This is a genomic window from Pseudomonas sp. GL_091 (assembly GCF_057837725.1).
Genome location: NZ_CM174451.1, coordinates 6145121 through 6372788, shown reverse-complemented (window position 1 = coordinate 6372788; position 227668 = coordinate 6145121). Strand labels below are relative to the sequence as shown.

Sequence of the window (227668 nt, the reverse complement as noted above, 5' to 3'; positions counted from 1 at the left end):
GTGTTGACGAGCGCCAGAGCAGCAACGGCAAATACACCACCATTCAGCTGCACATTGTCGCGACCGACCAGGACCAGCTGTACAACATCAACAGCGAGCTGCGGGCCACCGGTTTCGTGCACATGGTGCTGTGATGTCCGGCACGCTGGGCTTTCGCGAACTCGGCCAGATGGCTTACGAGCCGGTCTGGCATGCCATGCAACGCTTCACCAACGAACGCGGCAGCGATGCCGCCGACGAGATCTGGCTGGTTGAGCATCCCGCGGTGTTCACCCAGGGCCAGGCCGGCAAGGCCGAGCACCTGCTGCTCCCCGGGGATATTCCTGTGGTGCAGGTCGACCGTGGTGGTCAAGTGACTTACCACGGGCCCGGTCAGTTGGTGGCTTATCTGCTGCTGGATGTGCGCAAGCTCGGGTTTGGCGTGCGCGATCTGGTCAGCCGGATGGAGCAATGCCTGATCGAGCTGCTGGCCAGTTACGGTGTCACCGCCGTGGCCAAGCCCGATGCACCGGGTGTCTACGTCGACGGAGCGAAAATCGCTTCCCTGGGTCTACGGATCCGCCACGGTTGTTCCTTTCACGGCCTGGCCTTGAACGTGGACATGAACCTGGAACCGTTTCGACGGATTAATCCCTGCGGCTATGCCGGGCTGGCGATGACCCAGCTGAGCGATCACGCAGGATCGATTGAATTTGCCGAGGTAAGTGCCCGGCTGCGCGCGCAGCTCGTCAAACACCTCGACTATGCTGAGCAGACGACCCTGACGGGCGGAATCGACTGATATGACTACTGATGCAGTGCAAACCATGATCCCGACGCTCGATGTCACCGAGCGCCCGGCCCCGCGTCCCAAGGTTGAAGCCGGCGTCAAGCTGCGCGGCGCCGAAAAGGTTGCACGCATCCCGGTGAAGATCATTCCGACCACCGAACTGCCGAAGAAGCCAGACTGGATTCGTGTACGCATCCCGGTTTCGCCGGAAGTCGACCGCATCAAGGCCCTGCTGCGCAAACACAAGCTGCACAGCGTGTGCGAAGAGGCGTCCTGCCCGAACCTGGGCGAGTGCTTCTCCGGTGGCACCGCGACCTTCATGATCATGGGTGACATCTGCACCCGTCGTTGCCCGTTCTGCGACGTCGGCCACGGTCGTCCGAAACCACTCGACGTCAACGAGCCGGAAAGCCTGGCCATCGCCATCGCCGACCTGCGTCTGAAGTACGTGGTGATCACTTCGGTAGACCGCGACGACCTGCGTGACGGCGGTGCCCAGCACTTTGCCGACTGCATCCGTGAAATCCGCAAGCTGTCGCCGAACGTGCAGCTCGAGACCCTGGTTCCGGACTACCGTGGCCGCATGGACATCGCGCTGGAAATCACCGCCGCCGAGCCGCCGGATGTGTTCAACCACAACCTGGAAACCGTGCCGCGCCTGTACAAGGCTGCGCGTCCGGGGTCGGACTACCAGTGGTCGCTGACCCTGCTGCAACGCTTCAAGCAGATGATGCCGCACATTCCGACCAAGTCCGGCCTGATGCTGGGCCTGGGCGAGACCGACGAAGAAGTCATCGAAGTCATGAAGCGCATGCGCGAGCACGACATCGACATGCTGACCCTTGGCCAGTACCTGCAACCGTCCCGCAGCCACTTGCCGGTGCAGCGTTTCGTGCACCCGGACACCTTCGCCTGGTTCGCCGAGGAAGGCTACAAGATGGGCTTCAAGAACGTTGCTTCGGGTCCGTTGGTACGTTCCTCGTATCACGCCGACGAGCAGGCCAAGCTGGTCAAGGCCGAGCTGATGTCGTCCTGATCTGCGCAATGAAATGAAAAACGCCCGCACGGCATCCAGCCTTGCGGGCGTTTTTTTGCCTGGCCAGCGGCAACGGCCATTTTTCCTGCAACCTGCGGGGCAACGGTTCCTCTTCTGTTTGTCCCCGTTCCTGACTACTGTGTGCTGAAGATTTCACGCAGGGAGATTCACGGATGACCGCTCGACCGACCCTCACCCTTTGCCCTCACGCTCCCGTCCCGGCATTGCCGTCGGAAGGCATGATCGGCGTTATCGCACCCGCTGGCCCAGCCCCGCTGGACACCGATAAGGCGGTGCAATGGATGCGTGCCCGGGGTTATTCACTGAAAGTGTTTCCCGGGGTCTACGAAAAAAACGGCTACCTGGCCGGTAGCGACGAGGTGCGACTTGGCGACCTGCATGCAGCGTTCGCCGACAGCGAAGTGGATGCCATCATCTGCCTGCGCGGCGGTTACGGCACGCCGCGGCTGCTCGACCGCATTGATTTTGATTTGCTGCGTGACAACGCCAAGCCGTTCGTCGGCTACAGCGACATCACCGCTCTGCATTTGGCGATCAGTCGTTATGCCGGCTTCGTGACCTTTCATGGTCCGATGCTCAATGCCGACCTGCTGGGTGACAAGCAAAAACCTACGGAACCTTCCTTCTTCAACATGCTGCGAGGGCAGGTGAAGGCGGGAGCAGTGCTGGCTCATCCGGTAGCCTACCCGCTGACCACGATCGAGCCAGGTGTGGCTCATGGGCGCTTGCTCGGAGGCAATCTGGCCATGATCGCCGCGACCATGGGCACGCCTTACCAGATAGATGCCGAGGGCGTCATTCTGTTGATCGAGGACATCAACGAGCCGCTGTATCGCATCGACCGGTTGCTGACCCAGTTGCGACTGGCAGGCACGTTGCACAAGCTGCGCGGCGTGTTGGTTGGGGACGTGGCGGGGGTTGAGGTGGCAGCGCTGGACCGGTTGCTCAAGCAGACCTTCGAGCCATTGAAGATTCCGGTGCTGTCCGGATGGCGCAGCGGGCACTGCGATCCGAACCTGACGCTGCCCATGGGGGCGTTGGTCAGGCTGGATGCGGGGAGCAAGGAATTGGTGCTGGAGCAGGATGTAGTAGTCAGGCGTTGAAATTCAGTCGTCTTTAAGTCAGTCATCGTCGGATCGCCGCCCGGAGCCGGCTCACTCCCACATTCGACCGTATTCCTATGGAGGAACTCGGTCACCTGTGGGAGCGAGCCTGCTCGCGAAGCTTTTAGCGGTTACGCAACCCTTCCAGCAACTTGTGCGTCGGATAGCCATCCGCCGGCCAGCCAAACGACTGCTGGGCGCTGCGGATCGCCTTGCGGGTGTTGGCGCCGATGATCCCGTCGGCGGTGCCGGCGTCGTAGTTTTGTACGCTCAGCAGGTTTTGCAGCTCGATCCGCTCGGTACGGCTCAGAGGCAGGTCATCCTTTGGCCACGTACCGCTGATCAGGCCCGTGCCATTGAAGCGTTCCGACAACAGGCTCACCCCCAAGGCGTAGGACGACGAGTTGTTGTATTTGAGAATCGCCCGGAAGTTATCGAGCACCAGGAACGCCGGGCCACGGTAACCGGCCGGCAGCAACAGGGCGGCAGACAACTGCTCGGAGCCGGCCGGGACCTGGCCACCGTTGGGCAGCATGACGCCCAGTTGTCGCCATTCGGCGACACTCTTGCGAATCGTGCCATCGGCCAGTACGTAGTTGAAACCGCTCGGCAGTTGGACTTCGAAGCCCCACGGCTGACCTCTCTGCCAGCCGGAGCTTTGCAGGTAATGCGCGGTCGAGGCCAGGGCATCGGCCGAACTGCCCCAGATATCGCGGCGCCCGTCACCATCGAAGTCCACGGCATGGGTGTTGTAGGTGGTCGGGATGAACTGGGTCTGGCCCATGGCGCCGGCCCAGGATCCGAGCATCTTCTCGGGTTCGATATCGCCTTGTTGCAGGATTTGCAGGGCGGCAATCAATTGCGCGTGGGCGAAACCGGGACGACGACCTTCGTAGGCCAGGGTCGCCAGCGAGTTGATCACCGACTTGCTGCCCTGGAACTGGCCAAAGTTGCTTTCCATACCCCACACGGCCACCAGCGCCTGACGATCAACGCCGTAGCGCTGCTCGATGCTTTGCAGGATGTCGGCGTACTGGTTGATCAGCGACTGGCCTTTGCGTACCCGCAGCGGCGACAAGGCGCCGTCGAGGTATTCCCAAACCGGTTTTGCGAATTCCGGTTGGCTGCGGTCTGCGCGGATCACGCTGGGGTCGAAGCTGACATCGGCGAAGGCGCGGTCGAACAGATCGGCGCGGATACCGGCGGCCAGGGCATCCTTGCGGAAACCTGCCTGCCATTCGGCGAAGGTCTGGGTTGGCTGGATGTCGAGGTTCTCACCCGTCGGAACCACAGGCGGAACAACTGCCGGGGCGGTAGCGACAGGAAGTGTCTGAAGCGGCTGAGCGTCGGCTGCGGTCGGTTTTTCCGCGCAGGCGACAAGCAAAACAAGGCTGGAGGCAGCGATCAATTGGCGTAAGTGCCAACGATGGGGAAGACAAAAGGGCATGCACGGGTCCAGGGAATACGAATCAGGTACAGACCTTACCATGTCAAAGGGGTGTTCTGCTTTACGCAGCCAGAAAGTAAGAAGCCTCCCAGCTGTCAGACTGGAAGGCTTCGCGGCGGTAGCTGCCTTTGCCCTTGGCCGGGCGTTCCTGGCGGCTGCGGAACAATGGCTGGGCGATGATGGATTTGGCCTTGTTGGGGCCATGCTTTGATGGCTTTTTGCTCATGATGATGCCTCGCAAGTGAGTGGTTTTTGCGGGGCAAATCATCGGCCGAAGTTGAAAGGCTGTCCAGTCCCGATGACTATCGGAAAAAGCGCCGCTCTCTGTAGGAGCGAGCTTGCTCGCGAAGGTCGTTAACGATAACGCGAGGGTTTCTGATTCAACGCAGTGCCCTCAGGTGCTTCGCGAGCAAGCTCGCTCCTACAGGGGCGGTGTTACTCAGCGGGCAGGGTTAAGCGCTGCCCGGCCATCAACAACGTCAACCGGCTCAGGCTCATCCACGGCGAACCGGCAGCCTGGCCCTTGATCTGGGCGTCGATGCGTTGTGCTTCGAGCAGCAGTTGCGCCCAGCGTTGCGCCGAGTAGCGTTGCAGGGCTTTGCTCATCAACGGTTTACGTTTGTCCCAGATCGGAGGTTTGGCCTGGCTGAAGGCCTTGTCCAGCGGCGTGCCCTGGCTGTATTGCAGGGAAATATTGGCCAACAGGCGCAACTCCCGGGCCAGGGCCCAGAGAATCACCGGCGGCTCGACGCCTTCCCCACGCAACCCTTCAAGCATGCGCAAGGCATGGGCCGCTTCGCCATTGAGCACCGCATCGGTCAGGCCGAAGACATCGAAGCGCGCACTGTCGGCCACTGCAGCCTGCACGGTTTCAACGGTGATCTGGCCGCCTTCGGCCATCAGTTTGAGCTTTTCGATTTCCTGGGCGGCGGCCAGCAAGTTGCCCTCGACCCGCGCGGCGATCAGCTCAACAGCGTCCTGGCTGGCGGAAAGCCCGGCCTGGGACAGGCGTTGGCGGATCCAGCTTGGCAACTGGGCGACATCGACAGGCCAGATCTGCACGAACTGGGTTTGCTGTCCTTCGACCAGCGCTTTGCCCCACTTGGTTTTCTGCGCGCTGCCATCAAGCTTCGGCAAGCTGATCAGCAGCATGGTGTCGTCGGCCGGGCGCGAACAGTATTCGATAAGTGCGGCGGCCCCCTTGTCGCCGGGTTTGCCGGAAGGCAGGCGCAGTTCCAGCAGGCGTTTTTCGGCGAACAGCGACATGCTGGCACCGGCTTGCAGCAATGTCCCCCAGTCGAAACTGGCGTCGGCGGCAAACACCTGGCGCTCATCGAATCCCTGCTGGCGGGCGGCAGCGCGAATAGTGTCGGCCGCCTCCTGGCACAGCAGCGGGTCATCGCCGCTGATGATATAGACCGGCGCAAGGGTGCCTTGCAGGTGTTTGGCGAGTTGGGCGGGGGCGAGCTTCATAAGAGAGGGCGAACGGGGCGCTTGGGCGCCCCGTAAGTCTTACTGCTGCGGCAGTTCGATAGGCGACTGGCGCGGGGTTTCCGCTTCAGTCTTGCGTGCCGCTTCCAGTGCCGCGGCGTCTGCCTTGGCCTTGGCTTCGGCAGTCTGCTGCAGCTGATCCAGTTGGCCAGGGCTCAGTTGTTGCAGACGCAGCAACATGCGTTGAACCAGCTCGCGGCGGGCTTCTGTCCGGGCCGTTGCGGCTTCCTGGTCGGAACCCACCAGGTTGTTGCCGTCGTGCATGTAGATTTTCTGCACTTCAAGCTTGTCGCTCATCAGTGGCAGGTCACCGCGACCACGGATGTCGTAGTTCAATACGGTGGTCACCTGGTACTCGCCAGCACGACCGGCACCGGCGTAGCTGAGGATGCGCTGGGTTTCCTGCTCATTGGTCAGCACCAGTTTGTAAGGTGCACCGGTGTAGACCTTGACGCCGCTGCCCTCCAGTGCCTGACGCAACTGGGTCACGGTTTCGCCATAGGCGTTACGGGCACTCAGGTCGAGTTCCTTGATCGCCAGTTCGTTGGTGTCGGTGCCGCGCAGCTGGAAACCGCAGGCGCTCAGCAGAACCGCGAGGCCCATCACCAGCAGATTGCGTTTGATCATCTTGTTGCTCCCCTTGAAACCATGTGGGCCGATCGAGCGGCCCGAAAGGTTTTGTCCGGCGCCAGGCTCGCCTGGCGCCTGCTCCAATTAGCTGGCGACGATATTGACCAGTTTCCCGGGCACTACGATCACTTTACGAATGGTCAGACCATCGACGAAACGCAGGACGTTTTCGTTGGCACGGGCGGCGGCTTCGACTTCTTCGCGGCTGGCGCTGGCTGGCATTTCGATGTGACCACGCAGTTTGCCGTTGACCTGAATCACCAACTGCAGGCTGTCCTGTACCAAAGCGCTGTCATCCACCACCGGCCAACCGGCGTCGATCACAGGATCAGCGTGACCCAGTTGATTCCACAGCTCGTGGCTGATGTGCGGCGTGATTGGAGCCAGCAGCAGAATCACGGTTTCCAGACCTTCGTGAATCAGTGCGCGATCCTGTTCGGTGCCTTGCGCGGCTTTTTCCAACACGTTCATCAGCGTCATCACCTGAGCGATGGCGGTGTTGAATTTGTGGTTCTGCCCTACGTCCTGGCTGGCCTGCTTGATGGCCAGGTGGATCGAACGACGAACGGCTTTCTGCTCGTCATTCAGGCTGGCGACGTCCAGCTTGCCTGGCAGGCCCTGAGTGACGTGGGCTTGAGCCAGACGCCAGACGCGCTTGAGGAAACGGTGCGAACCTTCGACGCCGGAGTCGGACCATTCCGCGCTCATGTCCGGTGGCGAGGCGAACATCATGAACAGGCGGCAGGTGTCTGCGCCGAACTGGTCGATCATCGACTGTGGGTCGACGCCGTTGTTCTTCGACTTGGCCATCTTCTCGGTGCCGCCGATTTCCACCGGCAAGCCGTCAGCTTTCAGCTTGGCGCTGATAACCTTGGCTTTGCTGTCACGCTCAAGCTCGACGTCCGCCGGGTTGAACCAGGTGTAAGCGCCATTGGCTTCGCGGCGATAGTACGTCTCGGCGATCACCATGCCCTGGGTCAGCAGGTTCTTGAACGGCTCGTTGGAGCTCACCAGGCCTTCGTCGCGCATCAGCTTGTGGAAGAAGCGCGCATAGAGCAGGTGAAGAATCGCGTGTTCGATACCGCCGATGTACTGATCCACCGGCAGCCAGTGGTCTGCCGCCGATTTTTCCACCAGGCCACCTTCAAAGTGCGGCGAGGCGTAACGGGCGTAGTACCACGAGGACTCGACGAAAGTGTCCATGGTGTCGGTTTCACGCTTGGCAGGCTGGCCGCATTTAGGGCAGCTGCACTCGTAGAACTCGGGCATGCGCGCCAGTGGCGAACCGGCGCCATCGGGTACGACGTCTTCCGGCAGCACGACAGGCAATTGATCTTCCGGTACCGGCACGTCACCGCAAGTGTCGCAGTGGATGATCGGGATCGGGCAGCCCCAGTAACGCTGACGGCTGATGCCCCAGTCGCGCAGGCGGAACTGGGTACGCGAGGCGCCCAGTTCTTTCTTGATCAGCGCGACTTCGATGGCGTCGAAGGCGCCCGCGAATTCGAGGCCATCGAACTCGCCGGAATTGATCAGCGTGCCGTACTCGCCGTAGGCGTCTTGCCATGGCGCCGGGTTGCTGTCACCGGAACTGGTGCGCACTACCGATTTAACCGGCAGGTTGTACTTGTGGGCGAATTCGAAATCGCGCTCGTCGTGGGCCGGAACCGCCATCACCGCGCCGTCGCCGTAGTGCATCAGCACATAGTTGGCGACCCAGACCGGCAGTTTTTCGCCGGTCAGCGGGTGCTCGACGAACAGGCCGGTTGGCAGGCCTTTTTTCTCCTGGGTGGCGACGTCGGCTTCGGCCACGCTGCCGCCCTTGCATTCAGCGATGAACGCTTGCAGCTCAGGATTGTTCTGTGCGGCCAGGGTGGCCAGGTGGTGTTCGGCGGCCACGGCGACGTAGGTCGCGCCCATCAGGGTGTCTGGACGGGTGGTGAAAACTTTCAGCGCGCCGGTTTCGCCGATGGAATCGACGTTGTACGGGAACTGCACTTCCATGCCGCGGGATTTGCCGATCCAGTTGCGCTGCATGGTCTTGACCTGTTCAGGCCAGCCAGTCAGCTCGTCGAGGCTCTCCAGCAGTTCATCCGCGTAGGCGGTGATCTTGAAGTAGTACATCGGGATTTCGCGCTTTTCGATCAGCGCGCCGGAACGCCAGCCGCGACCATCGATCACTTGCTCGTTGGCCAGGACGGTCTGGTCGACCGGGTCCCAGTTCACGGTGCCGCTTTTTTTGTAAATCACACCTTTTTCGAACAGGCGAGTGAACAGCCATTGTTCCCAGCGGTAGTAATCGGGCTTGCAGGTAGTCACTTCGCGCGACCAGTCCACCGCCAGGCCCAGGCTGCGCAGCTGGTTTTTCATGTAGGCGATGTTTTCGTAGGTCCATTTGGCTGGCGCTACGTTGTTCTTCATCGCGGCGTTTTCCGCCGGCATGCCGAAGGCGTCCCAACCCATGGGTTGCAGAACGTTCTTGCCTTGCATGCGCTGGTAGCGGGAAATCACGTCGCCGATGGTGTAGTTGCGCACGTGCCCCATGTGTAGCTTGCCGCTGGGGTAAGGGAACATCGACAGGCAGTAGTAAGTCTCCTTGCCTGGCTGTTCACTGACTTCAAAGGACTTTTGCTCGTCCCAGAACGACTGGGCGGCGGCTTCGATTTCACGGGGCTGATATTGTTCGTGCATGGCTACTTTTGAACTGAATAGGGGTGGCCTAATCCTCTTCAATGCAACGCTGGACGCTGATCTCGCCACATTGGCGTTTTCGATGCCCAGCCGAGCTGGAAGTGGAGTTACAGGAAGCGCCGTAGCATACATGACCGCGCTCTACCGAGGGAAACCCTGATTGTTGCCGCACGTCCTGCAAAAACCGCTGCGAGGGCCGTTGGTCGCGGCGTTCAGCCGGTTTGTTCATGGAAGCTAAGCTCTAACTGGGGAGTAGGTCTTATCTTCCAATGAGGTGAGGGATGGTTGAGTCTCAGCAAAAAGCTACAAAACCGGAGCTGTACGAAAGGCTGATCGATCGGTTGGCCTTGGCCCTGGATGCGGCAAAAACCGCTGGCCGGTTGCGCGACGAACGCCCTCTGGAACTGGAACTGCGCGGCCTGAGCCCCGCAGAGTTTGCACTGGTCAAGGCGTATCTGGATCGCAGCGAGCGTGAGACACACGGATGCTTGTCAGAGGCAATAAAGCAACTCGACGCACCACGTTCGGCCAAGATCATCTGGCTCAAGGACAAGGTTCCCGGCAGAGACGCGGTAAAGGTCCGGTCTTTGCAGTTCAAATAGGGCGCAGAGCCGTACTCCATGGTTTTTTGAAGCATAGTCCTCCTGTATTGATTGTCGCATTGCGCGAACCCACTTAGGCTTCGGGCATCTCCGGGAGATGCTCGATGCCTTTTCGTTATTTCGTGAAACAACTTCTTTTGCCACCCGGCATTCTATTGCTGCTGCTTTTGCTCGCCTGGTGGTTGCGCCGCTCAAGGCCAAGGCTTGCCGGTGCGTGCTTTGCTCTGGGGCTGGGTGGCTTCTGGCTGATGAGCCTGCCGGTGGTGGTGCAGTGGAGTGCCGGCCTGCTCGAGCGTGAGCCACCGCTGGCCCGCAATGAATGGGCAATCCTGGGGCAGCGCGCGGACGCGATCGTGGTCCTCGGCTCGGGGCGCGAGCGCGGTGATGTGGCCTGGGGGGCCGACCAGCCCACGGGTATAGGCCTGGAACGCCAGCGCTTTGCCGCGAGGCTGACCAAGGCTTCCGGCTTGCCGGTACTGACCAGCGGCGGCTTGCATTACGGCACTCCGCCAAGCGAGGCGCAGATAATGGCTGACTCCTTGCGTGACGATTTTGGCGTGACCGTGCGCTGGCAGGAAGGGCGCAGCCGCACGACCTGGGAAAATGCGCAGTTCAGCGCCGAGGTGTTGCTGCCACAGGGCATCAAGCGTGTGGTGCTCGTGACCCAGGCCTGGCATATGCCACGAGCGGTCTGGAGTTTTCGCAAGGCCGGGTTTGAGGTGGTGCCGGCGCCAGTAGGGTTTCTGGGCGGCGAAAATGCGCAGCCACTGGGTGGCTGGATGCCGGAGTTCAAGGCGATCTGGCAGAACGGGCAGTTGATGAACGAGGCGGTGGGGCAGGTCGGTTATTCGCTTTTCTATCGCTAAGCGCTAATCCCTGTGGCGAGAGAGCAAGCTCCCTCGCCACAAATGATTTCAGACGGTCTTGGCCATCCGGCTCGCAATCAGCGCCCAGCCAAACAACAACACGCAGAGAATGAGCAATGGCCACGAACGCCATTCCAGGTACGGCGTGAGGTTGTGCATCGGCACCACTTCGCCATACAGGATGCCGCGTTCGAACTGCGGGATCTGATCGGTAATCTGACCGAATGGGTTGATCAGGCCGGACACGCCGTTGTTGGTGGCGCGGATCATCCAGCGGCCGGCCTCCAGTGCACGCATCTGCGCCATCTGCAGGTGTTGCAGCGGGCCGATGGAGGTGCCGAACCAGGTGTCGTTGCTGATGGTCAGCAACAGGTCGCTGCGGGCGGCAAGGCTGGCGGCGAACTCCGGATAGACCACTTCATAGCAGATGAACGGCGCGATCTGATAACCCTTGGCCTGCAGTAGAGGCTGGTCGGCCGGGCCGCGGGCAAAGTCCGACATCGGCAGGTCGAAGAATGCGATCAGCCCGCGTAGCACATCCTGCAGCGGAACATATTCACCAAACGGCACCAGTTTTTGCTTGAGGTAAGTGCCGTCGCCCTCACCGGTAACGGTGATGCCATTGAAGAAACGCTTCTCGTGGCGTACCTCCATGCGGACCGGGACACCGGTAATCAACGCCGATTTACGTTCGGCCGCGAAGTTGCCCATCATGTTCAGGTAGCCTTCGGCGGACTCCTTGAGCACCGGAATCGCCGTTTCCGGCCAGATGAGAAGATCGACGCGCCTGGAGCTGAAACTCATGTCGCGGTACAACGCCAGTTGCGCGTTGAGCTGCGCCGGGTCCCACTTCATGCTCTGCTCGATGTTGCCCTGAATGGCGGCGACGCTCAGTGGCGGGCCTGACGGGCTGGTCCAGGCATGATGTTTGAGGGCCATGCCGAGCAGCCATGGACCGACCAACAGCAATGCTCCGGCAGCGATGAAGCCTTTGCGCCCCGTGCGAACCAGGCGCAAGCCGTTGTAGATCAACGCAGCTGTCAGCGCCAGGGTGAAGGAAATCAGCCACATCCCGCCGATAGGGGCGAGCCCGGCCAGCGGGCCATCGAGCTGGCTGTAACCGGAATACAGCCACGGGAAACCTGTCAGGAACCAGCCGCGGAAGGCCTCCTGGCCGACCCACAGCGCCGCGAAGGCCAAGGCATCGGCCAGCGGCGCCTCATTGCGGCGCAGCCAGCGCGCCCAAATCCAGGCGGGCAGGGCAAAGAACCAGGCAATCGCCGCCGTGAAGAGCAGCATCAGGAAACCGGCCAGCAATACCGAAGCGCCGCCGAAGTGGTGAATGCTGTAGTAGATCCAGCTGGTGCCGGCTCCGAACAGGCCGAAACCGAAACACCAGCCGCGACCCAGTGCCTGACGTGGGCTCAGCTCGCGCGTGCCGGCATAGAACAGCCCGACGGCGAGCAGTGCCAGTGGCCAGATATCGAACGGCGCCAGGGCCAGTGTGGTGATTGCACCGGCCGCCACGGCCAGCAGGTTACCGGGCCAGCCGGGGCGGGTTGTCCAGCGCATTTCAATCCTTAGCGAGCAATGGGCGTCAGGCGAAGCAAGTGAATCCGACGGCTGTCGGCGTTCAGGATGCGGAAACGGTACGGGCCGATTTCAGTGATTTCGTTGCGTTTTGGCAAATGCCCGAACGCGCTCATCACCAGGCCGCCAACGGTGTCGAATTCGTCGTCGGAGAATTCGCTGTCGAAGAACTCGTTGAAGTTCTCGATCGGCGTCAGGGCTTTGATCAGGAAGTCACCGCTGGGCAGCGGCTTGATGTAGCTGTCTTCCTCGACGTCGTGTTCGTCTTCGATGTCGCCGACGATTTGCTCCAGCACGTCTTCGATGGTCACCAGGCCTGCCACGCCGCCGTACTCGTCGATGACGATGGCCATGTGGTTGTGGTTGGCACGAAACTCGCGCAGCAGCACGTTAAGGCGCTTGGACTCCGGCACGAAGGTGGCCGGGCGCAGCAGGTCCTTGATGTTGAAGCTGTCGCCGTTCTCCTTGAGGATCAACGGCAGCAAGTCCTTGGCCAGCAACACGCCCATCACGTCATCGTGGCTTTCACCGATCACCGGATAGCGGGAGTGGGCCGAGTCGACCACGGCAGGCAGGAACTCGCGGGGTGTCTGGGTCGCCTTGATGCTGACCATTTGCGAGCGCGGGACCATGATGTCCCGGACCTGCAAGTCAGCCACCTGGATGGCGCCTTCGACGATGGCCAGCGCTTCGCTGTCCAGCAGTTTGTTCTGGTGTGCATCGCGCAGCAGCTCCAGCAGCTCCTGGCGGTTTTTCGGCTCGTGGGCAAAAGCCTGGGTGAGCTTACCCAGCCATGACTTCTGCCCGTTGCTCGATCGATCTTCGCTCATAGCGATTACTCTGAATCCTTTGTTGTTTCGGTAGGGGATAAATCGGCTTCGTCGTCCGCGTACGGATCGGGAAAGCCCAGTTCTGCTAGCAACGTTCGTTCCAGTGCTTCCATTTCTTCGGCTTCGTCGTCATCAATATGGTCGTAACCAAGCAGATGCAAGCAGCCGTGAATCACCAGGTGTGCCCAATGGGCCTTGAGTTCCTTGCCTTGATCCAGGGCTTCGCGCTCGACCACGGCCACGCAGATCACCAGATCGCCCAGCAGCGGGATGTCGAGGAACTCATCCGGCACATCGGCCGGGAATGACAAGACGTTAGTTGCGTAATCCTTTTGCCGCCAGGTGTGGTTCAGCTCGCGTCCTTCGGCTTCGTCGACCAGACGAATGGTCATCTCCGAATCGGCGGTGCGCTGGCGCAAAGCCAGTTCGCACCACTGGCGGAACTCGGCTTCGCTGGGGGTGCAGGCTTCGGTGGCGATTTGCAGGTCAAGCTCAAGCATCGCGGCGGCTATCCTTGGCGGCGGCATCATCGGCCGCTTTGGTTTCGAAGCGCTCGTAGGCTTCAACGATGCGCTGCACCAGTGGATGGCGCACGACGTCCTTGGGCTGGAAATGGGTGAAGCTGATCCCCGGCACATCCTTGAGTACTTCAATCACATGGTGCAGGCCGGACTTGGTGCCGCGTGGCAGGTCGACCTGGGTGATGTCCCCGGTGATGACGGCCGTGGAGCCGAAGCCTATCCGGGTCAGGAACATCTTCATTTGCTCGACCGTGGTGTTCTGGCTTTCGTCGAGAATGATGAAGCTGTTGTTCAGCGTACGGCCGCGCATGTAGGCCAGCGGCGCGACTTCGATCACCTGGCGCTCGATCAGCTTGGCGACGTATTCGAAGCCGAGCATTTCGTAGAGTGCGTCGTAGAGCGGGCGCAGGTACGGGTCGATTTTTTGCGACAGGTCGCCGGGCAGGAAGCCGAGTTTTTCACCCGCTTCGACCGCGGGACGAACCAGCAGGATGCGGCGAATCTGCTCGCGCTCGAGTGCATCCACCGCGCAGGCCACGGCCAGGTAGGTCTTGCCGGTACCGGCCGGGCCGATGCCGAAGTTGATGTCGTTACCGAGGATTTCCTTCACGTAGCGCAGCTGATTCAAGCCGCGGGGGCGAATCATGCCTTTCTTGGTGCGAAGGGCCACGGACGGTTCGGCGGGGGAGTGGTTGTCCAGCTGCTCGACGGCCGATTCCTGCAGGAACAGGTGCACCATGTCCGGCGACAGCTCGGTACCCTTGGTTTCCCGGTACAGGCGGCGCAGGAGGTTTTCCGCGGAGGTGGTGTGTTTGGGTTCGCCGATCAGCTCGAACTGGTTTCCGCGATTGCGGATCTCGATGGTCAGGCGCTGTTCGATCAAGCGCAAATGCTCGTCGAATTGCCCGCACAGATTGGCGAAGCGACGAGCTTCAAAAGGCTCGAGAATGAAACGATGTGGTTCTATGGGTGCGTTCAAGGTCGTATTTAGCCGCCCTGGGGCAATAGTGATGAATCAAGGATAGCGCCAGTGGCGTGGGTACGAAAGCTCTTAAATAAGGCAACCCGATTCCTGCCTCTGGCGTGGGTCATGTAGGAGCGAGCTTGCTCGCGAAGGGCTTGAATGCTCCGCGCTCATTCAGGATGCACGCGTCATCGTTGACGCCCATCGCGAGCAAGCTCGCTCCTACACCAGCGAACCCCGCAGCGAGTGCGGCTGCGCGGCATCGATGTGCACGTCCGCGAACTGGCCGATCAGGGTCGGATTGTCGCAGCGGAAGTTGACGATACGGTTATTTTCGGTCCGGCCTTGCAGCTCGCCCGGGTCCTTTTTCGAGTAGTCGGTCACCAGGATCCGCTGGATCGAACCGACCATTTGTCGGCTGATCTCGAAGCCTTGCTGGTTCAAGCGATGCTGCAGGGCATTCAGGCGTTCTTTTTTCAGCTCTTCCGGGGTGTCATCGGTCAGGTCGGCGGCCGGTGTGCCCGGGCGTTGGCTGTAGACGAACGAGTAGGAAAAGTCGAAGCCGACGTCGGCAATCAGCTTCATGGTTTGTTCGAAGTCTTTTTCGGTCTCGCCGGGGAAACCGACGATGAAGTCCGAGCTGATGCAGATCCCCGGCACGGCGGCCCGCAGCTTGCGCAGTTTGGATTTGTATTCCAGCGCGGTGTGGTTGCGCTTCATCGCGGCGAGGATGCGGTCCGAGCCCGATTGCACCGGCAAGTGCAGGTGCTTGACCAGCTCCGGCACGTCGGCGTGGGCCTGGATCAGGCTGTCGGAGAACTCCAGTGGATGCGACGTGGTGTAACGGATACGGTCGATACCATCGACCGCGGCGACCACGCGGATCAGCTCGGCCAGATCCGCCAGGCGCCCGTCATGAGTGAGGCCACGATAGCCGTTGACGTTTTGCCCCAGCAGCGTCACTTCGCGCACGCCGTTTTCGGCCAAGTGAATGATCTCGGCAAGCACGTCGTCGAACGGTCGGCTGACCTCTTCACCGCGGGTGTAGGGCACCACGCAGAACGTGCAGTACTTGCTGCAACCTTCCATCACCGACACGTAAGCGCTCGGGCCGTCGATGCGCGGTTCGGGCAGGTGATCGAATTTTTCGATTTCCGGAAACGAGACGTCGACTTGCGGCAGCTTGCTGGTGCGCGCGGCGTCGATCATTTCCGGAAGGCGGTGCAGGGTCTGCGGGCCGAAGACCACGTCGACGTATGGCGCCCGATCGCGAATGGCCGCGCCTTCCTGGCTGGCCACGCAACCGCCGACAGCGATCACCATGTCCGGGTTGGCCAGCTTCAGTTCGCGCCAGCGGCCGAGCTGGGAATAGACACGATCCTGTGCACGTTCGCGGATCGAGCAGGTGTTGAGCAGGATCACGTCGGCGTCTTCGGCGCGGGCGGTGACTTCCAGGGCCTGATGTTCGCCCAGCAGATCGACCATGCGCGAGCTGTCGTACTCGTTCATCTGGCAACCGTGGGTTTCGATGTAAAGCTTCTTGGCCATGGAAAGAGTCATCACGTGATTCAAAGAACCGCGCATTATAGGGAACATGTACCCAGGTTCCTACCGCTGCGCGTCCGATGGCTATGCTATAGTTCGCGCCCTCATTTTTATCCCCCGATGTGTTTCGCCTGCCATGACCAAACGTGAAGCTCCAATCTACAAGGTGATTTTCCTCAACCAGGGCCAGGTGTTCGAAATGTACGCCAAGCAGATCTATCAAAGTGATCTGTGGGGCTTTCTGGAAGTGGAAGAGTTCGTCTTTGGCGAGCGCACGCAAGTGGTCGTCGATCCGAGCGAAGAAAAGCTCAAGGCCCAGTTCGAAGGCGTGGTGCGCAGTTTTGTGCCGATGCATTCGATCGTGCGTATCGACGAAGTCGAGCGTATGGGAACACCGAAAATCAGCGAAGCCCGTGGCGCGGTCGGCAATGTGATGCCGTTTCCGATGCCGATGCCTGAGAAGTAAGCCTTTGTGGTGTGGTGAGCTTTGTGGCGAGGGGGCTTGCCCCCTCGCCACAGGGGACCGAGTCGCTGTCAGGGCAGTGGCGCGAAAGGCGTACGCCCGTCAGCGCTCTGCAATTCCATCAAATATTTACGGAAGATTTGCCCGAGTACCTGGGTAGCAAGCTCCAGTTCTTCGCGGGGCATCTTTTCGGTGACTTCGTCGGCGGTGTCCAGTGCGTCTTCGGCGCCGTTGACCGCCGCCATCTTCAGCAGGATGTACGCCTGAACGTTATTGGCCGGCACGCCTTCGCCGTGGAAGAACATGGTGCCGAGTTTGAATTGCGCCTGGGCGTGGCCTTGCAGCGAGGCTTTTTCGAAATAGCTCAGGGCTTGATTGAGGTCGCGCGGGGCGTTTTTGCCTTCGTAGTAGAATTCACCCAGCTCGTATTGCGCTTGCGCATCCCCTTCTTCCGACGCTTTCTGGCAGGCGGTGAGTGCCTGTTCCAGGTCTTGCGGTTGGGTATTGAGGGTGCAGCGACCCATCGCTGGGATTAACAACGAGTTGCCGCCTGCTTGTGCGTGCGCGAGCAGGGGCTGAAGAAGCAACAGGCAGCCCAGTGCAAGGGTGCGGCCGGTGCGGTTCATGGGAATCGACTTACCTCTGAAGGGCGCGCGGACCCATCGAGGGATCCAATAAGCGCGCATTATGAAATAAGCAGGGGCAACCTTACAAAGTCTTTACTCGTTTTTCTGCTGCGCGGGAAATTTATCGCCCACTTTGCGGGGGATTATTAGCAGATGAGTAGGAAAAATCGTGGGAATGCAGGCGAAAGCTGACGCTGGCAAGGGCCAACGTCAGCGATTCAGCATTACTTCAAGGCCGCGAAGGCGCGCTCGGCGGCGTCCAGGGTCAGCTTCAGTTCAGCTTCGCCGTGGGCGATCGAAGTGAAACCGGCTTCGAATGCGCTCGGTGCCAGATACACGCCACCTTCCAGCATCAGGTGGAAGAAGCGGCCGAACAGGGCTGCGTCGCTGGCCATCACGTCATCGAAGGTGACGATGTCGTCGGCACCGCTGAAGTACAGGCCGAACATGCCGCCGGCCTGGGTGGTCACGAACGGAATGCCGGCCGCATCGGCGCGCTGTTGCAGGCCGTCGAGCAGGCGAGTGGTGAAGTCGGTCAGCTCGGCGTGGAAGCCCGGGCGGCTGATCAGGCGCAGGGTGGTCAGGCCGGCGGCCATCGCCAGCGGGTTACCGGACAACGTACCGGCCTGGTAGACCGGGCCCAGCGGGGCGATGCGCTGCATGATTTCGCGCTTGCCACCGAAGCAGCCGACCGGCATGCCACCACCGATGATCTTGCCGAAGGTGGTCAGGTCCGGCGTCACGCCGTAGTACGCCTGGGCACCGCCGAGGGCGACGCGAAAACCGGTCATCACTTCGTCGAAAATCAGCACCACGCCGTGCTTGTCGCACAGGGTCCGCAGGCCTTCGAGGAAACCCGGTGCCGGCGGCACGCAGTTCATGTTGCCGGCCACTGGCTCGACGATGATGCAGGCCACGTCCTGGCCGACTTCGGCGAGCATGGTTTCTACCGCGTCGATGTCGTTGAACGGCAGGGTCAGGGTGTGTTTGGCGAATGCCGCCGGTACACCAGCCGAACTCGGTACGCCCTGGGTCAGTGCGCCGGAACCGGCCTTGACCAGCAGGCTGTCGGAGTGACCGTGGTAGCAGCCTTCGAACTTGATGATGCTGTCGCGGCCGGTGAAGCCACGGGCCAGGCGGATAGCGCTCATGGTCGCTTCGGTGCCGGAGCTGACCATACGCACCATTTCCATCGACGGCACCAGCGAGCAGACCAGATCGGCCATCTGGGTTTCCATCTCGGTCGGGGCGCCGTAGGACAGGCCGTGCTCAAGCTGCTTGCGCACCGCGTCCAGTACGTCTGGATGGCTGTGGCCGAGGATCATCGGGCCCCAGGAACCGACGTAATCCACATAACGCTTGTCGTCCTCGTCGGTGACGTAGGCGCCTTCGGCGTGTTTGAAGAACAACGGCGTGCCGCCGACGCTCTTGAACGCGCGAACCGGCGAGTTCACGCCACCGGGAATGTGTTTCTGGGCATTGGCAAACAGCGTTTCGGAACGAGACATGATCGGGCTCTCAAATCAGATTTAAAGCTTAAATAGAAAACAATTCGTTGAAGGCGCGGGCGCGGCGGGTCACCTCAGCCGTGCTATCGGCACCGAACAGGCCATGCACCACCGCCAGCAGATCGACGCCATGGGCCACCAGTGGGGCGGCGTTATCCAGGGTGATGCCGCCGATCGCGCAGATCGGCAGGTGCAATTGCTTGCGGGCCTGGTCGAGCAGGTCGAGGCTGCAGGTCGGGGCGCCGGGCTTGGTGTTCGAATTGAAGAAGCGGCCGAACGCGACGTAGTTGGCACCTTCTTTAGCAGCCTGTTCGGCCAGTTCGAGCTGTGCGTGGCAGGTTGAACCGATGATCGCCTGACGCCCGAGCAGTGCACGGGCCGGAGTCAGTGGGCCGTCGGTCTGGCCCAGGTGCACGCCCACGTTCAGGCGTGCCGCCAACTCGGCGTCGTCGTTGATGATCAACTGCGTCTTGTAACGTTCGCACAGCCCGCGCAAGGCTTCGGCCTCACGCAGGCGGCGAGCCTCGTCGCTACTTTTGTCGCGGTATTGCAGCAAGGTGACGCCGCCTTCCAGCGCCGCCTCCACGTACTTGAGCAACTTACCGTCCAGCAAATGGCTGTCGGTAATGGCGTACAGGCCACGTAGTTTCATCGGACAAGCCTCACCGCATTACAAATAGAAGTTACGAACAGAAATCCAGTGGCAAGCGGCGCGGCACAAACTGGCCTTTGCCCAGCTGCTCGGCATCACGCAGGGTGCGCCATGTGTAGTTAAGCGCGGTCTGTACGGCACTGGCGAGGTTTTCGCCCTGGGCCAGACGACCGGCCAGCGCACTGGCCAGGGTGCAGCCGGAACCGTGATAGCTGCCCGGCAAGCGCTGGCAGGTAAAGGTTTCACGCAAGCCGTTGCGGCTGTACAGGCGATTGTGGATTTCGGTTTCGTCGCCATGGCCGCCGGTGATCAGCAGGTGTTTGACGAACGGCAGGAGTTTTTCAGCGCACTCGTCCGCGGTGCCTTCGGGCAGTTCGGCGAGGATGCGGGCTTCGGGAAGGTTGGGGGTCGCAATGATCGACAAAGGCAGCAGGCGTTCGCGCATGGCATAGCCGACCTCGTCCTTGCCTAGGCGTCCGCCGCCGCCAGCGCGTAGCACCGGGTCGCAGACCACCGGCAAATGCGGATGCGCCGAAAGCAGTTCGACCACGGTGTCGACCATTTCCAGGGAACCGAGCATGCCCAGTTTGACCGCCGCGACTTCGGAGTCGTTGAGCACGGCATTGGCCTGGGCCAGTACCCACTCACGGTCGAGGACGCGGAAGTCAGTGACATTGACAGTGTCTTGCACGGTCAGGGCGGTGACGGCCGGAGCCGCATGGCAACCCTGAGCGAGCAGGGCTTCGATATCTGCCTGCAAGCCGGCGCCACCACTTGGGTCGTGGCCGGAGAGACAGAGGACAACGGGGCGAGAGCTGTAGATATTCATGGTGCGCGAGCTTACCACCAAACCTGTTTTGCGGGTGTAGCGACATCCAGTCCACCTGTTCCATTGTGGCGAGGGGGCTTGCCCCGTAGGGTCGCGAAGCGGCCCCAACAAACTGTCAGGTTCCTCAGTCGGCTGGTTTTACGACTGCTTCGCACTCGAACGGGACGGTGCGGCGATCCGACAAGCTCCCTCGCCACGGTGACTCATCAACCACAAAACGCCTTCTGGTAGTCGCTCTGAGACGCCCGTCCTAGAGCCTTTTCAGGAAAAATTTCAATGGTGTTTAATGGCTATCAACGGCTATGCTAGAGTGGATCCAAACCAATAACAGGTAATACCGGTTTTACGTCTGCTCAAAAGGAATGGGGGGCTTCCTGACAGAACCGGACAGGCCACGCTGGGGCTTCAATGCACTATTTGCTGATGTTGCTGTTGTGTTTGCCCCTCCTGGCAAACGCCGTCGAGTTCGATGAGTCCACTCAAAGCCTCCCCTTGGGCCGTACCCTGCAGGTCTATGAGGACGCAGGTGGTCAGGCGACCATCGCGGATATCCGTGCACAAGCGGCGGCCGGCAACTTCAAACCGCACCACAAAGACACGCTCAACGCCGGGTATTCGCGTTCAGTGTTCTGGCTGAAAATCGACCTGCATTACCGTCCGGCCAATCCGGCGGCGCAACGGACCTGGCTGCTGGAACTGGCCTATCCGCCCCTCGATCATCTCGATCTCTATTTGCCCGATGCGGCCGGCAACTATCAGTTGGTCAGGCAGACCGGCGATGCCTTGCCGTTCGCCAGCCGCGAGATTCGTCAGAACAGCTATTTGTTCGACCTGACGTTCAAGCCGGACCAGGCCGAAACCGTATTCCTGCGATTGCAAAGCGAAGGCTCGATCCAGGCACCGGTCACGTTGTGGTCGAGCACCGCCTACCTTGAAGAGCAGCCCGTGCGCCTCTACGTACTGGGGCTGATCTACGGCGTGCTGTTGGGGATGCTGGTCTACAACCTGTTCATCTACCTCAGCGTGCGCGACACCAGTTACCTCTACTACATCCTCTATATCGCCTCGTTCGGTTTGTATCAGTTGTCGGTAAACGGTGCGGCCGTGCAGTATTTCTGGCCGGACAGTCCGTGGTGGGCCAATGCTGCGACGCCGTTTTTCATCGGCTGTGCGGGGCTGTTCGGCAGTCAGTTCGCCCGCAGTTTCTTGCAAATGGCTACCCACAGTCGCTGGCTCGACCGCTTGTTGCTGGCGCTGGTTGCTTTCGGTGCGCTGGTGGTCGGCCTGTCATTGATGACCAACTACGCCCTGGCCTTGCGCCTGGCCACGGCCCTGGCGCTGACATTCACTGTGGTGATTTTTGCCGCCGGGATCTTTGCCTGGCTGCGGGGCCTGCGGGTGGCGCGGTATTTCATCATTGCCTGGTCGGCGTTTTTGCTCGGCGGCATCGTCAATACGCTGATGGTGCTGGGCTACCTGCCGAACGTGTTCCTGACCATGTATTCCAGCCAGATTGGCTCGGCCATCGAAGTGGCGTTGCTGTCTCTGGCGCTGGCCGACCGCATCAACGACATGCGCGAGCAGCAGGCACAAACGCTGTTCGACGCCAGCCAGAAACTTGAAGTCCTCAACCAGCAACTGGCTCGCAGTAACAAGCTCAAGGACGAATTCCTTGCCACCCTGACCCACGAACTGCGTACGCCCATGAACGGTGTGATCGGTTCGCTGGAACTGATGCAGACGGTCGAAATGGACCCGGAGCTCGAGCAGTATCAGCAGACGGCTTCGGGATCGGCACGGGACATGATGCGCATGGTCAACGGCATCCTCACCCTCACCGAATTGCAGGCCAGCAAACTCAAGGCCTCGGCCGACACCTTCAGCTTGCGTGGCCTGGTCGAGGCACTGCGCACGCAGTTCGAGGGCAACGCATCGAGCAAGTCGCTGGACTTCAAGGTCGATGTCGCGCCAGGTGTGCCGGATCGTTTGCACGGCGACAACGTCAAGATCGCGCAGTGCCTGGAATGCCTGCTGGATAACGCCATCAAGTTCACCAAGGTCGGCGGCCTGGCCCTGCGGGTGACCGGCAAGGCCATTGAGCCCGACCGGCTGGCGTTGACCTTTGCGGTGATCGACACGGGCATTGGTTTCACCGATTTGGGGGAGGCCACGATGTATCAACGGTTCTTCCAGCTCGATGGCTCGATGACCCGTGAATACGGTGGCCTGGGTGTTGGTCTGGCGATTTGCCGACAGTTGATTGAATTGCTCGGTGGACGCCTGACGCATCGCACCGAGCCAGGGCGCGGCAGCCGGTTTCAGTTGGATGTGGAAGTCGGGTTGGCGGTGGCCGAACGTCCGGTGACGCCGTTGATGACCCGGGATTTTCCGCGCCTGCGCTTGCCTCAGGATTGTGCCGTGCTGTTGGTGGATGACAACAGCATCAGCCAGTTGGTGATGCGCGGCATGTTGCTCAAGCTGGGGTTTCGCGTGCGTACGGCCGACAGCGCCGACGTCGCGCTCGATCTCTTGCAGCGCGAAGGGTTTGATGCGGTGCTGGTCGATTCTCAGTTGTCGCTGCAGGGCGGTGAGTCGGTGTGCTGCCAGATCCGCGCTTTGCCGGGTTATGCCGAACTGCCGCTGTTCATGATCGCCCTGGGCGGTGACCGTGAGCGCTGCCCGACCGGCGCGGTGATTGATCACTTGAACAAGCCGGTGAAATTCGAAGACTTGCAGGCCGCGCTCTACCGCCGTGTGCTCTGCTCGCAACAGGGCGAAAGCGCCGACAGTTAGGCGTATATGACACTTTGTTCAGCCGAGGGGCGGTGCTTAACTGAAGTCCCTTGGCCGACCAAAGGAGCCCTGTCATGAACCTGCATCAGTTCGCCGAAACCCACGAAGTCACCAACCAGCCACCGTCACTGGACGGCGCCAACCTGTACCGCATCGACCTGCCGTTGCAGGAATGGTCGCGGCGGTTCGGGGCCGGTTGGGCCGAATCGCGGATCGACGCCTATGGCGCGCTGGCCGGTGGCCCGTTGATGGAGGCCGGGTTCCTCGCCAATCAGAACAAACCTGTGTTCAATAGCCATGACCGGTTTGGTCATCGCATCGACCTGGTGGAATTTCATCCGGCTTATCACCAATTGATGCGCACGGCGGTCGAGCACGGCCTGACCTCGCTGCCTTGGGCGCACCCGCAGGACGGCGCCCATGTCGCCCGCGCTAGCATGTCGTATCTGCACAGCCAGGCCGAGGCCGGCAGTGGCTGCCCGCTGACCATGACCTTCGCCAGCGTTCCGGCCATGCGTTTGCAACCGGACCTGGCGGAAAAGTGGCTGCCGAAAATCCTCGCCACCGAATACGACCCGCGCAACGTCGGCATGGCCCACAAGGCCGGGGTCACCATCGGCATGGCCATGACCGAGAAGCAGGGCGGCACCGATGTGCGGGCCAATACCACCAAGGCGTATCCGGTCGGTGCCAGCGGTCCGGGCCAGGCCTATGAGTTGGTGGGGCACAAGTGGTTTTGCTCGGCGCCGATGTGCGACGCCTTCCTGACCCTGGCGCAGACCGACAAGGGCCTGACCTGTTTCCTGCTGCCGCGCCATCGTCCGGACGACACGCGCAATCAGTTCTATATCCAGCGCCTGAAGAACAAGCTCGGCAATTGCTCCAACGCCTCCAGCGAAGTGGAGTTTCGTGGCGCACTGGCGTGGATGATCGGTGAAGAGGGTCGTGGCGTTCCGACGATCATCGAGATGGTCGCCATGACCCGCTTCGATTGCATGGTCGGTTCCAGTTCGCTGATGCGTCAGGCGCTGACCCAGGCCAGCCATCACTGCGCTCACCGTTCGGTTGGCGGCAAACTGCTCAGCGAACAGCCGTTGATGCAGAACGTGCTGGCGGATCTGGCGCTGGAAAGCGAAGCCGCCCTTGCCTTGAGCCTGCGCATGGGGCGGGCGCTGGATCATCTGGACGATTCGCAGGAAGCCAAATTCGCCCGGTTGGTGACGGCGGTGGGCAAGTACTGGATCTGCAAGCGGGCGCCGGCCATGATCAACGAAGCGGCCGAGTGCATGGGCGGCGCGGGTTATGTCGAAGACAGCATCCTGCCGCGGCTTTACCGCGAGGCGCCGGTGAATTCGACGTGGGAAGGTTCCGGCAACGTGCAGTGCCTCGACGTGCTGCGTGCCCTGTCGAAAGAGCCGGGTGTGCTCGATGCGCTGTTCAGCGAGTTGGGCGATGGCCATGGTGACAAGCGCCTGGCGGCGCACATCAATCAATTGCAGGCAGCCTTCAAGGACACCAGCGACATCCAGTACCGTGCCCGGCAGTTGACCGAGGACATTGCGCTGGGGTTGCAGGCCAAACTATTGCTGGAGGCGGGTAACGCGGTGGTCAGTGATGCGTTTATTGCCAGCCGTTTGGGTGGTGGTGGCCGAGTGTACGGCGCATTGCCACGAGGCTTGGACGCGGAAGCCATTGTCGCCCGCTCGACTCCACAAGGCTTCTGATTGGTTAGAAGATCGCAGCCTTCGGCAGCTCCTACGGGTGCACGACGAGCCCTTGTAGGAGCTGCCGCAGGCTGCGATCTTTTTTGGCTGTTCCCGTGAAGCGACGATGCAGGCAAGATGAAGGTCTGCAAGTCAGAACACAGGATGCTGATCGTGACCGAAGCTTTTATTGTCGTTCAAACCGCCGAGCAAGCCGTGGATCGGCTTGCACTCTTGCACAATCGTGCAACCACCGCGCTGAGTCAGGCGCTCAAGCGCTATCTCAAGGACCGCGTCGAGCCTGATGCCGAGCAGCGAGCGTTGTTCCGTTATCCCGAATTGCGCCTGACCTACCTTTGCCAGGGCGAAGTCCCGCAGACCACCCGTGCCTATGCCAAGGTCCAGTTGCCGGGCACCTACAGCGTCACCGTCACCCATCCATCGGCGTTCCGTAAATACCTGCTGGAACAGCTGGTTCCGCTGATGCACGATTTCACCGTGACCGTGGAAGTCGGTGTCAGCGAGCAGAACATTCCGTATCCGTATGTGGTCGAGCAGGGCGATGAACTGGGGGGGTCCGGCGTCACCGCTGCCGTGCTGGCGCGGGTGTTCCCGAGTACCGACCTGTCGGCCGCGACCGACGGCATTGCCGACGGTTTGTACGACTGGGAAAACACCGATCCGCTGCCACTGGCCCTGTTCGATGCCGCGCGGGTGGATTTTTCCCTGCGCCGCCTGGTGCATTACACCGGCAGCGACTGGCGGCATGTGCAGCCGTGGATTCTGCTGACCAACTATCACCGCTACGTCGACCAGTTCATCGTCCATGGCCTGGAGCAACTGCGCACAGACCCGCGTTTCGTGCGCATGGTGCTGCCGGGCAACGTGATCATCGAAAAAAGCATGGATCACGACGAAGCCTCGGCAATTGCCGCTGGCGTGGTCTGGCACCGTTATCAGATGCCGGCCTATCACCTGATCGCCAGTGACGGCCACGGTGTGACTTTGGTCAACATCGGCGTCGGCCCGTCCAACGCCAAGAACATCACCGACCACCTGGCCGTGCTGCGCCCGCATTGCTGGCTGATGATCGGCCACTGCGGCGGCCTGCGTCAGTCGCAGACGATTGGTGACTATGTGCTGGCCCACGCTTACATGCGCCGCGACGGGATTCTCGACCGGGTAGTGCCGCCGAACATTCCGATTCCGGCGTTGGCCGAAGTGCAGCTTGCGCTTCAGCAAGCGGCGGCCAACGTCACCGGCGAGAAGGGTGACGAGCTGAAGAAACGCCTGCGTACCGGCACCGTGCTGACCTACGACGACCGTAACTGGGAACTGCGCTGGGCGCAGGAACGGCCGCTGATCAACCTGTCCCGCGCCGTGGCGGTGGACATGGAAAGCGGCACCATCGCAGCGCAAGGTTATCGATTGCGGGTGCCGTACGGCACGTTGCTGTGCGTCTCGGACAAGCCGCTGCACAGTGAAATCAAGTTGCCGGGCTCGGCGAACGCCTTCTATGAACGCGCGGTCAGCCAGCATTTGAAGATCGGTATCGAGGCGGTGGATCTGTTGCGCACCGAACTCAACTCGCTGCACTCGCGCAAACTGCGCAGCTTCGACGAACCGCCGTTCCGCTGATTTGTCGATGGTCATTTAACGGTCGGGCTACTAGCATTAGCAGCCCTGACCGTTAGATGTTGTTTTGCCCATGTCGCGTCCATCTCGTCCACCTTCCCGCCGTCCCGGCGCGAAACCCTCTCCTTCAGCCCCGCGCCGTGTCGCCAAGGCACCACCGGCCGAGCCGAAGCTGATCCTGTTCAACAAACCCTTCGATGTGCTGACGCAATTCAGTGACGGCGAAGGGCGCGCGACCCTCAAGGATTACATCGAAGTACCGGGAATCTATCCGGCCGGACGGCTGGACCGCGACAGCGAAGGGTTGTTATTGCTGACCAACGACGGCCAGCTACAGGCGCGGATCGCCGACCCGAAACACAAGCTGGCCAAGACCTATTGGGTGCAGGTCGAGGGTGAGCCGAGCACCGAGCAGTTGCAGCGCTTGCGTGACGGCGTCGAATTGAATGACGGCATGACCTTGCCCGCCGAAGCGCGGCAACTGGACGAACCCGAGTTGTGGCCACGCAATCCGCCGGTGCGCTTTCGTAAAAGCGTGCCGACCAGCTGGCTGGAGTTGGTGATTCGCGAAGGACGCAACCGGCAGGTGCGGCGCATGACCGCGGCGGTCGGGTTGCCGACGTTGCGCCTGGTGCGGGTCAGGATCGGCGACTGGACGATCGAAGGGCTCGATCAGGGCCAGTGGAAGGAAGTGCCGGCGCGCTTATAACGTGCCGGATTCGATCAGGCCGATCACCACGCTCTTGATCACGAACGCCGCCACACCCAGGCCCAGCACGAAGAACAGAATGAACGAGCCAAAGCGCCCGGCCTTGGACTTCTTCGCCAGATCCCATACGATGAAACCCATGAAAATGATCAGGATCGTGACCAGTCCGGTCATCATCCACTCTTCGAAAACGGCAGGATCCATCGAACATCTCCAGCGCGGGCGCGGCTAAAAGGGCGTGGGGAGTATACGCCTGCGTGGGTTCGCGCTGTATTGACCTGCGTCGGTGTGTCGCACCTGTGGTGAGGGGGCTTGTCGGGACGCCGCACCGCCCCGTTGGGGTGCGAAGCAGCCCTAAAATCTGCAAGCAGGTTAAACCTGACACACTGCATTTGCTGAGTTTGCGACTGCTGCGCAGCCGAACGGGGCGGTGCGGCGTCCCGACGAGCCCCCTCGCCACAAAAATAGTTGGTGCCCCGCAATCTCGATCAGCTGCGCAGATGAGTCAAAGGCAGTTCGGTGCTATTCAATACCTGATTCAACACAAAACTCGAACGCACGCTGGTCACGCCTTCAATCCGCGTCAGATGCCCCAGCAGCAGTTTCTGGTAGTGATCCATGTCCGGCACCACGACCTTGAGTTGATAGTCGGCATCCATCCCGGTCACCAAGCTGCATTCGAGCACTTGGGGCAGGGTGCGGATGGCCGCTTCGAAGTTCTCGAAACGCTCCGGCGTGTGACGGTCCATGCCGATCAGCACGTAAGCGGTCAGGCTCAGGCCGAGCATCTTGCGGTCGAGCAGGGCGACCTGGCGAGAAATGTAACCGTCGTCTTCCAGTTGCTTGACCCGCCGCGAGCACGGTGAAGGGGACAGGCCGATGCGCTCGGCCAGCTCCTGGTTGGAGATGCGTGCGTCGCGCTGCAATTCCGCCAGAATACTCAGGTCATAACGGTCGAGCTTGCTCATCAAACGGTCCTTTGTCGTAACTATTGCGAAGGATTATGTATCCGGGGTTAAAAATTGCGCAAGTGATGTTTAATTCAGCAATCTTCGCAATCCTCTGCCGGCGCTCCCGGCCTATTCTTATCACCAGAATCACTGCTCGGACAAACAGTCCAGTGCGGCTCGCCGAATCAGGCCCGCCGCGGTCGCCACCCCCACCGGGGATGTGCCGACCCCCGAGCTACACACTGTCCAGAAGACGGCGTGAGGTGAGCCGACGCCACAAGTGTCGAGCCAGGACGAAGTTCTCTAAGGGGAGGCCGACGGGTCTCCCCTTTTTCTTGTGCGGAATTTGCCCCCCGCCCCTCAATAAATAAGTTGCGTGACTGATAACCTGTTGCAGAACCGGCCACTGCTTTCCCAGTCTTATGTACAGGCCCTAACCCGCAATGAGGAAAAGCATGAAGTCGCGCATCTGGCGTTTGGCCGGCGTTGGTTTGCTGTGTGTCAGTGTCACCGCGCAAACGATGGCCGATGAGCCGCAAAACCGTGGCCATGATGGCGGGGAACATGGCCAGGGTGGGCATCAGGGCGATAACCAGGGCCATGGTGGCAGCAACCAGCCGCACCCGCAAAACGGCCAGCAGCAGAACCAGCCCCGTGCGCAGAACAACGACAACCGCCAGAACGAGCACGACGGCCGGAATCAACATCAGAACAATGGCCAGTGGCAGAACCGTCCAGCGCCGGATTTCAACAGCCGGGTTCGCTCGCCGCCTCCACCGCCGCAGGCGCCGGCCACTGACATGCCAATCCAGCCCCGTCCCGACACCGTGCGCCAGACCCAGCAGCCGCAGCGCGGTTACTACCAGGACCAGCCGCGTCGCAACGATTACAACCAGCGCTGGAATGGCTACACAGTCGCACCGTCCTATAACAATCACATGCAGGGGCGCCCGAGTGGATACGGTAACAGCTGGGGGCCAGGCCCCAGGTATCGCCCCGGCCAAGTGATCGACCGCTTCCCCGAACGCAACTTCCGCGTGCCTTACCGTGGCATGGATTACTACTATTCCGGCGGTTACTGGTATCGCCCGCTCGGTCCGCGCTATGAAGTGGTGGAGCCACCGCGCGGAATTCGCGTCAGATACCTGCCCGATTACGCCCAGCAAGTGTGGATCGGCGGGGCACTGCTGTTTCTGGCGGCCGGTTCCTATTACACCTATCAGGAAAGTACTCAGGACTACGTTGTGGTCGAGCCGCCGGCTGGTCAGCCGCAGTCGCAACCACCAGCCGCCAGCAATGGTTATGACGTGGAGGCGTATCCGGCCAACGGTCAGTCGCCGGAGCAGGTCAGTCGGGATGGTTACGAGTGTTATCAATACGCGGTGCAGCAGAGTGGTTTCGATCCACGAACCGCCACCTACCAGCCAGACCCGTCGGTGGTGCAAGCCTACCGACAGGCCCAGGGCAACTGCCTGAGCAGTCGCGGTTATCAGGTGACTTACTGACCCCGGGCGGCTTTCACCACTTCCCGCGGGTCGGCGTGCACCAGCACTTCGGCGCGCGGGTAGGCGCTGTGAATGGCGGCGGCAGCCTGATCGCTGATGCCGTGGGCGACTGACAGTGTCAGTTCCCCCGGCAACTCCAGATGCAACTGCACAAACCACTGGTTGCCGGAGATCCGCGTACGCAAGTCATGCGCACCCAACACACCGGGCACGCTGCACGCCAATTCCAGCATGTGCTGGCTGACATCCGGCGGCAGTTCTTCATCCATCAACACCGCAAAACTCTCCCGGGCGATCTGCACCGCGCTCCAAAAGATATAAGCGGCGATGCCCAGACCAAACCAGGCGTCGACCTGATCCCAGCCAAATCCGGCCAGTATCAGTGCCAGCAGAATGCTGCCGTTGAGCAACATGTCCGAACGGTAATGCAGCGAGTCGGCACGCACCGCGTTGGAGCCGGTGGCCTTGATCACCCGATGTTGCAGCATCAGCAAGGCCAGGGTCAGGACGAGGGAGAACACAATCACACCGATGCTGATCCACGGCGCGCCGACCGGTTCGGGATGTTTGAGCCGATCAAAGGCCTGCAACGCAATCAGTACCGCACTGCCGCCAATGAACAACGCCTGGGCCATGCCCGCCAACGATTCGGCCTTGCCGTGCCCGTAGCGATGATCATTGTCGGCGGGGCGCAGGGCGTAATGCACCGCCAGCAGGTTGAGCAGTGACGTGACGCCGTCGAGTGTCGAGTCGGTGAGCCCGGCGAGCATGCTCACCGAGCCGCTCAGCCACCAGGCGATGGCTTTGGCGACAATCAATGTGCACGCCACCGCCACCGAGGCACGGGTCGCCAGCCGCAGCAGGCGGGCGTGTTCGGAGCTGGAGGTCATAGCGGCCATCGTTCCTTGAAGAGTCCTTTTGCGCGTAGGGATTACGCGGCCGGTTGCAGGCCGAACATCGCCAGTTGCTGGGTGCTGCCTTTGCTCTGGATCAGGCGTGGATCGTCCAGCGGGAAGCTGCGGCCCAGCTCGCTTTCCAGAATAGTCTGCAACTTGCGGTTATCGACCTGGCCGTCGGGACCGATGGCGTCCTTGAGTTTTTGCGGGTCGACCTGGGCGGTCTTGCCCGGTTCGAAGTAAATCGCGCCGGTGGCGAAGTCCACGGCAAAAGCAATCAGGCCGGGGATGATGTAGAACAGCAGGCCCACGGCGTCGAGCGCGGCGATGGCCGGGTCGATCTTGCCTTCGATTTGGCCACGGCGATCCGGGTAGAAGATTGAACCGCAGGCGGTCACTTGAGTCAGCAAGGTTGCGACCAGAACACCGCCAATCAGGCGAAAGGGAGCACGCATATGAAATCTCCTGGGTAATCTCGAAACGAAACGTCGTCGGTATGAATTAAGACCCTGACGAACGCCTGACAGTTCGCCGTTATACTCGGCCCTCTGTTTGGGAGCCAGCATGATTTCTTTGCCGATCGATGAAGTTTTACCCGCCCTGCGTGAAGCCCTCGCTACACGCCACGAAGCCGTGCTCGAAGCGCCGCCCGGCGCCGGTAAAACCACCCGGGTGCCTTTGGCCTTGCTCAATGAGCCGTGGCTGGCCGGGCAGACCATCCTGATGCTCGAACCCCGCCGGTTGGCCGCACGCGCAGCGGCGGAACGGCTGGCCAGTGAGCTGGGGGAGAAGGTCGGCGAAACCGTGGGTTATCGCATCCGGCTCGACAGCAAGGTCGGCCCCAACACCCGCATCGAAGTGGTCACCGAAGGCATTCTCACCCGGCGTTTGCAGGACGACCCGGCGCTCGAGGGCGTGGGTTTGCTAATCTTCGATGAATTTCACGAACGCAGCCTCGACGCTGATCTGGCGCTGGCCCTGAGCCTCAATGGCCGCGAACTGTTCCGCGACGATCAGCCGCTGAAAATCCTCTTGATGTCCGCCACGCTCGAAGGCGAACGCTTGGCCGGGTTGCTTGACGATGCGCCGATCCTGCGCAGCGAAGGGCGCATGTTCCCGGTGGCGATGCGTTGGGGTCGGCCGTTCCAGTCCGGTGAATTCATCGAGCCGCGTCTGGTGCAGACCATCCTCGAAGCCTTGAACGACGAGACCGGCAGCGTGCTGGTGTTCCTGCCAGGGCAGGCTGAAATCCGCCGCGTGCATCAGCAACTGGCCGATGCCTTGGGCGAAAGCACTCAGGTTCTACTCTGCCCGTTGCACGGTGAGCTGGATCTGGCCGCGCAGCGTGCGGCCATCGATCCGGCTCCTGCGGGCAAACGCAAAGTGGTGCTGGCCACCAACATCGCCGAAACCAGTTTGACCATCAACGGCGTGCGCGTGGTGATCGATGCCGGGTTGGCGCGGGTGCCGCGTTTCGACCCCGGCAGCGGCATGACCCGTCTCGACACCCAACGCATTTCCAAGGCTAGCGCCACCCAGCGCGCGGGCCGGGCCGGGCGCCTGGAACCCGGCGTGTGTTATCGCTTGTGGTCCCAGGATCAGCACGAGCAACTGGCGGCCTATGGCAGCGCGGAAATTCTTTCGGCGGACCTCGCCGGGCTGGCCTTGCAACTGGGACGTTGGGGCGTGACGCCTGGGCAACTGGTGTGGCTCGACGTGCCGCCGGCCGCCGCTTATGCACAGGCTCAGGATCTGCTCGAACGCTTGGGCGCACTGGAGGGTGAAGCGCTGACCCGTCATGGTCAGGCCATGGCCGAACTGCCGGCGCATCCGCGTATCGCGCATTTGCTGTTGCGCGGCCAGGCGCTGGGGCTGGCGGACATGGCCTGCGATGTCGCGGCACTGCTCGGCGAGCGCGATATCTTGCGCGGTGCCGGGGCGGATCTGCACAGCCGACTGGTATTGCTGTCTGGCGAAGAACGCGCCGCACGCGGTGCCCAGGGGGGCGTGCAGCGCGCACGGCAACTGGCGCGGCAGTATCGTGGTTACCTGCGGGGCAAAGCGGCGGAGCCGGTCAGCGATCCGGATCACCCGCGCTGGCTCGGCGCTTTGCTGGCGCTGGCCTATCCCGACCGCGTCGCCCAGCAACGGCGCGCCGGTGGTGCGGAATATCGCTTGGCCAACGGCCGTGCCGCGCTGTTCGCCGAGGCCGATAGCCTGATGAAGCAAGCGTGGCTGGTGATTGCCGATCTGGGCAGTCGCCAGGGGCAGCGTGAGGAGCGGATTTACCTGGCGACGGACTTCGATCCGGCGCTCTTCGATTCCGTGCTGGCCGAACAGGTGCGCTGCGTCGATCAACTGGATTGGGATGAACGTGAAGGCGTGCTGCGGGCCGAGCGTCAGCGCAAGGTTGGCGAACTGATCCTCAGCCGCGAGCCACTGACGGGCCTCGACGAAACTGCCCGCAGCCAGGCGCTGGTGAACCTGGTGCGGCGCAAAGGCCTGGAGCTGTTGCCGTGGACCCCGGAGCTGCGTCAGTGGCAGGCGCGGGTCGCCTTGTTGCGGCAACTGGACCTCGCCGCCAAGGGCGAAAGCGAGTGGCCGGATGTCAGCGACACGGCATTGCTCAAGAGTCTGGAACACTGGCTGATGCCGTATCTGGGCAAGGTTTCGCGGCTCAGTCACTTCGCCAATCTGGACCTGTCGAGCATCGTCCACAACCTGCTGCCGTGGCCGCTGCCGCAGCGGCTGGACGAACTGGCGCCGCATCATTTGAGCGTACCGTCGGGCTCTTCGATTCGTCTGGACTACAGCGAACAGCCGCCGATTCTGGCGGTGCGTTTGCAGGAGTTGTTCGGCCTGGCCGAGACCCCGCGCATCGCCGGGGGCCGGCAGGTGGTGAAACTGCACCTGCTGTCCCCGGCGCGGCGGCCGGTGCAGGTGACTCAGGACCTGGCCAACTTCTGGCGCAGCACCTATGCCGAGGTGAAGAAGGATTTGAAGGGGCGTTATCCGAAGCATTACTGGCCGGATGATCCGCTGGTGGCGGAGGCGACTGCGCGGATCAAACCGCGTAAGTAACGGTTAACACTGGACTCTATGGCGAGGGGGCAAGCCCCCTCGCCACAGAAGTTACCGCGATCTTTCGGATTTGGCGGTCAGTTGTTCGCGGCAGTAATCGGCAAACAACTGCGCCGGTTTGGTCAGTTGCCCACGCTTGAGCCATGCCGCCACCAGCCCTGAACCGGTGACGTCTTCGGCGATGTCCACGCACACCACTTTCTGCCCGTCGTAGGTGCACTCCGAGTGCGGCTTGGTCACCAGGATCGAGAACCCGAACCCCTGGCCAACCATGCCCCGCACCATCTCGATCGATGGCGAGCTGAAGGCGATGCGTGGGGTCAGGCCCAGCTCTTCGAACAGGCTGACGAAGTAGGTCCGGCTCGGCTGCACGTCCAGAAGAATCATCGGCTCCAGGTACAGGTCCCGCAGCGACACTTGCGCCTGCTGGGCAAAGCGGTGATCCGCCGGCAGCAGCGCGTAAGGTCGTTGCGCCGGCATCAGCGGTTCGGTTTCGATGGTGCCGTCCAGATCGTGCTCGTAAAGGATCGCCAGATCGAAAGCGCCGGAGGTCAGGCCCTGCACCAGCTCTTGTTGCTCGCCGTCGCGGATGCGGATTTCCACCCCCGGGTACAACGCCGAAAACCCGGCAATCAGTTGCGGCAGGTACAGCGGCGCGACGGTTTCGAAACAGCCGATATCGATCTGCCCGGAGACCACGTCGTTGTCGGCCAGGGCGTTCTGTTCGAACTCCTTGGCCATGCGCAGCAGCTCCTGGGCCTTGCGATAAAAGCGCGCACCGCTGGGGGTCAACGACACGCCCTGTGCATGATGGCGGATCAGAAGTTGCACGCCGAAACTGTCTTCCAGACCTTTGATGGCCGTGGAGATCGAAGGCTGGGCGATGTACAGCTTGCGCGAGGCCTCGGCGACGCTGCCGCACTCGACGGTGGTAATGAAGTATTTCAGTTGACGCAGATTGTAGGCAGCCACAGCAAACCTCGGGGGAGAACGGATCAGGCATCCTGGCAATTTGCGCGCCACCCCTATCCGCTCGGGCAGCGATTTGTTGTGTTTGAACAATAACCACATGCTGCGCCAGAAGGGAGATTGGCTACGTAGTTTTTTCTTGGCCTGCGAACACATTTTTACTGGTTTTCCACCGCTCGGGCCTGAGCGACTATCCAATACACAAGAATGTCCTCTGGAGCATCTGAACGTGTTCGAGCTTGAGTATTGGCAACGCAAAGCCGCTTCCCTGCGGTTTCCCGACCAGGCCGTGATCGACGGCCAGCGCCGCGCGGCGCAGTCGGGACAGACTTTCGCCGCGATCAACCCTGCCACCGGGCAATGCCTGGCCAACATTGCCGCCTGCGGTGAAGACGACGTGAACGCGGCGGTGCGTAATGCGCGGCAGGTCTTCGAGGCTGGCACCTGGGCTGCGCGCTCGCCGACCGAACGCAAGCAAGTACTGTTGCGTCTGGCCGACTTGATCCTGGAAAACCGTGAAGAGCTGGCGCTGCTCGATTCGCTGAACATGGGCAAGCCCGTCGCCGATGCCTACAACATCGACGTGCCGGGTGCCGCTGGCGTGTTCCGCTGGTACGCCGAGAGCCTCGACAAACTCTACGATCAGGTCGCGCCGAGTGCGCAGAACGTACTGGCGACTATCACCCGCGAAGCCCTCGGCGTGGTGGCTGCCGTGGTGCCGTGGAATTTTCCTCTGGACATGGCCGCGTGGAAACTCGCCCCGGCCCTGGCCGCCGGTAACTCGGTGATCCTCAAGCCGGCCGAGCAGTCGCCTTTTTCCGCCCTGCGACTGGCTGAGCTGGCGCTGGAGGCGGGGATTCCGGCAGGCGTACTCAATGTGCTGCCGGGCCTCGGCGAACAGACCGGTAAGTCCCTCGGCCTGCACCCGGACGTCGATTGCCTGGTGTTCACCGGCTCCACCGAAGTCGGCAAATATTTCATGCAGTACTCGGCCCAGTCGAACCTCAAACAGGTGTGGCTGGAGTGCGGCGGCAAGAGTGCCAACCTGGTGTTCGCCGATTGTCAGGATCTGGACCTGGCGGCCGAGAAAGCCGCGTTCGGCATCTTCTTCAATCAGGGCGAAGTCTGCTCGGCGAATTCGCGGTTACTGGTGCAGCGCTCGATTCATGATGAGTTCGTCGAACGCCTCAAGGCCCAGGCCGAACGCTGGTTGCCGGGCGATCCGCTGGATCCGTCGAGCGCCGCCGGAGCCATCGTCGACAGCCGTCAGACCGCGCGCATCATGAAGGTCATCCAGCAGGCCGAACAGCAAGGCGCGACCAAGGTTTGTGGCGGTCGGCAGTCGATCTTCAACAGCTCGGACAACTTCATCCAGCCGACGATTTTCACCGGCGTGACGCCGGACATGCCGCTGTTTCGCGATGAAGTGTTCGGCCCGGTGTTGGCGATTACGGCATTCGACGACGAGGCCCACGCCTTGCAGTTGGCCAACGACAGCGTCTACGGCCTGGCGGCTTCGCTGTGGACCGATGACCTCAACCGTGCCCACCGTGTGGCGCGACAATTGCGGGCCGGTACGGTGTCGGTCAACAGCGTCGATGCGCTGGACGTGACCGTGCCTTTTGGCGGCGGCAAGCAGTCGGGTTTCGGCCGCGACCTGTCCCTGCATTCATTCGATAAATACACCCAGTTGAAGACCACCTGGTTTCAATTGCGCTGATAACAAAACGGAGAACTGGCGATGACCACACCACGTGATACCCGCGACTACCAGGCTGCCGACGCTGCGCACCACATCCATGCGTTCGTCGATCAGAAAGCCCTCAACGACGAAGGGCCACGGGTGATGGTCCGTGGCGAGCGCCTGCACCTGTGGGACAACGATGGCCGGCGTTACCTCGACGGCATGTCCGGGTTGTGGTGCACCAACCTCGGTTACGGGCGCAAGGATCTGGCCGCCGCGGCGAGCCAGCAACTGGAACAGCTGCCGTACTACAACATGTTTTTCCACACCACCCACCCGCAGGTGATCGAGCTGTCCGAGCTGCTGTTCAGCCTGCTGCCGACTCACTATAGCCACGCGATCTACACCAACTCCGGCTCCGAAGCCAACGAGGTGTTGATCCGCACGGTGCGTCGCTACTGGCAGGTGCTCGGCAAGCCCGAGAAGAAAATCATGATCGGCCGCTGGAACGGTTACCACGGTTCGACCCTGGCCGCGACGGCGCTGGGCGGCATGAAGTTCATGCACGAAATGGGCGGCATGATTCCGGACATCGAGCACATCGACGAGCCGTACTTCTTCGCCCACGAGGGCAACCTGACGCCGGCCGAATTCGGCCTGCGCGCGGCCCAGCAACTGGAAACGAAGATTCTCGAACTGGGTGCGGACAAGGTCGCGGGCTTCATCGCCGAACCGTTCCAGGGCGCCGGCGGCATGATCTTCCCGCCCGAAAGCTACTGGCCGGAAATCCAGCGCATCTGCCGCAAGTACGATGTGCTGCTGTGCGCCGATGAAGTGATCGGCGGCTTCGGTCGTACCGGCGAATGGTTCGCCCACGAGTACTTCGGTTTCGAGCCGGACACCCTGTCCATCGCCAAGGGCCTGACCTCGGGCTATATCCCCATGGGCGGTTTGATCCTGTCGAAGAAAATGGCCTCGGTGCTGGTGGAGCAGGGCGGCGTGTTTGCCCACGGCCTGACCTATTCCGGGCACCCGGTGGCGGCGGCGGTGGCGATTGCCAACCTCAAGGCCCTGCGTGATGAAGGCGTGGTGACGCGGGTCAAGGACGACATCGGTCCGTACCTGCAACAGTGCCTGCGGGAAGTGTTCGGCAAGCACCCGCTGGTGGGTGACATCCAGGGCACCGGCATGGTCGCGGCGCTGCAACTGGCCGAAGACAAATCCACTCGCAAGCGTTTCGCCAACGAGAACGATATTGCCTGGCGTTGCCGAACGATTGGTTTCGAGGAGGGGGTGATCATTCGCTCGACCTTGGGCCGGATGATCATGGCGCCGGCGTTGATTGCCAGTCGTGAAGAGATTGACGAGCTGATCAGCAAGACCCTGAAAGCGATGGATCGTACGGCGCAGGAATACGGCCGGCTCTGATCTTGCTGGAAGGTCCTGCGGACCTTATCGCGAGCAGGCTCGCTCCCACATGGAACTGAGTTGAACCCGATTTTCGGGTCAATCTGGAACCCCTGTGGGAACGAGCCTGCTCGCGATTGCTATGGACCTTTCAACACATCTCTAGCGTCTTGCACCCACCCTGTGCACCCCCGCCAACAACGCCCGTTCTCAGTGCGCGCTAACCAGTTTTTTCATCACTCGCATCCACATATTTCCTCATTTTCCTAATCCCGCCCTTGGGCCAACATCGGTCTCGCCAGCCCGCCGAATGCTGCCCGCCGAAGGGTCCCTGAGAGACCACAGGTTGCAGCCGATTCAGGGTTCGCCGTACTGCCCATGACAAAACTAAATCAACAGCTTTGGGAGTGCTCCATGATCAAGTCCTTGCTTACCCGCGTTGCCCATCCACTGGCGGTCACCGCCATTGCCGCGACGGTCGCCACCAGCGCCCAGGCCGGCACCCTGTCCATCGGCCATACCACCTGGGTCGGCTACGGCACCCTGTACCTGGCCCAGGACCTTGGCTACTTCAAGGAAAACGGTTTGACCGTCGAGTTGCCGGTGGTCGAAGAAGCGGCGATGTACATGGCCGCACAAGCTTCCGGAGAGTTGTCCGGCTCGGCGTCGACCATCGATGAGGTGCTCAAGTACCGTCCGCAATTCTGCTTCAAGGCCGTGGCCGCGCTGGACGACAGCCATGGCGGCGACGGCGTGCTTGTCGGCAAGGACGTCAAGAGCCTGCAAGAGCTCAAGGGCCAGGCCGTGGCGGTGAATGAAGGTTCGACCTCGCAGTTCTGGTTGTCGTATCTGCTGAAAAAGAACGGCATGAAAATGAGCGACATCACCGTGCAGAACATGACGGCCGACGACGCCGCCACCGCGTTCATCGCCGGTCGCGTACCGGCTGCCGTGACCTGGGAACCGCACCTGTCGATGGTTCGCGACAAGAAGCAAGGCAAGGTGCTGGTCGACAGCAGCAGCACACCGGGAGTGATCGTCGATGTGGTCGCACTGAACTGCACCGTGATCGAAAAACAGCCGGAAGACGTCAAGGCCCTGGTGGCCGGTTTGTACAAAGCCGTGCAGTACACCAAGGATCATCCGCAGGAAGCCTACAAAATCATGGCCAAGGGTGTCGGCGGTTACCTGGCCGATCCGAAGGAACTGGAAGCCGCAGCGCAAGGCGTGCGTTTTTACGATCAGGCCATGAGCGAAAAACTCCTGGGCGCGCCGGGTAAACCGGGTGACAGCGCACCGCTGATCAAACTGGCCAACGAGACCGCCAGTGAGCTGCAAGGCAAACCGTACAACGTCAGCAATGACGACTTGATCGACAACCGCTTCGTCACCCCGCTCTAGGAGGCTGCATGTTCAAGCGCAATTCATGGCTGAGCCGTTGCATCACGCCCAAGACCGGATTGCCGGTTTCGGTGATCTGGAGCGCAAGCGGTTTGGCCTGGGTGCTGTTGGTCGGCCTGTGGGCCGGCTTGTCCTACGGTGGCGTGGTGCCGGGCATGTTCCTGCCGACGCCGGGCGCGGTGGTCGAGGCCGCCGTGCGCCTGGGGCGCGACGGCACCCTCGGCCAGCATGTGTGGGCCAGTGTCGAAGTGGTAATGGTCGGTTTCATCGTGTCGTCCCTGGTGGCGGTGCCGCTGGGACTGTTGATGGGCAGCTTCCGCATCGTCCAGGCCTTTCTTGAACCGCTGGTGAATTTCATTCGCTACCTGCCGGTGACCTCCTTCGTGCCGCTGTTCATTCTGTGGATCGGCATCGGTCTGGAGCAGCGGGTGTCGGTGATCATCTTCGGCGTGTTCTTCCAGCAACTGGTGATGATCGCGGACGTGTCCAAAGGCATCTCCAAGGACCTGATCAATGCCTCCTACACCCTCGGTTCGAACCGTCGCGATGCGGTGCTGCATGTGATCGCCCCGGCTTCTCTGCCAGGAGTGCTCGACACCCTGCGCGTGACCATGGGCTGGGCCTGGACTTACCTGGTGGTGGCTGAACTGGTGGCCGCTTCCAGTGGACTGGGTTACCTGAGCCTCAAGGCCATGCGTGGCTTCCAGGTGGATGTGATTTTCCTTGCCATCGCGATCATTGGCCTGCTGGGTCTGGTCACCGATCAACTGTTCCGTTTCCTACGTCTGAGGATCACCGCATGGGCTCAGTAACCGCCGCCACTCATCGTTTTTCCGCCCCTCAGGCTGCCCCGGTGAACGCGCCACGGCTGCAAGTGGACAAGGTCAGCCTGCGTTACAAGAAACCCGATGGCGGTACCTTTACCGCATTGGAGGAAGTGTCGTTCGAGGTGCCGGACCAGCAATTTGCGGTACTGGTGGGGCCTTCGGGTTGCGGCAAGTCGAGCCTGCTGTACCTCACCGCCGGCCTGGCCGAACCGACCTCGGGCGAGATTTACGTCGGCGGCCAGCAGGTCGAAGGCCCCGGCGCGGATCGCGGCATGGTGTTCCAGAGCTACACGCTGTTCCCGTGGCTGACGGTGCGACAGAACGTCGAATTCGGCCTCAAGCGGCGCGGCATGCCGGCGGCGCAACGCAAGGACATCGTCGACTACTACGTCAACGAAGTGGGCCTGAGCGGCTTTGCCGACAACTACGCCAAGCAGTTGTCCGGCGGGATGATGCAACGTGTCGCCATTGCCCGGGCGCTGGCCAATGACCCGCAGATCCTGCTGATGGACGAACCCTTCGGCGCCCTCGACAGCCAGACGCGCCTGCAAATGCAGCAGTTGTTGTTGCGGGTGTGGGGCAACAGCAAGAAGACTGTGTTGTTCGTGACCCACGACATCGACGAGGCGATTCTGCTGGGCGACCGGGTCTACGTCATGGGCGCTAGACCTGGCAGGATCAAACAGATTCTGGATGTGCCGATCGAGCGCCCACGCAACCTGGACATGGTCATGGAGCGCTCGTTCATCGAGATGAAGCGCGAGATCTTCGGGCTGCTGCATGATGATCTGGAGGAGGTGCATTAAGTCAGGTTTGCACCGACCCTGTGGGAGCGGGCCTTTGTGGCGAGGGGGCTTGTCGGATCGCCGCATCGCCCCGTTCGGATGCGCAGCAGCCGTAAATACTGTGTTCGAAAATCTTGGGGCCGCTACGCGACCCAACGGGGCGGTGCGGCGATCCGACAAGCCCCCTCGCCACACAAGCCCGGCGCCTACAGGTTTATGTGTCAGGGCGCAGCCGGCAACAGGAACCGCGCAATCACCGGCAGGTGATCGGAGATACGCAACGTATCATCCTGCCGCACCATCGCCTCGACCCGTTTGATCCGCGGGCTGTAGAACAGGTAGTCGACGGTCCGGTCCGGGCCGTTCAGCCCGGGATCGTTCGGGTAATGGGTCAACCAGCGTTCGCGGTCGATACCACTGGCTTCGTTGTTGCTCGGGATCATCGGGTACTTGTCCCACAGCAGGTGCAACGGGCTGTCGGCGGAGTAGGGTGCGCGTTGCGCGTCGGACAGACGTCGATACTGGCCCAGCGGCAACAGGTTGAAATCCCCACCGATCAGCCACGGCGTGCCACGGCTTTCGAATTTATCGAGGGCCTTGGCCACGGCGTTCACCTGGTTCTGCAAGGTGTTGTCGGCTCGATTGGCGCGGTCCAGATGGGTATTGAGCACCGCTATTTGCCCGCCATCACTCAACGGCAAATAACTCACCAGCAAGGCGTCTTTGGGTTTGAATTGGCGGCTGATTGGATTGCCCGAGGTGATGGGCAGTTGCAGGCGTTCGGCATGTTCGATCTGGTAGCGGCTCAGGGTCGCCAGTTGCCGGCCGACACTGCCGAAAATGTGCGGGTTCGGCACGAAGTCGGCCTTCCAGTCGAACGCGCTGGTGCCACACGGATACAAGTCGGCGAGCCGCTCTTGCAGCAGTTTGAACTGGTACTGGTAATCGCTGGCCTTGGCGCCGTCGTCCAGCTCCTGCAACAGCACGATGTCCGGCTGTTCGTCGCGAATCACCCGCGCCACTTCGTCGAGGCTGAAGGCCATGTCTTCCGCTGTGGGGCGTTCGTCGGTACCGGCGGCTAGGTCATTCCAGAATACGTAACGCTTGCCGGCCAGGTACTGGACGTTCCAGGTCATCACCTTCAGCGCCTGCCCGGGGACCAGGGTGGGGGCCTGGGCGCTGCAACTGACGGGCAACACTTCTTTGGCGTCGGGGCGCCAGGTCAGGCTGTAGATCATCACGACGATCAGGCCGATCACGATCAGCAGGCCCAACAGGGTGTAGCGCAGTAGACGGGTCATGGCTCGGCTTATTAGCGTTACAAAATTGTTCCCGAGCATACCCGAGAGCGATGGCAGCGCCCAAGGTCAGAGCGCGCTGTCATTTCTCTCAGACAACGGGTTGATCAGCATGAACAATCGGAACAGCACCACACTGGTAAACAGCTGCAGGAAACTGTGGGCGCTGTCGATCAGCACTGAAACCACCGGGTTCTGAGGTTCCGGGTACGCAGCCAGCGTCACGCCTTTGAGCAGCCACAGTGGCCCCATCACACACAGAATGCACAGCAGGATGCGCAGGAAGTGACCCTTGGTCATGCGCAGGCTTTCCTTCATGGCCGCCAGCGGCGCCAGGCCGCGCAACACCAGCAGGTATTCGCCAAACGCCAGGGTCACCATCAGGTAGATACCCGGCAGGAAATACAGCGACAGGCCCAGCAGAATCAGCACGGTATTGAGCGCCGTCAGCAGGGCGAAGCGTGGCCACAGGCTTGCCGCCATCGCCAGCAGGTCGCGGTTGCGCGGCGACTCGCCCCGGCTGCGGGCGTCGAGAAACAGAATCAGCGCGGCGGTGTACAGCGGGTACACCAGCAGGCCGACGATCACGCTGATGCCGGGGAAACTGTCCGGCTCCGTGGAGTGGTCGACCACTTGTTGCAGCAGCGCCTCAAGCATCACCAGCGGCAGGCACAGCTGCACGATCTGGCCCAGATTGCGCTTGAAGAAATACAGGGAGTCACGCAGGACATCTAACGGATTCATCAGTTGGTATCGCAGGTTGGAAGCAGTGGCTCACTTTAACCGATCAAGTGCTCGAGGACGCAAACGTAAACGTTCGGTAAAGGTCATTGAAACATCTTGTTTCAGCCTCCATTAAGGTCGAGCACCTTATCCTCATTGGATAAAGGCAACGATTTCCCCGGCAATCTACGAGGTCGCCATGAACAGCGAAGAACAAACCCTGATCGATGGACTGTTTTCCCGGCTGCATCAGGCCGAAACGGACTCAGCCCCGCGCGACGCCCAGGCCGAGGCGCGGATCAAGGAACACCTGACGCACCAGCCCGCGGCCGGTTATTTCATGACCCAGGCGATTCTGGTGCAAGAGGCGGCGATCAAGAGCCTCGATGAGCAGAACAAACAACTGACCCAGCAAGTCCAGCAATTGCAGGCCGAGCTGCAACAGGCCAAGGCCCAGGCGACCCCGGCTCCAGCGCCGAGTAGTGGTGGCTTTTTGTCGAGCATTTTTGGCGGCAGCTCTCGTGAGCCTCAGCCTGCGCCAACCCAGAGTGCACCGCCATCGAGCGGTGGCTGGCGTGAGCCGGGACGCTCGTCGTTCGGTTCGCAACCGCCACAACAGAACTTCGGCGCGCCGCAGCAAAACTTTCCACAGCAGGGCTATGCACCCCAGCAACAGGCTCCGGCAGCGGCCGGTAGCAGTTTCCTCGGTGGTGCGCTGAAAACCGCCGCCGGCGTGGCGGGTGGCGTGATGCTGGCACAAGGCATCAGCAGCCTGTTCCATCACAATCAGCAACCGGAAGTCGTCGAAGTCATCAAGGAAGAGCCGGCCCAGGTCAATGACCAGGGCAACAATGGCTGGGGCGATGACCAGCGCATGGCCGGTAACGATTCCTTTAGTAACGATCAGGGCGGGTTCAGCGACGCTGATTACAGCGATGACAACTCATCGTTCTTTGGCGGCGACGACGATTCCTACGTCTGACACATATGTGGCGAGGGAGCGAGCTCCCTTGCCACATAGCCGATTATTCGCGGAACAATCCTTCGGGCTGGCATACTGGGCGACTTTTCGGGCCTGGTGCCTGATTCAGCCTTGAGGAAAGCCGGTGAAAAAAATCGCAGTGTTCGCCGATGTCCAGAACCTCTACTACACCGTGCGTCAGGCTTATGGTTGCCACTTCAACTACGCCGCACTGTGGGCTGACATCAGCAAACAGGGCGAGATCGTCGAAGCCTATGCCTACGCCATCGACCGTGGCGACAGCAAACAGCAGCAGTTCCAGCAGATCCTGCGTAACCTCGGTTTCACCGTGAAGCTCAAGCCGTACATCCAGCGCAGCGATGGTTCGGCCAAGGGCGACTGGGACGTGGGCATTACCCTCGACATCATGGATGCCGCCGACCATGTCGATGAAATCGTCCTGGCCTCCGGCGACGGTGATTTCGACATGCTGCTGGAGCGCATCATCAGCAAGCACGGGGTGCAAGCGGTGGCCTACGGCGTGCCGGGCCTGACCGCCAACTCGCTGATCCGCGCCGCCAGCCGCTACGTGCCGATCGAAGGCGCGTTGCTGCTCAAGAATTGATTTTTACGGAGTTGAACCAGGTTTGGAACGCATAGCAGTCATCGACTTTGAAACCACCGGGATCTCCCCGAGCAGCAGCTGTCGGGCCACGGAAATCGCCGTGGTGATCCTTGAACAGGGGCGCATCGTCGAGCGTTACCAAAGCCTGATGAACGCCGGCGTGCGCGTCCCGGGCTTCATTGAGCAACTCACCGGCATCAGCAACGCCATGCTGCGCACCGCGCCTTCGGCGGAGCAGGTGATGAACGAAGTGAATGAATTCGTCGGCTGCACCCCGTTGCTCGCGCACAATGCCGCATTCGACCAGAAGTTCTGGGACTTCGAGCTCGGGCGAATCAAACGCACCCGCTTGCAGAACTTTGCCTGCTCGCTGCTGCTGGCCCGCCGTCTGATGCCCGCCGCGCCGAACCACAAACTCGGCACCCTCACCACGTTCGCCAACCTGCCCCACACCGGCAAGGCCCACCGGGCTATGGCCGATGCCGAGATGGCGGCCAACCTGACGGTGCATCTGGCTGAAGAGTTGCGCCAGAATCACGGCTTGCGTGAGCTGTCCCATGATTTGCTGTGCAAGTTGCAGAAGGTCCCGGCGGCGAAGATCAATGAGCATTTGAAGCGGCATCGCGGATTCTGAATTCACCGCAACCCCCTGTGGGAGCGAGCCTGCTCCGGGCGGCGATCCGACGATGGCGTTATGTCAGTCGACATCCATGTTGGCTGAAAAATGGCTATCGTCGGATCGCCGCCCGGAGCAGGCTCGCTCCCACAATGGATCTTCTGCATCCTTAGATCGTCTTGCCATTCCCTTCGATATGCCCCAACGGCACCCGCTTCTCGATGGCACTCGACAACACAATCGACGTCTTGCTGAACCCGAATGTGGCGATCCGGTTGATCAGTTCTTCCAGCTCCGGCATCGAGCCCACCGCTGCTTGCATGATCACGCACGGGTCGCCGGTCACCCGATGGCATTCAGTCAATTGCGGGATTTTGATCAGGTCGTCGTAGGCTTTCTGATTGCCGTGCTGGTTCAGGCGCAGTTCGATCACGCACTGGATCGGCAGGCCGAGCTTGGCCATGTCGACCTTCGCCTGATAGCCGGTGATCACGCCACTGGTTTCGAGCTTTGCCACGCGTTCGGCCACGGCCGGGGCGGACAGGTTCACCTTGCGCGCCAGGTCCGCGTAGGACGCGCGACCGTTTTCCAGCAGGGCGCTGAGTAGCATGCGGTCGTACTTATCCATCGGGGTGACTCCTGAAAATGGCCGGCTTTCGAAAACACGGTTTATAGCGCTGAACTCCGTGTTTTGAAAAGTGTACCGGCGCTTTAAACAGGTTTTGTAACTTATTTTTCGACGCTGGCCTTTCTAGAATAGCCGTTCACTTGTCCTTGCCTGTGAGCTGCCCCCATGTCCGGCCTTCGTCGCTTTCCCTTACCCTTGATCGCTGCCTTCTTCGCCTTGTATGTGATTTGGGGCTCGACCTACCTGGTGATCCGCATCGGTGTGGAGTCCTGGCCGCCGTTGCTGCTTGCGGGCATCCGCTTCGTCATCGCCGGGACCTTGATGTATGCCTTTCTGCGCTGGCGCGGGGCGCCGGCACCGACCTGGGCGCAGTGGAAAGCAGCCGGGATCATCGGGATTTTGCTGCTGGCGTGCGGCAACGGCGCGGTGAGCGTGGCCGAACACACGGGCGTTGCTTCCGGCGTCGCGGCACTGGCAGTGGCGACGGTGCCGCTGTTTACCTTGCTCTGCGGATATTTCTGGGGCGCGCGTAATACCCGTCTCGAATGGGCCGGGATCGTACTCGGGCTGATCGGCATCGGCATGCTCAACCTGGGTTCCAACCTGCAATCGAGCCCGTTGGGCGCGGCGTTGCTGATATTCGCGGCGGCGACCTGGGCCTTTGGTTCGGTATGGAGCAAGCACCTGCCATTGCCTCAAGGCGCAATGGCCAGCGCTGTGGAAATGCTGGTGGGCGGCGTCGTGTTGCTTATCGCCAGTGCGGTCAGCGGTGAACACCTGGAAAAGGTGCCGCCGATCGAAGGTTGGGCCGCGTTGGCGTATCTGACCGTGTTCGGTTCGATCATCGCCTTCAACGCCTACATGTACCTGTTGAAACACGTGCGTCCGGCCGCGGCCACCAGTTATGCCTACGTCAACCCGGCGGTGGCGGTGCTGCTGGGGATCGTGTTCGTCGGCGAAACCATTGGTATCGAAGAAGCCCTGGCGATGGCGGTGATCATCAGTGCCGTGGTGTTGATCGGCTTGCCACAATGGCGTCGCACGCCAGAGCGGCCAGTGGTAACGACGGCAGTACCGACAGAATCCCGTGTGAATTAGGGTAAACTGCGCGCCATTGCATCTTGTTTTGCACACTTGTTTTGAAAAACCCGCGCTGAATTTTCCTACGGTACTCCCATGACTTTCGCCACCCTTGGCCTGATCGAACCCTTGCTGCGCTCCCTCGAGACGCTCGGCTACCAGACTCCGACGCCGGTTCAGGCGCAAGCCATTCCGGCGGTGCTGGCCGGTCGCGACCTGATGGCCGCCGCCCAGACCGGCACCGGCAAGACCGCCGGTTTCGCTCTGCCGCTGTTGCAACTGCTGGCCATGGAAGGGCCGAAAGTCACCGCCAACTCGGTTCGCGCGCTGATCCTGGTGCCGACACGCGAACTGGCCGAGCAGGTTCACGAAGCCGTGCGCCAATACGCCGACAACCTGCCGCTGCGTACCTACGCGGTATACGGCGGCGTCAGCATCAACCCGCAAATGATGAAGCTTCGCAGCGGTGTCGACCTGTTGGTAGCGACCCCGGGCCGCTTGCTCGACCTGTTCCGCCAGAACGCGCTGAAGTTCAACCAGTTGCAGACCCTGGTGCTGGACGAAGCCGACCGTATGCTCGACCTGGGCTTTTCCGAGGAGCTGGCGAACATTTACCGCGCTCTGCCGAAGAAACGTCAGACGTTGCTGTTCTCCGCGACCTTCTCCGACGACATCCGCCTGCTGGCCGGGCAAATGCTCAACGACCCGCTGAGTATCGAAGTCAGCCCGCGCAACGTCGCGGCCAATACGGTCAAGCAATGGATCGTGACGGTGGACAAGAAGCGCAAGCCGGAACTGTTCGTGCACCTGATGCGCAAGGGCAAGTGGAAGCAGGTGCTGGTGTTCGCCAAGACCCGCAACGGCGTGGATGCGCTGGTGGATAAACTCCAGGGCCTGGGCATCAATGCCGACGGTATCCATGGCGACAAACCCCAGGCGACTCGTCAGCGTGCACTGGACCGGTTTAAGGCGAGTGAAGTGCAGATTCTGGTCGCCACCGACGTGGCGGCCCGTGGCCTGGACATCGAAGACCTGCCGTTGGTGGTCAACTTCGACTTGCCAATCGTGGCCGAGGATTACATCCACCGCATCGGTCGTACCGGCCGCGCGGGTTCGACGGGCGAGGCGATTTCCCTGGTGTGTGCCGATGAAGTGAATCTTCTGTCGGCCATCGAGATGCTGACCCGTCAGACCTTGAAGCGGCAGAACGAACCGGATTTTGAGCCTGAGCACCGCGTGCCGGACACCGATGCCAGTGGCCAGGTCGTCAAGAAGCCGAAAAAACCGAAGAAGCCAAAGGCTTCCGGTGGTGGCGGTGGTAAACGCAATCTGGGCAAGTGGGTGGATAGCGGGGAAGTTGCGCCGGCGGAGCCTTCGATCAAGCCTGTGCGCAAGGTGCCGGTGTTCAATACCGGGCCGCGCAAACGCAAGCCTTAAAGAAGCAGCTGCAAGCGGCAAGCTACAAGCGGCAAGTTAGAGCCGTTAGCTTGCAGCTTGCAGCTTGCAGCTTATAACTTGTCGCTGCCTCTAAGCCATTCCACCATCCCCAACCCCGCCGCCCGCCCACTGGCGAAACACGCGGTCAGCAGATAGCCGCCGGTCGGCGCTTCCCAATCGAGCATTTCCCCGGCGCAAAACACGCCAGGCAGTTGCTTGAGCATCAATCGCTCATCCATCGCTTCAAACAACACGCCACCCGCGCTGCTGATGGCCTCGTCCAGCGGACGGGTTTTCACCAGTGTCAGTGGCAACGCCTTGATCGATTTGGCCAGCAAGGCCATGTCGGCAAAGCAGTCGGCGCCGGTCAGTTCACGCAATAGCGCCGCTTTGACACCATCGATGCCCAACTGACTGTGCAGGTGCTTGGCCATGGAGCGCGATCCCCGGGGTTTGCTCAATGCCGCTTGAACTTTATCCGCAGGCCGGCCCGGCAACAGGTCCAGATGAATCGTTGCCGATCCGTGCCGGTTGATTGCCTCGCGGATGGGTGCCGACAGGGCATAGATCAAACTGCCCTCGATCCCGGTGGCGGTAATCACGCATTCGCCGAGTCGCGGTATGTCATCGTTAAGGCCGATGGCGATGTTTTTCAGCGGCGCGCCGGCGAACTTGCTGACCATCAATTCGCTCCAGGCCTGCACCTCGAAGCCGCAATTACTGGGCTGCAACGGCGCCAGTCCTACGCCCTGATGCTCTAGTGGCAGCATCCACGCGCCGTCCGAACCCAGCCGCGACCAACTGCCGCCACCGAGGGCAAGCAGGGTGGCATCGGCTTGCACGGTTTTTTCGTCTTCCGGGCTGTCGATGCGCAATCCGCCACGCTCGTCCCAGCCGAGCCAGCGGTGGCGGGTGTGGATAACTACGCCGCTGTCGCGCAGGCGCTTGAGCCAGGCGCGCAGCAGCGGTGCGGCTTTCATGTCAGTGGGGAATACCCGGCCGGAGCTGCCGACGAAGGTTTCGATGCCCAGGTCATGAATCCACTGACACAACGCTTCGGCGCCGAAGCTGCGCAGCAGCGGGGCGATCTGCGGGGCGCGTTCGGCGTAGCGCGAGAGAAACGCCGGGTAGGCTTCGGAGTGCGTGATGTTCATGCCGCCGACGCCGGCCAGGAGGAATTTTCGTCCGACTGAGGGCATGCCGTCGTACAGGTCGACCTTGATCCCTGCCTGGCTCAACACTTCGGCCGCCATCAGACCGGCGGGGCCGCCGCCGATGATGGCGACGTGAGGGGGGAGGGCTGGCGAGGATTGGGTCATGGGATGCGCTGCGGTCTGACGGGATAAGCCGGGCATTCTATCAGCCCCGCCCCCTGTAGGAGCGAGCCTGCTCGCGATGGCGGCGGTACATTCAACATCTGTGGGCCTGACAGACCGCTATCGCGAGCAGGCTCACTCCTACAGGGTTTAGAGGTGTCTTTGACGGGTGGTTAAAAAACGACCATCTCTCTGTAGCCTATACGCCGTGTGGGCTGCAGGCCCTTTCACTCAGGTTATCCACAGGCAGTTCCACAGGCATTGTGGGTAAAGCATCCACAGTTCAGTGACAACCTGATGACTGCCAGACGCGCTGCGCGCTGTGATGGAGGATGCCGTGACGACGGGCCAGGGCCTGGCGGTCCTTGCTGTAGCCGCCACCGATCACCCCGACCAGCGGAATGTCACGGCCCAGGCAATGGCGCATCACGCTTTCATCGCGGGCGGCAACGCCTTCGTCAGTCAGTTTCAGATAACCCAGGGCGTCGTCCTTATGCACATCGACCCCGGCGTCATACAGCACCAGGTCCGGTTGGTAGAGTGGCAGCAGGTAGTTGAGTGCATCGTCCACCACCTTCAGGTAGTCGGCATCGCCCATGCCGTTGGGCAACGGAATGTCCCAATCACTTTCGGCCTTGCGTGCGGGAAAGTTCTTCTCGCAGTGGAGGGAAACGGTCACCGCCTCCGGGGTGTTGTGCAGTATTCGAGCAGTCCCGTCGCCCTGATGCACGTCGCAATCGAAGATCAGCACCCGATTCACTCGGCCACTTTCCAGCAGGTAATGACTGATCACCGCCAGGTCATTGAAGATGCAGAACCCGGCGGGGTAGTCGTAGTGCGCATGGTGGGTGCCGCCCGCCAGGTGGCAGGCCAGACCATGTTCCAGCGCCTGTTCGGCCGCCAGCAACGAACCGCCGACCGCCCGCACCGTACGCCGGGCCAGGGCTTCGCTCCAGGGCAGGCCGAGGCGGCGCTGGTCTTCGCGGGATAATTCGCCACTCATGTAGCGTTCGATATACGAAGGGTCATGGGCGAGGGCGAGAATCTCTGCGGGACACAGATCCGGGCGCAGCAGGTCGGTGTCGCAGGTCAGGCCGCTGTCCACCAGGTGATCGCGCAACAGGCGGAACTTGTCCATAGGGAAGCGGTGATCCGCCGGAAACTCGGGACTGTAGTCTTCGTGATAAATCAGCGGGAGCGGCATGATGATTTCATTCAGGAATGAGAGAAGGATCCTACCAGCGTTGTAGACTTGCGGCATGCAAACGGAGGGGCGGTGAGCAATGGAGCCAATACTGGAACTCGAAAGCGCGCGACTTCTGTTACGCCAGTGGCGCGACGAAGATTTGGCGGAGTTTGCGGCGATGTGTGCCGATCCGCAGGTGATGCGCTATTTCCCGGAAAGCTTGAGCCGGTTGGAAAGCGCATCATTGATCGGGCGAATCCGTGGTCATTTCGCCGAGCATGGTTATGGTCTCTGGGCCTTGCAGCGAAAGGACTCTGGCCAGTTCATCGGGTTTACCGGGCTCAACGTGGTCGGATTCGACGCGCCTTTCACCCCGGCCACGGAAATCGGCTGGCGCCTAGCCCGCGAGCACTGGGGCCTCGGTTACGCCAGTGAAGCGGCGTGGACCGCTCTGCGCTGCGGGTTCGACCGCTTGCCGCTGAAAGAGGTCGTGGCCTTCACGACGCAAACCAATCTGCCGTCGGAGAAAGTCATGCAGGCCATCGGCATGCACCATGATCCGGCGGATGACTTCGATCACCCGCGACTCGAAGCCGATCATCCGTTGCGTCGGCATGTGCTGTATCGCATCAGCCGCGAACAATGGCTGCAAACCTTGCATGGATAACCTGGCACGGACGTTTACAATGGCCCTCATGGGCCCTGTCCAGAAACTGAATCGAGCGTTGCAGCCAAGGCTGCACGGCAATGTTTTGCGTGAGGAGCATCTGAATGAGCCAAGTGTTGGATGATCTGGTTGACCTGCTGACCCTGGAACCGATCGAAGAAAACCTGTTCCGTGGCCGCAGCCAGGACCTGGGCTTTCGTCAGTTGTTCGGTGGTCAGGTGCTCGGCCAGTCGCTGTCGGCGGCCAGTCAGACGGTTGAAGAGGCGCGCCATGTGCATTCGATGCACGGCTATTTCCTGCGTCCGGGCGATGCCGGGTTGCCGGTGGTGTATCAGGTTGACCGGGTGCGTGACGGTGGCAGTTTCAGCACGCGCCGGGTGACGGCGATCCAGAAGGGTCACCCGATCTTCACGTGCAGTGCGTCGTTCCAGTACGACGAAGAAGGCTTCCAGCACCAGACCGAAATGCCGCAAGTGGTCGGTCCGGAAAACCTGCCATCGGAACTGGAAATCACCCAGCAGCGCGCGCACCTGATCCCCGAGAAAATGCGCGAAAAACTGCTGTGCCCGAAGCCGATCGAATTTCGCCCGGTGACCGAGAAAGATCCCTACAACCCGCTGCCCTCCGACCCGATCAAGTACGTCTGGTTCCGCGCCGACGGGGCGTTGGCCGATTCACCGGCGCTGCATAAGTATTTGCTCGCCTACGCATCGGACTTTGGCTTGTTGACCACCTCGATGCAGCCCCACGGCAAGTCGGTCTGGCACAAGGACATGCAGGTCGCCAGCCTCGATCACGCATTGTGGTTCCACCAGGATTTGCGTGCCGATGACTGGTTGCTCTACGCGATGGACAGTCCGTGGGCCGGCAACTCCCGTGGATTCTCCCGTGGCAGCGTGTTCAACCGCGCCGGGCAACTGGTGGCCTCGGTCACTCAGGAAGGCTTGATCCGTCACCGCAAGGATTGGGCATGAGCCTGGCCGACGTGCGTCACTGGGTGTTCGACATGGACGGCACCCTGACGGTGGCCGTGCACGACTTCGCGGCGATTCGCGTGGCATTGGCGATCCCTGCCGAACACGACATCCTGACCCATCTCGCCGCGCTGCCGGCCGATGAAGCCGCAGCCAAACATGCGTGGCTGCTGGAGCATGAGCGGGACCTGGCCCTCGGTTCGCAACCGGCACCGGGCGCAGTGGAGTTGGTGCGCGAGCTGGCCGGGCGCGGTTATCGCCTGGGTATTCTCACGCGCAATGCCCGGGAGCTGGCGCATGTCACGCTGGAGGCCATTGGCCTGGCCGACTGCTTTGCCTTGGAGGATGTATTGGGCCGAGATGATGCACCGCCCAAACCGCATCCGGGCGGGTTGCTGAAACTGGCCGAAGCGTGGAAGGTGCCGGCGAGCGAGATGGTGATGGTTGGCGACTACCGCTTCGATCTCGATTGCGGGCGAGCGGCGGGAGCGCGGACTGTTTTGGTGAATCTGCCGGATAATCCATGGCCGGAATTGACCGATTGGCATGCGGCGGATTGTGTCGAGTTGCGGCAGATGCTTTTGGCTTGAGTGCTTCGTTGCTTGGTCAACCGCCATCGCGAGCCTGCTCGCGATGGCGTCAGTTCAAACCTCGAAAATCCTACTGCCCAAACAATGCCTTCTGCCCCTCCGGCGAGGTAAACATCCCGTCCCCGTCATGCCCGACTCCGGGTACTTCAATCAGTTGCTGATTCAACCCTTGCGGTTGCAGCCGCTTCAGATAATCGAAGTAAAAACGCCCGCGGGCCAATCGATACGGCCCTTGCGCCCTGGCCTCACAGCTTTTATCCAGCGCCGGATGATTCGGGTCGGTGTCCTGCTGCCCCAGCAGATAAACGACTTCATGCTTGAGGTAACTTTCCTGCAACTGCGCGGCGGTTTGCCCTTCGGCGTAGGCTGGTAAATCCGCCAGCCCGTACTTCCAGCGATTGAATTGCGGGCAACCGGCGTGGCTGAACGCCACGGGCCGGCGCTCATCGAAATAAGCATAGGAGGACGGATTGGCGATCACGTAGCGCACTTGCACGCCGGCCGCATCGAGCTCGGATTGTGCGTGGCCGAGCAATGCATAGCGCTGGACCACCTGCGCGCCACCGGAGTGCCCGGCGATGACGATTTGCTTCACATCCGGAAACTGCTGACGGTCACCCAAGCGGGCGATGATTTCGTCGAGCGCGGCGTAGGAACTCAGCCGAAACGGTGCCGTGGATTCGCCACCGGCCATCCATTCATTGCCTTGCCAGCGCAAAACGGTGTCGGCCACCGGATGGACCGCAACGTCGGTTTCGTTGAGAAATTGCGGGGCGATCACCAGGGTCGTTGCGCTTTGCCCGGCCAGTTCTACCGCGTGCTCACCGCTCTGCAGATAGGTTTGCGCATTGCGCAAGCGACCGTGGAGGATGATCAGCACCCGTTCGATTTTTGCCGGGGCGGGGCTGATGCCCACCGCGATTTCACCTGATTTCAACAGCAGGCGCCCTGAGCTGAGGTCTTTGACCCCATGCTCGGCGGCCTGGGACGTTGCGCAAGTAAACAGAACAACCAACAACCACTTCTTCATTTACAGGTTTTTCGCCGCAAAGGTATCGCACTGGCCAACCTGGCCTTGGGCGAAACCGGTTTTGAACCAGCGCACCCGTTGCGCCGACGTACCATGGGTGAACGAGTCCGGGACCACACGGCCCTGACCCTGTTGCTGCAAACGATCGTCGCCGATGGCGTTCGCTGCGTTCAGTGCTTCTTCGATGTCGCCCGGTTCCAGCCAGTTCAGGCGCTTCTGCGCATTGTTGGCCCAGACGCCGGCCAGACAATCGGCCTGAAGCTCCTGGCGAACCAGCAAACCGCCGTCGCCTTCCATCTGCCGTCCTTGTTGGCGTGCTGCCTGAATTTTTGCGGACACCCCGAGCAGGGTCTGCACGTGGTGCCCGACTTCGTGAGCGATCACGTAGGCCTGGGCGAAGTCGCCCGCTGCGGAAAAGCGTTGGGACATCTCCTGGAAGAACGCCATGTCCAGGTAGACCTTCTGGTCGGCCGGGCAATAGAAGGGGCCGGTCGCCGAGGTGGCCAGACCGCAGGCTGAATTCACGCGGTTGCTGAATAACACCAGGGTCGGGTCTTTGTATTGGCGGCCGGCCTGCTGGAATATCGCGCCCCAGGTGTCCTCGGTGTCGCCGAGGATCGAACGCACGAACTCCGCGCTCTCATCATTGGCCGGCGGTGCCTGGCGACTCTGGTTGGTGGCGGGTGTCGATTGCTGGTCCATTTGCCCGGTCAGTTGTCCGAGGATTTGCAGCGGATCCTGGCCGGTGATCCAGCCGATGCCGACGATCAGGAGGATTGCCGTCAGGCTCAGGCCTTTGCCACCGCCAAAACGCATGCCGCCGCCACCGCCGCCAACATCATCGCCACGGGCGTCGACCACGTTGTCGCTGCGTCGGCCTTTTTTCCATAGCATGTGGGAATCCTCTTCTGTTCCGGGTAAAGCTCCGTGCGATGAGTGTTGCTGCCAAGTAGGAGCGGCGCCAGTCCGGTCGTCCGTCTTTTTCTCGCGCGCAGGCTGATTCCCGGCACCCCGCGAGGGGCTGCCGAGAAGGTTTCAGGCTTGTATTGAACACGGATATCCCGTCGAATTCCGTCCTGCGATGGGTTTTTATCGAGAGGGCGATCGCCGGTCTTGCGGATTATTCGTCGAATGCATCCCACACAGGCGCAAAGTCAGGGCTGACCTGACGCTCGCGTTTGGACAGGCTGGCGATCAAGGCACGGTCCTGGTCATCCAGTTGCACATCCAGCGCTGCGAGATTGGCCCGTTGATTGGACTCGCTGCTGGCCTTGGGGATCGCGGCCACGTTGGGTTGATCGAGCAGCCATTTGAGCGCGACCTGGGTCGGCAGTACGCCGTGTTTCGCGGCGATCTGCTGGATGGCCGGAACGTCGGATACCTTGTTGCGCGCCAGTGGCGTGTAGGCCGTCAATGCCAGGTCGTGTTGGCGGGCGTAGTTGAGCAGGGCGTTTTGTCCGAGCAGCACGTGGTATTCGACCTGGATCGCCGACAGCGGCGCCCCCAGTTCTTCGACGACTTTGCGTAGCAAGGGCAGTGGGAAATTCGCCACGCCAATGTTGCGCGCCAGGCCTTGCTCCCTGAACGACACCAGGGTTTCTATGGTGCGCGGTAAATCCCAATCGGTGGATGGCCAATGGAGCATGAACAGGTCGACGTATTCGCTGCGCAGGGCTTTGAGGCTACGGTCCATGGAGTGACGCATGGCGTCGGGTTGCAGTTGGTCCCACCAGACTTTGGTCGTGACATGGATCTGCTCGCGGGGTGTAGGACTGTTCGCCAGCGCCTGACCGACAGCGTCTTCGTTGTTGTAGGCCGCTGCCGTGTCGATGTGCCGGTAACCCAGGGCCAGAGCCTGCTCCACGGCACGGGTGCATTCCTCGCCGAGCATTGGCCAGGTGCCGAGGCCTAGTTTCGGCATGTTCAAACCCTGTGCGTTAACGATGTGCTGCATGGTCGATCTCCTTTTCATAAGCAGTGACGCCTGCGATATGGCGCGCGGCGATGTAGCCGAAGGTCAGCGCCGGGCCGAGATTGATGCCGCCAGCGGGGTAGTGACCGCCCATGATGCTGGCCATGTCGCCGCCCGCCGCGTACAGGCCGGCGATGGGTTGCGCCGCGCCATCCAGGACCTGGGCATGTTGGTTGACCTTGAGCCCGGCGAAGGTGCCGAAGCAGCCCGGCTGAACTTTCACGGCATAGAAGGGGCCTTGTTCGATCGGTGCGACGCATGGGTTGGGTTGTTGCAATGCGTCACCTTGCTTGCGGTTGTAGGGCGTGGAACCACGACCGAACTGCGGGTCCTCGCCGTTGCGCGCGTGGCGGTTGTAGTCCGATACGGTGCTGCGCAAGCCAATCGGGTCGATGCCGCAAGCTGCAGCCAATTCCTCAAGGGTGTTGCCGGTTTTCAGATAGCCGCTGCGGATGAAGGATGACAGCGGCACCGGAAATGGCCGAGAGATGCCCAGGCCATAACGCCGTTGAAAGCCATGGGTGCAAATCAGCCACGACGCTACCTCTTCACCCGGCGGGGCGGCGGCGACCATGGCTGTGACGTAGTCGTAGTAGCCGTTGGCTTCATTGACGAAGCGCTGGCCGTTGCTCAGCACACCGATGATGCCGGGTTTACCCCGCTCGATAATGTGCGGGAAGTGTCCCGTGCTGCCGTCGCTGTGCGGCACCTGCGACACCGGCGCCCAGGCGACGGCGGACGCCATGTCGCTATTGACCCGGGCACCGACACTTTCGCCCAGGCGCAGGCCATCGCCGCAAACACCGAGTGGCGGCAAGGCCAGATGCTCATGCCCGGTCGGTGTGCGGGGGAACAGTGCCTTGCGGCGTTCAATGTCATTGGCGAAACCACCCGCGGCGAGCACCACGGCCTTGCGTGCATGGACGCGCACCGAGCCTTTGGCGGTGCTGACCACTGCACCTCGTACCTGATCATTCTCGCGCAGCAATCGGCTCACGGGCGCTGATTCCCAGAGCAACACGCCGAGGTCATCGGCGGATTTCGCCAGGCGTGCCACCAAGGCCACGCCGTTGACCAGTTGCATCGCCCGGCCATGTACGACGAGATCGAACAGGTGACGGCTGAAACGCCGCGTAACGTGCCAGGCCGCCGACAGCGAACGGGTCAGGTTGAGGAATGCCGTGAGGTCCGCCCCCGCCATGATCGGCATGCCCATGAACGAGGTTTCCCGCATGGTTTTGCGCAGACGCTTGAGCAGAGTGCCGACTTTTCGTGCGTCGTAAGGGGCGGCGATCACCGAGCGTCCACCGGTGCCTGCCCCGGGCGTGTCGCCATGAATGTCGGCAATGGCGTTGCCGTCGGCGAATTGCAGCGAGGTGAACTGTTCGAAGAACGACACCATCCGCGGGCCGGCCTCCAGGAAAGCGTCGATCATCGCCGGATCAAAGCGCTCGCCCAGTTCGTGTTTCAGGTAAGTGCGTGGCAGTTCAACGTCTTCGACAATACCCGCGCGCCGGGCCAACGGGTTGCATGGCACCCAGGCCCAGCCACCGGACCAGGCCGTGGCACCGCCGAACACCGGGTCCTTTTCTACCACTATGACTTTCAGCCCGTGCCACGCGGCGGTTACGGCCGCCGACAGTCCCGCCGCACCGGAGCCAACGATCAGCACATCGCAGTCGATGTCGGGAAGAAAGTGCGCTTCGGCAGGCATTGTTTGAGCTCCGGTGTTTTGTTGTTTTGGAATCTGGTTCCAGAAAATATAAGAATCAGGCGAAGCCAAACAAGTCTGGAGGGCATAAAGCGGGCGGCTATCGAACGCTCAGTTCCAGATTTCGCATTCGTGCGGTTGTCTTCTAGAATCGAGCAAATTTTGCGTGGAAGCGACCATGGCCGGCAGTCAGATCGAACGTGTTTTCAGTGTGCTCGAAAGCCTCACCAGCGATCCCCGTGGCCTGCCGATGCAGACCCTGGCGGAGCAGTTGGACATCCCCAAGAGCGCGACCCATCGCCTGCTGGCCGAGCTGATCCGCCTCGGTTATGTGCGGCAGAATCCGGATAATTTGCGTTATCACCTCTCGACCAAACTGGTGGCGATGGGCTTCCGTTACCTTTCGAGCAGCGGTGCCGATATCGTGCAGCCGGTGCTTGACCGCCTGGCTCAGGAAACCGGCGAGCTGGTGCGCTTGGGCGTGATCGACGGCGAGCGTCAGACCTGGATCGCCAAGTCCCAGGGCGCGCGCTCCGGCCTGCGTTACGACCCGGACATGGGCCGCGATGCGCCGTTGTTTTACACCGCCTCGGGGCATGCGTGGCTGGCGTGCATGAGCGATGCCGAAGCCTTGTCGCTGGTGGAACGGCAGGGCGCGCAGGTGCCGGAACATGTGGGGCCGAACGCGCCGCGCTCGAACATCGAATTGCTCGAACGCCTGCGTCTGGCGCGGGAACAGGGCTACGCCTGGGTCGAGGAGAGTTCGGCGATCGGCACTTCGGCGATTGCGGCAGTGGTGCGCCATCCCGCCGATGGACGGGTGATCGGCGTGCTCAGCATCGCCGGGCCGAGCGCGCGGATGCCGGGGGCGCGGCTGCATGAGCTGGCGCCGTTGTTGCTGGCGTACACCGAGGAGTTGTCGGCGGCGAGTTTGGCGTCGGAGTTGTTCAGCTAAGGCCTGTGCAAATCGACTGTGGGAGCGGGCTTGCTCGCGAATGCAGTGTGCCAGTCGCCATCCAGATCGCATGACACACCGCATTCGCGAGCAAGCCCGCTCCCACATTTTGAACAGCGTTCAGCTTGAGAAGCTGTTCGCTGTTCGAACACTTTCAGGATGGGTCTGTGTAAGAATCTGGAACCAGGTTCTAAATTATTGGAGTTCATCGCTCCAATAACACTCACAAGAGGACCGCATCTTGAATCCGCCACTTCGCATCGCCCTGATCGGTGCTGGCAACATGGGCCAGCAGCACTACCAGCATCTGCAATCCCTGACTGAAGCGACGTTGTGCGCCGTGGCCGATCCCGGACCGCAGGCGGCCAGTCTTGCGGCTCAATGGGGCGTAGCCTGTTTCGCCGATCATCGTCAGATGCTGGAGCAGGCGAAGCCGGACGCCGTGATAATCGCCAACCCGAACACGCAGCACGTCAGCACGGCTCTGGATTGCCTCGCGGCCGGCGTGCCGGTATTGCTGGAAAAACCGGTGGGCGTGCACCTGGATGAAGCCAGAGAACTGGTGGCTGCCTCGAAGGCGAGTGGCGTTCCGGTACTGGTCGGACATCACCGCCGGCACAATCCGCTGATCGTCCGCGCCCACGAACTTATCCACAGCGGCACATTGGGTCGGTTGACCACGGTCACGGCGCTCTGGCAGTTGCGCAAGCCCGACAGCTATTTTGAAACACCGTGGCGCCGCGAGGCCGGTGCGGGGATGTTGTTGACCAACCTGATCCACGACCTCGATCTGCTGCGGCATTTGTGCGGTGAAGTGCGTCAGGTTCAGGCCATCACCAGCAATGCCATTCGCGGGTTTGCCAACGAAGATTGCGCGGCAGTACTGCTGCAATTCGACAACGGTGCACTGGGCAGCCTGACCGGCTCCGATGCGGTGGCTGCGCCCTGGAGCTGGGAGCTGGATTCGGGGGAAAACCCGGTGTATCCGCGTCATCCTGATCAACCGTGCTACTTGCTGGCCGGGACAGGTGGGGCGCTGAGCATTCCGCAGCTAAAACGCTGGCACTACAACGAAGTCGATGGCGGCTGGCATCAATCGTTGCTGGCAACCCAGGAAAGCTTCAGTGCCGATGAAGCCCTGCGTTTGCAGTTGCAGCACTTCGTGCGAGTTGCGCGCCGGGAGGTCGAGCCGCTGGTGAGTGCCGCCGATGCCGCGCGTACGTTGGCGCTGATCGAAGCCATCCGCGAAGCCGCCGAAACCGGGCGCGCCTGCGCGCCATCCTTGATCGAGGGTTGAGCATGAGCGAGCGTATCTTCTCCCTGGCCAGCCTGACCGTGCTGGAGTTGTCGCCACCCGATATGGTCGAGGTCGCCGCGCGGGCCGGTTACAGCCATGTCGGCTTGCGTCTGGTACCAGCGACCCCAGAGGAGCACCATTTTGCCTTGGTGGCCGACCACGAATTGCGGCGCCAGACCCTGGCGCGTCTGCGCGATACCGGTATTCGGGTGCTGGACGTCGAAATCCTGCGGCTCAAGCCGGAAACAGTCGTCGCCGATTTCGAGAAAATCCTCGCAGTGGGTGCCGAGTTCGGCGCCAGTGAGTTGCTGGTGGCCGGTAACGATCCTGACGAACAGCGGCTGACGCAGCGCTTTGCCGAGCTCTGTGATCTGGCGGCAGCCTATGGGCTGCACCCGCACTTGGAGTTCATGCCCTGGACCGATGCGCGCAATCTTCAACAAGCCACACGTATCGTGGAAAACGCCGGGCGTGAAAACGGCGGCGTATTGGTCGACGCCTTTCACTTCGATCGCTCTGGATCGCGGTTGGAAGAACTGGTCAAAGTTGCCCCCTCACGGTTACGGTATGCACAGTTGTGTGACGTCGCAGGACCACGGCCGGCCGACATGGCGGAGATCTTGCGTCAGGCGCGTAACGAACGGCGTTTCCCCGGCGATGGCGATTGTGACCTGCCGGGGTTGTTGCGCGGTTTGCCGGCTGACATTCCATTGAGCCTGGAGATTCCCACGGTGCAGTTGCTGGAGCAGGGCGTGAGTGGATTGAACCGGGCGCAGATGGCGCTGGATAAAACCCGGGAATTGTTGGCGCGGCTCTAATCGGTGCTGCGCACCTTTCGCTTGTAGGAGCGAGCTTGCTCGCGATGGACGTGAGGGCGCCGTGTTTGTCCAGGCTGCCATCATCATCGTTGACGACCATCGCGAGCAAGCTCGCTCCTACATGTGATGCTTTTGACTTCAAGTAAGGAAACCCAATGACCGTCAGCACCCCGCTTTCCGGCGTCAATCAGCCCTTCAAAGGGATCCTGCTGATCGTTGTCGCAACCTTCCTGTTTTCCAGCCACGACGCCTTTTCCAAATACCTCTCCGGTTTCTATCCCATTGTCATGGTGGTCTGGGCGCGTTACGTGGTTCACACCTTGCTGATGGCCGGGATTTTCCTGCCGCAGTCCGGGCTACGGGTGCTGCGTACCAAACGGCCATTACTGCAGGTGATCCGGGCGCTGTGCCTGCTGGGCACCAGTCTGTTTTTCACCACGGGGCTGATGTACATCCCGCTGGCCGAGGCCACGTCGGTCAACTTCCTCGCTCCGGTACTGGTCACCGCATTGTCGGTACCGCTGCTTGGCGAGCGCGTGACGCGGGGGCAATGGCTGGCAGTGATTTTCGGTTTTAGCGGGGTGCTGATCATCGTTCACCCCGGGGGTGATCTGTTTACCCCGGCGGTGTTGCTGCCGTTCTGCTCGGCGCTGTTTTTCTGCTTCTATCAACTGCTGACGCGCAAGCTCAGCGAGATCGACAGCCCGACCACCAGCAACTTCTTTGCAGGCTTGTGCAACACGCTGGTGATGAGTGCGCTGGTGCCGTTCTTCTGGCAGACGCCGAACCTGATGCATGGTGCGATGATGCTGGCGCTGGGGGCCTGCGGGATGACGGCTCACCTGTTCCTGACCCAGGCTTTCCGCCTCGCGGCACCGGCACTGCTGGCGCCGTTCAGCTATTGCCAGATTATCTTCGCCGGCCTGCTGGGCTGGCTGCTGTTTTCCCATACACCGACACTGACCACCGTGCTCGGTATTGCCGTGATTTGCTGCAGCGGGTTGGCAGCGGCCTGGCAGCAAAGCCGCCGCTAAGCTGCGGCAAAACGCAGGCAAAAAAAAGCGCAGACCCGAGATCGGGCCTGCGCCGAGGGAACATCAGTCTTCTACTTTCGGAATCTTGCGCGGTGCCATGAAGTACATCCAGGTCAGCGCAATGAAGTACATCGCCGGAATGATGGTGAACAGCACGGTGTAGTTGTTGTTGGTGACGGTCAGGATGTGGCCGACCAGTTGGGTCATGAACATCCCGCCAATCGCCGCACACATGCCGCCGAAACCGAACACCGTACTCATCATGTGCTTGGGCGTGTAGTCCATCACCAGGCTCCAGATGTTCGCGGTCCAGGCCTGGTGTGCGCCGATGGCCAGGGAGATGGCGGCTACCGCGACCCACAGGTTGCTGGAGCCGGCCGCCATGATCACGCCGATGATGCAGCAGGCAAACAGGAACATGGACATCAGTCGCGCCTTGATCGGGTTGACGCCGCGACCGATCAGGAACGAGGAGAGGATGCCGCCGCCAACGCTACCGAAGTCGGCAGTGAGGTAGATGATGATCAGCGGGATACCCATCTGGGTGACGTTGATGCCCAGGTTGTATTGCTGGTTGAGGAACGGCGGCAGCCAGTACAGATAGAACCAGAACACCGGCGCCGTCATCGAGTAGGCGAGGGCGAAGGCCCAGGTGCCACGCATGCGCAGGATTTTCGAGAACGGTACGCGGGTTTGTTCCGGTTCGACTTCGTTCTGGATGTAGTCCAGCTCCGACTGTTTGACGCTCGGGTGGTCTTCCGGGTTGAAGTACTTCAGGCCCCAGAGCACCAGCCAGATCCCGCCCAGTGCCGACATGCACAGGAACGCGGCCTGCCAGCCCCAGACGTGCAGGATCAGTGGCAGCAGCATCGGAGTGAACATCGCACCGACGTTGGTGCCGGCGTTGAAAATGCCGGTGGCCACGGCGCGCTCGCCGGCCGGGAACCACAGGCGGGTGGTTTTCACACAGGCCGGGTAGTTGGCTGCTTCGGTCAGGCCGAGGATGAAGCGGCAGACCATGAAGCCGACCGCCGAAGTGGCCAGGCCGTGGGCGCCGGTCGCCAGGCTCCAGAGCAGCACCGCGCAGAAGAACACGCGCTTGACGCCGACCCGGTCGATCAAGCGGCCTTGCAGCACGAAGCCGATGGCGTAACCGACCTGGAACCAGAAGTTGATGTTGGCGTAGTCCATCGCCGTCCAGCTCATTTCCTTGGCCAGGATCGGCTGCATCACGCCCAGGGCGGCGCGGTCGATGTAGTTCAGGGTAGTGGCGAAAAACACCAGTGCCAGCATGCCCCAACGGGTTTTGCCGACTGCCATGGCGCCGCGAATCTTGTCGCCGATACCGCCGGTGGCGGTGCTCATGGCAGGTGCCATGCGAGAGCTTTGAGAAGGAATCATGTGTGCCATCCGTTCAATGACTGACAAGCGGGGCTCGTCGTGACTTCAAGGGCGCGTGATCAATCGGTCTGTCGCGACGTACGCGAAAGGGCTGATCGGCTGTGTTCGTCGGCTGACGGGATATTCAGCGAGCGGGCACGGTTGTGCCGGTGGTGCGCGGGGTTCGGATGGACGCCAGGCAAGGCGTAATGACGGTGGAGCGAGTGAGCAAGGCGTTGAATGAGCGCATGAGCGTATACCCGTTTTTTGAAATTTTTATGTGGTGTTCTGGGTTTTGTTGACCGGGGCCGACGATTTCAAGACCGGACCCAATGTGGTGTTGATGTTGCGCAGTGAACAAAAAATCGTCAATTCGCTATCGGCCATTGTGTTCGATAATCGCACGCAAAACTAACTGGGTAGTACACTTTAAATTGCTCAATGCACCGACCGGCTCAATAATCGGTTCACTCTTTTAAAAGCGGCGCAAATTCCCTGTAGCCGAAGCCTCCACCGGGAGCCGAAACATGCAGCGTTCCATTGCCACCGTATCCTTGAGCGGTACCCTGCCGGAAAAACTCGAAGCCATTGCCGCCGCCGGTTTCGACGGCGTCGAGATTTTCGAGAACGACCTTCTCTACTACGACGGCAGTCCGCGGGAAATTAAACAGATGTGCGCCGATCTCGGGATCGCCATCACCCTGTTTCAACCGTTCCGCGATTTCGAAGGCTGCCGCCGCGATCGCCTTTCACGCAACCTGGAACGCGCCGAGCGCAAGTTCGACCTGATGCAGGAACTGGGCACTGACCTAGTGCTGGTGTGCAGCAACGCCTCGGCCGAGTCCATTGGCGATGAGCAGATTCTGGTCGACGACTTGCGACTGCTGGCTGAGCACGCCGGAGCACGTGGCCTGCGCATCGGTTACGAAGCGCTGGCCTGGGGCCGGCATGTGAACACCTGGCAACAGGTGTGGAACATCGTGCGTCAGGCCGATCATCCAAGCCTTGGCGTGTTGCTGGACAGCTTTCACACCTTGTCGCTCAAGGGTGATCCAAGCGCTATCGCCGAGATTCCCGGGGACAAGATTTTCTTCGTGCAAATGGCTGACGCGCCGATCCTGGCCATGGACGTACTGGAGTGGAGCCGGCATTTTCGCTGCTTCCCGGGCCAGGGTGAATTCGACTTGCCGGGGTTCCTCGCGCCGATCATCAAGAGCGGCTACACCGGGCCTTTGTCGCTGGAGATTTTCAACGACGGTTTCCGCGCCGCTCCGCCACGGGCCAACGCCGCCGACGGCTTGCGTTCGTTGCTGTATCTGGAAGAGAAAACCCGCGAGCGCCTGGCGCAGGAAGCCAAGCCTGCAGGTAACCCCGAGATTCTGTTCGAAACGCCCAAGGCCAGCGAGTACAACGGCATCGAGTTCCTGGAGTTTGCCGTGGACGAAAGCCTCGGCGCCAAGCTCGCCCATTGGCTTGAGCGACTGGGTTTCGTCAAGGCCGGGCAGCATCGTTCCAAGAGCGTCAGCCTGATGCGTCAGGGCGATATCAACCTGATCCTCAACTCCGAACCTTACTCCTTCGGTCACAGTTTCTTCGAGGCGCACGGCCCTTCGTTGTGCGCGACCGCCGTGAGGGTCAAGGATAGCGCCAGTGCGCTGGCTCGAGCTGTGGCCTACAAGGGCCAGCCTTATCGCGGGCTGGTGGGTCCCAATGAACTGGAACTGGCGGCGGTGCGTGCCCCGGATGGCAGCCTGATCTATCTGGTGGACCAGGATGCCGACGTCTACGGCACCGACTTCAATCTGCTGGCGGATGCGCCGGTCAGCGGTGGCCTCAAGCGCATCGACCACATGGCCATGGCGCTGCCGGCCGACAGCCTCGACAGCTGGGTGCTGTTCTATAAGAGCCTGCTGGATTTCGAGGCGGACGATGAAGTCGTGCTGCCGGACCCTTACGGTCTGGTGAAGAGCCGTGCCTTGCGCAGCCGGGACAGTTCGATCCGTCTGCCACTGAACATTTCCGAGAACCGCAACACCGCGATCTCACACGCGCTGTCGAGTTATCGCGGCTCCGGTGTGCATCACATCGCGTTTGATTGTGATGACATCTTTGCCCAGGTCAGCCGTGCAAAGGAGGCGGGCGTGCCGCTGTTGGATATCCCGCTCAACTACTACGATGACCTGGCGGCGCGATTCGATTTCGACGACGAGTTCCTCAGCGAACTGGCCTATTACAACGTGTTATACGACCGCGATGCCCAGGGCGGTGAACTGTTTCATGTGTACACCGAGCCTTTCGAAGGGAGATTCTTCTTCGAGATCATCCAGCGTAAAAACGGTTATGCCGGCTACGGCGCGGCCAACGTCGCGGTGCGCCTGGCGGCCATGGCCAAATCCCGTAGCGGCGCATTGCGCCAGGCGAAGTTGTAGGAAATTCGTAAACGCGGGATTAAACGTGGGCCGCGCGGCTTCCTTCACCGTGCCGCGCGGCCCATAATCGCCAGCCTGTGCAGTGATGGCCGTGAGCCCGCAATGACAATGACCTCAGAACTCCCCGCAGCCTCCGTAGAACCTGGTGCCGAGCCGCGCAAGAGTCGCAAGAACAACCCGGAAAAGACCCGTGAAAACATCCTGCAGGAGGCGATTGTCGAATTCGTCCAGCAGGGGCTTTCGGGGGCTCGCGTCGATGCCATCGCCGAGCGCATCCACACCTCCAAGCGCATGATCTATTACTACTTCGGCAGTAAGGAGCAGCTCTACGTCGAGGTACTGGAGAAACTCTACGGCGATATCCGCAACACCGAAAATCGCCTGCACCTGGCGGAGCTGGCGCCGGTCGAAGCCATTCGGCGGCTGGTGGAGTTCACCTTCGATCACCATGATCGCAATGTCGATTTCGTGCGCATCGTCAGCATCGAGAACATTCACAACGCCGAGTACGTGAAGCGCTCCGATGCGATCAAGGCGATGAACAACACTATCCTCGATTCACTGGGCGAGATTCTGCGCCGCGGCGTCGAGCAGGGGCTGTTCCGTACCGGTCTTGATCCGCTGGATGTGCACCTGCTGATCAGTTCGTTCTGCTTCTATCGCGTCTCGAACCGCCACACCTTTGGTGAGATTTTTCAGATCGACCTGCCGGACGAGCGCATCAAGCAGCGTCATCGCGAGATGATTTGCGAGTCGGTCCTGCGGTACCTGCAAGTCTGAGGCGGGGTGAGGGGATTGCCCCCTCACTTCACTCATTCAGTCATTCATGCTCTGGAAATGCTCAAGCATCCGCTGGGCATCCGGTACCACGCCGCTGAACAACTCGAACGCCTTCACCGCCTGAAACACCGCCATGTTGCCGCCGTCCAGCGTCCGGCAACCGAGGGCGCGGGCGTTGCGCAGCAGTTCGGTTTCCAGTGGGAAGTAGACGATCTCCGCTACCCACAATTCGGCCCGTAGCAGCTCGACCGGCACCGGCATGCCCGGCAGCTTTTTCATGCCCATCGGCGTGGTGTTCACCAAACCGTCAGCCTGGGCCATGGCGCTGGGCAGGTCATACCCGGCCACCGCCCGAGCGACGCCGAAATGCTGATTGAGATTGTCAGCCAGATCCTGGGCGCGGCGGATGTCCACGTCAAAAATGCTCAGTTGTTGTACGCCTTCGCTCAACAACGCGTGGGCCACCGCCGCACCTGCGCCGCCGGCGCCCATCTGTACGACACGTTCAACGGCAACGCCCTTCAAGCCCCGGCGAAAACCCTCGGCAAAACCCAGGCAATCGGTGTTGTGGCCGATGCGTTTGCCATCCTTGAGCACCACCGTGTTGACCGCACCGATGCCGCGGGCCTCCGGCGAGAGTTCGTCGAGCAGCGGGATGATCGCCTGCTTGCATGGAAAGGTGATGTTCAGCCCGGTGAAGTTCATGCGCTCGGCAGCCATCAACAGGTCTGGCAAGGCGTTGCTGTCGAGTTTCAACTGATCAAGATCAATCAGGCGATAGAGGTAGCGCAGCCCCTGGGCATCGCCTTCATGCTCGTGCAAGGCCGGTGTGCGGGAAGCCTGGATGCCGGCGCCGATCAGCCCGGCCAGTACCACGTGGTTATGAGTCACGGCGATCACCCCTTCAAACGTTGACTGAAATGCTCCAGAGCCAGGCGATAGCCATGGCTGCCGAAACCGGCCAGCACGGCGGTGGCAATGGCTGAAACGAAGGAATGGTGGCGGAAGGGTTCGCGGGCGTGCACGTTGGACAGGTGGACTTCGATCACCGGCAGTTCGCTGGCGACCAGGGCGTCGCGGATCGCAACGGATGTGTGGGTCCACGCGGCAGGGTTGATGACGATCCCGGCGCAGCGACCGCGGGCGGCGTGAATCCAGTCGAGCAATTCGCCTTCATGGTTGGTCTGGCGAAACTCCACTGCCAGGCCGAATTCTTCGGCGGTACGTGCGCACATGACCGAAATGTCTGCCAGGGTTTCGTGGCCGTAAGTCGCCGGTTCACGGGTGCCGAGCAGGTTCAGGTTCGGGCCGTTGAGCACCAGAACGATAGGGGACATCGGAATCTCTCCACTTATTATTTTTGGAATCGGCCGAGGACTTCAGCCTGTGGAGATAAATTGTACTAACTAGTTAATTTGGTCAATTGAAGTGACGACGCACTGGCTGTTTGTGGGCGGTGATCGGACACTTTCGCAGATCAGCGCGGCAGGTGCTCCACGAGGAAATCGATAAACGCCCTCAAGCGCAGCGGTACATGGCGACTTTGTGGATACAGCAAGGTAAACGGCCGCGACCGCCCGCCATAGGGCTTGAGCACTTCCACCAACGAGCCGTCGGCCAGTTCCTTTTCCACGATAAAACGATAGGTCTGAAACAACCCCGCCCCGTGTTTGGCCAAGGTGACACCGCCCAGCACATCGTCGGAACAACTGAGGCTGCCCTCGGCCAGAATCTCCCGGGGCACGCCTTCATCGTTGAACAACCAGGCAATGCGCCGGCCGCTGCTGGGCAATTCGTACTGAATGCATTCGTGGTTTTCGAGATCGTCGAGGGTTTGCAGAGTACCGGCCCGTTTCAGGTAGTCGGGGCTGGCGATCAGCACCAGGGCGGCATCTTCCAACTGCCGGGCGATCAGGCCGGAATCCGGGATGGCTCGCACGCGAATCGCCATGTCGTAGCCTTCGCCGACGAAATCGATGTTGCGATTGCTGATGTGCGACTCGACCTTCACCGCTGGATAGCGCGCCCGAAATTCGGGCAACAAAGGCAGGACTCGATGATGCGCGTAGGTGGTCGGAATACTGATGCGCAAGGTACCGGACGGCACTTGCTGCTGGCCCATTACCTCGCGCTGGGCCTCGACCAGTTGCGCCAAGGCCTGGCGACACTCCTCGTAGTAGCGGCGACCACTGTCGGTCAGCTTCACGCTGCGGGTGGTGCGCGCGAACAGGCGCACGCCCAGGCGTTCTTCCATGCGCGACACTGAACGGCTCACGGCAGCGGGGGTGACACCCGCCACCAGCGCCGCGGCAGTAAAACTGCCGGCCTCGGCGGCCAGGCAAAACAGCTCAATGCTGCCCAACTGAAGATCGTCGAATTGTCGCTGCATGATTGATGACACCGGGGATCAAATGAAGAAACTGGATCAGTATTTATCAGGTGCCAGCGCCGTAATGAAAGGATTTCTTACCATTGCGCGCGGTGTTCCGCAGGGCCGGGTAACGCATGGACGCTAGTCTGAGGACGCAAGAAATGATTCTACGGCCAATGCCAGTGGTCGGGTTTTCCAGAGAATGTCGAATCCTCGGATTCATTAACCTAACGGATGGGTTAGCATGAAGGTATGCAATTACAAAGGACTGTCGGTCGTGATCATGTTGCGAGACGAGCATTGTCCGCCTCATGCGCATGTGGAGGCGGGTACGTGGAGTGCGAGATTCAGGTTCAGCTTTTGGCACAACGGTGTCGAGCTCTGGGATGTTGTTCCGCTTTCGCGTCGGCCACCGTTGGCGGTACTCGAGGGATTGCGCCAATCGCTCCAGCAACCTGCCCATTTGCGGCGCGCCCGGGGCATCTGGTGGCGAAAGTTACAAACGGCTTGTCTTGATAATCAATTGTGGGACTGGCAAAGCAACGAAGTCGTTGTGGTGAAAAGGGTCGTCAGTACCACCAATATGATTGGATCGGCTTGTTACGAACCTGAATCGAACAAGACGATGCTGTCCCTGATAGGTGCACAGGAAAGTGTGGAGATCGAGTTATGAAAACGATAAAAGCCAAGGTTCAGGCCGATAGTCCCGTTACGGAAAGTAGCCTGGACAAAGCCATTGAACGTGGCGAACTACGTAGAAAAAGTAGCCTGCAAGCGACAGCGGTTACCTACCAGGCCCCCTGTCTGGCCGTCAGCTTCGAAGACGGCAGCGGCGTATTGTTGCCCGTGGCCAACTATCCGGAGTTCGATGATTTTGAGGGCGGGGACTTCGCCAGTCTGACTGTCGGCTATTCGGGTACTGCCCTGTGCCATGAAGGCAAGGACTTGCATGTATCTATCGCCGGGATGATTTCTGCGAGCAAGCCGCTGATGGCCATGGCGGCCTCGGTCGTCGCTTCGCGCAATGGTCGCCAGAGCAGCGCCGCAAAGTCTGAAGCCGCGCGGGCCAACGGCAGGAAAGGCGGGCGCCCGCGCAAGGTCGATGTTGTCTTGTAAGTACCCACAAAAAAGCCGTCGTCATGACGGCTTTTTTGTGGGCGCGGTTGCAGTCAGCGCCGGGTCAACATTACCCCGGATTCCATGTGATGGGTCCACGGGAACTGGTCGAACATCGCGCATCGGGTGATGCGGTGGGTGTCGTGCAGTTGGGCGATGTTGGCTGCCAGGGTCTCCGGATTGCAGGAGATGTACAGGATGTTGTCGAAGCGCCGGGTCAGCTCGCAGGTGTCCGGGTCCATGCCGGCACGGGGCGGGTCGACGAACACGCTACCGAACTCGTAGCTCTTGAGGTCGATGCCATGCAGGCGGCGGAACGGACGCACTTCATTCAGGGCTTCGGTCAGCTCTTCAGCGGACAAACGCACCAGGGTGACGTTATCCACAGCGTTTTCGCTGAGATTGCTCAAGGCCGCGTTGACCGAAGTCTTGCTGATTTCGGTGGCCAGCACTTTGCGCACGCGGGTGGCGAGGGGCAGGGTGAAGTTGCCGTTGCCGCAATACAGCTCCAGCAAATCATCGGAGCGATCGCCAAGCGCATCGTATGCCCAGTTGAGCATCTTCTGGTTCACCGTGCCGTTGGGCTGGGTGAACGCGCCTTCAGGCTGGCGATAGCTGAAGGTGCGACCGCCGACCTCCAGCTTCTCGACCACGTAATCGTGACCGATAACTTCGCGTTTGCCCTTGGAGCGGCCGATGATGCTGACGTTCAGGTCCGTCGCCAGCTTCGACGCCGCCGTATGCCAGTGCTCGTCCAGCGGGCGGTGATAGCACAGGGTGATCATCGCGTCGCCGGCCAGAGTGGTCAGGAACTCCACCTGGAACAGCTTGTGGCTCAGGGGCGCACTGGCTTGCCACGCTGCCTTCAGCTGCGGCATCAACTGGTTGATGCGCAGGCTGGCGATCGGGAACTCCTCGATCAGGATCGGCGTGCGTTTGTCTTCCTGGGAAAACATCGCATAGTGACGCTCGCCGGCCTCGCGCCACAGGCGGAACTCGGCGCGCAGGCGGAAGTTTTTCAGCGGCGAATCGAAAACGGCTGGCTCGGGCGCATCGAAGGGGGCCAGCAGGTCACGCAGACGCGTGACCTTTTCTTCGAGCTGAACGGCGTAGGCCTGGGAATCAAAAGTCATGCGTTGAACCAACCCAGCTTGATCACGAACAGAATCGACAGGATCACCAGCGCCGGGTTCAGCTCACGGCCACGACCGGACATCAGCTTGATGGCGGTCCAGGAAATGAAACCGAAGGCGATGCCATTGGCGATGGAGTAAGTGAACGGCATTGCCAGCGCGGTGATCACCACCGGCGCGGCGACGGTAATGTCGTCCCAGTCTATTTCGGCCAGGCCGGATGTCATCAGCACGGCGACGAACAGCAGTGCCGGTGCGGTGGCGAAGGCCGGAACGCTGGCGGCCAGTGGCGAGAAGAACAGCGCCAGCAGGAACAGGATCGCCACCACGACGGCGGTCAGGCCGGTGCGGCCGCCGGCACTCACGCCAGCGGCAGATTCGATATAGCTGGTAGTGGTCGAGGTGCCCAGCAGGGAGCCGGCCATGGCAGCGGTGCTGTCGGCGATCAGCGCGCGGCCCATTTTCGGCATATGGCCGTCTTTGCGCATCAGGCCGGCGCGCTTGGCCACACCGATCAGGGTGCCGGAGTTGTCGAACAGGTCGACGAACAGGAAGGCGAAGATCACGCTGACCAGACCGATGTCCAGCGCACCCTTGATGTCCAGTTGCAGGAAGGTCGGGGCCAGGGACGGTGGCATCGACATCACGCCACCGAACGGGGTGAAGCCCATGACGATGGAAACGATAGTTACCACCAGAATACCGATCAGCACCGCACCGCGTACGGCAAGGGCTTCGAGGGCGACGATCAGGGCAAAACCGAGGGTGGCGAGGATCGGAGCCGGTTGTTTCAGGTCACCGAGGCCGACCATGGTCGCCGGGTTGCTGACCACGATACCGGCGTTGTGCAGGGCGATCAGTGCCAGGAACAGGCCGATACCGGCGGCAATCGCCGAGCGCAGCGGCAGCGGGATGCTGTTGATGATCCATTCACGGATGCGGAAGATCGACAGCAGGAAGAAGCACACCGCCGAGATGAACACCGCACCCAGCGCCACTTGCCAGGTATGGCCCATGTGCAGGACCACGGTGTAGGTGAAGAAGGCGTTCAGGCCCATGCCCGGAGCAAGGGCGATCGGGTAGTTGGCGATCAGGCCCATGATCGTGGAGCCGATGGCGGCGGCCAGGCAGGTGGCGACGAACACCGCGCCCTTGTCCATGCCGGTCTCGCCGAGGATGCTCGGGTTGACGAACAGAATGTAGGCCATGGCCAAAAAGGTCGTGACGCCCGCCAGAATCTCGGTCCGCACGTTGGTGTTGTGTGCCTTGAGTTGAAACAGCCTTTCCAGCATGTCTGCTCCCCGTGGCGCGCCGGGCGCCGTGAATGTATCGACCTCAACAGCAAAGCACAGGCAGCAGAACGCGCCTGGAAATTACTGTGGGCCGGAAAAAGCCGCGCATCATACCAGTAGCTTGGGAATATGGCTGCTTTGGCGGTGATCGTCGTCGATGTTTTGCGACAAAGCCAAGTGCGCCATACTGCGCGCTGGTTTTTTGGGGGGGATGGGTCCTGCATGAAAAAGCGTCTGGTTGCCGCCTTCGGTGTATGGATGGCGTTGTTTCTCGGGGCTCAAACGACCGTGGCGGCCTCGGCCCCGCCGCTGACGCAATTGAAGGTACTCAAAGTCGCGTCGCCGTCCTGTGGTGTCGAGAACATCGACGAAGGGCAAACACGGACGCGTTGCGATCACAATGGCCCGAACATCACGGTGCATGTGCTGGAAGTGGGTTACGGGCGTGAGGCCCATGTCGCCCTCGACGGTTTCGAGGTGAACGGTACACGGACACCGGTTTGCGCGTTCAAGAATGGCAACCTGACCAGTTGCACCCCCGGGGAAAAAACCGTCGGCTATTTGTACGCCCTCGATCTGGCGGGCAAGCAGGAAGGCACACTGACCTTCAGCAATACCTCGATCAACGCGCCCGGCAACACGATGTCGACGCAGCTTTACATCAAGTAAACACACGCCTCGAACAAGGGTCGGGAAAGCTGACTACGCTTAAAAGATCATTCCGTGGACAATACCTGATGACCTTTAGAGCCTTGATTGCCCTCGCCGAGGGCACCGATGACCTGCAAACCGTGACCCTGATCGACGTGCTGCGCCGCGCCAAAATAGAAGTGGTGGTGGCCAGTATCGAAGGGCGGCGCATGCTCACCTGCGCCCGCGGCACTCGCCTGACGTCCGATGCGATGCTGGTAGACTTGCTGGCGCAGCCCTTCGACCTGATCGCCTTGCCGGGTGGTGCGGTGGGTTCGCAGCACTTGGCAGCACACCACCCCCTGCAACAATTGATCAAGGATCAGGCGGCAGCCGGTCGCCTGTTCGCCGGTATCGCCGAAGCGCCCGCCGTGGCACTGCAGGCCTTTGGCGTATTGCGTCAACGGCGCATGACCTGTCTGCCATCGGCCAGCCATCAACTGTTGGGCTGTAACTTCGTCGATCAACCGGTAGTGGTCGATGGCAACTGCATCACCGCCCAGGGCTCGGCTGCCGCGTTGGCATTTGCCCTGGCGCTGGTGGAACAACTCTGCGGAAAAGCCACACGTGCGGCGGTGGCGGGGGAGTTGTTGGTTTAGCCTGCTTAGACTTTCGCTTTTTCCTTCTCTTCATCTTTAGCCACATGCATGCGATCGCGGCTGGCCAGTGTCGGGAACAGTTTGACCCACGCCCCGGTTACCACCAGCGTGCCGATCCCACCCATGACCACGGCTGGCACTGTGCCGAACCAGTGGGCGGTCAGGCCCGATTCGAATTCGCCCAATTGATTCGAGGCACCAATGAACAGACCATTCACGGCGCTGACCCGGCCGCGCATTTCGTCCGGGGTTTCCAGTTGAACGAACGAGGCGCGGATCACCATGCTGATCATGTCTGCCGCGCCCAATACCACCAGCACCGCCAGGGAGAACCAGAATGAGGTCGACAGGCCGAAGGCGATGGTTGCCACGCCGAAGATGCCTACGGCCGTGAACATCACCCGCCCGACGTTGCGCTCCACTGCAAACCGCGCCAGGAACAGCGACATCAGCAGCGCACCCACTGCCGGTGCCGAGCGCAACAGGCCCAGTCCCCACGGGCCGGTCAGCAGAATGTCTTTGGCGAACACCGGCAGCAGCGCCGTCGCACCACCTAATAGCACCGCGAACAGATCGAGGGAGATCGCCCCGAGAATGTCCGGACGACTGCGGATAAAGCGAATGCCCGCCAGCAAGGAGTCCAGAGTGGCCTTGCCCTTGTTCAGCGGGGTTTGCCGGGCCGGCAGGTTGAGCATCAGCGAACAGGCGATGACATACAAAAGCACCGTCGGGCCATACACCCAGACGCTGCCGAAGGCGTAGAGCAAACCGCCGAGGGCGGGGGCGACGATGGTGGCCGATTGCTGGGCCGATTGCGCGGCGGCCACCGCACGGGGAAACAGCGCACTGGGCACGATGCTTGGCAGCAGGGCCTGGGTGGTCGGCATTTCAAAGGAACGAGCGGCCCCGAGCAGGAAGGCCAGGATGAAGATCATTTCCCGGGTGACATGATCAGTCGCGCTGCCGATGGCCAACGACAGGGCGATCAATGCTTGCAGGAACTGGCAGATCGCCGCGACCTTGCGCCGGTCATAGCGGTCGGCGACGTGCCCGGTGTGCAACATGAACAGCACGCGCGGGGCGAACTCGACCAGGCCGACCAGACCCAGGTCGAGCACGTTGCCGGTCAATTGATACAGGTTCCAGCCGATGGCCACGGTGAGCATCTGGAAGCCGCTGGCGGTAAATACCCGGGCCAGCCAGAACGCGAGAAAAGGGCGATGGCGACGTAACAGCAAGGGCTCTTGGCTGGGCATCTGCGGGGAAATCTGGGGGAGAGGGGAACGGCGAGATTATCACCAACCTGTAACAGAAAGTTGCCTTGACAAAAAATTTAGTTAGCCAGACATCGATTTCCTTGTGGGAGAGATGTGTTGCTGCTGATGACAAAAGCCGTGAGGCAACTTGTCACGCGGCAAAAGACCACGCGGTTCATCCCCGAAATTGGGACTACTCTTTCAACGTTGATTGATCCAGATCAAAACCCACAAAAGGAATTGATCCGGCGGCCGCAAGGCCAGACTCCCTGCGTTGTGATGCGTGCAAAAAAAGAACAAACAGAGATTCGCCACACTCCATATCCGTGGGGGCCGTGGGTGCAGGCTTCCAGCCAGCAGCCGTACTACCTGACAGAGGAAGACTTATGTTCGGTTTAGAGGCACTTGATCTCGCCCGAATTCAGTTCGCGTTCACCATCTCGTTCCACATCCTGTTTCCGGCCATCACCATCGGTCTGGCGAGTTACCTGGCAGTACTCGAAGGCCTGTGGCTGAAAACCCATAACGACACCTACCGTGACCTCTACCATTTCTGGTCGAAGATCTTTGCCGTCAACTTCGGCATGGGGGTGGTTTCCGGCCTGGTGATGGCATATCAGTTCGGCACCAACTGGAGCCGCTTCTCGGACTTCGCCGGTTCGGTGACCGGGCCGTTGCTGACCTATGAAGTGCTCACGGCATTCTTCCTCGAAGCCGGGTTCCTGGGCGTCATGCTGTTTGGCTGGAACAAGGTCGGGCGTGGCCTGCACTTCTTCGCCACCGTGATGGTGGCCATCGGTACGTTGATCTCGACCTTCTGGATTCTCGCTTCCAATAGCTGGATGCAGACCCCGCAGGGCTTCGAGATCGTCAACGGTCAGGTCATACCCACCGACTGGCTGGCGGTTATCTTCAACCCGTCGTTCCCGTATCGCCTGATGCACATGGCCACGGCGGCGTTCGTCGCCACGGCCTTCTTCGTCGGTTCCTCTGCGGCCTGGCATTTGCTGCGCGGCAAGGACAACCCGGCGATCCGCAAAATGCTCTCGATGGCCATGTGGATGGCATTGATCGTTGCGCCGATCCAGGCCGTCATCGGTGACTTCCACGGTCTCAATACGCTCGAGCATCAGCCAGCGAAAATCGCCGCGATCGAAGGCCACTGGGAAAACAAGGGTAACGAGGCGACTCCGCTGATCCTGTTCGGCTGGCCGGATATGAAAGAAGAGAAAACCAAGTTCGCTGTCGAGATTCCGTACCTGGGTAGCCTGATCCTCACGCACACCCTGGACAAACAGGTGCCGGCGCTCAAGGAGTTCCCGCCTGAAGACCGACCGAATTCGACCATCGTGTTCTGGTCGTTCCGGATCATGGTGGGCCTGGGCTTCCTGATGATCTTCACCGGTTTGTGGAGCCTGTGGCTGCGCAAGCGCGACACCCTCTACACCTCGCGGCCGTTCCTGTACCTGGCGCTATGGATGGGGCCGTCCGGCCTGATCGCGATCCTCGCCGGCTGGTTCACCACGGAAATCGGCCGTCAGCCGTGGGTGGTCTATGGCCTGATGCGTACGGCGGATGCGTCGTCCAACCATAGCTTCATGCAGATGAGCATCACCCTGATCCTGTTTGTCGTGGTTTATTTTGCGCTGTTTGGCGCCGGTCTTGGCTACATGATGCGCCTGGTGCGCAAGGGGCCGAAGATCGACGAAGGCAAGGAAACCAACGACGGAGGCCCCGGCCAGAAACGCACACCGGCCCGTCCGCTGTCGGCCGCCGACGACGATCACGCCGATGCCGGCCACAGCCTGACCAAGGAGATTTGAATCATGGGTATTGATCTTCCGCTGATCTGGGCCGTGATCATCATCTTCGGCGTCATGATGTACGTGGTCATGGACGGTTTCGACCTGGGCATCGGCATTCTCTTCCCGTTCATTCCGGGCAAGACGGATCGCGATGTGATGATGAACACAGTCGCCCCAGTCTGGGACGGCAACGAGACCTGGCTGGTGTTGGGGGGCGCGGCGTTGTTCGGCGCGTTTCCGCTGGCCTATTCGGTGGTGCTCTCGGCGTTGTACCTGCCGCTGATCCTGATGTTGATCGGGCTGATCTTCCGCGGTGTGGCCTTCGAGTTCCGTTTCAAGGCCAGGGACGACAAGCGCCATCTGTGGGACAAGGCGTTCATTGGTGGCTCAGTCACCGCGACATTCTTCCAGGGCGTCGCGCTTGGCGCGTTCATCGATGGGCTGCCGGTGGTCAATCGGCAGTTCGCCGGTGGTTCACTGGACTGGCTGACACCGTTCACGATGTTCTGTGGTGCGGCATTGGTGGTGGCGTATGCGTTGCTCGGTTGCACCTGGTTGATCATGAAGACCGAAGGCAAGTTGCAGGAACAGATGCATGACCTGGCACGGCCATTGGCCTTCGTGCTGCTGGCGGTGATCGGCATCGTCAGCATCTGGACCCCGTTGGCCCACACAGAAATCGCCGCACGCTGGTTCACCATGCCGAACCTGTTCTGGTTCATGCCGGTGCCGATTCTGGTGCTGGTGACGATGTACGGCCTGATCCGTGCCGTGGCCCGCAACGCGCATTACACGCCGTTCCTGCTGACCCTGGTGCTGATCTTCCTCGGTTACAGCGGCTTGGGCATCAGTTTGTGGCCGAACATCATTCCGCCGTCGATCTCGATCTGGGACGCCGCCGCGCCGCCGCAAAGCCAGGGCTTCATGCTGGTGGGCACGCTGTTCATCATCCCGTTCATCTTGGGCTACACCTTCTGGAGCTACTACGTGTTCCGCGGCAAGGTCACCCATGAAGACGGCTATCACTAGCCCTGTGCACCACGAACCTGTGGGAGCGAGCTTGCTCCGGGCGGCGTTCCGACGATGGCGTCCTGACAGGCGCCATCGATCTACATCGGAGGATTTATCAATGAACGGCAAACATTCCCTGCACGACATTGAAGAAGCCGAAAAAAAGCCGCTGTGGCAGCGGCTCGGCTGGTTGACCCTGATCTGGGTCGGCAGCGTGGGTGCCTTGTTCATCGTCGCCAGCCTGATGCGACTGTTCATGAACGCGGCCGGCCTGACCACGCACTGACATCTCTCCCGTGGCCTCAAGGCCCGGATTTACGACCCTCCGGCCGGAGGGTTTTTTTTGCCTGTTACTTGCGCGCCTTGAGGATCACGAACTTCGGATTGGCCGCCACTTGCTCGACGCCACGGAACAATCGCGCCAGCTTGCTGTGGTAGCCCAGGTGACGATTGCCGACGATGTACAGCGCGCCACCGACGACCAGCGCTTCGCGGGCCTGCTGGAACATCCGCCAGGCCAGGAAGTCGCCCACCACTTGTTGCTGGTGAAACGGTGGATTGCATAGCACGACGTCAAGCGATTGCGGTTCCTGGCCGGCCAGGCCATCACCGGCTCGCACGATCACTTCCCGTTCACCCAAGGCGGCGCGCCAGTTTTCGGCGGCCGATTGCACGGCCATGAACGACTCGTCCACCAGCGTGTAGTGGGCCTCGGGGTTTTGCAGGGCGCTGGCGATGGCCAGGACGCCGTTGCCACAACCGAGATCGGCGACCCGCGCCGAGCCAAGGCTTTTTGGCAAGTGTGGTAAAAATGCCCGGGTGCCGATGTCCAGGCCTTCGCGGCAAAACACATTGGCGTGGTTGAGCAGTTCGATGGCCGGTTCGTCGAGTCTGTATCGCGTTGGGTAAGGCGACACCGCTGGCGTTTTGTCTTGAGCCGTAGCAATCAATAGCCGGGCCTTCTTCACCGCCAACGAGGCTTGCACGGGGCCGATGTAACGCTCCAGCAAGTCGCCCGCCGCCCGGGGCAGATGCTTGATCATGGACGCGGCAACCACTTGGGCGCCGGGTGTCAGTTGGCCTTGCAGGCGGATCAGTTGTTCTTCCAACAGGGCCAGGGTTTTCGGTACGCGGATCAGCACGCAGTCGAACGGACCGGCAGGGGCTTCGCTGGCGGGTACGCTCGGCACCGCATCAAACGCCAGGCCGTTGCGCACCAGGTTCTTTTCCAGACCCTGGAAAGCCAGGAACGAATCACCGCTGCTGACCACCTTCACCTTGCCCGCCAGGCTGGCGGCCAGCGCGCCGAAACTGTCATTGAGCACCAATACCCGGGTGTCCGACGCTGGCTGCTGTTCGGCCAGATGATTGAGCAGGTATTCATCGGCGGCATCGAAAGCTTGCAGCGGTTCGTTCTGCTGTTCGGGCTGACGGATCAGGTCGAGGCCGGCGAAGGGTGTTTCGAGCAAAGGCATGGGGCGGGGCTCTGGGTAATCAACGGATGTCCCGCTGCCCTAAGGCGTTGGAGCGGGCGGAGCCGTCCGAGTGAACTGCGTCGTGGAGGTCTACACGCCATCACTCAGGAGGGACCGCAAATGGTACGATTTTTTTGCCTGGATTACCCGCAGGTTTTCCCGCAATCGGGCGCTTTCAGATGGCTCCGGAGCGGGCCGCGACGATGACTGCCGCAATCTTGTTGTTGACACCGAGCTTCTCGATAGCCCTGTGTACATGAAAGTTGACCGTGCGTTCGCTCAAATTGAGGATCCTGGCAATTTCATAGGCCGTCTTGCCATCGGCCGACAGTTTTAATACTTCGAGTTCCCGCCGTGACAAGGGAGGAGCCTGAGGGCGAGCCGGTTTTCTCGGTTGCATTGCGATCGCCAGAGCGTGCAAATGGCGACTGATGAACACCGAGAATCCGAGATGCTCGTACAACTCATAGGCTGAAATCGGGCAATGGCTTCTGGCCAGGCTGAGAATACTGCGCAGACCGGTTTCCTCATCGTGGATCGCCTGGGACCAGCCATGCTGAAAACCTTGTTGCTGCAGCAACTGCCATAGCCATGGAGTCCTGGAAAAAAGCTCTTCGCTCCAGAGAACCGGCAATGTTGAATGATTGCAGTGCGCCACTACCGGGTCTATTTGCGTGGCGTTGTTTTTTTCATATTGAATGTTCCACTCATGGGGGAAATTGTTCAGGCTCACCGGATTGGCGCCAGTCACAACTGAGTTCGAAGTAATTGAAAAGCCACAAAATTTATATCCAAGGTTTCTAGCGAAGTTGAGCGCGATTCGATAGGCGGTATTGATCTCTTGTGTGTGTGCCAATTGGTTGAGCTGAGACTCCTTCCAGATCTCCATACAATGATCTCCATTAACCTGTCTTTCGAGTGCAATATTGGATCCAAGATCCTTCACGCCACGAAGTGTAGGACAGTTCCTACGATTATGGTTCGACAATTTTGCTCTTTTAACTCTTGAAAAAGTGTGTTCCAGGTTCTTAGGCGATCGATGAGTTATAAAATGCCATATGGCATTTTATAATCATGGTTGTATGTCGCATTTAGTAAACAGTCACTAGTGCAGATTAATGTCACTACAAATTGTCGGTGGTTATGCTGCTTTCTTTGCGGGACACTGGGGTATCTTTGATTGGAGCCTCCCATGTCCGTCAGTGAAGAAAAATTTACGCGCCAGACCTTGCTCGAGGTTCATCCGCTGACCCCGAACCTGTTTACCCTGCGCGCCACGCGGGATGCAGGGTTTCGTTTTCGGGCGGGGCAGTTTGCCCGATTGGGCGTTACCAAGGCTGACGGCAGCACGGTATGGCGCGCCTACTCGATGGTGTCTTCGCCTTTTGACGAGTTCCTCGAGTTCTTTTCCATTGTCGTACCGGGCGGTGAGTTCACCAGCGAACTCAGCCGGCTGGGTGTTGGCGATGCATTGCTGGTCGACCGCCAGGCCTTTGGCTACCTGACGCTGGACCGGTTTGTCGATGGGCGCGATCTGTGGTTGTTAGCCACAGGCACGGGCATCGCGCCGTTCCTGTCGATACTTCAGGACTTCGAAGTCTGGGAGAGATTCGAGCGGATCATTCTGGTCTACAGCGTTCGCGAAGCCCGGGAACTGGCTTATCAGGAACTGATCGCAGGGCTGGCGAAGCGTGAGTATCTGGCGGAGTACGCCCATAAACTGCAATTCATCACCACGGTCACTCGTGAACAGCATCCCGGCGCATTGAACGGGCGGATCACCACGCTGATTGAAAACGGCGAACTGGAGCGCGCCGCGGGTGTTGCGCTGACCCCTGAGCATTCTCGGGTCATGCTGTGCGGCAATCCGCAAATGATTGATGACACGCGCAAGCTGCTTAAACAGCGGGACATGCACTTGAGCCTCAGCCGGCGACCCGGCCAGGTGGCGGTGGAAAACTTCTGGTAAAAAAAACGGCGCCTCGAAGGCGCCGTTTTATTTTTTGCTAATGCCGTCAAGGCCGGTTGTTCTGGGCCTTGAGCAAGTCACGGATCTCGCCCAGCAACTCTTCTTCCTTGGTTGGAACCGGCGGCAGGCTGGGGGCCACGGCCTCTTCGCGCTTCAGGCGGTTGATGGCCTTGACACCCATGAAGATCGCGAAGGCGACGATGACGAAGTCGATGATGGTCTGGATGAATTTGCCATAGGCCAGCACCACGGCGGGAGTAGCACCCTCCGCTGCCTTGAGCGTTATGGCCAGATCACTGAAGTCCACGCCACCGATCAGCATCCCGATTGGCGGCATGATCAGGTCGCCGACAAACGACGTAACGATCTTGCCGAAGGCCGCACCGATGATGATACCGACGGCCATATCGACCACGTTGCCTTTGACCGCGAAGGCCTTGAACTCATTGAGCACGCCCATAGGTTATTTCCTTGTTACAGATGAGGTTGATGCACGCAGTGTAAATCAGCAAATCGCTTCCTGCTCGAATCAACTGCCTGCTGTGCTTGCCAGCAATCGCCCTGGGTGGTGTTGAACAATTCACCGATTGATCTCATCTGTGGGGCGACCAGGTCTTCTGCGGTGTTTTGCATACGACGTTTTTCAGCGATTTGGCTTCGTTTGTGTGAGCGAGCCAAGGTTGAGGGACTATCACTGAATCGGGACGTTAAAGTTGATCGGGCAGTTAGTGGTCAGTGGGCGGTATTGAAAGTCGATTGCAGTTGTAGTGATGTGGACTATTTGGTTGGTTTTGGGGCTAACAAGCTACGTGTTCCCCTGAGTTAATAACCGTGCTTTATGTAGGTGTTTTTGGGGTTGTGTATTAAGTGTGTAAATGAATAAGGTTTGTATAGGTTTTCAAGTTGTGCAGTAAGGTCTGTCTCTAGGGTTTATTGGTTATGTTAAACAAAAAACTTATACAAGGCTTGTAAGTGAGTGTATATCAACATGTCTGCGTTTAATGGGGTTATTTGAAGTCATCAAAGGGGTTGCGAAATATCTGGCCGCACTCGCGCGCCTTGGCTGAGCTATCATCGCGTTTTTTTCCGGGAGTTCCGATGGCCAAGGCCAAGCGCATGTACGGCTGCACCGAGTGTGGCTCAACCTTCCCCAAATGGGCCGGCCAGTGCGGTGAGTGCGGGGCCTGGAACACGCTCACCGAAACCATGGTGGAAAGCGGTGGGGCAGCCGCCCCCAGCGGTCGTACCGGTTGGGCCGGGCAGCAGGCGCAGATCAAGACCCTGGCCGAAGTCAGCGTCGAAGAAATTCCGCGCTTCTCCACCGCCTCCAGCGAGCTCGACCGGGTTCTGGGTGGTGGTCTGGTGGATGGCTCGGTGGTGCTGATCGGTGGCGACCCCGGCATCGGCAAGTCGACCATTCTGTTGCAAACCTTGTGCAACCTCGCCAAGAGCATGCCGGCGCTGTATGTCACCGGTGAGGAATCCCAGCAGCAAGTGGCCATGCGTGCACGGCGCCTGGGGTTGCCTCAGGATCAACTGCGGGTCATGACTGAAACCTGCATCGAAGCCATCATCGCCACGGCCCGTCAGGAAAAGCCCAAGGTGATGGTGATCGACTCGATCCAGACGATTTTTACCGAGCAACTGCAATCGGCACCGGGTGGTGTATCCCAGGTGCGTGAAAGCGCTGCGTTGCTGGTGCGTTATGCCAAACAGAGCGGTACGGCGATTTTCCTGGTGGGCCACGTCACCAAGGAAGGCGCGCTGGCTGGCCCTCGAGTGCTGGAGCACATGGTCGACACCGTGCTGTATTTCGAAGGCGAGTCCGACGGGCGCCTGCGTCTGCTGCGAGCGGTGAAGAACCGTTTCGGTGCAGTCAATGAGCTGGGTGTGTTCGGCATGACCGACAAGGGCCTGAAAGAAGTCTCCAACCCCTCGGCGATTTTTCTGACCCGGGCCCAGGAAGAAGTCCCAGGTAGTGTGGTGATGGCAACCTGGGAAGGCACGCGGCCGATGCTGGTGGAGGTACAGGCGCTGGTGGACGACAGTCACCTGGCCAACCCGCGTCGGGTCACGCTGGGGCTGGATCAGAACCGGCTGGCGATGTTGCTGGCGGTGCTGCACCGTCACGGTGGCATTCCGACCCATGATCAGGACGTGTTTCTCAACGTGGTCGGCGGGGTCAAGGTGCTGGAAACGGCGTCCGACCTGGCGTTGATGGCGGCGGTGATGTCCAGTTTGCGTAACCGGCCGTTGCCCCACGATCTACTGGTGTTCGGTGAAGTCGGGCTTTCCGGTGAGGTGCGTCCAGTGCCGAGCGGTCAGGAGCGTTTGAAAGAAGCCGCCAAGCACGGCTTCAAGCGGGCCATCGTGCCCAAGGGCAATGCGCCGAAAGAGGCGCCGGCAGGGTTGCAGATCATTGCCGTCACGCGTCTGGAACAGGCGTTGGACGCGTTGTTCGAGTAACTCACAGGCTCGCTCCCACAAAGGCATCCGGTGGTGGCTAGATCTCGACCAGCGCACCCAATTCTCGTTCCAGTTCCTGCGGGTCAGCGAGGTTGAGCTCGATCAATCGCCGCAGGCGCTCAATGGATTCAAGGCTGATGTGCCGGCAGGCAAAGCCGAGCTGGCCGTGGTCTTCGTGGGTCAGGTGCACATCCATGGCGATATCGACGTCATCGCTCAGATGAATATCCACTGAAAAATCCTGCTGGCGATCGCCCTGCCAGTGTTCGGGTCGCTCGATCAGCAACCCCTTGAGCGACAGATCAATCAACTTCACCGGCCAAGTGGACTGACCCTGACTCAGCTCGGTTCGGGCATCGAACGCAATACGTTTGAAGCGGCGACGTTCGGCAGGATGCTCGCTCATGGCGCGATCCTCGGATATATACGCTGACTATAGACCCGCATGATCAAAGGCATGCCGGCGCGTGCAGGTGTCTAGACCAATGTCGGGGTATGGTCTTTGCCGTCAGGAGCGCTAAACTCGGGGTGGCTGTCTTTCTTGTCCACTCTGGCTGGAATAATAAAATGAAAAATAATAATAGCCCGCTACGCCATTTGCCTTGGCTGGTGCTGGCAATCGTAGGTGCGTGCGCCCTGGGTGTCGTGGCATTGCGCCGAGGCGAGGCAATCAACGCCCTGTGGATAGTGGTCGCTGCCGTCGCCATCTATCTGGTCGCCTACCGCTACTACAGTCTGTTCATCGCTAGCAATGTCATGCAACTCGATGCACGGCGGGCCACTCCCGCTGTGCTCAACAATGACGGTCTGGACTACGTTCCAACCAACAAACACATTCTTTTTGGTCACCACTTCGCGGCCATTGCTGGCGCGGGGCCGCTGGTCGGCCCGGTGCTGGCGGCGCAGATGGGCTACTTGCCTGGCACGCTGTGGCTGATTGCCGGCGTGGTGCTGGCCGGTGCGGTGCAGGACTTCATGGTCCTGTTCATGTCCACTCGCCGCAACGGCCGCTCTCTGGGCGATATGGTCCGTGAGGAAATGGGCCGCATTCCCGGGACCATCGCGCTGTTCGGCTGCTTCCTGATCATGATCATCATCCTCGCGGTGCTGGCGCTGATCGTGGTGAAAGCCTTGGCCGAGAGCCCGTGGGGGATTTTCACGGTGATGGCGACCATCCCGATCGCGATGTTCATGGGCATCTACATGCGCTACATCCGCCCGGGCCGCATCGGTGAAATCTCGGTGATCGGCGTGCTGTTGCTGCTCGGTTCGATCTGGCTGGGCGGGCAGATTGCCGCTGACCCGGTGTGGGCCAAGGCCTTTAGCTTTACCGGTCTTCAGATCACCTGGATGCTGATCGGTTACGGTTTTGTCGCAGCGGTGTTGCCGGTGTGGCTGATCCTGGCGCCCCGTGACTATCTCTCCACCTTCCTGAAAATCGGCACCATCGTGGCCTTGGCCATCGGCATCCTGGTGACCATGCCCGAGCTGAAAATGCCGGCCCTGACCCAGTTCATCGACGGCACCGGCCCGGTATGGAAGGGCGGTCTGTTCCCGTTCCTGTTCATCACCATCGCCTGTGGCGCGGTCTCGGGTTTCCACGCACTGATTTCCTCCGGCACCACGCCGAAGCTGCTGGATAACGAAACCAACGCCCGCTATATCGGTTACGGCGGCATGCTGATGGAATCGTTCGTGGCGATCATGGCCATGGTTGCCGCTTCTGTGATCGAGCCTGGCGTGTACTTCGCCATGAACAGCCCGGCGGCCGTGGTCGGCGGTGATGTGGTGGCCGTTGCGACAGCCGTCAGCAACTGGGGTTTTGCGATTACCCCTGAAGCCCTGCAAGCCGTAGCCCACGACATCGGTGAAACCACCATCCTGGCCCGTGCCGGTGGCGCGCCGACCCTGGCGGTGGGGATCGCGCAGATCCTGCACAGTGTTCTGCCGGGTGAAAACACCATGGCGTTCTGGTACCACTTCGCGATTCTGTTCGAAGCGCTGTTCATCCTGACCGCGGTCGACGCCGGCACCCGTGCCGGGCGCTTCATGCTCCAGGACTTGCTCGGCTCCTTCGTCCCGGCGCTCAAGCGCACCGAGTCCTGGACCGCCAACCTGATCGCCACCGCCGGCTGCGTGGCAATGTGGGGCTGGTTGCTGTATCAGGGCGTGATCGATCCGTTGGGTGGTATCAACACTCTGTGGCCGCTGTTCGGCATCTCCAACCAGATGCTGGCCGGTATCGCGTTGATGCTCGGCACCGTGGTGCTGATCAAGATGAAGCGCCAGCGTTATGTCTGGGTCACCATGTTGCCGGCGGTCTGGCTGTTGATCTGCACCACGACAGCGGGCTTCATCAAGCTGTTCGACGCCAACCCGGCGATCGGCTTCCTGTCGCTGGCAAAAAAATACAGCGATGCCTTGGCCAACGGCCAGATCCTCGCCCCGGCCAAGGACATCACCCAGATGCAGCACGTGATCTTCAACGCCTACACCAACGCAACGCTGACCGCGCTGTTCCTGTTCGTGGTGTTCAGCATCCTGTTCTATGCGCTCAAGGTCGGTATTTCCGCCTGGGGCAGCAAAGAACGTACGGATAAAGAATCGCCATTCCAGGCGCTGCCGGAAGCGTGATCGAGGATTTGCACCATGTTCAATGACCTGAGTCGCCTCGGTAAATACCTCGGTCAGGCTGCGCGCCTGATGGTCGGCATGCCCGACTACGACAACTACGTCGAGCATATGCAGACCAAGCACCCGGACAAGCCGGTGATGAGCTATGAGATGTTCTTTCGGGAGCGTCAGGAAGCCCGTTACGGTGGCAAGGGTGGGCCGAAGTGCTGTTGATCCGGTTGTCGGATTAACAGCAATACCTGTGGGAGCGAGCTTGCTCGCGATGGCGGACTGTCAATCAACAGTGATGTTGAATGTTAAGCCGCTATCGCGAGCAAGCTCGCTCCCACATTTGTTTTGTGTTGTTTTTTCACTGTGTGAAAAAAGGAGATCCAGTTTGTCCTCTCCCATCCCGGTCACAATCCTCAGCGGCTTCCTCGGCGCCGGCAAGACCACCCTGTTGCGCCACCTGCTCAAGGCCGAGCACGGCCTGAAAATTGCCGTGATCGAGAACGAATTCAGCGATGCCGGTATCGATACCCAGTTGTTGGGCGATGAACCGGTACAAGTGATGACACTGTCCAATGGTTGCGTCTGCTGCACCATCCATACGGATCTGACCAAAGCGCTTTATCTGTTGCTCGAGCGTCTGGACCGGGGCGACATCGCCTTCGACCGCCTGGTGATCGAATGCACCGGTCTGGCCGATCCGGCACCGGTGGCACAAACCTTTTTCATCGACGAAGAGTTGCGTGAGCGCTATATCCTCGACGGCATCATCACGCTGGTCGACGCGGCACATGCCGACCTGCACCTGACCCAGACCATTGCTCAAGCGCAGATCGGGTTCGCCGACCGCTTACTGGTGAGCAAGCGTGATCTGGTGGACGAACCGACCTTCACCGCGTTGAGCGAGCGCCTGACCCGCATCAACCGTCGTGCGCCTATCCGCGTGGTCGACCACGGCAAGATCGACCTCGCCGAGTTGCTCGACGTGCGCGGCTTCAACCTCAATGCCGACCTCGGCGGCGGCGTGAGTTTGCGCCCGGTCAGCCAGGCTGCTCCGTCCATAGACCGCATTTCCAGCCTGGTGCTGCGCACTGAAAAACCGCTGGATATCGACAAGCTCAGCGAGTTCATGAACGAGTTGCTGGAGGAACATGGCAAGCAATTGCTGCGCTACAAAGGCGTGTTGAATATCCTCGGCGAATCGCGTCGCATGGTGTTTCAGGGTGTGCTGAAACTCTATGGTTTCGACTGGGATACCGAGTGGGCTGAAGAGGAAGTGCGCGAGAGCGTGATCGTGTTCATTGCCGATGATTTGCCGGAAGAAAAGATTCGCGAGGGTTTTGCGCGGGTGGCGGCGGATTAAATTCAGAAACTGCAGCGAGCCTTAAGCCGTCATCGCGAGCAGGCTCGCTCCCACATTTGAAATGCAGTCCTCCGTGGGAGCGAGCCTGCTCCGGGCGGCGTTCCGACGAAAGCGGTCTAACTTGCGGCACAATGTTGGCCCAATGCCGATGCAGGGCTCAGCAACAAATCTTCCAGATAATCCAGATGCCGGTTGAGCACGGCTTGCGCCGTCGCGGCATCTCCTCGCTCCAGCGCATCCAGAATCTCCATGTGCACTTGCTCCACGCAATAATCCTTCTGCTGCAGATCAAACTGCGCAATTGCCAATGAAGTCAGCGGTACCAGGCTCTCAAGAAAGTGCGCTAGCGGTGCATTCCCCGCCATTTGTGCCAACTGCAGATGAAACTCTCCCGACAAACGAATCGCTCGGCCACGCTCGGCGCATTGACGCTCGTTGTCGACCAGTGTCCGCAGGCGCTTCAAGTCTTGCGCGCATGGACGCTGACAGGCCAGCCGCACCAGCATGATCTCGGCCAGACGCCGGGCATGCAGCGTCTGCCGGGTCTGCTCGACATCAAGCTCGGCGACGCGGGGACGATGGTTGACTCGAAGGATGATGATCTGCTGATGGGACAGTCGCGTCAGCACATCACGCATGTCGCTGCGCCTTGCACCGAACATCTGCGCCAGGCTTTCTTCGGTAAAGCGACTCGCCGAATGGATGCGCTGTTCGAAAATGGCATCGAGGACCCGTGAATACAGATCATCCACCGAAGGGCGGACAGGCAGGGTGGCGAGCGTTTGTGGCGCGGCAAAGCTGTTCATGGCCAATCTCCAGTTCGAAGAGGTTTCAACTGCCGAGGTTGTCTTCCGGGATGTTCAATTCGATGCCCATGCGCTGGCCTTCGCGCAAGATGTGCCGACGCATCTCGGCGCTGGCCTGGGCGCTGTTCTTGCTGCGGATCGCCCGCACCACCGCCTCGTTTTCTTCAAGGCGCTCAGCCAGATGTTCCGGGGAGTTGCGTAACACTTCGGCGCTCTGTTTGAGGGCGTTGCTGGTCTGCTGGACCACGCTCTGGAAGATGGGGTTGGATGTGAGCGTGAACAATTCTTCGTGGAACGCGATGTAGGCATTCACGCCGGCTTCACTGTCGATGGCTTCCAGGGCTTCGCGCATGTCCATCAGGGTCAGGCGCAGTTGCCCGACTTCCTTGCTGCTGATGGACTGCGCCACCAGGCCGACGATGAACGGCTCAAGGGTGTAGCGCAGTTGCAGCACGTCTTCCAGGCTCGCTGCGGCCACTGCACTGTCATGCGTCTGGCTGTCGGCGAGATTGGCTTCGAGCACCACCACGCCTTTGCCCGGCATCGAGCGCACCAGACCGAGGGTTTCCAGAACGATGACGGCTTCACGCAGGCTCGGGCGGCTGATGCCCAATTGTTCGGCCAGATCGCGTTGCCCCGGCAGCATTTCGCCGGAGCGCCACTGACCTCGGGCCAAAGCGGCCCGAAGTTTTTCTACCACTGAGTTGACGACGGTTGATGAGGTAATCACTTGTTCGCTCCATGAGCCGTGCCTGCGGTCGGCAGGCACGGCGGTCATTCAGAATTCTTTGGCTGCCGCTTGAGCAACCGGTTTTCTCGGCTGGAAGGTATAACCCGCCTGGCCCGAAAGTACCTTGTTCGCCCGCTGCACATCGATGTCCTTTTCCCACCGCGCGATGGCGACGGTGGCCACACAGTTGCCGATCAGGTTGGTCAGCGCCCGGCCGATGCCCATGAACCAGTCCACGGCCAGCACCAGCACCAGACCCACCACCGGAATTGCCGGAATGGCTGTCAGGGTGGCCGCCAGAATCACCAGCGCCGAGCCCGGAATACCGTGGGCCCCCTTGGAAGTGATCAACGATACCAACAGAATCGTCAACAGGTCGGTCATCGCCAGCGGCGTGCCGGTGGCATTGGCGATGAACACGATGGCCAGGGTCAGGTAGATCGAGAAACCGTCGAGGTTGAACGAGTAACCCGTTGGAATCACCAGCCCGACCGTCGAACTGCCGATGCCCAGATGCTCAAGCTTGCGCATGATTTGTGGCAGTACAGCGTCGGACGAAGCGGTGCCCATGACGATCAGCAGTTCTTCGCGCAGGTACTTGAGCAACGGCCACATCTTCAAGCCGGAGAGTCGCATCACCAGACCGAGAATCAAGGCCACGAAGGCAGTACAGGTCAGGTAGAACAGGCCGACCAGGCTGCCCAGGTGCTGCAGCGAGTCCAGGCCATATTTGCTGGTGGTGAAGGCGATCGCACCGAACACACCAATCGGCGCCAGGCGCACGATCATGCCCATGATGCGGAAGATCACATGGCTGAGTTCATTGATCAGCCGTGAAATACCCGACGCCGCCTCGCCCACCAGATTCAGCGCACTGCCGAACAACACTGAAAACAGCAGGACCTGCAGGATATTGTTATCGGCAAAGGCACCGATCACCGAAGTCGGAATCAGGTCCATCAGGAACTGTGTGGTGGTGTGCATGTGCTGGCCGCGCTGGGCAATGTCGCCCATGTCGGCTGCGGAAAGCTGCTCCAGGTGAATGTTCGCGCCGCTGCCGATGCCGGTGCTGAAGGCGAACACCAGGCCAATCACCAGGGCGATGGTGGTCAGTACTTCAAAGTAGATCACCGATTTGAGGCCGATGCGTCCGACCTTTTTCAGGTCGCCGGCACCGCTGATGCCGCTGACCACTACGCAAAACACAATCAGGCCGATGAGCATTTTGATCAGCTTGATAAAACCGTCACCGAGCGGTTTGAGCTGAGCGGAGTATTCGGGAAGGGTCAGCCCGCAGATGATGCCGAGCACCAGTCCGAGAACCACTTGGAGGAAGATTGAACGCGAGCACCATCTGAGCATGGGAGGAATCCTGGTCGGTGTCCTGGCTTCCGTGTGCGGGGCACATCAGATTCAGGACTTAATTATTGTGGTCTTACCGGTATGTCCAGTGCAGGCGCAGTCTAGGCGCTATTTTTGGGTGTTCGCAAGTAAAAAATAGAAAATCGGCATGACCGGTCTTACCAGTTGGTAGGTAAGCGCGGTTTAGAGCCTTTCCCCCGGCTAAATAAAAAAAACGGGCAAAAAAAACCGGCCATCTCTGGCCGGTTTTTATAGCTACGGTTTAGCGGGCTGATTAAGCGCCGTACACCGGCAGCTTCTTGCAGATTGCCTTGACCTTCTCACGAACGGCGTCGATCACCGCTTCGTTGTTCAGGTCAGCCAGGATGTCGCAGATCCAGCCGGCCAGTTCCTTGCACTCTGCTTCCTTGAAGCCACGAGTGGTCACAGCCGGGGTGCCGAAGCGCAGGCCGGAGGTGACGAACGGGGAGCGTGGGTCGTTTGGCACCGAGTTCTTGTTCACGGTGATGAACGCTTTGCCCAGAGCGGCGTCGGCGTCTTTACCGGAGATTTCCTGCTTGATCAGCGACAGCAGGAACAGGTGGTTCTCAGTACCGCCGGAAACCACGTCGAAGCCGCGCTCGATGAACACGCTGGCCATGGCCTGGGCGTTCTTCACCACTTGTTGCTGGTAAACCTTGAACTCAGGCTGCAGCGCCTCCTTGAAGCAGATCGCCTTGGCCGCGATCACGTGTTCCAGTGGGCCACCCTGGGCGCCCGGGAATACGGCGGAGTTCAGCTTCTTCTCGATGTCGGCGTTGGCGCGAGCCAGGATCAGGCCGCCACGTGGACCGCGCAGGGTCTTGTGGGTGGTGGTGGTCACCACGTCAGCGAATGGAACCGGGTTCGGGTAGACGCCAGCGGCGACCAGCCCCGCAACGTGAGCCATATCAACAAAGAGATAGGCACCTACCTTGTCGGCGATCTCGCGAAAGCGCGGGAAGTCGAGGATCTGCGAGTAGGCAGAGAAACCGGCCACGATCATTTTTGGCTTGTGCTCAACGGCCAGGCGCTCGACTTCGTCGTAGTCGATCAGGCCGTTGGCGTCGATGCCGTACTGGATGGCGTTGTACAGCTTGCCCGAAGACGAAACGCTGGCACCGTGGGTCAGGTGACCACCGTGGGCCAGGCTCATGCCCAGGATGGTGTCGCCAGCCGATAGCAGGGCCAGGTAAACGGCGCTGTTGGCTTGCGAACCGGCGTGCGGCTGAACGTTGGCGTAGTCGGCGCCGAACAGCTCTTTGGCGCGATCGATAGCCAGCTGCTCGACGATGTCTACGTACTCGCAACCACCGTAGTAGCGCTTGCCCGGGTAGCCTTCGGCGTACTTGTTGGTCAGTACCGAGCCTTGAGCTTCCATCACCGCAGGGCTGGTGTAGTTTTCCGAAGCGATCAGCTCAATGTGCTCTTCCTGGCGCTGAGCTTCTTGCTCCATGGCGGCAAAGAGATCGGCGTCGTACTTGGCAATAGTCAAATCACGGCTGAACATGGCGGTCCTCAGGGATCGGGGGCGGAAAAGGGGGGCATTCTAACCCAATGGGTTTTAGATGGCATATGAAACGGCATCATGTCGCAGACAAGTGGCATTCACGGTGCTCGGCAGAATATAGGGACACAGATTTTCGCTGAAGCACGGAGCCGAGTTGGGCATCCTTGTTTTTAGCGGGGCACACTTTGTTCTGGAAGCCTGGGATGAAGGCTGAGCTGACGAATGTCTTGCCCCTGAACATTGGACAGGAAATCAATGGATGAAGCCCGTGACCAATCAGATACCTACCACACCTGTTTTTGCGCATGCTTGCTCATGTCGTTGGATGGCCCCTGTCTGGGGCATCGTGTTTGCTTGCATGGTACCCGGTACGACGTACGCCTTGGACGTTGCCCCTGTGCTGCTGGATAGTCCCGCCGGGCAGTTTGCAATTGAGCCGGACACGTTGGCCATTTCGCTCACGACTTCACAAGGCAAGCGCCTGGCATTGGCATCCCCGGCTTTCAGCGGTAGCAGGGTTGAGCGGCTGTCAGATCGCGAATGGCAAGTGGCTGCCGGCACGGGCCACTACAAGGTCACAGCCAATATCGAGCTCGGTGCATTACGGGTGTCAGTCCGGTCACGAGGTCCCTCCGTATTGAACTGGCCTCGGACCGCGGATCCCGGGGCCATCAAGGCCTATGCATTTCCTTTTGGCGAGGGCAGTTACGTGCCGGCAGACGACCCCGGATGGCTTGACTGGATGGTGCGTCGATACGAACCGGAAAGCGTGCTGAGTATTCTTTCCATGCCGTTCTGGACGGAGTTGCGAGAGGGGCTTTCCGTTACCTGGCTGTTGGAAACACCTCTGGATACAACGTTTGATGTAGAGCGCAGGGCTGATCGTGTACGACCTGGTTTTACTCACAGTTTCTCCTCCCTATCCCCCGATGCCGCTTATACCCTGCGTATTGTGCCCGGCCTGCAGGATCCGTTGGCGGGGGCGCATGGTTACCGGCGATGGCTGCAAGCAAACGGCCAATTTGTTTCCTTGAACGACAAGATTGCCATGACACCCGAGGTCGCCCGGTTAGGAGGGGCATCCCATATCTATCTATGGGGCAGCGCTCCACTGAAAGTCGCGGACATTGTTCAATGGCAAGCGTTTCTGGAACAGTTCCAGCGCCAGAAAGGCGATGGCACGCAACTGGCGGGCCGACTGTGGGCGGTACTTGATGATGAAAAGCGCAAAACCGTCGAGATGGCGTTCAAGGCGGGGGCGAGGAACCAGGGCGATATTGAGCCATCGCTGAAAAAAGAGGTGGTTCGAGCGCTCAACGCGGCACTGTTGAAAGTGATTGCCCGTCCTGAAGTGACACCCCTGCCGGGTGGACATGACCCTGGCGGTGAAGTTGTGTGGACTCGGGATATGAGAATCGCCATGGACCAGGCCTTCGGTCCGCTGTTGGCTCCCCACCAGCGTTGGGGGGGCGGTCTGTCGACCGACCTGGTCAGCGCACTGCAATCGGCAGGTTTGCGTCGTGCCTGGCTGGGAGTCAGTGAGTGGCGAACGGCGCTTTGGCACCCTGAAGCCCTTGAGCAAGCCAAGGCGGCGGGTTACCTGGTCGGCGTCTACGACAGCTATGGCAGCGCTCACCTCTCAAACCTTGTGGAAACCTGGTCTACCGCGCAGATGGGCGACGAGTTGGCGAATGCCGGTTACCGGGATAAAAACGGCCAGATCGTCACCGGTTTTGCTGGAAAGGGGGTATATGTCAGCGCTCGTGCAGTCCATGACTATGCTCGAAAACGCATCGATGCGATTGCAAAAAACTCTGGGCTCAACAGCTATTTTCTGGATGTGGATGGCGCCGGCCCGCCGCGTGAGGACTATACGCCCGGCCGTGAGACCAGTGAGTCGCAGGACAGCCAGAGCGTGCGCCAGAGGCTGGCCTATCCTACCCAGGCACTTGGCCTGGTGACCGGAACGGAAGGTGGGTTGTCCTGGTACACCCCACAGTTCGCGTTTGCCCAGGGCATGACGACACAGCCCTTCGCGTGGATGGATCCTGATATGAAGGATTCACTCTCGCCGTACTATCGAGGGAATTACTGGCCCGGAGAAACGCCCGGTCTTTACTTCAAGCCTGTTCCGCTCAAGCCTTCGGTCGCCCGTTATGAACGCTCGCCACGGTTTCGCCTGCCGCTTTATCAAATCGCCTTGCATGACAGCGTCGTGACAACCCATCACTGGGAGTACGGCTCATTGAAGTTCAGCAATGAGTTGGAGGCGACGGCGCTCCTGCAGCTGTTGTATATGGTGCCGCCGCTTTATCACCTCGCCGATGAAGTGCTCGATCGTGATCTGCCGGTGATCGCGGCCTATGACCGTATCTTCCGCCCGCTGCACGAGCGACTGTTCAGAGTGGCGATGGTGGATTTCAAGGTGTTGTCGAAGGATCGCGCGCTCCAGCAATCAAGCTATGCGGATGGAACGCGCATCACCGCGAACTTCAGCAGCGGGCCGATGGTGGTGACAGGTACGACGTTACCTGCGCTCTCTGCGCGTGTCGAAGAACCTGGGCAGCCTGTGCGAGTGCATGAAATGAGTACGGTGTTCAAGGCGCGTTGAGACGGTTGGGCGGTGGTCAATCAAACATGAACAATGCATCGTTACTGTATTGGGCCTCGAACTGATTGGCCGGCATCGGCCGACCGAACAGATACCCCTGCACCTCGTCGCAACCGTGCTCCCTCAGGAAATCAAGCTGCTCGTGGGTTTCCACGCCTTCGGCGATCACCGCCAGGTTGAGGCTGTGGGCCATGGCAATGATTGCACGGGCAATTTGTGCGTCCTGCTCGCCGCTGGGCAGGCCATCGACGAAGGTGCGGTCGATCTTCAACACGTCGATGGGAAATTGCTTGAGGTAGTTCAGGGATGAGTAACCGGTGCCAAAGTCATCCACCGCGATGCTCAGCCCAAGATTTTTCAGCCCGGCGAGAATCTGCATCGCCTCGCTGACTTCGCGCATCAGGATACTTTCGGTCAGCTCCAGCTCCAGGCACGCCGGCGGCAGGCCGGTTTCCTTGAGGATGGTGGCGATCCGCGTGCCGAGCTGACCATCGGAGAACTGCCGCGCCGAGATGTTCACCGACACCTTCGGCACCCGCACCCTGGCCTGATGCCAAGCCTTGAGTTGACGGCAGGCCTCGCTGATCACCCAGTCGCCGACATCCACCACCAGCCCGAGCTCTTCGAGCACCGGAATGAAATCCCCCGGCGGTACCAGCCCGCGGCGTGGATGACGCCAGCGCAGCAGCGCCTCGGTACCGGTCAGGCGTTTGCCGTCACCGCTGAGCTGCGGCTGGTAATACAGCACGAATTCGTTCTGTTCCAGGGCATGGCGCAAGTCGCTTTCCAGCTCCAGACGTTCCAGCGCACTGGCGTTCATGTCCGCCTGATAGAACTGGAAGTTGTTCTTGCCTCGCTCCTTGGCGTGGTACATCGCGGTGTCGGCATTCTTCATCAGCTGGCTGAGTTCGTTGCCGTCCTGCGGGCTCAGGGCGATGCCGATACTGGCTGTGACGAAGAACTCGCGGCCTTCAAGCACGAACGGTTTCACCAGGCTGGCGAGAATCTGTTCGGCCACATGGATTGCCCGGTTCAGGGCGATTTCACGGTTGGCTCGCGGTTGCAGGAGCAAGGTGAATTCGTCACCGCCCATGCGCGCCACGGTGTCGTCATCGTCGACGCAACCGAGCAGGCGCGTGGCCATTTCCTTGAGCATGCGGTCGCCGGCGGCGTGACCCAAGGAGTCGTTGATCGGCTTGAAGCGATCGAGATCGAGGAACATCAGCACTACCCACGACTTCTGCCGTTCGGCCGATTGCAACGCCGTGTGCAGACGATCCTGGAACAGTGAGCGGTTGGGCAGGTGGGTCAGGGCGTCGTAGTAGGCGAGGCGGTGAATCCGCTGCTCGCTGGCCTTGCGCTCGCTGATGTCGCTGAAGAAACACACATAACTGGCCAGGTCGCCTTCGTCGTCGAGTACGGCGGTGATCCCGACCCAGGCCGGGTAGTGCTCGCCGTTGCGGCGCTTGAGCCAGACTTCGCCTTCCCAGGTGCTGTGCTGGCCCAATTGTTTGAGCACATAACGCAGATGGGTTTCCTGCTGCTCGTCGACGGTCAGCATGTTCGGCAACTGGTCGAGGACCTGCTCCACGGCATAGCCGCTGACAAGGCTGAAGGCTTCGTTGGCCTGGACGATGTAGCCGGCCGGGTCGGTGATCAGGATCGCCGAGGTCGAGTGTTCGAATACCGTGGCGGCCATGCGCAGGTCTTTTTCGGCCCGGCGTTGCTGGCTGATGTCGCGGCCGACGCCGAGCACGCCTTCGAACGTACCGTGTTCGTCCCAGACCAATACCAGGCGCAGTTCGATCGGGATCTTGCGTCCGTCGGCCCGCAGGCAATCGAACAGGAACAGTTGGGTTTGCACCTGGCTGCGTAACAGCGCCAGTTGGTCTGGCTGATCCAGCGCTTTGCTGACCCGGTCCATCAGGTGGTAGATGCCGGTCAGTTGTTGCGGGTTGGCGATGATCGATTGCCAGCCGTTCTGGAAAATCCACTCGGCGTCGTAACCCAGCACCGCTTGCACCGAAGGGCTGACGTAATTGAGGTTGAGGCGGCTGTCGGTGGAGAAGATCACGTCGCTGATGCTTTCGGCGAGCATCCGGTAGCGCTGCTCACTGTCGCGCAGGGACTCACTGGCTTCGATCTGGTCGGTGATGTCCTTGGCCACGCCGATGATCCGCGTGACCTGATCGTCCTTGTCCCGCGCCAGTGCCTGCTCGCGAATCTCGAAGCGTCGCCACTGGCCGTCCCGATGGCGGAAGCGCAACTGGCACTGCATCAATTGGCGATAGCCGGCCTGGCGCTGGACCTGGCGGGAGCGGTGGTAATAGTCGGCGTCCTCGGGGTGCAGGAGGATTTCCCAGAAGTATTCGCCCATCTGGTGCAGTTCGGTGCGGTTGTAACCCAGTGTCTGGCCCAGATGGTGGTTGCTGTAGATCATGCGCTGGCTGATCACATCCTGCACATACAGGTGATCCGGCACGGTGCGCACCACGTCCGACCAAAACCCTTCGCGCTCCTGCAGCGACAGTTCGATGAGCTTGCGGCTGGTGATGTCGGTGATGCTCAGGATCACCGCGTTATAGTCGTCCGGTGTTTGCGGCAGGCGCAGCACCAGCCACAGGTGCTGGTCGCGACCGCTGGCATCCTGCAGTTTGATTTCCAGCTCAAGCTGTTGCTGCTGGTTGAGCACCGCGTCGAGTACCTGGTTGCCGATGGCTGTGCCGTCCTGCGGATGGCCGTCGATCAGCAGTTTCCAGGCTTTGTCGGCGCTATCGACATTGATCAGTTGCAGCGCAACCTGGTTGACCTCGGTGATCCGCAGTTCCTTGAGCAATTGCCGGCGTTGCTCCGGGATCGCCAGCCACGCTTGCAGTTGTTCGCTGCCCCGCAGTTGTGCCTTGTCGAAAAAGACCTTGAGCCCGGACATGTCGAGGACGCACAAGGCCACGCCGGTGCCTTCGAAAATGTCCTGATAACGCCGGCGGCCTTCGCTCAATTGGCGCTGACGTCGGCGCGTGTTCAGCAAGGCGATGAACGGCAGCATGGAAAACGCCAGGCCCAGCAGGCATTTGCCGATGAACGCCGGCAGCAGCTCTTCCAGCGCGCGCTGACGGTCGAACAAGCCGCGCAGTTGCCAATCGCTGCTGCTCAGCGCAACGGTCAGCACGCTGTTGGCGACATCATCCTCGGTCAGCGTGCCCGGATTGACCGAGGGCAGCGCTTCGTCGCGGCTGATGATCTGATGATTGATGCGGTTCTCAACCAGCCACAACGGGCGGCGGCCGGCCTCGCTTTGCTTGGTCAAGGACGAAAAGAAGGTGGGTGTCAGGCGCAAGACCCAATAGCCTCGGGAACTGCCGCTGGCCTGATGCAACAATAAATGCACCACGGAACCGTCGGTGGCGTTGCTGAAGTAGTGCGTCTGGGCGTGGCTGCGGCGTATCAGTTCACCCAGGTAGTCGCTGTCATCGCTGTCGGGAGCGCTGTCACTGATGACTCTTCCCGAGGGGCTGAGCAACGCCAGGCTGCGCAGTTCCGGCAGCGACTGTTGCAGCTTGCGCAGCAGGGCTTGCAGTTCATCGGCGCCTTGCGGTTGCTCGACGATCGGCAACAGGTTGAGGGCGATCTGCGCGTTGAGCGCCATGTTCAGGCTGACCTGCGCGGCCAGATCGGCGGTGTAGTCGATGGTGTACTGACGCTGGTTCTTCTGGGTTTCCCGCAACTGGTCGAGCAACTGCCAGAACAGCAGGGCCAGCAGCAATAATGCGAGTGTCGCCAAGGTGCCCTTCAAGGTCCCGCGCAGGGGAGAGCCGGGCGCTGTGGCCGACGCGCTGGAAGTCAGAGGCGGAGGGACTTTGGACAAGCTGTAATCCTGCGGTTTGGCTGGACTGGCGCGACATGCACTATAAGCCGGACGCCCGAAGGGCGGCTAGCATGCCTTGAGTTGTGGCGAAGTGCCAGCCCCTGTCCGTCGGCTGGACTGCCACCGGTCATTAAGGTAGCTTTGCCGGTTACGCGGGAGCGTTCCAGCTCCGGGGGGCGTTCTCAATTAGTTTCCGCACCGCGCCGGGCCTGCTGTTGTGCAGGGCAAGGCGCGAGAAGCGTGGTTTGGTCATTCCAGATAAGCTTCGATCAACGCAGCCCTGCACAACAGCAGGCCCGGCCCTTCGGGTTGTGCCTTAAAGCGGGCCAGGCTGCGTTGCAGGCCTTGGAAAGGGAACGACCATTCCCAGCGGCCTGCGCCTTGCCTGGTCCGCTTTAAGGCGACAACGCGGCGTGGAAACTAATTGAGAACGCCCCCATAATCAGACTTTTTCAGCGCGCACGTATTGATAGCCTCAAGCGAGCGACGCGCACGGTCTGGCCGGGCATTGCCTGCGCTCCAATCATTCATCAGTCACTGACCCTAGGTTCTCCATGGCTCAATACGTATTCACCATGCATCGGCTGGGCAAAGTTGTTCCGCCGAAGCGGGAAATCCTGAAAAACATTTCTCTGTCCTTCTTCCCTGGCGCCAAGATTGGCGTACTCGGCCTCAACGGTTCGGGTAAGTCCACGCTGCTGAAAATCATGGCTGGCGTTGACACCGAATTCGACGGCGAAGCCCGCCCGATGCCGGAGCTGAACATCGGTTATCTGCCGCAAGAGCCGATCCTGGACCCGACCAAAACCGTGCGTGAAGTGGTCGAGGAGGCGGTCAGCGTGATCAAGAACGCCCAGGCGCGCCTGGACGAGGTCTACGCGGCTTACGCTGAAGAAGACGCCGACTTCGACAAACTGGCTGCCGAACAGGCCAAGCTCGAAGCGATCCTGCAAGCCAGCGACGGTCACAACCTCGATCGTCAGCTGGAAGTCGCCGCCGATGCGCTGCGTCTGCCGGCCTGGGATGCCAAGGTTGAATTCCTGTCCGGTGGTGAAAAACGTCGCGTGGCCCTGTGCCGCCTGCTGCTGTCCGCCCCCGACATGCTGCTGCTCGACGAACCGACCAACCACCTGGACGCCGATTCCGTTGCTTGGCTTGAGCACTTCCTGCACGACTTCCCGGGCACCGTGGTCGCGATCACGCACGACCGTTACTTCCTGGATAACGTTGCAGGCTGGATTCTGGAACTCGACCGCGGCGCGGGCATTCCTTACGAGGGCAACTATTCGGGTTGGCTGGAAGCCAAGTCCGATCGTCTGGCTGCCGAATCCAAGCAGCAGTCGGCTCACGAAAAAGCCATGAAGGAAGAACTGGAGTGGGTGCGCAAAGGCGCCAAGGCCCGCCAGTCGAAATCCAAGGCTCGTCTGCAACGCTTCGAAGAAATGCAGTCGCAGGAATTCCAGAAGCGCAGCGAAACCAACGAGATCTACATCCCGGCCGGTCCACGCCTGGGCGACAAGGTCATCGAATTCAAGAACGTTACCAAGGGCTACGGCGATCGCGTACTGATCGACAACCTGTCGTTCTCCATGCCTAAAGGCGCCATCGTCGGCGTGATCGGCGGTAACGGTGCCGGTAAGTCGACCCTGTTCCGCATGCTGATGGGCAAGGAAACGCCGGATTCGGGCAGCATCGAAGTCGGTGAAACCGTGCAACTGGCTTGCGTGGATCAGAGCCGCGAAGACCTGGACGGCAGCAAGACCGTGTTCCAGCAGATTTCCGACGGTTCCGACCAGATCCGCATCGGCAACTACGAGATCCCGTCGCGTACCTACGTCGGTCGCTTCAACTTCAAGGGTGGCGATCAGCAGAAGTTCGTCAAGGACCTGTCTGGTGGTGAGCGCGGTCGCTTGCACCTGGCCCTGACCCTGAAAGAGGGCGGCAACGTCCTGCTGCTCGACGAACCGTCCAACGACCTCGACGTCGAAACCCTGCGTTCCCTGGAAGAGGCCCTGCTGGACTTCCCGGGCGCCGCCATTGTGATCTCCCACGACCGGTGGTTCCTTGACCGCGTCGCGACTCACATCCTGGCGTACGAAGACGACTCGCAAGCGGTGTTCTTCGAAGGTAACTATACCGAGTACGAAGCCGACCGTAGAAAGCGTCTCGGCGAAGCGGCTGCCCAGCCGCATCGTGTACGGCACAAGAAACTGGCCTGATTTCGGGTTGGTTGCATAAAGAGCGGAGCCTTCGGGCTCCGTTTTTTTGTGCGCTTCCAGTGAAACCGAGTCGCGCCATTCGCGAGCAAGCCCGCTCCCACATGAGTGGAACGCATTTCAAATGTGGGAGCGGGCTTGCTCGCGAAGGCGGTGTTTCTAATGGTGCAAGACTTGAATTGTGAATCCCTGTTCAGGTGCAAAAATAGTCAAAAAACCAGGTTAATTTATATCTTGTGCACCATTTAATTTCATAAGTGCGACATTTTGCTCTGTTCTTGTGCGCGAATCGTTTGTTACAGTCCGGCTCAATCTCCTCCAACGACAATAAATTTGCCGAGACTTTTCCATGATCGAATCCGTCGAATCCTTCCTTGCGCGCCTGAAAAAACGCGATCCGGATCAACCCGAATTCCACCAGGCTGTAGAAGAAGTCCTGCGCACTCTGTGGCCGTTTCTTGAAGCCAATCCGCATTACCTGACATCGGGCATTCTGGAGCGCATCTGCGAGCCGGAGCGGGCGGTGGTGTTTCGTGTGTCGTGGGTCGACGATCAGGGCCAGGTCCAGGTCAATCGCGGTTTCCGCATCCAGATGAACAGCGCAATCGGCCCGTACAAGGGCGGCCTGCGTTTCCACCCGTCGGTGAACATGGGCGTGCTGAAATTCCTCGCCTTTGAACAAACCTTCAAAAACTCCCTGACTTCATTGCCCATGGGCGGCGGCAAGGGTGGTTCGGACTTCGACCCCAAAGGCAAAAGCGACGCGGAAGTCATGCGCTTCTGCCAGGCCTTCATGAGCGAGTTGTACCGCCACATCGGTGCCGACGTTGACGTGCCGGCCGGGGACATCGGTGTCGGCGCGCGGGAAATCGGTTTCCTGTTCGGCCAGTACAAGCGCCTGAGCAACCAGTTCACCAGCGTGATGACCGGCAAAGGCCCAAGCTACGGCGGCAGCCTGATTCGCCCGGAAGCCACCGGTTTCGGTTGCGTGTATTTCGCCGAAGAAATGCTCAAGCGCCGCGGTTTGGCAGTCGAAGGCAAGCGAGTGGCAATCTCCGGTTCCGGCAACGTCGCGCAATACGCGGCGCGCAAGGTCATGGACCTGGGCGGCAAGGTGATTTCGCTGTCCGACTCCGAAGGCACGCTGTATTGCGAAAGCGGCTTGACCGAGGAGCAATGGCTGGCGGTGCTGGAGCTGAAAAACGTACAGCGCGGGCGTATCCGTGAACTGGCCGGTCGTTTTGGCTTGGAGTTCCGCGCCGGCCAATTGCCATGGAGCCTGAGCTGCGATATCGCGCTGCCGTGCGCGACGCAAAACGAACTGGACGCCGAAGCCGCTCGCACCTTGCTGCGCAACGGCTGCGTCTGCGTGGCCGAAGGCGCGAACATGCCGACCACCCTCGAGGCCGTGGACTTGTTCATCGAGGCTGACATTCTGTTCGCGCCGGGCAAGGCATCCAACGCCGGCGGCGTGGCGGTGAGCGGGCTGGAAATGTCGCAGAACGCCATGCGCCTGGCATGGACCGGTGGCGAAGTGGACAGCAAGCTGCACGCGATCATGCAGTCGATTCACCACGCTTGCGTGCATTACGGCGATGAGAATGGCCGGGTCAACTACGTCAAGGGCGCGAACATCGCCGGCTTCGTCAAAGTCGCCGATGCCATGTTGGCCCAGGGCGTTGTCTAAGTCGGTTCGATACGGATCACTTCTATCAATTGATCCCCGACGGGGCGCTGCCACAGCACTTCATCGTTGAGTCGTGCTCCGAGCAGCGCCCGACCCAGCGGTGAACCCCAATTGATCAGGCCGTGAGCGGCATCGGCTTGATCTTCACCCACCAGTTGTACCCGGCGTTCGGTGGCGTGTTCATCGGCATAGGTCACCCAACTGCCGATCTGCACTTTCTCGGTCGAAGTCGCGGTGGGTACCACCTGAGCGCTGCCCAGGCGTTGCTTGAAGTAACGCAAATCACGTTCGAGATCGGCCAGGCGCTGCTTGTCGGCCTGTTCGCCCCTGGCCGATTGTTCGGCGTGCAGGGTTTGCAGTTCGGTGACTTTTCCCTGCAACAGGTCCAGGCCTTGCGGCGTGACGTAATTGGGCTGCGCGCTGACCTGCCGTTCGACAGGCTGATCGGCTTGCGCGGCGGCGTTATCTTCATTGACGAAGGCACGGCTCATGGAATTCTCCCGGTATAGGGTTTTGGCCATGGTCTCAGGCATTTGGTTTCACTGGATGTCTGAAAGCGACTTATGGCGAGTGATAGGCCCGTGCGGCGTCCTGATCCTTCTGCTGCTGCCAGGCTTTACAGCCAGCCATCCCGCATACCACCACATCTCACTCTCCCAAGCCGATACGCGGCCCATAGAGAAAGTCTAGAAGTGGATTCGTCGGGTGGTTGTGAAAGGTGTGCAGGCATTTCGTCGAACACCACACAGCCCGCTCCCACAGGGAATTGCGCTGCATTCGGGTCAGTAGTGATACCACTTCAGCTCAAGCATCACTTCGTTCTCGGCCGTCGCCAAATGGCTGAACTCGCGCTGGGCGCTCAAGCGCAGTCCGAGATCGCGGGATATTTCCCACTGCTGATTCAGGCTCAGGCTACGACGCACTTCACCATTGGTGAAGAAATCACCCTTGGTTTCGAGGCTCAAATTGCCCAGCGGGTTTTTCCACAGCACACCACTGTTGAAGCCAGCGGCCGGTGCGACGAACGCGGCGAAGTCGTTGTTGTGCTCGATACGCACGGTGCCCAGGGCAAAGCCGAGCGTGTCTTCGCCCAGTTGCCAGGTGCCACCGCCACCGCCGTTGACGTGGCTGACCAGGGTTTGGTCATCGTGTTTGCCCGGCACCCGCTCCAGACCACCTGTGACTTGCCATGACAGCGGTTGCAGCAGCTCGTTACGCGGGGTCAGGGAGCGAATGGTGGCCAGGTCCAGTTGCTGCACTTGCCAGTCATTGTCTTCGTACTGGCGAAGTTTCAACTGCAGGATTTCTATCTGCGCGCCAAGGGGAAAGCTTTCGTTGTTGTCATTGAGGTCGTGATAAGCCATGCGCAAGCCGTACTCGCCAAAGGCCTTATCTCCACGGCTGCCGAGGCCGAGCTGCCAAGTGCGGGACTCGTGACCGTCTTCAGGTAGGCCCGGTTGCGGGATATCCAGCTCCGGTGCCGGGTTCTGATTGATTGCCCGCAGCAGTTCGAAGCTGCGCTGGGCGCGCGCCGGGTCGCGCTCCTGACCGTTGGCGCGGTAACGCTCCAGTCGATAGGCCGCATCGATGATCAGCGCCTGGCGGTCGTGGGATTGAGCCTTGAGGGCCGGGTCTTGCAATTGTTTCTGATCGGCGCTGACTTTCAGCACCCATTGCTGTTCTTCAGGGTTCAACTGCTCGGCGCGACTGAGCAGTTCGCGCTCCCGGGACGGGCGATACTGGATCGATTCCACCAGTCCGGCCTCTTTCACGGCTTTGACGGTGTCGGTCGGGATGGCGGTGAGCGGGAACTGCTCGGTCAGGCGCAGGCTCGGGCGAGCCACCTGCAGCAGCTCCAGCAAACGATATGAGCAATTCTCGTCGAAGAAGAAATAGTCGAACTTGATCTGCTTCAGCTCCCAAACGTGCTCGACCATGCGCGCGGTTTCCTGCCGGGTCAGGTTCAGGCGGTATTCCCACAGGTCGCGGTTTTCCAGACTACGGTATTCCGAGAGCTTTTCCTGGTAGGGCACCATTGCGAACAGGCCGGGATAGCCGCCCATCAGGCCTTTCCAGGCATAGAGGATGCTGTTGTCCGAGCCCTCGATGTAGGCGCCGAAGTTGATCGCATAACTGAGCAGCGAAGTCTTGTCGCTCTTCACCTCGGCCTGGTCGATGCGCAGCAGGGTATGGCCAAACATCGAGGACGGGCTGTTCAGATAGGCCGCCGGGAAGATCATCACCGCGCTGTCGGGTGAGACGTCCTTGAACCATTGCTTGAATTCGGCGCAGGCCGGCGTCGGCAGTCCGCTCAGGCCGAGTTGTTCTTTCAGCCAGCGGGTGCGGGCCGGGTAGACACATTGAGCGTGTGTTTCACCGGCACTGGCCGGGGCGTACAAGGCTTGTACAGTTGCTGCCAGTTCATGGTCCGGATGTTCATTGCCGTCAGCGGCGAGGAAGAATTTCCGGTCGCTGACATAACTGCGCCAGCCGCCGAACTTGGCGGTTTCGTAATGGCCCAGGGATATCCAGAAAGGGGCGTTGGCCAGTTGCTGCAAACGTTGTGGGTCGAACTGAGGCGCGGCGGACAGCGGGGCGCAGGCACACAGCGCCAGCCAGGCAAGGCGATTGAGCATAAGTGACAACTTAAAAACTTGAGAAAAAGACCCAAAAGAGGCAGGTCCAAAAAACAAAACCCGCTTCCCGAAAGAAGCGGGGCGGGTCGAGCTTAAGCTTGAGTCGCGTACTTGGCCAGACGAGGGTCGGCTTTGAGCACGGCCAGGGTATTGGTATGCACGTCTTCGGCAGTCACGTCAGCCTTGCTGAAGATCTGCTGGAAGTGCTCGTGAGTGACGGCGGCGAAGTGCGCACGGTCTTCCGGCGCCACACCCAGTACCACGGCATAGGTGGTCAGCGCTTCGCCCTGACCCTTGGCCATGTCTTCGGACAGCTCGTTCATCATGCCATTCATGGCAAACCAGGATTTGCCGCCATAGGTCAGCGACGCATTGGTCGCGCAACCGTTGGTGCCGGAGGTCATGCCGAAGGTTGCGTTGCCGGAGGTGCCGTTGGTGGTGGATGCCATGAAGTGAGCCGGAGTACCACGCTGGCCTTCGAACAGCATGTTGCCCCAGCCGCAATCCGGGCCGCCCGGCGCCTGAGCCATGGCGTTGATGGAAACAGCAGTGAAGAGAGTACCGAGAAGAATCCGTTTCATAGCTTTGTTCTCTTTATGTGCCTACCAATGGACAAGTGGGCCGGTCATTAGTCCAGCCGCGCAGTCTGGAGTTTAGGCACGATCACGGGGTTCCGTGATTTTTTGCAAAACATTCATGGGAAACGGCAGCGCAAGCCCGGCCCGCTTGGGGTTGGCGTATTGACTATGCTCAGGCCTGCGGCGCTCCTTGCCAGTCGGGCATGGGCGGCGCCAGAATGCTGCCATCTGCCCCGCCTGATTGTTAAGGAAGCCCGATGCCTGATCCTGTTGCTGCCAGCTTGCGTCTAGCGCCCGAAGCGCTGACCCGTCCGTTTTCCGCTGAACAGTTCAGCTTCTCTACCACCAATGATCTGGAGCCCTTTCGCGGTGTGCTTGGCCAGGAACGTGCGGTCGAAGCCTTGCAGTTCGGTGTGGCCATGCCACGCCCCGGTTACAACGTATTCGTCATGGGCGAGCCCGGCACTGGCCGGTTCTCGTTCGTCAAACGCTACCTCAAGGCCGAAGGCAAGCGCCTGCAGACCCCGGCGGACTGGGTCTATGTCAACAATTTCGATGAACCTCGCGAGCCGCGCGCACTGGAACTGCCGTCGGGCACTGCCGGTAACTTCATTGGAGATATCAACGGTCTGATCGACAACCTGCTGGCGACCTTTCCGGCAGTCTTCGAGCATCCGTCCTACCAGCAGAAGAAAAGCGCCATCGACCGCGCCTTCAACCAGCGCTACGACAAGGCCCTGGACATCATCGAACGTCTGGCGCTGGAAAAGGATGTCGCGCTGTACCGCGACGCCAGCAATATCGCCTTCACCCCGATGGGCGACGGCAAGGCGTTGGACGAAGCTGAATTCGCCCAGTTGCCGGAAGCCGAGCGCGAGCGCTTTCACGAGGATATTTCCGTGCTGGAGGAGCGCCTGAACGAAGAGCTCGCCAGCCTGCCGCAATGGAAGCGTGAGTCGAGCAACCAACTGCGTCATCTGAACGAGGAAACCATCACTCTGGCCTTGCAGCCATTGTTGTCGCCATTGTCGGAGAAGTACGCCGAGAACGCGGCGGTATGCGGTTATCTGCAAGCCATGCAGGTGTACTTGCTCAAGACCGTGGTCGAGCAACTGGTGGACGACAGCAAGACCGACGCTGTCGCCCGCAAGTTGCTGGAAGAACAATACGCGCCGAGCCTGGTGGTCGGTCATTCGGCCAGCGGCGGTGCGCCGGTGGTGTTCGAGCCGCACCCGACCTACGAAAACCTCTTCGGTCGTATCGAATACAGCACCGATCAGGGCGCGCTGTACACCACCTACCGCCAACTGCGGCCGGGTGCCTTGCACCGGGCCAATGGCGGTTTCCTGATTCTTGAAGCGGACAAAATGCTCAGCGAGCCATTCGTGTGGGATGCGCTGAAACGCGCCCTGCAATCGCGCAAGCTGAAAATGGAATCGCCGCTGGGTGAACTGGGCCGTCTGGCCACAGTGACCCTGACGCCGCAACACATTCCGTTGCAGGTCAAAGTTGTCATCATCGGTGCCCGTCAGCTGTATTACACGCTGCAAGACCTCGATCCGGACTTCCAGGAGATGTTCCGCGTCCTGGTGGACTTCGACGAAGACATCCCGATGGTCGACGAGAGCCTGGAGCAGTTCGCCCAGTTGCTCAAGACCCGTACTTCCGAAGAAGGCATGGCACCGCTGACCGCCGATGCGGTGGCACGCCTGGCGACCTACAGCGCGCGTCTGGCCGAGCATCAGGGGCGCTTGTCGGCGCGTATCGGGGACTTGTTCCAGTTGGTCAGCGAGGCGGACTTTATCCGCCATCTGGCAGGCGATGAAATGACCGACGCCGGGCATATCGAGCGTGCGCTCAAGGCCAAGGCCACTCGGACCGGGCGGGTTTCGGCGCGGATTCTCGATGACATGCTGGCCGGGATCATCCTGATCGACACCGCGGGCGCGGCGGTTGGCAAGTGCAACGGCTTGACGGTGCTGGAAGTCGGTGACTCGGCCTTTGGTATACCGGCGCGGATTTCCGCCACGGTGTACCCGGGCGGCAGCGGCATCGTCGACATCGAGCGCGAGGTCAACCTCGGTCAGCCGATCCACTCCAAAGGCGTGATGATCCTTACCGGTTATCTGGGCAGCCGTTACGCCCAGGAATTTCCGCTGGCGATTTCCGCGAGCATTGCCCTGGAGCAATCCTACGGTTATGTCGATGGCGACAGTGCTTCCCTGGGCGAGGCCTGCACCCTGATCTCGGCCTTGTCGAAAACCCCGCTCAAGCAGTGCTTTGCCATCACCGGTTCGATCAACCAGTTCGGCGAAGTGCAGGCGGTCGGCGGAGTCAACGAGAAGATCGAGGGCTTCTTCCGTCTGTGCGAAGCCCGCGGGTTGACCGGCGAGCAGGGGGCAATCATTCCTCACGCCAACGTCGCTACGCTGATGCTCGACGAGAAGGTGCTGACGGCGGTGCGTTCGGGGCAGTTCCATGTCTATGCGGTCCGTCAGGCCGACGAAGCCTTGAGCTTGCTGGTCGGCGAGCCGGCCGGCGAGCCGAACGAGAATGGCGAATTCCCTGAAGGCAGCGTGAACGCACGGGTCGTGGAGCGCTTGCGGGTTATCGCGGAAATGATCAGTGAAGATGATCTGAAGGAAGCCGAGAAAGAGTTGGCGCAAGAGGCGTTGGCGGAAACAAAACCGGCCTGATGCAGTAACCCATGTGGGAGCGGCGGTGCGGCGATCCGACTTGCTCGCGAATGCGTCTTTTCATTCAACATTTATGTTGGCTGATACGCCGCATTCGCGAGCAAGCCCGCTCCCACATTTGTTTGTGTGAACACTGGAAAAGCGTCATCGAAATGACGTCAATATTCATACTGTGACCATTCGGCGCCTTTCGGTCTCGTCCGGCCTGCAAGGCAGACTTTTCTTCTATTCTCAGCTCAAGGATATTGATAGTAATCACAGGATCGAAACAGCCTTCCCATGGGGGCTGAATACCGGATCTACCGAGGGTCGCCGCCATGTCGCGCAACCTCTGCCTCACCCGTCAATGCCTGGGCCTTGTGACCCGTATCGAGTGTTCCATCCGTCCATTGGCGGGAGATACGGGCATGTGGACTCTGCTGTTCGCTGCCGGAATGGCCGGTGAACAACCTTCGGCCATCAAGGCCCAAGGCCCGTTTCACGGTCCATTCGTCGCAGAATCAATCCTCGACACCATCGTTGAAAGCCTGACCTTGCACGGCTACGAGTTGGCCGACGATCCGCAAATCTGGTGCCTGCACCTGCAAGCCCAACTGCGGGAAATCAACGGTGGTCGCTGCCGAAACATGGGCGGCTTCGAGTTTCACCCCGAGCACTGAGTCGCACTATTGATCAAGGCGCGTCATGTCGGCCTTGTCGAGTTTGACCTCGAAACCATATTGCACGGTGTCGAGGTCAGTGCGCTGATAGGTTTCCAGGCGCGTAGGCTGCCCGTAGAAGTAATGCACGGCAAACTGCGCCGGACCTTGTGCGCTCGCGTCATGGCTGACCGATAGAATCTCCTTCAAGTAATTACCGCTGTCGTCCTTGGCGAAAAAGCGCCAGTCCTGGGCGGGAAACGCCTTCAGGTCCACCACCAGTGCATTGTTTTTGAGCTTAAGGCCTTTGGGCAGTTGGCGGGCATCGACGGTTTTTTGCTCGACTGTGGCCAGGAACAGCGGCATCGAGCCCACCGCATAGGCCGGCGTTTGCGGAAACAGATTCAGATCGTAAGTGATGGTGCCGCGCAGGGGGTCGATCTGGTATGCCTCGGGCGGCAGTTCGATCGGCTCGTCGCGTTTGCCACTTGCGTCTTCGGTAAAGAAACTCACCGGACTTTGACCAGGGTTGAACGATGTACCGAGCAGTTCATCGTTGAAGCTACGCAGATGAGTGAATTCGATTCGTGCCGCGCTGGGGTCGTCGACCGACTGACTGATGTTGACGTTCTTTTTCAGTTGATCCTCGCTCAGCGTTGCTCCTTTCAGCCAGCTCACCGCCTGGTCGTCATACACCACCACGGGCAGGTTCAAGGGCTGGATGGACTTGTCCGTGGTATTGGCATCGAAACGCCGGATCGGCAGGTCGAGGTCCTTGCGGGTGACAGTGACGGCGGAAAAATCCAGCATGCTGACTTCGAGGGTTTCGATCGTCCCATTGAAGTACACCTTCGAATAATGTCGAGCCTGCTGTTTCTCAAAGTTGCGTTGTTCTTCGTCGAGCTGTTTTTCCAGGGCCTCGCTCCAGCTCTTTTGCTGCTGCATCTTGGCCAGCTGCTGCTGATAGAAGGCGATTTGTACCGCGGTTTCGTTGATTGAGCCGGCGCGCGAGATGAATTGCCCGGTGCTGTCCATGGCCTGGACGATCAGCGGGTTCAGCGGTGTTTCACTGACTTCTGGGGCCAGGGGCGCGCTGTTGTTGTATTCGATTTCCGCGTAGTTGTTCGTCAATGAGAGCAGGGTGACGCTCAGGTTGTCATTGGTGCGGGTCTGGCCTACGTCCTTTTTCGTCAGGTCGAAGCTGTAGAGGCGGCGTGGCGCGATGACTTCGACTTTGCCTTGCAGGCTCACCGGTTGCGGTTGCTGCTTTCTGTCGATGTCGAGGCCTTCGATGAAGGGGTAGGCCAAGGTCAGGTCATCGGGGTTGGTCAGGTTGGAGCTCGATGGGCTCAGCTGGATGCCAGGATCGGTTTCCGACCATTCCGGCTGGAACGCAATCAATCGTTTGTTGCTCAGCGTGACCGACTGCCATTCCAGGCCATGGGGAAACAAAAAAGCGGCAGGAACGCTGAACGTGAAGGGAAACACCGGTTGCAAATCGGTCAGGTAGTCGGAGCTGGAGTCCTTTTGCAGCACGAACAACCCGTTGATGTAGGTGTCGACCAGGGCCTGTGGGCTCGGATAGTGCTTGAGCATGGCGAGGGTGTCTTCGCCGTATTCGGTTTCAACTGGTTTGCTGTCGAGCTTGAGTTGTGCGCGTTCAAGCAGCAGCAGTGAGCCGCCCAGCTCCGACACGGCATCCTTGAGCTTTGGATCCTGGATAGCGTCCAGCGACTTTTCGAACTGCGCGGTTTTTTCTTCGAGGCTGACCTGGCGTTTTTCATCGCTGGGTGAGCAGCCGCTTAGCAGCAGCGCCAGGCAGATACCGGCACTCGTCAAAGGCAATCGCACATCCATTTCCAGTTTTCCTGTCCGATATCACTGAGCAGTCAATGATTTGGACACTAGCAGAAAAACCTTGATACACAGGCGCAGGTGACGGATTTTCCGACGGTTTCTGGCTGCTTCTGGGTATAGACGGGCGGCTGTTATACTCGCGGCCGTTTTCAGTCCACATGTGAGATTCAATGGAACGCTTTATCGAAAATACAATGTACGCCTCGCGCTGGCTGCTGGCGCCGATCTATTTCGGCCTATCCCTCGGGCTGTTGGCGCTGGCACTGAAATTCTTCCAGGAAGTCTTCCACGTCATCCCGAACGTGTTTTCAATGGCCGAATCGGACTTGATCCTGGTGCTGCTGTCGCTGATCGACATGGCGCTGGTGGGCGGTTTGCTGGTGATGGTGATGATTTCCGGCTACGAGAACTTCGTCTCGCAACTGGACATCGACGACAGCAAGGAGAAGCTCAACTGGCTGGGCACCATGGACTCTTCGTCGCTGAAGATGAAAGTGGCCGCGTCGATCGTGGCGATTTCGTCAATTCACCTGCTGCGCATCTTCATGGACGCCAAGAACGTCGATCCCGAGCATTTGCAGTGGTACGTGATCATCCACATGACTTTCGTGGTATCGGCATTCGCCATGGGTTACCTGGATAAAGTCACCAAGCACTGATCCATTGCTGGCCCCATGAAACACGCCGCCCGTCTGTTGCAAAACAGACGGGCGGCGTCGTTTGTGGCTTGTGCTTTGATGCGCCGAGGCCTATCCCTGTAATGAGATTGGCTCGCTACTGCGTGAGGTGCGCTCATGAACCTGCAAGAGTTGAATGCGTATGCCGTCGCCGGGAAGGTCGATGAGCTGAACCTGATCTCTATGGAGGGAGGCATCTACCTGCTGGAGGCGCGGATGCACGGTGCGGCTTATCCATTGAGCGATGCGCGCGGGCACATGATGAGCCTGCGTTCGGTGGAGCATGCCCGTGATGTGCTGCGCTCCTTTCCCAAGTTGCACTTCAACCTCGTGCACACGGTCGTACATGACGAAATGTGCGGGTTGGTTGCCGATGTCGAGGAAAACCTGAAGGTGCCGATCGCCTGACGTCCCTCATCAATGGCATGACATCTGTGCTAGTCTGCTGACCCTTTTGGTTCCGGGCGCTCCGGGACGCGCTGTGCACGCATGGCAAGTTCCCGAGCCGTCCGCACAGCGGAGCAGTGTCATGTCCGAAGTAAATCTGTCCACCGACGAAACCCGCGTCAGCTACGGTATTGGCCGTCAGCTGGGCGACCAACTGCGCGACAACCCGCCACCGGGCGTAAGCCTGGACGCGATCCTGGCAGGTCTGACCGACGCATTCGCCGGCAAGCCAAGCCGTGTGGGCCAGGAAGAAATGTCCGCCAGCTTCAAAGTCATCCGCGAAATCATGCAGGCCGAAGCTGCAGCCAAGGCTGAAGCGGCTGCTGGCGAAGGCCTGGCCTTCCTGGCTGAAAACGCCAAGCGTGACGGCATCACCACTCTGGCTTCCGGCCTGCAGTTCGAAGTGCTGACCGCTGGCGAAGGCGCCAAGCCATCCCGTGAAGACTCCGTGCGTACTCACTACCACGGCACCCTGATCGACGGCACTGTGTTCGACAGCTCCTATGATCGCGGCGAGCCTGCAGAATTCCCGGTTGGCGGCGTGATCGCCGGCTGGACCGAAGCCCTGCAACTGATGAACGCCGGCAGCAAATGGCGCCTGTACGTGCCGAGCGAACTGGCTTACGGCGCTCAAGGCGTTGGCAGCATTCCGCCGCACAGCGTACTGGTGTTCGACGTCGAGTTGCTCGACGTTCTGTAAGACCCGCTGACTTACCTGTAGGAGCGAGCTTGCTCGCGATGGGCGTTAACGATAACGCTGCCATTCTGAATGAACGCGGTGTCTTCCAGTTCTTCGCGAGCAAGCTCGCTCCTACAGTGTTTTGCAGTGTCTCTCATGGATGAAACTTGCCATTGAGATCCGTCGTCGGGCGCAACGCCCGGGCATAGCAGAACAGAAACAGATTGCGCACCAGTTCCTTGAGCACCACCGGCTCGCTTGAACTCAAGCCGCTGACGTCCAGGTCACCCTGATCCTGCAGCTCGCTCAAGGCTTCCTCTTCCAGCACGGCACAGACTTCCCCGGTTTCCCGATGCAGGATCCGGAGGTAAGGGTGTGGGCGGTCCAGCCAGGCATCGATCAAATAAGTCATGGTTCTCATCTCCATTGAAGGCTTTATGAGAATAATTCTTATTCGTAAAATAGCAAGGGCCTATTGGCGGTTTGCGCTTTTTTCCGGGTAAAGATTGCGTCAGGTCAAACCGACTGGCGTTTGGCTATTGCGAGGATTTACGGGGTGAAGCGGGGGAGGGGAAGTTGCCATCCCACGCCGGGCGCGGGATGGACAACAGCAGGTTCAGACTTTTCTGACGAACTCGGACTTGAGTTTCATCGGGCCGATGCCGTCGATCTTGCAATCGATGTCGTGATCGCCATCGCACAGGCGGATGTTCTTGACCTTGGTGCCGACCTTGACCACCAAAGACGTACCCTTGACCTTGAGGTCCTTGATCACGGTGATGGTGTCGCCGTCCTGCAGGACGTTGCCGACCGAATCCTTTTTCACTGCGTCATCGGACATCGCTTCGGTTTCACCGCTGGCGGACCATTCGTGGGCGCACTCAGGGCAGATCAGCTGGGCGCCGTCTTCATAGGTGTATTCGGAATTGCATTTTGGGCAGGGTGGCAACGTGCTCACTAAGGCTCCTTGGATTCAGGATCGCTAAAAAGCGCACATTGTATAGGGTTTTAGGCGGGAGAGGGCGCAGCGCAGGAAAACCTGTGGGGAACAACCCTGTGGGAGCTTGCTCTCACAGGGTTTTGCAGTGTTGTCAGTGCGTACGTGCGACCGCGAACTCACTCAGTTCAACCAGTGCATCGCGGTACTCGCTGGCAGGCAGCGCTTCGAGGCACTTGATCGCGCGGGCCACATAGTCACGGGCCAGTTGCGCGGTGTACTCCAGCGAGCCCGAGGCTTCCACGGCTTCGCGGATGCTTTCCAGGTCTTCGATTCCGCCTTTCTGGATCGCCTTGCGCACCAGGGCGGCCTGTTCCGGCGTACCTTCGCGCATGGTGTAGATCAGCGGCAGGGTCGGCTTGCCTTCGGCCAGATCGTCTCCGACGTTCTTGCCCAGGGTTTCGGCGTCGCCTTTGTAATCGAGCAGGTCGTCGACCAGCTGGAAGGCCACGCCCAGGTGATCACCGAAAGTACGCAGGGCTTCGGCCTGTTCTTGCGAGGCTTCGCATAGGGCGGCGGCGCTGTGGGTCGAGGCTTCGAAGAGCATCGCGGTCTTGCCGCGGATGACTTCCATGTAGGTTTCTTCGGTGGTGCTGGCGTCACGAACCTTCGACAGCTGCAACACTTCGCCTTCAGCGATGATGCGCGTGGCCTGCGACAGGATCTTCATCACCGGCATCGAGCCCAGCTCGACCATCATTTCGAACGAGCGCGAATACAGGAAGTCACCGACCAGCACGCTTGGAGCGTTGCCCCACATGGCGTTGGCGGTCGAGCGGCCACGGCGCATGCCGGACATGTCGACCACATCGTCATGCAGCAGGGTAGCGGTGTGCAGGAACTCGATGGTCGCGGCCAGCAGGCGCAGGTCATCGCCTTCGCGCCCCAGGGCCTTGCCACACAGCAGCACCAATAAAGGACGCAGGCGTTTGCCGCCGGCCGAGGTGATGTAATCGCCGATTTTCGATACAAGCGGCACGCGCGAAGTCAGCTGCTTCTTGATGATGCCGTCGACGGCGCTAAAATCGTCCGCCACCGCGCGGTAGAAAGCTTGGGGTTGCATCAGCGACAGTCGCTCCAGAAGGGTTGCGCGGCATGCTAGGACCCACGTCCGGGCCTGTCAAGGCGCGATGGACGGCCCCTTGCAAGGCGCTCGTGGCTTGCGTACAATCGCGCACCCTGAACTTCCTGGGCAGCACCTGCCTTACGCAATTGCAAGCGGGCCTCCAGCCCCATGCAGCCATGCCAGCCAATACCTCTTCTTATAAAGAGCTGGGTGAGCAGGATTATCGGAGAAATACCATGTCTTATGCAGTAATCGTTACTGGCGGCAAGCAGTACAAAGTCGCCCCAGGTGAATACCTGAAGATCGAAAAACTGGAAATCGCTACCGGCGAATCCGTTACCTTTGATCGCGTTCTGTTGGTTGCCAACGGTGACGACGTGAATATCGGCGCTCCAGTTGTTGCTGGCGCTACCGTTGTGGCTGAAGTGATCTCCCAAGGTCGTCACGATAAAGTCCGCATCATCAAGTTCCGTCGCCGTAAGCACCACATGAAGCGTATGGGCCACCGCCAGTGGTACACCGAGATCAAAATCACCGGTATTCAGGCTTAATTACAGCCTAATTCCTCACTAGGAGAATTGAACTCATGGCACACAAAAAAGCTGGTGGTAGTACCCGTAACGGTCGCGACTCAGAAGCCAAGCGCCTTGGCGTGAAGATGTATGGCGGCCAGGCTATCAAAGCAGGCAACATCATCGTGCGTCAGCGCGGCACCCAATTCCACGCTGGCTACGGCGTTGGCATGGGTAAAGATCACACCCTCTTCGCTAAAGTCGAAGGCGTGATCAAGTTCGAAGTAAAGGGCGCCTTCGGTCGTCGTTACGTGAGCGTAGTCGCAGCTTAATTGCGCTATCGCTGGAAAAGCCCTGTCTCGCGACGGGGCTTTTTCGTTTGTGGGGTGAGTCTCTTGCAAAGCTGTTTGTATGGGCTGTCGGCGTACGATGTAGGTGTCGTGGTTTAGGGTCGCTGCGCTCATTTTTGCAAGAGTCTTATGTCTTGATTGTTTTTCGGCTCGTCCGTATGGCGAGAGGCGTTTGTTATGAAGTTTGTTGATGAAGTATCGATTCGAGTAAAGGCTGGTGACGGCGGCAATGGCGCAATGAGTTTCCGTCGGGAAAAATTTATCGAGAACGGTGGCCCGAACGGCGGTGATGGCGGTGACGGCGGTTCCATCTACATGATGGCCGACGAAAACCTCAACACCCTGGTGGACTACCGCTACACCCGGCACTTCGATGCCGAGCGTGGCTCCAACGGCGGCAGCACCGACTGCACCGGCAAGAAGGGTGAAGACCTGATCCTGCGCGTTCCGGTCGGCACCACGGTGATTGACTCCGCGACTCAGGAAGTCATCGGCGACCTGACCAAGGCCGGTCAGAAATTGATGGTAGTGCAGGGCGGCTGGCACGGTCTGGGCAACACCCGTTTCAAATCCAGTACCAACCGTGCGCCGCGCCAGACCACTCCGGGCAAGCCGGGTGAGCAGCGCGACCTGAAGCTGGAAATGAAAGTGCTGGCTGACGTCGGTCTGCTGGGCTTGCCGAACGCCGGTAAAAGTACTTTTATCCGTTCGGTTTCGGCTGCCAAGCCGAAAGTTGCCGACTACCCGTTCACCACGCTGGTGCCGAACCTGGGTGTGGTCAGCGTCGATCGCTGGAAGAGCTTCGTCATTGCCGATATTCCGGGTTTGATCGAGGGTGCTTCCGAGGGTGCTGGCCTGGGCATTCGCTTCCTCAAGCACTTGGCGCGTACGCGTCTGTTGCTGCACCTCGTGGACATGGCGCCGCTGGATGACGCCAGCGCACCGGATGCCGCTGAAGTGATCGTCAACGAGTTGATCAAGTTCAGCCCGTCCCTGGCGGAGCGTGATCGCTGGCTGGTCCTGAACAAGTGCGACCAGATTCTTGATGAAGAGCACGATGCTCGCGTCAAGGAAATCGTTGATCGCCTGGAATGGACGGGTCCGGTCTACGTGATCTCGGCCATCTCCAAGCTCGGTACCGAGCGTCTGTGCCACGACATCATGCGTTACATGGAAGATCGTGCTGATCGCCTGGCCAATGACCCGGCCTACAAGGAAGAGCTGGCTGATCTCGATCAGCGCATCGAAGACGAAGCTCGCGCGCAACTGCAGGCGCTGGATGACAAGCGTGCCCTGCGTCGCAGCGGCGTGAAGTCGGTCCATGACATCGGCGACGATGATTGGGACGAAGAAGATGTGGATGACGAAGACGGTCCGGAAATCATTTACGTGCGTGACTGATTCGTTGCGATAAACTTAAACGCCGCTCAATCGAGCGGCGTTTTGGTATCTGGAAATCGATTGTTGGTCACGAATAACCACGAATAACGTCACGGGCAGTGCTAGGTCGCGCTGCCCTCAAGCTAAGGTTGAAGATGATGCGGAGCAAGGTGACAGGTGCGCAGCGTTGGGTCGTGAAGATCGGCAGCGCTTTGCTGACGGCGGACGGCAAAGGCCTGGATCGCGCGGCAATGGGTGTCTGGGTTGAGCAGATGGTGGCCTTGCATGAGGCGGGTGTCGAGCTGGTGCTGGTGTCCTCCGGGGCGGTGGCGGCCGGCATGAGCCGTTTGGGCTGGACCTCGCGACCCAGTGCGATGCACGAACTTCAGGCTGCCGCCGCAATCGGCCAGATGGGGTTGGTGCAGGCCTGGGAGTCGAGCTTTGCCGAGCATGGCCGGCATACCGCGCAGATTCTCCTGACTCACGACGACTTGTCCGATCGCAAGCGCTACCTGAACGCCCGCAGCACTTTGCGCGCACTGGTTGAGCTGAAAGTCATTCCGGTGATCAACGAAAATGACACCGTAGTCACCGACGAAATCCGTTTCGGCGACAACGACACCCTGGCGGCGCTGGTGGCGAACCTGGTCGAGGCTGATTTGCTGGTGATCCTGACGGATCGCGATGGCATGTTCGACGCCGACCCGCGCAACAATCCGGATGCCCAGCTGATTTACGAGGCGCGTGCCGATGATCCGGCGCTCGACGCGGTGGCGGGCGGCACTGGTGGTGCGCTGGGTCGTGGTGGCATGCAGACCAAATTGCGTGCTGCGCGACTGGCGGCCCGTTCCGGTGCTCACACCATCATCGTTGGTGGGCGCATCGAGCGTGTGCTGGATCGCCTCAAGGCGGGCGAGCGCATCGGCACCTTGCTGTCGCCGGAGCGTGGCATGCTGGCGGCACGCAAGCAGTGGCTGGCCGGTCATCTGCAAACCCGTGGCACCCTGGTGCTGGATGCTGGTGCGGTGATCGCGTTGTCCCAGGGCAACAAGAGCTTGCTACCGGTCGGGGTCAAATTGGTGCAGGGCAGCTTCCGTCGCGGTGAGATGGTGGTCTGCGTGGCGCCGGACGGTCGTGAGATTGCCCGTGGCCTGGCCAACTACAGTGCGCTGGAAGCGCAAAAAATCATCGGTCAGTCGTCTGAGGCGATTGTTGGTCTGTTGGGATACATGGCGGAGCCGGAGCTGGTTCACCGCGATAACCTGATCCTGGTCTGAGGGAATACCTGAATGCGTGTGGCAAAAGGATTGTTGGGGCTATTGCTGGCGATGCCGCTGCTGGCTTCGGCCGAGGAGATCGGGCAGGTGTCGACGGTGTTCAAGTTTGTCGGGCCGAATGACCGGATCGTGGTCGAGGCTTTTGATGATCCCAAGGTCGATGGTGTGACCTGCTATCTGTCGCGCGCCAAGACGGGTGGGGTGAAGGGTGGTCTTGGTTTGGCCGAGGATCGTGCCGAAGCGTCTATCGCTTGCCGACAGGTCGGGCCGATCAGCTTTAAGGGTGAGCTCAAGGATGGCGACGAGGTGTTCAAGGAGCGCACGTCCCTGGTGTTCAAGACCATGCAGGTGGTGCGCTTCCTCGACAAGAAGCGCAATACACTGGTGTACCTGGTGTATAGCGATCGCCTGATCGAGGGTAGTCCGCAGAATGCGGTAACGGCGATTCCGATTTTGCCGTGGGCCCAGTAGGAGCGAGCTTGCTCGCGAAAAACCAGAGTGCGCCGCGTACATTCAGGCGGCGCACGTAATTGTTGACGACCATCGCGAGCAAGCTCGCTCCTACAGTTTTATTGCGCGCCCACCAAATCGCGGGCAATAAAAAACCGACCCTGAGGTCGGTTTTTTAATGAACGGGTCGCTTAGGCAGCAGCGGCAACGTTCAGGGCCTTTACGTGGCCATTCAGGCGGCTCTTATGACGAGCGGCCTTGTTCTTGTGGATGATGCCTTTATCGGCCATGCGGTCGATAACTGGCACAGCCAGAACGTAAGCAGCTTGAGCTTTGGCAGCGTCTTTTGCGTCGATGGCCTTAACTACATTCTTGATGTAGGTACGAACCATGGAACGCAGGCTGGCGTTGTGGCTGCGACGCTTCTCAGCCTGTTTTGCACGTTTTTTGGCGGAAGGTGAGTTGGCCACCGTCGAGCTCCTCGAAAGACTTTTTAGGAAATAGCAAACAAAATAGGCCGCGAATCATGCCGATGAGTTGAAGTCTTGTCAAGGGCACTTGAAACGTTCCGCTAAGTGGTAGGGGTAGCGCGACGGGATATTTCTTTCCGGCGTGTGACCTGTAAACTCGCGAGCTTTGGCTCTGTGCTGTTGCGGCGCGGAGTATCGCACAAGTAGGCGCGTAGTTCGCCTGCTGTTTATCGACAGGCACAAACTCTTTCCATGAATCTGCTCAAATCGTTGGCCGCCGTCAGCTCTATCACGATGCTTTCCCGGATTTTGGGATTTGTTCGGGACACCCTCATCGCGCGGGCATTTGGCGCGGGAATGGCGACCGACGCCTTCTTTATCGCCTTCAAACTGCCCAATCTGCTGCGGCGAATATTTGCCGAAGGGGCGTTTTCCCAGGCGTTCGTGCCGATTCTTGCCGAATATAAAAGCCAGAAGGGTGAAGAGGCGACGCGTACGTTCATCGCCTACGTCTCGGGCCTGCTGACGCTGGTGCTGGCATTGGTCACGGTGTTGGGCATGATCGCCGCGCCGTGGGTCATCTGGGTGACCGCGCCGGGGTTCACTGACACGCCGGAAAAATTCGAACTGACATCCAGCCTGCTGCGGGTGACCTTTCCCTACATCCTGCTGATTTCCCTGTCGTCGTTGGCCGGTGCGATCCTCAACACCTGGAACCGCTTTTCGGTGCCTGCCTTCGTGCCGACCCTGCTGAACGTCAGCATGATCATCTTTTCGGTGTTTTTGACGCCGTACTTCGATCCGCCCGTAATGGCGCTCGGCTGGGCGGTACTGGTCGGCGGCCTGGCGCAATTGCTCTATCAGCTGCCGCACTTGAAAAAGATCGGCATGCTGGTACTACCGCGCCTGAACCTGCGCGACACCGGCGTCTGGCGCGTAATGAAGCAAATGCTGCCAGCCATCCTGGGTGTCTCAGTGAGCCAGATTTCGCTGATCATCAACACCATCTTCGCTTCGTTCCTGGTTGCCGGTTCCGTATCGTGGATGTATTACGCCGACCGTTTGATGGAACTGCCGTCCGGCGTGTTGGGCGTGGCCCTAGGGACCATTCTGCTGCCGACCCTGGCCAAGACCTACGCCAACAAGGATCGTCACGAGTATTCGCGCATCCTCGACTGGGGCCTGCGCCTGTGCTTTGTATTGGTGCTGCCTTGCTCCCTGGCATTGGGGATTCTGGCTGAGCCGCTGACGGTTTCTTTGTTCCAGTACGGCCAGTTCAATGCGTTTGATGCATCGATGACCCAGCGTGCCCTGATCGCCTACTCGGTCGGGTTGCTCGGAATTATTGTGGTCAAAGTGCTGGCCCCTGGCTTTTATGCGCAACAAAACATCCGTACACCGGTAAAAATTGCGATTTTCACCCTGGCGGTCACCCAGTTGTTCAACTTGATGCTGATCGGCCCCCTGGCTCACGCGGGCCTGGCCTTGGCGATCAGTGCCGGCGCCTGTCTCAATGCCGGGTTGCTGTTCTATCAACTGCGCAAGCAGCAGATGTACCAGCCGCAGCCGGGCTGGGCGAAGTTCACTTTCAAGTTGCTGGTCGCGGTGGCAGTGATGTCCGCTGTACTGTTGGGTACGATGCACTTAATGCCGGCCTGGGATCAGGGGCATATGCTCGAACGCTTCTTGCGTCTGGGGGCGTTGGTGGCGGCGGGTGTGGTGGCTTATTTCGGCATGTTAGTGTTGATGGGCTTCCGTTTGCGCGACTTCAATCGCAAGACGCTGGGCTGAGGTTCAGGCCTCGATAAACACGGGCGAGCCGGCGGTTTTGTCGGCTCGATCACTTTGGGTTACGGTGTTGCCTGTCGTCGGCCGCCGGGTGTGGTTATAATCGACCACTTTATGAGCAAGAAGCGCGTTATGCAGCTGGTTCGAGGCCTCCACAATCTGCGCCCCCAGCATCGGGGCTGTGTCGCCACTATTGGCAACTTTGACGGTGTACACCGTGGTCACCAGGCTATCCTGGCGCGGCTGCGTGAGCGTGCGCTCGAGTTGGGCGTGCCCAGTTGCGTGGTGATTTTCGAGCCGCAGCCGCGAGAGTTCTTCGCTCCGGACACCGCGCCGGCCCGTCTGGCCCGCCTGCGGGACAAGCTGCAATTGTTGGCCGCCGAAGGCGTCGACCGTGTTCTGTGCCTGGCGTTCAACCAGCGCCTGAGCAAACTCAGCGCCAGCGAGTTCGTCGATACCATTCTGGTGGATGGCCTTGGCGTCCAGCACCTGGAGGTCGGGGACGATTTCCGTTTCGGCTGTGATCGCGCGGGAGATTTCGATTTCCTGCAACAGGCCGGCATCGTTCAGGGTTTTACCGTCGAAGCGGCGCAAACCGTCGAGCTGGATGGCCTCCGGGTCAGCAGCACACAGGTCCGCAACGCCCTGGCTGCCGCTGATTTCGCCCTGGCCGAACGCCTGCTCGGGCGGCCGTACCGGATTGCCGGTCGCGTATTGCATGGCCAGAAGCTCGCCCGGCAGTTGGGTACGCGCACCGCCAACATACAACTCAAGCGTCGTCGCGTGCCGTTCACCGGGGTTTACCTGGTGGATGTCGAGATCGACGGCAAGACCTGGCCCGGCGTCGCCAACATTGGCGTGCGGCCCACGGTTCAAGGTGATGGCAAAGCCCACCTGGAAGTGCATCTTTTAGATTTTGCCGGCGATCTGTATGACCGGCGTTTAACGGTGGTTTTCCACCACAAGCTGCGCGAAGAGCAGCGTTTCGCCTCTCTGGAGGCGTTGAAAACGGCGATCAACGCGGATGTCGCCGCCGCCCGTGCACTAGCCGCACCTAGCGCCCATCGCTAATGAAGAGCCTTAAATGACCGACTATAAAGCCACGCTAAACCTTCCGGACACCGCCTTCCCAATGAAGGCCGGCCTGCCACAGCGCGAACCGCAGATCCTGCAGCGCTGGGACAGTATTGGCCTGTACGGAAAGTTGCGCGAAATTGGCAAGGATCGTCCGAAGTTCGTATTGCACGACGGCCCTCCGTACGCCAACGGCTCGATTCACATCGGTCATGCGCTGAACAAGATTCTCAAGGACATGATTATCCGCTCGAAGACCCTGTCGGGCTTCGACGCGCCTTATGTCCCGGGTTGGGATTGCCACGGCCTGCCGATCGAGCACAAGGTCGAAGTGACCCACGGCAAGAACCTGGGTGCGGACAAGACCCGCGAACTGTGCCGGGCCTACGCCACCGAGCAGATCGAAGGGCAGAAGTCCGAGTTCATCCGTCTTGGCGTGCTGGGCGACTTCGCCAATCCGTACAAGACCATGGACTTCAAGAACGAGGCCGGTGAAATCCGTGCCTTGGCCGAAATCGTCAAGGGCGGTTTCGTGTTCAAGGGCTTGAAGCCTGTTAACTGGTGCTTCGACTGTGGTTCGGCCTTGGCCGAGGCGGAAGTCGAGTACGAGAACAAGAAGTCCTCGACCATCGACGTGGCTTTCCCGATTGTCGATGAAGCCAAACTGGCTGCCGCCTTCGGTCTGCCATCGCTGGCCAAGCCTGCCTCGATCGTGATCTGGACCACTACCCCGTGGACCATCCCGGCCAACCAGGCGCTGAACGTTCACCCGGAATTCAACTACGCCCTGGTCGACGTCGGCGACAAGCTGCTGGTACTGGCTGAAGAGCTGGTCGAGTCGTGCCTGGTGCGCTACTCGCTGGAAGGTTCGGTCATTGCGACCACCACCGGTAAAGCGCTGGAACTGATCAACTTCCGTCACCCGTTCTACGACCGTCTGTCGCCGGTTTACCTGGCCGACTACGTTGAACTGGGCGCCGGCACTGGTGTGGTTCACTCCGCTCCGGCCTACGGCGTGGACGACTTCGTGACCTGCAAGAAGTACGGCATGGTCAACGACGACATCCTCAATCCGGTCCAAAGCAACGGCGTTTACGCGACGTCGCTGGAATTCTTCGGCGGCCAGTTCATCTGGAAGGCCAACCCGGCCATCGTCGACAAGCTGACCGAAGTCGGTGCGCTGCTGCACACCACCATCATTGAACACAGCTACATGCACTGCTGGCGCCACAAGACCCCGCTGATCTACCGCGCCACCGCGCAGTGGTTCATCGGCATGGACAAGCAGCCGACCACCGGCGACACCCTGCGCCAGCGCTCGCTCAAAGCCATCGAAGAGACCCAGTTCGTTCCGGCCTGGGGCCAGGCGCGTCTGCACTCGATGATCGCCAACCGTCCTGACTGGTGCATTTCCCGTCAGCGCAACTGGGGCGTGCCGATCCCGTTCTTCCTGAACAAGGAAAGCGGCGAGCTGCACCCACGTACCGTCGAGTTGATGGAAGTCGTTGCCAAGCGCGTTGAAGTCGAAGGCATCGAGGCCTGGTTCAAGCTGGACGCCGCCGAGCTGCTGGGCGATGAAGCGCCGCAGTACGACAAGATCAGCGACACCCTGGACGTCTGGTTCGACTCGGGCACCACGCACTGGCACGTCCTGCGCGGTTCGCACCCGATGGGCCACGAAACCGGCCCGCGCGCCGACCTGTACCTGGAAGGCTCGGACCAACACCGTGGCTGGTTCCACTCGTCGCTGCTGACCGGTTGCGCCATCGACAACCACGCACCGTATCGCGAACTGCTGACTCACGGCTTCACGGTCGACGAGTCCGGCCGCAAGATGTCCAAATCCTTGGGCAACGTGATTGCGCCACAGAAAGTCAACGACACCCTGGGCGCCGACATCATGCGTCTGTGGGTCGCTTCGACTGACTATTCGGGCGAAATGGCGGTTTCCGAGCAGATCCTGCAACGCAGTGCGGACGCCTACCGGCGTATCCGTAATACCGCGCGCTTCCTGCTTTCGAACCTGACCGGCTTCAATCCGGCCACCGACCTGTTGCCGGCCGAAGAAATGCTGGCTCTGGACCGTTGGGCCGTAGACCGTACTCTGTTGCTGCAACGCGAGCTGCAAGAGCACTACAGTGAATACCGCTTCTGGAACGTGTACTCGAAGATCCACAACTTTTGCGTGCAGGAGCTGGGCGGCTTCTACCTCGACATCATCAAGGATCGCCAGTACACCACTGGCGCCGACAGCAAGGCCCGTCGCTCGTGCCAGACCGCGCTGTTCCACATCTCCGAAGCTCTGGTGCGCTGGATCGCGCCGATTCTGGCGTTCACCGCCGACGAACTGTGGCAGTACCTGCCGGGCGAGCGTAACGAGTCCGTCATGCTCAACACCTGGTACGAAGGCCTGAGCGAACTGCCGGAAGGCATCGAGCTGGATCGTGCTTACTGGGACCGGATCATGGCGGTCAAGGTCGCGGTCAACAAGGAAATGGAAATCCAGCGTGCAGCCAAGGCTGTCGGTGGCAACCTGCAGGCCGAAGTGACGCTGTTCGCCGAAGACGCACTGACCGCCGACCTGGCCAAGCTGAGCAACGAACTGCGCTTCGTACTGATCACTTCGACCGCCAGTGTTGCACCATTGGTGCAGGCGCCGGCCGATGCCGTGGTCACCGAAGTCAGCGGCCTGAAGCTGAAGATCGTCAAGTCGAGCCACGCCAAGTGCGCCCGTTGCTGGCACTGCCGTGAAGACGTCGGCGTGAACCCGGAGCATCCGGAAATCTGCGGTCGTTGCGTGGATAACATCAGCGGCGCTGGCGAGGTTCGTCACTATGCCTAATGCCGTTGGCCGTTTCGGACGGCTGAGCTGGCTCTGGTTGAGTTTGCTGGTCCTGGTCATCGACCAGGCCAGCAAGTTCTACTTCGAAGGCAAGCTCCAGATGTACCAGCAGATCGTGATCATCCCCGATTACTTCAGCTGGACCCTGGCCTACAACACTGGCGCGGCGTTCAGCTTCCTGGCTGACAGCTCCGGCTGGCAGCGCTGGCTGTTCGCGTTGATCGCGGTCGTGGTCAGTGCGGTGCTGGTGGTGTGGCTCAAGCGTCTGGGGCGCAACGAGACCTGGCTGGCGGTTGCGCTGGCACTGGTACTCGGCGGCGCGCTGGGCAATCTGTATGACCGCATTGCCTTGGGTCATGTGATCGATTTCATTCTGGTGCATTGGCAGAACCGCTGGTATTTCCCTGCGTTCAACTTTGCCGACAGTGCCATCACTGTTGGTGCTGTCATGCTGGCACTGGATATGTTCAAAAGTAAAAAGACCGGAGAAACCGTTCATGACTGAACAGGTATTGGCTGAGCAACGCATCGGCCAGAACACGGAGGTCACCTTGCATTTCGCATTGCGCCTGGAGAACGGCGACACGGTGGACAGCACCTTCGACAAAGCCCCGGCGACCTTCAAGGTCGGTGACGGCAACCTGTTGCCAGGTTTCGAAGCGGCCCTGTTCGGTTTCAAGGCCGGTGACAAGCGTACGCTGAGCATCGAGCCGGAAAACGCTTTCGGCCAGCCCAACCCGCAAAACGTGCAGATCATCCCGCGCTCACAGTTTCAGGACATGGAACTGTCGCCTGGTTTGCTGGTGATCTTCAACGATGCGGCCAATACTGAATTGCCGGGCGTGGTTAAAGAGTTCGATGACGCGCAAGTGACCATCGACTTCAACCACCCGCTGGCGGGCAAGACGTTGACCTTTGACGTGGAAATCATTTCCGTCAAAGCGCTGTAAGGCATTACGGGGCAGCTTCTGTTGCCACCGGACCCTGTGGGAGCGAGCTTGCTCGCGATGAGGGCCTGACAGTCGATGTTGATGTTGACTGACACTGCGCTATCGCGAGCAAGCTCGCTCCCACAGGAAGTTTCACTGTTCTCGAACCTTGTGTTTGAGCAACAGGACCGCATTATCATTTTTCGCGCGCAAGACACGAGGCACAGCATGCAAATCAAACTCGCCAACCCCCGTGGCTTCTGCGCCGGTGTGGACCGGGCGATCGAAATCGTCAACCGCGCCCTGGAAGTCTTCGGGCCGCCGATCTACGTGCGCCACGAAGTGGTCCACAACAAATTTGTCGTCGAAGACCTGCGCTCCCGTGGTGCGATTTTCGTCGAAGAGCTGGATCAGGTGCCGGACGACGTCATCGTGATCTTCAGTGCCCACGGCGTTTCCCAGGCCGTGCGCAGCGAAGCGGCAGGCCGTGGGCTGAAAGTGTTCGACGCCACGTGCCCGCTGGTGACCAAAGTCCACATTGAAGTGGCGCGCTACAGCCGTGACGGCCGAGAGTGCATTCTCATCGGCCACGCCGGTCACCCGGAAGTCGAAGGCACTATGGGCCAGTACGATGCCAGCAGTGGTGGCGCGATCTACCTGGTCGAAGACGAGAAAGATGTCGCGGCCTTGCAGGTGAACAACCCTGAAACGCTCGCCTTCGTGACCCAGACCACCTTGTCGATGGACGATACCAGCCGTGTTATCGACGCTCTGCGTTCGCGTTTTCCGGCCATTGGTGGACCGCGCAAGGACGACATTTGCTACGCCACGCAAAACCGTCAGGACGCGGTCAAGCAACTGGCCGACGAGTGCGACGTGGTGCTGGTGGTCGGCAGCCCGAACAGCTCCAACTCCAATCGCTTGCGCGAATTGGCAGAACGCATGTCCACTCCGGCCTACCTGATAGACGGTGCCGAAGACCTGCAAAAGAACTGGTTCGACGGCGTCGAGCGTATCGGCATCACCGCTGGCGCATCCGCCCCGGAAGTCCTGGTGCGCGGCGTGATCCAGCAGTTGCAGGCCTGGGGTGCTACCGGTGCCGATGAACTGGCCGGTCGCGAGGAGAACATCACGTTCTCGATGCCTAAAGAACTGCGTGTTCGCTCGTTGCTCTGAGTTGTTTCCTTTCTTCGCATAACGCCTGCTCAGCCTTGTCGTTGCGCAGGCTTACGCGACCGGTCCGTGCCAACACCACTTGATGTTGGCTTACCGGTTCGCGAACTGCGCAAATGTGTAATGTCCCTCCAAACAGTGGTTCACCCTGACCTCTGAATCGTATAAAACTTTCGACCGGACCGTTCCCCACAATCGACACGCGTGCGCCGCTCTGGCGTTCGGCCAGCAGTGGATTGTCGCTGTCCATATCCCCCTTGCCGCTGATATCCAGAATGATCCGCCAGCCTTGGCTCCAGTCGCCATTGATGCCGTGAATCACCACGGCCTGGTTGCGGACGATGGCTTCGGTCCGGGCGGTGCGAATACCACTGAAAAGAGCCTGTGCCGCTTGCTCTCTTCGGCTCGACTCGACCAGCGTTGCGAACGTCGGGCTGACCAGATGCAGAACAATTCCTGTAATTGCCAGTCCCATGAGCAGTTCGATCAGGCTGAAGCCTTGTTGCCGCATGACATCTCCCTCCGTGGCGTGCTGTGGCTCGCGCAATCCCTGCGCGAGAAGTGACAACGCAAACGCACCGCATCGCTCGAATGTTGTGCCGCGCAAGAGCAGGTATAGCCGAAGGAAACAGAAGGCCCCGATGGATCATCCTACAAAAGGTTTCACGCTGATCGAGTTGCTGGTCGCGCTCGCGATCCTTCTGATTCTGCTGACTATGGCCGTCCCGGCGTTTACCCGCTCGGCGCAAACAACCAGGGCTGATACCGAAATCGCGGACCTGCAGCGAGCTTTGAATTTTGCCCGGCTCGAAGCCATCGATCGGGGCAATACCACACGGGTGCGCCCGACGGCGGGTGGGGATGTCTGGAGTGGGGAACTGGCGATTTACGACGGTACTGGCGCTTTGGCCAATGTATTACGGGTTGTTCCGGCGATGAGCAGCGGCGCAACTCTGGCGCTAACCTCTGGCGTCACTGCCATCGATTTCAACAGCATGGGCGGATTGTCATCACCGTCCACAGAGGTGCTGATCAGCTATGGGCGAGGAGCACAAAGCAGGACGCTGACGGTGTGTTTGAACGGACGAATTCTATTGGGTGGAAGTTGCGGATGATGGCATGGAGCAAACGTACGCAGGAAGGTATGACGCTGGTCGAAGTCCTGGTGGCATTAGTCATTCTGGGAGTGGGCCTGTTGGGGGCGGCGGCGTTTCAGCTCAATGCGCTGAAGTACACGGACAGCGCGCGCATGACCAGTCAGGCCAGCTTTATCGCCTACGACCTGATGGACCGCATTCGCGCCAACGCCGCTGCGGACTACACCATTGCGCCGCCGGCTTCGGGCAACCCGGACGTTACCCGGGATCAGGACCTGTTTGACTTCAACACCAACATTGTCAGTTCACTCGGTACAACCGCGACGGGCAGTGTCAGCGTCAATCAGCAGGTGTACACCATCACGATTACCTGGGACGACTCACGGGCTGCGAATGCTGCCGATTTGCGGCGCAGCTTCGTCCTGAGCAGTCGCGTGGCCATTGAACCGGTGGTGATCCCGTGAGTCGCCGCAGCAGGGGGTTCAGCCTGGTCGAGTTGCTGATCGCCCTGGCATTGAGCCTGATCGTGGTGCTTGGCGTGGTGCAGGTTTTCATCGCGGCCAAGAACACTTATCTCAGCCAGAATGCCGCCGCGAACATGCAGGAGGACGCACGTTTTGTGTTGAGTAAAATGATTCAGGAAGTCCGCATGGTCGGGATGTTCGGTTGTCTGGAAACGATCACCGATTCAAGTGAGAAAGGTGATTTCCATGCCAGTCAGCTAACGCCGATCCGTTGGGACAACGGCGGCCGCAAGTTGACGCTGGTTACGGCGGATGTCGGCGGTTATGGCGGCAAGCCGGACTGGACCGTGCTTTCCGATTGTCGAACCAATTCGACGGCCTACAGTGAAGGTCGGACGCCGGTGGCAGAGCAGCTGGTCTTTCCGATACGGCAACTGACTTACAGCTTCAGCAACAACCAACTGCTTATGAAGGGGGGGGCCGCAAAACCACAGGTATTGGTGGACAACGTCAGCGCTTTTGACGTGAGCTTCGGCCTGGCCAGCACGGCCACTGATCTGGCTGCTTCGCGCTACAGCAGCAACCCCACGGATCCCGCGCTGATTCGTAGCGTTCGCCTGAGCCTGACCCTCACCGATCCGAACCACCGGGTGAGCGATCAAACCTTCAATGTGGTTGCCGCTCTGCGCAACCGCTTGCCATGAGGGAGCGCCAATGAATCGTGCTCCCATCACGTATTACGCCCAACGCGGCATGGCAATGCTGGTCAGTCTGGTGTTCTTGCTCTTGCTGACGCTGATTGGTCTTTCATCGATGCAGAGCGCCACCCTGCAGGAAAAAATGGCCGGTAGCGTCGCCTTGCGCAACCAGTCGTTCCAGAGTGCCGAAGCCGCATTGCGGGTGGGCGAGGGTACGGTGCAGCGGGACAGTTATGCGCTACCTGTTTGTAGCGGCATCGTGCAGTGTGCACCACCGTCCGAGTCTTCGACTATTACCGCTGCCGGTTTCAACGCCTCTTCCGGCGTGACCTGGATTGCATCGGGCAAGGGCTTTTATGGCGTGCAAAACATCGGTGTCAGCAAAAATGCGGTGAATGTGCCAATCAATACCCCGGCAACCTTGTATCGGGTAACGGCAGTCGGCATCGCGGGGCATTCGCGCAGTGTGGTGGAGAGCATTTATGCGAAGTACTGAGCGACCTGCCAGGTTATGGTCGCAACTGTTTGCTGTCGTCGTCGCGCTTGACCTGTCGATGTCGGCGCACGCTGCCACATCAGCGGATTCGCCAGCGCTGAACCGGCCAACCTGTCTGGCCAATGGCAACTGGTACGGTTTTTACCACAGTAATCAGGGGTTGAAGGCCGTCTGCCTGAAGCTGCCCGAGGCGATCAGCGTTAAGATGCTCGACAGCAACGCCGATGGAGTGGTCGACAACAGCGACACGCTATCCGATGGCGTGATCTTTGTCGGAGAGCATTCGACCCAGGACGCCAGCGACAATGGCGGGGCCGTGAACGATTCCACTGGCGACGGTACTGCGGGGATGGAAAAATCCGGCGGCAGCCGTCGCATCATGTGGCGACAAATACAGTGAGTGAGAATTGAGGCATGCGTAGTTCCAACCGCGGTTTTACCCTGATCGAAATCATGATCGTGATTGCGATCATCGGTATTGTCATGACCATTGCTGCCCCGAGTTTCACCGAATACCTGAACAAGGGCCGTCGCGCAGAAGTGGCCGGTCTGCTCTCGGAGCAGGCGCAGCTCCTGGAGCGCTTCTACTCGCAGAAAAATGCCTACACCGACGCGACGGGCCTCAGTGCCGGCAATGATTACTACCGCATCACACCGACCCTGACCGACCAGGCCTTTCTGCTGACGGCGGTGCGCAAGGCTGACTCGAGCATGGCCGCCGACAAGTGCGGTGATCTGACCATCACCAACACCGGTGTGCTCGGTATGGTCAACGCGAAATCCGGCCTGACCAGCAAAGACTGCTGGGGGCGCTGAGTTTCTTTTTCCGGTGCCTTTTGCACCCTCTGTCTATTTAACGATTGGATCAGAACATGACCAGGCAACAGCAAGTGGTGATTGTTGGCGGTGGGGTGATTGGTTTGCTGACGGCCTTCAATCTCGCCTCCGAAGTGCAAAGCGTTGTGCTGCTGGATCGCTCGAGCGTCGGCCAGGAATCGTCCTGGGCCGGTGGCGGCATCGTGTCGCCGCTTTACCCGTGGCGCTACAGCCCGGCGGTCACCGCGTTGGCTCACTGGTCCCAGGACTTTTATCCACAGCTGGGCGAGCGCTTGTTTGCCGCCACTGGCGTTGATCCTGAAGTGCACACCACCGGTCTGTACTGGCTGGATCTGGATGACGAGGCTGAAGCGTTGGCATGGGCCGCCCGGGAAAATCGTCCGCTTAGCGCGGTGGACATTTCGGCAGCACATGACGCCGTGCCGGTGCTGGGCAGTGGTTTTTCCCGGGCGATCTACATGGCCGACGTCGCCAACGTGCGCAATCCGCGTCTGGTGAAGTCGCTCAAGGCCGCGTTGCTGGCGCTGCCGAACGTGACGATCCATGAGCAGTGCGAAGTCAGCGGATTTGTTCGTGACGGCAACAAAGTGGTCGGCGTACAGACCTCCACTGGTACTGTCCTGGGCGATCAAGTCGTCCTGACGGCGGGGGCCTGGAGCGGTGATTTGCTCAAGAGTCTTGATCTGACGCTACCGGTCGAGCCGGTGAAAGGGCAGATGATTCTCTACAAGTGTGCGGCGGATTTCCTGCCGAGCATGGTCCTGGCCAAGGGGCGTTATGCGATTCCCCGGCGCGACGGGCACATACTGATCGGCAGTACGCTGGAGCATGAAGGCTTTGACAAGACGCCGACCGGGTCGGCACTGGAAAGCCTGAAGGCGTCCGCGGTGGAGTTGATCCCGGCGCTGGCCGATGCCGAAGTGGTGGGGCATTGGGCCGGATTGCGCCCGGGATCACCCGAGGGCATTCCTTATATCGGCCCGGTGCCGGGGTTTGACGGGCTCTGGCTCAACTGCGGGCATTACCGTAACGGGCTGGTGCTGGCGCCGGCGTCATGCCAGCTGTTTGCCGATGTGATGCTGGGGCGGGCGCCGATTATCGATCCGGCGCCTTATGCGCCTGCCGGAAGACTTTGAAGCAAGCACAAAAAATCGCAGCCTCAATCCAATCCCAACTTCTTGAGCCTGTAGCGCATCGACCTGAATGACAGGTTCAACCGCTGAGCCGCCGCCGTGCGGTTCCAGCGGGTTTCCTCCAGGGCCTGGAGCAGCAGTTGGCGTTCGACGTTTTCCAGGTAGGTTTCCAGATTGTCGATCCGGGTCAGGTCCGGCACGCCACCCTCTGCCCCACAGTTGCCTTCAGCCAGGCGCAGGTCGCCGGCTTCGATCTGATTGTTCTCACACAAGGTGTGCGCCCGTTCGAGCATGTTTTCCAGTTCCCGCACATTGCCCGGGAAGCGATAGCTTTTCAGCGCATCGAGGGCTTTGGGTTGGAGTCTCGCGGCAGGTTGACCGGTATCGGCGGCCAGGCGCTTGAGTATGTGGCTGGCTAGCGTTTCGATGTCATCACGACGCTCGCGCAAGGGCGGCACCGGGAGTTCGATCACGTTCAAACGGTAGTAAAGATCATGACGAAATCGTCCAGCGGCAACTTCGGTGCCAAGGTCCTTGTGCGTGGCGCAGAGAATGCGCACATCCACTGCCACTTCCTGCTGCCCGCCGACGCTGCGTACGGCTTTTTCCTGAATCGCGCGCAGCAGTTTGACTTGCATTGTCAGCGGCAGGTCAGCCACTTCGTCGAGGAGCAGGGTGCCGCCGTGAGCTGTCTGGAACAGGCCGGGTTTGTCTTCGATGGCGCCACTGAAACTGCCTTTGCGATGGCCGAAAAACTCGCTCTCCAACAGTTCCGAGGGAATCGCCGCGCAGTTGATCGCAATGAACGGTTGATTGGCGCGGGGGCTTTGATCATGGATCAGGCGCGCGACCAACTCCTTGCCGCTGCCGGATTCTCCGCTGATGTATACCGTTGCATGGCTGCTGGCCAGTTTCGTGATGTGTTTGCGCAGGTTGCGCATGGGCAATGAGTCGCCCAGCAAGCATCGATTGATGCCGACCCCGCGGGCAGGAACCAGCAGGGCGCTGGTGACCAGTTCACGCAAGCGCGTAAGGTCCACCGGTTTGGTCAGGAAGTCGAATGCTCCGGCCTTGAGCACATTGATCGCGGTTTCGAGACTGGCATAGGCAGTGATCATCGCTACCTGGACCTGAGGGTGGCGTTGCTGGATGTGCTGCACCAACTCCAGGCCGGTTCCATCCGGCAACTGCATGTCGGTCAGGCATAGATCGAAGGTTTCGCGTTTTAGCAGGGATTGCGCTTCGCCGACGTTGCGGGCGTTGAACGTCTCCAGTTTCATCCTTCCAAGGGTGATTTCCAGGAGTTCGCGAATGTCCGGTTCGTCATCGACGATCAAGACTTTTTGTCGTGGTCTCGTGTTCAACGTGGGGTTCGTCCGTGAGCATAGGTCATGCAAAAGCAGCCGCTTTCCTGGCGTGCTTTGAAGTCTAGGCGGGACAGAATGCTTTCGCCCGGCTGGCCGGACAGATAAAGCCCCGGGCCCTTGATATGGCGGGCTGGGGCCTTATTATCGAGTATTTCCAGTGATTTCAGATCGAGCCGTAGCGGCGGCATTTGCTCGCGGCGCAGCAGGTGCAGGACGTTTTCGATTACCCGGTTCATTCGCAGAAAGTGATCTTGAATAATCTGCGTCAGACGTCGATCGATGCCTTTCAGTTCCTTGGGGGCGCGCGATAGTTCTCAATCGGCCGCCATTTCGGGTGAGGTGTCAGCGGCCTCTGGAACCTTTGTCTTGCTCGAGATGAGCCTGGCTGCAATACCATTGCTGGTCGAGGCTTAGCGCGCGGTCACGGGGCAGGTGAACGCCGCAATGGGCGCAACGGACCATGGGCGCCGCTTCCCGTTCGGCAGGGGGCTTGGGGGTGGAGGCCTGCCCCTTGAATTTGCGCCAGAACCATACTGCAGCGGCAATCAGGGCAATCCAGAACAATAAACGAAGCATGGTGAGCTGCTTTTTGATTGATGAAGCGGCAGTTTAGCCAAGGACAAGACAGGCGCACAGTGTAATAAAGCGCTGAAAATAAAAAAGGGAGACTCGAAAGTCTCCCTTTTTGCACAACCTAAGGTGTCAGTCGAACACGCCGAAGGTCATGTAGCTGAACCACGAACGGTCGCTGTCGTTGCCTTGCGCTTCGTGATTTTCTTCTTCGACCGCGTCGCCATTGCCGTCTTTAGGCTTGAGCTCGCTCGGAATTGCGTCCTTGGCGTCCTGGAACTGCCTCTGCACGTCCTGGTTTGCGCGGGTTTCGCCCGGTGGCAGCGGCGGACGGGACTCGATCAGGCCCAGGGTCGTCTTGCTCAGCCACGAGCGGTTGTCGGCTTCGGCCACGGTCGGTACGAACTGACCGTCTACCAGCGTCGGGTGGTTCGGGTAGTTGAGCTTCAGGGTTTCCAGGCTGGTGGCAGCCAGTTCGTCCAGGTGCAGGCGCTGGTAGGCCTCGGTCATCACCGCCAGGCCATCGCCGACCGAAGGGGTTTCCTGGAAGTTTTCCACCACGTAACGACCGCGGTTCGCGGCGGCGACATAGGCCTGACGGGTCAGGTAGTAGTCGGCCACGTGAATTTCGTAGGCTGCCAGCAGGTTGCGCAGATAGATCATGCGCTGCTTGGCATCCGGTGCGTAACGGCTGTTCGGGAAGCGGCTGGTCAGCTGGGCGAACTCGTTATAGGAGTCGCGGGCGGCACCCGGATCACGCTTGGTCATGTCCAGCGGCAGGAAACGCGCCAGCAGGCCGACGTCCTGGTCGAAAGAAGTCAGGCCCTTGAGGTAGTAGGCATAATCGACGTTCGGATGCTGTGGGTGCAGGCGAATGAAGCGTTCCGCAGCGGACTTGGCCGCTTCCGGCTCGGTGTTCTTGTAGTTGGCGTAGATGAGTTCGAGTTGCGCCTGATCGGCATAGCGACCGAACGGATAACGCGATTCCAGAGCCTTCAGCTTGGCGATGGCGCTGGTGTAGCTGCTATTGTCCAGGTCGGCTTGAGCCTGTTGATACAACTCGACTTCACTGAGGTTTTCGTCTACGACTTCCTTCGATGAGCAAGCAGCGGTCAATGCGAGGATGGCGATCAGCAGCAGGTGTTTCACTTGCATGGCGGCTTGCGTCCCTATGACGGCCGCTGTCTTGGGCGTGGCCGTCCTGTTATGATGAGTGCCCCGTTGAATAGCCTCGGGGCAAAAGACGCCGTATTTAACCACAAGCGCGCAGCCGAAACCAAAGGCTGTGCCGACGCCTAGTCTGAGCATGTCCGATAAAATTGAACTTCGCGCAGAGGTGCCGTCCGAATTGGGCGGCCAACGCCTCGATCAAGTCGCCGCACAACTATTCGCTGAGCACTCGCGCTCGCGCCTTTCCGCCTGGATCAAAGACGGCCGCCTGACTGTGGATGGGGCGGTTATCCGCCCGCGAGACATCGTCCACGGCGGCGCCATCCTTGAGCTGACTGCCGAGCAGGAAGCTCAGGGCGAATGGGTCGCTCAAGACATTGCCCTGGACATCGTCTACGAAGACGACGATATCCTGGTGATCAACAAGCCTGCGGGCCTGGTGGTGCACCCGGCTGCCGGTCACGCCGACGGCACCTTGCTCAACGCCTTGCTGCACCACGTGCCGGACATCATCAATGTGCCCCGCGCCGGTATAGTGCATCGTCTGGACAAGGACACCACCGGTTTGATGGTGGTGGCCAAGACCATTCAAGCGCAGACGCAGCTGGTTACACAGTTGCAGAGCCGCAGCGTCAGCCGGATCTACGAGTGCATCGTGATCGGTGTGGTGACAGCCGGTGGCAAGATCAACGCGCCGATCGGTCGTCACGGCCAGCAACGCCAGCGCATGGCCGTGATGGAGGGTGGCAAGCAAGCCGTCAGCCATTACCGCGTGCTCGAGCGCTTCCGCTCCCACACCCACGTGCGGGTGAAGCTGGAAACCGGTCGTACGCACCAGATTCGCGTGCACATGGCGCACATCAACTACCCGTTGGTCGGAGATCCCGCCTACGGCGGTCGTTTCCGTATCCCGCCGGCAGCCAACCCAACCATGGTCGAGTCGCTGAAAAACTTCCCGCGTCAGGCGCTGCATGCGCGTTTCCTGGAACTGGATCATCCGACCACCGGTAAGCGCATGAGCTGGGAATCGCCGTTGCCGGAAGATTTCGTCTGGTTGCTGACCCTGCTCAAGCAAGACCGTGAGGCGTTCATCGGATGAGTGACTGGCTGATTCCTGACTGGCCCGCGCCGGCCGGGGTCAAAGCCTGCGTCACCACCCGTGCGGGCGGCGTCAGTCTGGCGCCGTTCGACAGCCTCAACCTCGGCGATCACGTCGACGACAGCCCTGAAGCTGTTGCCGAGAATCGCCGTCGTCTGACCGATCATTTTTCCATTCATCCGGCCTGGCTGCAGCAGGTCCACGGCATCGTCGTGGCCCATGCCGATCCTGGCAGGGTGGTCACAGCCGACGCCAGCTGGACATCGACACCCGGTATCGCCTGTGCGGCGATGACGGCCGATTGCCTGCCTGCGCTGTTTTGCGACCGTGCCGGCACCCGCGTCGCTGCGGCCCATGCCGGTTGGCGCGGGTTGGCTGCTGGCGTGCTGGAAGCCACACTCGACAGTCTGGCCGTGCCACCTGCTGAAGTATTGGTCTGGCTCGGCCCGGCCATCGGTCCGCAAGCCTTTGAAGTCGGCCCGGAAGTGCGCGAAACCTTCGTGCAGCAGTTGCCGCAAGCGGCAGAGGCCTTTGTACCGAGTCAAAACCCCGGCAAGTTCATGGCCGACATCTATAGGCTTGCGCGCCTGCGTCTGGCAACTCGCGGCGTCACCGCGGTCTACGGTGGCGGTTTCTGCACCGTGACTGATCCTCGCTTCTTTTCCTATCGCCGTGCCCCTCGCACTGGCCGATTTGCCTCCCTTATCTGGCTCGAACGCTAGACTTGCCTGACCTGCATCAACGTCCCGACGCTTGAAACTCCCAGAATCGACCACATCTATTGTGGTATCTGGCAGGTTTCTTCATTCAGGATGTTTTATAGGTCCGGCCTGCTCAAAAGGAAGGTGACCCATGCGTATAGACCGTTTAACCAGCAAATTGCAGTTAGCGTTGTCCGATGCCCAATCCCTGGCTGTCGGTCACGATCATCCGGCCATCGAGCCGGCGCACTTGATGCAAGCCTTGCTAGAACAGCAGGGTGGCTCGATCAAGCCCTTGCTGATGCAGGTGGGCTTCGACGTCAACAGCCTGCGTAAAGAGCTGACCAAAGAGCTCGACCAGCTACCGAAAATCCAGAACCCGACCGGCGACGTGAACATGTCGCAGGATCTGGCGCGCCTGCTCAACCAGGCTGACCGTCTGGCCCAGCAGAAGGGCGACCAGTTCATCTCCAGCGAGCTGGTGCTGCTTGCCGCCATGGACGAGAACAGTAAGCTCGGCAAGCTGTTGCTCGGCCAGGGCGTGAGCAAGAAAGCCCTGGAAAATGCGATCAACAACCTGCGCGGTGGCGAGGCCGTCAACGACCCTAACCACGAAGAAGCGCGACAGGCGCTGGATAAATACACCGTCGACCTGACCAAACGCGCCGAAGACGGCAAGCTTGATCCGGTAATCGGCCGTGACGATGAAATTCGCCGGACAATCCAGGTGCTGCAACGTCGGACCAAGAACAACCCGGTGCTGATCGGTGAGCCTGGCGTGGGTAAAACCGCCATCGCCGAAGGCCTGGCCCAGCGCATCATCAATGGTGAAGTGCCGGATGGCCTCAAGGGCAAGCGCCTGTTGTCCCTGGACATGGGGGCGCTGATCGCCGGTGCCAAGTATCGAGGTGAGTTCGAAGAGCGCCTGAAATCCCTGCTCAATGAACTGTCGAAGCAGGAAGGGCAGATCATCCTGTTCATCGACGAACTGCACACCATGGTCGGCGCCGGTAAGGGCGAAGGCTCGATGGATGCGGGCAACATGCTCAAGCCGGCCCTGGCCCGCGGTGAGCTGCACTGTGTCGGTGCGACCACGCTCAACGAGTACCGCCAATATATAGAGAAGGATGCGGCCCTCGAGCGACGCTTCCAGAAAGTGCTGGTGGATGAGCCGAGCGAAGAGGACACCATCGCCATCCTGCGTGGCCTCAAAGAGCGCTACGAGGTTCACCACAAGGTGGCGATCACCGACGGCGCGATCATTGCCGCGGCCAAGCTCAGCCATCGCTACATCACTGACAGGCAGCTGCCGGACAAGGCCATCGACCTGATCGATGAAGCCGCCAGCCGCATCCGCATGGAGATCGACTCCAAGCCGGAAGTGCTGGACCGTCTGGAGCGCCGTCTGATTCAGCTGAAGGTGGAATCCCAGGCGCTGAAGAAGGAAAGCGACGACGCGGCGAAGAAGCGTCTGGAGAAATTGCAGGAAGAAATCGCTCGGCATGAGCGTGAATACTCGGATCTCGAAGAAATCTGGAACTCGGAAAAAGCCGAAGTCCAGGGTTCGGCGCAGATCCAGCAGAAAATCGAGCAGTCCCGTCAGGAACTGGAAGCAGCCCGCCGTAAAGGCGACCTGAACCGCATGGCGGAGTTGCAGTACGGGGTGATCCCGGACCTGGAACGCAGCCTGCAAATGGTCGATCAGCACGGCAAAGCCGAAAACCAGTTGCTGCGCAGCAAGGTAACTGAAGAAGAGATCGCCGAAGTCGTTTCGAAGTGGACCGGTATTCCGGTGTCGAAAATGCTCGAAGGCGAGCGCGAAAAACTGATGAAGATGGAAAGCCTGTTGCACCAGCGTGTGATCGGCCAGGACGAAGCGGTGGTTGCGGTTTCCAACGCGGTGCGGCGTTCCCGCGCCGGGTTGTCCGACCCGAATCGCCCTAGCGGCTCGTTCATGTTCCTCGGCCCGACCGGTGTCGGTAAAACCGAGCTGTGCAAGGCGCTGGCCGAGTTCCTCTTTGATACTGAAGAGGCGATGGTGCGGATCGACATGTCCGAGTTCATGGAGAAACATTCCGTGGCTCGCTTGATCGGTGCGCCACCGGGCTACGTGGGGTATGAAGAGGGCGGTTACCTGACCGAGGCCGTACGTCGCAAGCCGTATTCGGTGATCCTCATGGACGAAGTCGAGAAGGCGCACCCGGATGTGTTCAACATCTTGCTGCAAGTGCTCGAGGATGGTCGTTTGACCGACAGCCATGGCCGCACGGTGGACTTCAAGAACACCGTGATTGTCATGACCTCCAACCTGGGGTCGGTGCAGATCCAGGAGCTGGTCGGCGATCGTGAGGCGCAGCGTGCAGCGGTGATGGATGCGATTTCCAGCCACTTCCGGCCGGAGTTCATCAACCGGGTCGACGAAGTGGTGATCTTCGAGCCATTGGCGCGGGATCAGATCGCCGGCATTACCGAGATCCAGTTGGGTCGTCTGCGCAGCCGTCTGACCGAGCGCGAGCTGAAGCTTGAGCTCAGCCCGGAAGCCATGGACAAGTTGATCGCGGTCGGTTACGACCCGGTGTATGGCGCACGGCCGCTCAAGCGCGCTATTCAGCGCTGGATCGAGAACCCGCTGGCGCAGCTGATCCTGTCCGGTCGATTCATGCCGGGCGATACCGCTCACGGTGTGGTGGAAAACGACGAAATCGTCTTCGTCTGATCCAAAACGGCAGCAAAATCGAAAAGGCCTCGCATTGCGAGGCCTTTTTTTCGTTAGGCTGTTGAACTCAAAGGAAAAGGCTTGTAAAGTGCGCCCCGCAGTAAGTCACCCGCCAGGGTTTCCGCTCCCCAAGCAGGAATCCAAAATAAGTTGCAAATCATTAACTTGAAAGCAATTTAGGGGGTTGACAGAGGTTCTGAAGATTGTAGAATAGCGCGCCTCAGACACACGAACGCAGCGATGCGAACGGGTCGAAGAGAACGCAGTAAAGCTTCAAAGTTGTAAATTGAAATGTGTAGTTCCGTGATAGCTCAGTCGGTAGAGCAAATGACTGTTAATCATTGGGTCCCAGGTTCGAGTCCTGGTCACGGAGCCAATTTCAAACCGGGGTATAGCGCAGTCCGGTAGCGCGCCTGCTTTGGGAGCAGGATGTCAGGAGTTCGAATCCCCTTACCCCGACCATTTTTGGGTCGTTAGCTCAGTTGGTAGAGCAGTTGGCTTTTAACCAATTGGTCGTAGGTTCGAATCCCACACGACCCACCATTTTTGAAACCAGTTAGCGCTGGAATCGAATCTTAAGATCAGAGGCCAAAAGCGCTGATCGAAGAAGGCGCCTTGCAGAGGTGCCTTTTTTTTACCGGGGTATAGCGCAGTCCGGTAGCGCGCCTGCTTTGGGAGCAGGATGTCAGGAGTTCGAATCCCCTTACCCCGACCATATTAAAAATCCTCGTATCGAAAGATACGGGGATTTTTTTTGCCTGCGAGAAACTCAGGACATCGCAAAAACTAATGTGGGAGCGAGCCTGCTCGCGAAAGCGGTGTGCCAGTCAACATTGATGCTGGCTGGCTCGACCTCTTCGCGAGCAGGCTCGCTCCCACAGTTTTATATCAGTGCAGCTTCAAGCGTGGCTCGGTGCCGCGCCCGATCTTGCTGCCCAGCATCAGCATCGCCGTGCGGAACGGCCCGTACAACGCCATCTGGTGCATGCGGTACAGCGACACGTAGAACATCCGCGCCAGCCAGCCTTCGAGCATCACGCTGCCGGTGAGGTTGCCCATCAGGTTGCCCACAGCCGAAAAACGCGACAGCGAGATCAGCGAGCCGTAGTCGGTGTACTTGTACTCCGGCAGCGCCTTGCCTTCGATGCGCAGTTTCAGCGATTTTGCCAGCAACGAAGCCTGTTGGTGAGCGGCCTGGGCACGTGGCGGCACATTACGGTCGCTGCCCGGTTGCGGACAGGCGGCGCAGTCACCGAAGGCGAAGATGTTCTCGTCACGGGTGGTTTGCAGGGTCGGCAGCACTTGCAGCTGATTGATGCGGTTGGTTTCCAGGCCATCGATGTCCTTGAGGAAACCCGGTGCGCGAATCCCCGCCGCCCAGACTTTCAGGCTGGCGTTGATCACTTTGCCGTCGGCGGTGATCAGGCTGTCGGCCGTCACTTCGCTGACCGCAGCATTGGTCATGACGTTGACCCCGAGTTTCTCCAGGGTTTTATGCACAGGTCCGCCAATTCGCTCTGGCAGCGCCGGCAGCACCCGTGGACCGGCTTCGATCAGGGTGATGTGCATGTTTTCCGGTTTGATCCGGTCCAGGCCATAGGCTGCCAGTTCGTGGGCGGCGTTGTGCAGTTCGGCAGCCAGCTCGACCCCGGTGGCACCGGCGCCGACGATGGCCACGCTGATTTGCTCGATCGTGTCGGTCTGACCGGCGTGAGCGCGCAAATAGTGATTGAGCAATTGCTGGTGGAATCGCTCGGCCTGTTTGCGGGTGTCGAGGAACAGGCAGTGTTGCGCCGCGCCCTGGGTGCCGAAATCGTTGGTGGTGCTGCCGACGGAGATCACCAGTGAGTCGTAAGGCACTTCACGGGCCGGCACCAGCTCCACACCGGCTTCGTCATAGGTGGCGGCCAGCTGGATTTTTTTCTTCGCGCGATCAAGCCCGCTCATGCGCCCCAGCTGGAACTCGAAGTGGTTCCATTTGGCCTGGGCGACATAGTTGAGTTCATCTTCGGAAGAGTTCAGGGAACCGGCCGCCACTTCGTGCAACAACGGTTTCCAGATGTGGGTCAGGTTCGCGTCGACCAGCATCACGCTGGCTGTGCCGCGCTTGCCCAGAGTCTTACCCAGACGGGTAGCCAACTCCAGACCGCCGGCGCCGCCGCCGACAATAACAATACGATGGGACATGGGGATAACTCGCAAGGCTAAAAGAAATCGGTACGGTTACCCAAGCGAGCATGAGGGTCTGTTGACGTTTGATGACGGTTCGTCATCAAACGTCAACAGACCCTCGGCAGCTCATAGCGTCAGGTAACTTATAAGTCGGCTCAACAAGCCCAGACCAATGGTCACTGCCAAGACCAGTACAAGGAGCATCCACGGCCGGAAAGGCCGGCGCTCGACTTGGTGCTGGGACAACTGCAGGTACTCTTCGACATGCTTTTGGTCGTCGGGGTTCAGGCGGCTGGTCATATCGGGCCTCGTCAGGGGTAGACGTTGCTGAATGTGTAGAAGCTACAGGGAAATTATTCAGCTGTGAACGGAGCTTAGCTGCTGACCGGGGAAAGGCTCGAGGCTCACAGGCTGATCCCGACGTCGAACACAATGCTGCGCCCCAGGTTGCTGCGCAAGAAGTCCGGCGCATCCGGGTGAGCGAACAGCACGCGGGCGAATGTCGGCCCAACCAATGACAGCGAACGCCAGCCCTGGCGCAGGTATTCGGTCGGCGGCGGGAAATGGCTGTTGAGGTCCAGCACTTCGCGTTTGAGGCTGGCGAAGGCAATGATATCCAGCTCACCCAGATCCATGCCGCGTTCTTTGTAGTTGTGCGCTTTTTTGCGCAAGGTCGGCGCCAATCGCAGCAAGAACTCGTTGGCGGGGATACGTCGTGGCTTGGCCTCACGGCGCACCAGTTGGCTCAGGGAAAACGCGCTGCGTCGGCGTTGCAGTTCGTCGCGCCATTCATCGTTGAGTCGCCGGCCCTCGTCGAGCACGAAGAACACCTCGAAACTGGCATCGCGAAACAACACATCCGGCGGCTCGCCAGCGGGGGCGAATTCATCGGCACGATAGGGAATGTTCAAGCCTTGCAGCAGGCGCTGGCAGACCCAACGCTCACGCTCCCATTTGCGGGCATTGGACAGGAACGCGTTGGCCTGCTCAGCCGCGATGGTCAGCAGGCGTAAATAATCTGAGTCATCCATAGGCCCAAGCTTAGCGTTCAAATGTGATCGCAAAGAAGACAATTTGTCGGAGAGGCTCAATGCCTTCCGTTCCCATGCCCGTTTCAGGGCCCTGCACAAAATGGATAGTGATCTGCGCTCACTGGCTATTGCCACGTATCGGGCGGCTCTACCCTCGGCTGTACGGACGTAAGCCGTGTTACCGACGCTCTAAAAAAACAACAACAAGAGATATATGCCATGCGCAAGATCGACGTACATGAGGTTATCGACAACGCTCGTTTCAACCGCTTTCACTGGATGGTGCTGTTCTGGTGTGCCCTGATCATCATCTTCGACGGTTACGATCTGGTGATCTACGGCGTGGTCTTGCCGATGCTGATGAAAGAGTGGGGGCTCAGTCCTCTGCAAGCCGGTGCACTGGGCAGTTATGCACTGTTCGGCATGATGTTCGGCGCGCTGTTCTTCGGTCCGCTGTCGGACAGGATTGGCCGCAAGAAAGCCATCACGATCTGCGTGATGCTCTTCAGTGGCTTCACCGTGCTCAATGGTTTCGTCCGAACCCCCACCGAGTTCGGCCTCTGTCGCTTCATTGCCGGGCTCGGCATTGGCGGCGTGATGCCTAACGTCGTGGCATTGATGAACGAGTACGCACCGAAAAAAATCCGCAGCACTCTGGTCGCGATCATGTTCAGCGGTTACTCGGTGGGCGGCATGCTGTCCGCCGGACTGGGGATTGTGCTGATCCCGAGTTTCGGCTGGCAGTCGGTGTTTTACGTGGCGGTCCTGCCGTTGCTGTTGTTGCCGCTGATCATGTATTTCCTGCCCGAATCGGTGGGCTTCATGTTGCGTCAGGGGCGTAATGAAGAGGCGCGCAATATTCTTGAGCGGATTGATCCGGCTTACGTCGCGCAAACGTCTGATCAATTGCACATGGCTGAAGTGAAGGGCACGGGCACCCCGGTGTTGCAGTTGTTCCGTGAAGGCCGTGCGCTGCGCACGCTGATGTTGTGGCTGGCGTTTTTCTGCTGTCTGTTGATGGTGTACGCGCTGAGTTCCTGGCTGCCGAAACTGATGGCCAACGCCGGTTACAGCCTGGGTTCGAGCCTGTCGTTCCTGCTGGTGTTGAACTTCGGGGCGATCTTCGGCGCGGTCGGTGGCGGGGTGCTGGGCGACAAACTGAATCTGCCGCGGGTGCTGTCGGTGTTTTTCGCCATGGCGGCGGTGTCGATCACTCTGTTGGGCTTCAACAGCCCGATGCCGGTGTTGTACCTGCTGATCGCTATTGCGGGTGCCACCACCATTGGCTCGCAGATTCTTTTGTACGCCTGCGCCGCGCAGTTTTATTCCATGACGATTCGTTCTACCGGCCTGGGCTGGGCGTCGGGCATTGGGCGCAACGGGGCCATCGTCGGTCCGCTGCTGGGTGGTGCCTTGCTCGGGATCAGCTTGCCCCTGCAACTGAACTTCATGGCGTTTGCCTTGCCCGGTGCGGTGGCGGCCCTGGCCATGACCGTGTTCGCCATCAGCAGCCGACGCAGAGCTGCTGGCGTCAACCCAGCGTTGTCAGCGACCGGTGCCTGAATCATGAAAGGGTTTTTCCAGGACTTCTCGTTGTCAGCCGCCGTGGCTGGATTGATTGCCACGGTGATTTCCTATGCCGGCCCGTTGGTGATCATCTTTCAGGTGGCAGAAGCGGCACATCTTTCGCGGGAAGTGTTGTCGTCCTGGATCTGGGCGATCTCCATTGGCAGCGCCGTGCTCGGTATCGGTTTGAGCCTGCGCTACCGCGTTCCGGTGATCATCGCCTGGTCGGCGCCGGGCTCGGCGTTGCTGGTGGCGCTGTTGCCGGACATCTCTATGGCAGAGGCGGTGGGGGCTTATCTGGTCAGCAGCCTGATCATTTTCGTGGTCGGCATCTCGGGGGCTTTCGACCGGATCATCAGCAAGCTGCCCGCCGCCATCGCGGCGGCGATGCTGGCGGGGATCCTGTTCAGTTTCGGCACCGGCTTGTTCGTGTCGATGCAGCACAAGCCGTTGCTGGTCCTGGCGATGTTTGCCTGCTACCTGATCTGCAAGCGTGTGATGCCGCGTTATGCAGTGATGATGGTGCTGCTGGTGGGCTGTTCGATTGCCGCGTTCACTGGCGATTTGCACCGTGAAGCATTGGTGATTGGCCTGGCCACGCCGGTGTGGATCACGCCCGAGCTCAGTCTGGGCGCGATCCTGAACATCGCCTTGCCGCTGGTGATGGTGGCGCTGACCGGTCAGTTCGTGCCCGGCATGGCAGTGCTGCGCGCCAGTGGATATCCAACGCCGGCGAGCCCGATCATCGCCAGTAGCGCGCTGGGCACGGCACTGCTGGCGCCCTTTGGTTGCCATGGACTGAATCTGGCAGCGATCACCGCAGCGATCTGCACCGGTCGCGAATCCCACGAAGATCCTCACAAACGCTACGTGGCCGGGGTGGTCGGTGGGCTGTGCTACCTGCTGCTGGGGGTCTTCGGCGCCACGCTGGTCTCGCTGTTTTCAGCGTTCCCCAAAGAGTTGATCGCGGCGCTGGCCGGGCTGGCCTTGTTCGCCGCCATTGCCGGAGCGTTGACGGGAGCGATGGCGGTGCCGAGCGATCGTGAAGCCGCGCTGGTGACCTTTCTGGTCACGGCTTCGGGCATGTCGTTGTTCGGTTTGTCCGCGGCGTTCTGGGGGCTGATTTTCGGCATGGTCACCCATGTGCTGTTGAGCGCCCGTCGTTCCGTCCCCCGTCACAAATCCACTGCAACTGAAGTCCTTCAACCAGTCGATCAATAACAATAAGAGAAAAACGATGAAACAGATTCTCCCAACAACCGGTTCTGCGTTGTCCCTGGCTGTCGTCTCGAGTTTTTCCACAGGTGCGATGGCCGCTGAAAAAGGCTTTATCGAAGACACCACCGCGACGTTGCAGGCGCGCAATTACTACTTCAGCCGCGACTATTCCGACATCGTCGGCGCCAACCAGCAATCGAAGGCTGAAGAGTGGGCCCAGGGTTTCATCCTCAACGTGAAGTCCGGATACACCCAGGGCACCGTCGGGTTTGGGGTGGACGTCATCGGCTTGCTCGGCCTCAAGCTCGACAGCGCCCCGGACCGGACCAATACCGGTTTGCTGCCGGTGCAGGGCGACGGCCGCGCGGCGGACAACTACAGCCGCCTGGAAGGCGCGTTGAAGATGCGCTACTCCAAAACCGAGCTGAAAGTCGGTGAGTTGCAACCCAATCTGCCGGTGTTGGCATTCAGCGATATTCGCCTGCTGCCACCGAGTTATCAGGGCGCAAGCATCACCTCCAACGAGATCAATGGCCTGACGCTGCAGGGTGGTCACTTGAGTTCAACCAGCCTGCGCAACGAGGCTGGCGACGAAAAGATGCAAGCGATGTTGGGTCATGTGCCGCAGCGTCAGGTCAGCAGTGACGGTTTCAATTTTGCTGGCGCTGATTATGTCTTCAACGACAAGCGCAGCTCGGTCAGCGCCTGGTACGGGCAACTGGAAGATATCTACAACCAGCGTTTTCTGGGTTTAAAGCACAGTGAGCCGGTGGGCGACTGGATCCTCGGCGCCAACCTCGGTTACTACGATTCGCGCGAGGACGGCAAGAAACTGCTGGGCAACATCGACAACCAGGCGTTCTTCTCGTTGCTGTCGGCCAAGCGTGGCGGCCATACGTTTTACGTCGGCTATCAGGGCATGTTTGGTGACAGTGCGTTCCCACGGGTGTTTGCCAACATCTCACCGCTAGGCAACGAAGTGCCGACCTATGAGTTCGCCTTTACCGATGAACGTTCCTGGCAGGCGCGCTACGACTACGACTTCGCGGCGCTCGGCGTACCGGGGCTGACCAGTACCGTGCGCTACATCAGCGGCAACAATGTCGATACTGGCAAGGGTTTTGAAGGCAAGGATCGCGAGCGTGACCTGGATATCGGCTATGTGTTGCAGAGCGGCAGTCTCAAAGGCCTTGGCATCCGTGTGCGCAACGCGATGGCGCGTTCAAACTACCGCAGTGATATCGACGAGAACCGCTTGATCCTCAGCTACACGTGGACCTTGCTATGAGCCATTGATCACAGGTTGCTGGTGCAATCACCGATGACGTTGTAGGTCACGCGTTGGGTCTGGCCCTGATGATCGACATACACCATGGTCGCCGGTACAACCCCGCACGCGGTCGCGGTGTTCGACACAGAAACCACGCTGGCGATGTCCAGTGGCTGCGCCGGGTTGTACAGGACCGCGAGGGGTTCGTTGTCGGCTGCCATGGCCGAGGTGGCGATGACGGTCAGCAACAGGCTGATCAACGTTTTCATGTTGGCGTGCTCCGTGTCGGTTCTGATGTCTGAATTTTAGTCTTTGCCACCGACGGATAAAGGGGCGAACGGCGAATGCAGCCTTACATAAAGCGTAACAGTCATCGCCCGAGGGGGGCTTATGGATGTGCTTAACAACTTGCGCGTGTTCATCCGGGTGGTGGACTGCGCCAGTTTCACCGGGGCTGCCGATGCGCTGGATCTGTCGACCGCGCAGGTATCCCGATTGGTGGCGGATCTGGAGGAACATGTACAGGCGCGACTGCTGCAACGCACCACGCGGCGCTTGAGCCTGACCGACGCCGGCGAGCGCTTCCTGCTGCGCAGCCGGCAAATCGTCGAAGCCATGGATGAGGCGACGGCCGAGGCCAGGGGCGCTCATATCAATCCGGCCGGACGCCTGCGGGTGCACAGCATGAACGGCCTGGGTGTGTTGCTCACGCCGTTGATCGCCCGCTACAGCGGGCTTTATCCCGATGTGGTGTTCGAGCTGACCTTATCGCAGCGCAATCCCGATCCGCTGGAGGAGGGGCACGATGTGGTGATTTCGATCGCTCCCGAACTGGCCGACTCGCAAATGGTTGCGCAGGCCGTCGGGCAAATCTACAGCGTGCCCTGTGCCTCCCCGGACTATCTGCACCGCCGGGGCGTGCCGCAGCAGCCGCTGGCGCTGGGCGATCATCAATGCCTGCGCATGCTCGACCCGTTGTACAGCGATCAATGGCTGTTCCAGGACGAGCACGGCGAGCACGCCGTCAGCCCGGCCAAGACCTTTCAGTGCAATGTTGCCGAGTCGATGGTCAAGGCTTCGGAGGCGGGCATGGGCATCAGCCTGCTACCGTTCTACACCGCGACGCGGCCCTTGAGCGACGGCACTTTGCTGCGCGTGTTACCTGCATGGCGTCTGCGCGAACGCAATGTTTATGCGCTGTATCCTTCGCGACGCTTTCTCGATGCCAAGGTCCGCACCTGGGTGGACTTTCTCAAGTCTGAGCTACCGAAGCTGTTCGCCGAACATGACGCGGTGATGAACGATTCGCGGCATTGGGCTTGAAGTCGAAGGGCAGACAAGCGGCGGTGTAGACTGAGGGTCTGTTGTTCTTCGCCTGGGAGGCGCACGTAGCTATGATCGGTGCAGAGTTGCTGTCATCGCAAACCCTTGCGGTCGGCTGGCTGATCTATGTGCCGGCGTTGATCTGGGCGATCTGTCGCGCGCCGTGGGTCGAACTGTTCACCGACAGCCGTCGTCAGCATCTGCTGTTTGGAACGGTGTTTGCGCTGTTTCTGTTGTGGCTGGTGCGGCGCGACTTTGATACCGGCGTGTCTTACCACTTCATCGGCATGACAGCGGTGACGCTACTGCTGGACTGGCCACTGGCGCTGGTCGGCGGGTTGGTTGCACAAATGGGGCTGGTGTTGCTCGGCCGACAGGACCTGGCGGCGGTCGGGGTCAATGGCGCGCTGTTGATTGCGCTACCGGTGCTGGTCACCGAGTGCTGCGCCATTCTGGTGGAGCGTGCGCAGCCGCGAAATCCCTTCGTGTATATCTTCGTTTCCGGATTCTTTGCCGCCGCGCTGTCGGCATTGCTGTGCCTGCTATTGGCGCTGTGGTTGCTGTGGTTCGATGAGCGTTTCGAGATGCCGTACTGGCTTGAGGATTTTGTCGGATATCTGTGGCTGATCATCTTTCCCGAAGCGTTTATCAACGGCATGATCATCAGTGCGCTGGTGGTGTTTTGTCCGGAGTGGCTTGAGACGTTCAACCGCACACGCTATCTCTCGGCTCCCTGGAAGGACGACGATCCCAAGTCCTGATCCACATCAAAACCTGGAATCGCCCACTTGACGGATCAGTGGCGCGGATCGAAGTCGCCGCTGAACATCTCGTCCTCGGCATCGGGAGCCACTGGAATCTTGTGTTCTTCGGACGCCCAGGCACCCAGGTCGATCAGTTTGCAGCGGTCGGAGCAAAATGGCCGGAATTTGCTTTCGGCGGTCCATTCCACGGGGGCGCCACAGGTTGGGCATTCGACGGTTGTTGGTTGGCTCATGACTGGCCTCCACGCAAAGAAAGATAAAAGTGATGCAGGCGTTCGACCTCGCTGTGCAGCCAGGCAAGGTCGCGGTCATTGACCACGACGTCGTCGGCATGGCTCACGCGATCCTGGCGGCTGGACTGGGCCTTGAGGATCGCCTGGACTTGCTGTTCGCTGGTCTGGTCACGTTGCAGGGTGCGTTCGATCTGCAATTGTTCGGGGGCATCGATCACCAGCACCCGTTGGGTGATGGCGTATTGCCCGGACTCGATCAGCAGCGGCGAAACCAGAATCGCATAAGGCGATTTTGCCAGCGCCAGGTGGTGAGCGATCTCCTCGCCGATCAGCGGATGCAGGAGGGCTTCCAGCCAAAGGCGTTCTTCAGGCACCTCGAAGATTAATTTGCGAAGCGCGGCGCGGTCCAGTTGCCCGTCGGTCTGCAACACGCCGGGGCCGAAGTGCCCGGCGATTTGCGCCAGTGCCGGGCGGCCGGGTTCAACTACCCAGCGAGCGGCATGATCGGCGTCGACCACATGCACGCCCAGATCGATGAAGTGTTGGGCGGCCGCACTTTTGCCGCTGCCGATGCCGCCGGTCAGGCCGAGAATCCAGGGTTTTTCCACAGGGCTATTCATTTCAAACCGACAAACTGCCAATAGAGGTCGGTTATTTGACCACCCCAGAGCAACGCAATCCAGCCGGCAATGGCCAGATAGGGACCGAAAGGGATTGGCGTCGAGGTTTTTGCATTGCGCCAGCGCAGCAGCATCAGCCCGATAATGGCACCCACCAGCGAGGACAGCAGGATGGTCAACGGCAAAATCTGCCAGCCACCCCAGGCGCCCAGCATCGCCAGCAGCTTGAAATCACCGTAGCCCATGCCGTCCTTGCCCGTGATCAGCTTGAACAGCCAGAACACCGACCACAGCAGGCTGTAACCGGCGATCGCCCCCCAAAGCGCCTCGTGCAACGACACGAACAGGCCGAAACTGTTGACGATCAACCCCAGCCAAATCAACGGCAGCACCAGTACGTCCGGCAATATCTGATGTTCGGCGTCGATCAGGCTCATCGCCAGCAAACCCCAGCTCAGGACCAGCATCAGGGCGGCCGGCCAACCGAAGCCGAAGTGCCAGGCAACAAACGCCGACAACAGCCCGCAGGCCAGTTCGGTCAACGGATAGCGCGGGCTGATCGCTGCCGCACAGGCTGAACAGCGGCCGCGCAAAAACACATAACTGAGCAGCGGGATGTTTTCCCAGGCGCGGATTCGGTGACCGCAGTGCGGGCACTGGGAGTGGGGCAGCAACAGGTTGTAGGTCGGCAGCGGCGTTTCGCCTGGCAGCCCGAGAATGTCATGGGCCTGCTCACGCCAGTCGCGCTCGAGCATTTTCGGCAGGCGCCAGATCACGACATTGAGGAAACTGCCGACCAGCAGGCCGGTGATGCCTGCGAGAAGGACAAAGGCCAGCGCAGAGTGAATCAGGATTTCATTCAAGGGCATGTCAGATCGCTGAGCCAAGTTGGAAGATGGGCAGGTACATGGCAACTACCAATCCACCGACGATAACACCCAGCACCACCATGATGAACGGCTCCATCAGGCTGGTGAGGTTATCGACCATGTTATCGACGTTGTCTTCGTAGAACCCCGCGACTTTGTCGAGCATAGCGTCCAGGGTGCCAGACTCTTCGCCGATGGCAGTCATTTGTATCGCCATGTTCGGAAAGACGCCGCAGGTGCGCATGGCGAAATTCAATTGCATGCCGGTCGAGATGTCCTGCCGAATGCGCAATACCGCGCGCTTGAACACGACATTGCCGGTCGCACCGGCCACTGATTCCAGGGCCTCGACCAGCGGCACGCCGGCTGCGAAAGTGGTCGACAGTGTACGGGCGAACCGGGCCACGGCGGACTTGTGCATCAGGGTGCCCACCAGCGGCAGTTTCAGCAGCCAGGTGTCCATCCGGTCGCGAAAGGTCGGGGATGTCCTGAGGGCGTGGCGCACGCCGAAGGCCATGGTGATCAGTGCGCCAAGGACCACCCACCACCAGGCCTGCATGAATTGCGACAGGCCAATGACCATCACGGTGAAGGCCGGCAGTTCGGCGCCAAAGCCTTTGAACACCGACTCGAACTGCGGCACGACATTGACCAGCAGAATCCCGGTGACTATCGCCGCGACGAACACCACCACCAGCGGGTAGGTCATGGCTTTCCTGATCCTGGCCTTGAGGCTTTCGCTTTTTTCCTTGTAGGTAGCGACCCGCTCCAAAAGGGTGTCGAGGGCACCGGCCTGCTCGCCAGCATCCACCAGGTTGCAATACAGCTCATCGAAATACCGGGGCTTCTTGCGCAGGGCGGCGGCGAAGCTGCTGCCTGCCGCAACTTCCTGTTTCAGTTCGTCCACCAGCTTGCGCATGGCCGGATTGTCGAAGCCCTCGCCGATGATCTCGAAGGACTGCAACAACGGCACGCCGGCCTTCATCATCGTCGCCATTTGCCGGGTGAACAGGGCAATGTCCTGGGCCTTGATGCGCTTGCCCATGCTGAAAACCGAATGGTTTTTTTTGCGAACCTTGCCGGGACTGATGCCTTGCTTGCGCAGTTTCGCCTTGATCAGCGCCGGGTTTTGAGCGCTGAGTTCGCCGGTCACTTTTGTGCCTTTGCGGTCGATGCCTTCCCATGCATACACGCTGATTTTCGCTGCCTTGACCGCCATGTTCAGTCCTGGGTATTCCGATTGAATTGCTCTTATAGCCTAGTCAAAGGACGAGGCCAAACCCGCAAGGGTGAGGTGACAAAAAACGTCAGATAGTGCTGATCCTGGTAGTAGGTAAGCGCTTTTCGGCCACCACGCCCCCTGCCAACAGGGGCTTCTGGCATTGGCACAGGCTGTGCTGCCATGGGGCAGGTCATGAGCCTTCGACTCATGCATGGAGCTTGTACATGAACAATCAAAAAGGTTTTACCCTGATCGAGTTGCTCGTCGTGGTGGCGATCATCGGGATCCTGGCAACACTGGGCCTGCCGATGTATTCCAAGTACCAGGCTCGGGCCAAGGTCACGGCGGCGCTGGCCGAACTGACTGCAATGAAAGTGCCGTTCGAGGATGTGATCAACCAGGGGGAAACCCCGACAATTGCCAACGTGGCGCCCGCCGGCGCGACATCGACCAACCACTGCGCCCTGTCTGTGACGGCTACAACGCAGGCGGGAGCGGGATCAATCGTTTGTACGTTGCAGAATGCCCCGGGGGTGGTCCAAGGTAAAACCGTCACCCTGACACGGGACGAAACCAAAGGCTGGTCATGTAAAAGCAGCGTATCCCAGGACTACTTGCCTAAAGGGTGTTCCGGTTCTGCGGCATGAAGTGCTGAATCAAGTCCCCGCTTTTGCGGGGATTTTCCTGTTTGTCGACCCGTCGTCAAATGCTGCAGATAAAGCTCAGAAATTCAGCATCTTAGGAACTTTCCATAAAACCGCAACTTGCATGCAGTGTTTGTGCTTATCGTGCATTTTGCATGATTCCGAAAGTTGGCTGATTTTGTAACTCATTGATTAATAAGATTTTTAACTCTTTTTAAAAGTTGGCACAGCGTTCGCAATATCCCTGGTAACCCTGCCGAAAAGACACCCGGCAGACTTTTCAGAAAAACAGGAGTTACTCGTATGAAGAAGTTCGCTATCGCTGCCGCTACTGCCACTGCGCTGACCCTGACCATGGCAAACGCGGCATTCGCCCAGACCACTCAAGCCACCCAGGCTCCGATGACCCTGGCGGCGGGTGAAATGACCAAGGCTACAGAAGCTACTTCCGATACCTGGATCACCACTAAAGTCAAAGCCGACCTGATGACCGAAAAAGGCATTCCAGGTACCGACATCAAGGTTGAAACCAACAAAGGCGTGGTATCGCTGTCGTCGACCACCGCCGTGACCGATTCGCAAAAAGAAATGGCTGTAGCCATCACCAAGAAAATCAAAGGCGTCAAGGCGGTCTCCGCTGACGGCCTGAAAGCCGAGTAAGGCAAGGTTTCTCGCCTGGACCGGGAGAGGGTGCGACAGACGGGCAGAGTCATGCGTCTGTTGCAACCTGAGTGTTCATGCGAACGGCCAAAGGATGTTGGCCACTACAGGCCCCGCGCACTTTTGCCGGGGCCTGTTCTATGTGTAGCGCTGAAAACCCAATATGCGGGCTTGCTCCCACATTGGATAGTGCTAATTAATTGCCGCGTTTACTGGTGATCTGTTTCAGCCGATTACCTTCGAACCGCAAGTATTGATACATCCCGCCATTCGGTCCGTAGGTCCATTCCTCGACCTGAAATTCCTCACGCCGATCTGCACTGCGTTTGTACCCCAGCAAGTCGCGACTGACCGGTTCACCGCATTTCTGCAGGACCTCACTCGAGCGATCGCCGACGCTGATCAATTGGCTGCCACAGCGCAGGGTATCGGCCCCCCAGGCCTGACTGGCGGAGAGCGCCAGGATCAGGCCTGCCAGCTGCCGCCGCATCATCACTCGGCATCCAGATGCATCGGGGTCACCACGCGGCCGTCACTTTGCGCCTCACCCAGATTGGCGTCGATGAAGTACACCCGGTCATCTTCCAGCTGGGCCTTGTCGACCAGGTAATCCTTGATGCTGCTGGCGCGTTCCTGGCCCAGTTGACGCAACAGCACGTCGCTGGAGCTCCAGAACTTGATTACCTCGGCACGCATTTTCGCAGTGCGCTCTTCCTTGCCCAAGTCCTTCCATTCGGCAGGGGGCTGGGTTTTCAGGCGGGTGCGGTAGATACCTTCGAGCAGCGGGCCTTTTTCCCCATCCGGCACTTCCAGCAACGAAGCCTGGGCCGGGACCTTGTCACCGCGGCGCTGGAGCATTTTGTAATAGTTGTACTGGTACTCACGCTCCAGGCGTTGTTCGGCGATCAGCGGGCCATCGCTGCTCTGGGCGGCGGTGCCTTCGATTTCCAGGCGCAGGGCCGGGCGTTCCTTGAGCGCCTTGGACAGTTTGTCCAGGGCGCCTTCGGCATCCTTGCCCAATTCACTGGAACCGGCTGCGAATGAAACGCTGCCCAGGTCTTCCGAGCCGCCACCGTTGACCAGCCCGCCAATGAGCTTGAACGGCGCCGCCGCGGCTTTGACGATCAGGTTGCGCAGGGTCTGCCAGATAATCGGCATGACGCTGAACTGAGGGTTGTTAAGGTCGCCGGTGACCGGCAGTTCGATGGAGATCTTGCCGTCGACATCCTTGAGCAAGGCAATGGCCAGTTTCAGCGGCAGGCTCACGGCATCCGGGCTGTCGACTTTTTCACCCAGTTGCAGTTGTTCGACCACCACTTTGTTTTCAGCTTTGAGCTGACCCTTGGTGATCTGGTAATGCAGGTCGAGATTGAGCCGGCCCTTGCGGATACGGTAGCCGGCGAACTTGCCGGAGTAGGGCGTCAGCGTGGTCAGCTCCACGCGTTTGAAGCTGGTGGCGATGTCGAGGCTGGCCATCGGGTCGAACGGATTGACCGAGCCCTTGATGGTCACCGGCGCGTAGCGATCGACCTTGCCCTTGACGTCGACACTGGCCGGTTTCGGCTGGCGGCTGTCGATGGTGCCGATCTGCCCGTTGAGTTGCTGGATGGCGGTGGCGAAGTTCGGGGTCAGGCTGAAGTCGGCGAAGTTGGCCGAACCGTCATTGATGAAAATGCCACCGATGTGGATGCCCAGCGGTTTTTCGTTGCTGGCCGGTTTGCTCGCTGCCGGTTTTGCCCCGGAGTCCGCCGGTTGGGGAATCAGCAGGTCATCGATGTTGGTGGTGCGATCATCGTTGATCATGAAGCGCGCATAGGGCTGGAACAGGTTGATCTTGTCGATCGACAGGCTGTCCCCATGCTGATAGTTCAGGCCTTCGACCACGACCTGTTGCCACTTGAGGAAGTCGCGGGTTTTCAGGGTGTCCAGGGTATGCAACTGATCGACCTGGGCGCGGCCTGTGACGTTGAACGCCAGGGGCTCGGTGCTTTTCAGATCGACCGCCAGATCGCTGCCGAGCATGCCGCTGCGCAATTCCAGGCGAATGAACGGCGTGATGTAGGACTGGGCCACCCGCAGGTCGATGTCCTTGGTCTGTACCTTCAGCCTGGCGCTGACCGGGGCCAGGTTAACCTCGCCGTCGGCCATGATCTTGCCTTGCTTGCCCACGCCGGTATCGAGCTTGAGGGTAAAGGGTGAACCGTTGAGGCTGTCGAAGTTTTGCAGGTCGAGGTTCAGCGGAGCCAGATCCAGGGCGACGGGAGGCTGTGCCTTTCGGTCAGCCAGATGCACCTGGTAATCGCGCAACTGTACGTCCTTGAGCAGCACCTGCCAGGGTTTGCCTGGCGCGGCTGGTTCAGGTTTCGGTGAGTCTGCCGCCGCCGGAGTGCTGGCCGGTTCGGCATCCGCCTTGGCTTTGGCAGTGGGTTTTGACGGTTGGCTGGCGAACAGTTTCTGCCAGTCGAGTTGGCCGTCTGATTCCAGCGCGGCCCAGGTTTCCAGTTTGTGGCTGCGGATCTTGCCGACCACCACTTGCTGTTTGGCCAGGTCCACGGTGGTTTCGCTGACGTCCAGGCGCTCGAGCTTCACCAGCGGCCGGCCATCCGGGGCCTTGATCGCGAAGGGTGCAATGTTGACCGCTACATTGCTCAGCAGCAGCTCGGTTTCCTTGGCCAGGCTGAATTTATAGTCGGTACTGATGCTCATGACGCCGTTTTCGAGGTCCAGTGGCACAGCGTCGCGCACATAGGGCCAAAAGGCTTTCATCTTGCCATCAGTGATTTTCAGCTTACCTTCGGAGGCGATCGGGATCAGGCTGAAGTTGCCGGTCCAGTCGATCTGTCCGCCATTGGGGCCGACGGCCACCAAGGTCATGTCGGCGCTGTCATCGGGCAAGGTGCTGAGGTTTTTCAGCTCGAAATCGAGTGTGTCGTAGAGAAACTCGATGGGCTCGCTGGGCCGGGCATCTTCAAAGTGTACGGCGCCGCCGGCCAGTTTGATCCGCTCGATGCGCAGCGGAAACGGCTTGGCATCCGGGTCGGCGGGTGTGGGTTCGCTCGCTGGCAGTTTGAACAGCCCCAGCAGATTGAGTTTGCCATCCTTGCTGAACAGGATTTCGGTCTTGGGCTTGTCCAGTTCGACATCGGACAGGTGCACCGCCTTGGTCCACAGGCTGTCGAGTTGCAGATTGGCGTACAGACGTTCGAAACCGACCTGCTCCTTGCCGGGCTCGCCGATGTTCAAGCCCCAAAGGGTCAGTTCAAGGCTGAACGGATTGAATTCGATCCGCTGGATCGTGGCCGGTGTGGTGGCGTAGTTGGCCAGTTGCTGGTTGGCAACGCGTAATGCGACACCTGGTAAAATCAGAAAACCCAGCAAGCTGTAGAGGGCCAGAGCAGTCAACAAGGCGCCGATGGCGCGAATCAATCCTTTGTACATGTGCGGCTTCATCTGTCTGGATCGGAGTGCCTTGGAGTATGGCACGCGTTTCCGGTTCCCAAGTGATTGGCCTGATCAGGAAGTTTCAGATTTCTCCGACAATGGTCAGAGCTGCAGAATCAGGGTTTTCAGCGGTGGTTGCTGATCCATCGACGGGAAGTCGGCGCCCGGTTTCATCACGCTCCACTCACGCACCGGCCTCCCGGCCTTCTCTGCACAACGCAAAACCTGCTCGCGCCATTCGTCCATGCTGACTTTCGCCAGGTTGTTGCAGCAGATCAGCACGCCGTTGTCGGCGGTGGTCAGCAGGGCCGGTTTGAGCAGGCTCTGGTAGTCGCGCAGCAGGTCGACGGTGCCGAATGCGCTCTTGGCCCAGGCCGGAGGATCCAGCAGCACCAGATCGTACTGGCGCTGTTCCAGGCGCTGATAGCTCGGCAGTTTTTGCCCGCGGCGCTGGCTGATCGGCAGGCCGGCCAGTTGGCGAATGGCCGGGAAGTAGTCGGACTGGATAAATTCCATGGTCGGCAACTGCGGGTTGAGCTGGCCGTTCTCCCGGCCGACCGCCAGATTGCCTTCGGCGAAGTCCAGGTTGCACACCTCGCGCGCACCACCGGCAGCGGCACTGAGGCCGACACCACAGGTGTAGGCGAACAGGTTCAGTACGCTTTTGTCTTTGCTGTGATCCTTGACCCAGCCGCGGGTGTTGCGCAGGTCGAGGAACAGCAACGGGTCTTGTCCGGCATGGCGACCCCGTACCCGATAGTTCAGGCCCCATTCGTGGCCAACCAGGTCTTGCAGGGCGGCTTCATCGGCGCGGTAGACATTGTCTTCGCGGTCGATGCGCGAATTGCCACGGGAGCGGTCGTTGTAGACCAGCAGGGTGTTAAAACCCAGGTGTTGATTGATCGCTTCGTGCAGTTGCAGCAGCGTTTCGCGCTCCAGCGCCTGGTGGAAACTTTGCACCAGCAATTGCGGGCCGTAGCGGTCGATGGTCAGGCCCCCGGCGCCTTCCTGGCTGCCGTGGAACAGGCGATAGCAATCGGTACCTTGCTGGTGCAGTTCGGCGAGCAGGTCCTGGCGACGTTCGAGGGCGGCGCGCAGCGCCTGATTCAAGGAAGACATGCTGGGCGCCTTGCAGGAGGGATTTGGGCGCGGGAGTTTAACAGTTTTGGTGCGGGACCGAGGCGCTGCCTTCGCGAGCAGGCTCGCTCCCACACCGGACTCGTGTCGTACGCGGGATTTTCGATCAACAAAAGTCCCCTGTGGGAGCGAGCTTGCTCGCGATGCTTTTCAGCTGTTTCTAACTCAGCAACCCCATCCGCCGCTTGGCCCGCTGCACCGACCCATTACGCACCGCCCAGCGCAGCATCGGCGCACTGCGATTGATGCTGGCGCGGATCAGCTTGCGTTGCAGCGGGTTCTGGCTGACACCGAGCATATCGCTGGCCCAATCCGGCAGCAGATCGATCCCGGCCTGCATCATCAGACCGCCGAAAGGCTTGGCCAGGCGGCTGGGGGAAGGGGCATTCAGCAACAGGCGCAGGACTTCGCGACTGCGTTCGTCGCACAACAACTGAGGGCGCATACGCTCGAGGTAGTCGGCAATTTCCTGCCGCGAACGTGGTACATCCCTGGCGCCGAGGCGCTCGGCGACCAGGGCAATTTCAGCGTAGTAGCGATCCTGATCGACCGAGGGCAGGTGCGGATTGCGATAGCGCAAATGTGCGGCGAGGAAGTTGCTGACTTCCGCTACGTGCACCCACGTCAACAATTCGGGATCGCTGGCGGCATAGGGACGTCCGTCCGGTGCCGTGCCGGTGATCTGCAAATGGATGGTGCGGACTTTTTCGATCAGCCAGTCGGCGTCCTGTCGAGAACCGAAGGTGGTGCCGGAGATGAACTGCCCGGTGCGGCGCAAGCGGCCGAGCATGTCTTCACGGAAATTCGAATGGTCCCAGACCCCAGCCAATGCCAATGCCAGAGGATGCAGGGCTTGCAGCATCAGGGCACTGATGCCACCGATCAACATGCTGCTGAAATCGCCATGGACTTGCCAGCTCACCGAGTCCGGCCCGAACAGGCCGGGGTCGCCCTTGGGGTTTTCCAGGTCGAGTTTACCCAGGGATAAACCGGTCAGGCTCATGATCTGGGTTTCGATGCGGGTGCGGATCAATTCCATGGTCACTCTGTAATTTGTAGGAGCAGCCGGTCGACGCTCGATTGCTCGCGATGGACGTTAACGATAACGCGTATTTCCTGAATAAACGCGGCGTGTCGGAGTTCATCGCGAGCGAGCTCGCTCCTACATAAGACAGTACGTCATTGATTCAGGCGTTTATCGATCAAGCCTTGTACCACGCTTGGATCGGCCAGGGTCGAAGTGTCGCCCAGGCTGTCCAGTTCGTTGCAGGCGATCTTGCGCAGAATGCGCCGCATGATCTTGCCTGAGCGGGTTTTCGGCAAGGCTGGTGCCCACTGGATCAAGTCCGGCTTGGCGAAACTGCCGATTTCCTGGCTGACCAGGGCCAGCAATTCTTTCTTCAGTTCATCGTTGGTTTCGACGCCGTTCATGGGCGTGACGAAAACGTATATGCCCTGGCCCTTGATGTCGTGGGGGTAACCGACCGCAGCGGCCTCGGCGATGCACTCGTGCAGCACCAGGGCGCTTTCCACTTCGGCGGTGCCGATACGGTGGCCGGATACGTTGATCACATCGTCGATGCGCCCGGTGATCCAGTAGTCGCCATCTTCATCGCGCCGCGCGCCGTCACCGGTGAAGTAGTAGCCGGGGTAGGGCTTGAAGTAGGTGTCGACCATACGTTGCGGGTCGCGATAAACGCTGCGGATCTGCGCCGGCCAGCTGGACTTTATGGCCAGTACGCCGCTGCCGGCACCTTTGATTTCCCTGCCTTGCTCGTCGAGCAATACCGGTTGCACGCCGAACATCGGTTGTGTCGCACAACCCGGCTTGATCCGCTGTGCACTGACCAGCGGGCTGAGCATGATGCCGCCGGTTTCGGTCTGCCACCAGGTATCGACAATCGGGCAACGCTCCTCGCCGACCGCATGGAAGTACCACTCCCAGGCTTCCGGGTTGATTGGCTCACCGACCGTGCCGAGTAGCCTGATGCTGGCGCGGGATGTTTGCTTCAACGGTTCCGGGCCTTCGCGCATCAGTGCGCGCAGGGCCGTCGGGGCGGTGTAGAAAATGTTCACTTTGTGCTTGTCGATCACCTGCCAGAAGCGCGAGGTACTCGGGTAGCTCGGCACGCCTTCGAAGATCAGCGTGGTCGCGCCGTTGGCCAGCGGACCGTAGACGATGTAGCTGTGGCCAGTGACCCAGCCGACATCGGCGGTGCACCAGAAGACTTCGCCGTCGCGGTAATCCAGCACGTACTTGAAGGTCATCGCTGCTTGCAGCAGGTAGCCGCCGGTGGTGTGCAGCACGCCTTTGGGTTTGCCGGTGCTGCCGGAGGTGTAGAGGATGAACAGCGGGGCTTCGGCGTCCATCGGCTCGGGTGGGCAATCGGCGCTGGCTTCGCTCAGGGCCTGCTGATACTTGATGTCCCGTCCTTCGACCCAGTTCACCTGCCCCTTGGTGCGCTCGACCACCAGCACGGTGCTCACGTCCGGGCAGCTTCGCAGCGCCTTGTCGACGTTCTGCTTGAGTGGCACGACCTTGCCGCCACGCACGCCTTCGTCCGCGGTAATCACGGTGCGGCAGTCGGCGTCGAGAATACGGTCGCGCAACGAGTCAGGGGAGAAGCCGCCGAACACCACCGAGTGCACCGCGCCGATGCGGGTACAGGCCAGCATGGCGTAGGCCGCCTCGGGAATCATCGGCATGTAGATGCACACGCGGTCGCCTTTTTTCACGCCACGGCTTTTCAGCACATTGGCCAGGCGGCAGACGTTTTCATGCAGTTTTTTGTAGGTGATCGATGTCGATTCGGCAGGGTCGTCGCCTTCCCAGATGATGGCGACCTGATCGCCGCGCTTCTCCAGGTGCCGATCGATGCAGTTGTAGCTGACGTTCAATTGCGCACCGGCAAACCAGCTGGCTTCACCGGTCTTCAGGTTGTAGCGCTGGACGGTTTCCCAGGGCGCACTCCAGTCGAGAAAACGCGTGGCCTGTTCGGCCCAGAAAGTGCTGGGGTGTTCGACGGATTGGCGGTACAGGCGCTGATAGTCGTCCTGACTCAATTGTGCGGCCCGGCGGACGGCATCGGCTTTGGGGAACGTGCTGATATCGAACATGACGGTTCCTTATTCTTGTTTTGCGACAAAGATAAAGATGCGCCGAGAGGTCAATGGGTTCAAGTCAGATACAAAACAACTGTGGGAGCGAGCCTGCTCGCGATGGCGGTGTATCAGTCAGCATTGGATTGGCTGACACTCCGCTTTCGCGAGCAGGCTCGCTCCCACAGGGAATTGTTTTTACCCTCAGACTTTGGGGTTGATCCAAAGCCTGTGGGCAGGCTTCAAATCACCCGCGGTGACGACCACGGAAGTAGTTGATCAACCCTTGGGTCGAGGCATCTTCGGCCGGGGTTTCTTCGCTGCCGACCAGGCGGTTGTAGACGCCTTTGCCCAGCTCTTTGCCCAGCTCCACACCCCACTGGTCGAAGGCATTGATGCCCCAGATCACGCTTTGCACGAAGACTTTGTGTTCGTACATCGCCACCAGAGCGCCGAGGCGACGCGGGCTGATGCGTTCGACCACCAGGGTGTTGCTCGGACGGTTGCCCGGGATCACCTTGTGCGGCGCGAGTTTGTGCACTTCGGCTTCACTCATGCCTTTGTCGCGCAGCTCGGTTTCAGCCTCGCCAAGGGTCTTGCCGAGCATCAGCGCCTGGCTCTGCGACAGGCAGTTGGCGTACAGCCACTGGTGGTGGTCGGACACCGGGTTGAAGCTGACGATCGGCACGATGAAGTCGGCCGGGATCAGTTGGGTGCCCTGATGCAGCAACTGGTGATAGGCATGCTGGCCGTTGCAGCCGACGCCGCCCCAGATCACCGGCCCGGTGTCGGTGGACACTGGCTTGCCGTCCTGGCGCACGCTCTTGCCGTTGGATTCCATGTCCAGCTGTTGCAGGTGCTTGGTGATGTTACGCAGGTAGTGATCGTACGGCAGGATCGCGTGGCTTTGCGCGCCCCAGAAGTTGCCGTACCACACGCCGAGCAAGGCCAGCAGCACCGGCATGTTCTGTTCGAACGGTGCGCTCTGGAAGTGCTGGTCCATGGTGTAGGCACCGGACAGCAATTCCTTGAAGTTGGACATGCCGATGGCCAGGGCAATCGGCAAACCGATGGCCGACCACAGCGAGTAGCGCCCGCCGACCCAGTCCCACATCGGGAAGATGTTTTCTTCACGGATGCCGAACGCTACCGCGGCGGCGTTGTTGCTCGATACCGCGATGAAGTGGCGATACAGCTCTGCTTCCGAACCACCCTGGGCCAGATACCAGGCACGGGCAGCCTGGGCGTTCTTCAGGGTTTCAAGGGTGTTGAAGGACTTCGACGAGACGATGAACAGCGTGGTCTCGGCGCGCAGCTTCATGGTCAGTTCGTGGAACTCGCTGCCGTCGATGTTCGCCAGGTAATGGCAACGCACGCCTTTCTGGGCGTAGGACAACAGCGCTTCGGACACCAGCTCAGGGCCGAGGAAGGAGCCACCGATGCCGATGTTCACCACGTCGGTGATCGGCTTCTCGGTGTAACCGCGCCACAAACCATCGTGGATACGGCCGACGAGGTCGGTGATCTGGTTCAGCACCTTGTGCACTTCGGGCATCACGTTGACGCCATTGACCGACAGCTTGTCGCCAACCGGGCGGCGCAGGGCCGTGTGCAGGGCCGGACGGCCTTCGGAAGAGTTGACGATTTCGCCGTCGAACAGCGACTTGATCGCGCCCTTGAGGTCGACTTCGTTGGCCAGGCCCACCAGCAGATTGCGGGTCTCGGCGTTGATCAGGTTTTTCGAATAGTCGAGAAACAGGCCGCAGCTGCTGAGGGTGAATTGAGTAAAACGCTGCGGATCGGCATTGAAGGCTTCGCGCATGCTGAAATCCTGCATGGCTTGGCGGTGGTCATTCAACGCTTGCCAGGCAGGCAGAGCGGTAACGTCGTGAGGAGTGCGGTAATACGCCATCGCTGCGGGTTTCCTTATTACTTGAACGGCCTTTTGAACACTAAAAATCCCGGAGCGCTGTGGGTGGGCGTTCCGGTCAACTGCGTCGACACGATTTCATGGCGCAGGGCGGATACAGTAAACCCCGCGCAATGATCTGTCTTGACTTTGTCTGACCTGTTTCCGGTACTTTTTTAACACCAAAGTTAGGAACGGTCCGACAAACGGAAGAGACAGGACTCGGATCAGGCGACTTGGACCGGAATGGCGTTGCTGGTGTGGCTCAATTCATTGCCCGGTGCCATGTAGAGCATGCGCGGCTTGAAGTTGAGCAGTTCGGCTTCGCTGTAATGAGCGTAAGCGCAGATGATCACGCGATCGCCAACCTTGGCCTTGTGCGCGGCGGCGCCGTTGACCGAGATCATGCGCGAACCTTCTTCGCCACGGATGGCGTAGGTGGTGAAGCGCTCGCCGTTGTCGACGTTGTAGATCTGGATCTGTTCGTACTCACGAATGCCGGACAGGTCCAGCCATTCACCGTCGATGGCGCAGGAGCCTTCGTAATCGAGTACAGCGTGGGTGACTTCGGCGCGATGCAGCTTGGCTTTGAGCATGATGGCGTGCATGAGTATTTCCCAGGTCGGAATCGAACGGCGGGCAGTTTGCCCGAAGGGTTTGTGGGCGGCAATACGGCTTGGAAACCGGCGCAGATCCCCTGTGGGAGCGAGCAGGCTCGCTCCCACAGGGGAATTGTGTTGGCTAGACGGGCGCGTCGAGGTTCAGGTGCAGGTTGTCGATCAACCGCGTAGTCCCCAGGAACGCCGCCACCAGAATCACCAGGTCACGATCCTGCGCCGTCGCCGGGCGCAGGGTCAGAGCATGGCGGATTTCCAGATAGTCAGGGCGCAGGCCGGCTGTTTCGAGCTGTTTGATCTGCGTGCCGATCAGCGCCGGGTAGTCGCGTTCACCCTGCTTGATCGCCTCGCCGATCGCTTTCAGCGTGCGGTAGACCACCGGTGCGACAGCACGTTGCTCTTCGTTGAGAAAACCGTTGCGCGACGACAGCGCCAGGCCATCGGTGGCGCGAACAGTGGGCTCACCGATGATCTGGATCGGCATGTTCAGGTCATGTACCAGCGCGCGAATCACCGCCAGTTGCTGGAAGTCTTTCTCGCCGAAAATCGCCAGGTCCGGCTGGACCATGTTGAACAGCTTGCTGACCACCGTCGCCACGCCTTCGAAATGCCCCGGCCGGCTGGCGCCGCACAGGCCCTCGGACAATTGCGGGACGCTGACGCGGGTCTGGCCGGCCATGCCGTCGGGATACATTTCTTCAACAGTGGGGGCAAACAACAAATGGCAACCGGCCTGGAGCAGTTTTTCCTGGTCGGCGGCGAGGGTGCGCGGGTACTTGTCGAGGTCTTCGCCAGCACCGAATTGCAGCGGGTTGACGAAAACGCTCGCAACCACGAAGTCCGCCCGCTGGGAGGCTTTGGTCACCAGCGCCACGTGGCCGCTGTGCAGGTTGCCCATGGTCGGCACGAAGGCGATGCGCTTGCCTTCGCTACGGGCACGGGCCACGGCGGCCCGCAGTTCGCGTACGGTTTTTACGGTGTTCATGCAGAGAATCCGTGTTCGATCCCAGGGAAGGTCGCCGCTTTGACTTCAGTCACGTAGGCATTCAGTGCAGCTTCAATGCTGGTTTGGCCAGTCATGAAGTTTTTTACGAATTTTGGCATGCGGCCGGTAATGGACAGCCCCAGCATGTCGTGCAGAACCAGCACCTGGCCGTCGGTGCGATTGCCGGCGCCGATACCAATCACCGGAATCTTCACCGCCTGGGTGATTTCTTCCGCCAGTTCGCTCGGGACGCACTCGAGCAGCAGCATTGCCGCGCCAGCCTGTTCCAGGGCGATCGCGTCGGCACGCATCTGCCGCGCCTGGTTTTCATTGCGACCCTGGACCTTGTAGCCGCCAAGAATATTCACCGATTGCGGCGTCAGGCCCATGTGCGCGCAGACAGGGATGCCGCGCTCGGCCAGCAGGCGGATCGAATCGGCCAGCCACAACGCTCCTTCAACCTTGACCATGTGCGCGCCGGCCTGCATCAACAGGGCGCTGTTGGTCATGGCTTGCTCGGTGGTGGCGTAGGCCATGAAAGGCAGGTCGGCGAGAATCAAGGCATCGCTGTTACCGCGTTTGACGGCAGCCACGTGGTAAGCCATTTCTGCGGTGGTGACAGGCAAGGTGCTGTCGTGGCCCTGCAAAACCATGCCGAGGGAGTCGCCCACCAGCAGCACTTCGACGCCGGCCTGGTTGCAGGCATGGGCGAAGGTCGCGTCGTAGCAGGTCAGCATGGTGATTTTTTCACCTTTTTGCTTCAGACCTTGCAGGGTGGTCAGGGTGATGGCTGGCATGAAAAGTTCCTCATTCAGGCGCTGTGGAAACTACTGCGAGTAACGCGCGTGATTCTTCGTTAAATACAGGCGCACGCTCTTTCGTCGTGCTTTTAAGGCCTGGATTGCGCCCTTGAACGCCGTGTTGGCGGCAGCGGGACGCCTATAGTCGTGAGGAGAACGAGGGAAGTCAATTGCGTGTGTTACCGCATTGTTACGGGTGGGGTGTTACCGGGGTAACTGATGCGATTCAGCAGGTTTGTTCGAATCGGCGGTTGGCTGAGCTTTTGTGTTCGTCACAAACCAGTGTGGGATCTTGGTCAGTTCGGGGGGAGGCGTTCCAGGCCGACGAACGGGCATGCCTTAAGCAGTTCGGCCAAGGTCCGGCCATCGGCCAGGCGCAGATCCGCAGGGGCCAGTTCCGCCAGCGGATACAGCACGAAGGCTCGCTCCTGCATGTGGTAATGGGGAACCTTGAGGCGCGGTTCGTCGATCAGGCGCTCACCGAACAGCAAGATGTCGAGGTCCAGCGTGCGCGGCCCCCAGCGCTCAAGGCGTTCGCGACCCTGGCCGTTTTCGACGGCCTGCAACGCATCGAGCAAATCCAGTGGCGCCAGCGTGCTGTCGAGAGCGGCCACCGCATTGGTGTAGCGCGGTTGTCCGGGTAGTAGCGAGTCGCTTTGATAAAACGCAGAAACCCCGACCAGCGCCGTTTGCGGCAACTGCGCCAGCGCCTCGACGGCGCTGCGCAATTGGTCGGCGGGGTCAGCCAGGTTGCTGCCCATGCCGATGTAGATGCGTTCCATGGATTACTCGCCCGTGGTGCTCGAAGCGCCGGCGGCGCGTTTGCGCTTGGAACCACCGCTGCGGCGACGCTTGCGCGGGGCGCCGGTGCCTTCGTCCTTGCCGCTGAGGTCGCGAATCATGTCGCGACGCTCGCTTTCGTTGGCGTCCTGATAGTCCGTCCACCATTCGCCCAGGCCATCGGTCTGCTCGCCGGCGCTTTCGCGTAGCAGCAGGAAGTCGTAGCCGGCGCGGAAGCGCGGATTGTCCAGCAGCAGATCGGCACGCTTGCCGCTGCGGCGGGGCAGGCGCTCCTGCATGTCCCAGATCTCGCGGATCGGCATGGTGAAGCGTTTCGGAATCGCGATGCGCTGGCACTGTTCGGCAATAAGTTCGTGCGCCGCTTCCTGCATCGCCGGAATCGGCGGCATGCCACGCTCCTGCAGGCGCAGGACGCGGGCCGGCAGGGCAGGCCAGAGCAGGGCTGCAAACAGGAACGCCGGGGTGACCGGTTTGTTCTGCTTGATCCGCAGGTCGGTATTGATCAGGGCTTCGCTGATCAGGGTGTGGGTGTACGTCGGGTTGTATTCCAGTGCTTCGGCGCTGGCCGGGAACAGTGGATCGAACAACTGCAGGTCGACCAGCATTTCAAACGTATCGGCGGCATGGCCGGAGAGGAACAGCTTGAGCACCTCTTCGAACAGGCGGGCCGACGGGATCTCGCGCAGCATCGGCGCCAGGCCGCGGATCGGCAGGGCGCTGTGTTTTTCGATGCCGAAGTTCAGTTTGGCGGCGAAACGCACGGCCCGCAGCATCCGTACCGGGTCTTCCTGATAGCGTTGCGTCGGATCGCCGATCAGGCGGATCAGGTGATTGCGGATGTCGTGTACGCCGTTGGCGTAGTCGAGGATGCGTTCGCTGACCGGATCGTAATACAAGGCATTGATGGTGAAGTCGCGACGTTGCGCGTCCTCTTCCAGGGTGCCATAGACGTTATCGCGCAAGATGCGCCCGCTTTCGTTGCGCGAAGACTGATTGCTGTCTTCCTCGTCTTCGTTCTGCGGGTGATTGGCGCGGAAGGTCGCGACTTCGATGATTTCGCGGCCGAAGTGGATGTGCACCAGCTTGAACCGGCGCCCGATGATTCGCGCGTTACGGAATTCGGCCCGTACCTGTTCCGGTGTGGCGCTGGTGGCAACGTCGAAATCTTTCGGTGTGATACCCAGCAGCATGTCGCGCACGCAACCGCCAACCAGGTAAGCCTGATAACCGGCGCTCTGCAGGCGTTCAACGATATTCACCGCGTAACGGCTGAATTGCGCCTTCTGCAGCGAGTGTTGGCCGCTGTTGAGCACTTCAGGCGTGCTGCGAATGTGTTGCGTAGGACGCTTGGGAGAACGGAATGACTGGAACAGCTTCTTCAGCATGGGATGCACTGTTTGAAGGAATATTCGGCCATAACAGAAGAATGACCGCATGATGGGCGGGGATTCTAGCATTTAGTCGGGGGATGGTGTAGGACACAGCAGATATGAGCTGTAGGCCGCGGGTTGTAGGAGCTAGCTTGCTCGCGATGGACGTGAACGATGGCGCGTTAAGCCAGATATTCACTACACCCTCAGGTTCTTCGCGAGCAAGCTCGCTCCTACAGGTGCAGAAACCACAAGGGGAGCCGAAGCTCCCCAAGAAGTAGTTGCATGCTCTATTTTTATTTTTGGTTTCGGGCTTCTTGTTTTTGTTGAGTGCCCTCGCCATGAAGCTTTCCTTCATGACCCTCCCAATCGGGAGCCAAGAGCAAACGGATTGCTTTGGTCGCTGAATTGCAGTGATCTTTCGATCCAACCAGTACAGGCTCTGTCTTAAGACAGTTTTTTGTTGTTCTCGGTCTGGTCGTGGGGCAAGCCCCAAATACAACGCCTCTCCAAAAGAATCAGTTAGCTGCGCCTCTCGCCGTCTTGTTTTTATTGTGCGTGAGTCGATTCGTCTTATTTTTATTGTCTTGTGCATTGCTTGTTATTGTTCTTGTACCAAACATATAGCAGGGTGCGTGCCAACTTTTGCGAAACCCAATAAAACAAGGGGTTAGGCAGGTCGGTAGGCATTTCGAGGGCCAAAAAAAGCCGGGGCTTCGTTACCGTAAGCCCCGGCTTCTGTTACGTGAAAAAGCTGAGGTAACAGTTTTTTCAGAAAGTCACGTGTTACCCGCACATGAGACAGGTACGGTTCAGCTTTCGCTGGTCACCCCGGTCTTGCGCCGCGGGATGCCCAGGCGCTGACGGCGCTCCCACAGGCATTTGCGGCTGACCCCGAGCTTGCGGGCCAGCTCGGTTTCGGTCATGTGGTCCTGATGTTCGAGGACGAAATGCTGGAAGTAGTCTTCCAGGGAGAGGTCTTCGGTCGGTTCGTGGTTGCTGTTACTGGCATTGCCGTTGCCCTGTTGTGGCGGCAGGCCAATGAATTCGTCGTCTTCCAGGTCGCCCAGTTCGATGTCGATGCCCAGCAGCTCGGCGGAAATTTCCGGGCTTTCGCACAGGATAACGGCGCGCTCGACGGCGTTTTCCAGTTCACGAACGTTGCCCGGCCAGGAGTAGTGACGAATGGCTTGCTCGGCATCCGCGGCGAATTTCAGGTCGGTGCGGTTGATTCGCGCACTTTGCCGCGCCAGGAAGGCGTTGGCGATCTCGTTGACGTCCGCACCGCGTTCGCGCAGGGCTGGCAGCTTCAGCGCGATAACGTGGAGGCGGTAATACAAGTCTTCACGGAACTGGCCGATTTTCGCCAGGCTCTTGAGGTCGCGGTGAGTCGCAGCGATCAGGCGCACATCGACTTTTTGCGACTGCACCGAGCCCACGCGACGAATTTCGCCTTCCTGCAATACGCGCAGCAGGCGAGCCTGGGCTTCCAGTGGCAGTTCGCCGATTTCGTCGAGGAACAAGGTGCCACCGTCCGCCGCTTCCACCAGGCCGGCGCGCCCGGCGCTGGCGCCAGTGAATGCGCCTTTTTCGTGGCCGAACAGTTCGGACTCGATCAGGCTTTCCGGAATAGCTGCGCAGTTCACCGAAATCATCGGCGCCTTGGCGCGTTTGGACAGGTTGTGCAGGGCGCGCGCCACCAGTTCTTTACCGGTACCCGATTCGCCCTGGATCAGAACGTTGGAGTCGGTCGGTGCCACTTTGCGGATCTTGCCGTACAGGTCCTGCATCGGTGGGCACGAGCCAATAATGCCGATTTCACCGTTGCTGTTGTCGGTACCGGATTTCGCCGCACCGTTGGCGGCTTTGCCGGCAACCGCTTCACCGCCGGTTTGTACCGTTTGTCGGTCACGCAGGATTCGTGCGGCCGCTTGCAGCATTTCGTCATGGTCGAATGGCTTGGCAATGTAGTCCACTGCGCCCATTTTCATCGAGTCGACCGCCGAGCGCAGGCTGGCATAGCTGGTCATGATCAGCACCGGCGTGCCCTGGGCGAGCTTGATCAACTCCGTGCCGGGAGCGCCCGGCAGGCGCAGGTCACTGATGATCAGGTCGAACGAGGGAATGGTGAAGCGTTCTTGTGCTTCCTGCACTGATCCGGCTTCGCTGACCTGGTACTGGTTACGTTCCAGCAGGCGGCGCAAGGCGGAGCGGATAATGGTTTCGTCTTCGACGATCAAAATGTGCGGCATTGATTCGATACTCTCGACGGTCTCAGTTCACAGCGGACGTCGCTTCGACATGACGCGGCAAGGTAACCCTGATTCGGGTGCCGCGTTGGCTTTGAACATCAGCCGGGCTGTCGATGGTGATTTGTCCATAATGCTCTTCAACGATGGAATAGACCAGTGCAAGGCCCAGACCGGTGCCTTCGCCAGGGTCCTTGGTGGTGAAGAAAGGTTCGAACAATCGGTCCATGATGCTCGACGGAATACCACTGCCTTCGTCTTCCACGATCAGATCGACCGTGTGTTCGCCGGCTTCGCTCTTGACTCGTACCGCACTGCCGGGAGGCGAGGCGTCACGGGCGTTTGAAAGCAGGTTGATCAATACCTGAGCCAGCCGTTGCGGGTCGCCTTCGACCCAGTGTTCGGGGTCGCACAGGTTGTAGAACTGCACTTCGAAATTGCGTCGGTTCAGGGCCAGCAGGCCGATGGCATCCTGAGCCACTTCGGCCAGACAGACGGGCTCGTCGCTGTGCTGATGGCTGCCGGCATGGGCAAAGCTCATCAGCGACTGGACGATGCGCGACACGCGTTTGGTCTGCTCGAGGATCTGCCCGCTGATTTCCTTCAGCTCGCCGTCTTCTTCACGTTCTTCGCGCAGATTCTGCGCCAGGCACGCGATACCGGTGATCGGGTTGCCGATTTCATGGGCCACACCGGCCGCCAGGCGACCGATGCTGGCCAGACGCTCGGAATGCACCAGTTTGTCCTCGAGCATCTGGGTTTCGGTCAAGTCTTCCACCAGCAACACCAAGCCGCTATTGCCCGGCGCGAGGGGTTCGTCGATCGCCGCTTTGTGCAGGTTCAGCCAGCGTGTCTGGCCGTCGAGGGCCAGGTGCTGTTTGTGCAAGTGTTCGTCCGGCAGATTGATGAAGCCTTGCAGCAGTTCTTTCCATGGGTCGGCAATGGTGCTCAGGCGCGAACCGACCACGCGCTGCGCGGCGATGCCGGTGAGTTCCTCCATGGCCTTGTTCCACATGAGGATTTCCTGATCCTTGGCCAGCGAGCAAACGCCCATCGGCAATTCCTGCAGGGTCTGGCGGTGATAACGGCGCAGGGCATCGAGTTCGGCGGCCAGGCCGGTCAGGCGCGAGTGGTAGTCCTCGAGGCGACTTTCGATGAAGTGAATGTCTTCGGTAACGTAGTTTTCACCGCCAGCCTTGTACGGCAGGAAAGTTTCGACCATGTCCTGGGCCACGCTCGGGCCCATCAGGCCGGAGAGGTTGGCCTCGATGCGGTCACGCAAGCGGCGCAGGGCATAGGGTCGGCGTTCGTCGAAAGGCAGATAGAGGTCGCGCAGTGCCTGTTCCACTTCTTTCTGCGCCGCCTTTGCACCCAGTGGCTTGGCCAGTTGCGTGGCGAACTCCTGGGGCGAGGCGGCGTGCAGTTCCCGGCGTTGCGGGCGGCGCACGTTGTCCACGGCGCAGGCTTCGGCGGCGCTGGCCTCTTCGGTGCTGGCGTTGGTGAACAGCGAGATCAGGGTGAACATCAGCACGTTGGCTGCCAGCGAGGCAATCGCCGCCATGTGCCAACTGGTGTCGTCCAGCACATAGATCATGTTCAGCAGCGGAATGTAGAAGCCTTGCAGGTTGCCAACCAGCGGCAACAACATGGTCACCAGCCACACCAGTATCCCCGCCAGCAAGCCAGCGATGAAGCCGCGACGGTTGGCAGTCGGCCAATACAGGACCGACAGCACACCCGGCAGGAACTGCAACGTGGCAACGAACGCGACAATGCCGAGGTTGGCCAGGTCCTGCTCGGCACCGAGCATCAGGTAGAAGCCGTAGCCGGCCATGATGATCGCGACGATCAGCGCCCGGCGGGTCCACTTCAGCCAGCGGTAGATGTTGCCTTCGGCCGGTGGTTGATACAGCGGCAGCACCAGGTGGTTCAAGGCCATTCCGGACAGCGCCAGCGTGGTGACGATGATCAGGCCACTGGCGGCGGACAGCCCGCCGACATAGGCCAGCAACGCCAAAGCCTTGTTGTTGGCGGCGATGCCGATGCCCAAAGTGAAGTATTCCGGGTTGGTGGTGGCGCCCAGTTTCAGGCCGGCCCAGAGAATCAGCGGCACCGCCAGGCTCATCAGCAGCAGGAACAGCGGCAGGCCCCAGCTCGCACTGACCAGCGAACGCGGGTTGAGGTTCTCGGTAAAGGTCATGTGATACATGTGCGGCATCACGATCGCCGAGGCGAAGAACACCAGCAGCAGCGTACGCCACGGGCCTTCCTGCAAAGGCGTGTGCAGGGCAGCGAGCGCGGTCTGGTTTTGCAGCAGCCAAAGCTCAAGCTGTTGCGGGCCGTCGAACACGCCGTAAAGCGCATACAGCCCGACACCGCCGAGGGCGATCAGCTTGATCACCGACTCGAAGGCAATCGCGAACACCAGGCCTTCGTGCTTTTCGCGGGTGGCGATGTGGCGGGAGCCGAAGAAAATCGTGAACAGCGTAATCAATGCGCAGAAGCTCAGGGCCACGCGATGCTGTACCGGTTCGCGGGTGAGGATACCGATGGAGTCGGCGACTGCCTGAATTTGCAGGGCCAGCAGCGGCAATACGCCGACCAGCATGAAAATCGTGGTCAGCGCGCCGGCCCAGGTGCTGCGGAAGCGGAAGGCAAACAGGTCTGCCAACGACGACAGCTGATAAGTACGGGTGATCTTCAGGATCGGGTAGAGCAGCACCGGCGCCAGCAGAAATGCCCCGGAAACGCCCAGGTAGCTGGATAAAAAGCCGTAGCCGTACTGATAGGCCAGGCCCACGGTGCCGTAAAACGCCCAGGCACTGGCGTAGACGCCCAGTGACAGGGTGTAAGTCAGCGGGTGGCGAATGATCGCCCGGGGAATCATGCCCCGTTCGCTGATCCAGGCCACACCGAACAGCACCGCCAGGTACGCGGCGCTGATCAGGATCATCTGGGTCAGGCTAAAGCTCATCGGCATCTTTTTGGCTCTGCAGGATGAAGGTCACGACGATCAGAATCAGCCAGAGCAGATAAGGGCGATACCAGGCGCCAGTGGCGTCGATCCACCAATCCATGATGGCCGGGGAAAACAGGTAAATCCCCACTACCAAAAGCAGGACCAAGCGATAGATGTACATCCCGGCCTCTCTTTTTTATGCGCGTGCCCGAAAACGTGCGGCGATGGTAACGGATGGGCGCGCCACTGCAAGTGCGATCACAATAGCTGTGCCTCGGGCAGGCTCAGTGTGCGCGGGATCAGCGAGGCATCCCAGTGGGCAATTCCCCAATTCAGCACTTCCCGTGGCGTGGCGTATGTCAGTTCGGTTCCAGGGTTCTGTCCCAGCGCCCGTAGCGCCCGCAGCAGCAGGGGGGTTGCCTGATCCTCGGTCAACGGCGGCGAACGGTAGGACTTGCCGAGTTTGTTGCCATCAGGCTGGGTAATCAGCGGGATATGCAGATAACGCGGTTGAGGCAGGCCGAGCAGTTCCTGCAGGTAGAGCTGGCGGGGCGTGGAGTCCAGCAGGTCGGCACCCCGAACGATATCGGTGATGCCCTGCCAGGCATCGTCCAGGACCACGGCCAATTGATAGGCGTAGAGTCCGTCGCGGCGGCGGATCACGAAGTCACCGACTTCCCGACCCAGGTGTTGGCGGTATTGGCCCTGCACCCGGTCGATGAAGTGGTATTCCAGTTCCGGTACGCGCAGGCGGATGGCCGCATCGTCAGTGCCATGGCCGGCATTGCGGCACAGCCCCGGATAAATCCCGTGATACGGTTCCAGCTGTTTGCGCGAGCAGGTGCAGGCGTAGGCCAGGCCGTGATTGAACAGGCGATTGAGCACCTCGGCGTAGGCATCGTGCCGCTCGCTTTGGCGAACCAGGTCGCCATCCCACTCGAAGCCATAGCTTTCCAGTGCCTTGAGAATGGCCGCCTGGGCGCCGGGTTCCTCGCGGGGAGGATCAAGGTCTTCCATGCGCATCAGCCAGCGTCCGCCCACCGAGCGCGCGTCAAGGTAGGAGGCCAGTGCTGCGACCAGCGAGCCGAAGTGCAGATGGCCGCTAGGGGTGGGGGCGAAGCGCCCGATGTAGGGGGTGTTGGCGGTCATGAATGCATTTAAAGCCAAAAAAACATCAGAAACAAAAACGGAGCGTTCGCACGCTCCGTTCTTCGTTCAAGTCGCAATTATTTGCCGACTTGCTTTTCCTTGATTTCTGCCAGGGTCTTGCAGTCGATGCACAGGTCGGCGGTAGGACGCGCTTCGAGGCGCTTGACGCCAATCTCGATGCCGCAGGATTCACACCAGCCGTACTCTTCGTCTTCGATCAGCTGAAGTGTCTTGTCGATCTTCTTGATCAACTTGCGTTCACGATCGCGGGCACGCAGTTCGAGGGCGAATTCCTCTTCCTGGCTGGCACGGTCTGCCGGATCAGGAAAGTTGGCCGCTTCGTCCTTCATGTGGTCCACGGTCTTGTCGACACCTTCCATCAGCTCTTTCTTCCACTGATTCAGGACCTTGGTGAAGTGCTTGCGCATGGGCTCGCCCATGTACTCTTCGCCGGCTTTCTGAACATAGGGCTCGAAGCCGCTGATCGCCTGGTTTTGCTGCTTTGCTTGGGTGGACATGAAATAGACCGCCTCTACTCTTGTAATCCATCTGCGCAGGATTGCTCCATCACCGGCACCTGCCGGCCCTGCGGCTGCAAGCGGGCGAACTTACCAGATCAACTCGGGCCGCGCTACTCCCGGATGTCGAGCTCGCGGCACATGGTGCTTGCAAATGATGACAAACCGTTGTCTGGTGGCTCTGGAGCCCTGCTCAATTATTGATTTTAGTCAAACCTTGCGCGCGCGCTTGAGTCGTTTGTGATCGGGGTTACAAGGCCTCTGACCGCTTTAGGTTCTCGCTCGTTCCTGCGCTTGGGTAGAATCGGTTTTTTTTCCGTTGAAGGAAGGCCAATGGCTCAGCCCTACAGTGCCCGCAGTCGCGCGATCGAACCTTTCCATGTCATGGCGCTGTTGGCGCGGGCCAATGAATTGCAGGCGGCCGGCCACGATGTGATCCACCTGGAAATCGGCGAGCCGGACTTCACCACCGCCGAACCGATCATCCGGGCCGGCCAGGCTGCGCTGACAGCGGGGAAAACCCGTTACACCGCCGCGCGCGGCATTCCGGAGCTGCGGGAGGCCATTTCGGGCTTTTATCAGCAGCGTTATGGCTTGAACATCGACCCTCGGCGCATCCTCATCACGCCTGGCGGGTCTGGCGCGTTGCTGCTGGCCAGCGCTTTGCTGGTCGACCCCGGTAAACACTGGCTGCTGGCGGACCCGGGCTACCCGTGTAACCGGCACTTCCTAAGGCTGGTGGAAGGCGCGGCACAGCTGGTGCCGGTCGGTCCGGATGTGCGTTATCAATTGACGCCGGGCCTGATCGAGCGTTATTGGGACCACGACAGCGTCGGCGCATTGGTGGCGTCGCCGGCCAATCCGACCGGCACGATCCTGACCCGCGACGAGCTGGCGAAGCTGTCTGTCGCGATCAAGGAGCGCCACGGTCATCTGGTGGTCGACGAGATTTATCACGGCCTGACCTACGGCACCGATGCGGCCAGCGTGCTGGAAGTCGACGACAGTGCATTCGTTCTGAACAGTTTTTCGAAGTACTTCGGGATGACCGGTTGGCGGCTGGGATGGCTGGTGGCCCCCGACGCTGCCGTCGGTGAGCTGGAAAAGCTCGCCCAGAACCTCTACATCAGTGCTCCAAGCATGGCGCAGCACGCTGCGCTGGCCTGTTTCGAGCCGGCCACCATCAGCATTCTCGAAGAGCGTCGCGCCGAATTTGGCCGGCGTCGGGATTACCTGCTGCCGGCCTTGCGTGAATTGGGCTTCGGCATTGCCGTGGAGCCGGAAGGGGCGTTCTACTTGTACGCCGATATCAGCAAGTTCGGCGGCGATGCCTTCGCGTTCTGTAAACATTTTCTCGAAACCGAGCATGTGGCGTTCACCCCGGGGCTGGATTTCGGGCGTTATCAGGCCGGGCATCATGTGCGGTTTGCCTATACGCAGAATCTCGAGCGTTTGCAGGAAGCGGTCGAGCGCATTGCCCGTGGGTTGCGGAGCTGGCAAGGCTGATGCGTTTTCATCCTCCCCTCGAAGAAGGGCGCCTGATCCGACGTTACAAGCGTTTTCTCGCCGATATCGAAACCGTTGGCGGCGAGTTGCTGACCATTCACTGTCCGAACACAGGCTCGATGCTCAATTGTCAGGTCGAAGGCGGCCAGGTCTGGTTCAGTCGCTCCAACGACCCGAAACGCAAGTTGCCCGGCACCTGGGAGATCGGTGAAACCCCGCAAGGTCGGCTGTTTTGCGTGAACACCGCCCGGGCCAATGGTTTGGTCGAAGAGGCGCTGCGAGCGGGCGTCATCACTGAGCTGAACGGCTTTACCGGACTCAAGCGCGAAGTGGCTTATGGTCAGGAAAACAGTCGTATCGATTTCCGCCTTGATTATCCCGACGGGCCGGCCTATGTAGAAGTCAAAAGCGTTACCCTGGGCTTCGACGGTACGGCGGTGGCGGCGTTTCCCGATGCGGTCACCCAGCGTGGCGCCAAGCATCTGCGGGAGCTGGCGCACTTGGCCAGGGACGGTATTCGCGCGGTGCAGTTGTACTGTGTTTGCCTGACCGACATCGAGGCCGTGCGCCCGGCGCAGGAAATCGATGCCGCTTATGCTCAGGCCTTGCGTGAGGCGATTGCCTGCGGGGTTGAGGTGCTGGCTTACGGTGTGCGGTTGAGCCACGAAGAAATGCTGGTCGACCGGCGTCTGGACGTGTTGCCGGGTGGCTAAAGGCTGATCCAGATCCCTTGTTCATCCTCGCGGCAGGTCACGCTGGTCAAGGCTTGCCCCGCGCAAGGGCCGGCGACGCATTCGCCGTCTTCGATCAGGAACAGTGCGCCATGGGTGGCGCACTGGATCAGGCTGCTGCTGGGGTCGAGAAACTGGTCGGGATGCCACTCCAGGGCAACGCCCCGGTGCGGACAGCGATTGATGTAGACATAAACCTGTCCGCTGCGGCGCACTGCAAAAAACTTTTGGCCATCGATTTCGAACCCGCGACTGCTGTCATTGACCAGCTCGGCGCCTGCGCAAAGCAACTTCATGTCTATCCTCGGTCCCGCCGCTCGTGACCGGATATGTCCAAGCTTGACGGTTAAATGCTATCAATTGGCCGTCTTGCCCGCCGGGGGCAAGTGCCTATCGTCGAGGATACTTGGCCTGATCATTCGATGCCCGGGAAACCTTCAAAGAAAGCTGTTTATGCGCCTGACCACCCGCGTCAGCGTGATCTGCATGGAGCATCCATCGCCGCATCCTGCCAGTACTTTTCCACAGGCAAAAAAAGACCCGGCAAGAGCCGGGTCAAATAACCGTGATTAGCCTGATGAGGAGATAATCCGAGAGTCCGAACCAAGGGCTTTTCAGAATATCGACCAGTCTCGCGACCAGTTGTGATAATCATATCGATTCTCATTACCAAGTCAACCGCTGTTTTTTGATTTCTTTGCGATTCGCCGGATTTGCGTCTGCAGACCCCGTAATCATTGAGTTTCAGATTGCAAAGCTGCAGAAATATTTGTCGGATCAAATCTTGTGTCGTGTAGAGATGGCTTCCAGTTGTTTGTTCAGCGCTTCCTTGCGCTCGGCAGGAATGTCGTTCCAGTGAACGTCCATCAGGGCGCCTTCAATTGCGTACAACAACACCTTGGATGCCCGAAAACCGCGCGTGCGCACGGCCCGATAAGCATCCACCGCCCCGAGGCGACGCAAGTCCGAAGCACTATGGATGCCCACGGCATGCAACCATTGCGCTGACGTCTTGCCAAGATTCTTCAGGTGTTGCAGTTCATCATTCATCAAGCCTCCTTGCGATGGCCGAATGGAGAGCGTGGGCAATCTTCTGAGGAGTGTAGCCATCAGTAGGAAAAGCGTGATTGTTTGCTCGTTTTCGACGCAAATGCTTCTAAGAAACGAGTATTGGCAGAGCGTGAAAAGTCCGCGAACGCGGTAGGAAGAGGCGGGGAAGAATCAGGAATTACGGCTGAACATTCCCGCAATCCAGCGCAACGGGGCGCTGGACGTGTCAGTCACCGACGTCGATCAGCGGGTGCGATAGCGTAATCGTGTGCCGAAGTTCATCGACATCAGGATTTCGTCGGCGCTGAGTTCCACCGGAAAGTAGGTGCCAGAGATTTGCGCGTGGGCCAGGCTCGCGCCTTCCAGGTTCGCTTTACTGAAATCAATGCCGCGCAAGTCGGCGGAGCGGAAGTAGGCGTTGCTGAAATCCACACCGTCGGCATTCAGCTCGCGCAGGTCCAGCCCCCGGAAATCTCCACCCGCCATGTCGATGGGGCCATCCTTGGGGCGTTCACTGTTGAAGCCTCTGATGTCGTCTTTGTGCAGCAGGGCATAAAGCGGTGTGTCGAGAAGTTTCGGCTGGCTCATGTCGCATCACCTGATGGTTTTATGACGCCAGTATAGTGCCACTATTTTACAGTCGTGAAGCCTGTGCGGGCCTCACGACTGAAATAGTTTTTTACAGGCCTGGCAGGCGCTGGCGAATCTGTTCCACAACGGTATCGAGCGTCCCGCTTTCATTGGTCTGGACGCGCTTGCTGCAGAGGATTTCTGCGGGTGTCAGCGCTTCACGGCTGGCTTGCTGGGCTGCGATAACAGCCAGGGTGGCGTCGGACGGGTCTTTCTTGTCTGCCTGGCGCATGGCCAGCCAGCTTTCGATCACGGCCTGTGGCGCATTGCAGTCGAGGATCAGGAAGGGTGCGCCTGTGGCCTCGGCCACCTTTGCGGCACTGTCACGCTGATCGCGCTTGAGGTAAGTGGCGTCGACCACCACCGGGAAGCCCGCACGCAGAATGACGTTGGCGATTTCATGCAGGCGAGCATAGGTCGCCGCGCTGGCGTCGGCGCTATAGATGCCGGCCTGTACATCATTCTCGACGGTTTGCTCGCCGAACAGGCGCTTGCGCTCGACATCGGAGCGCAGGCGAATTGCGCCCAGGGCTTCGACCAGGCGCATGGCGACATGGCTCTTGCCGACGGCGGAAACGCCGCTGGTAATGGCCATGAAGCGCGAAGGAATGGTGCTGTAGCTTTCCGCCAGGTTGGCGTAGTTGCGGTACTGGCGCAGGGTCGTGGCGCGCTGCACCGCAGTGGCGTCGGCCGGCATGCTGAACAGGGCAACCTTGGCGCGAACCAGTGCGCGGTAGGCTTTATAGAAGTTCAGCAGCTCGAGGCCGCGATAGTCACCGGTCAGCTCCAGGTACTGGCTGATGAAGCGACGCGCCAGGCATTTCAGGCCGCGATCTTCCAGGTCCATCGCCAGGAAGCCGGTGTCGGCATAAACGTCGGTAAAGCGAAACGGTTCATTGAATTCGATGCAGTCGAAGATCACGACCTTGCCATCGATCACGGTTGCATTGCCCAAGTGGATATCACCGTGGCATTCACGAATGAAGCCGTCGGCCTTGCGCTGGGTGAACAGCGGCTTGAGGCGCTCGAAGCTGCTTTCGGCCCAGGCTTGCAGGGCGTCGAGTTGCAACAGGTCGGCCTTGTCGCTGAGGAACGGGCGGATCTGTTCGAAGTTCTGCCGCACCGGCGCCATGACGCTGTCAGGGGTGCCGGCTTCGTGTTCGGCTGGCACTTTCGGTGCGCTCAGGTGGAAGCGGGCGATTTGCTCGGCCATCTCGTCGATGTGTGCTGTGGTCAGTTCGCCGTTGGCTTGCAGGGTGCTGAGCAAGCCGGTTTGCGGGAACTGGCGCATCTTCAGCACGTATTCGATGGCCGGGCCTTCGCCACCCAGTTGCGGAGCCTCGGCACTGCCGGTGACGGGCAGCACTTCGAGGTACAAATCGTCGGTCAGGCGCTGGTTCAGGCGCAGTTCTTCAGCGCAAAAGTGTTCGCGAGCCTCAAGGTTGGTGAAGTCGAGAAAACCGAAATTGACCGGCTTCTTCACTTTATAGGCATAGGGGCCGGTGAGCAGTACCCAGGAAATATGGGTCTCGATGACCTGGAATCCCTCTACAGGATGGGGGTAGAGGGCAGGGTTTTGCAGGGCAGCGATCAGGGACTGGCTCACAGGCGATCCTTCAGAGACTGGGAAATTCAAGGCCGTCATTATGGCCGCAAGTCCGCTCGACGCAAACCTCGGAGCGCTCCTGTTGAGGATGAATAAAGTGCGTATAATCCGCCGCCATGACTCGTACTCGAACTCCCCGAACCCCAAAAAAACCACCCTCCAGGGGCCTGCGCCCGTGGCTGGGCTGGGCCATTAAACTCAGTCTGGTCGGCCTGGTAGTGCTGGCCGGATTCGCCGTTTACCTTGATGCAATCGTCCAGGAGAAGTTCTCCGGCAAGCGCTGGACCATCCCGGCCAAGGTTTACGCGCGCCCGCTCGAACTGTTCGTCGGACAGAAGCTGAGCCGGGATGACTTCCTGACTGAACTCGATGCCCTGGGCTATCGCCGTGAAAGCGTGGCCAATGGTCCGGGGGCGGCGTCGGTCAACGGCAATATCGTTGATCTGAACACCCGTGGCTTCCAGTTCTATGAAGGCATGGAGCAAGCGCAACCGGTGCGGGTGCGTTTCTCCGGCGATTACGTGGCCGAGTTGGCGGGGGCAAAAGGCTCGAAACTGTCGGTGGTGCGCCTGGAGCCGCTGCTGATCGGCGGCCTGTACCCGAAAAACCTCGAAGACCGGATTCTGATCAAGATCGATCAGGTGCCGCCGTACCTGCTTGAAACGCTGGTGGCGGTAGAGGACCGCGATTTTTATCATCACTTTGGTGTTTCGCCGAAGTCGATCGCCCGTGCAGTCTGGGTCAACGGTTCGTCCGGACGCATGCGTCAGGGCGGCAGTACCCTGACTCAGCAGTTGGTAAAAAACTTCTACCTGACCAACGAGCGCAGCCTGAGCCGCAAACTCACCGAAGCGATGATGGCGCTGCTGCTTGAACTGCATTACGACAAGCGCGAAATACTTGAGGCTTATCTCAACGAAGTGTTTATCGGGCAGGACGGTCAGCGCGCGGTACATGGTTTCGGTCTCGCCAGCCAGTTCTTCTTCAGTCAGCCGCTGGCCGAGCTCAAGTTGCATCAGGTCGCACTGCTGGTGGGCATGGTCAAGGGACCTTCTGCCTATAACCCCCGTCGTTATCCGGAGCGTGCCCTTGAACGGCGCAACCTGGTACTCGATGTGCTGCAGGAACAGGGCGTTGCGACTGCCGAGCAGGTTGAGGCGGCGAAGAAAATGCCGCTGGGCGTGACCAAGCGCGGCAGTCTGGCAGACAGCTCGTTCCCCGGCTTCCTCGATCTGGTCAAGCGTCAGTTGCGCGAAGACTATCGCGACGAAGACTTGACCGAAGAAGGGCTGCGCATCTTCACCAGTTTCGACCCGATCCTGCAGATGAAGGCTGAAGCCTCGGTCAACGACACCTTCAAGCGTCTGGCGGGGCGCAAGGGTTCCGATGACGTCGAAGCGGCAATGGTCGTGACCAACCCGGAGACTGGTGAAGTGCAGGCCATGATCGGCAGTCGCCAGGCCAGTTTCGCCGGGTTCAACCGGGCGCTGGATGCGGTACGGCCGATCGGCTCGCTGATCAAGCCGGCGGTTTATCTGACTGCGCTGGAGAAACCCAGCCAGTACACATTGACCAGTTGGCTGTCGGACGAATCCTTCTCGGTCAAAGGCGCGGATGGTCAGGTCTGGAAACCGCAGAACTATGATCGTCGTTCTCACGGTACGGTCTTCCTCTATCAAGGCCTGGCGCATTCCTACAACCTGTCGACCGCGCGTCTCGGTTTGGCGGTTGGTGTGCCGAACGTCCTGAAGACGGTGGAGCGCCTGGGCGTGACTCGTGAATTCCCGGCTTTCCCGTCGATGTTGCTCGGGGCCGGCGGCATGACGCCAATCGAAGTGGCGACCATGTATCAGACCCTCGCCAACGGCGGCTTCAATACGCCGATGCGCGGGATTCGTAGCGTGCTGACTGCTGAGGGCGAGCCGCTCAAGCGTTATCCGTTCCAGATTCAGCAGCGTTTCGATCCGGCCTCCATTTACCTGATCCAGAACGCCATGCAGCGGGTGATGCGTGAAGGTACCGGCAGCTCGGTTTATAGCGTGTTGCCAAGGACCCTGACGCTGGCGGGTAAGACCGGCACCAGTAACGACTCGCGGGACAGTTGGTTTGCCGGTTTCAGCCAGGACTTGCTGGCGGTGGTCTGGCTGGGTCGCGACGACAACGGCAAGACGCCATTCACCGGCGCCACCGGGGCCCTGCAGGTATGGACCAGTTTCATGCGCAAGGCCGACCCGTTGCCGTTGGACATGCCGCAGCCGGACAATATCGTTCAGGCCTGGGTTGATTCGCGAACCGGGCAAGGTTCTGACGCCGGTTGCCCGGGTGCCGTACAGATGCCGTATATTCGCGGCAGCGAACCGCCTCCCGGCGCCGCTTGTGGTGGTGAGAACCCTGCCGAGTCGGTGATGGATTGGGTCAAGGGCTGGATGAATTAAGCAAAGAGGGTTTCAAGTGAACAAGTGGTTGATTCCAGCGGTTGCCGCCGTAGCTTTGCTCAGCGGTTGCTCTAGCGTACAACGTGGCTCGATTCCGGTTGTGGATTCCGGCACCGTCGTGTCCAACAGTGAGCGGATCTCGGCCAATGGCGGCTTCCGCCAGACGACCGTCAAGCGCCCTGCACAAGGCCAGTCGCGGACCCAGGCGATTCCGCAGGGCGACAGCGGTGTAGTGGTGATGGTGCCAGGCGCTGCAACGACTTCGACGCCGATCAGCAGCACACCGATTACCCCGGGTCCGATCACGCCGGGGCCAATTGACACGTCGCCGGTCCAATCGGCGCCGATCAATCAGGGCAGCTACAGCATGCCGTCGTCGCCAAGCGGGATTCCGTCGGCCAGTTCGGGCGGGCTTTCTGCAGACGAGCAACTGGACGGCCCGGTATTGGCTTTGCTTACCACTGCTCAACAGCAACAGGCGGGCGGTGATCTCAACGGTGCTTCCTCCAGCCTCGAACGCGCCCAGCGTGTTGCACCGCGTGAGCCGCAGGTGCTTTACCGTCTGGCGCAGGTGCGCATGGCTCAAGGCGATGCAGCCCAGGCCGAGCAGTTCGCTCGCCGTGGGCTGACCTTTGCCAATGGCCGTCCAGCCCTTCAGGCCAACTTGTGGGAGTTGATTGCCCAGGCGCGTGAAAAGCAGAGTGATTCCCAGGGCGCGGCACTGGCTCGTCAAAAGGCCAAGGTAACGCTGTGATGGACGCGCGCTTTCTGAAAATCGCCGATCAACTGTTGTTGATCGAGCGCGAGTTGCGGGTGCAAGGGTGGTGGGATGAAGTCGCGCCCTCTGCCGAAGCGCTTGCCAGTGTCGAGCCGTTTTCGGTCGATACACTGGATTTCGAGCAATGGCTGCAGTGGATCTTCCTGCCACGCATGAAGATGATCCTCGAGCAGGATTTGCCGCTACCCAATGCTTCGGGCATTCAGGAAATGGCTGAAATGGTCTTTGCCGGGCGCAATGTCCAGGGCAAGGATCGGCAGTTGCAGGTATTGCTCAAACAGTTTGATCAGCTGATCACCGCGTCTCGCTGAGCCAGAAGCTGCCAGCGTCCGCTGGCAGTTGTTCACAATCTCTCTCTATTTTGTCGGCCGTTGCTGGGGGCGTTCTCAATTAGTTTTCCCGTCGCGTTGTCGCCTTAAAGCGGGCCAGGCAAGGCGCAGGCCGCTGGAAATGGTTGTTCCCTTTCCAAGGCCTGCAACGCAGCCTGGCCCGTTTTAAGGCACAACCCGAAGGGCCGGGCCTGCTGTTGTGCAGGGCTGCGTTGCTCGAAGCTTATTTGGAATGACCAAACCACGCTTCTCGCGCCTTGTCCTGCACAACAGCAGGCGCGGCGCGGCGTGAAAACTAATTGAGAACGCCCCCTAGGTAAGTGCATGCGCGTGCCAATTTTTTGCCAAAAGTTGCGCAATCGAAGCTAACACACGGCTGGTTTACGGGTTTTTTCTTGCGTTCTCATGTGCTTAGTAGAATAAAGCACATAGACGGCTTGACTTGCGAAGGACGAAACAGAAGAATCCAAAGTCCGCTGTACAGGGACTGCCAGAAGCAGACCCTCTCAGCAGATCATGAGGCGCATATCCGCGTCGACCTGTTACACCCGCAACGCGTTACCTCGCGCTGGGTGGGAAAGCCCCGCAACACTTGGGACGATCCCAATACTTGCTCAGTCAGTGCTGACGTAGTCGGCGACCACCGTCGCTCATGCTCTGCCGAGAAGTAAACCTATTAAGACCCGTCCCATTTTTCGTGGGCGGTATTCTGGCGTTTTAGAGGTGAGCAACGTGGAGCTTTTATCTGGCGGTGAGATGCTCGTCCGCTTTTTGCGTGACGAAGGCGTCAAATATATCTACGGGTACCCGGGTGGTGCTCTTCTTCATGTTTACGATGCCCTGTTCAAAGAACCGGAAGTGACCCACATCCTGGTTCGTCACGAGCAAGCGGCTACCCATATGGCTGACGGCTACGCCCGTGCCACCGGTAAAGCCGGTGTGGTACTGGTGACTTCCGGTCCTGGCGCAACAAACGCCATCACCGGTATCGCCACCGCCTACATGGACTCCATTCCGATGGTGATCATTTCCGGCCAGGTGCCTAGCACAATGGTCGGCACCGATGCGTTCCAGGAAACCGACATGATCGGTATCTCCCGGCCGATCGTGAAGCACAGCTTCATGATCAAGCACGCGTCGGAAATCCCGGAAGTCATGAAGAAGGCGTTCTACCTGGCGCAATCCGGTCGTCCTGGCCCGGTCGTTGTCGATATCCCGAAAGACATGACCAACCCGGCCGAGAAGTTCGAATACGTCTTCCCGAAAAAAGCCAAGTTGCGCTCCTACAGCCCGGCTGTTCGCGGTCACTCCGGTCAAATCCGCAAGGCGGCAGAAATGCTCCTGGCGGCCAAGCGCCCTGTGTTGTACTCGGGCGGCGGCGTGATCCTCGGCGGTGGTTCCGCACCACTGACCGAACTGGCGAAGATGCTCAACCTGCCAGTGACCAATACCCTGATGGGCCTCGGTGGCTACCCTGGCACCGACCGTCAGTTCATCGGCATGCTCGGCATGCACGGCAGCTACACCGCCAACCTGGCGATGCACCATGCTGACGTGATCCTCGCTGTCGGCGCACGTTTCGACGACCGTGTCATCAATGGCGCGTCGAAGTTCTGCCCGAATGCCAAGATCATTCACATCGACATCGACCCGGCTTCGATCTCCAAGACCATCAAGGCCGACGTGCCTATCGTTGGTCCGGTTGAGAGTGTCCTGACCGAAATGGTCGCGATCCTCAAGGAAATCGGCGAGACCCCGAACAAGGAGTCCGTTGCCAGCTGGTGGAAGCAGGTTGATGAGTGGCGCGGCGATCGCGGCCTGTTCCCGTATGACAAGGGCGACGGCAGCAAGATCAAGCCGCAAACCGTGATCGAAACCCTGTGCGAAGTGACCAATGGCGACGCCTTTGTGACCTCCGACGTGGGCCAGCACCAGATGTTTGCTGCGCAGTACTACAAGTTCAACAAGCCGAACCGCTGGATCAACTCCGGTGGCCTGGGCACCATGGGCTTCGGTTTCCCGGCGGCCATGGGCATTCAGTTGAGCTACCCGGATGCCGACGTTGCCTGTGTAACGGGCGAAGGCAGTATCCAGATGAACATCCAGGAACTGTCCACCTGTCTGCAATACGGTTTGCCGGTAAAAATCGTCATTCTGAACAACGGCGTTCTGGGTATGGTTCGTCAGTGGCAGGACATGAGCTATGGCAGTCGTCACTCGCACTCCTACATGGAGTCGTTGCCTGACTTCGTCAAGCTGGCTGAGGCCTATGGCCACGTTGGCGTGCGCATCACTGAATCGAAAGATTTGAAGTCGAAGATGGAAGAAGCGTTCGCCATGAAAGATCGCCTGGTGGTGATCGATATTTCGGTCGATACCAGCGAGCACGTCTACCCGATGCAGATCAAAGACGGCTCCATGCGCGATATGTGGCTGAGCAAGACGGAGCGTACCTAATCATGCGGCACATTATTTCCTTGCTTCTGGAAAACGAACCCGGTGCTCTGTCTCGTGTGGTTGGCCTGTTCTCGCAGCGCAACTACAACATCGAAAGCCTGACCGTGGCCCCGACCGAAGACCCGACCCTGTCGCGTCTGACGCTGACCACGGTCGGTCACGATGAAGTCATTGAGCAGATCACCAAGAACCTGAACAAACTGATCGAAGTGGTAAAACTGGTCGACCTGTCGGAGAGTGCTCACATCGAGCGCGAACTGATGCTGGTCAAGGTCAAGGCCACCGGCGCCCAGCGTGCCGAGATCAAGCGCACTACCGATATTTACCGTGGACAGATCGTCGATGTCAGCGCCAGCGTGTATACCGTTCAACTGACCGGTACCAGCGACAAGCTCGACAGCTTCATTCAGTCCATTGGCACCGCCTCGATTCTGGAAACCGTCCGTAGTGGCGTGACCGGCATTGCCCGCGGCGACAAAGTACTCAGCATCTAAACCAAATTAGCGAACGGCCTGAACGGCCTGATATAGGGGAAATTCATGAAAGTTTTCTACGATAAAGACTGCGACCTGTCGATCATCCAGGGCAAGAAAGTTGCCATCATCGGTTACGGTTCCCAGGGCCACGCTCAAGCGTGCAACCTGAAAGACTCCGGCGTTGACGTGACTGTCGGCCTGCGTAAAGGTTCGGCTACCGTTGCCAAGGCGGAAGCCCACGGCCTGAAAGTGACCGACGTTGCTTCTGCCGTTGCAGCTGCCGACCTGGTCATGATCCTGACCCCGGACGAATTCCAGTCCTCCCTGTACAAGAACGAAATCGAGCCGAACATCAAGAAAGGCGCCACCCTGGCCTTCTCCCACGGCTTCGCGATCCACTACAACCAGGTTGTGCCGCGCGCTGACCTCGACGTGATCATGATCGCGCCGAAGGCTCCAGGCCACACCGTACGTTCCGAGTTCGTGAAGGGCGGTGGTATCCCTGACCTGATCGCTATCTACCAGGACGCCTCGGGCAACGCCAAGAACGTCGCTCTGTCCTACGCTGCCGGCGTTGGCGGCGGTCGTACCGGCATCATCGAAACCACCTTCAAGGACGAGACTGAAACCGACCTGTTCGGCGAACAAGCCGTTCTGTGCGGCGGTACCGTTGAGCTGGTCAAAGCTGGTTTCGAAACCCTGGTTGAAGCTGGTTACGCGCCGGAAATGGCCTACTTCGAGTGCCTGCACGAACTGAAGCTGATCGTTGACCTCATGTACGAAGGCGGTATCGCCAACATGAACTACTCGATCTCCAACAACGCCGAATACGGCGAGTACGTGACCGGCCCTGAAGTCATCAACGCCGAATCCCGTCAGGCCATGCGCAACGCCCTGAAACGTATTCAGGACGGCGAATACGCCAAGATGTTCATCAGTGAAGGCGCTACCGGCTATCCTTCGATGACCGCCAAACGTCGTAACAACGCCGCTCACGGCATCGAAATCATCGGCGAGCAACTGCGCTCCATGATGCCGTGGATCGGTGCCAACAAGATCGTCGACAAAGCTAAAAACTAAGTCACGCGCTTGTACGAAAAACGCGGCTTAGGCCGCGTTTTTTCGTTTGGGGAGCCGGTTCTGGTATAAAGCTGCATCGTTTGCGGCCGAACCGTCGTCCCAGACACCTGTCCAAACTTTCCACCCGTTGCAAGGTAATGTCCATGAGCGAACGCCCCGAAGAGCCAAACCAGGCTTCTGACGCCGAAAGCCTGCTGCCCATCGATGAACATGTCGAGGAAGGGCATGACGCTGAAGGTCGTAAAGTCCGGCATCGTGGTATCTATCTTCTGCCGAATCTGTTCACCACTGCGAACCTGTTCGCAGGGTTCTATTCCATCATCAACTCGATGAGCGCCCAGGCGGCCTTGAGTGCTGGTGACTCGGCCAATGCGAGCAAGTATTTCGCGTTCGCGGCCATCGCGATCTTCGTCGCTATGGTGCTCGATGGTCTTGATGGGCGTGTGGCCCGCATGACCAATACCCAGAGCGCCTTTGGTGCCGAGTACGACTCGCTGTCGGACATGGTTGCCTTTGGTGTTGCCCCGGCATTGCTGGCCTTCGGTTGGGCCTTGGGTGACATGGGCAAGGTTGGGTGGATGGTCGCCTTCATCTATGTGGCGGGCGCAGCATTGCGCCTTGCGCGCTTCAACACGCAGGTCGGCACCGCGGACAAGCGCTACTTCATCGGTCTGGCCAGTCCTGCCGCTGCAGGTGTGGTTGCAGGTATCGTCTGGGCGTTCAGCGACTACGGCATTCAGGGATCGAAGATGTCCTTCCTGGTTGCGCTGATGGTTGCGGCGGCCGGCATGCTGATGGTTAGCAACATCAAGTACAACAGCTTCAAGGAGCTGGACCTGAAGGGGCGAGTGCCTTTCGTGGCGATTCTCGCTGTGGTGCTGGTGTTCGCAGTGGTGTTCAGTGACCCTCCGCGCATCCTGCTGCTGGTGTTTCTCGCCTATGCAGCCTCCGGCCCGGTTCAATACCTGTTACGTCTTCGCCGTAACAAGGGCGCGTAATTTCCCTCATACTCCTCAGTCTATGGGTGCATCTGTCCTCCAAAGCTGCGGAGTAACCATGCTGATCAAAGTCTCCAGAACGTCCGACTGCCATGAGTCGGACGTCACGCCTGAATCCCTCTATCTTTCTCGACGCAAAGTGCTCGGCGCCACGGTTGCCGGCTTCGCTCTGGGCAGCCTGCCGCAATGGGCCAGCGCTGGCGATGCTGCGCGTTATCCGGATGTAGAGCCCGGCAAGGCGCCTGCCTGGTTCAGCGAAAAACTTCCGGCTACCCAGTGGGGCGCGGTCAGCGTCAAGGATGAAGCGATCACGCCGTTCAAGGATGCGACCCACTACAACAACTTCTACGAGTTCGGCACCGACAAAGGTGATCCGGCTGCCAATGCCGGCACGCTGAAGACGGAGCCGTGGTCGGTGGTGGTGGACGGGGAGGTGGGCAAGCCTGGGCGGTATGCGCTCGAAGACTTCATGAAACCGTATCAGCTGGAGGAGCGAATCTACCGTTTGCGCTGTGTGGAAGCCTGGTCGATGGTTGTTCCCTGGATCGGTTTTCCCCTCTCGGCTTTGCTCAAGGAAGTCGAGCCAACCTCGAAAGCCAAATTCATCCGCTTCGAAACCCTGCAGGATCCCAAAAGCATGCCGGGTCAGCGCTCCGGTTTTGCCTTGATCGACTGGCCCTATATAGAGGGGCTGCGTCTGGATGAAGCGATGAACCCGTTGGCAATTCTGGTGGTAGGCATGTACGGGCGTGAGTTGCCTAATCAAAACGGCGCGCCGTTGCGGTTGGTGGTGCCTTGGAAATATGGCTTCAAGAGCATCAAATCCATCGTGCGCATCAGTCTGGTCAGCGAGCAGCCGAAAACCACCTGGCAGAGCATTGCGTCAGATGAATATGGCTTTTATGCGAACGTGAATCCCTCTGTTGATCATCCTCGCTGGACTCAGGCTCGTGAACGTCGCCTGCCCAGCGGCCTGCTCAAACCCAATGTGCGCGACACGCAAATGTTCAACGGCTATTCAGAGGAAGTCGCCTCTCTATATACGGGGCTCGACCTGAGGAAGAACTACTGATGCGCTATCCGTTTTGGCGTGTCGGCGTCTTTATTGTGGTTTTGGTGTGGCCACTGCTGTGGTTGTACCAGGCCTGGGAGGATGTCCTCGGGCCGGATCCGGGCAAGGTACTGGTCGATCGACTGGGTTTGGGGGCGCTTGTTCTGCTGCTTGTAACCTTGAGCATGATGCCTTTGCAGAAGCTCACCGGTTGGGCGGGGTGGAATGCCGTGCGGCGACAGTTGGGGTTATGGTGTTTTGCCTATGTGCTGCTCCACCTCGGTAGTTATTGCGCATTCATACTTGGTTTTGACTGGTCGCAACTGGGTGTCGAGTTGCGCAAGCGGCCTTACATTATTGTCGGGGCGCTGGGTTTTCTTGGTTTGCTGGCATTGGCGGTGACTTCCAATCGATACAGTCAGCGGCGATTGGGTGTTCACTGGAAGAAGTTGCATCGCCTGGCGTATGTCATTCTCGGGCTTGGATTACTGCATATGCTCTGGATTGTGCGCGCCGACCTGAAGGAGTGGATGATCTATGCATCCATAGGTGCATTGCTGTTAGTGCTGCGGCTACCGCCTTTGGCTCGTCGAATCCCGCGTTTAGTGGCTAAAAAGGGCTCTTCTGCCAAAAAGGCGTAAATAGTGGTTGACGGCAGATTGTAGATGTCTATAATTCGCCCCACTTCCGGCGCAGTCGAAACGGAAAACTCCTTGGTAAACAAAGAGTTACGCAGTTTTCGGCAGCAGGTTGCTTCAGGTCATCGAAGCCAAAAGGAAGTTGAAAAAGAGGTGTTGACAGCAGCGTGTAACGCTGTAGAATTCGCCTCCCGCTGACGAGAGATCTGAAGCGCAAGTGGTTGAAGTTGAAAAGGAAACTTGGAAAACTTCTGAAAATACCACTTGACAGCAAATGAGGCTGCTGTAGAATTCGCGCCTCGGTTGAGACGAAAGATCTTAACCAACCGCTCTTTAACAACTGAATCAAGCAATTCGTGTGGGTGCTTGTGGGGTCAGACTGCTAGTCAACAGATTATCAGCATCACAAGTTACTCCGCGAGAAATCAAAGATGTAACCAACGATTGCTGAGCTAAGTTTAGGGTTTTCTCAAAACCCAAAGATGTTTGAACTGAAGAGTTTGATCATGGCTCAGATTGAACGCTGGCGGCAGGCCTAACACATGCAAGTCGAGCGGATGACAGGAGCTTGCTCCTGAATTCAGCGGCGGACGGGTGAGTAATGCCTAGGAATCTGCCTGGTAGTGGGGGACAACGTTTCGAAAGGAACGCTAATACCGCATACGTCCTACGGGAGAAAGCAGGGGACCTTCGGGCCTTGCGCTATCAGATGAGCCTAGGTCGGATTAGCTAGTTGGTGAGGTAATGGCTCACCAAGGCGACGATCCGTAACTGGTCTGAGAGGATGATCAGTCACACTGGAACTGAGACACGGTCCAGACTCCTACGGGAGGCAGCAGTGGGGAATATTGGACAATGGGCGAAAGCCTGATCCAGCCATGCCGCGTGTGTGAAGAAGGTCTTCGGATTGTAAAGCACTTTAAGTTGGGAGGAAGGGCATTAACCTAATACGTTAGTGTTTTGACGTTACCGACAGAATAAGCACCGGCTAACTCTGTGCCAGCAGCCGCGGTAATACAGAGGGTGCAAGCGTTAATCGGAATTACTGGGCGTAAAGCGCGCGTAGGTGGTTCGTTAAGTTGGATGTGAAAGCCCCGGGCTCAACCTGGGAACTGCATTCAAAACTGACGAGCTAGAGTATGGTAGAGGGTGGTGGAATTTCCTGTGTAGCGGTGAAATGCGTAGATATAGGAAGGAACACCAGTGGCGAAGGCGACCACCTGGACTGATACTGACACTGAGGTGCGAAAGCGTGGGGAGCAAACAGGATTAGATACCCTGGTAGTCCACGCCGTAAACGATGTCAACTAGCCGTTGGGAGCCTTGAGCTCTTAGTGGCGCAGCTAACGCATTAAGTTGACCGCCTGGGGAGTACGGCCGCAAGGTTAAAACTCAAATGAATTGACGGGGGCCCGCACAAGCGGTGGAGCATGTGGTTTAATTCGAAGCAACGCGAAGAACCTTACCAGGCCTTGACATCCAATGAACTTTCCAGAGATGGATTGGTGCCTTCGGGAACATTGAGACAGGTGCTGCATGGCTGTCGTCAGCTCGTGTCGTGAGATGTTGGGTTAAGTCCCGTAACGAGCGCAACCCTTGTCCTTAGTTACCAGCACGTCATGGTGGGCACTCTAAGGAGACTGCCGGTGACAAACCGGAGGAAGGTGGGGATGACGTCAAGTCATCATGGCCCTTACGGCCTGGGCTACACACGTGCTACAATGGTCGGTACAGAGGGTTGCCAAGCCGCGAGGTGGAGCTAATCCCACAAAACCGATCGTAGTCCGGATCGCAGTCTGCAACTCGACTGCGTGAAGTCGGAATCGCTAGTAATCGCGAATCAGAATGTCGCGGTGAATACGTTCCCGGGCCTTGTACACACCGCCCGTCACACCATGGGAGTGGGTTGCACCAGAAGTAGCTAGTCTAACCTTCGGGAGGACGGTTACCACGGTGTGATTCATGACTGGGGTGAAGTCGTAACAAGGTAGCCGTAGGGGAACCTGCGGCTGGATCACCTCCTTAATCGACGACTCAGCTGCTCCATAAGTTCCCACACGAATTGCTTGATTCATTGAAGAAGACGATATAGAAGCAGCCCGAAATTGGGTCTGTAGCTCAGTTGGTTAGAGCGCACCCCTGATAAGGGTGAGGTCGGCAGTTCGAATCTGCCCAGACCCACCAATTTTGTGTGGGAAACGCCTGTAGAAATACGGGGCCATAGCTCAGCTGGGAGAGCGCCTGCCTTGCACGCAGGAGGTCAACGGTTCGATCCCGTTTGGCTCCACCACTACTGCTTCTGATTGTGTAAAGCTTAGAAATGAGCATTCCATCGGTTCGATGGTGAATGTTGATTTCTAGTCTTTGACTAGTTCGTTCTTTAAAAATTTGGGTATGTGATAGAAAGATAGACTGAACGTTACTTTCACTGGTAACGGATCAGGCTAAGGTAAAATTTGTGAGTTGCTCTTTATGAGCAAGAATCGAATTTTCGGCGAATGTCGTCTTCATAGTATAACCAGATTGCTTGGGGTTATATGGTCAAGTGAAGAAGCGCATACGGTGGATGCCTTGGCAGTCAGAGGCGATGAAAGACGTGGTAGCCTGCGAAAAGCTTCGGGGAGTCGGCAAACAGACTTTGATCCGGAGATGTCTGAATGGGGGAACCCAGCCATCATAAGATGGTTATCTTGTACTGAATACATAGGTGCAAGAGGCGAACCAGGGGAACTGAAACATCTAAGTACCCTGAGGAAAAGAAATCAACCGAGATTCCCTTAGTAGTGGCGAGCGAACGGGGACTAGCCCTTAAGTGGCTTTGAGATTAGCGGAACGCTCTGGAAAGTGCGGCCATAGTGGGTGATAGCCCTGTACGCGAAAATCTCTTGGTCATGAAATCGAGTAGGACGGAGCACGAGAAACTTTGTCTGAATATGGGGGGACCATCCTCCAAGGCTAAATACTACTGACTGACCGATAGTGAACTAGTACCGTGAGGGAAAGGCGAAAAGAACCCCGGAGAGGGGAGTGAAATAGATCCTGAAACCGTATGCGTACAAGCAGTGGGAGCCCACTTTGTTGGGTGACTGCGTACCTTTTGTATAATGGGTCAGCGACTTATTTTCAGTGGCGAGCTTAACCGAATAGGGGAGGCGTAGCGAAAGCGAGTCTTAATAGGGCGTCTAGTCGCTGGGAATAGACCCGAAACCGGGCGATCTATCCATGGGCAGGTTGAAGGTTGGGTAACACTAACTGGAGGACCGAACCGACTACCGTTGAAAAGTTAGCGGATGACCTGTGGATCGGAGTGAAAGGCTAATCAAGCTCGGAGATAGCTGGTTCTCCTCGAAAGCTATTTAGGTAGCGCCTCATGTATCACTGTAGGGGGTAGAGCACTGTTTCGGCTAGGGGGTCATCCCGACTTACCAAACCGATGCAAACTCCGAATACCTACAAGTGCCGAGCATGGGAGACACACGGCGGGTGCTAACGTCCGTCGTGAAAAGGGAAACAACCCAGACCGTCAGCTAAGGTCCCAAAGTTATGGTTAAGTGGGAAACGATGTGGGAAGGCTTAGACAGCTAGGAGGTTGGCTTAGAAGCAGCCACCCTTTAAAGAAAGCGTAATAGCTCACTAGTCGAGTCGGCCTGCGCGGAAGATGTAACGGGGCTCAAACCATACACCGAAGCTACGGGTATCACCTTCGGGTGATGCGGTAGAGGAGCGTTCTGTAAGCCTGTGAAGGTGAGTTGAGAAGCTTGCTGGAGGTATCAGAAGTGCGAATGCTGACATGAGTAACGACAATGGGTGTGAAAAACACCCACGCCGAAAGACCAAGGTTTCCTGCGCAACGTTAATCGACGCAGGGTTAGTCGGTCCCTAAGGCGAGGCTGAAAAGCGTAGTCGATGGAAAACAGGTTAATATTCCTGTACTTCTGGTTATTGCGATGGAGGGACGGAGAAGGCTAGGCCAGCTTGGCGTTGGTTGTCCAAGTTTAAGGTGGTAGGCTGGAATCTTAGGTAAATCCGGGATTCCAAGGCCGAGAGCTGATGACGAGTGTTCTTTTAGAACACGAAGTGGTTGATGCCATGCTTCCAAGAAAAGCTTCTAAGCTTCAGGTAACCAGGAACCGTACCCCAAACCGACACAGGTGGTTGGGTAGAGAATACCAAGGCGCTTGAGAGAACTCGGGTGAAGGAACTAGGCAAAATGGCACCGTAACTTCGGGAGAAGGTGCGCCGGTGAGGGTGAAGGACTTGCTCCGTAAGCCCACGCCGGTCGAAGATACCAGGCCGCTGCGACTGTTTATTAAAAACACAGCACTCTGCAAACACGAAAGTGGACGTATAGGGTGTGACGCCTGCCCGGTGCCGGAAGGTTAATTGATGGGGTTAGCTAACGCGAAGCTCTTGATCGAAGCCCCGGTAAACGGCGGCCGTAACTATAACGGTCCTAAGGTAGCGAAATTCCTTGTCGGGTAAGTTCCGACCTGCACGAATGGCGTAACGATGGCGGCGCTGTCTCCACCCGAGACTCAGTGAAATTGAAATCGCTGTGAAGATGCAGTGTATCCGCGGCTAGACGGAAAGACCCCGTGAACCTTTACTATAGCTTTGCACTGGACTTTGAATTTGCTTGTGTAGGATAGGTGGGAGGCTTTGAAGCGTGGACGCCAGTTCGCGTGGAGCCAACCTTGAAATACCACCCTGGCAACTTTGAGGTTCTAACTCAGGTCCGTTATCCGGATCGAGGACAGTGTATGGTGGGTAGTTTGACTGGGGCGGTCTCCTCCTAAAGAGTAACGGAGGAGTACGAAGGTGCGCTCAGACCGGTCGGAAATCGGTCGTAGAGTATAAAGGCAAAAGCGCGCTTGACTGCGAGACAGACACGTCGAGCAGGTACGAAAGTAGGTCTTAGTGATCCGGTGGTTCTGTATGGAAGGGCCATCGCTCAACGGATAAAAGGTACTCCGGGGATAACAGGCTGATACCGCCCAAGAGTTCATATCGACGGCGGTGTTTGGCACCTCGATGTCGGCTCATCACATCCTGGGGCTGAAGCCGGTCCCAAGGGTATGGCTGTTCGCCATTTAAAGTGGTACGCGAGCTGGGTTTAGAACGTCGTGAGACAGTTCGGTCCCTATCTGCCGTGGACGTTTGAGATTTGAGAGGGGCTGCTCCTAGTACGAGAGGACCGGAGTGGACGAACCTCTGGTGTTCCGGTTGTCACGCCAGTGGCATTGCCGGGTAGCTATGTTCGGAAAAGATAACCGCTGAAAGCATCTAAGCGGGAAACTTGCCTCAAGATGAGATCTCACTGGGACCTTGAGTCCCCTGAAGGGCCGTCGAAGACTACGACGTTGATAGGTTGGGTGTGTAAGCGCTGTGAGGCGTTGAGCTAACCAATACTAATTGCCCGTGAGGCTTGACCATATAACACCCAAGCAATTTGACTACTCGAAAGAGCATCAGATTGCGGTGTGTGAAGACGAAAGAACCGAAAGTTCGAGAAACACACAAATCTATTACATACCCAATTTGCTGAAGCGAGGCCAGCTGGTCACGACTCAGTACCCGAATTTCTTGACGACCATAGAGCGTTGGAACCACCTGATCCCATCCCGAACTCAGCAGTGAAACGATGCATCGCCGATGGTAGTGTGGGGTTTCCCCATGTGAGAGTAGGTCATCGTCAAGATTAAATTCCGAAACCCCAATTGCGAAAGCAGTTGGGGTTTTGTTTTTGGCGTAGAAAAAGCACGAGCAATCAAGCACAAATTGGCGCAGTTATTTTTATCCCGGGACACTAGAATAGGTCCAACTTTTTCAGAGTCAGAGCGCTTATGCCGGATTCGGTTGACGCCAAAGAGCTGTCAAAATTACCACTAGAAAATCTGGTTGCCTGCCATGAGTGCGACTTGCTCATGCGTAAACCCGAACTCGCCCATGGCGAAAAAGCCCTGTGCCCGCGCTGTGGCTACGAGCTTTATGCCAATCGCTACAACGTCGTACAGCGCAGTCTCGCCCTGGTCATCGCCGCTTTGTTGTTGTTTATTCCGGCGAACTTTTTACCCATCATGCAGCTCAATCTACTCGGGCAATCTTCGCAAGACACTGTCTGGAGCGGCGTTGTCGCCCTTTTTGACACAGGCATGCAAAGCGTTTCAGTGATTGTGTTCCTGTGCAGCATGGGGATCCCGCTGCTCAAGCTGCTGTGCCAACTGGCTGTATTGTTGAGTATCCGTTTTGATGTCGGACGCAGCTACGGCTTGTTGCTCTATCGCATTTATCACCATATACGCGAATGGGGGATGCTCGAGGTTTACTTCATGGGCGTACTGGTGGCGATCGTAAAACTGGCAGATATGGCAGCCATCACCGTAGGCCTCGGCCTGGCGTGCTTCATTGGATTGTTGCTGATTCAAGTCTGGCTGGAGGTCGTAATGTCGCCTCACCAGATCTGGCAAGCGTTATCAGGAGAGGATGCCCATGCGGGCGATTGATGCAGGCATTCTGATTTGCAAGGAATGTCATGAATTGAACAGGCAGGAAGCTGATACCGATAAGCAAGTCTGTACACGCTGCGGAGCGCTGGTGCATGCCCGCAGCCCGAATAGCCTGGTACGCACCTGGGCATTGCTGATTACCGCCGCCATTCTCTACATACCGGCCAATTTGTTGCCGATCATGACTGTGAACTCCCTGGGCAAAGGTGCGCCTAGCACGATCATGGCAGGTGTGATCGAGTTGGTGCATTACGGCATGTTCCCCATTGCGGCGGTGGTGTTTATCGCCAGTATCCTGGTGCCCACCTTCAAGCTGGTGGGCATCGCTCTGCTGCTGTTTTCCGTGCAGAGCCGTCAGCCCCTTTCGGCTCGCCAGCGTATCTGGATGTACCGTTTCATTGAGTTCATCGGCCGCTGGTCGATGCTCGATATCTTTGTGATTGCCATCCTCGTGGCGGTCGTGAATTTTGGGCGGCTTGCCAGCATCGAAGCCAATCTTGGCGCCATCGCTTTCGCCACGGTGGTGATTCTGACGATGCTTGCCGCAGTAACTTTTGATCCCCGACTGATTTGGGATAACACGGAGTCGGACGACGACCATGACTGATTTGCCTGTAGCGAAAACCCGACCGGCTTCGAACTGGTCTGCCATTTGGGTGTTGCCCCTGATTGCCTTGATCATTGGCGGCTGGCTCGGCTGGCGTGCCTATAACGAGACCGGCATCGAGATTCAGGTGCGTTTTGAAAGTGGCGAAGGCATTCAGGCCAACAAGACGGAAGTCGTCTACAAGGGCATGTCGGTCGGCAAGGTCAAACGCCTCAAGCTCGATGACGAGGGCAGTTCCAAAGGTGTGATTGCCAGCATCGAAATGAACAAGGACGTAGAGCAATACCTGCGAACCAGTACGCGTTTCTGGCTGGTCAAGCCGAGCGTAACTCTGGCAGGGATTACCGGTCTTGAGACACTGGTTTCAGGTAACTATGTTGCCATCAGCCCGGGGGAAGGCGAGCCGGTCCGCAAGTTCAAGGCTCTGGCCCAGGAACCGCCGCTCTCCGATGCCCAGCCCGGTCTGCACTTGACCATCAAGGCTGATCGCCTGGGCTCGCTGAACCGTGGCAGTCCGGTGTTTTACAAACAGATCAAAGTGGGCCAGATCAAAAGCTATGTGTTGTCCGAGGACCAGAGCACCGTCGAGCTCAAGGTCTTCATTGAGCCGACTTACGCCAAACTGGTGCGCAAACACACACGTTTCTGGAACGCCAGCGGCATCAGCATCGATGCCAATCTGTCGGGTGTGAAGGTTCGCAGTGAATCCCTGGCCAGCATCGTCGCCGGCGGCATTGCCTTCGCCACCCCGGAAAACCGCAAGGACAGCCCGCCTACCGACCCAAGTCTGCCGTTCAGGCTCTATGAAGACTTCGATGCAGCGGCGGCCGGTATCCGGGTCAAGGTCAAGCTCAGCGACTTCGAAGGCTTGCAGGCCGGTCGTACGCCGGTGATGTACAAAGGCATTCAGGTCGGCAATCTCAAGGCGCTGAAGGTCGATCCTGATCTGTCCGGGGCCACCGCCGAGTTGACGATGGACCCATTGGCCGAGGATTACCTGGTCGAAGGCACCCAGTTCTGGGTGGTCAAACCGTCGATTTCCCTGGCGGGGATTACCGGTCTCGAGGCGTTGGTCAAAGGCAACTACATCGCTGTGCGGCCTGGCGACAAGGGTTCGGCGCCACAACGGGAGTTTGCGGCGCGGGCCAAGGCACCGCCGCTGGATCTGCGTGCACCTGGCCTGCATTTGGTGTTGTTCACGGAAAATCTCGGCTCGCTGGAAGTCGGCAGCCCGGTTCTCTACAAGCAGGTTAAAGTCGGCTCCGTACAGAGCTATCAGTTCTCACGCACCAAGAAACAACTGATCATTGGTGTGCACATCGAGAAGGAATACGAAGGCCTGGTCAACGCCTCGACGCGCTTCTGGAACGCCAGTGGCATCACCCTCACGGGCGGGCTGACCGGCGGGGTCCAGGTTAAAAGCGAGTCGTTGCAGAGTTTGATGGCCGGCGGCATTGCCTTCGAGACCCCGCAAGACAAAGCCCCGTTGCAGAAGCGTATTCCACGTTTCCGTTTGTTCGCGAACCATGAAGACGCCACGCAGAAAGGCGAAGTCATCACGCTCAAGCTCGATCGCGCTGATGGTTTGCGTACCGGCACTCCAATTCGTTTCAAGGGGCTGGATGTCGGCAAGGTGGAGGATGTTGATCTCAGCGAGGACCTGCAATCGGTGCTGCTGACCGCACGGATTACCGAAGTGCCGGAGCGCATTGCCCGGGTCGGCAGTCAGTTCTGGGTGGTCAAGCCTGAACTGGGCCTGATCAAGACGTCCAACCTCGAAACCCTGGTGACCGGGCAATACATCGAGGTGCAACCGGCACCGAAGAACCTGGGACCGCAGAAGAACTTTGTCGCTTTGGCCGTCGCGCCCGAAACTGCCAAGCAGGAAGCGGGATTGAGTCTGGTGCTGAGCGCGGCCCGTCGTGGTTCGCTGAAGGCCGGCGTGCCAGTGACGTATCGCGAAATCACAGTGGGCAAGGTAACGGGTTATGAACTGGGCGAGACCGCTGATCGCGTACTGATCCATATCCTGATCGAGCCGAAGTACGCTCCACTGGTACGCAGCGGTACACGGTTCTGGAACGCCAGCGGTTTCGACTTCGATGTCGGTCTGTTCAAAGGTGCAACGGTGCGCACTGAGTCCCTGGAGACGATGATTCAGGGCGGTGTCGCCTTTGCCACGCCGGATGGTGAGCGTATGGGCAGCCCGGCGCGACCGGAGCAGACGTTTGCGCTGTTCGACAAGTTTGAAGAGGAGTGGCTGGGGTGGGCGCCGAAGATTTCGCTGGGTAAATAGTCTGAGGGTTATGTGGCGTCAGTGATGACGCCTTCGTCGGAACGCCGCCCGAGGCAAGCCCGCGAAGAGGCCCTGAAGTTCACTGCAAAGCTAAATGACACACCTATGAAAAAGGCCGCGATCCATTGGACCGCGGCCTTTTTATTGTCTTCGATTCAAGCCTCAGACCGCATCCAGCTCCGGTTCATCCGCTTCTTCGTTGACAGTCGTCTTCACCTGATCGTGACGACGGATGTACTTCCAGTCCGCCTCATCGATGTAGATGCCGGCGGGGCCGCTGCCGCCTTCCAGGTCGATGGCGACACTGGCGCAGACCTGCGGCTTCACGCTCGCCAGGATCGGCACGAAGCCCAGTTGCAGGCTGGTTTCCAGCAAGGCGGCCTGGTTTTTCTCATCGATGTCCGCCGCCTCGTCGAGGTAGTACGGCAGACGCACGCGACCGGCCTGGTCACGGTCCATCAAGTGCAGCAACAAGTACATGTTGGTCAGCGCCTTGATGGTCATGGTGGTGCCGTTGGAAGCGGCGCCATCGATGTCGGTGTGGATCACCGGTTGACCGTTGACCTTGGTGATTTCGAACGCGAGCTCGAACAAGTCCTTGAGGCCGAGCTGGTTGTGGTTGGCCGCCACCAGCCGCGCCAGGTATTCCTTGGCCTCTTCGTTCTTGTTGTCCTGCTCGGCGCTCTGGCTCAGGTCGAAGACCGACAGGGTTTCGCCTTCTTCGTACTGACCGGCGCTGTGGATGATCTGGTCGATGTGCTTGAGCGCTTCCTTGTTCGGGGCGAGCACGATGCGGAAGCTTTGCAGGTTGGAGACCTGACGCTTGTTGATCTCGCGGTTGAACAGCGCCAGTTGGTGTTCGAGGCTGTCGTAGTCGCTGCGGATGTTGCGCAGGGTGCGGGCGATGTCCGTCACGGCGGCACGGCGAGCCTTGCCCAGGGTCAGGGCTTCGTCGGTGCGGTGCGCATAGGCGTTGATCAGCAGTTGCAGGCGACGCTCCATATCGTCTTCGCTGTCGAATTTGGCCACGCCCTTGAGGCGCACCTGAGCGTACAGCGCTTCGATCTGGCCGTCGGCCCGCAGCAAGCCTTGCCAGCTGTCCTGATAGTCGTTGAGCAGCGGCAGCAGGTTGTCCATGGAATCGTCGATCGGGTCCATGAACGGTGTGCCGAACGGCAGGTCTGCCGGCAACAACTGGCGACGGCGCAGGGCGTCGTCGAGGGTGCGTTGCTTGGCTTCCATGTCGCCGATCTGTCGGCCGACCAGTTGCAGCTTGGCCGACAGTTGCTGGACGCGCTCGGTAAAGGCGTCGCTGGAACGCTTCAATTCGTCCTGAGCGGCTTCCATTTGCGCCAGTTGCTCGAGCTTGTCGCCTTCCTCGGCGCTCAGGGTTTGCGCGCGGCGGAAATCTTCCAGGGCTTTCTGCGCATCCAGCACTTGCTGGTACAGCGCTTCGGTCTGGGTCTTGCTCGCGGCGCGGTCGGCGGCCACGGCTTGCTGGGTTTTCAGTTGCTTGAGTTCTTTGTCCAGGCGTTCCTTCTGGTCGCGCAACGCAGCGCGGTCAGCCAGGGCCTGCAATGCCGGTGGTTCGATATGCGAGATGTCTATGGACAGGCCCGGCACTTCGAAGCGTTCGCCTTTGAAACCGTCGAGGATCAACTCCACGGATTTCACCCAGTCCCCGTTTTCGTCGAGGGTGATGCCGTGTTCACCCAGCGGCAGGCTGAACAGTGCGCTGTTGAACAGGCGCATCAGGCGTTCGACGTCCTGCTGCGAGAACTCTTCGCGCAGACGGGCGTAGCTGTTGTTGTCGGCGTGATCGAGTTGCTGCTTGACCGACTTCAGGCGTTTTTCCAGATCGCGCAGACGTTCGTCGAGGTCTTCGGCGCTGAACTGGCGGGACTGTGCCAGCGCACCGGCCAGTTCATCGTGGGCGTCCTTCGCGGCCAGCAGTTGCTGCTCCAGCACCTTGACGTCATCGACCAGGGCAAAGCGATGCTTGAGCACCGACAATTCGCCGAGCCAGCGCTGGATGCCGGTGATTTCTCGCTCCAGACGCATCAGTTCCTGGGTGCCACCGCGCTGGTCGTTTTGCAGGGCATCCTGCTCGTTGCGGTAGTGCTCGGCCTGAATGGTCAGCTCTTCCTTGCGCGCACTGGCGTAGTCCGACCAGGTACCCAGCAGGGAGTCGAGCAGCGGAGAGATCCGGTGCAATTTGCCGCGCAGGATGTCGCGTTGCTTCACGCCGTTCGCCAGCGCCTCGACCAGTGGTCCAGCGGCGACCAGCGAGTTGTAGTCCTGCTCCATGCGTCGCACATCGCGGAACGCTTCTTCGCACGCGGCGATGTAATCGACGCTGCCGGAACGCAGGCTGTGCTCGAAGGCATCGAGGAACAGCTGCTTGAGCTTGGCCGCGGTGATTTCGCGCATGTGCAGCAGGTTGATGAACAGCGCGCGGAAGGTCTTCAGGCTCTGCTCGCTGGTGGAGCGCAGTGGAATCAGCGTCAGGTCCAGCGGAATCGAGGTGTGGCCACCGACCAGCAAACGGCGCAGTTCGTCCGGCTTGAGTTCGTAGGCTTTCAGGCCTTCGCGCTCAAGGTTGGTGAACAGTTCTTTCTGGCGCAGGCAGGTGTCGTCTTTCTGGTAGTGGGCCAGGTCCAGTTTGCCGGCATAGGCAAAGAACTGGTGACCGAAGCCGCCGCCCGGGCCGCGTCCGACCACACCGATCACGTGGGGGCCGTGGGGCAGGTTCACTTCGACCAGGATGTAGCTGGTGTCCGAGGCGAAGTAGAAGCGCCGGGACTGCTCCAGGCTGTACTTGCCGAAGCTCATGTCCGACATGCGCGCCAGGATCGGGAACTGCAGGGCGTTGATCGAGGCGGATTTGCCGAGGTTGTTCGCGCCGTACACCGACAGCGGCTCCTCCAGCGGGAACAGGCCGAGGCTGTAGCCGGCGGTATTCAAAAGGGCAAAGCGGCGGATGCCGTAACGTTCCTTGCTCATGCGTCGAGCTCCTGTTCTTCGGCGATGGCGCGGGCCAGGGCATCTTCTTCGCTTTCATCTTCAAATTCTGCGAGGTCGAGCGGGTCATCGGTCTGCAGCAGTTTTTCGTCGCTGTCTTCGTCGATCAGCACCGGCACCGGCAACGGCAGGACGCTGTGCAGGCTGGCGGCCAGATCGCGGTCCTGCTGCACTGACAGGCAGACATCGAGGAAACGGTGCATCGGCGGCAGGAAACGGTAGACGCCGTTTTCTTCGCTGGCGAAACCGAGCTGGGTCATGCGGCGCATGATTTTTTCTTCGAGTTCGTCCTGGGTCTGCACTTCGGCCTGGATGAACAGGTCGCGGTACTTTTCCAGCAACGACGGCAGCTCATCGCGGCCGAGGCTGCCGCCATCGAGCACGGAGATCGGGTCGCGGCCCTGGTCGGCCAGGTGCTCGACAAGGATGAAGGTGAACAGCGCCAGACGCTGCGCGGTCTTGTTCACCGCCGCCGCCGCGAGGTCCGGCACGAAGTAGTAGAAACCGCGGGTATCGCAGACCAGTTCAAAGCCCAAGGCCTTGAACAGCGTGCGGTATTGGTCCTGAAAGTTCGACAACTGTGCGTACAGCTCCGGATCGCGGCGGCTGACGTGATAACCCTTGAACAGCTCGCGAAAGATCGGCGCCAGCTGGGACAGTTCGGATAGATCAAGATGCATATGGAGTGCTCGCAGAATCCTCGGCGGCGGTATCGCTGACCGAGAGCAGGGCGAAGGAGCGCAGGCTGACCTGGTGCTCGTGAGTATGGTATTCGCGACGTTCCAGACGCTCGCGCGTGAAGCGTTTTTCCCGCGACAGGCGCGAGAACCAGTACAGCAATTCGTCGGTGGCGCCGTCCGGTTCCTGCTCCAGCAGCCAGGTCATCAGGTCCGGCATCGGCAAGGCGTCTTCGCAGCGTTCGAGCATTTCCCGAACGGTGCGTGGCGCCCGTGGCGCTTCGCCTTTCTGGGTCTTGTGAGCCTTGGGGAAGCGCGTCGGTTTCGGTTCGAAACGGGCCAGGGCGTAAACGTAGGCTTCGACCTGGCTGGCACTGCCGAGGAAGGTGCTCTGCGGACGAGTGAACATCGGCATCGCCGCTTGCGGCACGGCGTCGATGCCTTTGCGACGGATCATCGACAAGGCCAGCGCCGCGCCACGGGTCACGGCGTTGTGCCGGCGCGCTTCTTCACGCAGCGGCAGCAGCAGCTCGCGGGCGTGACGCAGGGTCAGCTGGGCGCTGGTCTGCATTTCGAGGATGCGCGCGTGGGTGCGCAGCAACATGTCGTCGTCGACCAGGTGACCGAGGCGTTGCTGTTCGCTGAGCATCTTCAGCAGGACGGTTTCGACCTTGCGCACGCCTTGTTCGAAGGCGCCGTCGGCGTTCACCAGATCAATCATCGGCTCGACGTATTCGTCCCAGGTCGCCAACACTTCAGCGTAACGCTGGCGCAATGGAATCTGCCGATCGCTGGTTTTCGCCCGTTCGGCGACGGCCACCAGCGCCTGTTCGTCGTTATCGAGTTTTTTCAGTACATCGCGAACCCGCATGTCGAGCAGGCGCAACTGGCGCGCCAGGTCGTTGCCGTCGCGGATATCGAATGCGTCCTGGATATAACCGGCCAGACGCTCGAGGTGGCGCAGGTAGGCTTCGATTTCCAGGCACAGGCCCAGGCGGTGTTCACGGCGCAGATAGGCGAGGAAGTCGTGAATCTGCGCATTGAGCTCGAAACGGTTCGGGCTTTTGGCCACGGGAACCAGGATGTCGAGGCGAATCCACACGTCCAGCAGGCTGGTGATGTCCTGCGGCGTACTGTCGAGTTGCTGGGCGGCCAGTTGCGTGCGCAGTTCGTTCAGGCTCAGGGTGCCTTGGTCGAAGTGCTCGCACAGTGGCTCCAGAAGTGCCCAGTGTTCAGCGAGGGCGCGCAAGACGCGCTTGGGTTCGATCATCGGAATGGCCGGCTGGTTGGCGATTAAAAGCCGCGATTGTACTGCATCGGGGGCAATGCGATTCACTCTCGGGACGGGCTGTCGCCTTCTTTTCGGTAAAGTGCATCGATCAACTGCGGGCGATCTTGAGCGAACGGCGGTAGAATCAGCGCACTTTAGTTATCCACAAGTGGCCGACCTTTGCTTATCGAGTCCCGTCGTCGCGCTTATCTGGCCGCCATGCAGGTGGTCAACTGGCTGCCGCGCACCGAATTGCCCTTTGCCGCGCCGTCGCGGCCCGAGCTGCTGGACATGCCAGAGCCGGTTGTGGTCGCGCCTGTCGTGCCCGCTGTTGTTGCTCAGACGCCCGTGGCGCCTGTGGCCAAGCCGGCCGAGCGGGTGAAGGTCGAGGTGCCACGGCCATCGCTGGCGAGCACGCGCACCGGCGCCAAACCGGTGGAACAGGCCGAAGAGGCTCCCGTGGTGGTCAAGGCGCCGATCGTGCCGCCCCCGCGTTTCTCCCTGCAATTGCTGCGGGCCGGGCGTTGCCTGCTGCTGGTGGAGTTACCCACAGGCGAATCCTTCCAGACTCGCGATCCTGCTTACCTGCTGCTCAAAGACATGCTGCGCGCCGCCGGTCTGCCGGACAGCCCGCAGATTGTCGGTGAGCCGGTGCGTTGGCCGCTGCTGGTGCGTGGCACGATGGACCAGGGCCCGGAAGCGGCCCGCGACTTCGTGCAAGGTTTTCTCTCGGTGCGCATGGAAGAAACGCCCTGCGCCTGCTTGTGGCTGATCGGCCTGCCTGCGGTGCGATTTGCCGGCGAAGCGGATGCCGAGGCGTTCAATCGTGAGTTGCAGATCGAAGGCCTGGGCTCGGCCTGGGCGGTGCCGGGCCTGGAATTATTAATGGAAGAGCCACAGCGTAAGGCTGATGTCTGGCAAGCCATGCGTCGGCTGATGGCGCGCTGGAAAGAATCGAATGAGTGACGCTGTATCGTTTCGCCCGATGACCGAGGCGGACCTGGAAACTGTACTGAAAATCGAATACGCGGCCTACAGCCATCCCTGGACCCGCGGGATTTTCCTCGACGGCCTGGGCAAGTATCAGATCTGGCTGATGTTCGAAGGTCAGCAGCAGGTCGGCCACGGTGTGGTGCAGATCATCCTCGACGAGGCGCACCTGCTGAATATTACGGTCAAGCCGGAAAACCAGGGCCGTGGCCTGGGGCTGACATTACTTGAGCATTTGATGTCGATTGCCTACAAGGCCGACGCCCGGGAGTGTTTCCTGGAAGTGCGCGACAGCAATACCGCTGCGTTCAAGCTGTATGAGCGATATGGTTTCAACGAAATCGGCCGGCGTCGGGATTACTACCCGGCGGTGGGCGGGCGCGAAGATGCGGTGGTCATGGCCTGCACTTTGGTGGATTGAGCCACAGGATCAACGTTTTTTGTCGAGAGGATCGCGCAGCGCCAGTTCAGCCTCATCCAGGCCATTGCCACCGCCAATATCGTCCTCATCGACGATGCTCAGGTCCCAATCCGCACGGCTATCATTGCCCGCCTCATGGGCATCCCGGGCGCCGTCTTCACGGATCAGGGTTTCCGGGCTCAGGTCGTCGTCGGTAGGTTGATGGTCACTGGTCGAGGCACCAGTCAGGCCCGCTTCACGTCCGCGGCGGCGCGGCATCAGTTGCTCGCGCTCCTTTTCCGTCAGTTCGTCACCGATTCTGGCGCTGGGTTCTTCGGCGTCGAAATCCAGCTCACGCACCGAGCCCATGCGGTCTTCGTTGTCATCGACGGGTTCCGGTTGCACCGCATCGTACGGACGTCGTGAATCATTCATGGTAATTCCTCATACTGTAGGCCTTACTACGGTTGACCCACGTGGCTACCGATAATTCCACCGGCATGGAGCCCCGTGTTCCGGATCAGGAGAGCATCTGCATTTCGCGCGTGACCCCGACGGACGGTTGTCAGTCAAAGCTGCGCATCATTCTTGAGGCTTCAAAGCATGAACGAATTACAAGATCTGATTGATAACAACGAGCGTTGGGCCGCTGCGATCAAGGAGGAAGATCCTGACTTCTTCGCCAAGCTGGCTCGCCAACAGACCCCGGAGTTCCTGTGGATCGGTTGTTCCGACGCCCGGGTGCCGGCCAACGAAATCGTCGGCATGCTGCCGGGCGATCTGTTCGTACACCGTAATGTGGCCAATGTCGTGCTGCACACTGACCTCAACTGCCTGTCGGTGATTCAGTACGCAGTCGATGTACTCAAGGTCAAACACATTCTCGTCACCGGCCATTATGGCTGCGGCGGTGTGCGTGCTTCGATGCAGGATCGCCAGTTCGGCCTGATCGACGGCTGGCTGCGTTCGATTCGCGATCTCTATTATGAAAAGCGCGAAGAGCTGGCCAAATACGCTACCGAAGAGGAGCGCGTCGACCGCCTCTGCGAACTCAACGTGATCCAGCAGGTCGCCAACGTCGGGCACACCAGCATTGTGCAAAACGCCTGGCACCGCGGGCAGAGCCTGTCGGTCCACGGCTGCATCTACGGCATCAAGGATGGCCGCTGGAAGAGCCTGAATGCGACCATCAGCGGTTTCGAGCAACTACCGCCGCAGTACCGCCTGCGTCCGCTCGACCCTCAGTAACCCCCGTCAATAATGACTTTGCCGACGCCAGCGTTGCAGAAACGCCTGGCCGTCGGCGTTTGGCGATTCGTCGTAGCCGGTAATCCAGCCACGGCAATCGTATGAGCCGCACTGGCAGGCGAACTGGCGTTGCAGTTTGTCTTCGGTGGCGGCGAAGTCCATGGTCAGCCAGTCCCCCTTGCTGATGTCCTTCAGCGCCCATAACCACAACTCGCTCAAGTCGAGAAAGACATTGGGGTCGCAGGAGTGTCGCAACAGTCCGCAGAAGCGCGGGTCGTAGACGTGCACACCCGGGGCGAGCTGGCGGGTATGCCGGCAGCGATAGGGCAGCAAATGCCCCGACGCCCGGCAGATACGAGTGATTCGCGGGAATTCGCGCCGCGCGGCAATAGCCGTGGCCTCGCGCTTGGCGTTTTCAATAATTTCGAAGTCGGCCAGGGAAGGAAATCCCAGGCGAACGGGCAGCTCCGAAAAGGGGTAAACACCTTGCGGCGGTTGTGGGTGTTTTCGTTGAGGGGCGTGAGCTTTCATAACGATCCCTGTCTGCTGGGTGCTGCGACTTCCTTGCACCGACGGTCCTGTCAGCACAGCAGCACATGGGTTCAGCCCAAGCCTCTCGCAGATACTACGGGCGGTCTACTGTCATAAGTGACAGATGGGCAGCCGTTCATCGGGTTACAACGGCGGAACAGGTTTCGCCGTGGCTGGCGCTGGGGCCTTGAGCTGTTTGAGCTGGGACACGATCGAAGCTGTCGCGCATTTGCCCGCGGCCTGTTGGGGCGACAGGTTGCGGACTGAGGTGTAGAAAAGCTCGCAGGTTTTTTCTTTCCGGGCCACTTGCCAGGTTTGCCTGCAGGTATTGAGCTCAACGTCCGGATTGCTGTCCGGTTGGCGGCCCATGGTGGCCTGCCAGCACGCAGCACTCAAATCCTGGCCCATGACTTTCAGGCCTGCCGCATCGGCCTTGGCCTGGGCGTCACTGCCGGTATAGCTTGCCGGATCGGCGGCATACCAAATATAGCTCGGGTGGTTGGAGCCCAATACGGGGACTTTCACACCGTTGTCCGGGGTGATCTGGACCAGGCTCAACACGTTCACCGTCTGCCCGTATTGCTCTTTGATCCAGTTACGCACCGGTGTACCGAAGGCGACCATCGGCAGTGCTGCACCGCTGGCGTTCAGGCTGACCTCCTTGACCATGGTGCTCTGGTAATCCTTGAAGTAGCCGTAGACGCCTTCGAGGTCCTTGCCCGCGTTGGACGGCGCGGCAATCGGGGCGATGTCGATGATTGTCTGGTAGCCCGGCGTCTGTTCGGCCGGGATGCCATTGGCGGTGAGCAGCGTGGCCCAACGATCCGTGGTGGCGGACTTCAGGTAATCCTGGGCCTGGGTCAACGAATAGTCGGGTGGGAAGTGCAGCAGTTCGACACTTTTGCGGTTTTCCAGAGCCATGCCCATCGGCAGGAACAGGTACCAGCTATACGCCCACTTGCCGTCGGCATTCAGTTTGCTGGCACCGTTATAGGCCAGGTCACCGGCATCGAGCAGCGCTGCCAAAGGTTTTTCATAGCCGTCGGGCACGCCGATGATTTCTGCGTGGAGCTGACCATTGTCGGTTTTGACCAGAACCTTCGCGTCGCCGTAGCCATCGCGCTGCACACTCTGGGTCAGGTAATGCTCGACGGTTTGCTCAAGCGTCCAGTTGCGAAAGCAGATCACGTTGCAATTGTTGGGGTAGGCGAAGAGGCGGGTAACGCGTTCGGTAGTGCCCAGCTTCAAATTGACATCGGCGTGGGCGGTGGTGCTCAGGGTGAGGGTTGCGAGGGTGAGTGCCACGAGTTTGAACATGCTCAGATCCTTTTCAGCGTATTAAGACCAGCAGTTACTGAGACAGACGGGGCGGAACAAAAAGGGCCGATATCAATACCGGCCCTTTTTTATGGTTACGGCATGACCGGCGGCAAATACGCCAGCGTCGTCCCCAGTGCCCATAACAACACTAGCACCAGTGGCGTGTGCACCAGCAACTGCACGAACGAGAAGCCGATCAGGTCCCGTGCTTTCAACCCCAGCACGCCCAGCAACGGCAGCATGTAGAACGGGTTGATCAGGTTCGGCAAGGCTTCGGCGGCGTTGTAGATCTGTACGGCCCAGCCCAGGTGATAGTTCAGGTCATTGGCCACCTGCATCACGTACGGCGCTTCGATGATCCACTTGCCGCCACCGGACGGAATGAAGAAGCCGAGGATCGCCGAGTACACGCCCATCAGCAGGGCATAGGTGTCGTGGGAGGCAATGCTGACGAAAAAGGTCGAGATGTGGTGCGCCAGGGTCTGCGCATCGGCGCCCTTGACCGTGGTCATCAGTGCGGCGATCGAGCCGTACAGCGGGAACTGGATCAACACGCCGGTGGTGGTCGGCACTGCGCGGGACACGGCGTCCAGAAAGCTGCGCGGACGCCAGTGCAGCAGGGCACCCAGCATGATGAACAGGAAGTTGTAGGTGTTCAGCCCGGAAATCGCACTGATCGCCGGTTTGGTCGAGAACTCGTGGAACAGCCAGCCACCGGCCAGCAGCACCAGCAGGATCATCAGCAGCGGGCTGTATTCCAGCCATTCGCCGGGACGGGTGCGCGGTTGCAGCGGCGGCAAGTTGAAACTCGGATCGACGCCGCAGGCCTTGGCATCACGCGCCGAGTTCGGACCAGGGGCGGTGGCGTAGGCAATGATCAGCGAGATGACGATCAAGGCCAGCAACATCACGCCGGACTGCCAGAGAAAGATCGTCTGAGTGAATGGAATCACCCCGGTGATCGACAGAATCGACGGCGGCAGGCTCGCCGGGTTGGCCTGCAATTGTGCTGCGGACGACGACAGGCCCAAGGCCCACACCGCGCCAAGCCCCAGATAGGCGGCAGCACCAGCGGCGCGGTAGTCCATCTTCAGATCGGTACGACGGGCAAGGGCGCGCACCAGCAAACCACCGAACACCAGGGACAGGCCCCAGTTCAGCAACGACGCGACCATCGAAATCAACGCGACCCAGGCCACGGCGGAGCGGCCGTTTTTCGGCAGTTTGGCCAGACGGTCAATCAGCTTCACCGCTGGCGGCGAACTGGCGACCACATAACCGCCGATCACCACGAAGGCCATCTGCATGGTGAAGGGGATCAGGCTCCAGAAGCCATCACCAAAGGCCATGGCGGCGTCGGTGGGTTTGGCGCCCATCGCCAGGGTGGCCAGGGCCACGATAATCACCGCCAGGGCAGCAAACACCCAGGAGTCGGGGAACCAGCGTTCGGCAAAACTTGAGCAGCGCAGGGCAAAGCGGGCGGAGCGGCTATCTTCGATATCAGCGGCCACGGGAGTACCTCGGATTTTTATGTTTGTTGTGGTCTTCGGGGCAGTAACCGCCCGTCTGGACAGACGCCAACATTAATTCAAGCCGAGGATTTTTGCGGGGCTGTTTTGTGGCTATGGGACTTTGGTCTAACGGGTTGTCCGCCGATGCATTTGCGTAGACCATGGGCGCCTTGGTTTTTGCCTGTGCCAGAGTTCTTTTCATGACTGCCAACACCGATTCGCGTCCGGCGCCGTTCAGCCGCTCGGACTACAAGACCCTCGGGCTCGCCGCCCTCGGTGGGGCGCTGGAAATCTACGATTTCATCATCTTCGTGTTTTTCGCCCTGACCCTCAGCCAGTTGTTCTTCCCGCCGGAGATGCCCGAGTGGCTGCGCCTGCTGCAAAGTTTCGGGATCTTCGTCACCGGTTACCTGGCGCGACCGCTGGGCGGCATCCTGATGGCGCACTTCGCCGACCGTCTGGGGCGCAAGAAAGTCTTCAGCCTGAGCATCTTGATGATGGCGTTGCCCTGCCTGCTCATCGGGATCATGCCGACCTACGCGCAAATCGGCTATTTCGCACCCTTGCTGCTGTTGGCCCTGCGCATCCTCCAGGGCGCGGCGGTGGGCGGCGAAGTGCCGAGTGCCTGGGTATTCGTCGCCGAGCACGCGCCCATCGCCCATCGCGGTTATGCCCTGGGTTTCTTGCAGGCGGGGCTGACCTTCGGCTATTTGATCGGCGCATTGACCGCGACCTTCCTGGCGCAGGCGTTCACTCCGGCGGAAATCCTTGATTACGCCTGGCGTTACCCGTTCCTGCTGGGCGGCGTGTTTGGCGTGATTGGCGTGTGGCTGCGTCGCTGGCTCAACGAAACCCCGGTGTTCATGGCCATGCAGGCACAACGCGAGGCGGCCGGCGAACTGCCGCTGCGCAGGGTCTTGCGCGAGCATCGCCTGGCCATTTTGCCAGCGATGATTCTCACCTGTGTGCTGACCTCGGCCGTGGTGGTGTTCGTGGTCATCACCCCGACCATGATGCAGAAAACCTTTGGCATGACCGCCAGCCATACCTTCGCCTTGAGCGCACTGGGCATTGTGTTCTTGAACATCGGCTGCGTGCTCGCCGGGCTGCTGGTCGACCGCATTGGCGCCTGGCGCACGGTGATGCTCTATAGCCTGCTGCTGCCGCTGGGCATCGGCGTGCTGTATGGCTGCCTGATCATGGGCGGCGACTGGATCGGCCTGGCCTACGCCGTGGCAGGGCTGGCTTGCGGGGTGGTGGGCGCGGTGCCATCAGTGATGGTCAGCCTGTTCCCGGCGCGGATTCGCGTCTCGGGTATCTCGTTCACCTACAACATTGCCTACGCCGCATGGGCGAGTGTCACACCGCTGCTGTTGATCGGTCTGATGCCGTGGAGTCCGTGGATCTGCGTGATGTTCAGTGCGGTGATGGGCGCGGTGGGCGTGGGCAGTGCGGCTTATTTCGGTGCGCGGATGCCGAGAATCGCAGGCTGTGCTGCCGCTGGCGCACATTGAGTATGCGTGTCGTAACTATTTTTACAGGACAAGCCTGAAGCACGCTTAAGAAAATGTTTCCAAGGCCGATGGTTAGGCTGCATATCGCTTTCTACCCCTGTCCATCGGTGCTTTCCCATGTTCAATAAACGCTTGAAGCAGGAGCTGTCGGCTCTTCGTGAAGAACTCTCCAGCCTCCAGCAAGTGAAGGAAAGCCTGGAAAGCGAGATGCTGGTGCTGACCCTCGACAGCGATGGACGGGTTCAGTCGGTCAATCAGAACTTCCTTGGCGAAATGCATTACAAGAGTGGCGACCTGATTGGCCGACACATCGACGATTTCGTCCCGGATCACGTGAAGTTCGACGAATTCCAGCAGCGTTTCAAGCACGCGCTGACCCGTGGCGAACACTTTGCCGGCGCGGTGCGTCTGTTGCGCGGTACGGGCCAGGAAGCCTGGTTGCGCTCGATCGTCCAGCCCGTGCGCTCGGTAGTCGGCAAGATCAAGCATTTTTCGATCTTCTCCAGCGACCTGACCCGCACCATCGAGGCCTCCCGCGAACACGAGAACCTGATCGGCGCGCTGGTGCGCTCCACGGCGGTGATCGAATTCGATCTCAATGGCAACGTGCTGGCCGCCAACGACCGCTTCCTCAGTGGCATGGGTTACAGCCTGGCGCAGATCAAAGGCAAACATCACCGCACCTTCTGCGTGCCGGAGGAGTACAGCAGTGCCGAGTATCAGGACTTCTGGCGTCGCCTGAACGCGGGCGAGTACGTGGCCGCCCGTTTCAAGCGTGTTGACAGCCATGGTCGTACGGTCTGGCTGGAGGCGTCCTACAACCCGGTGGTTGATGCCAACAACAATCTCTACAAGGTGGTGAAGTTCGCCACGGTGATTACCGATCAGGTCAATCAGGAACAAGCCGTCGCCGAGGCCGCCAACATTGCCTACAGCACCTCGCAGCAAACCGACCAAAGCGCCCAGCGCGGTAACGCCGTGGTGACCCAGGCCGTGGACGTGATGCGCGACCTGGCCAGGCATATGCAAACCGCCGGCGATGGCATCGAAGCCCTGAACGAGCAGTCGCTGGTGATCGGTACCATTGTCAAAACCATCAGCGGCATTGCCGAACAGACCAACCTGCTGGCGCTCAACGCGGCCATCGAAGCGGCGCGTGCGGGCGAACAGGGTAGGGGCTTCGCCGTGGTGGCGGATGAAGTCCGGCAACTGGCTTCGCGCACCAGCCAGGCCACCGACGAAATCGTCCTCGTGGTGCGGCAGAACCAGGACATGGCGCGTAACGCCGTGGCCCTGATGACCGACGGCAAGCTTCAGGCCGAACAGGGCCTGGCACTGGCGGCGGAAGCGGGTACGGTGATTGTCGAGATCCAGGACGGCGCGCAGAAAGTGGTCAATGCGGTGGGGCAGTTTGCCAATCAGTTGGTGAGTTGAGCCTAGCGTTCTGCCCGCTGAAATGAAAAGATCGCCATCGGTGATCTTTTCATTTCAGCGTGTTTTATCCCGTTACAATCGGCTCTTTTCCTCAGGAGCAGACTTCCATGAGCGTTTCCCACCGCCGTCCGGTTCCCTTGTCCAAGGCCTATCGTCTGCTCAATCATGGCCCGACCGTGCTGGTCAGCGCAGCCCACGGTGGCCAGCGCAATATCATGGCGGCAGCCTGGGCCATGCCGCTGGATTTCGAACCACCGAAAATTGCCGTGGTGCTGGACAAGTCCACCTGGACTCGCCAGTTGCTGGAAGCCTCGGGCACTTTTGTGCTGAACGTTCCCTGCGCTGCCCAGGCCGACATTGTACAAACCGTCGGTTCGACCTCCGGTCTGGAATTGACCCAGGGCCAGGGGCGCGACAAGTTTGAGACCTACGACTTGCAGACGTTCACCGGTGAGTCGGTTGATGCGCCGATGCTCGAAGGTTGCGTGGCCTGGCTGGAGTGTCGCCTGTTGCCGGAGCCGAGCAACCACCAGCAGTACGATCTGTTCCTCGCCGAAGTGATTGCCGCCCAGGCTGACGAGCGCGTGTTCAGCGAAGGCCGCTGGCACTTCGAAGGCCAAGATGCCTTGCGCACCTTGCACCACGTGGCGGGCGGGCACTTCCTGACCATTGGTGAGCCGGTGGACGGCAAGAACTTGCAGCCGTAAGGTTTCGACTATTCAAGTTGTAAGCACATTCACCAAGAGGCCGGGCGATGAGAAAACTGCGTGTAGGGATAATCTTTGGCGGGCGCTCGGCAGAGCACGAAGTGTCGCTGCAGTCGGCGAAAAACATCGTCGATGCGCTGGATCGTTCACGCTTCGAGCCGGTGCTGATCGGCATCGACAAACAAGGCCACTGGCACCTCAACGACCCTTCCAACTTTTTGCTGAACCAGGAAAACCCGGCGCTGATCGCCCTCAATCAGTCCAATCGCGAACTGGCCGTGGTGCCGGGCAAAGCCAGTCAGCAACTGGTGGAAACCTCCAGTCAGGAAATGCTCGGTCACGTCGATGTGATCTTCCCGATTGTCCACGGCACCCTCGGTGAAGACGGTTGCCTGCAAGGCTTGCTGCGCATGGCCGATCTGCCGTTTGTCGGCTCTGACGTGCTCGGCTCGGCCGTGTGCATGGACAAGGACATCAGCAAGCGCCTGCTGCGCGATGCCGGCCTGGCCGTGACGCCGTTCGTGACATTGACCCGCGCCACGGCGGCACGCACCGGGTTTGCCGAGGTGCGGGGCAAGTTGGGTTTACCGCTGTTCGTCAAACCGGCGAATCAGGGCTCTTCCGTGGGCGTGAGCAAGGTCACCGACGAGGCGGAGTACAGCACAGCGGTGGAGCTGGCCTTGAGTTTCGATACCAAGGTGTTGATCGAATCTGCCGTCAGCGGCCGCGAGATTGAATGCGCGGTGCTCGGCAACGAAGACGCCATCGCCAGTGGCTGCGGCGAGATCGTGGTGCACAGCGGGTTCTATTCCTACGACAGTAAGTATATCGACGATACGGCTGCTGAAGTGGTAGTGCCGGCCAATATCAGCGTCGAGGCCAGCGAGCGCATTCGCGCCCTGGCCGTCGAAGCGTTCCAGGTACTGGGCTGCTCCGGCCTGGCCCGCGTCGACGTGTTCCTGACCGACAGTGGCGAAGTGCTGATCAACGAAATCAACTCGCTGCCCGGCTTCACCCGCATCAGCATGTACCCGAAACTGTGGCAGGCCACCGGCATGACCTACAGCGAACTGGTGACGCGACTGATCGAGCTGGCGCTGGAAAAGCACCAGGTTCGGCAGGGATTGAAGATCAGTCGATAAGCGGAGTTCTGTATCGTCCGTATTATTGGTGGGTATGCTTGCAAGAGCTGACCCTGATCAAACGTGCTTGACGGGTTTGATCAGGCTCTGGACGGGTATCCCGAACAGTTCGTGCAGTTTCCAGATCATCGGAAGCGTCAACGCTCGCTTGCCATTGAGTACTTCATAAACACGATTTGTGCGGCCGATGGCGGGTGCAAGATCGGCGGCGGACAACCCGGACTGCTCCATTCTGAATTTGATCGCATCGATAGGATTGGGTAAGTCGACCGGGAAGTGCTTCGACTCATACAATTCGATCAGCTTAATCATGATGTCAAAGTAATCTCCCTCGGGAGTGCCAATCTCTGGTTCATTCTCAAACAGTGCAGAGACGCTCTTGAGAGCGGCGCGGTAATCCTCTTCGGTGTGAATCGGGTGAATGTTCATGGGTTACTCCATTTCGACGTTATCAGCGTCGACCGTGTCGTACTGCTTGTGAGTGCCGACAAATTTTATGTACACGGCGCTGGAACTCTAACCAGTACGCAATTATTTGCGGGTAGGAAAAAGCAGCGGGAGAGAGGCGACCTGGACTCTTTACCAATAAAAAGGGCCTACCCACCAGTAAGCCCTTTCTCATCCCCGCGTACGACTCAATCCCCCAACGCTTGCCCCTCACGCCGCGGATCGGCCCCGCCTGTCAGCGACGCTTTCCCTTGGGCGTCCTTGACCCGAACAATCGCCTGGGTGCCGCTGGTCATGTCGATCTCGCTCACGCTGTGCCCTTTGTCTTTCAGTGCCTGAATCAGCGACGGGCTGAATTGCCCCTGTTCCAGTTCGGTCGGGCCGTTGCGGCTGCCGAAGTTGGGCAGGTTGATGGCGGCTTGCGCATCGAGGTTCCAGTCGAGCAGGCCGATGGTGGATTTGGCCACGTATTCGATGATTTGCGAGCCGCCGGGGGAGCCGACGGTGGCGAGGAATTCGCCGCTCTGGCGGTCGAAGATCAGGGTCGGGGCCATGGAGGAACGCGGGCGTTTGCCGGGCTCGACGCGGTTGGCGACTTTTTGCCCGTTTTCCTCGGAGATGAACGAGAAGTCGGTCATCTCGTTGTTGAGCATGAAACCCTGAACCATGATGTGCGAGCCAAACGCTGACTCGATGGTGGTGGTCATCGACACGGCACCACCTGCGTCATCGACGGCCACCACTTGCGAGGTGGAAATCCGTAGCGGCGAACGGTCCGGCGCATAGGCCACCCGGATGCCCGGCGGAGTGCCGGGTTTGGCCGTGCCCATGCTGCGTTCGCCGATCAGGGCAGCGCGGCTGGCGAGGTAGGTCGGGTCGACCAGGCCCTTGACCGGCACGGGTACGAAGTCTGTATCGGCTACGTACTGAGCGCGGTCGGCATAGGCCAGGCGTTCGGCTTCAGAGATCAGGTGCACCGCTTGCGGGTCGGGTTCGATACCGGCCGGGGCCGCGGTCTTGACCGGTTTCAGCGGTGCCAGCGCCAGGCGCTTGTCGCGAGTCTCCAGGGCTTGCAGAGTGCCGAGGATCTGCGCCACGGCGATCCCGCCCGACGACGGCGGCGGCATGCCGCAGACTTGCCAGCGCTTGTAGTCGGTGCACAGCGGCGCGCGCTCCTTGGCCTGATAGTTGGCGAGGTCGGTCAGGGACAGGCTGCCGGGGTTGGCGTGGCCCTGAACCTTGGCCGCGATTTCCTCGGCGACCGGGCCTTTGTACAGGGCATCCGGGCCTTCATGGGCGATGCGTTTGAATACGGCGGCCAGGGCCGGGTTCTTCAAGTTTGTGCCGACGGCTTTCGGGCTGCCATCGGCATTACGGAAGTAAGCCATCATTTCCGCTGAGCGCGGCATGGACGAATCCGCGGCGATCAACTGATGCAGGCGTGGCGAAATGGCGAAGCCTTGTTCGGCGAGCTGGATGGCCGGTTCAAACAGTTGTGCCCAAGGCAGGCGTCCGTGTTTTTGATGGGCCAGTTCCAGGGCGCGCAGCACGCCGGGCGTGCCCACCGAACGACCGCCGATTTGCGCCTGGGTGAACCCCATCGGTTGTCCGTTGGCTTGCAGGAAAAGTTTCTCGCTGGCACCGGCCGGGGCGGTTTCACGGCCGTCGTAGGTGCGCACGGTTTTGCCATCCCAGAGTACGATCAATGCGCCACCACCGATGCCCGAAGACTGTGGCTCGACCAGCGTCAACACCGCTTGCATCGCAATCGCCGCGTCGATGGCCGAGCCGCCCCGGCGCAGCATTTCCCGTCCTGCTTCGGCCGCCAGCGGGTTGGCCGCCGCTGCCATGTATTTTTCGGCGTGTTGGGTGCGCAGGTCGGTGCGAAAACCGGAAGCGCTTTCCGGTGCGAGCGGCAGTGTCGGCACCGAAGCGTTGTTGCACGCGGTAAGGGTCAAGGCACTGGCGAGCAGAACCAGGGCTGGCAGGCGATGGCGGCGCAAAGGGAAGGTTGAGAACACGTGGGGTACTCCGTCCGTTGGATCTACGATCAATGGACTTTATCGGCCGACCGGGAGGGAAGCAAACCGGGTCCTGCGGCTCCGATGTTTTTGTCCTTCATCAATGGCAGGATTTTCTGTAGGGTCGTTGCCAACAGACAGGCCAGAAAATCAACAAGAGGCAGACATGCAAACCGAGTTCCCCACCCAGTCCAGCTATCGCACCCAGCGTGAACAATTCCTGGCCGCCGCGACCACTGCAGGCGCAACGCTGACGGAATATCCACACCCGCTCAAAGGTCCGTTCGGCGAATCGCTGAGTACCGATGTGGCGGTGCTGGGGGATCCGGGCGCCAAGCGCCTGTTGATCGCGTTGAGCGGCACTCACGGGGTCGAAGGCTTCTATGGCTCGGGCTGTCAGATCAAATGGCTGCAGGAGTTGGGCAAGCGTTCCCTGCCAACGGATGTCGCCGTGGTCATGATCCATGCCATCAACCCCTGGGGCATGGCGTGGTTGCGCCGGGTCAACGAAGACAACATCGACCTGAACCGCAATCACCTGGATTTCCAGCGACCGCTGCCAGACAACCAGGCCTACAACGCCCTGCATGAAATCTATGCCTGCCCGCAGTTGCAAGGTCCGCAGCGCGATCGTGCCGATGCCTTGCTCGACGAGCAGATTCGCCTGCACGGCTGGTCGGCGGTGATGTCGATTGTCGAGGGCGGTCAGCATGCTCATCCCGACGGCCTGTTTTTCGGCGGGCTGGCGCCGAGCTGGTCGAACCGCACGCTGCACAAGATCGTGCAAAAGCACGTGGCCCATGCCGAGGTCGCCATGTGTTTCGACTTGCACACGGGCGCTGGCGAGTATGGTCATCCGATGTTGCTGACGATTACCGAGTCCGCCTATCCGGCGCTGGCGGATGCGCAGGCGATTTACGGCCCGTGGCTCTACAGCCTGCAAACCGGTGCCGACACCGTCAGCGAAACCGGCGTGGCGGCAACGGCCACCGGCTACACCTCGCAAGCGCTGATCAATGCGCTGCCGCAGGTGCGGCTGATGCCGTTTGTCATTGAGTGCGGGACTTACCCGGGGCCGGATGTTCACCGGCATTTGCGCGATGACCACTGGCTGCATCTGCACGGCAACCCGAGTGATGCAGCAGGGCGCGGGATCAAGCTGAATCTGCTTGAGCAGTTCTATCCCGCCGACAGCGATTGGCAGGCGATGGTCTGGCTGCGCACCTGGCAGATCTGGGAGCGGGCGTTGTCCGCATTGCCGACGGCATAAAGTTCAAGAGGAAGCTGCAGGGTTTCCAGCGGGTAAGGTTTTCGATGGTCAAGCTACTTTGTCTGGATGCAGTGTTTGGCTATCCATGGAAATCCGGACTGCGTCATGACGCCAGAACTCGCGATCGCAATCAAGAATCTGTCCATGCTGATCATAGTTGACGCGAATTATCATTAACAGCGGACTGCCTTCCGGCAGATTGAGATAATTCGCCACGCTGGCCTGCGCCGCGGTCGGGTAAATATCAAAAGTGGCGCGGCCGCAATGGATGTCATAGTGTTTTCGGTAAATCAATGTCAGCGACTGAGTCAGGTCCAGTTTCAATATGTCCGGGAAAAACTCTGGTTTCAGATAATGTTCTACAAACATCACGGGGCGCCCATCGACTGAGCGTAGACGGCGTATACAGTGCAGCATGCTTAACGGCAGCACCGCCAACTTCAGGCATAACTCCGGGCTCGCCAATTCCGTACTGGTCGAAATGACCTGTGTGAGTGCCTTGCGCCCCTGACTTTCGACCATCTGGTGGAACAGCGAATTTGTGAAGGGGTTGTACACCAGTCGGGGTGGGGTAACAAACCAGCCGCGCCTGCTTTCCCGATAGATCGATCCTTCCGCTTCCATTCTTTGCAGGGCTTCTCTGAGCGTGATGCGGGTTGTGGAAAACAGGTCGCTGAGCTCTCGTTCGGGAGGAAGCTTGCTACCGGACGCCAGAGTGCCATTGATGATTTGCGTTGCCAGGGCGTGATAGATGGTGGCAGCTTGGGTGGTTATTTTTTCTGTCACGGTGATGGTCTGGATGATTTTTGAGCGCTGATATTATCCCAGTTCATCATTTCATTACCTTTACGAGACTCAACTGTCTCTCTTCGGGCACACCTCGCCCACTGTCCCTCTGACGATTGATCGCCCGGAGCGGGTGCTCAGACCGTCGTCCGCGCTTGCGCTCTGGTGCCGATTACCATCGTTGTTTCTGGTCGTGCCGGGCGCGTGAATGTGCGTGGCATCGACAGACATTCCTTGGTGCAACGACAGCCCTGTTCTATCCCGGCCAGGTGCTTAACGCCTATTCAATTGCATCAGGGGGCTGAGTCGGAGCGTCTCAAGTGTCACATTTCGGTCATTTCTTATGGGTAGCATCCAGTTTCCGCCCAAATCTGGTCTATACCACACGGCTATCCCATGAAAAAAATACTGATTACGAGTTTGCTTGCAGGTGCCTTGTCGATTGCAGTTTCCAGTGCGTACGCGCAGTCGGAGCTGGATGCTTTAGTCGCCGCAGCCAAAAAAGAAGGCGCGGTCAATAGTTTGGGCATGCCGGATAATTGGGCAAACTGGAAAGATACCTGGGCTCAGATCACGCAAACATACGGCCTGGTACATCAGGACACCGACATGAGTTCGGGGCAGGAAATCGCAAAATTCGAAGCTGAAAAATCGAACGCATCAGGCGATATCGGTGACGTTGGCCAATCTTTCGGCCCGATTGCCGTCAGGAAGGGCGTTACCCAGGCCTACAAGCCGACCACCTGGGACGAAATTCCGGCTTGGGCCAAGGACGCAGACGGTCATTGGATGGTGGCTTACAGTGGGACCATTTCCTTCATCAGCAACAACAAGCTGGTCAAAAATCCGCCTAAGAACTGGGGTGATTTGCTCAAAGGCAACTATAAGGTGACGGTTGGCGAAGTGGGCGTCTCGGCGCAAGCCAATAGCGCTCTGCTGGCAGCGGCGATTGCCAATGGCGGCAACGAAAAGAACTTGCAACCTGCGTATCAGTTATTTGCAGAGTTGGCTAAACAAGGTCGGCTCTCCATGACCGATGCGAGTATCGCCAACATGGAAAAAGGTGAAGTGGAAGTTGCCCTGTTATGGGACTTCACGTCATTGAGCTATCGCGACAAGATCGATCCATCCCAGTTCACGGTATCCATTCCCACTGACGGTAGTGTGAGTGCCGGTTATTCAACCCTCATCAACAAATACGCACAGCATCCGAACGCCGCCAAGCTGGCGCGTGAATACATCTTCAGCGATGCAGGCCAGATTAACCTGGCGCGTGGTTATGCGCGTCCGATTCGCAGCGACGTCGTCCTGCCACAGGATGTAAAGGACAAGATGCTGTCGGCTGAACAGTATCGCAACGCCAAACCGATCCAGGATTTCGCGGCATGGGAAACAACCACCAAGGCCATACCGCGGCAGTGGCAAGAACAAGTCATGATTTATAACAAGTAACTCCACCCGCGTTAGTTCGCTTCTAAAAACCTGCTGCGCGACTTGGGTCGTTCGCTACGGTTTTTAGAAGTGAGCATTAGAAGAGCAGAGAGCAGAGAGCAGGGTAATGGCCGCACTTAGGTTTGCGCTGGCCATATTTCGCGCTCGCTTATCAAAAACCATGTAACACGGAATGGCTAGCTGTATGACTTCTGCATCGAACCCGCTGGCAATACCAGTGACTCTCGACAACCGGCATTACCCACGCTTTCGCCACTGGCGAGCGGCGCTGGTTCTATTGCCCTTGTTATGTGTGTTGGCGCTGTTTTCACTGGCACCGACAGCCTGGCTGCTGATCAACAGTGTGCAGGTTGATGGCGCATGGTCGCTGGCGAACTTCAGCGAAATCCTGCATTCCCCGTTTTACCGGCAGGCCTTTGGTAACAGCCTTTGGGTTTCCGTCTGCTCCAGCTTGATCGGATTAGCCATCGCGTTGGTGGTCGCCGCTTCGTTGAAACGGGTGGATTGCGCGCTGCGCGACATGACGGTGGCATTCACCAATATGGCCAGCAATCTAAGTGGGGTGTCCTTGGCATTCGCCTTCATTATCGTGATGGGAACTAATGGCGCCGTGACCTTGCTCTTGCGGCGATGGGGTTTGCTGGCTGATTTCAATCTATACACGCAGACCGGGCTGACGCTGATTTACAGCTATTTCCAAATACCGCTAGCGGTGTTGTTGCTCTATCCAGCCTTTGATGCGCTGCAAGATGATTGGCAAGAGGCAGCCTCTTTGCTGGGGGCCAGCCGTGCCAGTTACTGGCGCCTGGTTGCATTGCCGGTGCTGCTGCCGGCGGTACTCGGTACTTTCATATTGTTGTTGGCTAACGCCATGGGGGCGTATGCCAGTGCGTATGCACTGATGACCTCCAACTACAACCTGGTCACCATCCGCATTTCCAGCCTGGTCGCCGGGGACATTTCTCTGGAACCGAATCTGGCGGCAGCACTGTCCGTGCTTCTGGTGGCGATGTTGGTGCTCGTGGCGATGGTCAACCAGCTCTTGATGAAGAGAAGCTACCATGCACACTAACCGTTATCACCAGTTCGTGCTGTATGGCGTGATGGCGCTACTCAGTGTCCCTGTTCTGGCGACCCTGGTGTATTCATTTTCCCAGCACTGGGGGGCAACCATATTGCCCGACGGGCTGACGTTCGACTGGTACCTCAAGTTGTGGCAAGAGCCGCGGTTCTTGAGTGCATTCAGCCACTCCCTGTTGATTGCACTGGGCACATTAGTCTTCAGCACAGTGGTCATCGTGCCTGCCGCATTTGTGGTGTTCCATTATTTCCCGAACCTGGATCGTTGGATGAACATCCTGATCCTGATCCAGTTCGCGGTGCCGCCTGTGGTCTCGTCAGTGGGCTTGTTACAGATTTATGCCGATGGCCCGCTTCCACTGATCGGTACGCCGTGGGTATTGATCGGGTGTTATTTCACGATTGTCCTACCGTTCATGTACCGGGCACTCGCCAACGGTCTGCAAGGGCTGAACGTGCGTGACCTGATGGATGCGGCGCACCTGCTAGGGGCAAGCACTCCCGCCGCTTTTTTGCGGGTGATCTTGCCGAATATCCGCAAGGGCCTGATGGCCGCTTTGTTTCTCTCGTTCTCCTTCCTGCTGGGCGAGTTCGTGTTCGCCAACATATTGGTGGGCAGCCGTTACGAAACCTTGAACGTCTATCTCTATTCCGTGCGCTCCACCAGCGGCCATTTCATGAGTGCCGTGGTGATGAGCTATTTCATATTTACGCTGGGCGTGACCTGGATTGCCACCCGCTTGAGTCGATAGGACTGTGCGATGAATTATCTTGAAGTTTCCAACTTGTCGAAATACTACGGCAAGGGCTCGGGCAAGACCCGCGTGTTTGACGACATCCATTTCAATATCAAGGAAGGCGAACTGGTGACCCTGCTCGGCCCCAGTGGCTGCGGCAAGTCGACCTTGTTGCGCTGCATTGCCGGTTTGACTGACGTCGATAGCGGCCAGATCCAGGTGGCGGGAAATAACATTACCCATGTTGCTCCGCAAAAACGTGGTATCGGCATGGTCTTCCAGAGCTATGCGTTGTTTCCGAATCTGACGGTGATGGGCAATATTGCCTTCGGCCTGAAAATGCAGGGCGTCAGTGTCGATGAAACCTTCCAGCGCGTGACCGAAGCGGTGCGCCTGGTTGAATTGCAGGGCCACGAGAACAAATTCGTGAGTCAACTCTCCGGCGGCCAGCGTCAGCGTGTCGCCCTGGCGAGGGCATTGGTGGTGCGGCCACGCATCCTGTTGCTGGATGAACCCCTGTCGGCACTGGATGCGCGCATCCGCAAGAACCTGCAGGAGGAGATCAGGCGGATTCAGTCGCAGTTGAAACTGACGACTATTTTCGTGACCCACGATCAGGAAGAAGCGCTGATGTTGTCCGACCGCATCATTGTCATGGATGGCGGTCGCATCGTGCAGGAAGGGAGCGCCGAGACAATCTACACCCGTCCCGCCAATGGTTTTGTCGCGCGCTTCATGGGCAGCTACAACCTGCTGGATGCCCGTCAGGCGGAACAACTGCTTGGCCTGCGCATACAAGGGCAACTGGCAATCCGGCCGGAAGCGATCCATGTGGCGCAAGCCGGCCGTAGCTATGGCTCACATCTGGGTGCACCGTGCCGCGCCACGGTCCGTCACCATCAACTGCTCGGCAACGTCATTCGTTACCACGTCGATGCGCAAGGCTGCTCGCTGATGGTCGATATGCTCAATCGCAGTTCAGGGTCTTTGCTGCCGGCAGGCGCGCCGCTCGATCTGCTGTTCAATCGTGAAGAGCTGCAGGAGGTCGCATGACGGTTTTGGCTATTTTTGATATGGACGAGACCCTTATCGATTGCGATAGCTCCAGTCTCTGGCTGCGCTATCTGGTGCTACGTGGTGTGGCCGCAGCCGACATGCTGGTCACCGAGCAGGCGATGATGCAAGCCTATCATCTGGGCGAACTCTCCATGGCGCAGTACATGGACTTTACGCTCCAACCGTTGTCTGGAGTGGCCGTCAGCGAAGTGGAGCGATGGGCTGATGACTTTGTCTTCAGCCTCATTGCTCCCCGCATATATCCAGCGGGACGTCGGCAAATCGAGTGGCATCGCCAACAGGGAAACCAGCTACTGATCATCTCCGCGACGGCTGACTTTATCGTGCGCCGTGTCGCGGCCATGCTGGGTGTGGACGAAGTGATCGCCATCGAACTTGAACAGGAAGGAGGCAGCTTTACCGGCGCGACTAAAGGGGTACTCAGTTTTCGGGAAGGCAAGGTGGAGCGCTTGCAGGCGTGGCTGAAGCACCATGGCAACAGCCTGCAAGGCAGCTATGGCTACAGTGACTCGGTGAATGATTTGCCGCTTTTACACGTGGTCCAGCATGCATGTGTCGTCAACCCCGCGCCAGCGTTGAAACAGGTCTCGGACCAGCATCAATGGCGACAGTATGACTGGCAGTTGGCGCAAGATGAGCACAGTGTCACGGGTTAATCCAGTCGCGCTTGATGCACTATTGCGCCACAAGTCAGCGGGCCTGCCGGTACCTCGGCTAACCCAGTATTTGTCATGAGCCGCCATGGGGATGCACTTCCAGGCAGAGGCCTTGTTCGTCATAAAGGCGGCAGGCCTTGTCCGGTTGCCGCAAAGCCTTGTGTGAATTGGGCAGCAGCGGTAGCCGCGACCTGAAACATGCAAGCAGGCATACACGAAGGCGAGGGCTGTCCGGGTACATGGAGCGACAAAACAAATGCACCAGACACAAGAAAGCCCGCACTAGGCGGGCTTCTTGAGGTTGTTTAGAGACTCATGGAGACATCTGTAAACAGGTACTTGGTGGCTACACAGGGACTTGAACCCCGGACCCCAGCATTATGAATGCTATGCTCTAACCAACTGAGCTATGTAGCCAAGTGGCGCGCATTATTCACCGGTAACGGGGATGCGTCAAGCATAAATCTAAAATATTTCTCTGCGCTTTCAACCGTTTATCAAAATCTATCCTCTGAGCAGGGGTGAAGGGCAGCGCTGGAACCAGCGACTGGCCTGTTCGTACGCGTGCGCCAGTTGCAGGACAGCGAAGTCGGCCTGGTGTCTGCCGATGATTTGCAGGCCCATGGGCAGGCCGCTGGCGTTGAAGCCGACCTGCACGTTAGCCACCGGGCAACCGGACAAGGTGCCGGGAATCACCACCTCCATCCAGCGGTGATAAGTGTCCATAGTCACGCCTTCGATGGAGGCGGGCCACGGTCGGGTTTTATCGAACGGGAACACCTGGGCGCTGGGCAGCAGCAAGTAGTCGTATTTTTCGAACAGCCTGGAGATCGCCCGATACCAGTCGCTGCGCGTCACCGAGGCGGCAAACACCTCACTGGCCGAGAGTTTCAGGCCGTTCTCCACTTCCCAGCAGGCCTCCGGTTTCAACAGCGCACGTTTTTGCGGGTCGGCATAAGTCGCACCCAACGAACCGGCGACCATCCAGTGGCGCAATGTCCGCCAACTGCTCCACAGCTTCTCTGGTGCGAATTCGGTTTGAGCGGGCTCAATGTGGCAACCCAGGCTTTCGAAGTCGGAAAAGGCCTTCTCGGACAGCGAGAGGATGCCTTGTTCCATCGGCAGGTAGCCGTTGAAGTCGCCGAGCCAACCCAGACGCGTGCCTTTGAAGTCTCGATCCAGCGGTGCCGCAAAGGCGCTGCCGGGCTCGGCAATGGACAGTGGCGCCCGCGCATCGGCCCCGGCCTGCACCGACAGCAGCAACGCGGCATCGCGCACGCTGCGAGCCATGGGACCTTCGTAGCCGAGTTGGTCGATAAACAGGTCGGCACTGTCATCGAAGGGCACGCGCCCCTGGGAGGGACGGAAACCGAAGATGTTGTTGAAAGCCGCCGGGTTGCGCAATGAGCCCATCATGTCGCTGCCGTCGGCCACCGGCACCAGGTGCATGGCCAGCGCCGCCGCCGCCCCACCGCTGCTACCGCCAGCGGTCTTGCTCGGGTCGTAGGCGCAACCGGTCGCACCGAACAGCGGATTGTAGCTCTGCGAGCCGAGGCCGAATTCCGGGGTGTTGCTCTTGCCGATGATGATCGCGCCCGCGGCCTTGATCCGCTCGACCATGATGCCGTCGCGCTCGGGGATGAAGTCCTTGTACAGCGGCGAACCCAGGGTGGTGCGGATGCCACGGGTCAGGGACAAGTCCTTGATGGCGTGGGGCAGGCCGTGCATCCAGCCACGGTATTGGCCTTTCGCCAGTTCGGCGTCGCGGATATCGGCCTGGGCCAGCAGGTCTTCTGGCGCTTGCAGGCTCACCAGCGCATTGACCTGCGGGTTGAAGCGTTCGATATGGGCAAGATAAGTCTGCATCACTTCCCGGCAGGAAACCTGGCGCAGGCGGATGCGTTCGGCGAGCTCGTGGGCCTGCAACAGGACCAGTTCGCTGATGTTATTGGAGTTCATTGCAAGCGGCCTTTCAGACGGCTGGAAAAACGCCCCTCCAATGCGTCGGGGCGGTAGAGATCAACGCATCAGGTTGGTCCAGAGACGGTCGGCCAGGCGGATCGCGCCTTCGCCGCAGGTCTTGCTGAACACCACGTTGGTGCCTTCGGGAATGTGCAGTTCCGGGGCGTCTTTCAGGCCCGCGTCGAGGAACGGTTCCACACCCTTGATCGGGCTCTGGTGCTTGAGGAAGTTCTGGGTCATCGCCGCGTTTTCAGGCTGGCTGAGGAACGCGATGAAGGCCTTGGCGTTCGCCGGGTTCTTGCTGCCGGTCGGGATGACCATGTTGTCGACCCAGGCCAGTACACCTTCTTTCGGGTACAGGTATTTCAGGCTCGGTTTCATCTCCCGGGCGCGCATCGACGAGCCGCCCCAGAAGGTCGACATGTCGATTTCACCCGAGGCGAGGTTTTCGCGGATCGAGCCGGCCTTGGAACTGTAGGTCTTGACGAAGGGTTTTTGCGCCTTGAGCAGGGTCAGGACCTGCTGCATCTGCTTCGGGTCTTCGCTGCACAGCGGAATGTTCAGGTACAGGCTGGCCATGTCCACCACGTCGCTGACCGAGTCGAACATGTTGATCCGCCCTTGCAGTTCGGCCGGCGGCTCGTAAAGCGCCTTGAGGCTGTCGGTGGGGCCCTTGTAGCGCTCGGTGTTGAGCACCACGCTGGTGGTGCCCCAGATGAACGGCACGGAATAGGCGCCTTCCGGGTCCCAGGTGGGTTTTTTCAGGTTGTCGACGACGCTGGCGTAGTAGGGCTCGTTGACCGGGTCGAAACGCTCCAGCAGCTTTTCCTTGATCAGGATCGGCACGAACTGGTGCGAGGGGATCGCCACGTCATAACCGGCACCGCCCTGTTTCAATTTGGCCAGCAGGGTTTCGTTGGAATCGTAGGAGTCGACGGTGACTTCGATGCCGGTCTGCTTCTGGAATTTGGCGAGAATCTCCGGCGAAAAGTAACCGCTCCAGCTCACCACGTTGAGTTTTTCCGCGGCCTGAACGCTGCCGACCATGGTCAGCGGTAAAGTCAGGAACAACGAAGTGCCGATGCTTGCAATCAACTTGCTCATGCTATTTCCCCACAGTGCGTAGAAGGTTCAGGTTTTCTTTTTGCCCAGCAGATAAGAGAGCGTAACGAACAGCACCGAGACGCCCAGGATCAGCGTTGAGACGGCGTTGACGTCCGGTGTCACGCCCATGCGCAACAGGCCGAAGATGAAGATCGGCAAGGTCGTGGTGCCGGCCTGGGAGACCATCATCGAGATCACGAAGTTATCCAGTGACACGATGAAGGCCAGCATCAGCCCGGAGAAAATTCCTGGCATCAGCAGCGGCAGGGTGACCTTGCGGAAGGTCCGCCATGGGCCGGCATACAGGTCGGCCGAGGCTTGTTCCAGGGACAGGTCCATGTCGTTCAGGCGTGCCCGTATCGGCAGAAAGGCAAACGGAATACAGAACACCGTGTGCGCGATGATCAGGTTGCCGTAGCCCAGGGACAGACCGATGGTGGAGAACAGCGCGAGGGTGGCGACGCCGACCACGATTTCCGGCAGCACCAAGGGCAACATGATCGCGCCCATGGACAGTTGCAGGCCCTTGAACTTCGCACCCCGTGAAGTGCCGAGGGCGGCGAGGGTGGCGATGGCCGTGGCGACCATGCTGGCGCAGACCGCGATCAACAGGCTGTTGCCAGCAGCCTGGCGCAGGG

Annotated in this window: 205 protein-coding genes, 7 tRNA genes, 3 rRNA genes and 3 pseudogenes (2 of these 218 cut by a window edge); 118 read left to right on the top strand and 100 right to left on the bottom strand. The window is 59.7% G+C overall.

What is annotated here, in order from left to right; all coding sequences use genetic code 11:
- From AC3ITY_RS29035 to AC3ITY_RS29020, 4 genes are all read left to right on the top strand, one after another.
- A protein-coding gene (locus AC3ITY_RS29035) for a DUF493 domain-containing protein (RefSeq protein WP_095941984.1) crosses the window boundary here: on the top strand, positions 1–134 show its 3' portion. It extends 142 nt beyond the left edge of the window; 134 of the gene's 276 nt are visible here — the last part of the coding sequence; its start codon lies beyond the left edge, outside the window; its stop codon occupies positions 132–134.
- Positions 134–781 carry a lipoyl(octanoyl) transferase LipB gene (gene lipB / locus AC3ITY_RS29030; RefSeq protein WP_223449073.1) on the top strand — a complete coding sequence of 216 codons (648 nt, stop codon included), beginning with the start codon at positions 134–136 and terminating at the stop codon, positions 779–781. Before AC3ITY_RS29035 ends, lipB begins: the two co-directional genes overlap by 1 nt.
- Positions 782–806: 25 nt before the next feature.
- A complete protein-coding gene (gene lipA, locus AC3ITY_RS29025; protein WP_162130289.1) occupies positions 807–1805 on the top strand; it encodes a lipoyl synthase in 999 nt (332 codons plus the stop codon).
- 173 nt (positions 1806–1978) lie between these two features.
- Complete coding sequence (locus tag AC3ITY_RS29020) at positions 1979–2929, top strand: S66 peptidase family protein (protein WP_489306359.1); 951 nt, start codon at positions 1979–1981, stop codon at positions 2927–2929.
- Positions 2930–3053: 124 nt separating this feature from the next.
- Here the strand turns inward: AC3ITY_RS29020 and AC3ITY_RS29015 are convergent, their stop codons facing one another.
- From AC3ITY_RS29015 to leuS, 5 genes are all read right to left on the bottom strand, one after another.
- Positions 3054–4376, bottom strand: a complete 1323-nt coding sequence (locus tag AC3ITY_RS29015; protein ID WP_223453586.1) for a lytic murein transglycosylase — start codon at positions 4374–4376, stop codon at positions 3054–3056.
- Between the two features lie 61 nt (positions 4377–4437).
- Entirely contained in the window at positions 4438–4602 is a 165-nt protein-coding gene (gene arfA / locus AC3ITY_RS29010; RefSeq protein ID WP_007990624.1) for an alternative ribosome rescue factor ArfA, read from the bottom strand.
- A gap of 209 nt (positions 4603–4811) precedes the next feature.
- Positions 4812–5849: a DNA polymerase III subunit delta gene (gene holA / locus AC3ITY_RS29005; protein WP_489306357.1), complete on the bottom strand. Its 1038-nt coding sequence runs from the start codon at positions 5847–5849 to the stop codon at positions 4812–4814.
- 39 nt (positions 5850–5888) lie between these two features.
- Positions 5889–6494, bottom strand: coding sequence for an LPS-assembly lipoprotein LptE (locus AC3ITY_RS29000; RefSeq protein WP_489306355.1), 606 nt, complete (start codon positions 6492–6494; stop codon positions 5889–5891).
- An 87-nt stretch (positions 6495–6581) separates the two neighbouring features.
- Entirely contained in the window at positions 6582–9188 is a 2607-nt protein-coding gene (gene leuS / locus AC3ITY_RS28995; protein ID WP_489306353.1) for a leucine--tRNA ligase, read from the bottom strand.
- A 281-nt stretch (positions 9189–9469) separates the two neighbouring features.
- Between leuS and AC3ITY_RS28990 the strand changes: the two genes are divergently transcribed.
- Together AC3ITY_RS28990 and AC3ITY_RS28985 are read left to right on the top strand one after the other, a co-directional pair.
- Entirely contained in the window at positions 9470–9790 is a 321-nt protein-coding gene (locus tag AC3ITY_RS28990) for a hypothetical protein (RefSeq protein WP_223453579.1), read from the top strand.
- A 104-nt stretch (positions 9791–9894) separates the two neighbouring features.
- Positions 9895–10656 (top strand): YdcF family protein, encoded by a 762-nt coding sequence (locus tag AC3ITY_RS28985; protein WP_489306351.1) that lies wholly within the window; start codon positions 9895–9897, stop codon positions 10654–10656.
- Positions 10657–10704: 48 nt separating this feature from the next.
- On the opposite strand, the gene lnt is transcribed toward AC3ITY_RS28985, so the two are convergent.
- From lnt to miaB, 5 genes are all read right to left on the bottom strand, one after another.
- Positions 10705–12228 carry an apolipoprotein N-acyltransferase gene (lnt, locus tag AC3ITY_RS28980; protein WP_489306350.1) on the bottom strand — a complete coding sequence of 508 codons (1524 nt, stop codon included), beginning with the start codon at positions 12226–12228 and terminating at the stop codon, positions 10705–10707.
- An 8-nt stretch (positions 12229–12236) separates the two neighbouring features.
- Positions 12237–13076: a CorC family transporter gene (locus AC3ITY_RS28975; protein WP_027924283.1), complete on the bottom strand. Its 840-nt coding sequence runs from the start codon at positions 13074–13076 to the stop codon at positions 12237–12239.
- Positions 13077–13081: 5 nt separating this feature from the next.
- Entirely contained in the window at positions 13082–13576 is a 495-nt protein-coding gene (gene ybeY / locus AC3ITY_RS28970; RefSeq protein WP_489306348.1) for an rRNA maturation RNase YbeY, read from the bottom strand.
- Positions 13569–14576, bottom strand: coding sequence for a PhoH family protein (locus AC3ITY_RS28965; RefSeq protein WP_008022966.1), 1008 nt, complete (start codon positions 14574–14576; stop codon positions 13569–13571). Before AC3ITY_RS28965 ends, ybeY begins: the two co-directional genes overlap by 8 nt.
- Positions 14577–14783: 207 nt before the next feature.
- A complete protein-coding gene (gene miaB / locus AC3ITY_RS28960; RefSeq protein ID WP_489306346.1) occupies positions 14784–16109 on the bottom strand; it encodes a tRNA (N6-isopentenyl adenosine(37)-C2)-methylthiotransferase MiaB in 1326 nt (441 codons plus the stop codon).
- Positions 16110–16242: 133 nt separating this feature from the next.
- Here miaB and AC3ITY_RS28955 point away from each other — a divergent pair, with 133 nt between their 5' ends.
- Positions 16243–16572: a DUF1820 family protein gene (locus tag AC3ITY_RS28955; protein WP_008052403.1), complete on the top strand. Its 330-nt coding sequence runs from the start codon at positions 16243–16245 to the stop codon at positions 16570–16572.
- Between the two features lie 68 nt (positions 16573–16640).
- Here AC3ITY_RS28955 and AC3ITY_RS28950 read toward each other — a convergent pair whose 3' ends face one another.
- The 4 genes from AC3ITY_RS28950 to AC3ITY_RS28935 form a co-directional block, all read right to left on the bottom strand.
- On the bottom strand, positions 16641–17195 hold the full coding sequence (locus AC3ITY_RS28950; protein ID WP_223453569.1) for a tetratricopeptide repeat protein: 555 nt from the start codon (positions 17193–17195) through the stop codon (positions 16641–16643).
- Between the two features lie 224 nt (positions 17196–17419).
- Positions 17420–18703, bottom strand: coding sequence for a glutamate-1-semialdehyde 2,1-aminomutase (hemL, locus tag AC3ITY_RS28945; protein WP_489306344.1), 1284 nt, complete (start codon positions 18701–18703; stop codon positions 17420–17422).
- Positions 18704–18731: 28 nt separating this feature from the next.
- Entirely contained in the window at positions 18732–19355 is a 624-nt protein-coding gene (thiE, locus tag AC3ITY_RS28940; protein ID WP_489306342.1) for a thiamine phosphate synthase, read from the bottom strand.
- A 31-nt stretch (positions 19356–19386) separates the two neighbouring features.
- Positions 19387–20184 (bottom strand): hydroxymethylpyrimidine/phosphomethylpyrimidine kinase, encoded by a 798-nt coding sequence (locus tag AC3ITY_RS28935; RefSeq protein WP_489306341.1) that lies wholly within the window; start codon positions 20182–20184, stop codon positions 19387–19389.
- Positions 20185–20592: 408 nt separating this feature from the next.
- On the opposite strand from AC3ITY_RS28935, the gene AC3ITY_RS28930 reads away from it, so the two are divergent.
- From AC3ITY_RS28930 to AC3ITY_RS28915, 4 genes are all read left to right on the top strand, one after another.
- The gene (locus AC3ITY_RS28930) at positions 20593–22977 is read left to right on the top strand and encodes a 7TM diverse intracellular signaling domain-containing protein (RefSeq protein WP_489306339.1); all 2385 of its coding nucleotides are present in this window, start codon (positions 20593–20595) and stop codon (positions 22975–22977) included.
- 74 nt (positions 22978–23051) lie between these two features.
- A complete protein-coding gene (locus tag AC3ITY_RS28925) occupies positions 23052–24701 on the top strand; it encodes an acyl-CoA dehydrogenase family protein (RefSeq protein WP_489306338.1) in 1650 nt (549 codons plus the stop codon).
- 117 nt (positions 24702–24818) lie between these two features.
- On the top strand, positions 24819–26318 hold the full coding sequence (gene amn / locus AC3ITY_RS28920) for an AMP nucleosidase (RefSeq protein ID WP_489306336.1): 1500 nt from the start codon (positions 24819–24821) through the stop codon (positions 26316–26318).
- A 70-nt stretch (positions 26319–26388) separates the two neighbouring features.
- Positions 26389–27024 carry a pseudouridine synthase gene (locus tag AC3ITY_RS28915; protein WP_489306335.1) on the top strand — a complete coding sequence of 212 codons (636 nt, stop codon included), beginning with the start codon at positions 26389–26391 and terminating at the stop codon, positions 27022–27024.
- Here the strand turns inward: AC3ITY_RS28915 and AC3ITY_RS28910 are convergent.
- Both AC3ITY_RS28910 and AC3ITY_RS28905 read right to left on the bottom strand, forming a co-directional pair.
- Entirely contained in the window at positions 27019–27228 is a 210-nt protein-coding gene (locus tag AC3ITY_RS28910; protein ID WP_008022976.1) for a DUF2788 domain-containing protein, read from the bottom strand. The two genes, AC3ITY_RS28915 and AC3ITY_RS28910, sit on opposite strands and share 6 nt — an antisense overlap.
- 284 nt (positions 27229–27512) lie before the next feature.
- Positions 27513–27992 carry an Lrp/AsnC family transcriptional regulator gene (locus tag AC3ITY_RS28905; protein WP_007937367.1) on the bottom strand — a complete coding sequence of 160 codons (480 nt, stop codon included), beginning with the start codon at positions 27990–27992 and terminating at the stop codon, positions 27513–27515.
- A gap of 437 nt (positions 27993–28429) precedes the next feature.
- On the opposite strand from AC3ITY_RS28905, the gene AC3ITY_RS28900 reads away from it, so the two are divergent.
- Positions 28430–29479 (top strand): DUF6515 family protein, encoded by a 1050-nt coding sequence (locus tag AC3ITY_RS28900; RefSeq protein WP_489306333.1) that lies wholly within the window; start codon positions 28430–28432, stop codon positions 29477–29479.
- On the opposite strand, the gene AC3ITY_RS28895 is transcribed toward AC3ITY_RS28900, so the two are convergent.
- Positions 29473–30369, bottom strand: a complete 897-nt coding sequence (locus tag AC3ITY_RS28895; RefSeq protein ID WP_489306331.1) for a cation diffusion facilitator family transporter — start codon at positions 30367–30369, stop codon at positions 29473–29475. The two genes, AC3ITY_RS28900 and AC3ITY_RS28895, sit on opposite strands and share 7 nt — an antisense overlap.
- 41 nt (positions 30370–30410) lie before the next feature.
- The gene (locus AC3ITY_RS28890) at positions 30411–30830 is read right to left on the bottom strand and encodes a polyribonucleotide nucleotidyltransferase (protein ID WP_102673653.1); all 420 of its coding nucleotides are present in this window, start codon (positions 30828–30830) and stop codon (positions 30411–30413) included.
- 109 nt (positions 30831–30939) lie between these two features.
- Between AC3ITY_RS28890 and hrpB the strand changes: the two genes are divergently transcribed.
- Positions 30940–33456 carry an ATP-dependent helicase HrpB gene (hrpB, locus tag AC3ITY_RS28885; protein ID WP_489306330.1) on the top strand — a complete coding sequence of 839 codons (2517 nt, stop codon included), beginning with the start codon at positions 30940–30942 and terminating at the stop codon, positions 33454–33456.
- A 51-nt stretch (positions 33457–33507) separates the two neighbouring features.
- On the opposite strand, the gene AC3ITY_RS28880 is transcribed toward hrpB, so the two are convergent.
- Positions 33508–34428 carry a LysR family transcriptional regulator gene (locus AC3ITY_RS28880; protein WP_489306329.1) on the bottom strand — a complete coding sequence of 307 codons (921 nt, stop codon included), beginning with the start codon at positions 34426–34428 and terminating at the stop codon, positions 33508–33510.
- A gap of 226 nt (positions 34429–34654) precedes the next feature.
- Here AC3ITY_RS28880 and AC3ITY_RS28875 point away from each other — a divergent pair, with 226 nt between their 5' ends.
- The 5 genes from AC3ITY_RS28875 to AC3ITY_RS28855 all read left to right on the top strand — a co-directional run bounded on the left by AC3ITY_RS28875 (position 34655) and on the right by AC3ITY_RS28855 (position 40550).
- Positions 34655–36145 carry an aldehyde dehydrogenase gene (locus AC3ITY_RS28875; RefSeq protein ID WP_489306328.1) on the top strand — a complete coding sequence of 497 codons (1491 nt, stop codon included), beginning with the start codon at positions 34655–34657 and terminating at the stop codon, positions 36143–36145.
- Positions 36146–36166: 21 nt separating this feature from the next.
- Positions 36167–37537 carry an aspartate aminotransferase family protein gene (locus tag AC3ITY_RS28870; protein WP_489306327.1) on the top strand — a complete coding sequence of 457 codons (1371 nt, stop codon included), beginning with the start codon at positions 36167–36169 and terminating at the stop codon, positions 37535–37537.
- A 393-nt stretch (positions 37538–37930) separates the two neighbouring features.
- A complete protein-coding gene (locus tag AC3ITY_RS28865) occupies positions 37931–38917 on the top strand; it encodes an ABC transporter substrate-binding protein (protein ID WP_046041714.1) in 987 nt (328 codons plus the stop codon).
- Between the two features lie 8 nt (positions 38918–38925).
- Positions 38926–39729: an ABC transporter permease gene (locus AC3ITY_RS28860; RefSeq protein WP_007990681.1), complete on the top strand. Its 804-nt coding sequence runs from the start codon at positions 38926–38928 to the stop codon at positions 39727–39729.
- A complete protein-coding gene (locus AC3ITY_RS28855) occupies positions 39717–40550 on the top strand; it encodes an ABC transporter ATP-binding protein (RefSeq protein ID WP_489306325.1) in 834 nt (277 codons plus the stop codon). Before AC3ITY_RS28860 ends, AC3ITY_RS28855 begins: the two co-directional genes overlap by 13 nt.
- Positions 40551–40750: 200 nt before the next feature.
- On the opposite strand, the gene AC3ITY_RS28850 is transcribed toward AC3ITY_RS28855, so the two are convergent.
- Together AC3ITY_RS28850 and AC3ITY_RS28845 are read right to left on the bottom strand one after the other, a co-directional pair.
- Positions 40751–41830, bottom strand: coding sequence for an endonuclease/exonuclease/phosphatase family protein (locus AC3ITY_RS28850; RefSeq protein WP_489306324.1), 1080 nt, complete (start codon positions 41828–41830; stop codon positions 40751–40753).
- A gap of 66 nt (positions 41831–41896) precedes the next feature.
- Positions 41897–42571, bottom strand: coding sequence for a YciC family protein (locus AC3ITY_RS28845; RefSeq protein WP_489306323.1), 675 nt, complete (start codon positions 42569–42571; stop codon positions 41897–41899).
- 178 nt (positions 42572–42749) lie between these two features.
- Here AC3ITY_RS28845 and AC3ITY_RS28840 point away from each other — a divergent pair, with 178 nt between their 5' ends.
- From AC3ITY_RS28840 to AC3ITY_RS28830, 3 genes are all read left to right on the top strand, one after another.
- Positions 42750–43532 (top strand): DUF2076 domain-containing protein, encoded by a 783-nt coding sequence (locus tag AC3ITY_RS28840; RefSeq protein WP_489306321.1) that lies wholly within the window; start codon positions 42750–42752, stop codon positions 43530–43532.
- Between the two features lie 124 nt (positions 43533–43656).
- The gene (locus AC3ITY_RS28835; protein WP_007990686.1) at positions 43657–44136 is read left to right on the top strand and encodes a LabA-like NYN domain-containing protein; all 480 of its coding nucleotides are present in this window, start codon (positions 43657–43659) and stop codon (positions 44134–44136) included.
- Positions 44137–44158: 22 nt separating this feature from the next.
- Positions 44159–44770, top strand: a complete 612-nt coding sequence (locus AC3ITY_RS28830; RefSeq protein ID WP_489306320.1) for a 3'-5' exonuclease — start codon at positions 44159–44161, stop codon at positions 44768–44770.
- Positions 44771–44921: 151 nt separating this feature from the next.
- On the opposite strand, the gene AC3ITY_RS28825 is transcribed toward AC3ITY_RS28830, so the two are convergent.
- A complete protein-coding gene (locus AC3ITY_RS28825; RefSeq protein ID WP_489306319.1) occupies positions 44922–45380 on the bottom strand; it encodes an Lrp/AsnC family transcriptional regulator in 459 nt (152 codons plus the stop codon).
- A 165-nt stretch (positions 45381–45545) separates the two neighbouring features.
- Here AC3ITY_RS28825 and yedA point away from each other — a divergent pair, with 165 nt between their 5' ends.
- Entirely contained in the window at positions 45546–46478 is a 933-nt protein-coding gene (gene yedA, locus AC3ITY_RS28820; protein ID WP_095942021.1) for a drug/metabolite exporter YedA, read from the top strand.
- A gap of 78 nt (positions 46479–46556) precedes the next feature.
- Positions 46557–47897, top strand: coding sequence for an RNA helicase RhlE1 (rhlE1, locus tag AC3ITY_RS28815; RefSeq protein ID WP_489306318.1), 1341 nt, complete (start codon positions 46557–46559; stop codon positions 47895–47897).
- A 71-nt stretch (positions 47898–47968) separates the two neighbouring features.
- Here the strand turns inward: rhlE1 and AC3ITY_RS28810 are convergent, their stop codons facing one another.
- Together AC3ITY_RS28810 and AC3ITY_RS28805 are read right to left on the bottom strand one after the other, a co-directional pair.
- Complete coding sequence (locus AC3ITY_RS28810; protein ID WP_489306317.1) at positions 47969–49216, bottom strand: TIGR03862 family flavoprotein; 1248 nt, start codon at positions 49214–49216, stop codon at positions 47969–47971.
- Between the two features lie 280 nt (positions 49217–49496).
- Positions 49497–50417 carry a histone deacetylase family protein gene (locus AC3ITY_RS28805; RefSeq protein WP_489306315.1) on the bottom strand — a complete coding sequence of 307 codons (921 nt, stop codon included), beginning with the start codon at positions 50415–50417 and terminating at the stop codon, positions 49497–49499.
- Positions 50418–50496: 79 nt separating this feature from the next.
- On the opposite strand from AC3ITY_RS28805, the gene AC3ITY_RS28800 reads away from it, so the two are divergent.
- From AC3ITY_RS28800 to AC3ITY_RS28790, 3 genes are all read left to right on the top strand, one after another.
- Positions 50497–51066 carry a GNAT family N-acetyltransferase gene (locus tag AC3ITY_RS28800; protein WP_489306314.1) on the top strand — a complete coding sequence of 190 codons (570 nt, stop codon included), beginning with the start codon at positions 50497–50499 and terminating at the stop codon, positions 51064–51066.
- A gap of 104 nt (positions 51067–51170) precedes the next feature.
- Complete coding sequence (gene tesB, locus AC3ITY_RS28795) at positions 51171–52040, top strand: acyl-CoA thioesterase II (RefSeq protein ID WP_489306313.1); 870 nt, start codon at positions 51171–51173, stop codon at positions 52038–52040.
- Positions 52037–52630 carry an HAD family hydrolase gene (locus AC3ITY_RS28790; RefSeq protein WP_095942027.1) on the top strand — a complete coding sequence of 198 codons (594 nt, stop codon included), beginning with the start codon at positions 52037–52039 and terminating at the stop codon, positions 52628–52630. Before tesB ends, AC3ITY_RS28790 begins: the two co-directional genes overlap by 4 nt.
- Before the next feature lie 70 nt (positions 52631–52700).
- Here the strand turns inward: AC3ITY_RS28790 and AC3ITY_RS28785 are convergent, their stop codons facing one another.
- From AC3ITY_RS28785 to AC3ITY_RS28770, 4 genes are all read right to left on the bottom strand, one after another.
- Entirely contained in the window at positions 52701–53660 is a 960-nt protein-coding gene (locus tag AC3ITY_RS28785) for an alpha/beta hydrolase (RefSeq protein WP_489306312.1), read from the bottom strand.
- Positions 53661–54554 (bottom strand): KPN_02809 family neutral zinc metallopeptidase, encoded by an 894-nt coding sequence (ypfJ, locus tag AC3ITY_RS28780; protein ID WP_489306311.1) that lies wholly within the window; start codon positions 54552–54554, stop codon positions 53661–53663. It lies immediately after the preceding gene.
- Between the two features lie 226 nt (positions 54555–54780).
- Positions 54781–55614 (bottom strand): aldo/keto reductase, encoded by an 834-nt coding sequence (locus tag AC3ITY_RS28775; protein ID WP_489306310.1) that lies wholly within the window; start codon positions 55612–55614, stop codon positions 54781–54783.
- The gene (locus AC3ITY_RS28770; RefSeq protein ID WP_489306309.1) at positions 55598–57346 is read right to left on the bottom strand and encodes an FAD-dependent oxidoreductase; all 1749 of its coding nucleotides are present in this window, start codon (positions 57344–57346) and stop codon (positions 55598–55600) included. Before AC3ITY_RS28770 ends, AC3ITY_RS28775 begins: the two co-directional genes overlap by 17 nt.
- 175 nt (positions 57347–57521) lie before the next feature.
- Between AC3ITY_RS28770 and AC3ITY_RS28765 the strand changes: the two genes are divergently transcribed.
- The 4 genes from AC3ITY_RS28765 (at position 57522) to AC3ITY_RS28750 (ending at position 61447) form a co-directional block, all read left to right on the top strand.
- Positions 57522–58298: an IclR family transcriptional regulator gene (locus tag AC3ITY_RS28765; protein WP_223453516.1), complete on the top strand. Its 777-nt coding sequence runs from the start codon at positions 57522–57524 to the stop codon at positions 58296–58298.
- 241 nt (positions 58299–58539) lie between these two features.
- Entirely contained in the window at positions 58540–59595 is a 1056-nt protein-coding gene (locus AC3ITY_RS28760; protein ID WP_489306308.1) for a Gfo/Idh/MocA family protein, read from the top strand.
- Positions 59596–59597: 2 nt separating this feature from the next.
- Positions 59598–60413: a sugar phosphate isomerase/epimerase family protein gene (locus AC3ITY_RS28755; protein ID WP_489306307.1), complete on the top strand. Its 816-nt coding sequence runs from the start codon at positions 59598–59600 to the stop codon at positions 60411–60413.
- Positions 60414–60568: 155 nt separating this feature from the next.
- The gene (locus tag AC3ITY_RS28750) at positions 60569–61447 is read left to right on the top strand and encodes a DMT family transporter (protein ID WP_489306306.1); all 879 of its coding nucleotides are present in this window, start codon (positions 60569–60571) and stop codon (positions 61445–61447) included.
- Between the two features lie 63 nt (positions 61448–61510).
- Here AC3ITY_RS28750 and AC3ITY_RS28745 read toward each other — a convergent pair whose 3' ends face one another.
- Entirely contained in the window at positions 61511–62848 is a 1338-nt protein-coding gene (locus AC3ITY_RS28745; protein WP_489306305.1) for an MFS transporter, read from the bottom strand.
- A gap of 506 nt (positions 62849–63354) precedes the next feature.
- Between AC3ITY_RS28745 and quiC the strand changes: the two genes are divergently transcribed.
- On the top strand, positions 63355–65256 hold the full coding sequence (gene quiC, locus AC3ITY_RS28740; RefSeq protein WP_489306304.1) for a 3-dehydroshikimate dehydratase QuiC: 1902 nt from the start codon (positions 63355–63357) through the stop codon (positions 65254–65256).
- A gap of 102 nt (positions 65257–65358) precedes the next feature.
- On the top strand, positions 65359–66036 hold the full coding sequence (locus AC3ITY_RS28735) for a TetR/AcrR family transcriptional regulator (protein WP_489306303.1): 678 nt from the start codon (positions 65359–65361) through the stop codon (positions 66034–66036).
- A 36-nt stretch (positions 66037–66072) separates the two neighbouring features.
- On the opposite strand, the gene AC3ITY_RS28730 is transcribed toward AC3ITY_RS28735, so the two are convergent.
- From AC3ITY_RS28730 to AC3ITY_RS28720, 3 genes are all read right to left on the bottom strand, one after another.
- Positions 66073–66927 carry a shikimate dehydrogenase gene (locus AC3ITY_RS28730; protein ID WP_489306302.1) on the bottom strand — a complete coding sequence of 285 codons (855 nt, stop codon included), beginning with the start codon at positions 66925–66927 and terminating at the stop codon, positions 66073–66075.
- Positions 66928–66932: 5 nt separating this feature from the next.
- Positions 66933–67373 carry a type II 3-dehydroquinate dehydratase gene (gene aroQ / locus AC3ITY_RS28725; protein ID WP_489306301.1) on the bottom strand — a complete coding sequence of 147 codons (441 nt, stop codon included), beginning with the start codon at positions 67371–67373 and terminating at the stop codon, positions 66933–66935.
- A gap of 140 nt (positions 67374–67513) precedes the next feature.
- Entirely contained in the window at positions 67514–68425 is a 912-nt protein-coding gene (locus AC3ITY_RS28720) for a LysR family transcriptional regulator (RefSeq protein ID WP_489306299.1), read from the bottom strand.
- 226 nt (positions 68426–68651) lie between these two features.
- Between AC3ITY_RS28720 and AC3ITY_RS28715 the strand changes: the two genes are divergently transcribed.
- Positions 68652–69080: a DUF4160 domain-containing protein gene (locus AC3ITY_RS28715; protein ID WP_489306298.1), complete on the top strand. Its 429-nt coding sequence runs from the start codon at positions 68652–68654 to the stop codon at positions 69078–69080.
- On the top strand, positions 69077–69523 hold the full coding sequence (locus tag AC3ITY_RS28710) for a DUF2442 domain-containing protein (RefSeq protein WP_489306297.1): 447 nt from the start codon (positions 69077–69079) through the stop codon (positions 69521–69523). The genes AC3ITY_RS28715 and AC3ITY_RS28710 overlap by 4 nt, the downstream gene beginning before the upstream one ends.
- Before the next feature lie 53 nt (positions 69524–69576).
- Here AC3ITY_RS28710 and trmA read toward each other — a convergent pair whose 3' ends face one another.
- Complete coding sequence (gene trmA, locus AC3ITY_RS28705; RefSeq protein WP_489306295.1) at positions 69577–70656, bottom strand: tRNA (uridine(54)-C5)-methyltransferase TrmA; 1080 nt, start codon at positions 70654–70656, stop codon at positions 69577–69579.
- The gene (locus AC3ITY_RS28700) at positions 70653–71948 is read right to left on the bottom strand and encodes an NCS2 family permease (RefSeq protein ID WP_489306294.1); all 1296 of its coding nucleotides are present in this window, start codon (positions 71946–71948) and stop codon (positions 70653–70655) included. The genes trmA and AC3ITY_RS28700 overlap by 4 nt, the downstream gene beginning before the upstream one ends.
- A 222-nt stretch (positions 71949–72170) precedes the next feature.
- On the opposite strand from AC3ITY_RS28700, the gene AC3ITY_RS28695 reads away from it, so the two are divergent.
- Positions 72171–72617, top strand: coding sequence for a DUF4879 domain-containing protein (locus AC3ITY_RS28695; protein ID WP_489306292.1), 447 nt, complete (start codon positions 72171–72173; stop codon positions 72615–72617).
- Positions 72618–72685: 68 nt separating this feature from the next.
- Positions 72686–73237, top strand: a complete 552-nt coding sequence (locus AC3ITY_RS28690; protein WP_489306291.1) for a DJ-1 family glyoxalase III — start codon at positions 72686–72688, stop codon at positions 73235–73237.
- Between the two features lie 5 nt (positions 73238–73242).
- Here AC3ITY_RS28690 and AC3ITY_RS28685 read toward each other — a convergent pair whose 3' ends face one another.
- Positions 73243–74493, bottom strand: coding sequence for an MFS transporter (locus tag AC3ITY_RS28685; protein WP_489306290.1), 1251 nt, complete (start codon positions 74491–74493; stop codon positions 73243–73245).
- A 117-nt stretch (positions 74494–74610) separates the two neighbouring features.
- Between AC3ITY_RS28685 and AC3ITY_RS28680 the strand changes: the two genes are divergently transcribed.
- The 4 genes from AC3ITY_RS28680 to AC3ITY_RS28665 all read left to right on the top strand — a co-directional run bounded on the left by AC3ITY_RS28680 (position 74611) and on the right by AC3ITY_RS28665 (position 77595).
- The gene (locus tag AC3ITY_RS28680) at positions 74611–74892 is read left to right on the top strand and encodes a hypothetical protein (RefSeq protein WP_489306289.1); all 282 of its coding nucleotides are present in this window, start codon (positions 74611–74613) and stop codon (positions 74890–74892) included.
- Positions 74880–76316, top strand: a complete 1437-nt coding sequence (locus AC3ITY_RS28675; protein WP_489306288.1) for a cytochrome ubiquinol oxidase subunit I — start codon at positions 74880–74882, stop codon at positions 76314–76316. Before AC3ITY_RS28680 ends, AC3ITY_RS28675 begins: the two co-directional genes overlap by 13 nt.
- Before the next feature lie 3 nt (positions 76317–76319).
- Complete coding sequence (gene cydB / locus AC3ITY_RS28670; RefSeq protein ID WP_046041748.1) at positions 76320–77327, top strand: cytochrome d ubiquinol oxidase subunit II; 1008 nt, start codon at positions 76320–76322, stop codon at positions 77325–77327.
- Between the two features lie 100 nt (positions 77328–77427).
- A complete protein-coding gene (locus tag AC3ITY_RS28665; protein WP_489306287.1) occupies positions 77428–77595 on the top strand; it encodes a DUF2474 domain-containing protein in 168 nt (55 codons plus the stop codon).
- Between the two features lie 64 nt (positions 77596–77659).
- Here AC3ITY_RS28665 and AC3ITY_RS28660 read toward each other — a convergent pair whose 3' ends face one another.
- Together AC3ITY_RS28660 and AC3ITY_RS28655 are read right to left on the bottom strand one after the other, a co-directional pair.
- Positions 77660–78784 (bottom strand): methyltransferase, encoded by a 1125-nt coding sequence (locus tag AC3ITY_RS28660; RefSeq protein WP_489306286.1) that lies wholly within the window; start codon positions 78782–78784, stop codon positions 77660–77662.
- A gap of 175 nt (positions 78785–78959) precedes the next feature.
- Entirely contained in the window at positions 78960–79673 is a 714-nt protein-coding gene (locus tag AC3ITY_RS28655) for an autoinducer binding domain-containing protein (protein ID WP_489306284.1), read from the bottom strand.
- A gap of 303 nt (positions 79674–79976) precedes the next feature.
- Here AC3ITY_RS28655 and AC3ITY_RS28650 point away from each other — a divergent pair, with 303 nt between their 5' ends.
- Positions 79977–80753 carry a ferredoxin--NADP reductase gene (locus AC3ITY_RS28650; protein ID WP_489306283.1) on the top strand — a complete coding sequence of 259 codons (777 nt, stop codon included), beginning with the start codon at positions 79977–79979 and terminating at the stop codon, positions 80751–80753.
- A 46-nt stretch (positions 80754–80799) separates the two neighbouring features.
- Here the strand turns inward: AC3ITY_RS28650 and mscL are convergent, their stop codons facing one another.
- Positions 80800–81213 (bottom strand): large-conductance mechanosensitive channel protein MscL, encoded by a 414-nt coding sequence (gene mscL / locus AC3ITY_RS28645; protein WP_008004290.1) that lies wholly within the window; start codon positions 81211–81213, stop codon positions 80800–80802.
- Positions 81214–81851: 638 nt separating this feature from the next.
- Here mscL and radA point away from each other — a divergent pair.
- Entirely contained in the window at positions 81852–83219 is a 1368-nt protein-coding gene (gene radA / locus AC3ITY_RS28640; RefSeq protein WP_008004292.1) for a DNA repair protein RadA, read from the top strand.
- 37 nt (positions 83220–83256) lie between these two features.
- Here the strand turns inward: radA and AC3ITY_RS28635 are convergent, their stop codons facing one another.
- Positions 83257–83625, bottom strand: coding sequence for a PilZ domain-containing protein (locus tag AC3ITY_RS28635; protein ID WP_489306282.1), 369 nt, complete (start codon positions 83623–83625; stop codon positions 83257–83259).
- Between the two features lie 161 nt (positions 83626–83786).
- Here AC3ITY_RS28635 and AC3ITY_RS28630 point away from each other — a divergent pair, with 161 nt between their 5' ends.
- The 3 genes from AC3ITY_RS28630 (at position 83787) to yjiA (ending at position 87204) form a co-directional block, all read left to right on the top strand.
- Complete coding sequence (locus tag AC3ITY_RS28630; RefSeq protein WP_489306281.1) at positions 83787–85853, top strand: carbon starvation CstA family protein; 2067 nt, start codon at positions 83787–83789, stop codon at positions 85851–85853.
- A gap of 15 nt (positions 85854–85868) precedes the next feature.
- The gene (locus AC3ITY_RS28625) at positions 85869–86066 is read left to right on the top strand and encodes a YbdD/YjiX family protein (RefSeq protein ID WP_007895266.1); all 198 of its coding nucleotides are present in this window, start codon (positions 85869–85871) and stop codon (positions 86064–86066) included.
- A gap of 163 nt (positions 86067–86229) precedes the next feature.
- On the top strand, positions 86230–87204 hold the full coding sequence (yjiA, locus tag AC3ITY_RS28620; RefSeq protein WP_489306280.1) for a GTPase: 975 nt from the start codon (positions 86230–86232) through the stop codon (positions 87202–87204).
- Positions 87205–87320: 116 nt separating this feature from the next.
- Here the strand turns inward: yjiA and AC3ITY_RS28615 are convergent, their stop codons facing one another.
- The 4 genes from AC3ITY_RS28615 to glyA form a co-directional block, all read right to left on the bottom strand.
- Positions 87321–88010: a GntR family transcriptional regulator gene (locus tag AC3ITY_RS28615; protein WP_489306279.1), complete on the bottom strand. Its 690-nt coding sequence runs from the start codon at positions 88008–88010 to the stop codon at positions 87321–87323.
- Between the two features lie 25 nt (positions 88011–88035).
- Positions 88036–88740, bottom strand: a complete 705-nt coding sequence (locus AC3ITY_RS28610; RefSeq protein WP_223459196.1) for a FadR/GntR family transcriptional regulator — start codon at positions 88738–88740, stop codon at positions 88036–88038.
- Between the two features lie 48 nt (positions 88741–88788).
- On the bottom strand, positions 88789–90102 hold the full coding sequence (locus tag AC3ITY_RS28605) for a C4-dicarboxylate transporter DctA (protein WP_489306278.1): 1314 nt from the start codon (positions 90100–90102) through the stop codon (positions 88789–88791).
- Positions 90103–90376: 274 nt separating this feature from the next.
- Positions 90377–91630, bottom strand: coding sequence for a serine hydroxymethyltransferase (gene glyA, locus AC3ITY_RS28600; protein ID WP_489306277.1), 1254 nt, complete (start codon positions 91628–91630; stop codon positions 90377–90379).
- Positions 91631–91889: 259 nt separating this feature from the next.
- Between glyA and AC3ITY_RS28595 the strand changes: the two genes are divergently transcribed.
- Complete coding sequence (locus tag AC3ITY_RS28595; protein ID WP_489306276.1) at positions 91890–94241, top strand: glycoside hydrolase; 2352 nt, start codon at positions 91890–91892, stop codon at positions 94239–94241.
- Positions 94242–94257: 16 nt separating this feature from the next.
- Here the strand turns inward: AC3ITY_RS28595 and AC3ITY_RS28590 are convergent, their stop codons facing one another.
- A complete protein-coding gene (locus AC3ITY_RS28590; RefSeq protein WP_489306275.1) occupies positions 94258–98106 on the bottom strand; it encodes a sensor domain-containing protein in 3849 nt (1282 codons plus the stop codon).
- Between the two features lie 554 nt (positions 98107–98660).
- Here AC3ITY_RS28590 and ettA point away from each other — a divergent pair.
- Both ettA and gdhA read left to right on the top strand, forming a co-directional pair.
- Positions 98661–100325, top strand: a complete 1665-nt coding sequence (gene ettA, locus AC3ITY_RS28585) for an energy-dependent translational throttle protein EttA (protein WP_046041761.1) — start codon at positions 98661–98663, stop codon at positions 100323–100325.
- Positions 100326–100671: 346 nt separating this feature from the next.
- Positions 100672–102009, top strand: coding sequence for an NADP-specific glutamate dehydrogenase (gdhA, locus tag AC3ITY_RS28580; protein WP_489306274.1), 1338 nt, complete (start codon positions 100672–100674; stop codon positions 102007–102009).
- Here the strand turns inward: gdhA and AC3ITY_RS28575 are convergent.
- The 3 genes from AC3ITY_RS28575 to AC3ITY_RS28565 all read right to left on the bottom strand — a co-directional run bounded on the left by AC3ITY_RS28575 (position 102006) and on the right by AC3ITY_RS28565 (position 105226).
- The gene (locus AC3ITY_RS28575) at positions 102006–102500 is read right to left on the bottom strand and encodes a GreA/GreB family elongation factor (RefSeq protein ID WP_489306272.1); all 495 of its coding nucleotides are present in this window, start codon (positions 102498–102500) and stop codon (positions 102006–102008) included. The two genes, gdhA and AC3ITY_RS28575, sit on opposite strands and share 4 nt — an antisense overlap.
- A 291-nt stretch (positions 102501–102791) precedes the next feature.
- Positions 102792–104645: an Lnb N-terminal periplasmic domain-containing protein gene (locus AC3ITY_RS28570; protein ID WP_489306270.1), complete on the bottom strand. Its 1854-nt coding sequence runs from the start codon at positions 104643–104645 to the stop codon at positions 102792–102794.
- Positions 104646–104737: 92 nt separating this feature from the next.
- Positions 104738–105226 carry a DUF3015 domain-containing protein gene (locus AC3ITY_RS28565; RefSeq protein WP_223454785.1) on the bottom strand — a complete coding sequence of 163 codons (489 nt, stop codon included), beginning with the start codon at positions 105224–105226 and terminating at the stop codon, positions 104738–104740.
- Between the two features lie 254 nt (positions 105227–105480).
- Here AC3ITY_RS28565 and AC3ITY_RS28560 point away from each other — a divergent pair, with 254 nt between their 5' ends.
- Both AC3ITY_RS28560 and AC3ITY_RS28555 read left to right on the top strand, forming a co-directional pair.
- Positions 105481–107919, top strand: coding sequence for a Lon protease family protein (locus AC3ITY_RS28560; protein WP_489306268.1), 2439 nt, complete (start codon positions 105481–105483; stop codon positions 107917–107919).
- 317 nt (positions 107920–108236) lie between these two features.
- Positions 108237–108578, top strand: coding sequence for a PA4575 family protein (locus AC3ITY_RS28555; protein ID WP_046041767.1), 342 nt, complete (start codon positions 108237–108239; stop codon positions 108576–108578).
- A gap of 6 nt (positions 108579–108584) precedes the next feature.
- Here AC3ITY_RS28555 and AC3ITY_RS28550 read toward each other — a convergent pair whose 3' ends face one another.
- Positions 108585–110414, bottom strand: a complete 1830-nt coding sequence (locus tag AC3ITY_RS28550; protein WP_489306266.1) for a hypothetical protein — start codon at positions 110412–110414, stop codon at positions 108585–108587.
- Positions 110415–110584: 170 nt separating this feature from the next.
- Between AC3ITY_RS28550 and AC3ITY_RS28545 the strand changes: the two genes are divergently transcribed.
- From AC3ITY_RS28545 to bamJ, 3 genes are all read left to right on the top strand, one after another.
- Positions 110585–111073: a TIGR00645 family protein gene (locus tag AC3ITY_RS28545; RefSeq protein ID WP_007990463.1), complete on the top strand. Its 489-nt coding sequence runs from the start codon at positions 110585–110587 to the stop codon at positions 111071–111073.
- Positions 111074–111208: 135 nt separating this feature from the next.
- Positions 111209–111499, top strand: coding sequence for a DUF6482 family protein (locus tag AC3ITY_RS28540; protein WP_489306264.1), 291 nt, complete (start codon positions 111209–111211; stop codon positions 111497–111499).
- Positions 111500–111620: 121 nt separating this feature from the next.
- Positions 111621–112238 carry a BamJ family beta-barrel-assembly machinery protein gene (gene bamJ, locus AC3ITY_RS28535; RefSeq protein WP_223454792.1) on the top strand — a complete coding sequence of 206 codons (618 nt, stop codon included), beginning with the start codon at positions 111621–111623 and terminating at the stop codon, positions 112236–112238.
- A 133-nt stretch (positions 112239–112371) separates the two neighbouring features.
- Here bamJ and AC3ITY_RS28530 read toward each other — a convergent pair whose 3' ends face one another.
- From AC3ITY_RS28530 to AC3ITY_RS28520, 3 genes are all read right to left on the bottom strand, one after another.
- Positions 112372–112629, bottom strand: coding sequence for a PA4570 family protein (locus AC3ITY_RS28530; RefSeq protein ID WP_489306262.1), 258 nt, complete (start codon positions 112627–112629; stop codon positions 112372–112374).
- Between the two features lie 204 nt (positions 112630–112833).
- Entirely contained in the window at positions 112834–113175 is a 342-nt protein-coding gene (locus AC3ITY_RS28525) for a zinc ribbon domain-containing protein YjdM (protein ID WP_489306260.1), read from the bottom strand.
- 133 nt (positions 113176–113308) lie between these two features.
- Positions 113309–114277: a polyprenyl synthetase family protein gene (locus AC3ITY_RS28520; RefSeq protein WP_489306259.1), complete on the bottom strand. Its 969-nt coding sequence runs from the start codon at positions 114275–114277 to the stop codon at positions 113309–113311.
- 239 nt (positions 114278–114516) lie between these two features.
- Between AC3ITY_RS28520 and rplU the strand changes: the two genes are divergently transcribed.
- The 5 genes from rplU to AC3ITY_RS28495 all read left to right on the top strand — a co-directional run bounded on the left by rplU (position 114517) and on the right by AC3ITY_RS28495 (position 118270).
- Positions 114517–114831: a 50S ribosomal protein L21 gene (gene rplU, locus AC3ITY_RS28515; RefSeq protein WP_003176051.1), complete on the top strand. Its 315-nt coding sequence runs from the start codon at positions 114517–114519 to the stop codon at positions 114829–114831.
- 35 nt (positions 114832–114866) lie between these two features.
- A complete protein-coding gene (gene rpmA / locus AC3ITY_RS28510) occupies positions 114867–115124 on the top strand; it encodes a 50S ribosomal protein L27 (RefSeq protein ID WP_003281574.1) in 258 nt (85 codons plus the stop codon).
- A 195-nt stretch (positions 115125–115319) separates the two neighbouring features.
- Complete coding sequence (gene cgtA, locus AC3ITY_RS28505; protein ID WP_008052064.1) at positions 115320–116543, top strand: Obg family GTPase CgtA; 1224 nt, start codon at positions 115320–115322, stop codon at positions 116541–116543.
- Between the two features lie 137 nt (positions 116544–116680).
- Positions 116681–117799 (top strand): glutamate 5-kinase, encoded by a 1119-nt coding sequence (proB, locus tag AC3ITY_RS28500; RefSeq protein ID WP_150727089.1) that lies wholly within the window; start codon positions 116681–116683, stop codon positions 117797–117799.
- A 12-nt stretch (positions 117800–117811) separates the two neighbouring features.
- Positions 117812–118270 carry a CreA family protein gene (locus AC3ITY_RS28495; protein WP_489306258.1) on the top strand — a complete coding sequence of 153 codons (459 nt, stop codon included), beginning with the start codon at positions 117812–117814 and terminating at the stop codon, positions 118268–118270.
- Between the two features lie 170 nt (positions 118271–118440).
- Here AC3ITY_RS28495 and rpsT read toward each other — a convergent pair whose 3' ends face one another.
- On the bottom strand, positions 118441–118719 hold the full coding sequence (gene rpsT / locus AC3ITY_RS28490) for a 30S ribosomal protein S20 (RefSeq protein WP_007970922.1): 279 nt from the start codon (positions 118717–118719) through the stop codon (positions 118441–118443).
- A 252-nt stretch (positions 118720–118971) separates the two neighbouring features.
- Between rpsT and murJ the strand changes: the two genes are divergently transcribed.
- The 6 genes from murJ to ispH all read left to right on the top strand — a co-directional run bounded on the left by murJ (position 118972) and on the right by ispH (position 126528).
- Positions 118972–120510, top strand: a complete 1539-nt coding sequence (gene murJ, locus AC3ITY_RS28485; protein ID WP_489306256.1) for a murein biosynthesis integral membrane protein MurJ — start codon at positions 118972–118974, stop codon at positions 120508–120510.
- A 129-nt stretch (positions 120511–120639) separates the two neighbouring features.
- Entirely contained in the window at positions 120640–121578 is a 939-nt protein-coding gene (gene ribF / locus AC3ITY_RS28480; RefSeq protein ID WP_489306255.1) for a bifunctional riboflavin kinase/FAD synthetase, read from the top strand.
- A 13-nt stretch (positions 121579–121591) separates the two neighbouring features.
- Entirely contained in the window at positions 121592–124423 is a 2832-nt protein-coding gene (ileS, locus tag AC3ITY_RS28475; RefSeq protein ID WP_489306254.1) for an isoleucine--tRNA ligase, read from the top strand.
- Positions 124416–124928, top strand: coding sequence for a signal peptidase II (gene lspA, locus AC3ITY_RS28470; RefSeq protein WP_007970932.1), 513 nt, complete (start codon positions 124416–124418; stop codon positions 124926–124928). The genes ileS and lspA overlap by 8 nt, the downstream gene beginning before the upstream one ends.
- Positions 124929–124935: 7 nt before the next feature.
- The gene (fkpB, locus tag AC3ITY_RS28465) at positions 124936–125373 is read left to right on the top strand and encodes an FKBP-type peptidyl-prolyl cis-trans isomerase (protein WP_172435403.1); all 438 of its coding nucleotides are present in this window, start codon (positions 124936–124938) and stop codon (positions 125371–125373) included.
- A gap of 207 nt (positions 125374–125580) precedes the next feature.
- Entirely contained in the window at positions 125581–126528 is a 948-nt protein-coding gene (ispH, locus tag AC3ITY_RS28460; protein WP_489306253.1) for a 4-hydroxy-3-methylbut-2-enyl diphosphate reductase, read from the top strand.
- Here the strand turns inward: ispH and AC3ITY_RS28455 are convergent.
- Complete coding sequence (locus AC3ITY_RS28455; protein ID WP_489306252.1) at positions 126497–127036, bottom strand: GspH/FimT family pseudopilin; 540 nt, start codon at positions 127034–127036, stop codon at positions 126497–126499. The two genes, ispH and AC3ITY_RS28455, sit on opposite strands and share 32 nt — an antisense overlap.
- A gap of 130 nt (positions 127037–127166) precedes the next feature.
- Here AC3ITY_RS28455 and AC3ITY_RS28450 point away from each other — a divergent pair, with 130 nt between their 5' ends.
- Genes AC3ITY_RS28450 through thiO form a run of 7 tightly spaced genes read left to right on the top strand, consistent with a single transcriptional unit; the run spans position 127167 to position 131253 of the window.
- Positions 127167–127640, top strand: coding sequence for a GspH/FimT family pseudopilin (locus AC3ITY_RS28450; protein ID WP_223454804.1), 474 nt, complete (start codon positions 127167–127169; stop codon positions 127638–127640).
- Positions 127637–128086 (top strand): type IV pilus modification protein PilV, encoded by a 450-nt coding sequence (gene pilV / locus AC3ITY_RS28445; protein ID WP_489306251.1) that lies wholly within the window; start codon positions 127637–127639, stop codon positions 128084–128086. The genes AC3ITY_RS28450 and pilV overlap by 4 nt, the downstream gene beginning before the upstream one ends.
- A complete protein-coding gene (locus tag AC3ITY_RS28440; RefSeq protein ID WP_489306250.1) occupies positions 128083–128790 on the top strand; it encodes a PilW family protein in 708 nt (235 codons plus the stop codon). Before pilV ends, AC3ITY_RS28440 begins: the two co-directional genes overlap by 4 nt.
- Positions 128791–128800: 10 nt before the next feature.
- Positions 128801–129280 (top strand): pilus assembly PilX family protein, encoded by a 480-nt coding sequence (locus AC3ITY_RS28435; protein WP_489306249.1) that lies wholly within the window; start codon positions 128801–128803, stop codon positions 129278–129280.
- Positions 129267–129680, top strand: coding sequence for a hypothetical protein (locus AC3ITY_RS28430; RefSeq protein ID WP_489306248.1), 414 nt, complete (start codon positions 129267–129269; stop codon positions 129678–129680). The genes AC3ITY_RS28435 and AC3ITY_RS28430 overlap by 14 nt, the downstream gene beginning before the upstream one ends.
- A gap of 14 nt (positions 129681–129694) precedes the next feature.
- Positions 129695–130096: a type IV pilin protein gene (locus AC3ITY_RS28425; protein ID WP_489306246.1), complete on the top strand. Its 402-nt coding sequence runs from the start codon at positions 129695–129697 to the stop codon at positions 130094–130096.
- 56 nt (positions 130097–130152) lie between these two features.
- Complete coding sequence (thiO, locus tag AC3ITY_RS28420) at positions 130153–131253, top strand: glycine oxidase ThiO (protein ID WP_489306245.1); 1101 nt, start codon at positions 130153–130155, stop codon at positions 131251–131253.
- A gap of 23 nt (positions 131254–131276) precedes the next feature.
- On the opposite strand, the gene AC3ITY_RS28415 is transcribed toward thiO, so the two are convergent.
- The 4 genes and pseudogenes from AC3ITY_RS28415 to AC3ITY_RS28400 form a co-directional block, all read right to left on the bottom strand.
- The gene (locus AC3ITY_RS28415; protein WP_223532956.1) at positions 131277–132614 is read right to left on the bottom strand and encodes a sigma-54-dependent transcriptional regulator; all 1338 of its coding nucleotides are present in this window, start codon (positions 132612–132614) and stop codon (positions 131277–131279) included.
- Positions 132611–132931 (bottom strand): annotated as a pseudogene (locus tag AC3ITY_RS28410) (hypothetical protein); the annotation flags it as partial. The pseudogene AC3ITY_RS28410 and the gene AC3ITY_RS28415, both read right to left, overlap by 4 nt.
- A gap of 28 nt (positions 132932–132959) precedes the next feature.
- Complete coding sequence (locus tag AC3ITY_RS28405) at positions 132960–133193, bottom strand: PP0621 family protein (RefSeq protein WP_223454819.1); 234 nt, start codon at positions 133191–133193, stop codon at positions 132960–132962.
- A 126-nt stretch (positions 133194–133319) separates the two neighbouring features.
- Positions 133320–134342 (bottom strand): outer membrane protein assembly factor BamD, encoded by a 1023-nt coding sequence (locus tag AC3ITY_RS28400; RefSeq protein ID WP_489306244.1) that lies wholly within the window; start codon positions 134340–134342, stop codon positions 133320–133322.
- A 151-nt stretch (positions 134343–134493) separates the two neighbouring features.
- On the opposite strand from AC3ITY_RS28400, the gene rluD reads away from it, so the two are divergent.
- From rluD to AC3ITY_RS28365, 7 genes are all read left to right on the top strand, one after another.
- Complete coding sequence (gene rluD / locus AC3ITY_RS28395) at positions 134494–135456, top strand: 23S rRNA pseudouridine(1911/1915/1917) synthase RluD (protein WP_007990414.1); 963 nt, start codon at positions 134494–134496, stop codon at positions 135454–135456.
- On the top strand, positions 135453–136178 hold the full coding sequence (gene pgeF, locus AC3ITY_RS28390; protein ID WP_477784169.1) for a peptidoglycan editing factor PgeF: 726 nt from the start codon (positions 135453–135455) through the stop codon (positions 136176–136178). The genes rluD and pgeF overlap by 4 nt, the downstream gene beginning before the upstream one ends.
- Before the next feature lie 130 nt (positions 136179–136308).
- Positions 136309–138873 (top strand): ATP-dependent chaperone ClpB, encoded by a 2565-nt coding sequence (clpB, locus tag AC3ITY_RS28385; RefSeq protein WP_150754962.1) that lies wholly within the window; start codon positions 136309–136311, stop codon positions 138871–138873.
- Positions 138874–139173: 300 nt separating this feature from the next.
- A tRNA-Asn gene (locus AC3ITY_RS28380) sits at positions 139174–139249 on the top strand.
- Between the two features lie 9 nt (positions 139250–139258).
- A tRNA-Pro gene (locus AC3ITY_RS28375) sits at positions 139259–139335 on the top strand.
- Positions 139336–139340: 5 nt separating this feature from the next.
- Positions 139341–139416 (top strand) — tRNA-Lys (locus AC3ITY_RS28370).
- 95 nt (positions 139417–139511) lie between these two features.
- Positions 139512–139588: transfer RNA gene (locus tag AC3ITY_RS28365), tRNA-Pro, on the top strand.
- A gap of 173 nt (positions 139589–139761) precedes the next feature.
- On the opposite strand, the gene AC3ITY_RS28360 is transcribed toward AC3ITY_RS28365, so the two are convergent.
- The 3 genes from AC3ITY_RS28360 to AC3ITY_RS28350 all read right to left on the bottom strand — a co-directional run bounded on the left by AC3ITY_RS28360 (position 139762) and on the right by AC3ITY_RS28350 (position 142076).
- Positions 139762–141060: an NAD(P)/FAD-dependent oxidoreductase gene (locus AC3ITY_RS28360; RefSeq protein WP_223454827.1), complete on the bottom strand. Its 1299-nt coding sequence runs from the start codon at positions 141058–141060 to the stop codon at positions 139762–139764.
- Positions 141061–141171: 111 nt separating this feature from the next.
- Positions 141172–141345: a DUF3094 domain-containing protein gene (locus tag AC3ITY_RS28355; protein ID WP_007970531.1), complete on the bottom strand. Its 174-nt coding sequence runs from the start codon at positions 141343–141345 to the stop codon at positions 141172–141174.
- Positions 141346–141449: 104 nt separating this feature from the next.
- A complete protein-coding gene (locus AC3ITY_RS28350; RefSeq protein WP_007970534.1) occupies positions 141450–142076 on the bottom strand; it encodes a DUF1780 domain-containing protein in 627 nt (208 codons plus the stop codon).
- Positions 142077–142295: 219 nt separating this feature from the next.
- Here AC3ITY_RS28350 and AC3ITY_RS28345 point away from each other — a divergent pair, with 219 nt between their 5' ends.
- The 3 genes from AC3ITY_RS28345 to AC3ITY_RS28335 are packed head-to-tail and all read left to right on the top strand — an operon-like array spanning position 142296 to position 146148.
- Positions 142296–143639, top strand: a complete 1344-nt coding sequence (locus AC3ITY_RS28345; protein WP_489306243.1) for an MFS transporter — start codon at positions 142296–142298, stop codon at positions 143637–143639.
- Positions 143640–143642: 3 nt separating this feature from the next.
- Complete coding sequence (locus tag AC3ITY_RS28340; RefSeq protein ID WP_489306241.1) at positions 143643–144863, top strand: benzoate/H(+) symporter BenE family transporter; 1221 nt, start codon at positions 143643–143645, stop codon at positions 144861–144863.
- A gap of 16 nt (positions 144864–144879) precedes the next feature.
- Positions 144880–146148 (top strand): OprD family porin, encoded by a 1269-nt coding sequence (locus AC3ITY_RS28335; RefSeq protein WP_223454832.1) that lies wholly within the window; start codon positions 144880–144882, stop codon positions 146146–146148.
- An 8-nt stretch (positions 146149–146156) separates the two neighbouring features.
- On the opposite strand, the gene AC3ITY_RS28330 is transcribed toward AC3ITY_RS28335, so the two are convergent.
- Positions 146157–146399, bottom strand: coding sequence for a DUF2790 domain-containing protein (locus AC3ITY_RS28330; protein ID WP_489306239.1), 243 nt, complete (start codon positions 146397–146399; stop codon positions 146157–146159).
- A gap of 121 nt (positions 146400–146520) precedes the next feature.
- On the opposite strand from AC3ITY_RS28330, the gene AC3ITY_RS28325 reads away from it, so the two are divergent.
- Together AC3ITY_RS28325 and AC3ITY_RS28320 are read left to right on the top strand one after the other, a co-directional pair.
- The gene (locus tag AC3ITY_RS28325; protein ID WP_489306237.1) at positions 146521–147453 is read left to right on the top strand and encodes a LysR family transcriptional regulator; all 933 of its coding nucleotides are present in this window, start codon (positions 146521–146523) and stop codon (positions 147451–147453) included.
- 71 nt (positions 147454–147524) lie between these two features.
- Positions 147525–148214, top strand: a complete 690-nt coding sequence (locus AC3ITY_RS28320; protein WP_489306235.1) for an energy-coupling factor ABC transporter permease — start codon at positions 147525–147527, stop codon at positions 148212–148214.
- A 35-nt stretch (positions 148215–148249) separates the two neighbouring features.
- On the opposite strand, the gene yacG is transcribed toward AC3ITY_RS28320, so the two are convergent.
- From yacG to AC3ITY_RS28300, 4 genes are read right to left on the bottom strand one after another with little or no spacing between them, the layout of a single operon-like run.
- Positions 148250–148450, bottom strand: a complete 201-nt coding sequence (gene yacG / locus AC3ITY_RS28315) for a DNA gyrase inhibitor YacG (protein WP_007970539.1) — start codon at positions 148448–148450, stop codon at positions 148250–148252.
- Positions 148447–149070, bottom strand: a complete 624-nt coding sequence (gene coaE / locus AC3ITY_RS28310; RefSeq protein WP_489306234.1) for a dephospho-CoA kinase — start codon at positions 149068–149070, stop codon at positions 148447–148449. The genes yacG and coaE overlap by 4 nt, the downstream gene beginning before the upstream one ends.
- A complete protein-coding gene (locus AC3ITY_RS28305) occupies positions 149067–149939 on the bottom strand; it encodes a prepilin peptidase (protein WP_489306233.1) in 873 nt (290 codons plus the stop codon). The genes coaE and AC3ITY_RS28305 overlap by 4 nt, the downstream gene beginning before the upstream one ends.
- 1 nt (position 149940) lies before the next feature.
- Positions 149941–151158, bottom strand: a complete 1218-nt coding sequence (locus AC3ITY_RS28300) for a type II secretion system F family protein (RefSeq protein WP_489306232.1) — start codon at positions 151156–151158, stop codon at positions 149941–149943.
- Between the two features lie 227 nt (positions 151159–151385).
- Here AC3ITY_RS28300 and AC3ITY_RS28295 point away from each other — a divergent pair, with 227 nt between their 5' ends.
- Both AC3ITY_RS28295 and AC3ITY_RS28290 read left to right on the top strand, forming a co-directional pair.
- Positions 151386–151808 (top strand): pilin, encoded by a 423-nt coding sequence (locus tag AC3ITY_RS28295; RefSeq protein WP_223454846.1) that lies wholly within the window; start codon positions 151386–151388, stop codon positions 151806–151808.
- A 300-nt stretch (positions 151809–152108) separates the two neighbouring features.
- Positions 152109–152465: a BON domain-containing protein gene (locus AC3ITY_RS28290; protein ID WP_223454848.1), complete on the top strand. Its 357-nt coding sequence runs from the start codon at positions 152109–152111 to the stop codon at positions 152463–152465.
- A 196-nt stretch (positions 152466–152661) separates the two neighbouring features.
- On the opposite strand, the gene AC3ITY_RS28285 is transcribed toward AC3ITY_RS28290, so the two are convergent.
- From AC3ITY_RS28285 to dksA, 16 genes are all read right to left on the bottom strand, one after another.
- Complete coding sequence (locus AC3ITY_RS28285; RefSeq protein WP_489306231.1) at positions 152662–152958, bottom strand: DUF2845 domain-containing protein; 297 nt, start codon at positions 152956–152958, stop codon at positions 152662–152664.
- Positions 152958–155915 (bottom strand): DUF748 domain-containing protein, encoded by a 2958-nt coding sequence (locus AC3ITY_RS28280; protein ID WP_489306229.1) that lies wholly within the window; start codon positions 155913–155915, stop codon positions 152958–152960. The genes AC3ITY_RS28285 and AC3ITY_RS28280 overlap by 1 nt, the downstream gene beginning before the upstream one ends.
- Positions 155916–156008: 93 nt before the next feature.
- Positions 156009–157025 carry a class I SAM-dependent rRNA methyltransferase gene (locus AC3ITY_RS28275; RefSeq protein WP_489306228.1) on the bottom strand — a complete coding sequence of 339 codons (1017 nt, stop codon included), beginning with the start codon at positions 157023–157025 and terminating at the stop codon, positions 156009–156011.
- A 178-nt stretch (positions 157026–157203) separates the two neighbouring features.
- Positions 157204–158082, bottom strand: coding sequence for an oxygenase MpaB family protein (locus AC3ITY_RS28270; RefSeq protein ID WP_489306227.1), 879 nt, complete (start codon positions 158080–158082; stop codon positions 157204–157206).
- Positions 158083–158222: 140 nt separating this feature from the next.
- Positions 158223–160160, bottom strand: a complete 1938-nt coding sequence (gene acs / locus AC3ITY_RS28265) for an acetate--CoA ligase (protein ID WP_489306226.1) — start codon at positions 160158–160160, stop codon at positions 158223–158225.
- A gap of 229 nt (positions 160161–160389) precedes the next feature.
- Entirely contained in the window at positions 160390–162054 is a 1665-nt protein-coding gene (gene pgi, locus AC3ITY_RS28260; RefSeq protein ID WP_223454858.1) for a glucose-6-phosphate isomerase, read from the bottom strand.
- Between the two features lie 224 nt (positions 162055–162278).
- On the bottom strand, positions 162279–162659 hold the full coding sequence (gene panD / locus AC3ITY_RS28255) for an aspartate 1-decarboxylase (RefSeq protein ID WP_003228271.1): 381 nt from the start codon (positions 162657–162659) through the stop codon (positions 162279–162281).
- A gap of 133 nt (positions 162660–162792) precedes the next feature.
- Positions 162793–163653 (bottom strand): pantoate--beta-alanine ligase, encoded by an 861-nt coding sequence (panC, locus tag AC3ITY_RS28250; RefSeq protein ID WP_489306225.1) that lies wholly within the window; start codon positions 163651–163653, stop codon positions 162793–162795.
- Positions 163650–164450, bottom strand: coding sequence for a 3-methyl-2-oxobutanoate hydroxymethyltransferase (gene panB, locus AC3ITY_RS28245; RefSeq protein ID WP_015096862.1), 801 nt, complete (start codon positions 164448–164450; stop codon positions 163650–163652). Before panB ends, panC begins: the two co-directional genes overlap by 4 nt.
- A gap of 299 nt (positions 164451–164749) precedes the next feature.
- The gene (gene folK, locus AC3ITY_RS28240; RefSeq protein ID WP_489306224.1) at positions 164750–165235 is read right to left on the bottom strand and encodes a 2-amino-4-hydroxy-6-hydroxymethyldihydropteridine diphosphokinase; all 486 of its coding nucleotides are present in this window, start codon (positions 165233–165235) and stop codon (positions 164750–164752) included.
- 3 nt (positions 165236–165238) lie between these two features.
- A complete protein-coding gene (locus AC3ITY_RS28235) occupies positions 165239–166639 on the bottom strand; it encodes a polynucleotide adenylyltransferase PcnB (protein ID WP_008050165.1) in 1401 nt (466 codons plus the stop codon).
- A 797-nt stretch (positions 166640–167436) separates the two neighbouring features.
- Complete coding sequence (locus tag AC3ITY_RS28230; RefSeq protein ID WP_489306223.1) at positions 167437–168876, bottom strand: sigma-54-dependent transcriptional regulator; 1440 nt, start codon at positions 168874–168876, stop codon at positions 167437–167439.
- A gap of 22 nt (positions 168877–168898) precedes the next feature.
- The gene (locus AC3ITY_RS28225; protein ID WP_223454866.1) at positions 168899–171853 is read right to left on the bottom strand and encodes a sensor histidine kinase; all 2955 of its coding nucleotides are present in this window, start codon (positions 171851–171853) and stop codon (positions 168899–168901) included.
- On the bottom strand, positions 171837–172013 hold the full coding sequence (locus AC3ITY_RS28220) for a hypothetical protein (RefSeq protein WP_003176118.1): 177 nt from the start codon (positions 172011–172013) through the stop codon (positions 171837–171839). The genes AC3ITY_RS28225 and AC3ITY_RS28220 overlap by 17 nt, the downstream gene beginning before the upstream one ends.
- A 77-nt stretch (positions 172014–172090) precedes the next feature.
- Positions 172091–172981, bottom strand: a complete 891-nt coding sequence (gluQRS, locus tag AC3ITY_RS28215; RefSeq protein ID WP_489306222.1) for a tRNA glutamyl-Q(34) synthetase GluQRS — start codon at positions 172979–172981, stop codon at positions 172091–172093.
- 77 nt (positions 172982–173058) lie between these two features.
- Complete coding sequence (gene dksA, locus AC3ITY_RS28210; protein WP_007971100.1) at positions 173059–173499, bottom strand: RNA polymerase-binding protein DksA; 441 nt, start codon at positions 173497–173499, stop codon at positions 173059–173061.
- 333 nt (positions 173500–173832) lie between these two features.
- Between dksA and AC3ITY_RS28205 the strand changes: the two genes are divergently transcribed.
- Both AC3ITY_RS28205 and sfsA read left to right on the top strand, forming a co-directional pair.
- Complete coding sequence (locus tag AC3ITY_RS28205) at positions 173833–175005, top strand: pyridoxal phosphate-dependent aminotransferase (protein WP_489306220.1); 1173 nt, start codon at positions 173833–173835, stop codon at positions 175003–175005.
- A complete protein-coding gene (sfsA, locus tag AC3ITY_RS28200) occupies positions 175005–175718 on the top strand; it encodes a DNA/RNA nuclease SfsA (protein WP_489306218.1) in 714 nt (237 codons plus the stop codon). The genes AC3ITY_RS28205 and sfsA overlap by 1 nt, the downstream gene beginning before the upstream one ends.
- Here the strand turns inward: sfsA and AC3ITY_RS28195 are convergent.
- The 4 genes from AC3ITY_RS28195 to AC3ITY_RS28180 form a co-directional block, all read right to left on the bottom strand.
- A complete protein-coding gene (locus tag AC3ITY_RS28195) occupies positions 175715–176032 on the bottom strand; it encodes a Rieske (2Fe-2S) protein (RefSeq protein WP_489306216.1) in 318 nt (105 codons plus the stop codon). The genes sfsA and AC3ITY_RS28195 overlap by 4 nt on opposite strands.
- Before the next feature lie 481 nt (positions 176033–176513).
- Positions 176514–176786 (bottom strand): TfoX/Sxy family protein, encoded by a 273-nt coding sequence (locus AC3ITY_RS28190; protein ID WP_108216473.1) that lies wholly within the window; start codon positions 176784–176786, stop codon positions 176514–176516.
- 243 nt (positions 176787–177029) lie between these two features.
- Positions 177030–177374 (bottom strand): pentapeptide repeat-containing protein, encoded by a 345-nt coding sequence (locus AC3ITY_RS28185; protein ID WP_489306215.1) that lies wholly within the window; start codon positions 177372–177374, stop codon positions 177030–177032.
- Positions 177375–177465: 91 nt separating this feature from the next.
- A complete protein-coding gene (locus AC3ITY_RS28180; RefSeq protein ID WP_489306214.1) occupies positions 177466–179022 on the bottom strand; it encodes a bifunctional aminoglycoside phosphotransferase/ATP-binding protein in 1557 nt (518 codons plus the stop codon).
- 116 nt (positions 179023–179138) lie between these two features.
- Between AC3ITY_RS28180 and mrcB the strand changes: the two genes are divergently transcribed.
- The 17 genes from mrcB (at position 179139) to AC3ITY_RS28095 (ending at position 198673) form a co-directional block, all read left to right on the top strand.
- Positions 179139–181457, top strand: a complete 2319-nt coding sequence (mrcB, locus tag AC3ITY_RS28175; RefSeq protein WP_489306212.1) for a penicillin-binding protein 1B — start codon at positions 179139–179141, stop codon at positions 181455–181457.
- Between the two features lie 16 nt (positions 181458–181473).
- Entirely contained in the window at positions 181474–182211 is a 738-nt protein-coding gene (locus AC3ITY_RS28170; RefSeq protein ID WP_489306210.1) for a tetratricopeptide repeat protein, read from the top strand.
- The gene (locus AC3ITY_RS28165) at positions 182211–182546 is read left to right on the top strand and encodes a YqcC family protein (protein ID WP_489306209.1); all 336 of its coding nucleotides are present in this window, start codon (positions 182211–182213) and stop codon (positions 182544–182546) included. The genes AC3ITY_RS28170 and AC3ITY_RS28165 overlap by 1 nt, the downstream gene beginning before the upstream one ends.
- 750 nt (positions 182547–183296) lie before the next feature.
- Positions 183297–185021, top strand: coding sequence for an acetolactate synthase 3 large subunit (locus AC3ITY_RS28160; protein ID WP_057716561.1), 1725 nt, complete (start codon positions 183297–183299; stop codon positions 185019–185021).
- Between the two features lie 2 nt (positions 185022–185023).
- Entirely contained in the window at positions 185024–185515 is a 492-nt protein-coding gene (gene ilvN, locus AC3ITY_RS28155) for an acetolactate synthase small subunit (RefSeq protein ID WP_003176102.1), read from the top strand.
- 45 nt (positions 185516–185560) lie between these two features.
- Positions 185561–186577 (top strand): ketol-acid reductoisomerase, encoded by a 1017-nt coding sequence (gene ilvC, locus AC3ITY_RS28150; RefSeq protein ID WP_003228216.1) that lies wholly within the window; start codon positions 185561–185563, stop codon positions 186575–186577.
- A 143-nt stretch (positions 186578–186720) separates the two neighbouring features.
- Positions 186721–187575, top strand: coding sequence for a CDP-diacylglycerol--serine O-phosphatidyltransferase (gene pssA, locus AC3ITY_RS28145; RefSeq protein WP_223454885.1), 855 nt, complete (start codon positions 186721–186723; stop codon positions 187573–187575).
- 58 nt (positions 187576–187633) lie between these two features.
- Entirely contained in the window at positions 187634–188647 is a 1014-nt protein-coding gene (msrP, locus tag AC3ITY_RS28140; RefSeq protein ID WP_489306208.1) for a protein-methionine-sulfoxide reductase catalytic subunit MsrP, read from the top strand.
- Positions 188647–189267 carry a protein-methionine-sulfoxide reductase heme-binding subunit MsrQ gene (gene msrQ, locus AC3ITY_RS28135; RefSeq protein WP_489306207.1) on the top strand — a complete coding sequence of 207 codons (621 nt, stop codon included), beginning with the start codon at positions 188647–188649 and terminating at the stop codon, positions 189265–189267. Before msrP ends, msrQ begins: the two co-directional genes overlap by 1 nt.
- A gap of 485 nt (positions 189268–189752) precedes the next feature.
- A 16S ribosomal RNA gene (locus AC3ITY_RS28130) occupies positions 189753–191289 on the top strand.
- Positions 191290–191371: 82 nt separating this feature from the next.
- Positions 191372–191448 (top strand) — tRNA-Ile (locus AC3ITY_RS28125).
- Between the two features lie 30 nt (positions 191449–191478).
- Positions 191479–191554, top strand: a tRNA-Ala gene (locus AC3ITY_RS28120).
- Between the two features lie 249 nt (positions 191555–191803).
- Positions 191804–194697: ribosomal RNA gene (locus tag AC3ITY_RS28115) — 23S ribosomal RNA — on the top strand.
- A gap of 149 nt (positions 194698–194846) precedes the next feature.
- Positions 194847–194962 (top strand): 5S ribosomal RNA (gene rrf / locus AC3ITY_RS28110).
- The 16S, 23S and 5S rRNA genes sit together here with 2 tRNA genes alongside, the layout of an rRNA operon.
- 145 nt (positions 194963–195107) lie before the next feature.
- Positions 195108–195767: a paraquat-inducible protein A gene (locus tag AC3ITY_RS28105; RefSeq protein WP_489306206.1), complete on the top strand. Its 660-nt coding sequence runs from the start codon at positions 195108–195110 to the stop codon at positions 195765–195767.
- Entirely contained in the window at positions 195754–196377 is a 624-nt protein-coding gene (locus tag AC3ITY_RS28100; RefSeq protein WP_489306204.1) for a paraquat-inducible protein A, read from the top strand. Before AC3ITY_RS28105 ends, AC3ITY_RS28100 begins: the two co-directional genes overlap by 14 nt.
- Positions 196370–198673, top strand: coding sequence for a PqiB family protein (locus tag AC3ITY_RS28095; protein ID WP_223533841.1), 2304 nt, complete (start codon positions 196370–196372; stop codon positions 198671–198673). Before AC3ITY_RS28100 ends, AC3ITY_RS28095 begins: the two co-directional genes overlap by 8 nt.
- 162 nt (positions 198674–198835) lie before the next feature.
- Here AC3ITY_RS28095 and mksF read toward each other — a convergent pair whose 3' ends face one another.
- From mksF to mksB, 3 genes are read right to left on the bottom strand one after another with little or no spacing between them, the layout of a single operon-like run.
- Positions 198836–201676 carry an Mks condensin complex protein MksF gene (gene mksF / locus AC3ITY_RS28090; protein WP_489306203.1) on the bottom strand — a complete coding sequence of 947 codons (2841 nt, stop codon included), beginning with the start codon at positions 201674–201676 and terminating at the stop codon, positions 198836–198838.
- The gene (gene mksE, locus AC3ITY_RS28085) at positions 201673–202374 is read right to left on the bottom strand and encodes an Mks condensin complex protein MksE (RefSeq protein WP_116265438.1); all 702 of its coding nucleotides are present in this window, start codon (positions 202372–202374) and stop codon (positions 201673–201675) included. The genes mksF and mksE overlap by 4 nt, the downstream gene beginning before the upstream one ends.
- Positions 202364–203641, bottom strand: coding sequence for an Mks condensin complex protein MksB (gene mksB / locus AC3ITY_RS28080; RefSeq protein WP_489306201.1), 1278 nt, complete (start codon positions 203639–203641; stop codon positions 202364–202366). The genes mksE and mksB overlap by 11 nt, the downstream gene beginning before the upstream one ends.
- A 219-nt stretch (positions 203642–203860) precedes the next feature.
- Here mksB and AC3ITY_RS28075 point away from each other — a divergent pair, with 219 nt between their 5' ends.
- Entirely contained in the window at positions 203861–204607 is a 747-nt protein-coding gene (locus AC3ITY_RS28075; RefSeq protein WP_489311031.1) for an energy transducer TonB, read from the top strand.
- Positions 204600–205052: a ribosomal protein S18-alanine N-acetyltransferase gene (rimI, locus tag AC3ITY_RS28070; protein WP_007978046.1), complete on the top strand. Its 453-nt coding sequence runs from the start codon at positions 204600–204602 to the stop codon at positions 205050–205052. The genes AC3ITY_RS28075 and rimI overlap by 8 nt, the downstream gene beginning before the upstream one ends.
- Before the next feature lie 9 nt (positions 205053–205061).
- Here rimI and AC3ITY_RS28065 read toward each other — a convergent pair whose 3' ends face one another.
- On the bottom strand, positions 205062–205466 hold the full coding sequence (locus AC3ITY_RS28065) for a serine kinase/phosphatase (protein ID WP_489306200.1): 405 nt from the start codon (positions 205464–205466) through the stop codon (positions 205062–205064).
- Positions 205467–205634: 168 nt separating this feature from the next.
- Here AC3ITY_RS28065 and can point away from each other — a divergent pair, with 168 nt between their 5' ends.
- Entirely contained in the window at positions 205635–206279 is a 645-nt protein-coding gene (gene can / locus AC3ITY_RS28060) for a carbonate dehydratase (protein WP_489306198.1), read from the top strand.
- A 6-nt stretch (positions 206280–206285) separates the two neighbouring features.
- On the opposite strand, the gene AC3ITY_RS28055 is transcribed toward can, so the two are convergent.
- From AC3ITY_RS28055 to AC3ITY_RS28045, 3 genes are all read right to left on the bottom strand, one after another.
- Complete coding sequence (locus AC3ITY_RS28055) at positions 206286–206810, bottom strand: SET domain-containing protein (protein ID WP_489306197.1); 525 nt, start codon at positions 206808–206810, stop codon at positions 206286–206288.
- A 144-nt stretch (positions 206811–206954) separates the two neighbouring features.
- The gene (locus AC3ITY_RS28050) at positions 206955–208127 is read right to left on the bottom strand and encodes a hypothetical protein (protein WP_489306196.1); all 1173 of its coding nucleotides are present in this window, start codon (positions 208125–208127) and stop codon (positions 206955–206957) included.
- Positions 208128–208222: 95 nt separating this feature from the next.
- On the bottom strand, positions 208223–209641 hold the full coding sequence (locus tag AC3ITY_RS28045) for a short-chain fatty acid transporter (RefSeq protein ID WP_489306194.1): 1419 nt from the start codon (positions 209639–209641) through the stop codon (positions 208223–208225).
- A gap of 200 nt (positions 209642–209841) precedes the next feature.
- Here AC3ITY_RS28045 and AC3ITY_RS28040 point away from each other — a divergent pair, with 200 nt between their 5' ends.
- The 5 genes and pseudogenes from AC3ITY_RS28040 to ddlA all read left to right on the top strand — a co-directional run bounded on the left by AC3ITY_RS28040 (position 209842) and on the right by ddlA (position 214438).
- The gene (locus AC3ITY_RS28040) at positions 209842–211155 is read left to right on the top strand and encodes an MFS transporter (RefSeq protein WP_489306192.1); all 1314 of its coding nucleotides are present in this window, start codon (positions 209842–209844) and stop codon (positions 211153–211155) included.
- A gap of 117 nt (positions 211156–211272) precedes the next feature.
- A pseudogene (locus AC3ITY_RS28035) lies at positions 211273–212001 on the top strand (PAS domain-containing protein); the annotation flags it as partial.
- Positions 211981–212589: a methyl-accepting chemotaxis protein gene (locus tag AC3ITY_RS28030; RefSeq protein ID WP_489311029.1), complete on the top strand. Its 609-nt coding sequence runs from the start codon at positions 211981–211983 to the stop codon at positions 212587–212589. The pseudogene AC3ITY_RS28035 and the gene AC3ITY_RS28030, both read left to right, overlap by 21 nt.
- Positions 212590–212696: 107 nt before the next feature.
- A complete protein-coding gene (locus AC3ITY_RS28025) occupies positions 212697–213296 on the top strand; it encodes a flavin reductase family protein (protein ID WP_489306191.1) in 600 nt (199 codons plus the stop codon).
- 47 nt (positions 213297–213343) lie between these two features.
- The gene (gene ddlA / locus AC3ITY_RS28020; protein ID WP_489306190.1) at positions 213344–214438 is read left to right on the top strand and encodes a D-alanine--D-alanine ligase; all 1095 of its coding nucleotides are present in this window, start codon (positions 213344–213346) and stop codon (positions 214436–214438) included.
- 57 nt (positions 214439–214495) lie between these two features.
- Here ddlA and AC3ITY_RS28015 read toward each other — a convergent pair whose 3' ends face one another.
- The 3 genes and pseudogenes from AC3ITY_RS28015 to ggt all read right to left on the bottom strand — a co-directional run bounded on the left by AC3ITY_RS28015 (position 214496) and on the right by ggt (position 216906).
- Positions 214496–214867 (bottom strand): helix-turn-helix domain-containing protein, encoded by a 372-nt coding sequence (locus AC3ITY_RS28015; RefSeq protein WP_489306189.1) that lies wholly within the window; start codon positions 214865–214867, stop codon positions 214496–214498.
- A gap of 3 nt (positions 214868–214870) precedes the next feature.
- Positions 214871–214945: pseudogene (locus AC3ITY_RS28010) on the bottom strand (type II toxin-antitoxin system HigB family toxin); the annotation flags it as partial.
- A gap of 128 nt (positions 214946–215073) precedes the next feature.
- Positions 215074–216906 (bottom strand): gamma-glutamyltransferase, encoded by a 1833-nt coding sequence (gene ggt, locus AC3ITY_RS28005; protein ID WP_489306188.1) that lies wholly within the window; start codon positions 216904–216906, stop codon positions 215074–215076.
- Between the two features lie 166 nt (positions 216907–217072).
- Here ggt and AC3ITY_RS28000 point away from each other — a divergent pair, with 166 nt between their 5' ends.
- Positions 217073–218176 (top strand): DUF2817 domain-containing protein, encoded by a 1104-nt coding sequence (locus tag AC3ITY_RS28000; protein WP_489306186.1) that lies wholly within the window; start codon positions 217073–217075, stop codon positions 218174–218176.
- A gap of 48 nt (positions 218177–218224) precedes the next feature.
- Here AC3ITY_RS28000 and AC3ITY_RS27995 read toward each other — a convergent pair whose 3' ends face one another.
- On the bottom strand, positions 218225–218962 hold the full coding sequence (locus AC3ITY_RS27995) for a UTRA domain-containing protein (RefSeq protein WP_223454699.1): 738 nt from the start codon (positions 218960–218962) through the stop codon (positions 218225–218227).
- 396 nt (positions 218963–219358) lie between these two features.
- Between AC3ITY_RS27995 and AC3ITY_RS27990 the strand changes: the two genes are divergently transcribed.
- The 5 genes from AC3ITY_RS27990 to AC3ITY_RS27970 all read left to right on the top strand — a co-directional run bounded on the left by AC3ITY_RS27990 (position 219359) and on the right by AC3ITY_RS27970 (position 223964).
- Positions 219359–220414: an ABC transporter substrate-binding protein gene (locus AC3ITY_RS27990; RefSeq protein ID WP_489306184.1), complete on the top strand. Its 1056-nt coding sequence runs from the start codon at positions 219359–219361 to the stop codon at positions 220412–220414.
- Positions 220415–220598: 184 nt separating this feature from the next.
- A complete protein-coding gene (locus AC3ITY_RS27985) occupies positions 220599–221486 on the top strand; it encodes an ABC transporter permease (RefSeq protein WP_489306183.1) in 888 nt (295 codons plus the stop codon).
- Positions 221476–222246 (top strand): ABC transporter permease, encoded by a 771-nt coding sequence (locus tag AC3ITY_RS27980; protein WP_223442545.1) that lies wholly within the window; start codon positions 221476–221478, stop codon positions 222244–222246. The genes AC3ITY_RS27985 and AC3ITY_RS27980 overlap by 11 nt, the downstream gene beginning before the upstream one ends.
- A 9-nt stretch (positions 222247–222255) precedes the next feature.
- Positions 222256–223284: an ABC transporter ATP-binding protein gene (locus AC3ITY_RS27975; RefSeq protein WP_489306182.1), complete on the top strand. Its 1029-nt coding sequence runs from the start codon at positions 222256–222258 to the stop codon at positions 223282–223284.
- A complete protein-coding gene (locus AC3ITY_RS27970; RefSeq protein WP_489306181.1) occupies positions 223281–223964 on the top strand; it encodes an HAD family hydrolase in 684 nt (227 codons plus the stop codon). The genes AC3ITY_RS27975 and AC3ITY_RS27970 overlap by 4 nt, the downstream gene beginning before the upstream one ends.
- Positions 223965–224304: 340 nt before the next feature.
- Here AC3ITY_RS27970 and AC3ITY_RS27965 read toward each other — a convergent pair.
- The 4 genes from AC3ITY_RS27965 to AC3ITY_RS27950 all read right to left on the bottom strand — a co-directional run.
- Positions 224305–224381 (bottom strand) — tRNA-Met (locus AC3ITY_RS27965).
- Between the two features lie 87 nt (positions 224382–224468).
- Positions 224469–225923: an amidase gene (locus AC3ITY_RS27960; RefSeq protein ID WP_489306180.1), complete on the bottom strand. Its 1455-nt coding sequence runs from the start codon at positions 225921–225923 to the stop codon at positions 224469–224471.
- A gap of 60 nt (positions 225924–225983) precedes the next feature.
- The gene (locus tag AC3ITY_RS27955) at positions 225984–227030 is read right to left on the bottom strand and encodes an ABC transporter substrate-binding protein (RefSeq protein WP_489306178.1); all 1047 of its coding nucleotides are present in this window, start codon (positions 227028–227030) and stop codon (positions 225984–225986) included.
- A 27-nt stretch (positions 227031–227057) separates the two neighbouring features.
- Positions 227058–227668, bottom strand: the 3' portion of a protein-coding gene (locus AC3ITY_RS27950; RefSeq protein WP_178120847.1) for an ABC transporter permease. Its footprint extends 196 nt past the window's final position; only the last 611 of its 807 coding nucleotides appear in the window; its start codon lies off the right edge, out of view; its stop codon occupies positions 227058–227060.

Bases quoted from the DNA above. Each gene is read 5' to 3' on its own strand.
- lipB (WP_223449073.1), top strand. From the start codon at position 134: ATGTCCGGCACGCTGGGCTTTCGCGAACTCGGCCAGATGGCTTACGAG.
- lipA (WP_162130289.1), top strand. From the start codon at position 807: ATGATCCCGACGCTCGATGTCACCGAGCGCCCGGCCCCGCGTCCCAAG.
- AC3ITY_RS29020 (WP_489306359.1), top strand. From the start codon at position 1,979: ATGACCGCTCGACCGACCCTCACCCTTTGCCCTCACGCTCCCGTCCCG.
- AC3ITY_RS29015 (WP_223453586.1), bottom strand. From the start codon at position 4,376: ATGCCCTTTTGTCTTCCCCATCGTTGGCACTTACGCCAATTGATCGCT.
- arfA (WP_007990624.1), bottom strand. From the start codon at position 4,602: ATGAGCAAAAAGCCATCAAAGCATGGCCCCAACAAGGCCAAATCCATC.
- holA (WP_489306357.1), bottom strand. From the start codon at position 5,849: ATGAAGCTCGCCCCCGCCCAACTCGCCAAACACCTGCAAGGCACCCTT.
- AC3ITY_RS29000 (WP_489306355.1), bottom strand. From the start codon at position 6,494: ATGATCAAACGCAATCTGCTGGTGATGGGCCTCGCGGTTCTGCTGAGC.
- leuS (WP_489306353.1), bottom strand. From the start codon at position 9,188: ATGCACGAACAATATCAGCCCCGTGAAATCGAAGCCGCCGCCCAGTCG.
- AC3ITY_RS28990 (WP_223453579.1), top strand. From the start codon at position 9,470: ATGGTTGAGTCTCAGCAAAAAGCTACAAAACCGGAGCTGTACGAAAGG.
- AC3ITY_RS28985 (WP_489306351.1), top strand. From the start codon at position 9,895: ATGCCTTTTCGTTATTTCGTGAAACAACTTCTTTTGCCACCCGGCATT.
- lnt (WP_489306350.1), bottom strand. From the start codon at position 12,228: ATGCGCTGGACAACCCGCCCCGGCTGGCCCGGTAACCTGCTGGCCGTG.
- AC3ITY_RS28975 (WP_027924283.1), bottom strand. From the start codon at position 13,076: ATGAGCGAAGATCGATCGAGCAACGGGCAGAAGTCATGGCTGGGTAAG.
- ybeY (WP_489306348.1), bottom strand. From the start codon at position 13,576: ATGCTTGAGCTTGACCTGCAAATCGCCACCGAAGCCTGCACCCCCAGC.
- miaB (WP_489306346.1), bottom strand. From the start codon at position 16,109: ATGGCCAAGAAGCTTTACATCGAAACCCACGGTTGCCAGATGAACGAG.
- AC3ITY_RS28955 (WP_008052403.1), top strand. From the start codon at position 16,243: ATGACCAAACGTGAAGCTCCAATCTACAAGGTGATTTTCCTCAACCAG.
- AC3ITY_RS28950 (WP_223453569.1), bottom strand. From the start codon at position 17,195: ATGAACCGCACCGGCCGCACCCTTGCACTGGGCTGCCTGTTGCTTCTT.
- hemL (WP_489306344.1), bottom strand. From the start codon at position 18,703: ATGTCTCGTTCCGAAACGCTGTTTGCCAATGCCCAGAAACACATTCCC.
- thiE (WP_489306342.1), bottom strand. From the start codon at position 19,355: ATGAAACTACGTGGCCTGTACGCCATTACCGACAGCCATTTGCTGGAC.
- AC3ITY_RS28935 (WP_489306341.1), bottom strand. From the start codon at position 20,184: ATGAATATCTACAGCTCTCGCCCCGTTGTCCTCTGTCTCTCCGGCCAC.
- AC3ITY_RS28930 (WP_489306339.1), top strand. From the start codon at position 20,593: ATGCACTATTTGCTGATGTTGCTGTTGTGTTTGCCCCTCCTGGCAAAC.
- AC3ITY_RS28925 (WP_489306338.1), top strand. From the start codon at position 23,052: ATGAACCTGCATCAGTTCGCCGAAACCCACGAAGTCACCAACCAGCCA.
- amn (WP_489306336.1), top strand. From the start codon at position 24,819: ATGAAGGTCTGCAAGTCAGAACACAGGATGCTGATCGTGACCGAAGCT.
- AC3ITY_RS28915 (WP_489306335.1), top strand. From the start codon at position 26,389: ATGTCGCGTCCATCTCGTCCACCTTCCCGCCGTCCCGGCGCGAAACCC.
- AC3ITY_RS28910 (WP_008022976.1), bottom strand. From the start codon at position 27,228: ATGGATCCTGCCGTTTTCGAAGAGTGGATGATGACCGGACTGGTCACG.
- AC3ITY_RS28905 (WP_007937367.1), bottom strand. From the start codon at position 27,992: ATGAGCAAGCTCGACCGTTATGACCTGAGTATTCTGGCGGAATTGCAG.
- AC3ITY_RS28900 (WP_489306333.1), top strand. From the start codon at position 28,430: ATGAAGTCGCGCATCTGGCGTTTGGCCGGCGTTGGTTTGCTGTGTGTC.
- AC3ITY_RS28895 (WP_489306331.1), bottom strand. From the start codon at position 30,369: ATGACCTCCAGCTCCGAACACGCCCGCCTGCTGCGGCTGGCGACCCGT.
- AC3ITY_RS28890 (WP_102673653.1), bottom strand. From the start codon at position 30,830: ATGCGTGCTCCCTTTCGCCTGATTGGCGGTGTTCTGGTCGCAACCTTG.
- hrpB (WP_489306330.1), top strand. From the start codon at position 30,940: ATGATTTCTTTGCCGATCGATGAAGTTTTACCCGCCCTGCGTGAAGCC.
- AC3ITY_RS28870 (WP_489306327.1), top strand. From the start codon at position 36,167: ATGACCACACCACGTGATACCCGCGACTACCAGGCTGCCGACGCTGCG.
- AC3ITY_RS28865 (WP_046041714.1), top strand. From the start codon at position 37,931: ATGATCAAGTCCTTGCTTACCCGCGTTGCCCATCCACTGGCGGTCACC.
- AC3ITY_RS28860 (WP_007990681.1), top strand. From the start codon at position 38,926: ATGTTCAAGCGCAATTCATGGCTGAGCCGTTGCATCACGCCCAAGACC.
- AC3ITY_RS28855 (WP_489306325.1), top strand. From the start codon at position 39,717: ATGGGCTCAGTAACCGCCGCCACTCATCGTTTTTCCGCCCCTCAGGCT.
- AC3ITY_RS28850 (WP_489306324.1), bottom strand. From the start codon at position 41,830: ATGACCCGTCTACTGCGCTACACCCTGTTGGGCCTGCTGATCGTGATC.
- AC3ITY_RS28845 (WP_489306323.1), bottom strand. From the start codon at position 42,571: ATGAATCCGTTAGATGTCCTGCGTGACTCCCTGTATTTCTTCAAGCGC.
- AC3ITY_RS28840 (WP_489306321.1), top strand. From the start codon at position 42,750: ATGAACAGCGAAGAACAAACCCTGATCGATGGACTGTTTTCCCGGCTG.
- AC3ITY_RS28825 (WP_489306319.1), bottom strand. From the start codon at position 45,380: ATGGATAAGTACGACCGCATGCTACTCAGCGCCCTGCTGGAAAACGGT.
- yedA (WP_095942021.1), top strand. From the start codon at position 45,546: ATGTCCGGCCTTCGTCGCTTTCCCTTACCCTTGATCGCTGCCTTCTTC.
- rhlE1 (WP_489306318.1), top strand. From the start codon at position 46,557: ATGACTTTCGCCACCCTTGGCCTGATCGAACCCTTGCTGCGCTCCCTC.
- AC3ITY_RS28810 (WP_489306317.1), bottom strand. From the start codon at position 49,216: ATGACCCAATCCTCGCCAGCCCTCCCCCCTCACGTCGCCATCATCGGC.
- AC3ITY_RS28805 (WP_489306315.1), bottom strand. From the start codon at position 50,417: ATGCCGCTCCCGCTGATTTATCACGAAGACTACAGTCCCGAGTTTCCG.
- AC3ITY_RS28800 (WP_489306314.1), top strand. From the start codon at position 50,497: ATGGAGCCAATACTGGAACTCGAAAGCGCGCGACTTCTGTTACGCCAG.
- tesB (WP_489306313.1), top strand. From the start codon at position 51,171: ATGAGCCAAGTGTTGGATGATCTGGTTGACCTGCTGACCCTGGAACCG.
- AC3ITY_RS28790 (WP_095942027.1), top strand. From the start codon at position 52,037: ATGAGCCTGGCCGACGTGCGTCACTGGGTGTTCGACATGGACGGCACC.
- AC3ITY_RS28785 (WP_489306312.1), bottom strand. From the start codon at position 53,660: ATGAAGAAGTGGTTGTTGGTTGTTCTGTTTACTTGCGCAACGTCCCAG.
- ypfJ (WP_489306311.1), bottom strand. From the start codon at position 54,554: ATGCTATGGAAAAAAGGCCGACGCAGCGACAACGTGGTCGACGCCCGT.
- AC3ITY_RS28775 (WP_489306310.1), bottom strand. From the start codon at position 55,614: ATGCAGCACATCGTTAACGCACAGGGTTTGAACATGCCGAAACTAGGC.
- AC3ITY_RS28770 (WP_489306309.1), bottom strand. From the start codon at position 57,346: ATGCCTGCCGAAGCGCACTTTCTTCCCGACATCGACTGCGATGTGCTG.
- AC3ITY_RS28765 (WP_223453516.1), top strand. From the start codon at position 57,522: ATGGCCGGCAGTCAGATCGAACGTGTTTTCAGTGTGCTCGAAAGCCTC.
- AC3ITY_RS28755 (WP_489306307.1), top strand. From the start codon at position 59,598: ATGAGCGAGCGTATCTTCTCCCTGGCCAGCCTGACCGTGCTGGAGTTG.
- AC3ITY_RS28750 (WP_489306306.1), top strand. From the start codon at position 60,569: ATGACCGTCAGCACCCCGCTTTCCGGCGTCAATCAGCCCTTCAAAGGG.
- AC3ITY_RS28745 (WP_489306305.1), bottom strand. From the start codon at position 62,848: ATGATTCCTTCTCAAAGCTCTCGCATGGCACCTGCCATGAGCACCGCC.
- quiC (WP_489306304.1), top strand. From the start codon at position 63,355: ATGCAGCGTTCCATTGCCACCGTATCCTTGAGCGGTACCCTGCCGGAA.
- AC3ITY_RS28735 (WP_489306303.1), top strand. From the start codon at position 65,359: ATGACAATGACCTCAGAACTCCCCGCAGCCTCCGTAGAACCTGGTGCC.
- aroQ (WP_489306301.1), bottom strand. From the start codon at position 67,373: ATGTCCCCTATCGTTCTGGTGCTCAACGGCCCGAACCTGAACCTGCTC.
- AC3ITY_RS28720 (WP_489306299.1), bottom strand. From the start codon at position 68,425: ATGCAGCGACAATTCGACGATCTTCAGTTGGGCAGCATTGAGCTGTTT.
- AC3ITY_RS28715 (WP_489306298.1), top strand. From the start codon at position 68,652: ATGAAGGTATGCAATTACAAAGGACTGTCGGTCGTGATCATGTTGCGA.
- AC3ITY_RS28710 (WP_489306297.1), top strand. From the start codon at position 69,077: ATGAAAACGATAAAAGCCAAGGTTCAGGCCGATAGTCCCGTTACGGAA.
- trmA (WP_489306295.1), bottom strand. From the start codon at position 70,656: ATGACTTTTGATTCCCAGGCCTACGCCGTTCAGCTCGAAGAAAAGGTC.
- AC3ITY_RS28700 (WP_489306294.1), bottom strand. From the start codon at position 71,948: ATGCTGGAAAGGCTGTTTCAACTCAAGGCACACAACACCAACGTGCGG.
- AC3ITY_RS28695 (WP_489306292.1), top strand. From the start codon at position 72,171: ATGAAAAAGCGTCTGGTTGCCGCCTTCGGTGTATGGATGGCGTTGTTT.
- AC3ITY_RS28690 (WP_489306291.1), top strand. From the start codon at position 72,686: ATGACCTTTAGAGCCTTGATTGCCCTCGCCGAGGGCACCGATGACCTG.
- AC3ITY_RS28685 (WP_489306290.1), bottom strand. From the start codon at position 74,493: ATGCCCAGCCAAGAGCCCTTGCTGTTACGTCGCCATCGCCCTTTTCTC.
- AC3ITY_RS28675 (WP_489306288.1), top strand. From the start codon at position 74,880: ATGTTCGGTTTAGAGGCACTTGATCTCGCCCGAATTCAGTTCGCGTTC.
- cydB (WP_046041748.1), top strand. From the start codon at position 76,320: ATGGGTATTGATCTTCCGCTGATCTGGGCCGTGATCATCATCTTCGGC.
- AC3ITY_RS28665 (WP_489306287.1), top strand. From the start codon at position 77,428: ATGAACGGCAAACATTCCCTGCACGACATTGAAGAAGCCGAAAAAAAG.
- AC3ITY_RS28660 (WP_489306286.1), bottom strand. From the start codon at position 78,784: ATGCCTTTGCTCGAAACACCCTTCGCCGGCCTCGACCTGATCCGTCAG.
- AC3ITY_RS28655 (WP_489306284.1), bottom strand. From the start codon at position 79,673: ATGGAGATCTGGAAGGAGTCTCAGCTCAACCAATTGGCACACACACAA.
- AC3ITY_RS28650 (WP_489306283.1), top strand. From the start codon at position 79,977: ATGTCCGTCAGTGAAGAAAAATTTACGCGCCAGACCTTGCTCGAGGTT.
- mscL (WP_008004290.1), bottom strand. From the start codon at position 81,213: ATGGGCGTGCTCAATGAGTTCAAGGCCTTCGCGGTCAAAGGCAACGTG.
- radA (WP_008004292.1), top strand. From the start codon at position 81,852: ATGGCCAAGGCCAAGCGCATGTACGGCTGCACCGAGTGTGGCTCAACC.
- AC3ITY_RS28635 (WP_489306282.1), bottom strand. From the start codon at position 83,625: ATGAGCGAGCATCCTGCCGAACGTCGCCGCTTCAAACGTATTGCGTTC.
- AC3ITY_RS28630 (WP_489306281.1), top strand. From the start codon at position 83,787: ATGAAAAATAATAATAGCCCGCTACGCCATTTGCCTTGGCTGGTGCTG.
- AC3ITY_RS28625 (WP_007895266.1), top strand. From the start codon at position 85,869: ATGTTCAATGACCTGAGTCGCCTCGGTAAATACCTCGGTCAGGCTGCG.
- AC3ITY_RS28615 (WP_489306279.1), bottom strand. From the start codon at position 88,010: ATGAACAGCTTTGCCGCGCCACAAACGCTCGCCACCCTGCCTGTCCGC.
- AC3ITY_RS28605 (WP_489306278.1), bottom strand. From the start codon at position 90,102: ATGCTCAGATGGTGCTCGCGTTCAATCTTCCTCCAAGTGGTTCTCGGA.
- glyA (WP_489306277.1), bottom strand. From the start codon at position 91,630: ATGTTCAGCCGTGATTTGACTATTGCCAAGTACGACGCCGATCTCTTT.
- AC3ITY_RS28595 (WP_489306276.1), top strand. From the start codon at position 91,890: ATGAAGCCCGTGACCAATCAGATACCTACCACACCTGTTTTTGCGCAT.
- ettA (WP_046041761.1), top strand. From the start codon at position 98,661: ATGGCTCAATACGTATTCACCATGCATCGGCTGGGCAAAGTTGTTCCG.
- gdhA (WP_489306274.1), top strand. From the start codon at position 100,672: ATGATCGAATCCGTCGAATCCTTCCTTGCGCGCCTGAAAAAACGCGAT.
- AC3ITY_RS28575 (WP_489306272.1), bottom strand. From the start codon at position 102,500: ATGAGCCGTGCCTTCGTCAATGAAGATAACGCCGCCGCGCAAGCCGAT.
- AC3ITY_RS28570 (WP_489306270.1), bottom strand. From the start codon at position 104,645: ATGCTCAATCGCCTTGCCTGGCTGGCGCTGTGTGCCTGCGCCCCGCTG.
- AC3ITY_RS28565 (WP_223454785.1), bottom strand. From the start codon at position 105,226: ATGAAACGGATTCTTCTCGGTACTCTCTTCACTGCTGTTTCCATCAAC.
- AC3ITY_RS28560 (WP_489306268.1), top strand. From the start codon at position 105,481: ATGCCTGATCCTGTTGCTGCCAGCTTGCGTCTAGCGCCCGAAGCGCTG.
- AC3ITY_RS28555 (WP_046041767.1), top strand. From the start codon at position 108,237: ATGTCGCGCAACCTCTGCCTCACCCGTCAATGCCTGGGCCTTGTGACC.
- AC3ITY_RS28550 (WP_489306266.1), bottom strand. From the start codon at position 110,414: ATGGATGTGCGATTGCCTTTGACGAGTGCCGGTATCTGCCTGGCGCTG.
- AC3ITY_RS28545 (WP_007990463.1), top strand. From the start codon at position 110,585: ATGGAACGCTTTATCGAAAATACAATGTACGCCTCGCGCTGGCTGCTG.
- AC3ITY_RS28540 (WP_489306264.1), top strand. From the start codon at position 111,209: ATGAACCTGCAAGAGTTGAATGCGTATGCCGTCGCCGGGAAGGTCGAT.
- bamJ (WP_223454792.1), top strand. From the start codon at position 111,621: ATGTCCGAAGTAAATCTGTCCACCGACGAAACCCGCGTCAGCTACGGT.
- AC3ITY_RS28530 (WP_489306262.1), bottom strand. From the start codon at position 112,629: ATGACTTATTTGATCGATGCCTGGCTGGACCGCCCACACCCTTACCTC.
- AC3ITY_RS28520 (WP_489306259.1), bottom strand. From the start codon at position 114,277: ATGCAACCCCAAGCTTTCTACCGCGCGGTGGCGGACGATTTTAGCGCC.
- rplU (WP_003176051.1), top strand. From the start codon at position 114,517: ATGTCTTATGCAGTAATCGTTACTGGCGGCAAGCAGTACAAAGTCGCC.
- rpmA (WP_003281574.1), top strand. From the start codon at position 114,867: ATGGCACACAAAAAAGCTGGTGGTAGTACCCGTAACGGTCGCGACTCA.
- cgtA (WP_008052064.1), top strand. From the start codon at position 115,320: ATGAAGTTTGTTGATGAAGTATCGATTCGAGTAAAGGCTGGTGACGGC.
- proB (WP_150727089.1), top strand. From the start codon at position 116,681: ATGCGGAGCAAGGTGACAGGTGCGCAGCGTTGGGTCGTGAAGATCGGC.
- AC3ITY_RS28495 (WP_489306258.1), top strand. From the start codon at position 117,812: ATGCGTGTGGCAAAAGGATTGTTGGGGCTATTGCTGGCGATGCCGCTG.
- murJ (WP_489306256.1), top strand. From the start codon at position 118,972: ATGAATCTGCTCAAATCGTTGGCCGCCGTCAGCTCTATCACGATGCTT.
- ribF (WP_489306255.1), top strand. From the start codon at position 120,640: ATGCAGCTGGTTCGAGGCCTCCACAATCTGCGCCCCCAGCATCGGGGC.
- ileS (WP_489306254.1), top strand. From the start codon at position 121,592: ATGACCGACTATAAAGCCACGCTAAACCTTCCGGACACCGCCTTCCCA.
- lspA (WP_007970932.1), top strand. From the start codon at position 124,416: ATGCCTAATGCCGTTGGCCGTTTCGGACGGCTGAGCTGGCTCTGGTTG.
- ispH (WP_489306253.1), top strand. From the start codon at position 125,581: ATGCAAATCAAACTCGCCAACCCCCGTGGCTTCTGCGCCGGTGTGGAC.
- AC3ITY_RS28455 (WP_489306252.1), bottom strand. From the start codon at position 127,036: ATGCGGCAACAAGGCTTCAGCCTGATCGAACTGCTCATGGGACTGGCA.
- AC3ITY_RS28450 (WP_223454804.1), top strand. From the start codon at position 127,167: ATGGATCATCCTACAAAAGGTTTCACGCTGATCGAGTTGCTGGTCGCG.
- pilV (WP_489306251.1), top strand. From the start codon at position 127,637: ATGATGGCATGGAGCAAACGTACGCAGGAAGGTATGACGCTGGTCGAA.
- AC3ITY_RS28435 (WP_489306249.1), top strand. From the start codon at position 128,801: ATGAATCGTGCTCCCATCACGTATTACGCCCAACGCGGCATGGCAATG.
- AC3ITY_RS28430 (WP_489306248.1), top strand. From the start codon at position 129,267: ATGCGAAGTACTGAGCGACCTGCCAGGTTATGGTCGCAACTGTTTGCT.
- AC3ITY_RS28425 (WP_489306246.1), top strand. From the start codon at position 129,695: ATGCGTAGTTCCAACCGCGGTTTTACCCTGATCGAAATCATGATCGTG.
- thiO (WP_489306245.1), top strand. From the start codon at position 130,153: ATGACCAGGCAACAGCAAGTGGTGATTGTTGGCGGTGGGGTGATTGGT.
- AC3ITY_RS28405 (WP_223454819.1), bottom strand. From the start codon at position 133,193: ATGCTTCGTTTATTGTTCTGGATTGCCCTGATTGCCGCTGCAGTATGG.
- AC3ITY_RS28400 (WP_489306244.1), bottom strand. From the start codon at position 134,342: ATGCAAGTGAAACACCTGCTGCTGATCGCCATCCTCGCATTGACCGCT.
- rluD (WP_007990414.1), top strand. From the start codon at position 134,494: ATGTCCGATAAAATTGAACTTCGCGCAGAGGTGCCGTCCGAATTGGGC.
- pgeF (WP_477784169.1), top strand. From the start codon at position 135,453: ATGAGTGACTGGCTGATTCCTGACTGGCCCGCGCCGGCCGGGGTCAAA.
- clpB (WP_150754962.1), top strand. From the start codon at position 136,309: ATGCGTATAGACCGTTTAACCAGCAAATTGCAGTTAGCGTTGTCCGAT.
- AC3ITY_RS28360 (WP_223454827.1), bottom strand. From the start codon at position 141,060: ATGTCCCATCGTATTGTTATTGTCGGCGGCGGCGCCGGCGGTCTGGAG.
- AC3ITY_RS28355 (WP_007970531.1), bottom strand. From the start codon at position 141,345: ATGACCAGCCGCCTGAACCCCGACGACCAAAAGCATGTCGAAGAGTAC.
- AC3ITY_RS28350 (WP_007970534.1), bottom strand. From the start codon at position 142,076: ATGGATGACTCAGATTATTTACGCCTGCTGACCATCGCGGCTGAGCAG.
- AC3ITY_RS28345 (WP_489306243.1), top strand. From the start codon at position 142,296: ATGCGCAAGATCGACGTACATGAGGTTATCGACAACGCTCGTTTCAAC.
- AC3ITY_RS28340 (WP_489306241.1), top strand. From the start codon at position 143,643: ATGAAAGGGTTTTTCCAGGACTTCTCGTTGTCAGCCGCCGTGGCTGGA.
- AC3ITY_RS28335 (WP_223454832.1), top strand. From the start codon at position 144,880: ATGAAACAGATTCTCCCAACAACCGGTTCTGCGTTGTCCCTGGCTGTC.
- AC3ITY_RS28330 (WP_489306239.1), bottom strand. From the start codon at position 146,399: ATGAAAACGTTGATCAGCCTGTTGCTGACCGTCATCGCCACCTCGGCC.
- AC3ITY_RS28325 (WP_489306237.1), top strand. From the start codon at position 146,521: ATGGATGTGCTTAACAACTTGCGCGTGTTCATCCGGGTGGTGGACTGC.
- AC3ITY_RS28320 (WP_489306235.1), top strand. From the start codon at position 147,525: ATGATCGGTGCAGAGTTGCTGTCATCGCAAACCCTTGCGGTCGGCTGG.
- yacG (WP_007970539.1), bottom strand. From the start codon at position 148,450: ATGAGCCAACCAACAACCGTCGAATGCCCAACCTGTGGCGCCCCCGTG.
- coaE (WP_489306234.1), bottom strand. From the start codon at position 149,070: ATGAATAGCCCTGTGGAAAAACCCTGGATTCTCGGCCTGACCGGCGGC.
- AC3ITY_RS28305 (WP_489306233.1), bottom strand. From the start codon at position 149,939: ATGCCCTTGAATGAAATCCTGATTCACTCTGCGCTGGCCTTTGTCCTT.
- AC3ITY_RS28300 (WP_489306232.1), bottom strand. From the start codon at position 151,158: ATGGCGGTCAAGGCAGCGAAAATCAGCGTGTATGCATGGGAAGGCATC.
- AC3ITY_RS28295 (WP_223454846.1), top strand. From the start codon at position 151,386: ATGAACAATCAAAAAGGTTTTACCCTGATCGAGTTGCTCGTCGTGGTG.
- AC3ITY_RS28290 (WP_223454848.1), top strand. From the start codon at position 152,109: ATGAAGAAGTTCGCTATCGCTGCCGCTACTGCCACTGCGCTGACCCTG.
- AC3ITY_RS28285 (WP_489306231.1), bottom strand. From the start codon at position 152,958: ATGATGCGGCGGCAGCTGGCAGGCCTGATCCTGGCGCTCTCCGCCAGT.
- AC3ITY_RS28280 (WP_489306229.1), bottom strand. From the start codon at position 155,915: ATGAAGCCGCACATGTACAAAGGATTGATTCGCGCCATCGGCGCCTTG.
- AC3ITY_RS28275 (WP_489306228.1), bottom strand. From the start codon at position 157,025: ATGTCTTCCTTGAATCAGGCGCTGCGCGCCGCCCTCGAACGTCGCCAG.
- AC3ITY_RS28270 (WP_489306227.1), bottom strand. From the start codon at position 158,082: ATGGAATTGATCCGCACCCGCATCGAAACCCAGATCATGAGCCTGACC.
- acs (WP_489306226.1), bottom strand. From the start codon at position 160,160: ATGTTCGATATCAGCACGTTCCCCAAAGCCGATGCCGTCCGCCGGGCC.
- pgi (WP_223454858.1), bottom strand. From the start codon at position 162,054: ATGGCGTATTACCGCACTCCTCACGACGTTACCGCTCTGCCTGCCTGG.
- panD (WP_003228271.1), bottom strand. From the start codon at position 162,659: ATGCACGCCATCATGCTCAAAGCCAAGCTGCATCGCGCCGAAGTCACC.
- panC (WP_489306225.1), bottom strand. From the start codon at position 163,653: ATGAACACCGTAAAAACCGTACGCGAACTGCGGGCCGCCGTGGCCCGT.
- panB (WP_015096862.1), bottom strand. From the start codon at position 164,450: ATGCCAGCCATCACCCTGACCACCCTGCAAGGTCTGAAGCAAAAAGGT.
- folK (WP_489306224.1), bottom strand. From the start codon at position 165,235: ATGGAACGCATCTACATCGGCATGGGCAGCAACCTGGCTGACCCCGCC.
- AC3ITY_RS28235 (WP_008050165.1), bottom strand. From the start codon at position 166,639: ATGCTGAAGAAGCTGTTCCAGTCATTCCGTTCTCCCAAGCGTCCTACG.
- AC3ITY_RS28230 (WP_489306223.1), bottom strand. From the start codon at position 168,876: ATGCCGCACATTTTGATCGTCGAAGACGAAACCATTATCCGCTCCGCC.
- AC3ITY_RS28225 (WP_223454866.1), bottom strand. From the start codon at position 171,853: ATGCCGATGAGCTTTAGCCTGACCCAGATGATCCTGATCAGCGCCGCG.
- AC3ITY_RS28220 (WP_003176118.1), bottom strand. From the start codon at position 172,013: ATGTACATCTATCGCTTGGTCCTGCTTTTGGTAGTGGGGATTTACCTG.
- gluQRS (WP_489306222.1), bottom strand. From the start codon at position 172,981: ATGACCGCCAACACCCCCTACATCGGGCGCTTCGCCCCCACCCCTAGC.
- dksA (WP_007971100.1), bottom strand. From the start codon at position 173,499: ATGTCCACCCAAGCAAAGCAGCAAAACCAGGCGATCAGCGGCTTCGAG.
- AC3ITY_RS28205 (WP_489306220.1), top strand. From the start codon at position 173,833: ATGGCTCAGCCCTACAGTGCCCGCAGTCGCGCGATCGAACCTTTCCAT.
- sfsA (WP_489306218.1), top strand. From the start codon at position 175,005: ATGCGTTTTCATCCTCCCCTCGAAGAAGGGCGCCTGATCCGACGTTAC.
- AC3ITY_RS28195 (WP_489306216.1), bottom strand. From the start codon at position 176,032: ATGAAGTTGCTTTGCGCAGGCGCCGAGCTGGTCAATGACAGCAGTCGC.
- AC3ITY_RS28190 (WP_108216473.1), bottom strand. From the start codon at position 176,786: ATGAATGATGAACTGCAACACCTGAAGAATCTTGGCAAGACGTCAGCG.
- AC3ITY_RS28185 (WP_489306215.1), bottom strand. From the start codon at position 177,374: ATGAGCCAGCCGAAACTTCTCGACACACCGCTTTATGCCCTGCTGCAC.
- mrcB (WP_489306212.1), top strand. From the start codon at position 179,139: ATGACTCGTACTCGAACTCCCCGAACCCCAAAAAAACCACCCTCCAGG.
- AC3ITY_RS28165 (WP_489306209.1), top strand. From the start codon at position 182,211: ATGGACGCGCGCTTTCTGAAAATCGCCGATCAACTGTTGTTGATCGAG.
- ilvN (WP_003176102.1), top strand. From the start codon at position 185,024: ATGCGGCACATTATTTCCTTGCTTCTGGAAAACGAACCCGGTGCTCTG.
- ilvC (WP_003228216.1), top strand. From the start codon at position 185,561: ATGAAAGTTTTCTACGATAAAGACTGCGACCTGTCGATCATCCAGGGC.
- pssA (WP_223454885.1), top strand. From the start codon at position 186,721: ATGAGCGAACGCCCCGAAGAGCCAAACCAGGCTTCTGACGCCGAAAGC.
- msrP (WP_489306208.1), top strand. From the start codon at position 187,634: ATGCTGATCAAAGTCTCCAGAACGTCCGACTGCCATGAGTCGGACGTC.
- msrQ (WP_489306207.1), top strand. From the start codon at position 188,647: ATGCGCTATCCGTTTTGGCGTGTCGGCGTCTTTATTGTGGTTTTGGTG.
- AC3ITY_RS28105 (WP_489306206.1), top strand. From the start codon at position 195,108: ATGCCGGATTCGGTTGACGCCAAAGAGCTGTCAAAATTACCACTAGAA.
- AC3ITY_RS28100 (WP_489306204.1), top strand. From the start codon at position 195,754: ATGCGGGCGATTGATGCAGGCATTCTGATTTGCAAGGAATGTCATGAA.
- AC3ITY_RS28095 (WP_223533841.1), top strand. From the start codon at position 196,370: ATGACTGATTTGCCTGTAGCGAAAACCCGACCGGCTTCGAACTGGTCT.
- mksF (WP_489306203.1), bottom strand. From the start codon at position 201,676: ATGAGCAAGGAACGTTACGGCATCCGCCGCTTTGCCCTTTTGAATACC.
- mksE (WP_116265438.1), bottom strand. From the start codon at position 202,374: ATGCATCTTGATCTATCCGAACTGTCCCAGCTGGCGCCGATCTTTCGC.
- mksB (WP_489306201.1), bottom strand. From the start codon at position 203,641: ATGATCGAACCCAAGCGCGTCTTGCGCGCCCTCGCTGAACACTGGGCA.
- AC3ITY_RS28075 (WP_489311031.1), top strand. From the start codon at position 203,861: ATGCAGGTGGTCAACTGGCTGCCGCGCACCGAATTGCCCTTTGCCGCG.
- rimI (WP_007978046.1), top strand. From the start codon at position 204,600: ATGAGTGACGCTGTATCGTTTCGCCCGATGACCGAGGCGGACCTGGAA.
- AC3ITY_RS28065 (WP_489306200.1), bottom strand. From the start codon at position 205,466: ATGAATGATTCACGACGTCCGTACGATGCGGTGCAACCGGAACCCGTC.
- can (WP_489306198.1), top strand. From the start codon at position 205,635: ATGAACGAATTACAAGATCTGATTGATAACAACGAGCGTTGGGCCGCT.
- AC3ITY_RS28055 (WP_489306197.1), bottom strand. From the start codon at position 206,810: ATGAAAGCTCACGCCCCTCAACGAAAACACCCACAACCGCCGCAAGGT.
- AC3ITY_RS28050 (WP_489306196.1), bottom strand. From the start codon at position 208,127: ATGTTCAAACTCGTGGCACTCACCCTCGCAACCCTCACCCTGAGCACC.
- AC3ITY_RS28040 (WP_489306192.1), top strand. From the start codon at position 209,842: ATGACTGCCAACACCGATTCGCGTCCGGCGCCGTTCAGCCGCTCGGAC.
- AC3ITY_RS28025 (WP_489306191.1), top strand. From the start codon at position 212,697: ATGAGCGTTTCCCACCGCCGTCCGGTTCCCTTGTCCAAGGCCTATCGT.
- ddlA (WP_489306190.1), top strand. From the start codon at position 213,344: ATGAGAAAACTGCGTGTAGGGATAATCTTTGGCGGGCGCTCGGCAGAG.
- AC3ITY_RS28015 (WP_489306189.1), bottom strand. From the start codon at position 214,867: ATGAACATTCACCCGATTCACACCGAAGAGGATTACCGCGCCGCTCTC.
- AC3ITY_RS28000 (WP_489306186.1), top strand. From the start codon at position 217,073: ATGCAAACCGAGTTCCCCACCCAGTCCAGCTATCGCACCCAGCGTGAA.
- AC3ITY_RS27990 (WP_489306184.1), top strand. From the start codon at position 219,359: ATGAAAAAAATACTGATTACGAGTTTGCTTGCAGGTGCCTTGTCGATT.
- AC3ITY_RS27985 (WP_489306183.1), top strand. From the start codon at position 220,599: ATGACTTCTGCATCGAACCCGCTGGCAATACCAGTGACTCTCGACAAC.
- AC3ITY_RS27980 (WP_223442545.1), top strand. From the start codon at position 221,476: ATGCACACTAACCGTTATCACCAGTTCGTGCTGTATGGCGTGATGGCG.
- AC3ITY_RS27975 (WP_489306182.1), top strand. From the start codon at position 222,256: ATGAATTATCTTGAAGTTTCCAACTTGTCGAAATACTACGGCAAGGGC.
- AC3ITY_RS27970 (WP_489306181.1), top strand. From the start codon at position 223,281: ATGACGGTTTTGGCTATTTTTGATATGGACGAGACCCTTATCGATTGC.
- AC3ITY_RS27960 (WP_489306180.1), bottom strand. From the start codon at position 225,923: ATGAACTCCAATAACATCAGCGAACTGGTCCTGTTGCAGGCCCACGAG.
- AC3ITY_RS27955 (WP_489306178.1), bottom strand. From the start codon at position 227,030: ATGAGCAAGTTGATTGCAAGCATCGGCACTTCGTTGTTCCTGACTTTA.